The following is a 230686-nucleotide window of genomic DNA, read 5'->3' on the forward strand; positions in this document are numbered from 1 at the left end:
GCCATCGAAGCGGGCCGGGATGAGGCGCGCGGTGACGATCACCAGGCAGAGGGGGCGCAGGTAGAGTTTCATGCGGCCCACACCCGATACGGCGTTTCAGGCGGCGCGATCGTGTACTCCGACAGCTCGCCGGGCTCCAGCTGCCGGGTAAGCCGCAGGTTGGCAAAGTAGCCCGACTGGTAGGTCAGCGGCACGCCGTCTGCGTCGAAGGTCGCCGGGATCTGGCCGATGTAGTCGAACGTTGCGCCCTCCCTGTCATAGGTCGGCGCCAGCTCTTGCAAAGCCGCGCCGTCAGAACCGTGCAGATAGTAATCGTGGAGTTCGGTCATAGCGAGGATAGGCTGATTAGAGTGGGGTCGTCCTTGAATTGCGGGATGTAGTCGAACTCGGTGAGCTCGCACGATGATTGATTGCCACCATAGTTCAATCCGCCCAATCCGAAGCGGTCACACACCGGAACAGCCGCCGGCGCTGCACTCTTGACAGCTCGCCCATTGACCGACATGCGGTATTGCCCGACCTTGTAAGCAAGCGCAACCTTTACCCGCTCGCCAATCCCAACCCCGGTTACATCCGCGATATTTGCGATGGTGACATTGTTCGCAATCGACACAGACACCACAGACCCGCCAGCGTCAATGCCCAAGAAAAAGCGATTCAACAGCGTGCCATCGCCGAACTCGAGCAGGGATCGCGTAGACGAGGGGGTCTGCGGACGAACGAACCCGACAACGACAGTGCCCTCGTTCGGGTTGAATGCCAGCTTCTGGAGCGACGGCTGCAGGAACAAGTCCTGTCCGCGCGTACCTTGCGCCGTTGTCGTGACGATTGGCGTGGTCGGAAGACTTCCACCCTCCAGTTGCGCGTGATGGATGATGATCGAATGCCCTGCCGCATTGTTCGCAACGGGGTACGGATAAAAACCATACGTATCGCCTGCCGCGTTGAGATCCGTCACCCAAAGCAAGTACACCGCACCGCCGTTAGGACCTACGTCCATCAACTTTGCAGAACCTACGGTTGCAGTCCCCGATGCGCCGGTCTTGTTGAACGTGCCGGTTGCAAACGAGAACGAACCGGATGTGACCACGGCTGCAGGCGCATTGATTTTGTAGATGGTCAGCGAAAGGCTACCGACTTGTGCCGCGCTTGCCGGATCAATCTCGACAATCAGTGAGCAACATTGCCGGATCGTAGTGGTCCAGGAAAATCCGTTCTGCGGCGGCATATTCGGCGAGCCTGCACCTTTACTGATAAAGCGTCGTTGCTGCGTGCCGCCCTCGAATAGCGGATTGACATTCTCCACCTTGTAATACGTATCCTCGCCTCCCACCGGATTGCGCGGCATGCTCGGAAACGCCACGTTAGTCGCAGCAATTTCCGAAAGAACGCCGTTAGGGTTCGTCGTCACGCCATTGAATTGCAGCGAGGGGACGTTAATCGCATCACTAACGAAACGCTGCGCCGGTCCCATCCGCCAACGCGCGGTGTTGCGCGTGAATACCAGAAGTTGATCAAGTGTTTTCTGCCCGAGCATTATGTTTTTCCCTTGAAAACGCCGACGAACCCGTAGGGCCACGACGGGTCATCGTTCCATGCACGAAAATCGCTGTTGACGAAATCGAGCCGCACCGTCGGCCCGCTGTAGGATTCCACGAAGTTGAGCGAGACCGTGCCTGCGAGCAGGTCCTCCGCGTCATACCGCGGAGCATTTGCCGCCATCGATAGACCGATACCGATCCGCATTACAGCCTCACAAAGTTGCTGGCCGTGGTGCCGGTCGCGTTGATGCGGATGCAGCGGATGGGCAGATACTGCCCACTCGGGTAATTCAGGAAAGGCACCACCACACCATCCTCGCGGACAGCCTGGATGTCGCCGCCGGTCCCGACGTAGATCGCGCGCGGCAGCACGTCGAAATCGACGGTGTCGCTTTTGGTGACGACCGCAAAATCGCGCGACGGTGAGTCGAGTTCCTGACGGTGATTCCTGTACTTGTCTTCTGCAGGCATGCAGTCCTCCAAAAAGAAAAAGCCACCCGAAGGTGGCGAGATGGGTGCGCGACGCGCTACAGCTTGATCAGGTCGAGCTGGTAGCTCCCCGCACCTGTGAATAGGACGGCGTCTACGTCGGATCCGATGGGGCGGGATGGGCTGCTCCAGACTGACCCACCGCTGAAGTAGGTGAGGGTGATCTCCCTGATCAGCACGAAGTTGTTATCGAGCAACCGGGCCTTGATGGCATTGCGGAAGCCGGGGTCAACGGCAAAGACCAGGTTCGTCTGAACCGTTGAATCAAAACTGTACGTGCTCGTCATCAGCTGCCGGATCTGCACGTTTCCGAAGTATTGGTCAATCTGCGGGACCAAAGCCCCCGTGAAGGAAGCGCTGCTGTATCCGATGTACTCGCCGTTGACTCCCGCATCCACACCCCCCCAGTAGGGTCGCGTCTTGCCCAGCAGTTGCGACAGCGACACCGAGGTGGCAAGGCGCGAGACGCCAGCGAGGCGCTTGACGGCCTCATAGGCCATATCAATGCCGGCGCCGGCACGCAGTTCGGTGGCCACGTCCGAGAGCGAGAGCGGCGGAACAGAAGGCAAGGTCATACTCGCCCTCCTTCGAGCTGGCGCACCCGCAGCGACAGCGCCTTGACCGCCTCGATCAACACCGGCCCCAGCGTGCCGTAGTCGACCGACAACAAGCCGTCCGCGCCTTCAATGACCGACTCCGGCAGCACCTCCCGCAGCTCTTGCGCGATCACCCCAACATGGACACGCCCGTCGTCCATGTCGCTGCGGGTATATCGCACGCCGCGCATCTGCTCCACCAGGCCAAGCGCATCCTCAATCGTCACGATGTCACGCTTTACCCGTGCATCCGAGGTCCAGGTCACGTTCAAAGAGCCTTTGAGGTAGCCCGTGACCATCAGGTCACCCTGGAACTGGAACTTGTCGGCATTGTTGTCGACGCCCCCACCGAACAAGTGCCGGCCCGCACTGTTGACCACGTGCTCGGCGACATTCGTGCTGAAATCCCGCGCTGCCGCCGTGTTGCGCAGCAGGGCATAGGCACCGCCCTCGACCTGCGTCTGGAAGACGCCCACCGCGCCGGCCTGGTCGGTTTCCACGTAGCGCACTAGCGGTTGCGTATGGCTCATCGTCAGGGTCGGGAGCGACTGCACCCAGGCCACGCCGTTGGCCGCCGCATTGACCGCCAGGAACTTGCTCGCATTGCCGGCCAGGGCGGGCACGCCGGCCGCTGACTGCGCCGCCGCGGCATAGGTCTGCGCCTGGCCGGCCGAGGTGGCCGCCGCATCGCGGTAGCCGAGCACCAGCGCCGCAGTGGTTTTCACCCAAAGCACCACCTTCATGAACTGCGCCAGCGCGATCATGAAGCGCGTGCGGTGGCCACCGTTGCCGAGGCCGGTGGTGGCGCTGTCGCTGTCGTCAATGGTGATGTTGTCGCCGCCGACGTCCGGCGTAAAAGTCACGCTCGTCATTAGAGTTCCTCGATTTCAAAAGCATTGCTGTGATTGCCGACCATGACGCGCGCGATCGGGCTGAGCTGGCGAAGGCGCCCCAGGTAGGACTGACGCAGCAGGTTGATGGCATCGTCCTTGTCCCAAACCAGCAGGAGCTCGCCATCGATGCCGGCCTTGCGCTGGATCTCGAAGATTCGGCCGAGCGCCTCATCCTTCGACAGGTAGCCCAGCTCGAAGCGCGTGACGCGCCGGCCGTTCTTGCGATCGAAGTACGGTGCACCGGACATGGCCCGCTGCATGCCGGTATCGGTCTCCCAGCCGATCGAGGCGCCCCAGTTGGCGTTGTAGATCGGCTGCCAGGCACTCCCCACGAACATGCGCCCGAACTCGACATAACCATCCGGATTGGTCTCGTCGTCGACCTCCACCCGGATGTAACGGCCAGCCACCGGTTTCGGCAGCACCGCCAGCAACAGAGACGGATATTCCTTGCGCTCCTCCTCGGTGATGCTGCCCGCCCAGAAGTTGTCATCCTCCCATTCCAGGACGCTGGTGGGGAACAGCGTCGGCCAAGCCAGCTGCCAGTCCGGATCCCATGCCAGGTAGGTCTGCGTGGCGAAGTCCATCAGCACGGTGGGCCCGCCGTCCGGCGGCACCGTGACCGCGTTGTCGTAGACCGTGCTGGTGAAGCCCGGATTGTTGGCCACGCGCACCCGCCACTTTGCCGCGGTGGACAGGTTATGGCGCACGACGGCCACCACCGACACCAGGCGACTGCGGCCGAGATCCAGCGTGAATTGCGTGTCGGCCTTGCTCGCCGTCGCCGTACGGGCCACGCGCGAGAGCTGGCGATCCTTGAGGTTGTCGCGCGATATCTGCCAATTGCCACCGCTAAGCGTGCCGGTGTCGGTGATATTGGGATGCGCCAGGAGAACGTTCGCCACCCTACCCCCACAAAGTCAGTTTCACGGTGTCGGAATCGACACCGGCATCCAATCCGATCACCCGCAGCAGCCGGCCGGTGAGCCCGTAGCGCGGATGGTCCAGGGCCACCACCACACCCAGGTCGACCTGGTCGCCCAGCTCGGACTGCGGCACCTCGACGTCGACCAGGATGCGCCGCACGCTGTACAGCGCGCTGCGCCTGGTCGCCTCCGCCGTGGCATCCGCTTCGGCGACCAGCGCCGCATCGAATGTGACCTCTTCCGATGAAGGCCACGCCGTTTTGACCGCCACCACCTCGACCGCCGTCTGCCGGTATTCCTGCGCCAGAAAGGCCTTGCGCGCTTGCGCCACGCTGCCGGCTGGCTGTGCCTGCACCGTGTAGTTGCGACCGAAGCGCACCACTGCACGCCAGTTCGGCACACCGGCGGAACGCAACACCAGGCTGGTCACCGCGTCGATGGGCCAGCGCGCCACCGGCACGCCGGTCGGGGCAGTCAGCCGGCCCATGCGCAGTCGATTGAGGCGATCGAAGCCGTACCAGGCGCCGATGGCGTTGGCCAGCTCATCCATGACCGTCTGCGTGTTGGCTTCGCCGTCCACCCACACCCCCACCGGCGCACTGTTGGCGGCGTTGAGCGCTGTTACGTCGGCATCCACGATGTCGCCGGCCGGGATCTCCCCATTGAGCGCGAGCTGCTTGAGTAGCGCCCCGGCGCGCTGCTCCGCGGTGCCGGCATCCGCCGTCACTTGGCCGGCCGGCATGGATCCCAACCGGAACAGGCCGAGCCAGCAACGGAAGGTGCCGGCTGCCGGCGCGGTGGCCAGCAGGTCGGCCTGGCTGGCATAGTCGGCGCCGCGCGCGAGGGCCACGCCGTTGTCATAGACCACGGTCACGGTGCAGGCCTGGTCGGACACCTGATAGACCAGCTTGGAGGTGTTGACGGCCTTGGCCGGCACATTGAACACGCCGCCATAGACGCGCGGCTTGTACTGGTCCTTGAGATCGTCCTTGGTGCCCTCCACGCCATCCGGGAGCACGTTGCTGCCGGCATACTTGGGCCGTGCCAGGGGCCGCGCCAGGAATGCCAGGCGATCGCGCACCTGCAGGCTCATGGCGCCGTCATCCGCGCTCACGTCATCGAGCAGCCCCGACATCACCGTCGCCCAGCCGGACACCGGCGTGCCCGGCTGCCCCACCTTGACGGTGAAAGGCCGGCCATCGAACGCATAGTCGGCGACCAGGTTGTCCAGGCCACCATCGGTGTTCAGCAACCGGATCTTGCCCGCCGAAGCGCGCGAGGCGCCGTAGGTGGTAGCCCGGTCGAACAGCGTGCGAGACAGCCGCGGCTGCTCCTGCAGGCGCCCCTCGAAATACGCATTGGCCGGCGTATCGGTGGGCCGCGTGGTGAAGCCTGCGCTGGCGAAGCGCAGCACCTCCACCGCCGCGGCCGAGATCCGCCAGGCGCTTACCTCTATTGCAATTGTCATTTTTGGTTCTCGTTGACCAGTTCATCCAGCAGCCGGTTTTGTCTGCCAGCCGCAGCCATGGATTCCTGGTGGTTCTCCTCGGCCTGCTGCATACGGGCGGCCGCCTGCTGCCGGTTTGCGTTGATCAGCTCTTGCACCTTGGCCTGCAGCCGGGCGACTTCCGTCACAAGCGCAGCGTTGGCGCCCCGGCCAAACTCCGACCAGTTCGGAGCCTGCCGATACCTGGCGTTCTCAGCCCGGGTCAGAATCCCCTCTCCTTCGTGAAGCTCAGCGAGGTACCCGTCGAACGGCACATAGTCTTTGCCGTTGGCATGCGAGCCGTCCGGCTTGAAGCCCTTGACGCTGTTGTAGTCGGCGGCATACTGCCCACCGCTGGCGTAGTAGGCGCGGGAGGCCTCCAGGAAGGCCTGCGCGATCTGCGTCCACTTCGACTGGGCATCGGCATCGCCGCCCAGCGCCGCGGATGAGGTCTCCTCATAGCGCCGCCGGGCCTCCGCATACTGCTGCTCGGGTGTCAGCGTCGACAGGTTGCCCAGGTCCAGCGAGGCCTGGAATTCCCGCACCTGCTTACCGAAGACATCAAACGCCTCGGTCAGCTGCGCGAAGGCTGGCGCGATGCCCAGCAGCGTGGCGTACAGCTTGCGGCCGCTCTCGTCGTTGAGGTTGATCCCATCCATCAAGGCGCGGAATGCCGCCTTGCTCTCCGGCATCACCAGGTTCAGCGCGGCGAACTGGGCGGCCAGCTGCTTCCTGGCAAATGCTTGCTGTTCGCCCGCGCTGTAGTACGCCTGGAAATAGCTGTTGAGCCCCGAGGTCAGCGCCTCCATGCCGCCGGAGACCTTGGCCAGCTCCAGCGCGGCCGACGCCGACAGGTCCGCAAAGCCCTTGAACGGCAGCTTCTTGACCGCGTCAGCAAACTGGTAAAGGCTATCGAGCGTTGCCAGCACCGCCTGGACATCATCAGCACTGAGCTTGGAGGCGTCGATGCTGTCGATGTACTCCTTGAACGGCCGCTCCAGGTTCGCGCTCTGCAGGCCCTGGATGATGGAGCGCTGCAGCTGCAGGTTCAGGGCATCGAGCACCTTGCCGGCATCCTTCTCGCCGGATAGGTCGGCGCGGTTGTCCTGCCCCAAGCCGGCGAACACGAAGGAGCGGCCTTTCTTGGGGCTGACTTCCCAGCCAGCCCGATAGCCGCCGGTGCCGTCGAGCGAACCGCCATAGCGCTCGGTGAGCGACTGCAGCGAGCCATAGGTGGTCTCGATCGCCTTGGTGACCTGGTCGGCCGCCGGATCGCCGCCGGACGGCCCACCGCCCTTGCTGGCCTTGCCGCCATTCACGTTATAGCCAGCGCCGTAGCGGGTTTCCCCGCCGCCTCCAATCAACGAGCCGATGGCGGCACCCAGCACCGCGCCGGCGATCGTGCCCACCACGGGCAGCGCCGAGCCCAGGCTGGCCCCCATGGCGCTGGCGGCAGCGGCACTCGACCCTGCCACTGCCAGCCCGCCCACAGCCCCCAAGGACCCACCCAGCGAGGAGTAGCCCTTGTTATTGAACAGGGCGCCACCTACCAGCCCGCCGGCAATCCCGGCGCCGGCACCCCACAAGCCGGAGGCGCCATTGACCCAGGAGCCCATGCCACCACTGGCGCCGGAGGCAAAGCCGCCCGAGCTGGCCGTCGCGCTCAAGCCGGCGAAACCGAACTCGCCAGTTTGCGCGGCCAGCATAGCGGCCTGCTGGCTGCCCACGGTCAGGCCGGGCACCATGGCGCCATACGCGGCCGAGTTGCCCACCAGGAGGCCACCCAGCATGCCGTTGACGCCGTAGGCATCGCCCAGCAGGTTGGACATCTGCATCAGGTTGGACGTGCCACCCATGCCCCCACCGCTGCCGTAGCCGCCAGCTACGCTGCCAGGGCCACCACTGAAGCCCAGCGCCCCGTTCACCCCCGCCTGGACGTACTGGAAGGGAATCCGCAGCAGCGTGGTCTTGAACAGGTTCTTGAGCCCATCCACAAAGGTGCGCCCCATGTCCTTGCCCGCCTCGAAAGCCCGGAAAAAGGAATCGGTGAGCCCCTGCCCTATCTCGTCATAGACGCGCTTCCACTCCTCCGCCGTTTTCTTCGCCTGGTCATAGCGCGCTTCGGTGGCCTCCTTGGTGTAGAGCGCATCCCGCAGGCGCTGGCGTGCCTCGATCTCCGCGTCAATCGCCTTGAGCTGCTCGCTCATGGGATCCAGCATGGCGATCGCTTCCCGCCGCTCCTGCAGGCGCGCAACAGTCACCGCCTCGATAGCCGAAGGCAGACGCCCATACAGCTCCGTCTCCTGCGTCACGGCCACAATGCGCTGCTCCAGCCCCAGCAGCGTCTTCTGGTCGAGATCGGTCTGCTGGCGGTAAAGCAGATCGTTCTGGTCCTGCAGCGCGTTGGTGCGCTCCTGACCGAGACTCTTGAGCTCAGCCTCGATGCGCACGCGCTCGCCGCGGTACTTCTCGCGTGCCGCCAGTTCCTTCTTGCCGGCGGCTAGATCCTCGAGCTGCTTCGATTGCTCCAGCTCGCCCTCCAGAGCTACCTGCCGCGCGTCATAGCTGCGCGTGAGCGCCTCGGTTTCCGTGATCTGCCCGGTACGGCGCAGCCGCTCGACATTGGCCAGCTCGCGCTTGAGCGTATCCTCGCGCAGCTTGCTCTGCTGCTCGATTGCCGCCATCTGCCCGCCGAGCATGTTCTGGAAGGCCTTGTTGGCCTCTTCCGCATCCTTGGCCCCGCCAGCCCACTTGTCATAGGCTACCTTGACGCGCGCGGTGTAGGTCGTCAGGTTGATGGCGCCCTCTGCCAGCAGCGCCTTCTGCGTGGTGACGTACTTCTCGTAGTTCTCGTTGACCCCCTTGAGCTGGTTCTCGAACTTCTGGTTTTCCGCTTCCAGCTTGCGCACGCGCTCGGCGCGCATGGCAGCCTCGGCGGCCACCAGGGCGTTCTCGAGCCGCGCCTCATCCAGCAGGTTCGGGTTGTAGGGATTGGCCGCCCGCTGCTCCGGCGTGAGGGCGGCATTCTTGGCCTTCAGGTCTGCCAGCGCCTTTTTCTGGTCGACCAGCCTGGCGCCATCGCCCGCCGGCGTGCCGTCGCGGATCTCGTTGCGCTCCCGATACTTGGCAATCTGCTTGTTCAGGTCGTCAATGATCTGCTGCGTCGACTGACCACTGACCGCGACCTGCTTGCCCGAAGAATCGACCGCCTCGCGCGCCGCATCCCGCTGCCGCGCCGAGTAGATCTCCCAGGCCGTGACGCCCAGGCCCAGCACCGTCACCACCGCGCCCAGGGGACCGCCCAGCAGGCCGAGCGCCCGGGTCGCCAGCCCGGCACCGGCGCCGGCGGCGGTCTGCGCCGTCGCCAGCGCACGCTGTGCCACGGCGTTGGCTTCGGTGGCTGCCGCAATCTCCAGGTTCACCCGGACTTGCTGCTGGCCGAGCACCGCCAGCTCGGCGATCGCGGCCGAGCGGGCCGCCGTGGCCGCGGTCGCCTGCAGCTCGGCCTCGCGCACCAGGCGCAGCGAACCGGACAGCGCGCCGGTGGCCGTCGCCGCCGCGATGGTCGCCTCCGCGCTCTGCAGGGAGGCATTGGCGCTGGCCAGGCGAGCCATCTGTTCCGCCCGGGCCACACCGATGGCAGCAGAGACCGCCGTGGTGTCAGCAGCGACCGCCGCGGTGTGCGCTGCCTCCGCCTCGACCGCCAGCAGGGTCGCCGTCGCCTGCTGCCGGGTCGCCTGGCTCAGCAACATGGCGGCATCCGCCTTGCGCGCGAACGAGGAGGCGGCATTGAGCGCCCAATCGGCGGCCTTGGCCGCCACCAGGCCAGTCAGGGCCGCCGTGACATAGTCCAAGTTCTCCGCCAGGAAGGACACGCCGTCCGCCATCTTGCGGAACACGCCCGAGGCCTCGTTCATGTCCGAGATGCGCTTCATGAGCGCATTCTGGAGCTGGGTGAACGACTGCTCGACCGTCATCGGCATCGAGGCAAACTCGGCGCTCAGCTGCTTGCCCGCCTTGTCCAGCGCATCGAGCAGCTGCGCCGGCACCAGCTTGCCCTCTTCGCCGAGCTTGCGCAGCTCGCCGATCGAGACGCCCAGGCCATCGGCCAACGCTTGCGCTAGGCGCGGCGCCTGCTCCAGCACCGAGTTCAACTCTTCGCCGCGCAGCGTGCCGCTGGCCAGACCCTGCGAGAACTGCACCAGGGCGGCCTGCGTCGATTCCGCGGAACTGCCGCTCAGCGCGATCGCCTTGGACACGTTTTCCGTGACGCGCAGGATCTTGTCCTGGCTGGCGCCCATCTCCTGCCCGGCCTTGGCCAGGTAGGAGTACGTCTGCGCCACGCCGGCCCACTGCTGGCGCGTGCGCTGGGCCACGTCATACAGCGCGCTTTGCGTCTGCGCCGCACCCTGCGCCGACGACGACACCAGGCCGATCCGCGCCGACAGGTTGGTCGCCGCATCCGACATGCTGACCATCTCCGCAATGGTGAGCCCCAGGCCGATGCCGCCAATCGTGCGCATGAGGCCGTCGAAGCGGCGGTTCAGCGCGTCGGTGGACTCCACCACCCGACCCATCGAGCCCGCCATCCGGTCCGCACTGCGGGCGACGGCCACCGCGCTTTGATCAGCCCGGGTCGCCGCGCCCTGCAGGGAACTCTCGACGTCCCGACCGAACTTCTTGGCCGTCGCCGCGCCGGCCGCCATGCCCTGGTTGTAGTCCGTCAGGTCCGCCCGATACCTGACCATCATGTTTCCGAGCTCGGACACAGGCCCCTCCCCTCAATTGAAAACACCCGCCGCAGCGGGCGCGAAAGCTATTGGCGACGCGCCTCGGCCTCATCCAGAAAGACCTTGAGCGCGGCCTTCTCCATCAGCTGCAGATCCGCGAACAGGGCCGCCAGCCGCTTGCGTCGATATCGCTTTTTGCTCATGACGCTGTCGACGCCTGGATAGTTGAGGCCGGTGCGCACCACGCCGGCCATCGTGCCCACGTAGTTCCACTGGGTATCCACGTCGAAGAACAGGAACAGGGATTCCTCGTTGTCGGCGTAGTAGAAGAAATCCTCGCCGGTAGGCCGCGCGCGCACCGCATCGAGCACGTCATCGGGTGCGCCGAGTGCCGCCAGCGCGTCGGCCACGTCGGCGTCGGCCTCGAAGTCATCCTCCCGAAAACCGGCCCAATGGCGCGCGGCCTCAATCAGTTTTTTGCGCGGGCCGTGACGATGTTGTCCCAGAACGCCTGCTGCACCGCTGCGGCCGCCGGCGGGATGCTCAGCAGGAATGCCTTGTTCTCCTCGTTGAACTCGGCGACCGTGCCATCGTCGGCGACCATTTCTTTCCAGCCAACCAGGACCTCACGCGCGATCCAGACCGGATCATTCGACCCCTCGACAATCCAGCGGGCTTTGAGGGCTTCCAGCTCGTCTACCGAGTAGCGGGTGAAGCTGGCCAGGAACTGCGATTTTTCGAGAATGCCTTTCTCGTTGAGGACCTCGACGTTGACGCGCGCGCCGAAGGTGGGTTTCATTGCCAGGCGGAATGCCATGGGGGATCTCCTGAAGATGCAAAAGGCCCGCACTGCGGCGGGCCTTGTCGGGTTTTGGTTGGCGCGACCAGGTCGCTTACTTGACGGTGATCACCAGCTCATCGTTGCCGGCCGACGGGGCGATGATGAGGTTGGCGGTCATCATCGCCACCCCGTCCTGGTCGGTGTAGGCCGGATTCGACAGCTGCACCTGCGGCGCATCGAACTTGACGGTATTGCCGGCCACGGTGCCGTGCGTGATCGACAGCGAGGCGGTCAGGGCATCGCGCACCGTCAACCACCAGTCTTTGACCGCGACGGCGCCGAGCTCCATGTTGATGCTGCCCGCCACCTGGCGATCGGTCTGGGCCACGCCTTCATAGCCGATCAGCGAGCGCCAGACCAGGGTATTGGCCAGGTCCAGTTGCAGCGCCTGCAGCGGGCCGTTGTAGCCATGCATCGACCAGGTGGCCGTGTTGGTCTTGTTGACCAGCAACGGACGCTTGAACTTGGTGTAGTCGACACCCGCCGGGTTGCCCGCATCGGTCACCGGGTTAAAGGCGCCCAGGAACTTGTAACGCATCACCGGGAAGCCCTTGCTGGTGATGTCGAACGAGACCGTGCCCATGCAGCCGATCAGCTTGTGCATCAACCCGTCGATGTAGGCATAGATCGACACCGTCTCATTGCTGCCGGTGATCGGCGCATATTTGACGTCGGTGGCCGCGGTGACCGTCTCCGACATGCCGCAGGCACGCATCAGCGGGCCCCAGGCGGGGGCGGTACCGGCCGCGCCGGAACCGGCGATCTCCACCTCGAAATCCATCTCGCTGTGGATGCCGGCCGGCAGCTGGTCGCTGTTGCCGAAATAGGCGCGGATCAGGTTTCGCGGCACATTCTCGGCCACCAGCGGCTGGATGTTGACCTGCCGCACCAGGATGGCATTGGCGGCGCCGGTGGGAATCGCATCCACGCCGGATGTGGTCTCGATTTTCGCCAGAATGATGGTCCGTCGATTGAGCTTTGGCATTGCTTACTCCTTGGGAGGGTTGTCGGGCCGCGTGGCGATTTCCAGCGCGGGGCCGGCGGTCGGGGTGCGCCGGCCCGTGGCGGGATCGAACACGAACGAGCCACCGATGCCGGCATATTCATCAGTACCGATGGCCATTTCCGAATCCAGCGGCACACCGGTCTGCGCGGCTGGCAGGCCCTCATCCGCCGGCGCATCATCGCCGGCAGTGGTTGTCATCATGGGGATCTCCTAGGCACTCAGGCTGTCACGACTGGTGCGGTAAAACAGGTCGTAGTGGACGGTGCGCGCGCCGACGATGCCGCCGAGGTTGTCGTAACTCGGCGTATCGGTGCCGAGCTCGGCGATATCGATCAGGGCGGGATCCGTAAAGGCCATCACCACCGGGTGGACCAGCGCCAGCGTGGCCTCGGAGATCGAATCCGGGTCGGCATCACGTGCCACCACCGTAATGAGCAGCTCGGCGTGGCGATCGATCTCAGCGGTGGACTCGGCGCCCATCTGTTCCTGGCCGTGGTGGACCACCAGGACACGCTTGGTGGTGCGCATGTCCAGCGCAGCGAACAGGGAGCGCGAGAACACCAGGCCGAGCCCCTGCAGCGCCGGCGCAGTCTGCAGCGCCTGCAGCACGCCTTGCGCCATTGCCTCTCGTTTGGTTGTCATGTCGGTACCGGGTTAAGGTCGATCCGCACAAATGCGCCATCGCCGTGCTTGGCGGGCGGGCCGACCGGGTTGTAGGAGCCGGCGCTATTGCCTTCGGTCACGACCACCACGTCCGCGGCGGTCAGGACGCCAAACACGTCCGCGCGGCCGAGCAGCCACACGCCGGCGCCGCGCGAGAGGCCGTTTAGCGTCTCGCCGGGCACCTGGCTAAGCAGCGCCAGCTGGGAAATGCTCCGGCTGGCCACCGTCACCATGTCGCCGAAGTCCTCGACAAAGGTGTCGAGATCCTCGCCGGGCAACATCAGGCCGGCGGGCGGGAGCCATCACCGCCCTGCCCGTCCTCGTCCTCCTCATCGCCGTCCTCGTTGCCATCCTGGCCATCGTCGCCCTGACCGCCTTCTTTAGCGCCAGCACCCTTGGGTTCGGCCGCCTTCTTGCGCTCCACGATCTCGACGGCGCCGGCCGCCTCGAGCGCTGCGGCATCGACCGGCGAGACATCGAACACGGCGCCGGCGGGATGCACCTTCTTGCCGGTGTCGACCGGCCAGTTTGCTTTGACTTTCATGGAATCCTCGAATGCAAACGGCCCGCGTAGAGCGGGCCGCTACGGTTTCACGCGCGCCGTCAGAATCAGGCGACCACGTTCTGGAAGAAGTAGGACAGGTCCGGCGCGCATACCACTTCACGCAGCCGCTCGCCCGCGCGAACCTTGTAGCCGCCATCGAGACCGCCGAAGTCCTCGCCGAATTTGGCGTTGGACACGCGAGGACCGCTCTCCGCCGTGAAGCCCCAGGTCGTGGACCGGCTCGTCTCGGTCGGCTTCTCGCGGTAGATGAATGCGGCATGCTTGCCCCAGGTGCGCTGGATGGACGCTGCCTGCCCCCTGCGTGCCGTATTGACGAAGGAATCGCCAACGAGGATCTCCTGAAGTTCGAGCGCATCCGCCAGTTGCTGACGCGTCACGCCACCGGTGGTGCCGCCCTTACCATTGATGTAGTCGATGACCTTGGGGTGCAGCCTCAGCTTGGTCCAGGCGAGGCGACCGATGGTCATGACGTTCGGGCGCATGATCGGCACATCGAGAGCCGTCTGAATAGCGCTGATCGGGTCGGAGCTGGTGTAGTCGGACCATTGCGAGGTGCCCGAAAGCGTGACCTTGTTGGCGTGGTTGGCCGGATTGAACACCGTGCCGGCCACGCGCACCTCGCGGTCGAGCGTCACCAGCTTCATGACGAACTCGGCAGCGATCGCCAGCGGGTCAACGCCCTCCGGGGCATTGCGCATGTCCGCCATCGGCACGATTTCATCCAGACCGTACTCGGCCACGCTGGCGGTCACCATGTCGCCGTTCTGTTCCACCTGGTTGGGTGCCGACTTGCGGCCCACCTTGGTGTCCTGGATGGTGAACTGCTCGGCCATGTTCTGCACCAGGTACTTGAATTCATCCTGGCCAACCGGTACGCGAGGCATGACGCCGTCGGCGATCATCGCGCCATTCGCGTATGCGATCACTACAGCAGCGATCAGTGCTGCGTTGATCGGGAAAGGGGCTACGGGTGTAGGCATGTATGACTCCGAAGAAATGCGGAAAGAGTTGAAAGGCTCGGCAGGACAGCCGCCGTTTAGCCTTGGATCTGGTTGGGAGCGACCAGCACCGAGCCGATATCGCCAGATACACCCGACAGCTCGGCGAATCCGATGGTGCGCATGTTGACGCCGACAGCAGGCGCGGCCACGATGGCGCGGCCATTGGCGTCGGAGGTCAGCGGTGCGCCGCGGGTGACGGCACCGCCATACTCGACATCCGCGATACCGCTGCGCACGATGCTGGGTCGGTCGCCAGCGTTGTATGCGAAGCCCTCGGTAACGCCGAGCAGGGAGTCGGTGCCGGATGTGCCTTGCTTGACGGCACCGTCACTGGCGCCCTGCGTGACGATGCGGAACTTGCCGATCGCGCCCTCGGCGATGTGGGTCTTAATGAGACCGGGATTGCTCATGATGGATTCCTGTAATGAATGGGACGAAGGCTCGGCGGTTACGCCTGCGCCAGTTCTTTGGCGGCCTGGGTGGCCGCCGCTGCGAAGCCCAGTTGGCCGCCGCTGGCTTTTGCAGCAATCACCAGTTCGTTTGCGCGAGCGGTGATCTCCTGCTGGGTCGGCGCCGGCTTCTCGCTGGCACCCGCGTTGTTCGGCTTGGCCGGCAGCGCCGCGGGCGCATCGGTCACGATCGCCTTGGCCTGCGCAGCAAGTGCCCCACGGTGGGCAGCCAGAATCTGCGCGGCGGCCTGGTCCGGCGTGGTCTTGCCATCGGCCTTCAGCGTGGCGATCAGCGTTTCGTGGCCGGCCATCGCATGGGACTCGATGCCGAGGATTCGCTCGCGCTCGGCGGTGGCGCCAGCAGCTTGCGCCGTGGCTTCGATTTGCTGCAGCAGCTCGGGCGATTCCGCCGCCAGCTCTTCGCGGGTCTTGATGCTCATGGAGATTCCTTTCGGAGAGGTGGGCAAATCCGCCCGGGTTTTTGAAGGGGGCACTGCGGGCACCCCGGTCTCGCTGAACTCGCCGGCGGCGAGCCGTCCTACCAACTGGTCGAGCGTGGCAATGCCGTCGACCAGACCGGCATCGATGGCCTGCTGGCCAATGAAGATCCGGCCGTCTGCCATATCCGCCAGCACCTGGTCGACGCTGGCGCCGCGGTTGTCGGCCACCGCCTGCACGAACTGCGTGTACAGGTAGTCGACCTGGTCCTTCATGTACGCGAGCCCTTCTTCAGAGAGCGGCGCGAAGGTGCTGGCAATGCGCTTGTATTTGCCAGAGTAGATCTCGGTGGTCTTCACGCCGCGCTGTTCCTCGGCTTTCGACACATCGCGGTGCTGGTTGACCACGCCGATCGAGCCGACCTGTGTGGTGCCGTCTGCGATAAACACTGCCTGCGCGGCGCTGCCAATCCAGTACGCAGCCGAAGCAATCGTGCCGTCGCCGAGTGAAACCACCGGCTTGATCGCGCCGACCTCTCGGACCACGTCCGCCAACTGCTGGGTGCCGGCGACCGTACCGCCCGGCGAATCGATATGCAGCAGGATCGAATTCACGCGACTGTTGGCTGCAGCGGCCCGCAAATCGCGCGCCACCAGGTCGCTCGAGGCGCCGCCCGAGATGTCGCTGAACAGGTTGGCGCGGCGCCCGATCGTGCCCATGATCGGAATCACGGCCACGCCGTTGACGATCTCGTAGTCTTGCGGCTCGCTGCCGAGCGGTCGACCAAGGCTTGCCGCTACCGCCTGCAGGTCGACCTGCTCGCCCAGCAAGCGCGCCTCATAGGCCGCCACGATCTCTTTCAGCTTGCCTGGCAGGATGGCCCAGGGCGCGTCAATGACGCCGAGTAGTCGATTCATCATCGTTCCTGAAATGCAAAACCCGCCTTGGCAGGCGGGTTCGCGTTATTGATTGGCGTTGTCCGGCGGCGGATCTGCGTTGGGATCCGGCGGTGCAGGCGGCGCGGCCTCGGCAAGCAGACCATCCCGCCGGCGCGCCTCGATCTCCCGCGCCTGCTGCGCGTGGTTGTCGGCCCAGTTGCTGCCGTCATAGGCCATCGTCTCCTTGGTCAGCGTGGTGCGGCCGATCTCCAGATTTTTCGCAGAGGCCAGCGCCTCCTTCAGCGGATCCACCGCACCAGGTGCATCACCGACCCACTGGCAACCCAACCAGGCGCGTCGGATCAGCGGATTATCGAAGTAGCCCGGCGCCGACAGTCGCCCGTTGGCGACCGCCTCATCCATCACCAGCTCGTAGACAGGCTGGCAGAAGTTGGTGGCCAGCCAGAAGCGACGCATCTTGAAGAAGCGCCAGGCGTCCAGGATGGCCGCCCGGGCCGCCGTGTAGCTGGAGGTGTAGTGCTTGATGAGCAGCTCGAACGGCAGCTCCAGTGCCACACCGACCTGACGCAAGATGGACTGCACGAACGGATCAAACAGCGCGTTTGGCCGGCCCGGGTTGATGACTTCCACTTCATCGCCCGGCGCGCCGGTGATGATGGCGCCCTTGCCCAGCCGGTAGTCCGGCTCGGGACCGTCATCGGCCATCAACGGCCCGTTTCCGCTCTCGGTCTTGATGAAGACCGTGAACATCCCGGATACCACCGCGGCGGCCAGCTCGGCCTCGGTGTACACGCCAAGCTGCCGCAGCGGTTCGATCACCGGCGCCAGGTAGGGTTGGCCGCGCGTCTGCCCCACCCGTCGACGCTCGAACAGGTGCAGGACGTTGCGCCGGCCAGTGCTGGTACCGAACACTTCGCGCCGGTCCCATTTCCGATCCCGGACCCCTATCCCGCCAGGGTGCGATCGCAGAAAGTGACACGCGACGGGCGCACCGAAATCGTCCATCTCCACGCCACCCGCCAGCTTGTCGGTATCGCGCGCACCCTGCGGATTGCAGCAGCGGTCGCCCTCAATCAGCTGCAGCCGCGTGCGGTAGGCAGTACGGTGCCGCTCGAGCATTGGCGTGACACAGAACACGTCGCCGTTTTCCAGCGTCGATCGGAACGCCAGCGCCTGCATCTCGTAGAAGGTTTGCGTCAGCGTGATATCGCATTCCTTGCTGTCCGCGAACAACGAGAACTCAAGCTGCGCCTGCTGCTGCCAGGCCGCTGCCTGCTGCTCGGTCAGCCCCAGCACCTTGGCATCAAGGGTCGGCTGCGGCGCGAGGCCGGTACCGACTACGTTGGTCACCACCGTATTGATGGCGCCAACCGCCAGCGGGTTGTTGCGCGCCAGGTCGCGGCTGCGGTTGCGCAGCTCGCCCAGCGCCGGCAGCAGATCCGCGTCGGCCGAGCCACCGAAGGCAAACCAATTGCGCAGCGAGCGCTTGGTGCGCGACGCGCCGTCATAGGCGCCCGAGTAGGCCTGCGCCGTGCGGGCCTGCGCACGACGATTACCGGCAGCTGGGCTGAAGTAGTTGATCAACCGGTCGGGCAGCGTCAACCTGCTGGCCAGCACGGCTGCTAGTGTAGTGTTGCATTCTGTTTGGAACTTAAGCGGCGGTTGGCGCGAATGACCTTCTGCAGGATGTCGCGAGCGCTCTTGGTCCAGATGAACGGCTTGGGGTTGGTGTTGTGGTGAGCGATGTACTCGTTAATGGCGGCGACCAGTTCCGGCACGCTGGTGAATACGCCGCGGCGAAGTCGCTCGGTTGTGATGTCGCGAAAGAACCGCTCGACCATGTTCAGCCATGATGCCGAGGTGGGCGTGAAGTGCATGTTGAATCGCGGATGCTTGGCCAGCCAGTCCTGCACCGCAGGATGCTTGTGCGTGGCGTAGTTGTCGGCGATCAGATGCAGCGTTTTGTCCTTGGGCGTCTCGCGGTCGATCTTGCGCAGGAACGTCAACCACTCGGTATGGCGGTGGCGCTGCTGGCACTGGGCGATGACCTGGCCATCGAGCACGTTGAGCGCGGCAAACAGCGTGGTCGTGCCGTTGCGCTTGTAGTCGTGAGTCATGGTGGCCGCGCGCCCATTCTTCAGCGGCAGCCCGGGCTGTGTGCGATCCAGCGCCTGCACCTGGCTCTTCTCATCGCAGCACAGCACAAGCGCGTGCTCGGGTGGCGACATGTAGAGGCCCACGATGTCTTCAAGCTTCTCGACGAACTTCGGATCGCGCGAGACCTTGAAGCCGCGCACGATGTGCGGCTTCAACCCGTGGGCGTGCCAATGGCGCATGACGGTGCTGGCGCTCACGCCCAACTCGGCGGCCATCTTGCGCGTGCTCCAGTGCGTGGCCGCTTCGGGCTGGCTCTGGGTGGTCAGCGTCACGAGGCGAGAGACGTCCACCTTGACCGGCGGCGCGCCACGTGGACGGTCGCGCTCAATGCCCGCCAGCCGCGATTGGGCATAGCGCTCGCGCCAGCGCGAGACCTGCACCCGGCCCACGCTCAGTTGCGCGGCAATGTCCTTGCTCTGCATCCCCTCAGCCGCAAGCAGCACGATGTGCGCACGCTGTACCAGCCTCACACTGGTCAGCTTCGAACGAACCAGTCTCGTCAATTCGGCGCGCTCTTCGTCGGTCAGCACAATCTCAGGGGCAACTCGCATTCACTCTCTCCACTCTGCCTCATAGTGGAACCTTGGAGGCATGCGAATATTATACGTTCATTCAAGAGTGCAACACTACACTAGCTTGGCATCCTTCATTCCGCCACCCCGTAGCCGATGCGCATCCGGCTGCCGCCGTTGCGCGCGGCACGCAGCCTGCCCTCCCAAAAATCGATCTGCTTGCGGACCTCGGCCGCATCGGCGCGCGTGAGCTTGCGCCCATCGATCTCATAGGACTGGTTTTTTGCCACCGCCAGGCTGGCGGCATACCAGGCGGATAGCGCTGCCTGTGCTTGCTCCACGGTAATCATGGGTTAGATCTCCACGCCACGCGAGACGGTGCCGTATCGGCGCCGGCGTCGCGGTGGCAGGTTGGGTGTTTCGTCGGTTGTGACCGGGACCGGCGCCGGGCGATGTCGCGCCGACGGTGCGTCCTGGTCGTCTTCGTCGTCTTCCGCGTCGACCTCGCGCGGTGCAGCCGCCGGCTCCGGTGTCGGTACCGGCTCGGGCGGCGCTGGCTCGTCGAAAAGCCCGGCCTGCGACAGCCGCGCCTCCAGGGCGGCCCAGTCGCGCTCCTGCATCAAGTGGACCTTGGCAGCGCGCGTGGCGTGCAAGGCGTACACCTCGCAGTCCAGCGCTTCATTTCGCTTGCCCACCTTCTTTTGCCAAACGCGAATGACGTGGCCGTTTTGCTGCCGCACCGGCGCCTTGACCTCGGCCAGCAGTTGCTCGAAGTAGTCGGCGATGACGTTTTTGTAGACGTGGAAGCGGCCCGGCCCTTTGCCCTCCATGCCAACGCGGCCGCGCTCACCAATCAGCAAGTCCTTGGCGCGGCCGACACCGACCATGAACACCGAAACGCCGTACTTGGCCGCCTTGGTGTTCTTCTTGTTGGTGTCGATCACGGCGCTCGGCTTGCGGAAGATCTCCGCATCCGGACTGCGCGCGCCCTTGATGGCCATGACGTGCGGCACGCCGCGGCCCTGGCGCGAGCGCACGTACTTGTAGACCGCATCGGAGGTGTTGCCGTCGCCGCTATCGATGGAGACCGCAGCCACAGACAGAGCGAAACCACGCGCATGTCGGTACTTGCCGAAAATCAGCTTGTCGAGCTGGTTCCACACATCATCGGTGATGAGCGCGACCTGGCCATACAGCCGGTCATAGCGCACCAGCCAGGACTCTTCGCCGCGGCCGTAGGCGCGCACGATCACCTCCAGGCGATCGGGCTGCACGTCGACGCCGATCACCAGCATGAGTCCGCCCTCCGGCACCGTGCCCGCGTCGTACTTCAGCGCGCGCTCGGCCAGCTCGTCGGCCTTGGGCTGGTCGCCCTTGAACGAATAGGCCACACCCATCGAGCTATTGGTGAACGCCACCAGCTTGCTCTCATCACCCATCGCCAGGTGGTGGAGAGCCGTGAGCCAGTTCTCCATCAGCTTGGGCATCACCGAGCCAGGAAACGGGCTGTACAGCTCGTTGATGAAGTAGCCGGCGATGCCGTTGAACGGTGCGGTAGCCACCCAGCGGCCGGCCTTCACGTTGCGGCGCTTCTCCGCATCGTTCCAGATGCCGCCGCAATGCGGGCAGACGTAGTAGGCCTTCTCCGGCACCTTCTTGCCGAAGATCGGATGCGATGCGCCCTCCTCCTCGGGGCATTTGAGGTAGTCGAAGCTCAGCGCGTGCTCTTCGCCGCAATGATGGCAAGGCACCATGCCCACGCGCTTGTCGGACAGCTCCATCTCGGCCGCGATGGTCGACGTACCCTCGACTGTCGGGGTGCCACCAATGACGATCTTGACGCGCGAGCGGCGAAACGTCTTGGTCCGCTCCTTGGCCAACTTGATCGAGTCGCCCTGGCCGCGCAGGTTCAGATTGCAGTCGTCCGGCTCTTCGATAAAGATGCGCGGGATGGGGCTGGACTTGACGCTGGAAGGCGAGTTCGAGCCGACCAGCTTGAGAAAGCCGCCGCGGAAACGCTTGAACAACATGCGCTGCTGCGACTTCCGGCTACGCAGGTCCACTGCCCTGCGCAGCCGCGGCGTGGCGCTGACCATCGGCTCGAACTTCTCGGCCATGTATTCCTTGGCCGCGCCCTCTTTCGGGAACAGGCCCAGGATCGGCGACGGATCCAGGTCGATCCACTTGCACAGGATGTTGCCCAGCACGCCCGAGGTCCACGCGACCTGCGCCGATTTCTGGCAGCACACCTCGATCACGGTCGGATCATCGAGTGCTTCGAGCGGATTGCCCGGCCAGCAGAGGTAAGGCGTCACCTCCGGGTCATACTTGCCGGCGCGATCGGCTTCGACGCTCGACAGGAAACGGTACTTGCGCGCCCATTCCAGGGCATTCATGCGGGGCGGCAGGGCCCAGCGCGAAACGGCCATACGCAGCGTGCGCTTAGCCGTCTTCGTCATCCTCCTCACTGTCTCCGGCATCGTCAAGATGCTCAGAGTCGGGATCTCCATCATCGTCTTCGTCCAGGTTCTGGAGTTTTGCCAGGCACTCCTCTACGTAAGGCAGCACGAGCTGCTCATCGATCTCGATGTCGTGGGCCTCGAACACGGCATCGGCCACCTTGCCAGGCAGCAGCAGCATCTCGGTCTTGGCCGCCTCGACGTGGTCGGCCCACAGGCCTTCAAACTTGGCCGCCGGCGCCAGCAGTTCCAGCTTTTCGCCGATGCGCAGCTCGACCTCGATTTTTCGCGCGCGGTCGAGCTCATCCTTCGGACTGGACAGGCCTGCGCGGTGCAGCTCGCGCTGCGTGTACCAGGCGAGCACGGCTGCGGTGTCGTATTCATTGCCGCGGCCGCGCTGGCCAGCCAGTTCCACCGGCATACCCTCCTTCGCTTGCCAGCGGATCAGCGTCTGCACCGCGAATCCGGTGATCTCCGCCAGCTCCTGCAGGTTCACCTTCTTGCCCATGACACCCCCAAAACTAACTAACCCTAGTGCCCCTTTCATCTAGAAAAAGAACGCGGTGCGAATGACCCCCGTGAGACGGGAGGCCGGAAGGACCCGCGTGCGCCCGGCCGCACCCCACCGGGCGCCACGCCCTGCCCGCTGGCCGGCTAGCGCGCCGTGGCCAGCGCCTGCTCCCAGGCCTGCAGCATCTCGCGCTCGAAGTTCGCGCGCGCCGTCAACTCAGCCACCTCACTGAAGCGCAGCCGCTTCTCGTACCGGGCCTGCGTGGCGAACAGCAGCACGGGCACGATCTTTTTGTTGTTGTCGACGCGCGCATAGATGGCCTCGGGCAGGTTGTGGCCACGCGGCTTGCCCTTGAAATAGCGCTTCGCCTTGCCCGACGAATTGACCTCGGCTGCGATCCGCTTGATGGTGGCGCGCGTCAGGTTGCCGTACTGGTTCAGCTTCGCGCCGGCGCCTGGCAGCGCAATGCCCTTGCCAAACAGCTTCTCGAACGTTTTGAGATCGCGCTGGCCACCCTCGACCTCGGTGCGCAGATAGCGCGCCTGGCGGTCCTTGATGAACACGGTGGACTCAAGCTGCGTTTTGCTTGCCGAGCTGCTACCCACCGCCGAGCGCGTGAATGGCACCGGGTTGTCGAAGGCGCGCATGATCTCGGTGGTCTCGGCTTCCCGTGCCAGCTTGGCCAGCCGCGTGAGTGCCGTGGCCGCGGCGAAAGGCATCTGCCGCTGCTGCAAGCCGAAACCCTGTACCACGCTGCTCACGTCAACGCTTACAGTTGCCACCCGCCACTCCCTCGCTCAAGCTCCCGGCTACTCCCGTCCGGCTGCTCGACAAACACGCGTAACCTCGACATGCGAAAGTCACGCGCGATCTTGCCAGTGCCGACGCAGCGCCCGCCGAGTAGCTCGGAAAGCTCTGCCGCCCACTCAGCCGAAAGCTCAATGCTTGCGGCCTTCCGCCCCTCGAACACAGTCAGCGTACGAGTGCCATCCTGATTGAACGCCACCGCATAGGTGAACATCGACTGCATCGCGGACGGGCGCTTTGCGAACAGATACGCCAAGCGCGCAAGGAGAGGCCAGCGCTTCAGCATTGCAAACTCCCAAGAAAAAAGAAGAACGGGCAGGCTCCCCACGGCGCCGGCCCGCATGAACTCGCCCACCAAGAGCGAGAGGAGACAACCTCACTACACTGCCAGCCGCTCTTGTAACAGGTAGCCTTCCAGCTCCCACACCTTGTTGCGCGCATTCTCGCGGCTGATGCGCTGGCCGATCTCAGTATCGAAGTTCTCTTTACTGACCGTGGCCGCCTCACCCCGGACCGTGAAGCCGTTGCGCAAGGTCAACTCACAAACCATCACCTTGCCGCTCGGCAGCACGGTGAAGGTCTCGCCGACGATGGCAGCGTTGATGTCCGCCGGCGTAAGGCGAGGAGCAGTCAGGCCCTTCTCACGGATCTTTTCCTCGACTGCAATTTCTTTGGCGGCCTGCGCGGTCTGGTACGGCATCCACGCGGCATAGCCGCCGTGCACGTCCAGGTCAACATCGCCCTCCTGCACCAGCCTGCACGACAACACAGGAAACGAAGTGCCGCGGGCGTCGATCACCAGCAGGTTGACCATTCGATCACCGTGCACAGCAATGATCGTCGCATCGAGTGGCTGGCCAAAAATGGTGTGCACAAGGGATTTGCCGATCTTTCCAGAGGTGCAAGGCCAGTACCAGACCTTGCGGCCAACGGTAGGTTTGATCATGGGGACTCCAAGGGAATGCCAGATCCCGTCTGGCGCGGGCAGAAGCAGCGGCGCGCAGAATGCAAAAAGCCCGACCAGGTATGAACCGGATCGGGCTTTCGTCTTGCTGCACGCACTGAAACCACAGCGTAGCCGAAATCTACCCCTACCCAGTCAGGATTTCAATAGCACGCTGCAACGTCCCTCCCTAACCATCTGATTAGAAATAGAAAAAAGGGGCCACCTTGAAAAATGGATTTGCGGCCGTCATTGCTTGAGCAGCAGATGCAGCGGCAGGACCTTGGCACGGGGATTTTTGAGGCAGTACTCCAACGCGATCAGCAGCGAGTTGTGCAGCCGGCGGACGTGGCTTTCGCTGACACCAAGCCGCACCCCGATCTTCTGGCGCGGCAACTCCTCGACGTACCAAGCCATGGCCAGTTTGCGCAGATCCAGCGGCAGCCGCCATAGCGCCTCGTGCAATTGCTCGCACTCCGGCGGCGACATCGGGATGAACGACCGCAGCGGCATCGAGCGGATCTCCTCGAGCGTGAGGCAGCTCTCGCCGTAGCCATTGGGCGCGCCGCCGGACTTGGCCCATTTTCCCCACGACTGTAGGCGATCGACCGCCCACTCCAGCCGCTCGCGCTCGCGCTTGTCCACCCGAATACCGACCGTCATCGCCTCGCCCTCCCCCCAACGATGGTGCGCATCCGCGCGAATTCCAACTCGGCCGCTGTGGCGTCCGATGGCATGTTCTCAGCCTCGGGAATGCCTGGGATCGGCGGTAGGTGTTCACGCACAGCCACCGACCACAGCGCTTCCCACCGCGGCCGTGCCTGCGGCCATGTGCCGACCAGGACCTGCTTGACACCGAAACGCACGGCCGTCCAGAACACGGCTCGCGAGCTCCAGCGGTCACGCTTGACGGCGCGCATCTGGAGCTGCTCGACGGCTTCGTGATAGGCGATCTCAGCGCTCAATGCCGCGGCCTTCATTTGCGCCGCCCCACGCCGAGGGTCTTGGCCAACGCACCAGGCGCAGAGGGTGGCCCGGCTTGCATCGGTAGATTTGCCGCGAACGCCGCGTCACGCGCCGCCTGTATCGCAAGCGTTTCCCGGTACTTGATACGAGCCAGGGCAATTTTGTCCGCATAGACCGTCTTCCACGCGTCACCCTGTTCTTGCGCATTCCGCAATAATGCGTAGAAGTAGGCCCACTGGTCCTTGACGATACTGGCCTGCATAGCGCCCCGCAGTTCGTCCAAAACGCGCTGCCCCTGCGTTTTACTCACCGCCTTGAGATCGATCGCCATGGAGGCTCTCAGCGCCTTGCTGATCGACACGGGCCAGTCCAGATCATCCCTCCACTCGAACCCCTGGCCCCCTGCAAGCCGGGCCGAAGGCCCATCCCCACCGCACTGGATGTTCTGCTGCCGTTCCTCTGAGAGCCGCTGCGCTTCTGTGGGAGCCGTTGGGGGTGCCTGCTCGCCTCCCGCGCCATCGGCGTGGGGGGCTAGATCAATGCCTGTCTCATCTGCTCCGGCTTCGGGGTTGTCGTCCGCCGCCAGCTGCTGCACTGGCACGGGAGGCAGTTGGGGGTCTTGCTCTCCCCCCGCGCCATCGGCGTGGGGGGGTGGATTGAGGTGTTCCCCACCGGCCTCGGATCTGCGGGAAGGGTTGGGTAGGGTATAGGTTTTACCCGACCCCTGATGTGTGTCGGCTTTCGGCTCGTTATTACCCTGTGCATAACCCCTGGAACGCTTACCCGGCTTAGCTTTGCGGTCACCCTTGGGGCCTATTGCGCCCCTGTCGGCTTTATTTTGTACATGCGTATCCGTGTAGGCGAGCAGCAAACGGAACTTGAGCCGCAGCTTGCCGCTGATCGCGCGGACGAGGCCGAACTGCTCCAACTGCTGGGCACGCCGGCGCAACTGCTGCTCGGACGGCTTGATGCCCTTGAACCCGGGCCGGCCAGGGACTTCGGTGTCTTCTCGCAGCGATTGCCACGAGATGCCCTTCTCCGGGCCACCCACGACGCCTGTCTTGAAGTTCATATCGCGCCGCAGCGACAGGTACAGATCGCGCGCCAGGTGGTCGACGTAACGCAGCGCGCGCCACTCCTGGTCAGTGGTGAGGAAACCCGCGCTCATGCCGCGGCCCCACGACGTACCCGGACGACTTCGTCGCTCATAGCTTTAAGCTGGCTGCAATAGCCCACCTCCCAGGCACAGCCATGGTCGCTCTCGGGCGCGTAGGGATTCACGGCGTGCACACCGTGCTTGCGCGCATCGGCTTTGCCACGCGCGACGATTGAGGTGATAGGTTGAATTGGATAGTCCATAGGTCTATGACCGCACTGAGGCGGTCTCGCATAGAAAATCAAAGGTCAACATGAAGGCGAGCGAGTTGTACGGCCCGGTCTCGATGCGATCGGTGGCGATGGCCACCTCGGCGCGATAGGCAACGCGGCCGCTGTGCGGCAGATGCAGCCATCGCTCTCTGCAGATCAAGGCCAGCGTCGACATCTGGCCGGCGCCAGCAAAGACGTAGAACACGTCACGCAGCGACCAGAAGGTCAGCAGGTGCCGCGCGAAGGCATCGAGCCCGCTGCCGCCCTTCACTTCCGCGATTGCTTCCGCGCGGCGGCGCGCGCAGCACAGCTGCACCGCATGCCGGCACGTCAGATCAGCGGAGACGCGCGTGGACTTGCAGCACGTCATGTCGGGCTGGAAGCGAATCTCCATCTTCACGCTGGCGGGTCTCGGTCAAATTCCCACAGCAGCTCCCAAACGACCAGCGGATCTGAATCCTTGTCGAAGGTGGAGATGTAATGCCGCTGCGCGGCTTCGGAGCGCAGATGGCGGTTGTAGCGCGGATGGCTTAGCGCAATCAACGTCACCTGCCGCTTACGGCCGTGCTTCAGGACGAAAGCGCCAAACGGCTCACCTCCCGCGAGAATGCGTGCCGTGATACTTGCGTGGGCCTTCTCCAGCTCGACTCTTGTCAAGGGCTTTGGCCGCCGCAGAGGTGGTAGCTTTTGAGCTCGGCGTGCACTCAGGACCAACGATCGCACTGCCGCAGTCATACCTTGCGCTTGCGCTTGGTGAGCAGCTTGCCGAGCGTGCGCATCAGCCGGCGCTTGAAGCCAACCGCCTCGCGCAACTCGCGGTGAGCCTCCTGCACGGCTTCGTCGGAGGTGTCGGTGGCGAGGCGAAGCACCGCCTGCTGCCCCTTGGCGTCCTCACTCATGAGCCTGCCCAGGGCAGCGTGCACACACAGCTCCGGGTCGCCCTCACCGACTTCGGCCCGAACCACTAGGCCGAACGGCGCCAGAAGGCTATCGAGCACGTCGAGCCGGAGATCCGCCGGCAACGCGGCCAGGATCGACGGGATGAAGTTGGTCGGCAGCAAGGTGCTGTCTTTGGTCTCGTCATCGAGCCAACGGAATACACGCTCGCCGTTGACCTTCATGCGCTCGAAAGCATCCCGCGTATTGGGCTCGAAGCGAATGCCCGTCACATCGTCATAGCCGAGGCGCTCATGGACGCTGACAACTAAGTCCACCACGGTCGCCTGGCCCAAGCGATCGCGCGTGCGCCACGTATTGACCGCCCCGCGGAGGAGGCCGATAAACGTCTGAGATTGATGCCGCATGATTTGGAATCCCCCGGTAGATACACTGCCGTCTAGACTTAAAAGGCGCCGTAGCGCGAGAACTCATCGGGATGAAATCTGTGTTCCAACCCAAGTCAAAATTGCGCCGACTGACCCCGCTGGAGCGCCGCCGCATTGCCGCGTTGCTGCGCGCAACGACACGCAAAACCGGCCTCATTCAGATGGCACAAACGGACGTTAAACAGCTCCCGACTCGGACCGCGACGCGGCCGCCCTCCCCAGTCCGCGAGCAAGATCTGTGAAATCGAATCCAGACGGCGCTGGGGAACGAGAGCGCAGCTCCGGCCAAATCACCCACCAATCGGTGGGCCGGAGGCATTCCCGGGTAACGTGACCGGCCGACCAGCCCTCAATCAACGAGGCCCAGCGTGCGTCCACAGCCTTTTTCTGCGCAGCCCACTCCCCGACGGTCACTGCTGACACGCCGAGGTATTCGGCCAAGCGAGCCGCGCGCCCACGCTCGGCCCTGAGATAGATCTTTAGGTCCATAGCGCGAATATTAGCCGTGGGCTATCACTAAGGCAATAGCCCTAGGCGAATTTCATTTATGAGCCCAGGGCTATCTAATCCGAGGTTGACACGCTGTCACAGCCACAAGAAGCAACGCCATGAAGACCATCGATGAGATCCGCCACGAGAACTTGCTGCGCTTGATAGCGCGGATGGGATCAATCCAGGCTCTGGCGACGCGAGTGGGTAAGTCACACTCCCAAATCAGTCAACTGAAGACGAGGGCCGCTCACAGCTCTGGCGGCAAGAAGCGCTCTATTGGCGATGCGCTTGCCAGGGATATCGAGTCCCAATGTGAACTCCCGGTCGGCTGGTTCGACGCCGACCACAGCAGAGAGATTGCGGAATCCGTCGAACCAGCAACCGCATCTGCCCATGTTCCACGCCTTACCAAGCAAAGCGCGCCACATCCGGACTCACACATCCGCACCGCGATAGAGTTACTTGAGAGCCTGGATCGCGACGGACGAGCTGAGGCGGTAGGAGCAATCAGGGTTATTGTCGCGGCTCACCACAAAAGCTCCACGCGGTCCGCCAGCAACGGTAACTAGCATGGCGGAGTGGAAACATCGGCGACGACAGACGTTGCCCGATGGAGAATCAGCATAAGAATTAGAGAACGACCAGGGTCACCTTCACACCTGCAGTGAACCTGCAGTTGCGATCCAGCCAAGGCCAAGACCTGGCGGACGAAAGCTGGGAACGTTGAACGGGAAAGCAAGATAAGTCGGAAGGGCCTGCGTCTGCAGGCCCTTTTTCATTGATACTCGCTCCGCGCAAATATTAGCCTTAGGCTATTGCACAAATGCAAGCCCGTGGCTAATATTCACTCCACACCCACTTGTGGAGGTCTTCGTGAACCAGCTCTTCAAATCCTGGATGGCATACCTCGCCTTGGTAGCCGCCGTCTTCGCAGCCCACGCCTGCGCCGTTGAGCGCGACGAACAGGCCACGCCCCGCGTCACCACAACCCGCAGCGCGTGAGGCCGGCCATGCACCTCGAATATCACGGCTACTACACAGCCCCCGCGCACTGGATCGTCATTGACGACTACGGCACGGAGCACAGCTCGCTCTGGGGAACAGGTGATTTCGGCGGAAGCAGCGATGCGGCGCATCGGAACCGCTGGCACTTTGAGCACAGCGGCTACCAGGACCCGGACTACTGCCGTGCACACTACGCCTCGCCGACTCCCTATTACCTCCGGGAAGACACCGCGTTCGCGAGCCAATTCGGCTTCAGCATCGAGGTCAGACTCTGCATCAATCTTCTCCTCCGCCCTGCGTGGGATGCCGACGCCGGAGAACCCCGCGAGACGCGCGATCACGGGGCGCGGGTAGAAATCCTCTCGATGTATGTCGACGCTGGCAACGGCTATATTGACCCGGTCACGGTTGATCATGCCGCTATCGAAGAGTTTTGCTGGGCATACATCGACATGTACGAGGCCAGGCAGGAAGCGGAGCGCCAACAGCGCCGGGCGCGCCGTGCCGCGGAGGCCTCGCAATGATCCGCTTCCGCGTCACCGTCGATGGCCGGCTCACCTATTCCGGCCTGTTCCGCAGCACCTGCGACGCGATCATTGACGCCCTCGATCGCGGCGCACGCACCGTGTCGGCGGTGCGAGCATGACCGCCCGCCGGATCTCGAAGGCCGAGCTAATCGCGGAATTCATCCGCGTGCGCGGTAGCGGCAGGCCGGAAGAACAGGTCGAGATCCCGGCGATACGCAAAAAGCTGGCGCGCTCGCGCCGCGCCTTTCTCAAGACGCAAGCACGGATCCCGCGTCCGCGCCCCCGCTTCGATCCCACGGTCATCGACCACAAACGCCGTCAGGCAAACGACCTCGACTGAGGAGCAATCATGCTGATAGGACTCACCGGCCCGGCAGGCGCCGGCAAGGACACTGCCGCCGATTACATTGTTTCCGCCCACAAATTCGTTGCGGTCGCATTCGCGCCGACGCAATGCCCCGCGTGGGATCAGACGCTCAACGGCCTGCACGAAGCGGGCATCGATGTGGTTGTGAAGGAGATCCGCTCGAATGTTGAGGCGGCCATCATCCGTGACCACGGCGGTTTCATCGTCCGCCTGGTCCGTACGTCCGACGAACCCGGATCACTGATAAGCGCCGCCAGCGTGCGCCTGCGGGAAGCCGACCGTGAGATCCACAACGACGGTACGCCCTTTGATCTGTACGACAAGCTCGACGCCATCATCGGCGAGGAGTCTTTCGTGGGGGCCGTGTCGTGAGCCAAGCCATCTCTCTGCGCCAACCGCGCCGCTCGCACCTGACCTCGCTGCCGTTTCTACGCAGCACCCGGCCCCTGACCTTCTCCGCCAGCTTGGTCGCATTCATCAGCGACCCCACGCCCAGTGCCTACATCAAGCTAGAGCGGACCCTCGACCTGGTCGCTATCGCGATGCAGGTCCAGCGCGGCACCGCGTACCTGGTGCAAATCCAGTCGGCGCGGCGGGTGATGGTCGCCATCCTCGATCGCGTCGAGCGAATCGGCGTGCTCGCCGTGTCGACGCACGATGCGCAGACCTTGCGCGCCGCCGCCCCGCATATCGAGGCGGCCATCGGCTGCATTCGCCTCGACGCCTTCTGCTTCGCCAACGCCATCGTCCAGCACAAGACACAGCTGCAGAGCGCGGCGCTAACCCACTGATCTTATCGCCCAACCCGAGGCTCCATCCATGACCACCCCTCAAATTCTGTTCGCCATCCTCGCCGTGTCCTTGTTCGCCGGCTGCGCCATTTTCCTTTATCTCATCTGGATCACACCCGAGCCCGAATGCGCCGAGATCTGCCCGGCTGACACCTATGCGGCCGCCGCACAAGCCGCAGCAGGTGCTCCAGCATTCGCAGGACATCTCCGGCACATGGCTGCCATGCCGCTCGACGGCACCGTGGCCGCAGCGCAATCCGCTGCCGTGCAGCCCGGTGACACGATCACCTGGATGCGCGACCTGGAAGACCTCGCCGACGAACTCATGCAGCCCACCGGGCCGCGCGATGAAGACGGCTACTGCAGCCACCCGGCCCTCCCCGCATTCCCAGAGAACACGAACCACCACATGCTGCTTGAGGCCATCGGCCTTGCGGCAGCCTTCGTCTGCATGGAATCCGATTGCAAGAACGAAGCCCTGATGGACCAAGTGTGGGACGCTGGCAGCTGCATCGAGTGGATCCCTACCACCCCGGCCGGCGAGGGTTGGAATCTCCTGGAAATCTACTCGACGGAAGACGGCCCTTATGCGCTGTTCGCGCGCCCACTCACCCGTGCTGAGCGACAAGAGCGCATGCAAATGGGCCAGTTCAACGCGTCCACAGTTGCCGGCTATCGGAACGTCCTCACTGCCCTCGCCAAGGACCTGGACGCACTTGCGGCCTTCGCTGAAGACGCCACACACCCGCCGGCAAGCTTTGCCGATCGCGCCGCACGCCGCGCCGTGAGAGCCATTACACACCTGCACAAGGAAATCGAACTGCTCAAGTCCGAGGCCCTGCAACGCACCGCCTGAAGCAGACCCACCACGTCTACCCCGGAGTCACCATGCCCCAAGTTCAACCCGGCGAACTTCTCGTCATCCAGGCCGCCAACCTCATCGTCTCGCCGCGCAATCGCCGTAGGCGCCGCCACACCAAGATCAATCAGCTTGCTGCCTCTATCCTCGCCCATGGCTTGATCAAGAATCTATCCGTGATCGAGCACGTCAGCCGCAAGAAGAGTGCGCCGTCGCACGAGGTGGTCGATGGCCGTGGCCGCCTTGAGGCCATCCACATGCTCATGGCGCGCGGTGACTTGCCCAAGACGTTTGAAGTCTTGTGCAAGCTCGAAACCGCCGGCAATGCCGAGGAAATCAGTATCGCCGCCAACATGCACGAGGCGATGCATCCGGCTGACGAATTCGAGGCCTTCCGCGATATGGTCGATGGTGGTAGCTCGATCGAGGAAATTGCCGCGCGCTTCGGCGTGACGCCGCTGGTCGTGCAGCGTCGCCTGAAGCTGGCAAACGCGTCGTCCAACCTGGTGCAGGCCTACCGCGACGACAAGATGAGCCTCGACCAGCTGATGGCGCTGGCTATCACGGACGACCATGCCGCCCAGGAGCGCGTATGGGAGCGGGCACAGCACGGTGACCCGTGGGAACAGCGTCCGGATCGGCTTCGCGCCGCCCTGGCCGCCCCCGGCGCCATCAACGCCAAGACAGATCGCCTGGCGCAGTTTGTCGGCATCGACGCGTACGAGGCCGCAGGCGGCCCAGTCCTGCGGGACCTTTTCAGCGCCGGCGGTGGTTACATAGGCGATGGTGAGCTGCTGAAGCGCCTCGCACAGGAGAAGCTCGATGCCTCGACCGAGGCGATGCGCGCCGAGGGGTGGGCTTGGGTGGAAGCACAGGACCGCTTCAGCTACAACGACCAGTTGATGTTTGGGAAGAGCCAGGCCAAGAAGCGCGACCTCACCGAGGAGGAGCGCGCCGAGCTGACCACGCTCAAGGCTCGCGCCACCGAGCTGGACGAACGCAACGAACGCCTGGAAGTCGAAGACGAGGATCTGCTCAACGAGCTCGGACAGGTTGAAGCGCTGATCGAAGCCATCGAAGCCAGCACCGTAACCTACAGCGACCGCCAGAAGGCGAAGGCGGGGGTCATCATCACCATTGCACAGAATGGCGAGCTGGAGATCCACCGCGGCTTGATCAAGCCGGAGGCCGGTAAGAAGAAGAGCAAGGATCTGCAGTCCTCCGAGAGCGATGCGGAGAACCCGGGCGCCGACCAAGACAGCGCGCCGCAGGAGCCGGCCGAGCGCCCTCTTTCAGAGAGCCTGATGGCCAAGCTCACCGGGCACCGCACCGCCGCCCTGCAGGCGCTCGTTGCTGCATCTCCTTCGGTTGCGCTAGTTCTCCTGCTCCAAGCCCTGGTATCCCAGGTCTTCACGAAAGCGAACTATCGCTGGCGGTACCAGGCGGTGGCCAAGGTTCAAGCGAGCGACCAGCGGGGCACCATACAGCGCGCGGCTGACGACCTGGAGGCCTCGCCTGCATGGCAGAGCATGGAAGCCAGTATCGCCGACTGGGAGGAACGGCTTCCCGCGGAAGACCAGGATCTGTTCGCCTGGCTGCAGACGCTGAGCCAAGCCGATCAGTTCGCCCTGCTGGCCGTCTGTGTCGCCCATACCGTCGATACGCAGGCAACGCGTGAAGACGCCGCCGTGCATGAACACGCAAACCAGCTCGCGGCCGCCGTCGACCTGGACATGGCCGACTGGTGGCAGCCCACTGCCGGCTCCTACCTGGCCAGCGTACCTAAATCTCGACGGATGGATGCCGTCCGCGAGGCGGTTAGTGACGAAGCCGCGGCCAGCATCGGCGCCATGAAGAAAGACGCCATGATCGGCGCGGCCGAGCAGTACCTGGAGGGGCGCCGCTGGCTGCCGGCCGTACTGCGCCGGCCCGCCGTCAACACCGAAGCCGCGGCCGAGACACAGGCCTCCGGCGCGAAATCCAACAAGCCTCCCATCCGGTACCGCGATGCCAACGGCAACACCTGGACCGGTCGCGGCAAACAACCGGGCTGGCTCGCCCACGCGCTAGCCGGTGGCCAGAGCATCGATGCATTCCTGGTGCAGTAAGCGCACCCCTCAGACCACTAGGAACCACCACATGAAACGGAATCGCAGCAAACAGCCCGCCACCCCGGAATCCTCCATGGATAGCCTCGGCGCCCGCATCCCGGCCGCACAGCGCCTGCAGTTCGCGGCCACTTCGGAAAAGCGCATGAAGCCGCAATCGGCGTTGCACATCGATGACATTGCCGTCGACAAGCTCTCTGGCGCTATGAAGGCAAAGCTGGCCAAGTGCCGCAAAGAAGGAAAGATCGGCTGGGATAGCCCGCTGCAATGCTCAGGCGAGCGTCTCGCTGGCCTCTTAGGCGAAAGCCTAGTCAAGGGCGATCCGGTCGACATCGCCAACTTTGCGGCCATGCTGCATTCGCGCGGCATCTCGCACCAGGTGATCGCCGAACAAGCACTGCACGCAATGCTGCGTGGTAGTCGCCTCCAGCACCTCCTACGCATCACGCAAGGTGATGAGTTGCGACGCGCCGTGCGCGGCATGACCACAATGCTGGTCAATGACGAATGGGAAGAGCACGTCAGCAAAGATCCAGACGCCATGGCGCTTGAGGCTGCCATCACCGAGTTACACAACGATCTCGCCGAAGCTAAGGAGATACTGGCCGAGGACGCCAACACCATCACCGGAGACAGAGGATGACCACCATTTTTCTGCTGCTGGCGCAGTATGGCGCAACCGCTGTCGTGCCCCTCGACACAGTGGCCCGGGACTACTTCCCCCACCTCAGTCCGGAAAAGCTGCTGCGCAAGATCAGCCTCGGCGACATCCGCCTGCCTGTCGTCCGCATTGAGGGATCAAACAAGACCGCCAAGGGCGTCCACGTGAACGATCTGGCGGCTTACATAGATGCGCGCCGAGCTGCAGCACAGAAGGAGTGCGAACAGCTATCCGGGTGACGCAAATAACACCCTCCCCCGCAACGATGCCCTTTGCTCAGTGATTGAGATTCCGCTCGGAATACGGTTCAAGACGCCCCCGTCTCGCGCGGCATTTTCTAGTGAAGTGCACTTGCGGGAATATCCGACAACCATTCGCCGCGAAAACCGCATGGATTTGAATATTGAGGCCGCACTGTTAATGATCCGCTCGCCTGAACCTCAATTGTAATATTACCTTGACAAGGTCTTTCTCTACCTGGGTCAACGGCGAATATTTGAATCACCCGCAATAATTCGGGCGAAACAGCAGGATTTTCCACTTCAAGGACACTTCGAGCAGTACCCCCACACCTCTCCGCCAATGTGGTGCAATATGGCTTAATTCCACGGGTGGCCAGATCCCGCAGGACACTCGCGTTTGGGTGATGGCTAGAACCGTTCGCGGAAATTATGGCATATCGCTCCCCCTCCTCGGGAAGAGGATATAAATAATCTAGCGTTTGGGGAGCACAATCCTTTTCCGAGCCGTGATGTGGAAGTTTCACCGCGCTTGGCTTTATAGCTACTCGATGCCGCGGCCATTTCTGCCCTTGCGCATGCCATCCGACCACGGTTCCATCAGCGCCAAGAACGATCTGTTGGCCAGCGTACGTGACCATCAGGGCCAAACTGAGGTCATTCAAATCGGGCGACTGAGTGGAAATCCTACCTTCCAGTAGGTTTTGCATAAGCGAACCGCGCACATGCGCTGTCGGAAGGAGCACGTCAAATGTCACCTCAGGAAAACCTGGAACATCTAGTGCTGCAGGAAAACTAGCGACTGGAGATTCCCAGTGCTCACTGGATTTCGCCGCCTTGAAAAATCCGATTATTTCCTTTGCGCCTCGGGAGGCAGATTTGCTCGCGCTCTTTCCTGCGGCCGCGTACCGAGTCACGAACTGCAAAAGCTTATCCTGTGACCTATCAATTGGGAAGGAGAAGAAGCCCTCAATATTCCCCTGATAGGCCTCACATATCTCCCCCAAACCAAGATAATGGTCTGCGTGCGGATGCGTGAGTGCAACAAACTGCAGTTTCCGCGCCTCTCGCTCACGCAAAAAATCCAGCGTTGGATTGGAATCCCCTCTGGCATTACAATCGATCACGCCAAAATGTGTTTCAACCTCACCGTCAGCTCGTTCAAAACTGTACTCTAGAACAATCGCATCCCCGTGAGATACATTCAATACATGAATACGCAGCACAAATTAGAAATGAGCGAGTAGTTCATCGATTTCCCGGTGGATCTCTGCCACCTCGGGGCTTGGAGCAAGACTTACCATTCGTATGGCGGGAGTTCGAAAACCGTCCTCATCCACTGCCATACTGACTTGGAAGGATGCCCCCTCAACTATCGAGTCAGGAAAGAGCGCCCTAGGAAATGACACTCGCGGTTCATTCTCTAGACTCGTAATGGCGCAAAGTACGGATCCAGCATCCGCCGTCAATATCACGCCGTCCGCAGAATGCCGCTGCTGAGCTGACTCGACTCTTTGGGCCGGCACTGGTTGAACATCCGTCAGAGAGATATACAAACCTGCATCACTGGGTCCCAACGAAGGGTCCGTACTACCTCCACGTTGAATTTCAAGAGGGGACGACACCTCTCTACGAGAGGCCAAACTTGTACCAACAATGCGAGGCCGCTTGATCGACCACACGGTAGTTGGGGCCTGAGGTGTTCGGTCACTAGTGAGTCCGGGCATGGCCATACTCCTGCATAAGTGACTCCTGCAACCCATCGATGAGCTTGTCCGCAGCATTTAACAGCGGGGCTCCCCATTTAAACGGGTTGACATGGAGAGTCGTGTTTTCCTCAAACATGTCGAGGTCAACGATCATGTTGTCCTCAGTGCGCAAACCAACCTTTGCACTCGTATGCTCAAAGTGCTTCCCAGCCTCATCGGCAGCATACGGTCCAAACTTTAGTTGATAACTGACGCCATTAGCCCCTGTTCCATCGACTATAAACCCCAAGTCAGTAGGTTCGCCAAGGTGTTTCGAAACGTGCGTCAATAGCGCCGCATCCATTTTCTCGAAGAAGCGCTTTGGAGATCTCTCGACATCAATCTTGCCAAGATAAACGAAACGTATTCCACATCGTGACATTCTGGTGATCGAGAGTTCCGTTAGGATCTCGTACATCAAACGCATCACTTTTTGTACTTGCTCGTCACGTTCCAGAGCGCGAAACTCAATCCCATCTGAGCGCTCGAAAGCGCACACCATGTATGTAGGAGAGAGTTGGAGGAGCGCATAGTCAGCTCCATCACCTACTGATCGCTCCCCCCAAAGCAAGCGATTTGCTTGCGCCTCTCTAAGCTCCCCGAAGAACTTTCCCTTGGAGTTGACATCGGGCACATCAGCCATCTTCTGAAGCAGATGGCCGACCTTATCAATGACCGCGAGACATGGCGAGGCGAAATCCATGCGAACGAGGAGCTTACAGATTGGCATACAGGCCCCGGTAAGAAACGTCAAATCCTATCATGCTGCGGCGCGATGTTGCTCACCGAAAGGTGGGGTAGCGCCCACAGAATTAGGCGAGAGCGGCCTCTTCCGTTGTGCCATCCGGCACCAATCCGGTGTCGCCCACGCTAGCCAGAAGTGCTACATCAGTGCTACACAGCTTTGCAACACCCGCCCGAGCCCTTGGCCAGTCTACCAGTGCCGCTCCAGTCCCCCCAATCCATCATCGGTGCAACGGAGATACGGCGAGGCGTTGAATTCATTGGAAAACGGCTTGAATGCTAGATCTACGGATGTTCCGACTATGTCCTGTTTCCGCTCATCTTTGCCGCAATATGCCCATTTGCGCACTATTGCACCGTCAAACCCAATGTTGCACTTAGCGCGCAAGCACATCACGCGGCGCGAGCGAAAGGACGAGAGTATAGGTTAGACCGCCCGGATCCGCCTGAACGCGGTTTGCAAGGTCACGTGATCGGCGTCTTCCCAGCTAATTCACCTGCCCCGCGTCAATGGCTCGCATTGCAGCGGCTTCGGCCAAGGCGATAGCGGCTTCCTGGGTCTGCGCCACACCGGCCTCTTCCTCGAACGAGGGCAGCGGGGCTTCGCCGAATGTGTCAGCAATGACGACCGTTGCCGTAAAACCCCCGTCGGCCGACGGTACCGCGCGGGCCACCACGGCATAGCCGCCATATTCGAACTGTCGCTCCATGTTGCCACTCCTCGACGCGGGACATGAACCCATCATAGATGGACACGTCCCCGCGCGAACAGGGTCGGGCGCATTTACTTCGTGGTGAACGACCAGTTCAGGTTAAGCGGCTTGCCAGCCAGTTGGCCACTGACCGTCACGTTGTATTTGCTCGCAGCGGCAAGCGGTGCGAGAGGCGTACAGACGGCAGCACCGGCCGCCGCGCCCGAGAGATCGGCGCTACGTGCATCTACCTTCAGGCAATTGATATTGTTGCCTTGCGCATCGGTCAGCACGAAGGTATCGGCATTGAACGTCTGGCTGCGATCGATGGCTTGCAGCGTGATGGGATAGCCGAGCGTCTGGTTCTGGTAGCCGGGCGCAGGATTGGGGCTTTCGTTGTTCACCCAGCTGGTCGGCACGTCGGCCTGGCCTGCGTAGGGATACGCCACCATCTGGGTGCCGGTGCCGGGCATGGTGGCATCGGCCAGATCGACGGTTTGATAGAACGATGCGGTGGCGCCCCCTGAGCCCGTGCCTTTCTCTTCGGCATAGCCCGCACCCGCGGACTTGTAGCTGCCCAGCAAAGTGGCGCGATGGAGCGGCGCATCGAACAGGTCGGACACCAGCGCGTCATTGGATGACAGGGTTAGCACGGCGTTGGGATCCGAGCTCCACTTTGTGGCGCCCCCAACGACTTCGGCCGTTGCGCCGGTTGGGTACAGCGCTTGCACGCGGACATTCGGAGAGGTGCCGGTGAAGCCGCGTGCGGCGGAATTCTCATCGTGGCCGAGCGTCTTGTTCCAGAGCATGTAGTTGCTGTGGTTCTGCGCCGCGACGCCGATCGCGTCCTGCGCCTCCAACGCCGGAAGTCCGACTTGCACGCGGCGGAAATTGGCATAGCACAGGCCTGCTGCCCTGGGTTCGCCCAGCAAGTGGTAGTTGGTGACGGCTGCGGCGCCGCGCACGGGCAGGACGCTCACGTCAGAAGTGCTGGTAGCAGGCGCGGCGTTGCCGGTCACGGTAAAGCAGGCGGTTACGGCAGTAGCGGGCACTGCCTGGCTGGTGCTGGCAGCAGTGGTAGCGGCGGCGGCACCGGCGTTCGCTGCATTGTTGGCGGCACCGGCGGGCGCCGCTGCGCTGGCACCACTGCCGCCACCCTCCCCACCGCCGCAAGCGGACAGCGCCAGGGTGGCGCAGGCCAGTACCAGAAGTGTCTTGGGAAAGTGAGCCTTTCCGGGCATCGTCGAGTTATTCGCTAGCATCAATCCGAGGGGTTCGTCCGGCGATCGCGGCCGGTGGTCAGGAATTCGGGCCTGGCATGCAACCTGCCAGCCGTGAAAATCCGGACGATGTTATTGGCGCGCGCGATCGGGCGTCCAGCCTGCGAACAAATGCTTACGTGTGACCTTTGCGCGGATAGAGCAGGCAACAGGCCCGCCTGAGGCCCGTGCGAATGCCCGGCTTTTCGCGCAACCTCGGGCCTCAACCCATTCTGAGCGCCGGCGGAAACACGCACCAGCACCCGTCATCGTGACGAAAGAAGAACATTGACAACTGGCCCGAGGGGCGCACCACGTCCACCCGGACGCAGCCACTTCGGCCAGCTCGCGAGCTACGCACGCGCGTGATGCGAGCGGGGGCTGCCCGGCTGGAACCTAGCCATTTGTCGATCAGCCCGCGCAGGGATATCTTGGCGGTTTGCATGTCAGTCTCCTTGGCTTGTCGTGATTAAGCGCGGGCACCGAAGTACGCGCCCTTCCATTCGGCTTCGAAAAATGTCCTGAACAGGGTGACGACGGTTTGCACGGCTGCCGACGGATGCTGCAGGCAGGCTTCCACTTGTTCGCTGCGGCTTTCGCCATGCAGGCACCATGTGCAGAAGTGCTCGCAATTGTTGGTGAGCAACCGGTAGTTGTCTTCCCCGAGACGGGAGCGGGCGCGCGCGACGGCTTCGAGGCCGACGTACCTGGCGCAGGGGTTGGCCCTCACGGTGATCGGATAGCCGGCGGCGAAGGCTTCGACCGTGGTTTCTTCCACCGGGCCACGGTGGAGCGACCCGGCGAAACCGGCATAGTGAACCACTTTGCCTTCGCCAATGTAGATGCCGTGGTGGGCATAGCCGCGGCGCAGCGTGACAAGGTGCGCGCCCATGGGCGGGTCGGCATCAATGGCCTTTTCTTGGAGTTGGTTTTGGTGGTTCATGGCTGCCTCTGATCTGTTTGCTTGCTGCAGGCATTGCCTGCTTCGTTGCCATTGCATCCGCATCAACCGTGCCAACCAACGTGGCCCCAGCTACGGCAAGGGATTGCGGGTGATGCAGCGTACCGGGAAGGGAAAAGCGTCGTAGGGAAACCAACAGCGTGTTGCCCAATGTGTTGGTGCCATGCAATCAAGCCGACATGAGGGCTTTTATCGCTCCTCGGGAGGACCGCATGCTGCAGGCCCCTCATCGATAGCAACAGGGACATTGCCGATGCGGGGGTGAAGGGGCGAGCAGCGAATCGCGTCCTGTCCTGCCTTCAAGACGGCAGGACAGGCAAACGGGCCACGGCCAAAGCGGTGGTTCGCGCCCACCACAAGGTGTGGGAATGTTGGCAATGCGCCAACGCTCCGGCACCCGGCGTAGCGCCCACGCTGCGCCGGAATTCCGCCCGCGGGGACGGAAAACCAAGTGGAATCAAGCAATTGCATCCCACGCGAGGCGGCGGGCTTGGCACTGGCACGCGCTTTGCTCTACAGAAGCATGGCGACAAGCCACGGACCGGAACACAGTCCCTACCCATCCCAAGCACCGGAGACCCATCATGGCGGCGCTCACCATCAAAGACCTCTTTACCAACCGCACGCTGGATGGCCAGGCAATGGCGGCCATCCGCGGCGGCGGTGCTCCCTGGGTATTCGGCTGGATCCAGCCCTATACGCCGCCCCGTGCAAGCGCTCTGCCAATCGTCAACTTTTACGAGATCAACAACAACTTCTATGCTGATCAGATGGTTAACCAGTTTCAGAACATTGACGTTCGCAATTCGGTGCCCGGCGCGAACATCAATGTACAAGCGGGACAAGGGGCAAGGAACGACGGACGGATGTAAGCTGGTAGCGCGCAGTTCGCGCAGCGGCACGCACAGTCCGGCCACGCACCGCCCGCCAAGCCGTTGCCTGTCCTTGTAACGGCTTGGCGCGATAGTGCCCTGCTCGTCCGCACACCGGAGAGGATCGTGACCTGTGCATCGCAATTCCGCTGGACTTCAGCCGCTCGTTCCGATGTCGGCCTGATACGGGAGCGTAATGAGGACGCCTGCCTCGCGCAACCGGACCGGGGACTGTGGGTCGTGGCCGACGGCATGGGCGGCCATGCGGTTGGCGACTATGCCAGCAACCTGGTGGTGGAGACGCTGGCCCGCCTGGGCGTGCCGCCCAGCCTGGAGAGCTTGCTCGACGATGCGCGCGCAGCCTTGCAGGAAGTCAATCGCGAACTGCTGGCGGAGGCGGCGCGCCGGCAGGTGCGGCGCATTGGCAGCACAGTGGTGGTACTGATGGCCTGCGAGCGCTTCTGCGGCTGCCTGTGGGCAGGCGACAGCCGTATCTACCTGTACCGGGACGCACACCTGACGCAGCTCACCCGCGACCACAGCCGCGTGGAAGAACTCAAGGCCCGCGGCCTGATCACGGCGGAAGAAGCCATTCATCATCCGGCCCATAACACCATCACCCGCGCCGTGGGCGCGAATACCACCCTTGAACTGGACCAGGCCTGGGTGGAGGTAGCGGACGCCGATATCTTCCTGCTCTGCAGCGACGGGCTCAGCAATGAACTGCGGGATCCGGAGATCGCCAGCGTACTGGCATGCGGCGATTGCGAACTGGCAGCCCAGGCGTTGCTGGCCGCGGCGCTGGGCCGCGGCGGCCACGACAATATCACGGCCGTGGTGGCGCGGGCGGAAGATCTCTACGGCTCCGACAAGACCATGGTGAACCCCGCGCTGTAATGACTGCGACGGTGCGAAGCGTGGCGGACAAAAAGCCCTTTATCGCACCTTCCCGCCCTGCGCCGCTGCCTGATTACGGAAATCCTTCGAATGGATGCCGTGTTTCTTCAGCAGCATCTGCAGGTGCGAGCGATTCATATCGAAACGCCTGGCCAGCTCCGCCACGGTGCCGCCCACCTCCTGCAAGCCACGTTCGAGGAAGGCGCGCTCGGCTTCATCGCTGGCGGCCCGCTTGGCTTCACTGAGCGAGGTAGCCGTCGACGCATCCACGACCACCGGCACGGAGCCGTTTGCGACCAGCGCCGGGGCCGATGGCTTGGGCCGGAGATCCTGCGGAAGATGCTCGAGATCGGCCGTATCGCCGGCAAGACACGAGATCCGGTACATCAGGTTGCGCAGCTCGCGGATATTGCCCGGATAGGCGTAGTTCATCAGGAAGTCGCGCAGGCGCGGCGTCAGCTTGATGGGGCGGCGCTTCAATGCGCCGGCGGCCTCGTCGCCGAAATATGCCACCAGCAAGGCGATCTCGTCACGGCGCTCGCGCAGCGGTGGCAGCGTGACGTGAATCACGCTGAGCCGGTAGAACAGGTCTTCGCGGAACTTGCCCTCCTCGCTCAGGCGCCGCAGGTCCCGGTTGGTTGCCGCCACGATACGCGCATCGACTGAAATGGTCTCGTCGGAGCCAACCCGCTGGATCTCGTGCGACTCCAGCACGCGCAGCAACTTGACCTGCCCGGTCAGCGGCAGCTCGCCGATCTCGTCGAGGAAAATGGTCCCCGTATGCGCGCTCTCGAACTTGCCCCGGCGATCGTTGGACGCCCCAGTGAAGGCACCCTTCTTGTGGCCGAACAGCTCGGACTCGATCAGGTTCTCCGGAATCGCCCCGCAGTTCACCGAGATATAGGGCTTGTCCGTTCTCGATCCGTTGGCATGGATCACCTTGGCCATCAGCTCCTTGCCGGTACCGCTCTCGCCATCGATTAGCACCGGCAGGTCGGTCGGCGCGGCCTTCTCGGCAATTTCCAGCGCTTCCAGCAGCTTTGGATTGTCGCCGAACGTGCCCTCGAAGATAAAGCTGCGCTCGAGCAGCGCCTGCCGGCGCTCCCGAGGCGCGAGATCCGCCGGAACGGGCTCGGCCACCGCCGCCTGCACAAAGCGCTCCTTGTGCGACAGTTGCATCACCTCGTCGCGCAGCGTAGTGGCTTGCTTGAGCAGCTTCTCGATCTCCGTGCGTTCGAGCTTGGAAGCCCAGCGCAACGTGGAGCGCAGGATCTCGATCTTCTCGATCAGCCCGGCATAGGAGATGGCGGACCCGACCGATCCGCCCTGGTTGAACAACTTCATATCGCGCTCCCCCTGCGTTGCATTGCGCCATGGATGTCCCGGCGCGTGCGCGCGCTCAAGCCGCGCTCAACTGCTTCTGCACCAACTGGTAGTACATGCCCTTGCGCTCCAGCAGTTCCTCATGCCGCCCCTGCTCAACGATGGCCCCCTCGTACAGCACCAGGATTTTGTCCGCGCGCATGATGGTGCTCAGGCGGTGCGCGATGATCACGGCCGTGCGGCCATGCAGGATCTCCTGCATATTGCCAAGGATGTTGCTCTCCGACTGTGTATCCAGCGCAGAAGTCGCCTCATCGAAAACCAGCAGGCGAGGATCATGATAGAGCGCGCGCGCAATGCAAAGCCGCTGGATCTGCCCACCGGACAGGCCCACGCCGCGTTCCCCCACCACCTGTTCATACCCGAGCGGCAGCTTGCTGATGAAGGCATGGGCATCGGCCATCTTGGCGACTTCCTCGATATGGCGGCGGTCCGGGCTGTCGTCGCCGCAGGCGATGTTCTCGGCGATGGTGCCCGAGAACAGCAGGTTGCTCTGCATTACATAGCCGATCTGCGCGCGGTAATACTCCTTGTCGATCACGCCGATATCGTAGCCATCCACGGTCAGCTTGCCGTCGGTCGGCACATAGAAACCCACCAGCATCTTGGCCAGCGTGGTCTTGCCCGATCCGCTGCGCCCAACGATGGCCAGCAACTCGCCAGGCTTGATGCTGAAGCTGATGTTCTCAAGTACGTAAGGCGTCTCCGCGCCGCCGTAGCGGAAATAGATGCCGTCCAGATTGATCTCGCCCTGCAGGTCCGGGAGCATCACGCGCGAAGGCAGGTCTTCGGGCTTCTGCTCCGGCTCCAGGTCCAGCACATCGCCCAACCGCTCCATCGCGACGCCCGCATCGTTGAGCTGGCCCCACAGCGCTACCAGGCCCATCAACGGCGCCAGTACGCTCCCCATGAAGGCATTGAAGGCAATGAGCTGGCCGACCGTCAGTTCACGCTGCAGCACGAGGTTGGCGCCCACCCAAAGCACGGCGATGGTGGTTGCGGCATTGAGCAGCTGGCTGGCCAGCCCCACCAGGATGTGGAAGGCCTGCGCCTTGTATTGCAATTCCAGCGCCTTGGCATACTTCTTCTCCCACTTCAGCCGCACTGGCCGCTCGATGCCCATGCCCTTGACCGTCTCCACGCCGCCCAGCGTCTCCATCAGGTAGGACCTGGCCTCCGTCGAGGTGTTGAACACCTCGCGCGCGTACGCTTTGACCTTGGGCGTGGCCACAACCGTCAGGGCGGCAATGGGAATCACGAACGCGATCAGCACCAGCGTCATCTTGACGTTGTAGAGAAACATGATGGTGAAGTAGATGAACACCATCAGCAGGTTGAGTGCCGTCGTCACCGTCGACTCGGTCAGGAAGGCGCGGATGGTCTGGTTCTCCTGAAAGCGCGCAAAGATATCGCCCGTCTTGCGTTTGGCGAAGAAAGAGAACGGCAGCGACAAGGTGTGCTTGAAGAAGTGCGACATCATGGCGAAGTCCATATTGCGCACCATGAAATTGGCCAGGTATGCCCGCACCGTGCTCATGAACTGCGAGAAGACATTGGAGATGATCAATCCCAGGATCAGCAGGTTCAGCAGTCCGACGTTCTGGTGTACCACCACGCCATCCAGGATGTTCTGGATGATCAGGGGCGGCACCACCCCGAGCACCTGGATCACAAAGGTCGCCAGGAACAAGTGCGCAAGAATCCGTTTGTATGGAGCCAGGTAGCCGATGAAACGCAGCCAGGGCGAGCGCGCCACCGCCAGTTGCGCCATGCTTTCGCCGGCGGTGAAGAGCAGGCAGGTGCCGCTCCACCCGCGCTCGAACTCTTCGACGGGCATCTTGCGAAAACCGAGGGCCGGGTCGGCCACCCATACCCAGCGTTTCGATACGCCGTAGACCACCACGTAGTGATAGCCCTCCCAGTGGATGATGAACGGCAGCTCGAAGCCCAGCAGGGAATCGTGCGTGCACTGTACCCCCCGCGTGGTAAAGCCGAGCGATTCGCCGGCGCGGGCCAGGCTGTCCAGCGTGGCGCCCTGCGTGGTCACATTGGCCAGCTCGCGCAGTTTGCCCAGCGTCATGGCAATGCCATGATGGCGGCAGATCATTGCCAGGCAAGCAGCGCCGCAATCCATCTCCTCGGCCTGCTCCACCAGCGCGAAACGGCGGATCACCCGTTCGCCGAACTCCGGCTTCGAGCGCAAGTCGAGCATGACCGGATGCTTGCGCCGCTCTGCCAGCTTCTTTTGCCGGTGCAGTTCCCGGTCGATAAAACGAATGCGTTCTTCCAGCACTTCACGCAACTTCGGGTTGCGTTCCAGGATCAGCTGCACGGTCTTTTCCGGGATGACCAGCAGCCTGACATCCGTGCCGGCGATGGCAGAGGCGATCTGCTCCTGGCGCATCACGCAGGCGCGCTCGCCGAAGATGTCTCCCTGGCGCAAGGTCGCCAGCGGATACTCGACGCCATCCTCATTGCGCACGATGCGCACCTCGCCCTGGCGCACCACGTACAGGCGGCGGTCCTCCCTGGAGTCCTGCTTCAGGATCTCCTTGCCCTCGGACACGCGCTTGACGCCCACGCTGCGCACGGCCTCTTCGAGTTCGCTCTTGTCGAGCTTTCCGCGCAGGTCGAACAGGCGCGCGACGAAGCCGCCGGCCGAACTGATCGCGACATAGCTGGCGACAAAAGCCATTGCCGCCGGATTCTGCGCGATCATGGGCTCGGTCACGCTGCGCGGGATAAACAGCAGCTCGGTCTTGCCGGAAGACCGCACCGAGGATTCGTGCCGGTATTCCCGCAGCATGGCGATATCGGCAAAGACCTCGCGTGCCTTGCGCACGCCCAGGCTGACCTCCTTGCCATTTTCCTCGTTGAAGATACGCACCGAGCCCGCCTTGATGACGAAGAGCCCGTCGGCCGGATCGCCGGCATTGCAGACCGTCTCGCCGAAGCCAAAGGAAAGCGATTGCGCATGCTCCGCCAGCCGCTCCATCTCCTCGCGCGAGAACGGCGAGAGTATTTCCACGCCCGACAGGAAATCGGCGAGCGGCTGCAGTTCGGGGCTGGCTTCCATATGCTTCTCGGCCTTCGCGGTTAGCGCGCTTCGATGACGTGTTCCTGCGCCCTGGCCATCAGCCAGTCCTCACGCAGGAGCCGGCGCACCTCCGCCGCCACTTCCGCATCCAGCACCGCGGGATGCTTGGCGCTCACCATGAAGATCTCGAAGAAGGCGCGGTCGTGGGAGGGAAAGGGGCCTAGCAGGTCGCCGGTGGCGGCATTGAACACCTTGGCTTCGATGTCGGTCTTCAGCGATCCGCGCAGTACCTTGCCAATCGCGCCGCCTTGCTCCTTCGTATCTGCCAGGGAATGCTCGCGCGCCATCTCGGCAAAGCTGTCGGGGTCGTCCTGCAGGTAGGAGATCAGTTCCTTGGCCTTGCCTTCGGCGTCTACCACGATATGGCTGACCTCGATGCTGTCGAACTTCGGGGAATGCAGCTTGAAGTATGCGTCGACGGCTTTTTCGTTGGCTACCTCGGCCAGCATCTTCTCCTGGTAAAGGCTGTCGGTAATAAACGCCTCGAACTCGTCGAGGCTAACGCCAAGCACATCGAGGTAATGGTTCATTTCCGTCGCGCGGTGCAGGCCCTGCACGCGCCGGAACTGGTCGGCGCGTTCCTGGATCTCCTCCGGCGACACGGTGAGGCCCTGCTTCTTCGCCGCGTGCACCGTCAGCTTGTCCCTGACGATCTGCTCGATCAGCGCTTCGAATTGTCCCGTGAGCTTCAGGACCCGGATGAATTCCTCGACGCCGATGACTTCGTCGTCGACCCGCACAATCGCTGTCATCTCGTCAGCTCCTTGATTCTTGCCACACGCCACGCACTTCTGCCCGAGGACGCGGGCCGATGCGCACCCTTTCACCCGGCAACCTGCCGGAACGGATCCAGCCCGAGGTCGATCAGCCGCCGCTCGCGCACCACGATCTCCGCCGTGGCTGTCATGCCATAGCGCAGCGGATACTTGTTATCGGCCACCGAGTAATAGTCTTGCGCCAACCTGACGCGCCCCTCGTACATCGGCTGCTTGTTCGGGCCGGCCAGCTTGGTCGCCGGCGAGATGTATTCCAGCGTGCCGTTGATCAAGCCGTAGCGCTGGTAGGGAAAGGCGTTGAACTTCAGCTTGACGGGCAGGCCCTCGCGCAGGAAGGCGCGGTCGCGTTCGGCAATGACGATCTTGAGCACCGGACGCGCGTCCTTGGGGGCAATGCCACCCAATGGCGTATTGGCCTGGACCTTGTCGCCGCGCTGCGTGGAGGTGACATCCGTGATCACACCGGCCACCGGGGCCAGGATCAGCAGGAAGTTGTCCTTGTCGATGTTCTCGAAGCGGATGCGCGCCGCCGCTTCGGCCACCAGCCGCGCGGTCTGGACCTGCAGGCGCAGCTTGTCTTCCGTATTGGCGATCTCGCGCAGCGCGGCGTCGTACTGGATACGCAGGTTGGTCAGTTCCTGGCTGCTGCCTTCCAGTTGCACCGTGGCCTGGTTGAACTCCTGGCTCAGCTTGGAATCCAGTTCGGCCAGCCGCGACTGGGCAATCTGCAGCGCGTTCTCCGCTTCGACGGCAGCGATCCGCTTGGACTCCACCTGCGACTGCGAAACGCCGCCACCGCCGGGCAGTGCGAACAGACGCGCATACCTGTCTTGCTCCTGCCGCGCGAATTCGCGGGTACGGCGCGCGCTGTCGAGGTTACTGCGCGCCTGCTGCAATTGCGCCCGTTGCTGTTCCGCGAGCCGGGTGGTGCCTTCTGCCGTGCGGTTCTCATGCAGCCGTTCCGCCACATCGATCTGCTGCTTCAACGCCGCTGCCTTGCGCTCCATCAGCAGTTTCCTGTCGGGAAACTGCTTCCACTCGCGTTCGGAATCCTGCAGCTTGAGCTGCGCCTCCAGCGCATTGGTGGCAGCCTCGATCGCGCCGCGCGCATTCAGCCGCGCCAGCACGTCGTCCTTGGACACCGGCTGGCCTTCGGCCACATAGAGATCCGCGAGCTCGCCGTCGACCGGCGCATAGAACCGCCGCACTTCCGATTCGGGCGCCAGGGTACCGTCCGCGGACACGATCACATCGGCGTGCCCGACGAACGACCACACCAGCGCGCAAACGACCAGCGCCACCATGACCAGCACGGAGATCTGCATCATCTTCCACGGCTCCGCGCTCAGGATCGCGATGCCTTCGGCGCTGTGATCCTCAAGTGCCTCTGACAGCGGCTTAAGGCGATTGTCTCGGCTATCGTCCCTCATCGCCCTCCCCCCCAATCAATGCAAGCTTGGCCTTGAGCAAGGCCGGATTCAACACCATGCGCAGTTCCTGCAGGGAACGCCGCTGCAACTCCGTTTCCGAATTGATATCCTCCTGGAGTTGACTCCACTGCGCCGTATCGCCGACCTTCAGTTGCGTGTAGATGCGCATGCCTTGCCGCGCTTGCGCGCTGGCATTGGACAACAGGCGCGCCTGCGTGCGGAATTTGCCCGAGATTTCGGATTCCAGCCGCTGCTCGCCGCCGATCGCCCCGTCGCGGCGATACTGCCGCCACGATGCCAGCGCACCGTTCATCAGTTCCTGCGCGCGCCTGATCGCCGCATCGTGTATCGCTGCCACATCGGGCTCGATCGCCTTGACGAAGTAGGTGTCCTCTGCGGGATCGAGCATGGCGTAGAACGACAGCAAGGACTCCTCGTAGCCCTTGCCCCCACGCGCCTTCTTCAATTCGGCGAACTGCGTGGCGACGGCCTGCTTGCGCGCGAGATCCCTGGCCGCGGCCTCGGCCCATGGCCCTGTCTTTATCTGTTGCAGCCCCGCGAAGGCCTTGTTGCTGTCTCCCGCGCGCCAGGCCTTGTCCACCTCGCCGTATTGCCGCACCAGTTCCGGCGTCGGCAGGCGGCTGGCCGCCAGAACGCTGAAGCGGGCCTGGAAAGGCGGCGCGGAGAAGCGGGCCTTGGCCATTTGCGCCATCAGCGGACCCAGTTTCATCGCGCGCGCCGCGCTGTCCAGTTCCAGGTATTGCTTAAGATCGTCCTTTAGGCGATCCATGCCGGCGAGCCTCGGGTATTTCTCGGCGTAATCGGCGAGCACGGCCTGCAGGGCTTCGGGGTGATCGCTTGCCAGGCCGGTGGCGAGCGATGCGTTCAGGCGGTCGATAGCTGCCAGGTAGACAGAATCATCGCTTTGCAGCTTGCGCAAGTAGCTGAGCGCATCGGCATAGGGCTCCTTGAACTGCGGCACATAAGCGGCGATGCGGTCGAGTGCGCGCTGGTGCGCCGGCGTGTCGTCGTTCCAGTGCTTGAGCAAGGCGCGGATGCTGGCCTCATCGGCATACATGCGGATAGGCGCGTCCACGCCGCCACGGCCGGCCACGAAACGGTTCAGCCGTCCGATCCAGGCAAGTTCTTCGAGCAACCCGAGTGCGTCCGCGTTGTGCGCGCCGAGTGTCTTCATACGCGCCAGCGCCGCGTCCGCGCCGTTGAAATCGCGCGCCTGCAGCTTGCCGATCCATGCCGGCACCTCCGCCCGCAACAACGCTTCCGTCCCCATCGCCTGGAACCGTACCTTGTCCGGGTGCCGTTTGAGGTACGCATCGGCCACCGCCGCCGCGCGGGGATAGTCGCCGCTAGCCATCAAGTCCGTCATCTCGCGCTCGGGCGCGCCGCGGAAATACAGGAAGAGCAGCAGCGCCACGACCGCCGCGGCCAGGATACCGCCCCACCGTGCTGCGCGCTTCAGTCCAGCGCGCTCAGCGGTACCGAAGCTGCTGCCGAGTTTGCCCATGACCAGGGCGAACTTGCCTTGCGCACGCGGCTTGTCCGCCCCGCCCGCTTCACCCTCGGGCTGGGGCAGGGCCTCCTGGTTGACCTCGTCCTCTTGCTGCGCGGCATAGTCGACGCAGAAGATCTCCAGGAACGAACCAGCCGCGCCGACGAAGGTGGTCTTGTCTGGATCGTGGGCCGGCTCGGCCACGGCTGCGGCGGCAGCCACTGGAACGGGCGGCGCCAACGTCGGCGCCACTTCTGGCGCGCTCTGCGCAGGCGCGCCGGTGCCTTGGGGGGGCGGCAGGTTCGAGCTGGTGACGGTCGCATCCGTGGCCGCATCGTTCCGTATGCCGACCCGATAGACGAAATGATTGCCGCCAAAGGCAACGAGGTCTCTCTCACCAAGGGGAACCGCGTGTTCCTCCACGCGCTTGCCGTTGACGAAGGTGCCGTTGGTGCTGCCCAGATCCTCGATGAAAGGCTGTCCACCCTTCAGGAAAATGTGCGCGTGACGGCGCGAGACATAGTTGACCTGGTGAGGATAGACCTCCTTGTAGCGGGAGAAGGTCTCGTCGGCCTTGCTGACCAGGAAAGGAAATCCGGCCAGCTCGACCGGCTGCAGGCCCAGATCGTCGCGCTCGGGGGTGAGCGTCAGCACGACCGATATCGGCTCAGGTGCCTGTACCGGCGTGCGCGAAGCCAGACGCACCCGATAGCACAGCGCCGCTCCGAAGCGCACCTCGTCGCCATCGCGCAATCTCGCCGGCTGCAGTACCACGGTCTCGCCGTTCACCGTGGTGCCGTTCTTGCTGCCCAGGTCCGCGATGTAGGCCGCGCCGTGCTCGGAGAAGATGCGCGCATGACGGCGTGAGAGTGCGGCCGCCACATCGGGAGGATATGCGGCGAATGGCGCCTCCGCGCGGCCCACGGCGAACAGGCTCTCGTCGATGCGGATCTCGCCCAACTCGGGGTGCGAGATGGGGACAAGCACGATATCGAACGCCTGCCCCACCTTTGCCCGTATCTCGACAATCAGAGCTTCGTCTGGAGCCATGTTTCGATACCACCAACAGCGCGAGCCGCGGCGCGTGCGCCGGCGGCAAGCCATTTTCCATGGCGGCGGCGCGGGGCCGTACCGGCCCGCTCCGCCGGGAACGTGTTGACTAAGGACATAGTAGGCCACGCTTGCCGGTAGTCAAACGTCCACCGGCGGCGTATTGCGGGCCTGGCGCCGGATTTGCCGGGATCGTCCAGTCTTGATACATGCATTGCCGCGGGGTCTATTTCGCCACCTGTCGCGGCGCGTCCTTTCCCGCATTACTCACTTCGACGCTTGGCCACCCTCCGCCAAGTGCCTTGTACAGGGTGACAGTGTCGGCCAGGATTTGTTGGTGATTCGCCAACAACTCGAGTTGCGCGCTGAGCAGTGATCGCTCGGTCTCGAATACTTCAAGCTGGGACACAACGCCTTCCTTGAGCTGAGCCTCGATCTGCGCCGACACGACGCGCAGTTGCTCCACCTGCTGCTGCAACTCCACCCGTTGCTTCTTGTGCGCATCGACGTTGACCAGTGCGTTCTCCACCTCCTCGAATGCAGTGATCACCGTGCGGCCGTACTCGTTCTCGGCCACCTTGGTCTGCGCCTCGGTGGTCTTCACATGCGCACGCACGTTCGGATCCAGCATGGGCAGGTTGATGCTCGGCATCAGGCCGAATGTGAAGGACTTCAGCAGATCCGACAAGGCGAAGCTTGCGGTGCCGCCGCGACCGGTCAGGCTGACGGTGGGCAACTGCGCCAGCCGCGCCTGGCCGACCAGGTTGTATGACTCAAGCACGCGGTACTCCGCCGCCACGATATCCGGGCGCCGCGAGAGCAACTGCGACGGTAGCCCGGCCGGCACCGCGGGCAACTGCACGCGCTCTTGCAAGCGCCCCGCGGGTACCTTGAAAACGCCCGCCGGCACGCCGACCAGCGTGCCAAGTGCGTTCTCCGAGATATCGCGCGAGCGGCGCAGTTCCAGCAGGTTCTTGGTCAGCCGGTTGATTTCCGCCTGTTGCTGCATCACCCGGATCTTGGGGACCAGGCCGTTCTGGAACATCGCCTGGTAGGTGGCAAGGATCTGCTTGTTCTTGGCCAGTGACCTGGACTGCTGATCGATCTGTTCGTCGAACTGCAGGATCTGGAAATAGGTAGTGGACACGTCCGAGACCAGGGTGAGGTAGCCGGCTCGCCAATCTGCTTCGGACGCATTGTATTCGGCGGTCTGGGCTTGCACGCCCTTCTCGACCTTGCCCCAGATGTCGATATCCCAGTTGACCTGGGTGCCCAGGTTGTACGTCTTGACCAGGTTCTGCCCTGTGGTCTTCTCGAAGCTTGCACCGGCGCCGACATCAAAGACCGGCAGCGCGCCGGCCCTCACCTCGGCAATCTGCGCGCCAGCCACCTTGATTCGCGCGGCCAGCACCTTGATGTCGTAGTTGCCTGCGATAGCCTTGTCGACCAGTTCGTCCAGATAGGGATCCCGGAAGGCCTGCCACCAGTTCGGCACGATGGTGTCCGACGCCGAGACGGTGATCGAACCCTGGCGCGCCCAGTCGGGCTTGGCCGGTGTTACCGGGCGCTCGTACACAGGGGGACGAAAATCGGCACAGCCGGCCAGCGCCAGCAGGCACGCGCCTGCCATCAGGCATCGCTTTGCAGCGGTGCGTGATCGATGCACACGGAACGGGGTGGAAAGGTCGGGCACGATCGCCTCCTGCGGGCGCAAGCGAACCGAAAAGGACTAGGCGGGCAACAGGCCCCGTTCGTCACGTCGCCGGCGCCAGCTGCGCCTGGTCGGTCACGGCCCGGATGCAAGCAGGCCTCGCCATGCTTCATTGTGTATCCGCCGGCGGCGCTATCCAACCTGTAATTGGAGGCTGGCTGCCATGAAGGCGGCAAGAGAGGGCCGCCCTGCCCGACAATCCGGGAGGGCGGCGGTGGCGTCAACGATAGATGTTGTTGTTCGCGTTCTGCGTCGAGCTCACGTGCGACTTGATGTCCGCGGCGAAGGCCGTGTTGTTGCCGTTCATGTTGACGACATTCTGCGTCTGGCCGATCAGTTGCTCGGCATTGAAGGTCGAGTCGATCTTCACGGCGCTGAAGACGGGCAGGAAGGGCACGAAGCCGCCGCGCACGGCGCGCATGGCGCCAGCGTCGAGTTCTTCGGTGACGGACAGGTCTTTGATGGTCAGGGTGGTGGTCATGACAGTTCTCCGGGTATTCAGTAAATTTGCGAATTCAGCTTGCGCAGTGGGCAGGGCCCGCGGCTTAGCGATAGATGTTGTTTTGGGCGTTCTGCGTCGAGTGGACATTCGACTTGATGTCGTCCGCGAAGGCCGTGTTGTTGCCGTTCATGTTGACGACGTTCTGCGTCTGGCCGATCAGTTGCGAAGCGTTGAAGGTCGAGTCGATCTTGACCGCGCTGAACACGGGCAGGAAGGGCACGAAGCCGCCGCGCACGGCGCGCATGGCGCCAGCGTCGAGTTCTTCGGTGACGGACAGGTCTTTGATGGTCAGAGTGGTAGTCATGACAGTTCTCCGGGTATTCGGTAATTTGCGAATTCAGATTGCGCAGTGGGCAGGGCCCGCGGCTTAGCGATAGATGTTGTTTTGGGCGTTCTGCGTCGAGTGGACGTTCGACTTGATGTCGTCCGCAAAGGCCGTGTTGTTGCCGTTCATGTTGACGACGTTCTGCGTCTGGCCGATCAGTTGCTCGGCGTTGAAGGTCGAGTCGATCTTGACCGCGCTGAACACGGGCAGGAAGGGCACGAAGCCGCCGCGCACGGCGCGCATGGCGCGGGCGTCGAGTTCTTCGGTGACGGACAGGTCCTTGATGGCGAGGGTGGTAGTCATGGCAGTTCTCCTTGGGAGCGATTGGGACTTGGGTTCGGTTGGTTTGAGCATTGTTTCTGCGCTCGGGAGGTACAAACGCATGGAGTGTGCCAAGGCCGGCCATGTCAGCGCGAATCGCCCGCAAACGCAGGTGGGGCTTGGGAGGAAATTTTTCGAGGCGGGGAAAATGGCGCCAACGCACGGTGCGCGGCGGCTTTGATCTGACGGGCGCATCCCAACACAACAGACACCATGTGTTCGCTCGTCAGCGACAGACGCCAGCGGGGCGCGGCGATCGCGCTCAAGCGTGACTGAGAAACAGGCGGAAGCGTGATGCGCGCGATACGTTCAGTACGCGCAATGCGATCGGGGGTGGAGCTTGCCCACGACGGAGGCACGCGCGCGGCGCGACCGCGATCCCGGCGGCGCGGTGCGTTCCGCGCCGTACCGGAACGCGATCACTTCACGTAGATCGTGATCTTCTTGGAATAGATCGGCGGGTTGTGCGGGATGTGCTTGTCATCGGCCATCAGCAACTGCAGGGTGTGCTTGCCCGGTGGCAGTTCGATCGTGGTCTCGGTCTCGCCGGCGCCGAAATGCACATGGTTGCGATCGTTAGGAATTTCCTTGTCCATCGGCGGCAAGTCCGTATCGATCAACAGATGGTGATGCCCCGTGTTGGGAAACTTCACGCCACGCGGCGCCACGCCCATGCTGCGCAGCCCGAACCACACTTTGATCGGCTTGCCCGCCGGCAGGACCTGGTTGTTGTTGGGGTAGCCGATGTACAGGTAGGCATTGGACGGCGCGGGCGTCGGACCCGCGATCGCGCTGCCCGGCATGACACCGTTCAGAAGCAGGCTGGCGGCGAGCGCGGCAGCAGATATGAGCTTACGCATGGACTCTCTCCCGTATCGTGCCGCCGGCCCGGCGGCCCGGGCCTTATCGAACGGTGATGGTGACCTTCTTGGAGTAGATCGGCGGATCGTGGGGCTTATGGTCCTTGTCGCCGAGCAGCAACTGCAAAGTGTGTTTGCCTGGCGGCAGCTCGATCCGCGCCTCGGTCTCGCCCGCGCCGAAGTGCACGTGGTTCCGGTCGTTCGGAATCTCCTTGTCCATCGGCGGCAGGTCAGTGTCGATCAGCAGGTGGTGGTGGCCGACATTAGGCATGTCGGTACCCTTGGGCGCGACCCCCATATTGCGCAGGCCCATGCGCACCCAGAATTTGCCGCCGTCGATCACGGCGCCATCGGGGGGCCAGATGATGTAGACCTCGGCATTGGGTGGGGATGTGGCGGACAACGAGATCGAGGGCAACGGCGCCAACAGAGACGCTGCCAGTGTGCCGAGCACGGTTCGCCTGTGCATACGATAGCCCTCCCGAACAACGGTCCGCACCGGAACATGCAAGGCAACACCTGTCTGGCAACGCGTGCGCCCGGCGCTGCTGCAAAGCAACGGACCCAGGCAATTCGCGTGACCTCGAAAGCGCGGTGGATTCTTGCTCTTCGTCAGCGCTTTTGCATTTCGTCATTTAGCTTAGAACGGAAAACTGCAAAAAGATACTTGGTGCCGCGATCGCTGGCTGCAGGCAACGGTGAGCTTGCTGCGCCACCTTGCGTTGCGAAGCACCTCCGGATTCACAATCGCTGTGCTATGGTTGATTGAGCGAGTCCAGTGCCGCCCGCGCTGCATCGCGTCGGCGCCAGGGACGAGGCGGACCGGCAGGGTGATGGCCGGGCATCATCGCTCGCCGGTGGCGCGTGACGCCGCTTGCGCGTGGGACCGCCGATGCACTTCGGCGCCGTACGAACAAGGCCTGAATATGTGGCGAAAACTCCTTGTCATGTGCCTGTTCGCGTTGGCAGCGGCCGTGCGTGCCGAAGCCGGCATCGACACGCCAGCGTCCACCTCCGAAGCACGGCTCACGCCCGCTTCCGCCGGGAACGGCCAGGCCCGGCGTCTCGCCCTTGTCATCGGCAATGCCGCGTATGCGGACGAACCGCTTCCCAATGCCGCCAGCGACGCGCAAGCCATGGGCCAGACCCTGGCCGCGCTCGGCTTTGACGTCATGCTCCGCGAAAACCTGGACCGTGACGGCATGGCAAGCGCGCTTGCCGAATTCCGGCAACGGTTGCAAGCAGGCGGCGTCGGTCTGTTCTACTTCGCCGGGCACGGCATCGAGGTCGCGGACAACCCGGTGCTGATTCCCGTCGATGCGGGCAGCCGCACGCCCGCCCGCTTGCTCACGGCGGGCACCGAGCTTCGCGCCGTCCTGGCGAGCATGTCGGTGCCGCGCCCGGACATGCGCAACGTGCTGATCCTCGATACCTGCCTGGACAATCCGTACCGCGGCGGCACCCTCAAGCCACCAGCCGCGCCCGCCAACACCCTGATCGCCTATGCCACGGCCCCTGGCATCGCCGCGGCCGAAGGCGTCCGCCATGGCGTATTCACCGCCGCGCTGCTGCGTACGCTACGCAAGCCCGGACTCGATGCCGAGGCAGTCTTCCAGCAGGCGGGCGAGATCGTCAGCACGCAAACGGGGCTGCGGCAGCAGCCATGGATCTCGTCCTCGCTGCCCGCCCCGCTCCGGCTGGACGCGGACGCGGCACCCGCCATCGACAGCACCACCTATTCCGCCTATTCCGCCAGCTTGGACAGGAATCCGGCGATCCGGCAACGCGGGATCCTCCCGAAAGACAGCGACGAACAATACGAACTCACCTTCTGGGATTCCATCAAGAACAGCAATTTCCCCAGCGACTATGAGGCCTACCTGAAGGCGTATCCGAACGGCCGCTTCGCGCCGCTGGCACGAGCAAGGATCGAGCGGCTGCGTGCGGCGGGGGTAAAGGCCGAGCCGCCCGCCGACCGCGCCCGCACGGCGCCCGCCGCCTCCGGGCCAACCGCGGCACAGGGCACGGTCACGCCACCGCCGGCGCCAGCGCGCACGCAAACCGGAAAAGTGCAGCCGCCGCCAGCCGCTTCATCCGCCAGCGCGCCCGCCGCCCCGGCAAGTACGCCCTCGCCCGCTACGCAGCGCGCCGCCGCTTCCGGCGCGGTGACGGTCGACATAAAACCGGGTGAGATCAAGGACTGCCCGGCTTGCCCCGTGCTGCATAGCATCGCACCGGGCAGCTTCACCATGGGCAGCAATGGCGGCGACCCGACCGAAAAGCCGCCGCACCGCGTCACCATCGCGCAGCCCTTCGCGATCGGCAAGTACGAAGTCACCGTGGAGCAATGGGGTGCCTGCGCCGACACTGGCGCGTGCCCGCGTATCGCCACCGTCGCAAGCGCCCCCGGGACCGCGCCCATGCGCGATGTGAGCTGGGACGATGCCCAGCAATACCTCGCATGGCTGAACAAGACCACCGGCAAGCACTATCGCCTGCCGACCGAGGCCGAGTGGGAATACGCTGCCAGGGGCGGCACCTCGACGCTCTACTGGTGGGGCGACCAGATGCGCAAGGGAACGGCGAACTGCAAGGATTGCGGCGATCCGTGGAGCGCCGATTTGCCGGCCAACGTCGGCTCCTTTGCCGCCAATCCCTTTGGCCTGCACGACGTGAATGGCAGCGTGTGGGAATGGGTCGCCGACTGCTGGCACATTTCCTACAAGAACGCACCGGTTGACGGGCGTGCCTGGGACGAACCCGGGTGCAGCGTACGCGTGATCCGTGGCGGCTCCTGGTTGGAGGGCGCGAGCTATATGCTCTCCTCCACCCGATTCAAGTACAGCGCCAGCGTGCGCCAGTCGCAAAATGGCTTTCGTGTCGTGCGAGACATGAAGTAGCGGCTTCTGTGCCAGTCCCGTCGGGGCAAGCTGGTCGACTAGCGCGCCTTGGTGGATATCTGCACCACGTCGGCACCGATGTGGTCATCTCCATGCTTGGCGGCCATCGGCCCCAGCTGCCGTTCAAGCGCGCGCAGGTAATCCTGCCTGGACTCCACCTCCGGGCGTAACGCGTCGAACAACGGCGCTGGCGTGGTGAGCAGCACGATCAGCTCCGTGCCAAACGGCTTCGCGATCACCCAGTCGCCGAGGCTGCCGATGGTCGCGTGATAGCCGGCGGGAGCCTGGTTGGCCTTGGCGCGCTGGCTGGGCACCATGTGCACGACCTTGCCGTCCGCCATGTAGTAGTCGACATAGACGTAGGTGTCGTAGGACGGCGTCGTGATATCGACAATCAACGGTGTGCCCTCGGTCAGCTGAGCCCCTGACGCCCTGGTGCGGATCGTGGTGAGCGCTTCCCCGGCGCGGCGCCCCGACCAGTAGGGCCCTATCAGCTTGATCACATCGCACTTGTCGTCACCCAGCGGTTGCACGTCAAGGTTCAGTGTCTGCACGCCGGGAACCGCCTCCAGTTCCTCTTTCAAGCGCTTGATGCCGAAACGGTCCGCTACGTAGCCGCGCACCTGCAGCACATGCTCCTGCGCCGATGCCGAGAAAAGCGAGCAAGGCACGCGCGCCAGCACCGGCGCGACAGCCTGCATGGAGAGCGCGCGCTCCGCCTTGGCTTCCTGGCGCGATGGCGCTTGCGGCGGCGCGGGCTGGGCGGGTTGCGTTGCGACGGGCGCGGTAGCGGTCTGTGTCGGGGGCTGAGTCTGGCCGTCCGGCGGGTGACGCGAGCGCCATGCGTAGTAACCCACGCCGCCTGCCACCAGCACACCGGCCAGGGACGCAGCACCCAGCCTGGCCATCGGCATCCCGCCGCGGCGCTCGGTTCCCAGGTCGGCCAGGAAGCGTGCCACGGTGGGCGTGCGCGTCGCGCGATCGAAGGACAGCGCGGCGCGCAGCGCTCGCCACTGGCCGCGGCTCAGCGACTTCGCCCGCTGTGGCTTGAGGCCGGCACCGCGTGCCTGGTTGGCCGACAACCGCTCGTAAGGATGCCGGCCCGTCAGCAGTTCATAGGTCACGCAGGCCAGCGCGTAGATGTCATCGCGCGGGTCCGGCTCGCGATGCTCGAACATCTCGGGACTGGCATAGGCCGGTGTCATGCCGCCGAGCGTGCCGGGGTCGAACACGGTCGGGTCCGCATCGTCCGCCGGTTGCTGGAAGACCCGCGCGATGCCGAAATCGATCACCTTCACTTCGCCGCTATCCGTGAGGAACACGTTGGCAGGCTTGAAGTCGCAGTGGACAAAGCCACGCTCATGCGCATAGGAAAGCGCCCTGCCCATGCCGGTAATGATTGGCAGTGCCTTGGCGAAGGCCATGCCGGCGAAGTCAGGCGCGCGCAAGACGCGATTGAGCGACTTGCCCGACAGGTACTCCATGGTCAGGTAGACCACCGAACCATCGCGATCGAAATCATAGACCGTCACGATATTGCGGTGCGCCAGCGTCTGCGCCTTGCGCGCCTCGCGCTGCAGTGCGATCAGCGATTTCGGATGACCGCGGAACTGCACATTGAGGACCTTGATGGCGATATAGGGCTTGCGGTCGGAGGCCTCGAGCTTGCGCAGGTCCAGCGCCTTGTAGACCGTACCCATGCCACCCACGCCAAGGCATTCCTCCAGTACAAAGCGGCCATTCAGGGTGTCGCCCACCCCCTTGGACTGCTCCGCGCCGGCAATGGCCTGGTCGGCCGGCGGTACCGGCGCGGTCGAGGGCGTGGTGGGCGGGGAAGCCATGCCGGGAGCGCCGGTCTGGACGCGGGTTTCCTCGCCGCCATCCGCGAACTGCGTTGCCCCGCGGCGCTCAATGCGCTGCAGCACCTCTTCATAGACACCTGGCGGCAGCGGGAAGCGCGTGTTCTCCTCGCAAAGCATGTCCGCCAGCTGCGTCGCGCTGGCCTGGTCCACGGCCAAGGTGCTGTCAATGCGGGCAAGAAGCTCGTCGTGCGACAAACCACCGCTTTGGAAGGTACGTATCAGGTCTGGAATGCTAGGCATCGATGCAGCCGCGACGTAGTTGCGCGTAGTTGCGCCTTGAGCGTTCACTCGCCGCTCACCGGCGAGTACCTACCCACGATGGATACTAGTCCGCACTCATGCCAATCGCAAACCCCTCGTGCATTGCATCAACACCGGCAAGAGACGCCTGCCGCACGATAGACGGGTCCAGGCGGCTGCGTGTCGCGCATAGGCGAACACCCGGTGTTGTTGTGTTGGGATGCGCCCGTCAGATTCAGGCCGCCGCGCACCGTGCATTGGCGCCATTTTCCCCGCCTCGAAAAATTTCTTCCCAAGCCACGCCTACGTTTGCGGGCGATTCGCGATGACATCGCCCGCCTTGGCACACTCCATGCATTTGTACCTCCCGAGCGCAGAAACAATGCTCAAACCAACCGAACCCAAGTCCCAATCGCTCCCAAGGAGAACTGCCATGACTACCACCCTGACCATCAAGGACCTGTCCGTCACCGAAGAACTCGACGCCGGCGCCATGCGCGCCGTGCGCGGCGGCTTCCTGCCCTTCCTGCCCGTGTTCAGCACGGTCAAGGTCGACTCGACCTTCAACGCCTCGCAGCTGATCGGCCAGACGCAGAACGTCGTCAACATGAACGGCAACAACGCGGCCTTCGTCGACGACATCAAGTCCCATGTCCACTCGACACAGAACGCCCAAAACAACATCTATTGAGCCGCGGGCCACCGCCCAGGCTGAATTCGCAAACTACTGAATACCCGGAGAACTGCCATGACTACCACCCTCGCCATCAAGGACCTGTCCGTCACCGAAGAACTCGATGCCCGCGCCATGCGCGCCGTGCGCGGCGGCTTCGTGCCCTTCCTGCCCGTGTTCAGCGCCGTGAAGATCGACTCGACCTTCAACGCTTCGCAACTGATCGGCCAGACGCAGAACGTCACCAACATGAACGGCAACAACGCGGCCTTCGTCGACGACATCAAGTCCCATGTCCACTCGACGCAGAACGCCCAAAACAACATCTATCGTTGAACAGCCCGGCAGACGCGGAGGCGGCCTCGCCACCCCCGCTGCCAACCGGCCACTCAAGAACATTTCAAGTCATCCAATGAAGCCAAGGAGAACCACCATGCCATCCATCATCGTGCGCGACCTCGCCCTGACCCAAGAACTCGACAGCAAGTCCATGACCGCGGTGCGCGGCGGCAATTCCTGGCTGCAAGGACTGGGCCCGGTAGCCAACGTCAATGTCAACGTCAACCAGAACATCGCCCAGCTGCAAAGCATCAACGTGAACACGCTCAACAACGTCGGCGTGATCGGCTCCGGCTTCGGCCCGCTGAGCATCGACGTCAACCCGTCGCAATGGGCCGCCACCCACGCGAAGGTTTGAACGAAATGCGCCAGGCTCCGTGGAAACCCCTGCGGTTTCCACGGCCGTTGCGCATGCAAAGGCAGTGCCTCGGAGGTAAAACCCGTGGCCTATACTGATCTGGATGGGCTTGCCGCATCACCCGCACCCACCCGGCGAACGCTGGACAACCCCGCCTTCGCCATCAAGCAGGAGGAAGTCATGGCCGTCATCGTCATCAAGGATTTGCCAGACAGCGTGGATCTCGACAAGGAAGCCATGGTGGCAATCACAGGCGGCGCGAGAGTTCGCGCCGGTCATGCATGGACGCCGCGCAAGGCAGGGGGAGGCATGCGCGTCATCAGCTATCCGGGGGGCTTTCCAGGCCAGCCGCTGGCAGGTACGCAGGAGCGGCCGGCCGGGGACATCAAGCGCAAGTAAGCAGAATCAGAAGCGCAAGGCAGTGATATTCTGCCCTCCGCGCCCGCTGCCCTGTCGGCAGCGGGCGTCAGTGCTTTTTGGGGTGTGGCTGACGTTGATTCCTGTTGCTTGACGTCAAAGACTTCAAAGTCAGAGGCCTGAAGCCAAAGACGGTCAAAGGCGGTCCGCCCCTGCCGGTATCAGCGCGGTGCGTTGCGCTCGATCCAGGCTTCGAAGGTCGTCAGGTATTTGCCCAGGAAGCCGCGCGTGGATTCGTTGGCGATACCGCCTTGTTCGTCGAACAGTTTATCGACACCGCTGATATAGGCTTCCGGCTGCTGCAGCACGGGGATATTGAGGAAGACGAGCGACTGGCGCAGGTGGTGATTGGCGCCGAAGCCGCCGACGGCGCCCGGCGACGCGCTGATCACACCGCCTGGCTTGCCGTCCCAGGCACTCTTGCCGTAAGGGCGGGAGCCGACGTCAATGGCATTCTTGAGTGCCGCCGGCACCGAGCGGTTGTATTCCGGCGTCACGAACAGCACGGCATCGGCACGGCGGATGCGATCGCGAAAGACCACCCACGGCGCGGGCGGGCTGGCGTCTTCATCCTGGTTGTACAGCGGGAGCTGCCCGATCTCGATGATCTCGAGCTTGATACCTGCCGGCGCCATCGCGGTCAGCGCCAGCGCGAGCTTGCGATTGAAGGAGTCCTTGCGCAGGCTGCCTACCAGTACGGCTACGTCACGGGGAGTACTCATCGCGATTCCTTTCTCGTTCACTGCACTATGGGTGGCAGGACACAACCGTCCTGGTCAGCACAGACAGCGTGCTGCGCGCGGCGGCAGGTCCAGACGACACTCTAATCCATTTGCGGGAAAGGAACCGCCCGGCACGCGCCTACAGCGACGCGAGGGGATGCCCGCCGTGCGCCCAGGGACTGTCGAAGAAGGCGCGCACGCGTTCGCGCCTTACCTCATCCAGGCGCGCGGGCTGCCACTTGGGCGCATGGTCCTTGTCGACCGCCAGCGCACGAATGCCCTCGACGCCATCGCCGTGACGGAACACGTAGTACATCATGCCCAGCTCCATGCGCAGTTCGTCTTCCAGCGACATGGTGCGGGCGCGGCGGATTTGCTCCAGCGTGACACTCAGCATCAGCGGCGAGCGTGCGCGCAGCATGGCGGCTGTCCGTGCGGCCCAGTCGGAGCCGGCATCGCTGACCGCGGCCAGGATGTCGATCACCGAGGCAGCGGCGAACAGACGGTCGATATCGTCCTGCAGCGCGGCCAGCTGGCTCTCCCCCGGTGGGCAGGCGGCACGGTGCGCGGCGGTGGCCTCGTCGATGCATGCCAGCACGGCGTCGCCATCGGCGAAGTCGCGGACACGCAGGGTGTCCACCAGTTCGGCCATCGTATTGCCCGGCAGGTAGGCATCGGCCAGGCCGGCATGCAGCGCGTCGGCGGCATGGATCATGGCACCGGTCAGGCCCAGGTATTCGCCCAGGCGACCGGGCGTGCGCGACAGGAACCAGCCGCCGCCCACGTCGGGAAACAGGCCGATGTTGGTTTCTGGCATGGCCATCTTGGTCCGCTCGGTCACCAGCCGGCGGCGCGCGCCTTGCGAGATGCCCATGCCGCCGCCCATCACCACGCCATCCATCAACGCGATATAGGGCTTGGCGTACCGGTGGATCAGATGATTGAGCGCGTACTCCTCGACAAAGAACTGGTCGAGCGAAGGATCGCCGGCTAGCGCGGCCCTGTGGAAGAAGCGAATGTCGCCACCGGCGCAAAAGGCCTTGCCGCCAGCGCCGGCGATGACTACCGCCACCACCTCGGGCGCCAATGCCCAGTCATTGAGCGCCGTGGTAATGGCGCGAATCATCTCCAGCGAAAGTGCGTTGAGCGCCTGGGGCCGGTTCAGCGTCAGGTAGCCGATACCGCCGCGAATCTCGCTTGCGACCAAGTCAGTCATGTCTCTTTCTCCGCGAATGCAACCCGCAACTTTACACCAGCCGCGCCGCGGGCCGCACCCGCCGGCACATGGCACGCGGCGTGCCGTTCAGCGCCGCTGCGCGCCGTCCGCTCAGGCGACCCTGAACGCCGACATCAGCCCGGTCAGGCGCTGCGCCTGGTCTTCCAGCGATGCTGCGGCGGCTGCCGCCTGCTCGACCAGCGCGGCGTTCTGCCGGGTCATGCCGTCCATCTGTGCCACCGCCTGGTTGACCTGCTCGATCCCACGCGACTGCTCATCGGAGGCCGAGCTGATGCCGCCCATGATGCCGCTCACGCGCCGCACCGCATTTACCATCTCCTGCATCACCTGCCCCGCCTGATCCACCATCTCGCCGCCGGCGCGCACCCTTGACACCGAATCGCCGATCAGCGTGCGGATCTCCTTGGAAGCGCCCGCGCAACGTTGCGAGAGATCGCGCACATCACCCGCCACCACCGCGAAGCCGCGCCCGTGCTCGCCGGCTCGCGCAGCCTCCACCGCCGCGTTGAGCGCGAGGATATTAGTCTGGAACGCAATTTTCTCGATCACGTCGATGATGTCGACGATCTTGTTGGCGCTGGCGTCAATGGCCTGCATGGTGCTTGCCACCCGCGCCACGGCGTCGCTGCCGCGCTCGGCCAGGCTAGTGGCATCGCTGGCAAGGTCGTTGGCCTCGCGCGCGCTGTCGGCGTTCTGGCGCACCGTGCCCGTGAGCTGCTCCATGCTGGATGCAGTCTCTTCCAGCGACGCGGCTTGCTGCTCGGTGCGCTGCGAGAGATCGCTGTTGCCGCTGGCGATCTGTTTGCTGGCGGCGGCAATCGAATCTGCGCCACCGCGCACATCGCTCACCACCGCGGCCAGGCTCGCCTGCATGCGGCCGAGCATGACCAGCATGCGGCCTGTCTCGCTGCGCTCGCCCTCGGCGCTCAAACCGGCGCCATCGGACTTTGCGCCAAGATCACCGGCCGCGATGCGTTCGAAGCGCACGATGGCCGCGTCGAGGGGGCCCACGATGGAGCGGCGCAAGCGCCAGGCCACCACCGTGCTGAAGCACAGGCCGAGCGCCAGCACGCCAATCGAAAGCGAGCGCAAAGTAGTGTAGCGCTCCTGCGAACCGTGATAGACCGCCTCCGCGCTGGCGACCTGTAGCCTGCCCAGCTCTGTGTTGACGGCGGTGAAGGCGATATCGAGCTTCGGAATGGTTTCCAGCACGGCGCGCATCACGGCCTCGCGGTCCCCTTGATGCAGCGCTGCGATCATCGGTGAGACGCCTTGCGTGAACAACGCATCGCGCCTGGCGGCAACTTCCTCGGTGACCTTGGCTTCCTCGGGCGAACGCGGCAGCGCCAGGTAGGCCTTCCAGGCAGCATCGGACTGGCGCACAAAGCCCTCGGCGGTAGCGGCACGCGCACGCGCATCGGCCGGGTCGGCGGCAAAGGTGGCCTGGTCCAGCAAGACGCGAACGAGCAACTGGTTGGAACGCGCCTCTGCCAGATTCACGGCGGCGGCGAGCCGCTGCTGGTAGATCTGCCGCGTGGCGTCGTTGCTGCGCGACATGCCGAGCCAGCCTACGGCACCGACAACCAGCAACAACATATTGGTAACGACAGTCAAAATCCACAATCTCGTACCGATGGTGGTGTTGCGAAACATGAGGGCTCCCCGTTGGAATTAGCGCTGACGCGGCTCTGTTTTCAGCCGCCCTGCTATAACGGCGCTGCGCCTGCCGGCTTGACCCCACGCGCATGGATATTCAGTCGTGCAAAATGATCAGGAATGCAAATGTGCGCCACAAGCATTACCGAGCGCATCGGCGTGCACATTTGGCAACGCCACACGGGCGTATAGAGGATCGCCTCCAGACAAAACACCCTGAATCGCGCAACATTGCCCGGATGAAACCGTCAACAATCGATCCCGGCCTGATCCTGCTGGCGTTCGCGCCGGTCTTCCTGCTGACCATCGGCGCGGAGGCGTGGTACTGGGCGCGGCGCGATCCCGCTGTCTACAGCTTGCGCGATACCGTTTCCAACGCGGCGCTGGCGCTGATGCATCAGGCGTCGGATGCTTTTTTCCTGTGGCTGATGGTGCGCACGGTCTACACCTGGAGCTACCAGCACGGGTTGAAGGCGATGCCGCAAACCCCGTGGTCGTTTCTCCTGCTGCTGCTATTGCAGGACTTTCTCTATTACTGGTTTCATCGCGCCAGCCATCGGGTGCGCTGGATGTGGGCCTCGCACGTCACCCATCATTCCTCCGAGGGCATGAATTTCTCCACGGCCTTCCGGCAGAGCCTGACTTATCCGCTTTCGGGAATGTGGCTCTTCTGGATTCCGCTGGCGCTGATCGGCTTCACGCCCGACTGGGTGATCCTGGCGGTGGGGCTGAACCTCGCGTTCCAGTTCTTCGTGCATACGCGGCTGGGCAGCCGCTGGCACCGGCTTGAATGGCTGGTCAATACGCCCTCGGTCCACCGTGTGCACCATGCCAGGAACCCGCAGTACATCGACCGCAACTATGCGGGCGTGCTGACCGTGTGGGACCGGATGTTCGGATCCTTCGTGCCTGAGCAGGCGCCGCCCGAGTACGGCATTAGCCGTGGCATTGCCAGCCATAATCCGCTCACCCTCACCTTCCACGAATGGCGCGACATGTTCGCCGACGCATGGCGCCACCGGGACCAGCGCCATCTATGGAAGCCGCCGGAGTGGCGCAATCCGCGCGAATCGGCCGCCAACCTGGCGCCGCCCGGCGCGGCGTTTGGAGCGGATCGCAGCCAGGATGCCCGACAGCCCCAATAACCCCGATAACCCCGGAAGACGGGCAACAAAAAACCGCGCACAAGGCGCGGTTTTTTGTTGGCAAGACTGCCCGAAGCGAAACGCTTACGCGGTTTCGCGCGAAGCACGCTTACGCTCGTGCTCCTTCAGGTGACGCTTGCGCAGGCGGATGCTCTTCGGCGTGATCTCGACCAGTTCGTCGTCGGCGATGAATTCCACCGCGTATTCCAGCGACATCTGGATCGGCGGCACCAGGCGCACGGCTTCGTCGGTACCCGAGGCGCGCACGTTAGTCAGCTGCTTGCCCTTGATCGGGTTCACGACCAGGTCGTTGTCGCGGCTATGGATGCCGATGATCATGCCTTCGTACAGCGCATCGCCCGGCTTGACGAACATGCGGCCGCGGTCCTGCAGCTTCCACAGTGCGTAGGCCACGGCATCGCCGTCGTCCTGCGAGATCAGCACGCCGTTGTGGCGCTCACCCAGGCCGCCTTCGCGCACGGGCGCGTAGTCGTCGAAGATGTGGCTAATCAGGCCGGTGCCGCGCGTCAGCGTCAGGAACTCGCCCTGGAAGCCGATCAGGCCGCGTGCCGGAACGCGGTACTCGAGGCGGGTGCGGCCCTTGCCGTCCGATGCCATGTCGAGCAGTTCGCCCTTGCGGCGGCCCAGTTCTTCCATCACGCTGCCCTGGTGGCCGTCTTCGACGTCCACGGTCAGCAGTTCGTACGGCTCGTGCTTGACGCCGTCAATTTCCTTGAACACCACGCGCGGGCGCGACACGGCCAGCTCGTAGCCTTCGCGGCGCATGTTTTCCAGCAGGATGGTCAGGTGCAGTTCACCGCGGCCCGACACTTCGAAGATGGTGTCGTCGCCGGTCTCGGCCACGCGCAGCGCCACGTTCGACTTCAGTTCGCGGTCCAGGCGCTCGCGCAGCTGGCGGCTGGTCACGAACTTGCCTTCGCGGCCTGCCAGCGGCGAGGTGTTGACGCAGAAGTTCATGGTCAGCGTGGGCTCGTCCACCTTCAGCATCGGCAGCGCGTCCTGCGCGTCCGGTGCGCACACGGTGCAACCGATGCCCAGTTCTTCGATGCCGTTGATCAGCACGATGTCGCCGGCTTCGGCTTCCGCCACGATTTCGCGCTCCAGGCCCTGGAACTTCAGCACCTGGTTGATACGACCCTTGATGGGGTTGCCTTCCGGGCCGAACTTGACCACCACGTCTTGCAGCGAGCGAGCGCGGCCACGCGAAATGCGGCCCACGCCGATCTTGCCGACATAGCTGTTGTAATCGAGCGAGATGATCTGCAGCTGCAGGGGGCCATCCGGGTTGTCGTCACGGACGGGCACCTTGGACAGCACCGTCTCGAACAGCGGCTTCATGTCGCCTTCGCGCACGTCGTCGGTCAGGCCGGCGTAGCCGTTCAGGCCCGAAGCGTAGATCACCGGGAAGTCGAGCTGTTCGTCGGTGGCGCCCAGCTTGTCGAACAGGTCGAAAGTCTGGTTGATCACCCATTCCGGACGCGCGCCCGGACGGTCGACCTTGTTGATGACCACGATCGGCTTCAGGCCCAGCGCCAGCGCCTTGCGCGTGACGAAACGGGTCTGCGGCATCGGGCCTTCAACGGCATCGACCAGCAGCAGCACGCCGTCGACCATCGACAACACGCGCTCCACTTCACCGCCGAAGTCGGCGTGGCCAGGGGTGTCGACGATATTGATATGGGTGCCGTTGTATTCGACAGCGCAATTCTTCGCGAGGATGGTGATCCCGCGTTCCTTTTCAATGTCGTTCGAATCCATCACGCGCTCGACCACTTGCTGGTTGTCGCGGAAGGTGCCTGCCTGGCGCAGGAGTTGGTCGACCAGAGTGGTCTTGCCATGATCGACGTGAGCGATGATGGCGATATTGCGGATGGCGCGGGTCATTGCAGCGTCTCGCTTTGGGGGCTGAGCATCAAAAGATAACCCGAAATTATAGCATGCTGCGGCGCAAAACCCGAGACCGACGTTCGGAGGCTTCTTACCCACCCCGCTCGACCAGATTTGGATTATTGCGTCATTAGCAATAACAAATTGCTCTCCTTGCGATTAACAAATCGTGAACATATAGTTGCCACGACAAACATTGCAGCGACAAGCACCCGAGCGAAATGTCCGAGCAGACCCAATCCACTCCCGATGACACCCACCCCTTCGACCCGGCCGAATACTGCATGGGCGAAAGCGTGGGCTACCTGATGGCACGCGCCAAGAACGTGTTGTCGCACGAGGTGGAGCAGGAGGTGACCGGCCTGGACATCACGCATGCCCAGGCAACCTGCCTGATGATGCTGGCCGCTGGCCGTGGCAGCACGGTGACCGACCTGGGCCGGGAACTCAACACTGACATGGGTTCTGTCACGCGCCTGCTCAGCCGCATGGAAAAACGCGGCCTGATCGAGCGCCAGCGCAGCGATGCCGACCGGCGCGTGGTCGACCTGTCGATCACGCCCGCCGGCCGGATCCTGGTGGACGAGTTGCCGCGGATCTACTGCCGCGTGCTGAACCGGCATTTCAGGGGCTTTTCCGATACCGAGTTGCAGACCTTCCGCTCGATGCTGCACCGGATCATCAGCAACAACAGCGGCTAGCCAGCGTAACTGACGCGCTTTTGCCAAGCCTCCCGGCCACTGCCGCCCCGACCTCTCGAATAAAAGAACAAACAATAAGGCTCTGTCGTTCCGCACCCAGATGAATCAAGCTCTCTCCTCTCTCGCCCTGTCACCGCGCGCACGCGCGGTGGGCCGCCGGGCCGGCACGCTGGCGCTGACTGCGCTCGCGGCCGCGGTTCTTGCGGGTTGCGCCGCGTTCGGCAATTCGCACAGCACGCAGACGGTTACCGCCCCTGGCACTCTTGCCAGCGCCCAGTCCCTGCCCTCGCAGCACGGCCAATGGCCCTCGCTCGACTGGATCGACCAGTTCAAGGATGCGCAGTTGCGCGGCCTGGTCGACGAGGCGGTAAAGGACAGCCCCAACCTGCAAGCCGCTTTCGCCCGCGTGGAAGCCTCGCGCGCGATGGCCGACGCCACCCGCAGCGCGCTGTATCCGCAGGTCGACTTCGAAGGCAGCCTGATACGCCAGCGCTTTTCCGAGACCGACCTGTTCGCAGGTACGCGGCTGGCCGGTTCGTGGCAAAACCAGACACGCCTGCAGGCCGGCCTGTCTTACGACTTCGATTTCTGGGGCAAGAATCGCGCGGCGCTTGAAGCCGCGCTGTCCGACGATCGCGCCATCGAGGCCGAAAGCCAGGCCTCGCGCCTGATCCTGACCACATCCGTGGCCCGCACCTACGCGCGCCTTGCCGCCTTGTACGCGCAACGCGACGTGGCCGAGCGCGCCATCGCCCAGCGGCGCGGCCTGACCCAGCTGTCGAGCGAGCGTCTCAGCGCCGGGCTGGATACCCAGGTGGAGACCACCCAGGCACGCGGCACGGTGGCATCGGCGCAAACCGACCTGCTGCGCGTGGACGAAGACATCACGCTGGCGCGCAACCAGCTCGCCGCCCTGTTGGGCAAGGGCCCGGACCGCGGCCTGGCGATCCAGCGCCCGACCATCCTGGCGCAAGACACGCCGCAACTGCCGGACAACCTCACCATCGACTTGCTGGGCCGCCGCCCCGACCTGGTTGCAGCCCGCTGGCGCGTCGAGGCCAGCAGCAAGGATATCGAGGTGGCGCGCGCGGAATTCCTGCCCGCCGTCAGCCTGTCCGCCTTCGCCGGCGTCGCCTCGCTGGACCCCGCCAACCTGCTGATGAGCATCAGCCGGACCTTCGGCATTGGCCCGGCCATCCGCCTGCCGATTTTCGAGGGTGGCAAGCTGCGCGCCAACCTGAAGGGCAAGTACGCGCAATACGACCTCGCCGCGGCCAACTACAACCAGACGCTGGTCGACGCGCTGCGCGAAACCGCCGATACGGTCGCCAGCATCCGCAGCGTAGACACACAGATCACGGCCCAGCGCGAAGCACTCGCCCTGGCCGAGCGGGCTTACTCTCTGGCCACCATCCGCTACAAGGCCGGACTGGGCACCCAGCTCACCGTGCTCAATGCCGAAAGCAATGTGCTGCAGCAGCGCCGCCTTGCCACCGACCTGCAGGCGCGCCGCCTGGACCTGCAAATGGGCCTGATGAAAGCGCTCGGCGGGGGCTACCAGGAACAAGCCGAAGGCACGCAAAAGCCGGCCGAGGCACGCGGCTAAGCCCGCCCCTCGCAGCGCAGGCACAGACAACAAGAACAGACCAACGGTACCGACAGCATTCTTCAAAGACGATCATGAGCGATAACAAGCAAGCGGCCCAGACTCCCGCCTCCCAGGCGGCCCCCGTCAACAACAACGGCAAGCGCAAGCGCCTGCTGCTTTCCCTGACCGCCGCGGTAGTGGTGGCCGGCGTGGGCTATGGCGTCTACTGGGGCCTGTACGCGCGCCATTTCGAAAGCACCGACGACGCCTATGTGGCGGGTAATGTCGTGCAGGTTACGCCGCTGGTGGGCGGCACCGTGATCTCGATAGCGGCCGACGACACGCAACTGGTCACTGCCGGTCAGCCCTTGATCCAGCTCGACCGCGCCGACTCGCAGGTCGCCCTGGAACAAGCCGAAGCGCAGCTGGCGCAAGCCGTGCGCGAGGTCCGCACCCTCTACGTCAACAACGGTTCGCTGGCGGCCAACGTGGCGATGCGCGAGGCCGATGTGGCCAAGGCGAAGGAAGACCTCAGGCGGCGCATGGCCATCGCCAACTCCGGCGCGGTGTCGGGCGAAGAAATTTCGCACGCCCAGACGGCGCTGACGGCAGCCCAGTCGGCGCTGTCGGCAACACGCGAGCAACTGGCGTCCAACAAGGTGCTGACCGACCAGACCACGGTGGAGAAGCATCCCAATGTCCAGCGTGCCGCGGCCAACCTGCGTGCCGCCTACCTCGCGTTCGCGCGCTCGACCCTGCCGGCGCCGGTGACGGGCTACGTGGCCAAGCGTTCGGTGCAGGTGGGCCAGCGCGTGGCACCGGGCGCGCCGCTGATGGCCGTGGTGCCGCTGGACCAGGTGTGGATCGACGCCAACTTCAAGGAAGTGCAGATCACGCATATGCGTGTTGGCCAGCCGGTCACGCTGGAGGCCGACCTGTACGGATCCAAGGTGACTTACAACGGCAAGGTGGAGGGTTTCTCGGCCGGCACCGGCTCGGCCTTCTCGCTGCTGCCGGCGCAGAATGCCACCGGCAACTGGATCAAGGTGGTCCAGCGCCTGCCGGTGCGTATCGCGCTGGATCCGAAGCAACTGAAGGACCACCCGCTGCGTGTCGGCCTGTCGATGAACGTGACCGTCGACGTGCGCAAGGAAGAAGGCGCTGCAATGTCCAACACCACGGTCGCCCGGCCGATGCAGACCGACGTCTATGAAAAGGTCGCGCAAGACGCCGACGCGCTGATCGCCCGCATCATCACGCTGAACAATGGCGGCCGCCAGGCGGCCGAACCCATGGCAGCGCCGGTTGCAGCCCCCGCCTCGGCCAAGCCCGCCAACACCTGAACATGGCCACTTCCATCCCCGCGCGCGACGGCGCCGCTCCCGGCGCCCCGGCGCCGGGAGCGCGTACTGCGCCAGTACCGCTCTCGGGCGGCAAGCTGATCATCGGCACCATCGCGCTGTCGCTGGCCACGTTCATGAACGTGCTCGACTCATCCATCGCCAACGTGTCGATTCCGGCCATTTCGGGCGACCTCGGCGTGGCGCCCAATCAGGGTACCTGGGTCATCACCTCGTTCGCGGTGGCCAATGCGATCTCAGTGCCGCTCACAGGCTGGCTGACAACGCGCTTTGGGGCGGTACGCCTGTTCATCACCTCGATCCTGCTGTTTGTGCTCTCATCGTGGCTGTGCGGCGTCGCGCCAAACCTGGAAGTCCTGCTGGCGGCGCGCGTGCTGCAAGGCGCCGTGGCCGGGCCCATGATCCCGCTGTCGCAATCGCTGCTGCTATCCAGCTATCCACCGCAAAAGAGCACCATGGCGCTGGCGCTATGGGGCATGACCACCCTGGTGGCGCCGATCATGGGGCCGCTGCTGGGCGGCTGGATCTCGGACAACATGACCTGGCCGTGGATCTTCTACATCAACATCCCGGTGGGTGTCGGCGCCGCCTATGCCACCTGGGCGATCTACCGCGACCGCGAAACGCCCGTCAAGATCCTGCCGATCGACCGGATCGGGCTGGCGCTGCTGGTGATCTGGGTGGGGTCGATGCAGCTCATGCTCGACAAGGGCAAGGAGCTGGACTGGTTCCACTCGACCTCGATCGTGGTGCTGACCGTGGTGGCCATTGTCGGATTCCTGTTCTTCCTCATCTGGGAGAGCTATGAAAAACACCCGATCGTTGATATCACGCTGTTCAAGGGCCGCAATTTCAGCGCTGGCGTGGTAGCCATCTCGGTCGCGTATGGACTGTTCTTCGGCAACCTGGTGATCCTGCCGCTGTGGCTGCAAACCATCGTCGGCTATACCGCGACCAATGCCGGCATCGTGATGGCGCCGGTCGGGATCTTCGCTATCCTGCTGTCTCCGTTGATCGGGAAGAACCTGCCGAAGATGGATGCCCGCTGGGTCGCCACGGCGGCCTTCATCACCTTTGGCGTGGTCAGCCTGATGCGTTCGGGATTCACCCTGCAGGTCGACACCCGCTCGCTGATGATCCCGACGCTGATCCAGGGTGCGGCGATGGCGATGTTCTTTATCCCGCTGACCTCGATCATCCTGTCGGGCCAGCCGCCGGAGAAGATTCCGTCGGCCTCGGGCGTCTCCAACTTCGTGCGGATCACATTCGGCGCGATCGGCGCTTCGATCTCGACCACTATCTGGGAAAACCGCACGGCGATGCATCACGCGCAGCTGGTGGAACAGGTCAATCCTTACAACCCGGCCTACGCCGACCAGCTGAATCACCTGATGCAGTTGGGCATGAGCCAGGCCCAGGCTATTGGCCAGATCGAGCGCAGCATTTCGCAGCAGGCAGCCATGCTCGGCGCCAACGACATCTTCTGGATCTCTGGCGTGCTGTTCTTCGTGCTGATTATTTTCGTCTGGCTGACCAAGCCGAAAAAGGGAGGCGACCTTGACGCCTCCGCCGCCGGAGCGCACTAAGCCAAGCAAGTGCTTCGCGCCCCCGGCGAGGCCGGTGCCCTCGCAGGCATCGGCCTCCCGCCCCCCCAATCGCCAATCGCCAATCGCCGGCGTACCTGCTCGACTCTCCCCCACTGGTTCAGGCCGGCAGGATTTCCTGCACTACGAATTCAACTGACTGCGAACCATCGGAGATGGGCAGGCTGGACATGCCATCCAGCCGGCGCCCCTAGCAACGCCATGCCGGCGGGCGACAGGATAGATAGCTGTCCGCGCCGGAAATCCGCCTCATCGGGGTAGACGATGCGCCAGACAAAGTGCTCGCGGTGCTGCGCCTCAATGCAGAGAAAAGGCGCATTCAGCGTGACCACCTCGCGCGGCCGGTTGGCGGGGGCGCCGACCACGGCACGCCCGATGACTTCGCGGTTGGACTTGCGCTGGAGCGCCGCCGTCCGTTGATCGGCGGCGAGCGCATTCAGGCGTTCGATATCGCAGGGGGTGAGGAAAACTGTCTTTCGCATGCTGACTCCCGGTGTCAACGCGCGCGACGTGGTCACGCGCGTGGCATTTGGCTTCTGGGGGGAGCAAGGTTCGGCCCGGTGCGCTGCGCTTCGACGCGCCTAGGAGGCGGATCAGGCAGCGTACCGGGCGGCAGCGAGCGAGGCGGCTGTTGCCGCGCGTAGGAGCAGGACGAGGCGGTTCACGAAGGCTCTGCAGTCGTGCCGCGTGTGCCCGGACGCAGGATGCGCCAGGTTGCGCGGCAGATATTTTATATTTAAACAAATATCTGCCGCAAAGGAAAGGCATCACGCCAGCCCTGCGCGCTTTCGCCGCGGATCTCGTTATTTGAAGCGGCCTTCTTGCGCGATGCAACACGTTGGTCGCAGCAACGTCAGGCCGATGCGCCATTCGGGGCAGGGCCGGGTGCCCCGCCTCCCTATAGCTTGACCAGCCGCTCGGGACGGAGCGCCCCTTCGCGCATGCGTGCCACGCCCAACAGGCGTTGCGGTGCATCGCCATAGACGCGGGCAAGCTCGCCCTCCGCCAGCGCGGTGCCGGCGGGCAGGTCGCGCTGCGCAATACGCTGCCCCTGCAGGAAGCGTCCCATCGCCGCCGCGTCGAGCGTCACCGGAACGCAGCGCTGCAACAAGGCATCGACCGGAGCCAGCAACGCCGAGCGTTCGTCATCGCTGTGCTCTTCGATCTGCTCCAGCGTGACCGCGCCGGCCAGGCTCAGGTCGCCAACCGCGGTGCGGCGCAAGCCGGTCAGGTGCGCGCCACAGCCAAGCGCCTCGCCGATATCTTCGGCCAGGGTGCGGATATACGTGCCCTTGCTGCAGGTCACGCGCATGCTGAAGGTGGGCGCCTGCGGCAAACCGCAATCCAGCAGCGTGATCTCGTGAATGGTGACGCGGCGCGCCGCGCGCTCCACCGTCTGGCCCGCGCGCGCGTACTCGTACAGCGGGCGTCCGTCTTTCTTCAGCGCGGAATGCATCGGCGGGACCTGCTCGATTTCCCCCGCGAAGCGCGTCATGGCTTCTCGCAGCGCCTCGATGTCGCATGTCACCGGGCGTTGCGCAATCGCCTCGCCTTCGGCATCGCCGGTGGCGGTCTTGATGCCCAGGCGCACGGCCGCCTCGTAGGTCTTGTCGGCCTCAAGGAGGTCCTGCGAAAATTTGGTCGCCTCGCCGAAGCACAGCGGCAACAGCCCGGTGGCAAGCGGGTCGAGCGTGCCGGTATGGCCGGCCTTGAGCGCGCGCAGCAGGCGCTTGGCACGCACCAGCGCATCGTTGGACGACAGGCCGAGCGGCTTGTCGAGCAGCAGTACACCATGCACCTCGCGGCGGGGCTGCCGGGGCGGGCGGTTGTTTTTGGGATCGGTCATGACGGGAGCAATGTGGCGCCGGCGGGATTCTGAGCCCTGGCGCGACAAACGGAAACAAGACAAGCGGGAACAAGAAAACGGCCCGTAATCACGGGCCGTCTTTCAGTCTTCTTTTGCGCGAGTGGAGTTCGCTTCTTTGATCAGCTTGGACATCTCGATCGCCTGTTCCACCGAGGTATCGTGGAAAAAGCGCAGCGTCGGCACCGTATGGATATGCAGCCGCTTGTAGAGCAGCGAATGCAGGTAGCCGGACTTTTCGTTGAGGATGCCTTCCACTTCCGCGGCGTCGGCCGCCAGCACGGTGAAGTACACCTTGGCGTGCGCGTAGTCGGGGGTCAGCGTGACCGACTGCAGTGTGACGAGCCCCAGGCGGGGATCGCGCAGCTCACGCTGGATCATCTCGGCCAGGTCGCGCTGGATCTGGTCGGAAATCCGGAGATTACGGGAGGAGATACTGCCTTTCTTGGCCATTCAATACGCTTCTGTCGAGAAGGGCAGCGGCGGGCCAGTTGGCCCGCCGCCCGCAACACGCCTTACAGCGTGCGCGCCACCTCGGTGATTTCATACACTTCGAGCTGGTCGCCTTCCTGAACGTCGTTGAAGTTCTTGATCGACAAACCGCACTCGAAGCCTTGCTTGACTTCCTTGACGTCGTCCTTGAAGCGCTTGAGCGAATCGAGCTCGCCGGTATGGATGACCACGTTGTTACGCAGCACCCGCACCAGGGCGGTACGCTTGACCATGCCATCGGTGACCATACAGCCAGCCACCGCACCGATCTTCGGCACACGGAATACCTGGCGCACCTCGACCGTACCCAGCGTGACTTCGCGCTTTTCCGGAGCCAGCATGCCCGACATTGCCGCCTTGATCTCGTCTACCGCATCGTAAATGATGTTGTAGTAGCGGATATCGATGCCGTTGTTCTCGGCCAGCTTGCGCGCGCCAGCATCGGCACGCACGTTGAAGCCGATGATGACCGCCTTCGAGGCCGTGGCCAGGTTGACGTCCGACTCCGAGATACCGCCCACGCCGCCGTGCACGATCTGCACGCGCACTTCTTCGGTCGACAGCTTCTGCAGCGATTGCACCAGCGCTTCCTGCGAACCCTGAACGTCGGCCTTGACGATCAACGGCAGCGTCTGCACTTCGCCTTCGCTCATCTGCTCCAGCATGGTTTCCAGCTTGGCTGCCTGCTGCTTGGCCAGCTTGACGTCGCGGTACTTGCCTTGGCGGAACAGCGCGATTTCGCGCGCCTTGCGCTCGTCCGGCAGGACCAGGACTTCTTCGCCGGCGGCCGGCACTTCGGACAGGCCCTGGATCTCGACCGGAATCGAGGGACCCGCTTCCTTGGTCGGCTTGCCGGTTTCGTCCAGCATGGCACGGACACGGCCGTATGCGCTGCCAGCCAGCACCACGTCGCCACGCTTGAGCGTGCCGCTGGTGACCAGAATGGTCGCGATCGGGCCCTTGCCCTTGTCCAGCTGGGCTTCCACCACCAGGCCCTTGGCCGGGGCATCCACCGGGGCGCGCAGCTCCAGCACTTCGGCCTGCAGCAGCACTTGCTCCAGCAGATCGTCGATGCCTGCGCCGGTCTTGGCGGACACCGGAACGAACGGCGAATCACCGCCGTACTCTTCCGGCAGCACCTGCTCGGCCACCAGCTCCTGCTTGACGCGGTCCGGGTTGGCTTCGGGCTTGTCGATCTTGTTGATCGCCACCACGATGGGCACGCCTGCCGCCTTGGCGTGGGCGATAGCTTCCTTCGTCTGCGGCATCACGCCGTCGTCGGCCGCCACCACCAGGATCACGATGTCGGTTGCCTTGGCGCCACGGGCACGCATGGCCGTGAAGGCCTCGTGACCCGGGGTGTCCAGGAAGGTGATCACGCCGCGTTCGGTTTCCACATGGTAGGCACCGATGTGCTGCGTAATACCGCCGGCTTCGCCCGCCGCCACCTTGGCACGACGGATGTAGTCCAGCAGCGAGGTCTTGCCGTGGTCGACGTGACCCATCACGGTCACCACCGGCGGACGCGGCAGCTGCTCGGCGTCGGTGTGGTCTTCGCCACCCACCACCAGCAGTGCTTCCGGATCGTCCAGCTTGGCGGCAAACGCCTTGTGGCCCATTTCTTCCACCACGATCATGGCGGTTTCCTGGTCCAGCACCTGGTTGATGGTCACCATCTGGCCGAGCTTCATCATCTGCTTGATGACCTCGGATGCCTTGACGGCCATCTTGTGGGCGAGATCCGCCACCGAGATGGTTTCCGGCACGTGCACTTCGCGCACCACCGGTTCCGTCGGCGCCTGGAAGTTGGTGCCACGGTCATCCTGCTGGTGACGGTTGCCACGACCGCGCGGACCGCCACGCCAGCCGCCAACGCCACCCGACGAATCGCCACGAGTCTTCAGGCCGCTGCCCTTCTTCTTCGAGCCTTCGTCTTGCCAGGTCGAGGACGTGCCAGCCTTCACTACCTTGCCGGTCTTCTTGTCGACGGTGGTGGTGGCGGTGGCGGTCGTAGTCGTTGTGGGCTTCTTGTCGTCTTTCTTGACTTCGGTGCCCGGTGCCTTGACCGGCTTGTGCAGCGTGCCGGTCTGCTCGGCCTTTTTCTCTTCGGCCTTGCGTTCCGACGGCGCCTTGAGCACGCGCGCCGGCGCATTCAGCATCTGCTGAATGGCTCGCGCCTCGGCTTCGGCGGCCTCGCGGCGCTTGCGCGCTGCGTCCTGCTCTGCACGCGCCTTGTCGGCAGCCTGCTTGGCATCGTCGGCGGCCTTCTGCGCGGCAGCGCGCTCGGCGGCCAGACGAACCTTCTCGTCCTCGGCCTTCTTGCGCGAGTCGTCGTCTTCCGGCGCCTTGGCGGTAGCGGCGGCGCGCAGGGCAGCGGCTTCCTCTTCCGCCTTGCGGGCGGCGAGCTCAGACTGGCGGCGTTCTTCTGCCTCCAGTGCTTCCTGCTTGGCACGGCGCTCGGCTTCCTCGCGTTCAGCCGCCTCCTGGCGTGCCTTCGACTCGGCTTCCTGGCGTGCCAGCAACTCGGCCTGCTGACGATCTTCCTCTTCCTGGCGTGCCTGCTCGGCCGTAGCGACCTGCAGCTCGGCCACGTCGTGGCCATCGGCGCCCTCGGGCGAAGCCTCGTCGCGCTTGATCAGGACGCGCTTCTTGCGCACCTCGACCTGCACCGTGCGAGTCTTGCCGGTGGAATCAGCCTGGCGGATCTCGGAAGTCTCACGCTTGGTCAGCGTGATCTTCTTGCGCGCGCTGTCATCGGCCGCCCCGTGCGAACGCTTGAGGTAATCCAGCAACTTGGTCTTGTCGGATTCGGTGATGATGTCGTCAGGCGTCACCTTGCCCACCCCAGCTGCCTGCAATTGTTCCAGCAGGGCAGCTGCGCTGCGGCTCAGTTCTGCGGCCAGTTGGGCAACTGTTGTGCTTGCCATTCAAACCCTTTCAATGCTCGGTTTATACGTCGGGACAGTCGTGTGCGGAATGCGCGCTCAGGTAGCCTGAAAAAGCGTTACGTGAGCGTGTCCCTCAGTTAAACCAATGTTCCCGTGCTTTCATGATCAGCGCGCGGGCGTCTTCCTCGCCGAGACCAACCATGTCGACAAGTTCGTCGACGGCCAGCTCGGCCAGTTCGTCACGCGTGTGGATATTGCCTTCGGCCAGCTTGCCGATCAGTTCCGGGGTCAGGCCGTCGAGCGAACGCAGATCCTGCGACACCTCTTCCACCCTTTCTTCCCGGGCCAGTTCCATCGTCAAGAGCGCATCGCGTGCGCGGTTGCGCAGCTCGTTGACGGTATCTTCATCGAAGGCGTCAATCTCCAACATCTCGCTGATGGGCACATAGGCCACTTCTTCCAGCGTGGAGAAACCTTCGTCGATCAAGATGTCAGCCACTTCTTCGTCCACGTCCAGCTTGGCCATGAACAACTTGCGCACCACGTCGCTTTCCTCGGCCTGCTTCTGCGCCGATTCTTCCTGCGTCATGATGTTGATCTGCCAGCCGGTCAGCTCGGACGCCAGGCGTACGTTCTGACCGCTGCGGCCGATGGCGACGGCGAGATTTTCCTCGTCCACCACCACGTCCATGCTGTGCTTTTCCTCGTCGACAACAATCGACTGTACCTGTGCCGGCGCCAGCGCGCCAATCACGAACTGCGCAGGGTCTTCCGACCACAGCACGATGTCGACCGCTTCGCCGCCGATTTCGTTACGGACCGCGGTCACCCGCGTGCCGCGCACGCCGACACACGTCCCGATCGGGTCGATGCGCTTGTCATGCGCCACCACGGCGATCTTGGCACGTACGCCAGGGTCGCGGGCAGCCGCCTTGATCTCCAGCAGGCCCTGCTCCATCTCCGGCACTTCATTCTCGAAGAGCTTGATCAGGAACTCGGGCGCGGTACGCGACAGCTCGATTTGCGGGCCGCGTGCGGTGCGATCCACATTCAGGATATAAGCGCGCACACGGTCGCCGGTGCGCAGATTTTCCTTCGGAATGATCTGGTCGCGGGCCAGCAGCGCTTCCACGCGGCCGGACTCGACGATCAGGCCCTTCTTGTCGGCACGCTTGACCGTACCGGTCATGACCTTTTCGCCACGATCGAGGTAATCGTTGAGGATCTGCTCGCGCTCGGCGTCGCGGATCTTCTGCAGGATCACCTGCTTGGCGGCTTGCGCACCGATACGGCCGAACTCGACCGATTCGATCTGCTCTTCGATGAACTCATCCAGCTCGATGTCCGGATTCTGCTCGCGTGCCTCGAACATGAGGATCTGCTTGTCCGGCTCTTGCAGGCCCTGTTCATCGGGGACCACAAGCCAGCGACGAAACGTCTCGTGCTCACCGGACTCGCGATCGATGGCGACGCGAATGTCCACGTCTTCCTCGAAGCGCTTCTTGGTTGCCGAAGCGAGTGCCGCTTCCAGCGCACCGAATACCACATCCTTGTCGACGTTCTTCTCACGTGCAAGCGCATCGACGAGCAACAGAACTTCGCGGCTCATTGCTTGTTCCCTTTTTTCTGATTTCCTTTGAAGTCGATCACCGGCACCAAGCGTGCGCGATCGACATCGGATATGGCGAATTCCAGCAGTGCCGTGCCATTCTGGCCTTCGAACTCGAGGCCGACCTGCTCCGCCCCCGGCTCACCGGTGGGCGTCTGCAGGATGCCGACGAAATTCTTCTGGCCATTGACCGGCAGGCGCAGCGTGACCCTGGCTTCCTGGCCCGCGAAGCGGACATAGTCAGCCAGTTTCTTCAGCGGCCGGTCCAGCCCCGGCGAGGACACTTCGAGGCGCTCGTAGTCGATATTCTCGACGGTCAGCACGTGGGTAAGCTGGCGGCTTACCTTCTCGCAGTCCTCAATGACGATGCCGGTTTCAGGCTGATCGATATAGACGCGCATGAGTCCGCCCGGAGCGCGCTCGAGCTCAACCAGCTCGTACCCCATGCCGTTAAGGGTGGTTTCGATCAAATCTGCCAGATGCACTGTATTCCCGAATAATGGCCATCAATACCGTGGCAGACCCAGCCCACCGGCACGGCCGCCTTTGTTGGCGGCTTGCAGCCTGCTTGCCTGCCAGCCATCCCGACCGGCGCGCCGTGAAACACGGCAAGCACACGAAACGGGCGAAGCAAAAAAAAATGGGCGCAATGCCCATCATTCGCCCACCCTTTTACAGGATGACTTTTGAATAGACTTGGATTATACGCTGTCGCGATGCAAAAGGCAAAGGCGCCGGGACTTGGCTTGCCAGGGGCGCGGCTTTGGCCGCGCATTTCCTTGCGTGACCAGTCCCGCGCGCACTGCCTTCCGTCGCTTTAGCGATTGCCGTCGCGGCCACCGCCGCCGCGAGGACGGCGATTGCCACTGGGCTTGCCAGCCTGCGGCATCACATTGCCGTTGGCTTCACCACCGCCGCGACGCTGGGAACGGCCTTGGCCGCCACCCATGCCACCCATGCCACCCATACCGCCCATCGGGCCCATGGGTCCGTTCGTGCCTCGGCTGCCCCGACCACCGCCGCGCCCCGGACCACCAGGACCACGCGGGGAACCCGCCGCGCCACCACCAAACTTCGTGGTATGCGAGGTGAGCAGCGTCGGGCCGCCGATATAACCCATCGAGGTCTGCATCGGATCGGGCTGACCGCGGCCTGCGCCACTACCGCGCGGGCCATTATTCCTGTTGACGCGCGGCAGGCCATCCATGCCGGTCGGCATCGGCATGCCGGCAATGGCTGCCTCGGTGCGCTGCTGGCGACCGCCCACCTTTGTGCCACCTCTGGGGCCGCCATCACCCTTGCCGGGCGCCTTCAAGCCGATGGACGCCATCAGCGCGCGCACGTCATCCGCGGCGAGTTCTTGCCAGCGGCCGCGCTTAAGGCCGCGGGGCAGCAGGAACTGACCGTACCGGGTGCGAATCAGGCGCGACACGGTCAGGCCAACGGCCTCGAACATGCGGCGCACTTCGCGATTGCGGCCTTCGGTCAGCGCGACGTGATACCAGTGGTTGATGCCCTCGCCACCGCCATCGGCGATACGCAGGAAATTGGCTTCACCATCGTCAAGCTTGATGCCGTGCAGCAGGCGCTGGCGATCCGCCTCCGCCAGTTCGCCCAGCGTGCGGACCGCATACTCGCGCTCCACGCCATAGCGCGGATGCATGAACTTGTTGGCGATATCGCCCGAGGAGGTAAAGATCAGCAGCCCTTCGGTGTTGAAGTCCAGGCGGCCCACGGCCACCCATTTCCCTGCCTTGATGCGCGGCAGGCTATCGAACACGGTCGGACGGCCTTCTGGATCCGACTGGCTGACGATCTCGCCCGCCGGCTTGTGGTAAAGCAGCACGCGCGGCGGCTTGGTCGACACACGGCGATGGATCAGCTTGCCGTTGACGCGGACCTGGTCGGCCGGCAGGATGCGTTGTCCAATATGGGCCGGCAGGCCATTGACAGAAACACGCCCCTGCAGGATCAGTTCCTCCATCTCGCGGCGCGAACCCAGGCCGCCCTCAGCGAGCACTTTGTGCAGCTTGGGCGCATCGTCATCGGCCGAGAGCTCTCGCACCGGCTTTACCTTGGCGCGCGCACCGCTGGTATCTTCCTGGTCGTACTGGCCGGAGATGACAAAACGGAACAGGTCTTCGCCACTCGCGGCCGCAGCTGCGGGTGCCTTCTCGGGCACACCCGGAGCCTGGCGCTGCGCGCCGCCCCTGCCTTTGTTTCCCTTGCCTGCCTGACGCGGACCACCCTGCTGCCCCTCGGCACTGCCGCGCCTGGCCGCGCCCTGCGGCTGCTGGCCTTGCTGCGGTTTGCGCTTGCGCGCTCCGTTGGGGTTGGCGCGGGCACCGTCGCGCTGGCGCTCGCCAGTGGCTTCGCTCGCGCCTTCGGCAGTGTCGCCGCTGAACGCGCGGCGGCCTCGCGGCGCCGGGCGTTCGCCCTGCTGCTCACCGGCCTGCACGGACTCGCCTTCGGCGGGCTTGCGCTTGCCGCGCGTACGCCCCTTTCTCACGCCATCACCACGCCCGGCTTGCGCGTCCGGTGCGGCTCCCGCGTCCGGACCGCCAGCGGAGGCAAGTGCATCGCCTTCCGCGGCACGCCCGCCGTCGCGGTCCTGCGTAGCCTGGCGGCGCGTGGCCACCAGATTGCGCAGGCCACGGCGCAGGCCCTTGCGGCGCGGCGCGCCTTCGGCGCCATTGCCGGCATCGCCGGCCGGCGTATCCGCCTGGCGGACGTCTTGATCAACAGAATCGGACAAGGTATTCACATTCGGATGTTGCATGGTGTTCAGTTGGACACGCGCTCGTCGTGCTCGCTGGGGTGCGCCGGATTCGTCTTGGACGCCCCCGGGACTTCGGACTCCTGCTCGCCGGAGGCCACTTGCTTGTGGTAACCGTTGGCGGGCGCTTCCGTTTGCTCATTTGCTTCGCCGTCATCGACGGCATCCTCCACGGCCGTGCCGTCAAGCCGCGCCCCCATGGGCTCGGCGGACACCAGTTCGCTCTCCGGCTCATCATCCGGGTCGGACACCGCGGGTACTTCTGCCTCGGGCACGGCTTGCGCCTGCACCGAGGCTTCCTTCTTTTCAAATGCTTCTACCAGTTCGGCGATGCCATCCGTGGCACCAGCATCGAGGACACCAGGAACGGACCGGGTCAATTCGCCAGCTTCAGACACATCGGCGACGGGCGCGCCAGCGTCGCCCGCAGCCTCCTCGCCGGCCTCGGCTTCACCCCCGCCGGCATCCGCGAACGCTTCTTCGTCGCTTCCGGCCGGCAGAGCAGGCACGGTGCCCAGGGGCTCGAAATCGATGGGCTCCTGGTTCAGCAGCGCGGCTTGCGTCTGCGCCTGGACATCCTCCAGCGGCGGCAACTCGTCTAGCGTGCGCAGGCCAAGATCATCAAGGAAGTGCTTGGTGGTGGCGTACAAGGCCGGCCGGCCCGGCACGTCGCGGTAGCCGATCACCTCGATCCAGCTACGGTCCTCGAGCTTCTTCACGACTTCGGTGCTCACCGCAACACCGCGGATTTCCTCGATATCGCCCCGGGTGACCGGCTGCCGGTAGGCGATGATCGCCAGCGTCTCCATGACCGCGCGGGAATATTTCGGCGGTTTTTCAGGATTCAGTCGGTCCAGGTATTCGCGCATGACGGGACGGCTCTGAAAGCGCCAGCCGCTGGCCAGCGCCACGAGTTCCACGCCGCGCTGCTCCCAGTCGCGGCGCAGCTCTTCCAGCAGCACCCGAATGGTGTCGGCACCGACGTCGTCGGCAAAAAGCCGGCGCAAGTCATTGACGCGCAAGGGTTCCTGCGCACAGATCAGCGCGGTCTCGAGGACGATCTTCGCCTCTTGGGTATTCATGTGATTGCGTGCAGCCTGTCTTTGCACCTGCGCCCCGGACAAACCCGGACGCACTGGAGATTGCGGGTTCAGCGGTTGGAATTGCCACCGCCATCTGACCGCGCAGCCAACCGCAATGCTTGATGCATGCAGTCGTGCGCTTTCTTTTTTGCATCGGGTGCCGGACCTGCCCGGCAGGAGATCGCCCGGCCACCGGCTTTACCTGCCGGTCGACGGAGCCCTTGCGTCGCGCCTTCCCCCTGATGTGGCGGACCTGTCCGGCACGACGTCCGTCGCTCCGGGTGCAAGAAAAATACGGATATCGGGCCTGCTTGGCCTATTTCACCCCGCCCTGCCGTGGCTGGTCTTTTGAACCAAATAATCTTTTGAACCGGACGGCGGATTGGGAACGGTCCCTGGCGGTAATACGTGCTCGAGGGTTCCTGGCATGCATCCCTGAGTGCGAATGCTACCTGACGATGCCACGATGAAATACGCTGCGCGATATCGCTGTTCTTGCGATTGTATGGCATTCCCTGGCAAACCTGCAACCGATTCGCACAGGCATCTGCCCGGCAAAGTGCGCAATGCGCCATGAAGCGGCGTATCAGAAGACCAGACAGAAGCCGTGCGCGGCCAGCGTCTCTGGTAAAAGCAGCGCGCGCGCCACCCCGACCACACCAAAGGCAACCACCGCCAAACCGGCAACGGTACGTACCGCCGGGCGGCGCGACCACTGCCTGAGGTAGCCGGACAGGCCCGAGATAACCAACAGGTTTGGCAAAGTGCCCAGTCCGAACACGGCCATCACCAGCGCCCCCGAAGGGGCGTTCCCGGCCAGCAGCGCCATCGCCAGGGCGCCATAGACCATGCCGCATGGTACCAGCCCCCAGGCCAGCCCCATGCCGTAGCGGCGCAGCAGCCGCCCCTGTGGCAGGCCCATGGGCGCCAGGCGCGCGCCCACGGCGGCAAAAACCCGGAGCAAACCGCCAGCGCCGCGCGCGGCAAACCGCTCCAGCCAGGCAGCCCCCACGACGCGCCCGCGCAACATCCATAAGCCCGACATGACCAGCATCATGCTGCCGATCCCGAACAGCCAGCGCTGCAGCGGCAGGTACTGGGCCTTCCAGACACCGGCGCCCAAGGTACCCAGCAAGGCACCCAACAGCGCATACATGCTCAGCCGCCCGGCGTGCATCACCAGGAGTTCGAGCAGCCAGTGGCCTGGCTGGCGCAGGATGATGGCCGGCACACGGGCCGTGCCGCCCTGCTCGGCGGCAAGCGCAATCCCGCCGCACATGGCCGCGCAATGCACACCGCCTAGCAAAGCCAGGGTAAAAACGCTGAAGAGCACGCCTACGGTCAACTTCTCCTCCCAATCACATCCCCTGGCGCGGTAAAATGCGCCCTACGCGCCCCCGCGACTCCAAGAGGCGCTATCAACATGAAGCCCGGCGCCCGCGCACATCCGCGCAATCGCGAATCATGACGACGGGCACGGCAGGCGGCGCCACGCAGATGGCAGGCCCCGCCAGACCCGCGCCAGGCTAATGTGGATAGCGCTTCCAACCGACAGCTCTCAACGTCAAGCTTTCAACTCAATGCGCCTGCCACACGCGCTTGAGTGATTGCGCTAAACCGACAGGCCCCAATTGCTAACATCCATTCCCATTACCGAGATGTCGCCCCGCTGCTCCACTTGCTCGCTGGGACAGCTCTGCCTGCCCGTCGGCATGTCGCAGCAGGACCTCGAAAAAATGGATTCGCTGGTGCAGGAGCGCGTGCGCGTACGCAAGGGCGAGACCCTGTACCGCCTCGGCGATCCGCTCACCGCCGTCTATGCGATCCGCTTCGGCACGCTCAAAACCCACCTGACGATGGAAGATGGCCGCTCGCAGATCACGGGCTTCCACCTCCCCGGCGAAGTCGTCGGGCTCGACGGCCTTGGCGAAATGCAGCACGCATCCGACGCCACCGCCCTTGAGGATACCGAAGTTTGCGTGGTGCGCTTCGGCGACCTCCAGTCGCTGTCCGGTTCGCTCCCGTCGTTGCAACACCAGTTCATGCGGCTGATGAGCAAGGAAATCTCGCAGGACCAGGTGATGCTGATCACGCTGGGCTCGATGCGCGCCGAAGAGCGCCTTGCCGCCTTCCTGATCAACCTTTCGGAGCGCCTTTCCGCGCGCGGCTATTCGGCCTCCGAGTTCGTCCTGCGCATGAGCCGCGAGGAGATCGGCAGCTACCTCGGGCTCAAGCTCGAAACCGTCAGCCGCCTGTTCTCCCGTTTTGCGGAAGCCGGGCTGATCCAGATCCGCCAGCGGCACGTCAAGCTGGTCGACATGACAGGCATCAAGCAGATCATCAACAAGTCCTGCTAGTCCGGCAGGCATCGACCGGCCGCGCGGAGCTTCCCGGCTCCGGCGGCATTGGCGGCCGCCTTGCCTTCCTTGCGTTGTGCCAATGCCACGCCGCGCCGGCCTGGCCACGGCACCCCTGCTCCGCCGCCCCCTGCCCCGCAGCGCGAAGACGCGCATCGCGCTCACTCCAGTTCGTCTGTCTCCGCCAGCCGCGTGGGCATGGTGTAAAGCGTCAGGCCACTCGACAGCGAACAGAGCACCCACGCTATCAGGAAGCTCACTGTGTAAACCGCCTCCCGCGACGCCTCGACCGGCTGTCCGAAGAAGCGCAGATCGCCGGGATCGACCACCGAAAACACCAGAGCGGTCGTCAGCCCGGCTACCAGGAAGCCGGGCCATAGCACCCACATCAGCCAGCGCAGTCTCATGGTCACCTCGCCTGCGCCGTGGCCGGCGCAGCTTGCCGCCCGATACCGCTACCCGCCTTCTCGACCACCAGCCCGTGCCGCGATACGCCATCGACAACGGGCGGGTCCGGGTGCGTCATAGCCAGCCAGATCGTGACCCCGCAGGCCACCATCGCCAGCAAGGGCCCGCTCATCAGCAGCCATGGCCAGGGTTCCTTCCACCAGGGATTGCTTTGCTGCATCATCAGGCCTCCTCTAGATTTCTCGGTTCAAAGATTGCGCGGTACGATGAAGCTGGTGCCCTGGCTGATTTCCGCGCCGCCCCCACTGTCATCTCCTGTCGCGGTGACCGTCACCTGGATCTTGTGCGTGCCCCGGCCAGCGGCTTCGATCGGCACGCGCACGCGAATCGGAATCAGGCGGTTTGAGGTGGGCTCGAGATTGCCCGCAGCGTGATCATATTCCACGGCCAGGCCCTTCAGGTCATCACTGTCCGCGCGGATGGCCACATGCATCGGCGCCTCGGTCGTGTTGATCAGTTGCAGGCGATAGACGTTCTCGATCCAGCGCCCCTCCACTTCCCTGCCCAGCGCGCCGCGGTCGCGGATGATATCGACCTTGAGCGGCGTGCGCATGGCCAGCGACACCGTGAAGCCGGCAACCAGGGCCAGCCAGATCACGGAGTACACCACCGTGCGCGGCCGGAACAGACGCTTGCGCGCCTCCGCCTCGGGCAGCACGCTGCGCATGGCGTTCTCCGAGGTGTAGCGGATCAGCCCGCGCGGATACGCCATCTTGTCCATGACCTGGTTGCAGGCGTCGATGCAGGCGCCGCAACCTATGCAGTCGTACTGCAGGCCGTCGCGAATATCGATGCCGGTGGGACAGACCTGCACGCAGATGCTGCAGTTCACGCAATCGCCCAGGCCGGCGGCCTGGTGGTCCACCTTGCGCGAGCGGCTGCCGCGCGGCTCGCCGCGGCCCACGTCATACGTCACCACATACGTGTCGCGATCGACCATCACGCTCTGGAAGCGTGCATAAGGACACATGTACTTGCACACCTGCTCGCGCATGAAGCCGGCGTTGCCCCAGGTGGCGAAGGCGTAGAACAGCATCCAGAACGTTTGCCACGGCCCCAGCGACAGGCTGAGCACGTGGCCGCCCAACTCGCGAATGGGCGAGAAGTACCCTACGAAGGTAAAGCCGGTCCACAGCGCGATCACGATCCAGAGTGTGTGCTTGGTGGCCTTGAGCCGCAGCTTGCGCGCGCTCCACGGATCGCCATCCAGGCGGATGCGGGCAAAGCGATCGCCTTCCACATGCCGCTCGATCCACATGAAGATCTCGGTGTACACCGTCTGCGGACAGGCATAGCCGCAGAACAGGCGACCCGCGATCGCCGTGAACAGGAACAGCGAGAGCGCGGAAATCACCAGCAGCACGGACAGGTAGATCACATCCTGCGGCCAGAGCACCAGGCCGAAGATGTAGAACTTGCGCGCGCCGAGATCGAACAGCATGGCCTGGCGGCCGTTCCATTGCAGCCAGGGCATGCCATAGAAGAACAGCTGGGTCAGGACCACCATCCAGACCCGCCAGCTCGAAAACGCACCTGTGACCGAGCGCGGATAGATCTTGCGGCGGACTTCGTACAGGGTTTCATCCGAGGTTTCCCCATCGCCCGTGGCGGATGCGGGCTCGCGAAGAGGCCCCCAGGCGGCTCCGTGCTTTCTCAGCGGTTCCGGTTCCGGGGCATTCATGGGCGATCACCCCCAGCGGCACGCAGGCTCCACATGCAGGCGTCGCGGTTCATTGCCCGCTCCCCGAGGGGGCCGCCCCATTGTTCGACAGTCCCCAGACATAGGCCGTCAGCATGCGGATGCGCTCCGGCGTCAGGATTTCCTCGTGTGCCGGCATGTGGTTGTTGTGACCCTTCAGGATGGCATCGACGATGTTTGCCTCCGAACTGCCGTACAGCCAGACCTTGTCCGACAGGTTGGGCGCACCGAGCGCCTGGTTGCCCTTGCCGGAAGAACCATGGCAAGCCGCGCACGTGGACTTGAATGTGCTTTCGCCACGCGAGGCGCGAATCGGATCGGAAGACAAGTCTGACAGCGAACGAACGTATTGCGCGACGTCGCCGGCCAGCTTGCCGTCGATAGTCGAAGCGAATGACGGCATCACGCCATTACGGCCCTTGGTAATGGTCTGGGTGATGGTGGCGGGATCGCCGCCATACAGCCAGTCGTTGTCGGTCAGGTTAGGAAAGCCGCGGCTGCCGCGCGCGTCGGAGCCATGGCATTGCGCGCAGTAGTTGAGAAACAGGCGCTGCCCGATCTCGCGCGCAGCCGGATCCGCGGCCACCTGCTTGACGTCCATTTGCATGTACTTGCCATAGACATCGCTCTGCACCTGCTCAGCCGCCTTGCGATGCGCCTCCAGCTCGACCCGGCTGGAGGTCTTGAGCACGCCGGCGTAGGAACCCAGGCCGGGGTACAGCACCAGGTAGACCAGCCCGAAGAGGCAAGCCAGCAGGAACATCCACATCCACCAGCGTGGCAGCGGATTGTTCAGCTCGCGCAGGTCGCCGTCCCACACGTGGCCGGTGTCTTCGGTAGCGCCGGCCACCTTGACCACCTTGCGTTGGGAGAACAGCAGCCATATGCACCAGACGATGCCTACCAGCGCGATGGCGGCAATGTAGTAACTCCAGAAATCCGTGAAGAAGTCGCTCATGACTCAGTGTTCCTGCTTGGTGTTGTTTGCGCCGCCGGCACGATGGCGGCCGTCGTGGTTCGCGGCCAGCGGCTCGTCGGGCAAGGCGAATGGCAGCATGGCCGACTCCTGGTTGGCTGCCTTGCGGCCGGACGACCAGGCCCACCAGCAGATCGCGAGAAACGCCACCATCGAGATCACGGTGGAAAACGCAGTGATCATTGCCATGGCTTACTCCTTGGCCGGCGCGGCTGCGGGCTGAGCCGCGGCTGCGGTGTCCACACGCACATTGCGCTTGCTGATGCCAAGCTCCTGCAGGTAGGCGACCATCGCGTCCTCTTCGGTCTTGCCTGCCAGCGTGGCGGGCGCCTGTTCGATCTCGGCGTCGGTATAGGGCACACCCAGCCGCCTCAGCGCGCGCATGCGGTCGCGGATATCGTTGGCCTGCAACGGAGCCTTCTCCAGCCACGGGTAGGACGGCATCACCGACTCGGGTACCACGTCGCGCGGATTGCGCAGGTGGATGCGCTGCCAGTCATCGGAATAGCGGCCGCCCACGCGCGCCAGGTCGGGACCGGTACGCTTGGAGCCCCACAGGAAGGGATGGTCATAGACCGATTCGCCAGCCGTCGAGTAGTGGCCATAGCGTTCGACATCGCCCTGCAGCGTACGCACCTGCTGCGAATGACAGCCCACGCAACCCTCGCGGATATAAATATCGCGGCCCATCAGGCGCAGCGGCGAATACGGCTTGATCCCAGTGTCGGGCTCCGTAGTGGAGTGCTGGAAGAACAGCGGCACAATCTGGACGAGCCCGGCGATGCTGACCACCAAGATGGTGCAGATGATCAGCCAGCCGATGTTCTTCTCCAGGGTCTCGTGCGTAAAGAAGCTTCGTTTTTCAGACATCGTTTCTATCCTGGAATGATCAATGGGCGGAGGCACCAACGCTGGTCGGGATCGGCGCATCCACCGCGGGCTTGCCGATGATGGTCCGCGCCACGTTGTAGGCCATCAGCAACATGCCGGAGAGGAAACACAGGCCACCCAGCAAGCGGATCAGGTAGAACGGATACTTGGCCTTGACCGCTTCCACGAAGGCGTAGGTGAGCGTGCCGTCGGGCTGCGTGGCCCGCCACATCAAACCTTCCATCACGCCTGCGATCCACATCGAGGCGATGTACAGGACCACGCCGATGGTGGCGATCCAGAAGTGCAGTTCGATCAACCGCACGCTGTACATCTCCTTCTCGCCAAACAGACGCGGGATCAGGTAATAGAGCGAGCCGATCGAAATCATCGCGACCCAGCCCAGCGCGCCGGAGTGCACGTGGCCGATGGTCCAGTCCGTGTAGTGCGACAGCGCGTTGACGGTCTTGATCGACATCATCGAGCCCTCGAAGGTCGCCATGCCGTAGAAGGACAGCGCCACCACCAGGAACTTGAGGATGGGATCGGTGCGCAGCTTGTGCCAGGCACCCGACAAAGTCATGATGCCGTTGATCATGCCGCCCCAAGAAGGCGCCAGCAGGATCAGCGAGAACACCATGCCGAGCGATTGCGCCCAGTCGGGCAGCGCGGTGTACTGCAGGTGGTGGGGGCCGGCCCACATATAGGTGAAGTTCAGTGCCCAGAAGTGAACGATCGACAGGCGGTAGGAGTAGATCGGGCGGCCGGCCTGCTTGGGAATGAAGTAATACATCATGCCCAGGAAGCTGGTGGTCAGGAAAAAGCCCACCGCGTTATGGCCGTACCACCACTGCACCATGGCGTCCTGCACGCCGGCATAGGCCGAGTAGGACTTCCACATCGTCACAGGCATCTCGACGTTGTTGACGATATGCAATATGGCGATGGTCAGGATGTAAGCGCCGAAGAACCAGTTGGCCACGTAGATATGGCGGGTCTTGCGCTTCATGATGGTGCCGAAGAACACGATGGCGTAAGCCACCCAGACCAGCGTGATCAGGATGTCGATCGGCCATTCGAGTTCGGCGTATTCCTTCGAGCTGGTGAAGCCCATCGGCAGCGTGATGGCCGCGGCGACGATCACCAGTTGCCAGCCCCAGAACGTGAACGCGGCCAGCGGGCCGCAGAACAGCCGTGCCTGGCAGGTACGCTGCACGATGTAGTAGGAGGTGGCAAACAGTGCGCTGCCGCCAAAGGCGAAAATGACGGCATTGGTATGCAGCGGACGCAGGCGCCCGAAGGACAGCCATGGCGTGTTGAAATTAAGCTCCGGCCAGATCAGCTGTGCTGCAAGCAGCACGCCGACGGCCATACCGACGATCCCCCAGACTACCGTCATGACGGCAAATTGCCGCACGACGCCGTAATTGAAGGTGTCGGCGCGAGAATACGCGGCGGTGACAGCCATTCAGACCCCCAGATTGGATAAATATGAATTGATGTTGTGACTGTAGGAAAACCGCGCTCCGGGCGTCTTGATCTGTATCAAGCGCACGGGAAAGCATGGGAACTAAGGCGCAACGGCGTCTCGCATCCGCACACATGCGCGTCGCGCGTGGGCGAAGACGGCAATTCCTGCCGCGGCACGCGGCGGCGAGAAAGGGGGATCTCCATGTGGGGCGGAGCGCGGCCGCGATGGATTAGGGCTTGTCGTTATCGAGCAGGATGGCCTCGCCGGGCCGGTCGAGGTCGTCATATTGCCCGGCATGCAGCGCCCACCATAGCGCGCCGGCGATCACGGCCACCAGCACCAGGCTCATCGGCACCAGCAGGTAGAGCATGTCCATGTGTCAGTCTCCGGGCTTGCCCGAGCGCAGCAGGCGCCAGGCGTTAGCCACCACCAGCAGCGATGACACCGACATGCCGATGCCCGCCATCCAGGCGGTGACATAGCCGGTCGCCGCCAGCGGGATGGCGATCACGTTGTAGGCAAAGGCCCAGCCGAGGTTCTGGCGCACCACGCGGCGGGTGCGGCGGGCCGTCTCCAGCGCGTTCGCGATCTCGGCCACACGGCCATGGGTCAGCACGGCATCGGCGCCGGCCTGCGCCAGCGGGGCGCCGCTGCCGATGGCGATCGAAACCTGCGCCTGCGCCAGTACCGGCGCATCGTTGATGCCGTCGCCCACCGCCAGCACAACCGCACCGGCACGCTGCAGGTTCGCCACATACTCGCGCTTGCCTTCGGGCGTGACGCCGCCCTCGCGGCGCGCGATCTGGAAATGATCGGCCCACCAGCCGACCGAGGCCGGCGTGTCGCCTGAAACCAGGTGGCAGGTCAAGCCGAGCGCACGCAACGCAGCAAGCAATCGCGCCGACTGCTCGCGTTCAATGTCGGCGAGCACGAACACGGCCTGCGCACCCCTCGCACTGCCCAGCCACACCAGGGTGGCCCCGCTGCGCTCGCTGGCTGCCAGCGCGGTGGAAATGCCTTCACGGTCCGTGCTTGCATTCCTACCCAGCGCCGCCACAAACTCGCGCCGCCCCAGGCGGTAACGCTGCCCGTCCACTTCAGCCTCCAGCCCCTGCCCCGGCACATTGCGCATGGTACTGACGGCGTGCACCCCGTCGGCAAGTCCCTGAGCCTGCGCTGCCTCGACGATGCCCCGCGCGATGGGATGCTCGCCGGAGCGTTCCATGGCCGCGGCCAGTTGCAGGCTGGCATCGGCGCTGGCGTCGCCCAGGGCCAGGATTTCGGTCAGCGCGAAGCGGCCTTGCGTGAGCGTGCCCGTCTTGTCGAGCATCACGTCGGTAACGCCTGCGAGCGTTTCCAGCGCGTGACCGCGCGTCAGCAGCAGCCCGCGGCGCGAAAGTGCCGCCCCGGCGGCGGCCAGCGCGGCGGGCGTAGCCAGCGAGAGCGCGCACGGGCAGCTGACCACCAGCACCGCCACCGTCACCAGCAGCGCGCGTGACGGGTCGATCCAGGCCCACCAGACCACCCCGGCAAGGGCGGCAAGCACCAGCAAGATGCCTACGAACCATCCGGCAACACGGTCGGCCACAGTGGCCAGGCGCGGCTTCTCCGCCAGCGCGCGGTCCAGTACGGCGACGATCTCGGCCAGCCGGGTCGCCGCGCCTACCTTCGACACGCGCAGCTCAAGCGGACTGGTGGTATTGAAGCAGCCCGCCAGCACCGGATCGCCGATACCACGAGGCACCGGACGGCTCTCGCCAGTCAGCATGGATTCGTCCAGCTCACTGGCGCCAGCAACAACGGTGGCATCGGCCGGAACCACCTCGCCAGCCTTGACGCGGATCAGGTCACCTGCGCGCAAGCGCGCCACCGGCACCCGCTCGCCTGCCCCGCCCTCGCCCCGCAGGCGTTCGCACGTGGCCGGCAACTGCCGCGCGAGCATCTCCGCGCCGCTGCGCGATGCCTGGCGCACACGCAGTTCCAGGTATCGCGCCAGCAGCAGGAATGCGACGAACATGGTGACCGAGTCGAAGTAGACCTCCCCGGTGCCGCGCAGCGTGGCCGCCGTACTGGCAAGGAAGCCCGCGCCGACGCCGATCGCCACGGGCACGTCCATGCCCAGGTGGCGCTGCCTCAGGCTGCGCCACGCCCCGGCGAAGATCGGCGAAGCCGAGTACAGCACCACGGGCAAGGTCAGCACCAGGCTGGCCCAGCGCATCAACTGCAACTGGCCGGGATCGATCGTGGCTTCATGGGTGTAGATGGGCCATGCGTACATCATCACCTGCATCATGCCCAGCATGGCTACCGCCATGCGCATCAGCAGGCCACGGCGTGCGTGGCGATCCTGCCGGTCGGAGCGTGAGACCTCGAATGGCCACGCCAGGTAGCCGATGCCGGCCAGTGCCGCGAGCAAGGCGGAAACCGGCTGCTCGGCCGCGCGCCAGCGCACCACCACGCGGCGGGTCGCCACATTGGCGATCACCGATTCCACGCCAGGCAGGCTGCCGAGATGCTGCTCGATCAGCCAGGCACAGGCCGCGCAACGGATATTCTCCGGCGCCAGCGTGATCTCGGCACGGCGTTCGTCGAGCGGGCGCACGAACTGCGTCCGCAATTCCTCGGTGTCATAGGCGGCCCACACGGGCTCGGCCTCGCGCCGCGCCGCCTCGTCGATGGGACGGGCAAAACGGGCCTGGTCGCCATAAAGATGCCCGAACCCGGCGGCGTGCAGGGTCTGCGCCAAGGCCTGGCAGCCGCCGCAGCAGAAGGATTGGTCCTTGCCGCCGATGCTGGCATGCAGGGAGGGCTCGGCGGCTGGAAGCGGCTGTCCGCAGTGAAAGCAGCCTTCCTGCACGACGGCCGCCGGCGCGCCGCTTGCGCGTGCAAGCGGCGAATTGGGCAGATCGGGCAGGGAATAAGCAGGAGAAGGCGGCATCGGGACTCTTTTTTACCAACTGCATGGTAAGAGCCCAGGCTGCAAGCCGCCTTGATACAGATCAAGCGTGCGGCGGGATGGCCGCCTCAGGTCAGCGAGGTGTCGACAGTACGCCGCGGCGCTTCGAGGTATTCGCGCGACTGCATCTCGATGATGCGCGAGACCGTGCGGCTGAACTCATTGGCCATCTGGCCTTCCGTATAAAGCTCATCAGCAGGCACTTCCGCGGAGATCAGCAGCTTTACCTTGTGATCGTAGAAAACGTCGATCAGCCAGGTGAAACGCCGTGCTTCGGAGGACATGCGCGGTGTCATCTTCGGCACATCGGAAAGAACTACCGTGTGGAACTCGGTGGCCAGTTCGAGATAGTCATTCTGCGAGCGCGGGCCGCCGCACAGCGTATTGAAATCGAACCAGACCGCCCCGCCCGCCTTGCGCAGCGCACGCAGTTCGCGATGCTCGATATGCAGGATGGGCGACTCGTCGGCCACACCGGCAATGCTGGTGAATGCGTGGCGGAGAGCCGAACTGGCCTCGGGCCCCAGCGGCGTGTGATAGGCCTCGACCTGTTCTAGCGCACGCTTGCGATAGTCGATGCCGGCATCCACGTTGAGCACGTCGAGCTTTTGTTGCAGCAGTGCGATTGCCGGCAGCACACGGTCACGGTGCAGCCCATCCGGATACAGCAGGTCGGGCCGGTAGTTGGAGGTCATCACGAACTGCACGCCGTTCTCGAACAGCTGCTGCAGCAGGCGGTGCAGGATCATCGCGTCGGCCACATCGCTGACGTGGAATTCGTCGAAGCAGATCAGCCGGAAACGCCGTGCAATCCGCTTGGCCAGTTCGTCCAGCGGGTCCGGGCGGCCGCGCAGTTCTTCCAGCTGGCGGTGGACCTCGCGCATGAATTCGTGGAAGTGCAGTCGTGTCTTGCGCACCACCGGCACACAGGTATAGAAGCTGTCCATCAGGAAGGACTTGCCGCGCCCCACCCCACCCCACAGGTAGACGCCCTTGGGCACATCCGGGTGCACCAGCAGCTTCTTCAGCGTGCTGTTGCGCCGGCTCTTGTACGCCACCCACTCGTCATAGCACTGCTGCAGCCGCTCGACGGCACGCAGTTGCGCCTCATCGGACGTGTAGCCGCGTTGCTTCAGTTCCTGCTCGTAGTACTCACGGACGTTCATGCTGACTGCTTGCGCTGGATGCCGGGAGGCTCCGGCTTGAATGAGGATCGGGGCGCATGACAGGGCAAATAGCCCCGCCGCCCCGAAAGCGAAAACGGCGCGCCGCTGGAGCGGCGCGCCGGTACTCAACAATACGAAGGCTTGTGCCTTACATATTGAGCTGGCGCTTGTCCACGGCGAGTGCGGCTTCGCGCATGACTTCCGACATCGACGGATGTGGATGGCAGGTGCGGCCGATGTCTTCGCTGGCAGCCTTGAACTCCATCGCCACCACGGCTTCGGCGATCAGGTCCGACGCGTTCGCGGCAACCACGTGCACGCCCAGGATTTCATCGGTCTTTGCATCGGCCAGCATCTTGACGAAGCCATCCGAATGACCCATGCCCAGCGCACGGCCGTTGGCCATGAACGGGAACTGGCCGGACTTGTACTCGCGGCCCTCGGCCTTGAGCTGCTGCTCGGTCTTGCCCACCCATGCGATTTCCGGGAAGGTGTAGATCACCCACGGAATGCAGTTGTAGTCGATGTGCGGCTTCTGGCCGGCGATGCGCTCGGCAACCGCCACGCCTTCGTCCTCGGCCTTGTGCGCGAGCATCGGGCCACGCACCACGTCACCGATGGCCCACAGGCCCGGCACCTTGGTGGCGCAGTGGTCGTCCACCTCGATAAAGCCGCGCTGGTCGGCAGCCAGGCCGATGGCGTCCAAACCGAGGTTATCGGTGTTGGGCACGCGGCCGACCGACACGATCAGGCGATCGACTTCCAGGGTCTGGGCAGCGCCGTCCTTGTCGGTGTAGCTGACGGTGACGTTGTCCTTGCCGGTCTTGACTTCATTGACCGTCACGCCCAGGCTGAACTTCAGGCCCTGCTTGGTCAGCAGCTTCTGCGCTTCCTTCGCCACGCCTTCGTCGGCGGCGCCCAGGAACGCCGGCAGCGCTTCCAGCACGGTCACTTCGGCACCCAGGCGGCGCCATACCGAACCCAGCTCGAGGCCGATCACGCCGGCGCCGATCACGCCCAGCTTCTTCGGCACGCCGGAGAACTTGAGCGCGCCTTCGTTATCGCTGACCAGCACGTTGTCCACCGCGATGCCCGGCAGGTGACGCGCCTTGGAGCCCGTGGCGATGATGACTTGCTTGGCGGTCACGACTTCGGCGCCGGCCTTGCCGGCGATCTCGACCTGGAAGCCCTCGGCGGTCTTGCCGGCGAACTTGCCATAGCCCTTGAGCAGCGTGACCTTGTTCTTGCGGAACAGGAACTCGATGCCCTTGGTCATCTTGCCGACGATATCGTCCTTGCGCTTGAGCATCTTGGCCACGTCGACCTTGACGTCGCCAACCGTGATGCCGTGATCGCCCAGGTGATGCTGCACGTTCTCGAATTCTTCCGAGGAGGCCAGCATTGCCTTGGAGGGGATGCAACCCACGTTCAGGCAGGTGCCGCCCAGGCGCGGTTCGTCCTTGGGATCGTCGTAGGCATTGCCTTCGCAGCAGGCCACGTTCAGGCCCAGCTGGCCGGCACGGATGGCGGCGATGTAGCCGCCGGGGCCGGCACCGATGACCAGCACGTCGAATTGTTTGCTCATGGAAATTCCTTTTGCAGCCCGGGCCGGGGCAACATCGCCCGCCAGGCCGCCTTCAACTCTTCGGTCCGTCATGCCCGCCCGCGCCGCGTAGCGGGCATGGCGGGCAAGACCTCAGTCAATGCGGATGATTACAGGTCCAGCAGCAGGCGGGCCGGATCTTCCAGCGCATCCTTCATGGCGACCAGGCCCAGGACGGCTTCGCGGCCGTCGATGATGCGGTGGTCGTAGGACATGGCGAGGTAGTTCATCGGACGGATCACGATCTGGCCGTCTTCCACCACCGCGCGGTCCTTGGTGGCGTGCACGCCCAGGATGGCCGACTGCGGCGGGTTGATGATCGGGGTAGACAGCATCGAACCGAAGGTGCCGCCGTTGGAGATCGAGAACGTGCCGCCAGTCAGCTCTTCCAGCGACAGCTTGCCGTCACGGGCCTTCACGCCGAATTCAGCGATCTTCTTCTCGATGTCCGCCAGGCTCATCTGGTCTGCGTTGCGCAGGATGGGCACCACCAGGCCGCGCGGCGAGCCCACCGCGATACCGATGTCGAAATAGCCGTGGTAGACGATGTCATTGCCGTCAATCGAAGCGTTGATCAGCGGGAACTTCTTCAGCGCGTGCACCGCGGCCTTGACGAAGAAGGACATGAAGCCCAGCTTGACGCCGTGTTCCTTCTCGAAGCGGTCCTTGTATTTGGCGCGCAGGTCCATCACCGGCTTCATGTTCACTTCATTGAAGGTGGTGAGGATGGCGTTGGTGGATTGCGATTGCAGCAGGCGCTCGGCGATACGGGCGCGCAGGCGGCTCATCGGCACGCGCTCTTCCGGACGGTCGCCCAGCGCGGCGAAGTCCACCGGGGCGGAAACCTGCTGCAGCGCCGGCTTGGCGGCAGCCGGAGCCGGAGCAGCCTTGGCGGCAGGCGCGGCGGCCGGAGCCGCGGTCGCGGCCAGCACGTCGCCCTTGGTGATGCGGCCATCCTTGCCCGTGCCAGCGACCTGGCCGGCCGACAGGCCACCTTCGGCCATCAGCTTGGCTGCCGAAGGCATGGCAACGGCGCCGGCTGCGGCGGGCGCAGCGGCGGCCGGGGCGGCAGCAGCGGCGGGTGCCGGGGCGGCAGCAGCCGGAGCGACGGCGCCTGCGGTGGCTTCGGTGTCGATCTTGGCGATCACTTCGTCGGCGACCACGGTGTCGCCATCGTTGCGGATGATCTGCGACAGCACGCCGGCCGACGGGGCGGGCACTTCGAGCACGACTTTGTCGGTTTCGATTTCAATCAGGATTTCGTCTTGGGCAACGGCTTCGCCCGGCTTCTTCTTCCAGTTCAGCATGGTTGCTTCGGCAACCGATTCAGAAAGTTGCGGAACCTTGACGTCAACAATAGCCATGGTTGGTATTTCCTTGATGTATTCGTATGTGCTTCAGGCAGCGGCAAAAAACATGGCGGTGCGCGCTCTTCGCGCGCGCCGCCATGCCGGCCACGATCATTTGGTCAGGACAAAGCCCTTGAGCTTGGCGAAGGCCGCTTCGAGCAGCGCCTTCTGTTGCTCATTGTGCTTGGCGTAGTAGCCCACCGCCGGCGATGCCGAGGCGGGACGACCCGCGTAACCGAGCTTCTGGCCTTCCGCCATGTTTTCCATGATGAAGTGCTGGACGAAGAACCAGGCACCCTGGTTCTGCGGCTCATCCTGGCACCACACGATTTCATTGGCGTTCGGGTACTTCTTCAGCTCGGCTGCCACTGCCTTGTGCGGGAACGGATACAGCTGTTCCAGGCGGATGACGGCGGCGTCGCTGGCACCGCGTTCCTTGCGGGTATTGACCAGGTCGTAGTAGACCTTGCCCGAGCACATGATCACGCGCTTGACCTTGCTGGCGTTCAGTTCTTCGTGATCGGGAATGACCGTCTCGAAGTGGCCCTTGGCCAGGTCGGACAGCGGCGAGACCGCATCCTTGTTACGCAGCAGCGACTTCGGCGTCATGATCACCAGCGGCTTGCGGAACAGACGGATCATCTGGCGGCGCAGCAGGTGGAAGATCTGGGCCGGCGTGGTCGGCTGGCAGACCTGCATGTTGTGGTCCGCGCACAGCTGCAGGAAGCGCTCGATGCGCGCCGAGCTGTGTTCCGGACCCTGGCCTTCATAGCCGTGCGGCAGCATCAGGGTCAGGCCCGAGGCGCGGCCCCACTTCACTTCGCCGGAGGAGATGAACTGGTCGATCACCACCTGGGCGCCGTTGACGAAGTCGCCGAACTGGGCTTCCCAGATCACCAGCGCGTTTGGCTCGGCAGTGGAGAAGCCATATTCGAAGCCGAGCACGGCCTCTTCCGACAGCACCGAGTCGATCACCGTGAACGGTGCCTGGTTTTCCGACACGTTCTGCAGCGGCACGTAGCTGCCGGCATCCCAGCGCTCGCGGTTCTGGTCATGCAGGACCGAGTGACGGTGCGTGAACGTACCGCGGCCTGCATCCTGGCCGGTGATGCGCACCGGGTAGCCCGAAGCCACCAGCGACGCGAAGGCCAGGTGCTCGCCCATGCCCCAGTCCAGCGCCTGGTCGCCGCGGCCCATGTTGGCGCGATCCTTGACGACCTTCTCGACCAGCGGGTGCAGCTTGAGGTGCTCGGGGATGGCGGTAATGCGTTCGGCCAGGCGCTTGAGCTCGGTCACCGGCACGGCGGTGTCGGCGGCGTCGGTCCACTTGCGGTTCAGGAACGGCATCCAGTCCACGGCGAACTTGTTCTTGAAGTTCGACAGGACGGGGTCGACCGTGTGCTTGCCCGCATCCATGGCAGCGCGGTATTCCTTGACCAGCTGATCGCCGAAGTCAGCGGGCACCAGGTTTTGCGCAGCCAGCTTGTCAGCGTACAGCTTGCGCGTGCCCGGGTGCTGGGCGATCTTCTTGTACATCAGCGGCTGGGTAACGGCCGGGGTGTCCTGCTCGTTGTGGCCCAGCTTGCGGAAGCAGATGATGTCGACCACGACATCCTTCTTGAATTCCATGCGGAATTCCACCGCCAGCTGCATGGCGAACACCACGGCTTCGGCATCGTCGCCGTTCACGTGCAGCACCGGTGCCTCGATCATCTTGACGACGTCGGTGCAATACAGCGTGGAGCGCGAGTCGCGCGGGTCCGAGGTGGTGAAGCCGATCTGGTTGTTGATCACGATGTGCATCGTGCCGCCCGTGCCGTAGCCGCGGGTCTGTGCCAGGTTCAGCGTTTCCATCACCACGCCCTGGCCTGCGAAGGCCGCGTCGCCGTGCACTTGCACCGGCAGCACTTCCGCATGGCCTGCGGGTTCGCCGCGGCGTTCCTGGCGGGCCTTGACCGAGCCTTCCACGACCGGGTTGACGATTTCCAGGTGGGAAGGATTGAAGGCGAGCGACAGGTGGATCGGGCCGCCTTCGGTGGAGACGTCGCTGGAGAAGCCCTTGTGGTACTTCACGTCGCCGGCCGGCAGGTCGTCGACGTGCTTGCCCTCGAATTCGGCGAACAGGTCAGCCGGCATCTTGCCCAGCGTATTGACCAGCACGTTCAGGCGGCCGCGGTGGGCCATGCCGATGACGATTTCCTGCACGCCCTTGCTGCCGCTGTGCTGGATCAGTTCGTCCATGGCGGCGATGAAGCTTTCACCGCCTTCGAGCGAGAAGCGCTTCTGGCCGACGTACTTGGTGTGGAGGAAACGCTCCAGGCCTTCGGCCGCGGTGAGGCGGTCGAGGATATGCTTTTTCTTCTCGAGCGTGAACACCGGCTTGGAACGCGTGGTTTCCAGGCGCTCTTGCCACCAGCGCTTTTGCGCTTGGTCGCTGATGTACATGAACTCGGCGCCGATGCTGCTGCAATAGGTTTCGCGCAGGTTGTTGAGCAGCTCGCGCAGGCTCATCGATTCCTTGCCGAAATACGTATTGCTGGCGTTGAAGACGATATCGAGATCGCTTTCCGAGAAGCCGTAGAAGGCCGGATCGAGATCTGGCAGGGGCGGACGTTCCTGGCGCTTGAGCGGATCCAGGTCGGCCCAGTGCGAACCGATGTTGCGGTAAGCGGCGATCAGCTGCGTGGCAGCGACGCGCTTGCGCCCCATATCGGAGTCGGCCGATGCAACGATGGTTTTGATCGGACCCGCCTTGGCTCGCTCGGCGAACGAGGCGACGATGGGAGCGTGGGGGATGTCGCGGGCGTTGGAGCCATCGACGGCCGGCACGTTCTGCATCGCATCGAAATACGCGCGCCAGTTATCGGGAACCGAGGTGGGATTCTGGAGGTAGGCCTCGTACAGTTCTTCTACATAGGGGGCATTGCCGCCGAAGAGGTACGAATTGCTCTGATACTGCTGCATCATGGGGCGCTCACTATTATCCGGGAATGCCGGAATAAAGCGGGTTTATCAACCTTCCGCGACACGGCTTGACCGGTTAGCGGATTGCAAACAACTCTTTAGGGGCAGCAACCGAAACATATTCATGCATCATTATGCAAACGGCACCACAGCGGGTGCCGAACTGTTCAGTCGCCCTGAAAGGGTCAGTTGTGCGTGGAAGGACCTAAGTCTTCACTCGCATAAGAATAGCACGTTTGACACATAGGCCGGGGGAATTTTGCCGCACTGCCCTTTTGCGGGCGTGCCATGTTGCGTAGAGGCCAATGCACGCAGCCGGCAAGGCAGCGAGGCCTGCCGGTTCGATAGCATGGACAGGAATCCAAAACCAATGGAGCGCTCGGTGTATTTCTCACAATATGTTCTCCAATCTGGCGCGAACGGCAGCCAATAATGCCCGCCCCCACCGTCAACGCCGCCGCGCCGAGCGCCGCCCACGCCACATGGCGGGCAGACCTGGTGGCCGGGCTAGCCATCGCCGGCCTGTTGCTCCCCGAAGCCGTGGCCTATTCCGGTATTGCCGGACTGCCGCCGCAAGCCGGGGTGATCGCGCTCTTCGCCGGCCTGTTGGTCTACGGCATGCTCGGCAGCAGCCGCTTTGCCATTGTCTCGGCCACGTCATCGTCGGCAGCGGTGCTGCTGGCTGCCACCACGGCTGCGGCAGAAGGTGACATGGGACTGCGCATCGCGCTTGGCGCCGCGGTCATCCTGCTGGCGGGGGTGTTGTTCCTGCTGGCTTCGCTGGCGCGCCTGGGGGCGATCTCCAGCCTGATCGCCAAGCCCGTGCTGCGCGGCTTTGCATTGGGGCTGGCGCTGACCATCGTGCTCAAGCAATGCCCGAAGATCCTGGACATGCATCCGGCGCATGGCGACTTCCTGCGCCTGGCCTGGGAACTGCTCGCCGGATGGCGCCACTGGAACCTGGCAGGCGCGGCGGTGGCCCTGGTGGCGCTGGCGCTGCTGCACGTGTTCGCGCGCTGGCGCGCCATGCCGGGCGCACTGCTGGTCATCGCCGCCGGCATCGTGCTCGATCTCAGCGGCTGGACCCAAGCGCACGGCGTGGCGGCCGTCGGCAACATCGCCTTGCAGTTCTCGGCGCCGCGGGTGCCGGAACTGACCCCGACCGACTGGATGCGCGTGGGCGAACTGGCCGCCGCGCTGGCGCTGATCCTCTACGCCGAAAGCTACGGCTCGATCCGCACCTTTGCCATGCGCCATGGCGATATCGTCTCCCCCAACCGCGACCTGGCGGCACTGGGGCTAGCCAATCTCGCCTCGGGACTGTTCCAGGGCATGCCGGTGGGGGCGGGCTTTTCCGCCACCTCGGCCAACGAAGCGGCCGGCGCGCAAAGCCGCCGCGCTGGCCTGGTTGCCGGCACCGTGGTCTTTGCCGCTGTGTGCACACTGCTCCCCTGGATCTCGCACACGCCGGAGCCGGTACTCGCGGCCATCGTGATCCGCGCGGTCGGGCATAGCCTCAATCCGGGCAGCCTCAAGCCGTATTTCGACTGGCGGCGCGACCGGCTGGTCGCGCTGACCGCCTTTGCCGGCGTGCTGTTGCTGGGTGTGCTGCATGGGCTGCTGCTGGCGATCGGGGTCAGCCTGGCGATGCTGCTGCAGCGCTTGTCGCGCCCGCAGGTTACGTGGCTGGGCCGCTGGGCCGATAGCCACGACTTCGTCGACATGGCGCGCCACCCCGAGGCCACCGCGCCCAAGGGACTGCTGATCGCGCGCCCGGAAGTCCCGCTGTTCTTCGGCAATATCGATAGCGTGCTGGGCACCGTGCGCCACGCACTGGCACACGGGCATCCCCAGTATGGCCTGGTGCTAAGCCTCGAAGAATCGTCGGATCTCGACGGCACCGTCCTGGAAGCCCTCGGCGAACTGGCGGTGTTTGCGAAGGCCCACGGCATACCGCTGCGGCTCGCGCGGGTCAAGGACGAGGTGCGCGACCTGCTGGCGCACGCGCGCAACCCGGCCCTGCCCGAAGAAATGTGGCGCGGCTGGAGCGTGGACGACGCGGTCCGCGACGCGTTGGCGCAACCTGCATGAACAGGCGATGCGCCCGCGCCTGGCGGACTAGTCCTGGCGCGGCGCGATCAGGTCGACCGCGTCGGTAATCAGCGCGTCGAGCCCCCAGCCAAGCAGTTCAGTCGCGCGCTCCGGGTCATTGACCGTATAGCAGGCCACCCTGAAGCCGGCCGCATGGGCGGCCCGGATGACCTCGGCACTGAGTTCGCGATGATTAGCGTCGAGCGCCACGCAGTCCAGCCGGCGCAGCCGCTCCAGCCAGTCGGGTGGCAGCTTGTCGAGCAGCAGCGCGCGCGGCAGGCCCGGCGCAGCCCGACGGGCGGCCTCCAGCGACTCTTCCGAGAACGACGACAGCAGCGGCTGGGTGTCGCTGCCAGCCCACAGCGCCTGGGCATCGAGAGCCACGGCGGCGCCGGTACGCCATTCCGCGCCCGGCACCGGCTTGATCTCGATATTGACCATGAACCCGTTGGCGCGCGTATAGCGGGCAATCGCTGCCAGCGTGGGAACCGGCTCCCCGGCATAGGCCGGGCTATGCCAGCTGCCCGCATCCAGCATGGCGATCTCACCCAGGGTCAGCGCATCGGCGCGGCCCTGGCCGTTGGTGGTGCGGTCGAGCGTAGCGTCGTGCAGCAACACCGGCCGCCCGTCGCCCGACAGCTTCACATCGAACTCGAACATGCGATAGCCGAACGATGCGCCGTGGCGGAAGGCCGCCAGGGTGTTCTCGGGCGCCAGCTTGCCGGCGCCCCGGTGGGCGATATGGCGCGGATAGGGCCAGGCGGCTGGGGTCATGTCAGGCCTCGATGCGTTTGCCGGAATCGGCGTCGAAGAAGTGCAGGTGCTCGGCCGTGGCCGTAATCGGCAGGCGATCGCCGCCGCGCACCGGCATGTTGCTGTCCAGCCGCACCACGACCGGCTGGCCACCCAGCGTGCCATAGGCAAAGGAATCGGCACCCAGCGCTTCCACCAGACGGACCTGGATCTCGGCAATCGCATCGTGCGCCGCGCACGGCTCGATATGCTCGGGACGCAGGCCAAGCAGCGCGCGCTGAGGCAGGTGCAGGCCCATCGGCAGGTGGCCGAGGGTGGCGGCTTGCCCTTGGGCGCCCTCCTTCTGCTCCACGCGCATCTGCGCCTCGCCCTGCCCGCCATTGGTCCGCGCAACCGGAACGAGGTTCATCGGCGGCGAGCCGATGAAGCTGGCGACGAACGTGCTGGCGGGGCGCGCATAGACTTCCAGCGGCGTGCCGATCTGTTCCACGCGCCCGCCGTTGAGCACCATCATGCGGTCGGCCAGCGTCATGGCCTCGACCTGGTCGTGCGTCACATACATGCTGGTGGTACGCAGGCGGCGATGCAATTCCTTCAGTTCCAGGCGCATCTGCACGCGCAGCTTGGCGTCGAGGTTGGACAGCGGTTCGTCGAACAGGAACACAGCGGGCTCACGCACGATCGCGCGACCCATGGCCACGCGCTGGCGCTGGCCGCCCGACAACGCGCGCGGCTTGCGCTCCAGCAGCGGTGCCAGCTCGAGAATGCCCGCGGCATGCTTGACGCGCTGCTCGATCTCGCTCTTTGCCATGCCACGTATCTTCAAGCCATAAGCCATGTTGTCGTACACGCTCATATGCGGATAGAGCGCGTAGTTCTGGAACACCATGGCGATGTCACGCTCGGCGGGTTCGAGGTTATTGACGATCTTCTCGCCAATATGCACCTCGCCGCCGCTGATGGCTTCGAGCCCGGCCACCATGCGCAGCAGCGTGGATTTGCCGCAGCCCGACGGGCCGACAATGACGATGAACTCGCCATCGTTGATTTCCATATCGATGCCGTGCACAACCTTGACGTTGCCGGCGTAGGTCTTCTGTACGTTGCGAAGCGACAGTTTTGCCATGGCTATTCTTTCTCGCTGGGCAAGCGTGGCGGGCGCACCAACACGTGGGCGCGCCCCGCCCCGCCCGCTTATTTTTCGGTTTCGACCAGGCCCTTGACGAACCACTTCTGCATCAGCACCACCACGATTGCGGGCGGCACCATGGCCAGCATCACGGTGGCCATCACCAGGTTCCAGTCGGTGGCTGCGTCCCCGGAGCGGGAGATCATCTGCGTCACGCCCACCACCACCGGCGTCATCGACTTCTGCGTGGTGATCAGGAGCGGCCACAGGTACTGGTTCCAGCCGTAGATGAACTGGATCACGAACAGCGCCGCGATGCTGGTCTTGGACAGCGGCAGCACCACGTCCTTGAAGAAGCGCAGCGGCCCGGCGCCGTCGATGCGCGCGGCCTCGGCCAACTCGTCCGGGATGGTCAGGAAGAACTGGCGGAACAGGAAGGTCGCGGTGGCCGAGGCGATGATCGGAATGGTCAGGCCAAAGTAGCTATCCAGCATGCCCAGGTCCGACACCACCTTGTAGGTCGGCAGGATCCGCACTTCCACCGGCAGCATCAGCGTGATGAAGATCATCCAGAAGAAGGTCTTGCGCAGCGGGAACTTGAAGTACACCACCGCGAAGGCCGAGATGATCGAGATCGCGATCTTGCCCAGCGAAATGCCCAGCGCCATGATCAGGCTGTTGAGCATCATCGTGGAAACCGGCGAGGCGGCATTGCCCACCCCGGCCACCAGCACCGTGCGGTAGTTTTCCAGGAAATGGCTGCCCGGCAGCAGCGTCATCGGAGCCTGCAGCACCTCGTCGGCCGTCAGCGTCGAGGCCACAAACGTGACATAGACGGGGAAAGCCACCACCAGCACGCCCAGCACCAGCATCAGGTGCGAGAGAAAATCAAGAAAGGGTCGTCGTTCTACCATTTTGCCAATCCTCAGTACTGCACCTTGCGTTCCACGTAGCGGAACTGCACCACCGTGAGAACGATCACGATCCCCATCAGCACAACCGACTGCGCTGCCGATCCGCCGATATCCAGCCCGCGGAAACCATCCTGGTAGACCTTGTAGACCAGCGTATTGGTGGCGTTGACCGGGCCGCCGTGGGTCACCGCGTCGATAATGGCGAAGGTATCGAAGAAGGCGTACACCACGTTGATCACCATCAGAAAGAAGGTGGTCGGCGACAGCAGCGGGAAGATGATCGACCAGAATCGCCGCCACGGGCCCGCGCCATCGATGGCGGCAGCCTCGATCAGCGATTTCGGGATGCTCTGCAGGCCTGCCAGGAAGAACAGGAAGTTGTAGCTGATCTGCTTCCAGGCGGCGATCAACACCACGAGCAGCATGGCCTGGTTGCTATTGAGCAGGAAGTCCCAGTCCACGCCGAACCGGTGCAGGGCATAGGACACCACGCCCAGCGTCGGGTTGAACATGAACATCCACAGCACGCCAGCCACCGCGGGCGCCACGGCGTACGGCCAGATCAGCAGCATCTTGTAGCCGCTGGCGCCGCGCACCACGCGATCGGCGAAATAGGCCAGCAGCAGCGAGATTGAAAGCCCGACCAGTGTCACGCCGACGGCGAACACCGCCGTCACGCGGAACGAATTCAGGTACTGCGCATCGTTGAACAGATCCCGGAAATTTTCCAGGCCAACGAACTGCAGGTCGATGCCAAAGGCATCCTGCCTCAGCACGGACTGGTACAGCGCCTGCCCGGCCGGCCAGAAAAAGAAAATCAGCGTTACCGCCATCTGCGGCATCACCAGCAGATAGGGCAACCATGAAGATTGGAATACGACCCGTTTTTCCATCACGCATCCAGACCACCGCTGCCAGCGGGGCGTCAACAATCGGGGACAGCGCGGCCCTTGCGGCCGCTCAAATCAAAGACGGAGGCAAAGCCTCCGCCTTCTGCACACTCACAACGCCGGGCGCTTACTCGCGGACCGTCTTCTGGAAGCGCTCGAGCAGCTCATTGCCGCGCGCCACTGCCGAGTCCAGTGCCTCCTTGGGCTGCTTCTTGCCGGTCCAGACCGCTTCGAGTTCCTCATCGATCACGGTACGGATCTGCGGGAAATTGCCCAGGCGGATGCCGCGCGACTTGTCGGTGGTCTTGACGATCATCTGCTTGACCGCGACATCGGCACCGGGGTTCTTGTCATAGAAGCCCGACTTCTTGGTCAGCTCATAGGCCGCCATGGTCACTGGCAGGTAGCCGGTCGACTGGTGCCAGTCAGCCTGCACCTCGGGGCGCGACAAGAAGGTGAAGAACTTGGCCACGCCCTTGTACTCCTCAGCCTTCTTCCCGCCCATCACCCACAGCGAAGCACCGCCGATAATGGTGTTCTGCGGTGCGCCCGGCACGCCCTGCTCATACGGCAGTTGCGCAACAGTGAAGTCGAACTTGGCATTCTTGCGGATATTCGCCAGCGCCGCCGAGGACCCGGTCAGCATGGCGCACTGGCCGGCGATGAACTTCGCCTTCGGCTCGTCCTTGCGGCCGCCGTAGACAAAATAGCCCTTCTGCTGCATGTCGAGCAGGTTGGCGATATGCTTGACGTGCAACGGCGAATTGAACACCAGCCGCGCGCCCGTGCCGCCGAAGCCATTGTTCTCGGTGGCGAACAGGACGTTGTGCCAGGCCGAGAAGCTTTCGAGCTGCACCCACGACTGCCAGTCGGTGGTATAGCCGCAGGAAACGCCGGCAGCCTTGAGCTTGGCGGAATCGGTGGCCACTTCCTGCCAGGTCACGGGCGGCTTGTTCGGATCCAGCCCGGCCTTCTTGAAGGCGTCCTTGTTGTAGTACATCACCGTGGTCGAGCTATTGAACGGGAACGACAGCATCTCGCCCTTACTCGAGGTGTAATAGCCAGCCACCGCCGGGATGTACATCTTGGCGTCGAACTTTTCTCCTGCGTCCTTCATGACCGTCGCCACCGGCTTGATGGCGCCCTTGGCGCTCATCATGGTGGCCGTTCCGACTTCGAATACCTGCAGGATTGCCGGCGCATTGCCCGAGCGGAAGGCCGCAATGCCTGCCGCCAGCGATTCGTCATACTGACCCTTGTAGATCGGCACGATCTTGTACTCGGACTGGCTGCCGTTGAACTGCGTGGCGATCGCGTTCACCTTGTCGTTGAGCGCGCCTTCCATCGAATGCCACCACTGGATCTCAACGGCGGCATTGGCCGATCCTGCGCCAATCAGCATGGCGAAGGCGGCGAGGGTCAACGCGGTACGTTTGACGGTCATAGGAAACTCTCCTGTTTTATATCGCGACAAGGGACAAAAATCGTCCGACTGTATGCAGTTTTTGTGACAGCCGGATGTTACTCCGCCTTGTTGGATTGGAAAACCGGGCATTTCTACTAAATTACAATAATATGACAACGATTTATCGGCAGCTTGACAGGGTAAAATCTTGCACCATGCAAGCCATCCACACCATTCCCGCACCGGCGCTGCGCCGCGTTTGCGGCGTACTGACCGACATCGACGGCACCATCACCACCGACGGCAGGCTGCCGGCGGCCACCTACCTTGCGCTGGACCAGCTCAAACGAGCCGGCCTCCATGTCATCCCGGTGACCGGCCGCTGCATTGCCTGGGCCGAAATCCTGACCCGGCTCTGGCCGGTGGACGCCATCATTGGCGAAAACGGTGCCTTTTACTCTCACCTGCGCGCGGGGAAACTCGTGACCCGCTACCTGGACGACTCCGCTATCCGGGCCGATAACCTGGCGCGCATCCATGCCCTGGGCGCACGCATCGTGCAAGAGGTGCCGGGCTGCGCGCTGGCCTCCGACCAGGCCTGGCACGTCGCCGACCTGGCCATCGACCATGCCGAGGACGTGGCGCCACTACCCCCGGCAGCGGTCGACCGCATTGTCAGGCTGATGCGCGAAGCCGGCATGACCGCTACCGTCAGCTCGATCCATGTCAATGGATGGTTCGGGGAGCACGACAAGCTGAGCATGAGCCGGTTGTGCGCTGCGGAATTGCTGGGCGCCGACCTCGATGCCGAACGCGACGAGTGGTTGTTTATCGGCGACTCGGCCAACGATGCGAGCATGTTCGCCCATTTCCCCTTGTCGGTCGGGGTCGCCAATATCCGCGACATCCTGCCGCAACTGCCGGCCAAGCCCGCCTACATTACCGAGGCGGCTTGCGGCGAGGGGTTTGCCGAGATGGCAGCATTGTTGCTGGCCGCACGCGACTGAGTGCGGCGACGAAAAGCGACGGCGGCAAGCCGCCCAAAAAAACAGCCGGGACAAGCCCGGCTGTTTTTTTGTGCCCCGCAGCTACCCACTACCTGCTTCAATCGAAGCCCAGTTCCTGCAGCTTGCGGGTAATGGTGTTGCGGCCGATGCCCAGGCGGGTTGCCGCCTCGACACGGCGCCCACGCGTCACGCCCAGGGCCGCCTCCAGCACCGCCTTCTCGAAGCGCCGCGTGAGCGCATCCATCACCTCCGGCTGGCCGGACTCCAGCATGGCGCGGGCCTCCCCTGCCAGCAGGTGCTCCCAGCCGGCAATCGCGCTCGCGGCGGCCGTGCGGTTCGCGTAGGCCTGCGCGGAATCGGCCTCCGCGCCCATGCCGGCAGGCGCGGCGCCATAGTCGACGACGTCGTGGCCCTCGGCGTCCTCCGCCCTGCCCTCGGCGCGTGGCTCCGCCATGCGCGGCACACCGGCATGGCTGCCCTGCGGCGCGCCCGTGCCAATCATCTCGCGCGGCATGTCCTTGACCTCGATGGTCTGGGCCGGCGCCATCACGGTCAGCCAGTTGCACAGGTTCTCGAGCTGGCGGACGTTGCCGGGGAACGGCAGCGTGCTGACATAGGCCAGGGCCTCGTCCGACATGCGCTTGGGCTCGACGCCTAGTTCCTTGGCGCTCTTCTGCAGGAAATGACGGGCCAGCAGCGTAATGTCTTCCGGCCGCTCGCGCAGCGGCGGCAGGCGCAGCCGGATCACGTTGAGGCGGTGGAACAAGTCCTCGCGGAACAGCCCTTCCTTGACGCGCGTTTCCAGGTTCTGGTGGGTGGCGGCAATCACGCGCACATTGGCGCGCAGCGGATTGTGCCCCCCCACGCGGTAGAAGTTGCCATCCGACAGCACACGCAACAGGCGCGTTTGCAGGTCGAACGGCATATCGCCGATTTCGTCGAGGAACAGCGTGCCGCCCTCGGCCTGCTCGAAGCGGCCGCGGCGCATGGTCTGCGCGCCGGTGAAGGCGCCGCGCTCATGGCCGAACAATTCCGACTCGAGCAGGTCCTTGGGGATGGCCGCGGTATTGAGCGCGATAAAGGGCCCGTTGGCGCGCGGGCTGTGCTTGTGCAGCGCCTGCGCCACCAGTTCCTTGCCGGTGCCGGACTCACCGGTGATCAACACCGTCACGTTCGACTGCGACAGGCGGCCGATGGCGCGGAACACGTCCTGCATGGCCGGCGCCTGCCCGAGAATCTCGGGCGCGTCGACCAGGCGGTCTTCCAGTTCCTCCTCGCGCAGGCTTTCCTGCAGCGCGCGGCGGATCAGCTCGACCGCCTTGTCGACGTCGAACGGCTTGGCCAGGTATTCAAAGGCCCCGCCCTGGAAGGCGGCTACCGCGCTGTCCAGGTCGGAGTAGGCCGTCATCACGATGACTGGCAGCCCCGGGTGCCGGGCCTTGAGTGCTTGCAGCAAATCCAGGCCCGAGCCTCCCGGCATGCGGATGTCGGAGATCAGGACTTGCGGCTCGTCATCTTCCAGCGCGGCCAGTACGTCGCGCACGTTGGTGAAGCTGCGCGAAAGCAGGCTTTCACGGGCGAGGGCCTTTTCCAGGACCCAGCGGATTGATTGATCGTCGTCGACTATCCAGATCGGCTTCATGTGCGTCGCTTGTCTGCTCGGTGTCATTTGGTCTTCCGTGAACCTGGCCGCACACCGCCGGCAAGCCGGTCGGCAGCAATCATTGGGGCAGTTCCAATTGCTGTCGCCGATGCGCTCAATGCAGGGGCAGCAGGATACGGAAGTCGGTACAGCCGGGCCGGCTCTCACATTCGATCAAGCCCTCGTGCTGCTGCACGAAGGTTTGAGCGAGTGTGAGACCGAGGCCGCTGCCGCCGTCCCTACCCGACACCAGCGGGTAGAAGATGCGTTCGCGAATATCCTCGGGGATGCCCGGACCGTTATCGATGACATGCAAGTCCAATGCCAGCTTGAACAAACGCTTGGCAATTGTTACCTGGCGAGCCACCCTGGTACGCAGGATGATCTGCGCATCGCCGCGCGCGACGCGCTCGGCGAGCGCCTGGGCGGCGTTGTGGACGATGTTGAGCACGGCCTGGATCAACTGTTCCATGTCGCCGCGCAAGTCGGGCAGGCTCGCGTCGTAGTCGCGCACGATATCCAGCCCGGAGGGGAATTCGGCCAGCACCACCGAGCGCACGCGCTCCAGCACCTCGTGGATATTGAGGTCGGACACGATATGCGGATGGCGGTGCGGCTCCAGCAGGCGGTCCACCAGAGTCTGCAGGCGATCCGACTCCTTGATGATGACCTGCGTGTATTCGCGCAGCGAACGATCGGGCAACTCGAACTCAAGCAGTTGCGCCGCGCCGCGGATGCCGCCCAGCGGGTTCTTGATCTCGTGGGCGAGATTGCGGATCAGTTCCTTGTTGGCCGAGGTCAGGTCGAGGATGCGCTCCTCGCGGTCGCTGCGCACCTTTTGCTCGTTGGGCAGCACCTCCACCACCACGGCGTCGGAATTGGCGTCCAGCGCCCCGATGACTACATGGGCGTGCATGGGCTCCTGCAACGGCGGATGCAGCACCACGTCTTGCCGGCGGGCATCGAACTGCCGCGAAATCACTGTCTCTATCATGCTGGCCAGCTCTTCCGAGCTACCGAACAGGTCCGCGAGCGACAGTTCCACCATGGCCTTGCGCGACACCGCGAAACTCGCCTCGGCCGCGGGATTGGCATAGACGATGCGCAGGCCGGGCTGGCGCACCAGCAACACGGGGTTGGCTACGACGTCCAGTCCCTGGTGGTAGGACACATCGCCCAAGGGCAGCACCACGGCCTCTCCCTCGGGCGGGGTGCCGGCTCCGGCCGAGGCTACCTTGCGCGAGACGCTGCGAATCAGGCGACGCATGACACTAGTCCTTCAAGTTGGAGAGTTCGCGCCGCAGTGAAGCGGCATTGGCCTCGCCGCGCGCAATGTCGTCGCGTAGCGCGGCGGTGCGGTCGAGATACCTCTGGTAGTTGCGTTCATTGCCCTGGCGCTCGGGCTGGCCGTTGTTGTACTCGGCGCGCAGCGCGGCCAGCTTGGCCTCCTCGCTTTGCAGCTCTTGCTCGAGTACGGACCGGCGCTCGCCATCGCGGCTCTTCTGGGTCGCGCTGTCGACTCGCGGAAACGCCGCGGGCGCCACGGCAGGGCCAGCGCCCTTGCCCGCCGCAGGGGCATTCACGCGCCCGCCCGGCACGGTCATCACCTCGGGCAGGCTGAGCCGCTTGCAGCCCTTGCCGCCCGTGCCGTTCCGGTATTCCGGCACCCCGTTGGGGCCGGTGCAGACATAGATTTCCGACTGGGCCGGAGCCGGGCGGCTCCAGCACAGCAAGGCCAGCGCCAGCATGGCGCAAACGGCTGCCGATGCGTGCATGCGGGCACCGAAGCGGTGCACCGGGTGGAGCGAGGGGGGCGGGAATTCGAGCGCGTCCATTGACATCAGCAGGGATGGTGGGAAAGGAGCCCCATTCTAGCGATCAAACCAGCGAACAAAACAAAAAGGGACAGCCGAAGCCGCCCCTTCCTGGTGCAACTGTTGCCCGGTCACAACCTGGCAACGCCTCGCCTTACAGCGAGTAGTACATGTCGAACTCGATCGGGTGAGTCGTCATGCGGAAGCGGGTCACTTCTTCCATCTTCAGTTCGATGTAGGCATCGATCATGGAGTTGGAGAAGACGCCGCCGCGCGTCAGGAACTCGCGGTCGTTGTCGAGGTATTCCAGGGCCTGGTCGAGGCTGGAGCACACGGTCGGGATTTTTGCATCCTCTTCCGGCGGCAGGTCGTACAGGTTCTTGTCGGCAGCTTCGCCCGGGTGGATCTTGTTCTGCACGCCATCCAGGCCGGCCATCAGCAGCGCCGAGAAGCCCAGGTACGGGTTCATCAGCGGATCCGGGAAGCGGGTCTCGATACGGCGGCCCTTCGGATTGGCAACGTACGGAATGCGGATCGAAGCCGAACGGTTGCGTGCCGAGTACGCCAGCTTGACCGGTGCCTCGAAGCCCGGCACCAGACGCTTGTACGAGTTCGTGCCCGGATTGGTCAGGGCGTTCAGCGCGCGAGCGTGCTTGATGATGCCGCCGATGTAGTACAGGGCGAATTCCGACAGGCCGGCGTAGCCGTTGCCCGCGAACAGGTTCTGGCCGTCCTTCCATACCGACTGGTGCACGTGCATGCCCGAGCCGTTGTCGCCAACGACCGGCTTCGGCATGAAGGTGGCGGTCTTGCCGTAGGTGTGGGCGACGTTCTGGATCACATACTTTTGCAGCTGGGTCCAGTCGGCACGCTGCACCAGCGTGCTGAACTTGGTGCCGATTTCGTTCTGGCCCTGGCCAGCAACTTCGTGGTGGTGGACTTCCACGGGGATGCCCAGCGATTCCAGGATCAGGCACATTTCCGAACGGATATCCTGGAACGTGTCGATCGGGGCGACCGGGAAGTAGCCGCCCTTCTTGCCCGGACGGTGACCGCTGTTGCCGTGCTCGAATTCCTTGCCCGACGACCACGGTGCTTCTTCCGACTGGATCTTGACGGAACAGCCCTGCATGTCGATGTTCCAGGTCACGCCGTCGAAGATGAAGAATTCGGGTTCCGGACCGAAGAAGGCGGTGTCGCCCAGGCCCGTGCTCTTCAGGTAAGCCTCGGCGCGCTTGGCGATGGAACGCGGGTCGCGGTCATAACCCTTGCCGTCCGACGGTTCAACCACGTCGCAGGTCAGGATCAGGGTGGGTTCTTCGTAAAACGGATCGACGTTGGCGGTGTTCGGATCCGGCATCAGCAGCATGTCCGAAGCCTCGATACCCTTCCAGCCGGCGATCGACGAGCCGTCGAAAGCGTGGCCGCTTTCAAACTTGTCTTCGTCGAAGTGCGACACGGGTACCGACACGTGTTGCTCTTTGCCTTTGGTATCGGTGAAACGGAAATCGACGAACTTGACGTCGTTTTCCTTCACAAGCTTCATCACATCTGCAACGCTGTGGGCCATGCCTATCTCCTGGAAATTCGGCTGAAGTCTATAAAGCCATTCTTGCGTCGATCTCTACAGCGCTACGCCTGGAAGGCGTTGGGGGCAGGATAAAGATCGGCCACGAAAGGGACGAGGAATGTTAGCAGAAAGCGTGCCAAGGCAACCCCCTTGTTACCCCTGCGTTCCCGAAAAAAGTGCAGCTGCGCGGCGCGATTCAGGGCCTGCAGCGCGTTCCGGGTGCCGCATATGACATACACCACAATCCCGCTGCCTTGTCGGTCGCGCCCGCTGCGGCGAGGCTCCGCGACCGCCGCAAACAAAAACACCATAATGGTGCATTTGCACGCCAATTTGCACCGTTTCCGTGCTCGCGCACCAGATTAGTTCATTTTGGCGCGAGCGGGGCAGCCTTGCCTGCTTGCGGTGCAGAAGTACCCGGTGCGGACGCCATGCCGCCGGTATTCCCGTTGTCCCGGCGCAAGTCTATACCGTTCCCCGCCAAACGCACCGGCTCGCACTCCCGGCGCGCTAGAATACTTGCCGGGCTCCCCCCTGACGCCATTCCACCCATCGATTTTGTCACCCAGATGACCACCCGAGACGAACTCCTCCAAGCGGCGCGCCAGCGCCAGCAGCAAAACCAACTGCCCTACTTCGGCGCCCTCTCCCCGCAGGAAGCTTTCGCCTTGCTGCAGGGCGACCCCACTGCCGTGATGGTGGATGTGCGCACGCAGGCCGAACTGGACTGGATCGGCGCGCCGGACCTGCCGGAAGCCCAAGCGGCGCATGTGGAATGGAGCAGCTATCCGGGCGGCGCGCAGAACGCTGCGTTCATCGCCCAGCTCAAGGCCCGCGTGCCCGCCGACGTGCCGGTGCTGTTCCTGTGCCGCAGCGCGGCGCGCTCCAAGCACGCCGCCCGGGTCGCCACGGAGGCTGGCTACCAGTACGCGATGGATGTGCTGGAAGGTTTCGAAGGCAGCCGCGATGAACACCATCACCGCAAGACGGTGGAAGGCTGGTGCTTCCGGGGCCTTCCCTGGCATGGTGCCTGAAGCGGCGGCACGCCTGCGCCACAAGCAAAACGGGATAGCCTGACTGTCCCGTTTTTCATTTCCCCGGCGATTAACGGTTCAATCCCCCGCCGGATCGCCCGGCCTCCGCGCAGCCACTTCCACCAGCTCGAAGCCCATCGCCCGCACACCTTCGCGCAGCATGGCATAGGCCGGCTCGACCTGATCAGCCGGGCCCTTGACGCCCAGGTCAATATGGCGGCGCGCATAAAGCTCGCCGCGCTTGGCATCCCCCACAGACGGCAGGCTGAACACGCGGATGCCGTCGAACGCGGCCTCGACCCGCTCCATCAGCGGCGTCAGCGTGGACTCCGGTGCCTCGAACACCAGGAAGGAGCGCTCCACCTGCACCGCCAGATGGAACAGGTGCGGATAGTAGTGGTCCAGCACCCATTCCATCATCGGCCACGCCATCACCGGGAAGCCCGGCATGAAGTGATGGTCGGCCACTGAGAATCCGGGGATGCGGTTGTAGCTGTTCGGGATGATGCGCGCCCCGGCGGGGAACTCGCCCATCTTGAAGCGATGCTGGTTTTCCGGCAGATTCAGGTCTGCCTTGACCGCATCGCCAGCCGCCGTCTCGGCAATGCGCTGCGCGATCAGTTCCCGCGCCTCGGGATGCAACTCAAGCGGCACCCCCAGCGCAGCCGCGGCGCACTGCCTGGTGTGATCGTCCGGGGTCGCGCCGATGCCGCCGGTGCAGAACACCACATCGTCGCCGGCGAAGGTACGGCGCAGCGTCGCGGTGATGCGTGCGCGTTCGTCGCCCACGTACTCCGCCCAGTCCAGCGCCAGCCCGCGCGCCGCCAGCAGTTCGATGGCACGGCGCATATGCTTGTCTTCGCGCCGCCCCGACAAAATCTCGTCACCAATGACGATCAGGCCGAAACCCATGATGCCCTCGCTTCAGGATTGTTCAAGGCGCCGCACATCCGACGGCGCGACATCGATAACGTCCACCACCGGCGCGGCCGCTGCAGCCGCGGCCGCGCGTTCGGCACGCAACTGCTCCAGCGCGCGCAGGCAGAAATGGCCGAACCACAGCGCCGAGAAGATAAAGATCAGCACGTAGAGCCAAAGCGTGGCGGCCAGTACAAACGGAAAGAGAAAAATCAGCGCCGCCGAAAACACCCAGATCAGCGTCGGCGCCGAGCCCAGCAGGCCAACTGCCACGCCAATGGTGAGCAAGGCCCCGCGGTGGCGCTTCATCAGCGTCTTGCGCTCCTCCGCGGTGGCGTGCTGGGCCAGGGCATCGTAGGTCATCACGCGGTAGGTCAGCCAGCCCCACAGCAACGGCGGGATCAGTGCGAAGAACGGCGGAATCAGCCACAGCGGCAACGTCACCAGCGCCAGCAGCAGGAACACCATGGTGCTGCCCAGTGCATGGAACACGCTGCCCAACATGCTGCCGCCCCTGGACTTGACCAGGTCCGGATAGCTGCGCTCCAGGTGCCGCACCGCCGCCGGCACCGAGAACAGGCTGATAAACACCAGCATGGAGGCGATCACCAGCGGGATCATCAGCGCGATCACGAACAGCGGCGCCACCACCGTGCGCAGGGACTGCAGGCCGAACCAGTCAAGCGCGCCGTAGATCCAGCTGGTCAGCGCCGAGGTTTCCAGCACGCCGCGCGCGGCCGTCATGATCGGCTCCCATCCCCACAGCAGCAGGCCACCCCACAGCCCGGTGGCGAGCAGGAAAGGAATGACGGTGAGCATCAGCATGCGCGGATGCAGCTGGCTGATCAGGGCACGGCCAAGCGCGCGAAAAATATCGTTCATGCAGTGAATTGGGCTTCCACAAAGGCGGGGACAAATAGACTAGCACACGTCATAAGTGTCGCGGGGGACGCGTGCGCGGCCGCTGGTCGACGGCCCGCCGCCAACGATACGGCTAGCGGGAAGATGCGCGCTGCCAGGCCGCCCCTCGGACGGCCTGCCGCGTCAGCCGCGCCGCAACAGGCGCTTGATGCCGTACCACTGCTGGGACAGCAAACCGGTGCCGTAGTTGCGTCCCTTGCCTGCCGGCGGCGGCATCTGGTCGCGGATGCCGGTGGGGTAATAGGCATCGGTAAATACGGCGGTGCGGAACAGCATGTCCCACCAGGGGAAGATCACGCCGTAGTTGCATCCGCCCAGCCGGGTGGGCCGGCCGATTGCCTCGTGCCCGAGACCCACCGCATGATGCGTGCGGTGAAAGCGCGGCGAGACCAGCAACCGCTCGCCCAGGGGGCCAAAATGCAGGCGCAGGTTGGCATGCTGCAAGCTTTGCAGCAGTTGCGACAGCGCCACCAGCAGCACGTACTGCGAAGGCTCGACGCCGACCGCCAGCGCGGCCACGGCAAACACCACGTCGCGCAGCATGTCGTCGAGCAGGTGGTTGCGGTTGTCGCTCCACAGCGTCATCTGGCGCTGGCTGTGATGCACGGCATGCAGGCTCCACCACCACCGGTAGGTATGCGAGAGGCGGTGGTACCAGTAGTCGAGCAGGTCGAACAGCAGCAGGTAAATGAAGAAGCTGACCAGCGGGATCGAGGTCACCGCCGGCCACCAGTCTTCCACATTCACGCGCTGCCAGCCGAGCAGCCGCAGATGTCCTTCCAGCCCGTCCATCAGCGGCCCGAGCAGGAAGAACATGGCGAGCCGGAACAGGCCAAGGCGATGCACCACGGTATAGAGGATATCCGTGCGGATCGCTGCGCGATCCGTGACGGCCTCGACCGGACGCAGCTTTTCCAGCGGCCCGAGAATCAGCACCATCACTGCGATCTGCACCAGCCCCACAAGCAGCCATTCGGTGCCGGTGAAGGCGTCCTCGGCATAACCGCCGAAGCCGAGCTGGTAGACCACGGGCAGGATCACATCCTGGAACAGCGTGGCCTCGATCTGGCCTACCCAGGCATTGAGCGCGTCGAGCATCAGCGTCTCCCGGCCACGGTGGCGGCCTGGCCGCGTGTCCAGTCACGATAGGCCGGATGGTCGCGCAGCGTCGCAAAGCAGAAGCCCTTCTGCTCCAGTCCGCTGATCAGCGGCTCCAGCACGCCGGGCGCCCACGGATCCTTGCGCGACCAGATGCCAAGATGGGCCATGGCGATGTCGCCATCGCGCAGGTCGCGCAGCGCGCGTGCCAGTAACGCCTGGTTGGAAAAACGCTCGGAAGATAGCTCGTCCCCGAGGAAGCCGGCCGGCGCCCAGCCCACATGCTTGAAACCGCACCGCTCGGCCCATTGCAGGGTCTGCGGCGCGGTATGGCCGCCCGGCGCGCGCCACAGCGGCGACATGGCAGTCCCGGCAAGGCTGCGCAGCGCCTGCGCGCTGCGGTTGAGTTCGCTGCAGAAGCTCTGCTGGTCCATGACCACGTCCTGCCCCGCATTCGCGCCGAACTGCGGGCGCATCGTCACCTTGCCGTCGCGCACGCCGCGCAGGTAGACGTGATCGAAGGTATGGCTGCCAAAGACATGGCCATCGGCCGCCAGGGTCTTCCAGTACGCGGCCCAGCCCGGATCGAGCGAGCTGTCCTTGTTGATCGTGGGCTCGTTGGCGAGGAAGAAGGTCGCCTTGATATGGTGGCGGCGCAGCGTGTCGGCAATCAGCGCCGCCTGGCTCATGCTGCCGGTGTCGAAGGTCAGGTAGAGCGTGCCGGCGCGGCAGGCCGGCGGCGCGGCAGGCCCGGCTTCGGCCGAGCCGGCCGGCGAGGCGGCCAGCGCCAGCCCGGTGGCAGCAAGCCCTGCAGCCACCGCGCGGACCAGGGCGCGGGGCAGCCAGGGCTGCGAAATCTTGCTCATGATGCCTGTCCTGATTTCCTGTGACTGCGTTGGAGTGGCAGCGGCCCTACTAGTTTCGATACCGTGCCGGCCACGGCGTTCCCGCCCGTGGCCCGGCTACCCGCCATCCCTCAATAAAGCGATGCGCGGGTACGGAAATAAATACCGTGGGGCGAACGGCCCACGCGGATGGTCTTGACCAGCTTGCGGCTGGCCACATCGATCAGGCCCACCGAGCGCGCCCAGCGGAAGCTCACCCACAGGGTCTTGCCGTCGGCCGTCAGCTCCATGTCGTCGGGGCCCGCCGGCAGGCCGGTGATGTCGCCAACCTTGGTCAGGGTCTGCTGGTCGATGATGCTGATGGTGCCGGAAACCCGGTTGGACAGGAACAGATGGCGCTTGTCGCCCACCGCGCGGAAGTTGTGCGCGCCCTTGCCGGTCTGGATCTGCTTGACCATGGTGCGGGTACGCCAGTCGATCACGGCCACGTAATCGGCGCCGGTCATGCCTACCAACAGGTATTTCCGGTCCGGCGTGACCCATATGCCCGCGGGAGCGGAACCGGCATCCATGCGCCACATCACGGTCTGCGTGGGCAGGTCGATGGCGACCACCTCGTTGGAGTCCTGCAACGTGACAAAAGCGATGCGGCTATCATCGGTGAAGGCGATATGGCTGGGGGTCTTGGCCAGCGGCAGCTGCTTGGCGATCTTCAGCGCCTTGCCGTCCCAACGGTAGATATCGACCCGGTCCAGCCGGTTGCCGGTGGCCAGGAACCATTTCTGGTCGGGCGAGAAGCCGATCTGGTAGGGATCGTCGATATTGGCGACGCGCTGCTGGACCTTGCCGGTAACCGGATCGAGGAAGACCAGGTCGTTGCCCACCGCATTGGCGACGATCAGCGATTTGTCGTCAGGGGTGGCGATCAGGTGGTGCGGCTCCTTCCCGATCGGGAACGTCTCCAGCACCTTCTGGGTGTCCTTGTCAATCAGCGTGACCGTAGCATCACCCGAATTGAGCACCACCACGACTTCCGCCAACGCCGGCGCCGCTACTATCCCCAGGGCCAGGGTGCCGATGGCGGCAAACCCGGAAACTACACGACGCAATGCGAGCATAAGACCGTTAAACAATGACTTAATCGATCATTCTAACGTTTTCGGACTGTGATCCGATGACCTAGCGCAACAAACTAACATTTGGTCACAATCTCCGCCCGGACCAGTGCCCGGGCGGGGTGACGCGCCCGGCCTTCAGCGCTGCATGGCCTCCCACACCTTTTGCAGCCGCTTCACCGACATCGGCACCGGCGTGCGCAATTCCTGCGCGAAGAGCGCGATCCGCAGCTCTTCCAGCATCCAGCGGAACTCGTCCAGCCGGGCGTCTTCCACACCCCTGCCCTGCTGACGCAACTGGGTCTCGGCGCGCTGCCATTGCTGCAGCAGCGGCGTGATTTCCTGCAGGCGCTGCGTATCGCGCGCCGGATCGCCCTTGATCTTGTCGATGCGCATGGCGATGCCCTTCAGGTAGCGCGCGAAATGCACCAGCTGCTGGTAAGGCGTATCGGCCACGAAGTTCTTGTCCATCATCCGCGTCAACTGCGCCTGCATATCGGCATGCGCCGCGGCAAACGGCTTGGCCTGGATCAGCTTGCGCGGCAGCGTCGCGTATTCGGCCAGCACCGCCCCAACCAGCCGGGCGATTTCCTGCGCGAGCAGGTTCAGGCGCGAGCGCCCTTCCTCCTTGCGCGCGGCGAACTCGGCCTCGTTGCGCGGCAGCGGCGCCTGCAGGCAGGCCCGCTCCAGCGCCAGCATCACGATCTGGTCGCGCAGCATTTCCTGCGTGCCCAGCGTCATGTATTGCATCGCCATCTGCTGCAGGCCGGGGATGTTCTTCTCCAGGAACTTCACCTGCTCGCGCAATTGCAGCGCGAACAGGCGGCGCAGCCCGGCGTGGTGGATGCGCACCGCCTCCTGCGGATCGTCGAACACCTCCACTTCGCAATGGGTGGTGTGGTCGACCAGCGCCGGGTAGCCATACAGCGTCTGGTTGCCCTTGCGGACCTCCAGCAGCTCCGGCAGCTCGTCGAACGACCAGCTGGTCAGGTTTTCATACTGCCCGGCCTCGGCCGCCGGCACATCGCGCGCCGCGATGTTCTGGAACGACTGCTGCGCCTGCCCGCCGAACTCGGCGCGCAGCTGCGCCAGGTTACGGCCCATGTCCAGCTGCCTGCCGTGCTCGTCCACCACCTTGAAATTCATCGCATGGTGGGCGGGCAGGGTTTCCAGCTTGAAGTCCGCGCGCTTGACCATGGTGCCGGTCTGCTCGCGGATATCGGCAATCAGCACGTCGAGCAGTTCGCCTTCGCCAAAGGGATTGCGCTCGACAAAGCCCGCCGCGTAATCCGGCAGCGGCACGCAATGGCGCCGCAGCTTCTGCGGCAGCGACTTGAGCAGCAGGTGGACCTTTTCCTTGACCATGCCCGGCACCAGCCAGTCGGCCCGCTCCGGGCGCACCTGGTTGAGCGCGTACAGCGGCACGGTCAGCGTCACGCCGTCGCGATGGCTGCCAGGTTCGAAATGATAGGTCAGCGACATATCGACGCCGGCCACCGGCATGACCTTGGGGAACAGGTCAGTGGTGATGCCGGCAGCCTCGTGGCGCATCAGCTCTTCGCGGTTCAGGTAGAGCAGCTTGCGGTCGCGCGCGCTTTCGGTCTGGTACCACTGCTCGAACGTGGCCTGCTGATGGATCTCCGCGGGGATCAGGCGGTCGTAGAACGCGAAAATCAGTTCATCGTCCACCAGCACGTCCTGGCGGCGCGACTTGTGCTCCAGGTTCTCGATCTCGCGCGTCAGCCGCTGGTTATGCGCAAAAAACGGCAGCTTGGTGTCGAACTCGCCCTCCACCAGCCCGCGGCGGATAAACAGCTCGCGCGCTTCCTGCGGGTTCATCGGGCCGTAGTGCACGCGCCGGTGCTGGTAGACCACCAGCCCGTACAGCGTGGCGCGCTCCATCGCCATCACCTGGCCGGATTTCTTCTCCCAGTGCGGATCGCTCCAGCTCACGCGGAGCAAATGGCGGCCCACCTGTTCCAGCCATTCCGGCTCGATCCTGGCCAGCGTGCGAGCGAACAGCCGGCTGGTCTCGATCAGCTCGGCGCCAATGACCCAGCGGCCTACCTTGCGCGCGATCAGCGAGCCGGGCCACAGGTGGAACTTGATGCCGCGCGCGCCCAGGTACTCGCGCCCGCGGCCGTCGGCGTCTTCCAGCTTGCAGCCCACATTGCCCAGCAAGCCGGTGAGCAGCGCCTTGTGCACTTGCTCATAGGTGGGCTCGCTTTCGTTGAGGCGCCAGCCCTGCTCCGTCACGGTGGTCAGCAATTGCGAATGCACGTCGCGCCATTCGCGCAGGCGCACATGCGACAGGAAATTGGCGCGGCACTGGTCCTGCAACTGGCGGTTGGTCTTCTTGTGCGCCACCGCCTCTTCGAACCATTTCCACAGCTTGACCCAGCCCAGGAACTCGGACTTCTCGTCCATGAACTTGCGGTGCGCCTGGTCGGCCGCTTCCTGCGCCTCCTGCGGGCGGTCGCGCGGGTCCTGCACCGACAGCGCGCTGGCGATGATCAGCACCTCGCGCAGGCAATGGTGCTCGCGCGCGGCCAGGGTCATGCGGGCCACGCGCGGGTCGAGCGGCAGGCGCGCCAATTGACGTCCGATCTGGGTCAAAGCGTTGGCATCGTCGCCCACGCTTTCCACGGCACCCAGTTCCTGCAGCAACTGGTATCCGTCGGCGATGGCGCGGCCCAGCGGCGGCTCGATAAAGGGGAAGGTCTCGATCGCGGTCAGCTTCAGCGCCTTCATGCGCAGGATGACCGCGGCCAGCGAGGAGCGCAGGATTTCCGGATCGGTAAAGCGTGCGCGGCCAATGAAATCGGCCTCCTCGTACAGCCGGATGCATACGCCGTCGGCCACCCGGCCGCAACGCCCGGCCCGCTGGTTGGCGGCGGCCTGCGAAATCGCCTCGATCTGCAACTGCTCGACCTTGTTGCGGTAGGAATAGCGTTTGACCCGCGCCATCCCGGTATCGACCACATAACGGATGCCTGGCACCGTCAGCGAGGTTTCGGCCACGTTGGTCGCCAGCACGATGCGGCGGGCATTGGAGGGCCGGAACACGCGTTCCTGCTCCTGCACCGACAGTCGCGCGAACAGCGGCAGGATCTCGGTATGCGGCGGATGGTGCTTGCGCAGCGCTTCCGCCGCCTCGCGGATCTCGCGCTCGCCGGGCAGGAATACCAGCACGTCGCCCGGCCCGAGACGGCATAGCTCGTCCACAGCCTCGACGATGCCGTCGAAGAGGTCGCGATCCTTCGTTTGCGCCGATCTGGGCGCAGCCTCGCCCGGTGCGGGCTTGTCCTTCTCGATCGGCCGGTAGCGGATCTCGACCGGGTACAGGCGCCCGCTGACCTCGATCACCGGCGCGGGCTTGCCACCTTGCGCGAAATGCTCGGCAAAGCGGTTGGCGTCGATGGTTGCGGACGTGATGATCAGCTTCAGGTCAGGCCGCTTCGGCAGGATCTCCTTCAGGTAGCCGATCAGGAAATCGATATTGAGGCTGCGTTCATGCGCCTCGTCGATGATGATGGTGTCGTAGGCCCGCAGCAGCGGATCGGTCTGCGTCTCGGCCAGCAGGATACCGTCGGTCATCAGCTTGACCGAGGCACCAGGCGACATGGTGTCGTTGAAGCGCACCTGATAGCCCACATGCTCGCCCAGCGGCGTGCCGATCTCCTGCGCGATCCGCTTGGCCGTGGAGGTGGCGGCGATCCGGCGCGGCTGGGTATGGCCGATCAGGCCGCCGCTGCCATCCGTGCCCGGGCCGCGCCCGATCGACAGGCAGATCTTGGGCAACTGGGTGGTCTTGCCGGAGCCGGTCTCGCCGGAAACGATCACCACCTGATTGGCCAGCAGCGCTTGCGCGATTTCCTCGCGGCGGGCCGATACCGGCAGCGCCTCGGGGAAGGTGATGGGCGGCAACGGATTGGCCTGGCGAACCGGACGGCGCGCTTCACGCGGCGCACGTTCCTGGCGCTCTGCCCTGTCCTGACGCTCCGGACGCTCCGGACGCTCCTGGCTACCGGGCGGCGGGGCGCGGCGCGGGCCGGCCTCGCGGCCTTCCCGTGGCGGGCGCGGCGGCGTGGCCGTGCCATTTGTGGGACGCGGACGGGCTGGCCGGTCCTGGCGCGGCTGTCCTGGCGGGCGTTCGGCGGGTGCGCCGGCTTGGGCCGGGGAGCCGCCTGCCGGCTGGGGCGGACGGCGCCCCTCCTGCCGTCCGGACGGGCGCTGCTCCCGGCGCCCTTCCTGGCGCTCGCCGGCTGCCGGCGCAGCGGCGACGGCAGGCGCGCGGGCCTGCCTGGCGGCGGGCTGATTAGCGGGCTGGGCGGGAGACGGGGCGACCTTGGGCGCCGGCTGGCCGGCATCGGTTTTCCGATCCGGCGACAAAGGTTTGGCGGGGCGTTGTGCTGACATTGGCCGGGATTATAATCCGCGGCATGAATGCAAGAACCGACACGCTAGCCGACGCGCCCGCGCCGTCCGAAAAGGACGAGCCCCTGCCCGTCACGGACCCTTCCGCGCCACCCGCGCCTGCTATCTGCGCCGACCCGGTCGAGCGCGGCGGCCCCGACCACCAGCAGTTCGTCGACTGGCTGCGGGCGGTCGCGCCCTATATCCACGCCTTCCGCGGCAAGACCTTCGTGATCGCCTTCGGCGGCGAACTGGTCAAGGCCAACATCCTCAACGCGCTGGTCAACGACGTGGCGCTGTTGCACGCCATGGGCATGCAGATCGTGCTCGTACACGGTTCGCGCCCGCAGGTGGAAGAACAACTCGCGCTGCGCCACGTCGAGTCGCAATTCACCGACGGCGTGCGCATCACCGACAACGCCGCGCTCGAATGCGCCAAGGAAGCCGCCGGCGAACTGCGCCTGGATATCGAGGCCGCCTTCAGCCAGGGGCTGCCCAATACGCCCATGGCGGGCGCCCAGCTTTCGGTGATCTCGGGCAATTTCGTTACCGCGCGCCCGCTGGGCATTGTCGACGGCGTGGACTACCAGCACACCGGCCTGGTACGCAAGATCGACGGGGAGTCGGTGCGCATGTCGCTGTCGCACGGCAAGATCGTGCTGCTTTCGCCGCTTGGCTTCTCGCCCACCGGCCAGGCCTTCAACCTGTCTATGGAAGACGTGGCCAGCGCCACCGCCATTGCGCTGAAGGCTGACAAGCTGGTCTTTATCACCGAGGTGCCCGGCGTGCAGGACGCGGTCGGCAAGCTGATGCCGGAAATGTCGCTGCGCACCGCCATCGAGCGGCTGCAGAACAACCACCTGCCGCCCGACGTCGCTTATTACCTCGAACACCTGGTCAAGGCGCTCAAGGGCGGGGTGCCCCGCGCCCACCTGATCCCCTTCCACCTGGACGGCTCGGTGCTGCTGGAACTGTTCCTGCACGACGGCGTTGGCACCATGATCTCCGACACCGACCTGGAAAGCCTGCGCGAAGCCACGCTGGACGACGTCGGCGGCATCCTGCAGCTGATCGCGCCGCTGGAGCAGGATGGCACGCTGGTGCCGCGCGGGCGTCACCTGATCGAACGCGACATCGCCAACTTCTCGGTCATCGAGCACGACGGCGTGCTGTTCGGCTGCGCAGCGGTCTACCCTTACCCGCGCGAGGGCATGGCCGAGATGGCCTGCCTGACGGTGTCCTCCGAAGCGCAGGGCACCGGCGACGGCGAACGCCTGCTCAAGCGCATCGAGCGCCGCGCGCGCAGTCTCGGCCTGGACCGCCTGTTCGTGCTCACCACGCGCACGGAACACTGGTTCCTCAAACGCGGCTTTGTCCACGCCAACGTGGACGACCTGCCGGAGGACAAGCGCAAGCTCTACAACTGGCAGCGCAAGTCCATGGTGCTGATGAAGAAACTGTGACGGCGGTGGGGGTAGCCTGAAGGCTCGCCCCCGCTTCGTTACAATAGCGGCACCGCAACGGCCGGCTCCCTCGCCGCGCCGGCTACATCACACGATAACAAGGAGTTCCCATGGCCCGCATGGTTCAATGCGTCAAGCTCAACAAGGAAGCCGAAGGGCTCGACCTGCCGCCGCTGCCGGGCGAACTCGGCAAGAAGATCTGGCAAAGCGTGTCCAAGGAAGCCTGGGCCGGCTGGCTCAAGCACCAGACCATGCTGATCAACGAGAACCGCCTCAATATGGCCGATGCCCGGGCACGCCAGTACTTGCTCAAGCAGACGGAGAAGTACTTCTTCGGCGAAGGCGCCGACCAGGCGCAGGGCTACGTCCCGCCGCCGCAAGCGTGATTTCCCCTGCCCGCGGCCTTGCGCCGCAGGGTGGGAAGTAAAAAGGGTGCCATTCGCGGCACCCTTTTTCATGCACTGGCGGCCCGTCGGCGGGGCCGGTCAATGCTCAGTAATCGCTACGCGCCACGCCATCCGGCGTGCCAAGCAGCAACACGTCAGCGCCGCGCAAGGCAAAGAGTCCCACTGTGACCACGCCGGGCACATGATCGATGGCCGCTTCCAGCGCCTTCGGATCGGTGATCTTCAGGCCGGCGACGTCCAGGATCACATTGCCGTTGTCGGTCTTGTAGATGCCGCCCTCCTTGGTCATCCGCAGGCGGGGCTGGCCGCCAAACGTGGCCAGCTTGCGCGCCACCGCGGCACGTGCCATCGGAATCACTTCCACCGGCAGCGGGAATGCGCCCATCACACTCACCAGCTTGCTGCCATCGGCGATGCAGACAAAACGCTGCGCCACCGAGGCCACGATCTTCTCGCGCGTCAGCGCGCCGCCGCCGCCCTTGATCATGGCGCCGCTCGCGTCGATCTCGTCGGCGCCATCCACATACACCGGAATCTCGTCGACCTCGTTCAGGTCCAGCACCGTGAAGCCATGCTGTTGCAAGCGGCGAGTAGAAGCCTCCGAGCTGGAAACCGCGCCAGCGAACCGTTCCTTGAACGCCGCTACCGCATCGATAAAGAGGTTGGCGGTGGAGCCCGTGCCCACGCCCAGCACCGCACCCGCCGGCACTACCTCCTTGACATAGTCGGCCGCGGCTTGCGCCACCAGCGCCTTGAGTTCATCCTGTGTCATGACAACAGCCCGTCTGCTTTGGGGGGAAACCGCATAGTGTACCGGATTGCCGTGGCATCGCAGGCGCCGGCGCGTACCGACGGTACAATGCCCCGAGGCATGCATCAGCGCGGCGTCCGGGACCTGCCGCTTCGGTCCCGCGCCATCACCAAACCTTTATAAGCAACTCACTGACCATGAACCAGCTCGATCAGCTCAAGCAGTTCACCACCGTGGTGGCGGACACCGGCGATTTCCAGGTGATGAAGCAGTACACGCCGCAAGACGCCACCACCAATCCCTCCCTCATTCTCAAAGCCGTCCAGAAGACCGAGTACCGCCCGCTGCTCGAAAAAGCCGTGCGCAGCCATGAAGGCACCGACGCGGTCATGGATGCCCTGCTGATCGCCTTCGGCTGCGAGATCCTGGCCATCGTGCCGGGCCGCGTCTCGACTGAAGTCGACGCCCGTCTGTCCTTCAACACCGAAGCCACCGTGGCCAAGGCGCGCCACCTGATCTCGCTGTACGAGCAGCGCGGCATCGCCCGCGAACGGGTGCTGATCAAGATCGCTTCCACCTGGGAAGGCATCCGCGCCGCCGAAGTGCTGCAGCGCGAAGGCATCCGCTGCAACATGACGCTGCTGTTCTCGCTGGCGCAGGCCGTCGCCTGTGCCGAGGCCGGCGCGCAACTGATCTCGCCCTTTGTCGGCCGCATCCTGGACTGGCACAAGAAGCAGGCCGGCGACAAATGGGATGCCGCCGCCAACGCCGGCGACAACGATCCCGGCGTGCGCTCGGTGCGCCAGATCTACGACTACTACAAGAAGTTCGGCTACCCCACCGAAGTGATGGGCGCCAGCTTCCGCAGCACGGAGCAGATCCTGGCGCTGGCTGGATGCGATTTGCTGACGATCAGCCCGGACCTGCTGGAAACGCTGGCCGCCAGCGAAGGCACGGTCGAGCGCAAGCTGTCGGTCGACCAGGCGCAGGCCGGCAATATCGCCCGCATCGCGTGCGATGAAGCAGCCTTCCGCTGGCAGCTCAACGAGGATGCGATGGCGACGGAGAAGCTGGCCGAGGGAATTCGCGCGTTTGCCGCGGATGCAGTGAAGTTGGAGGCGTTGATTACGGCTTGAGGGTAGCGGCGCCGCGCCGGCTGGTCAGCGCTCGGGCGGCACTGACCAGTTGATACGCAGGCCTGGATACGCGGCGAAATCATGCGTGCGGGTGGTCACCACGATCACGTTCCCCGCAGCTCGCGCTGCCATATCGATGGGCTGCGGCATTTTTAGATCTGGCGGCGAACCGGTTCAGGCCGGCGCCGCTGGAGCACCGTCCCACAGCAATGGCAAGACTACCCCGGCCGGTCCCCGCAGCACGGTGTCAGCGGTCTGGTCCAGCGCCGACGGCTCGGGATTGACCACGATAACGTGCGCGCCATGTTCCTTGGCGGCACCGGGCATGCCGGCGGCCGGATAGACCAGGCCCGAGGTGCCCACCACCAGGCAAAGGTCGCAATTCTCGGCCGCATGCTCTGCACGATAGCGCGCCACGCGCGGGAGTTCCTCGCCAAACCACACCACGCCGGGACGCATCATGGCGCCGCAGATGGCACAACGCGGCGGCATGCCGGGCACGGCGGTCGCCGGGTCGCAACGGCCGCAGCCGTCCAGCCATTTGTTGGTGAACAGGTTGCCATGCAGCTCGATCGCATCCGGGCTGCCGGCACGCTGGTGCAGGCCGTCCACGTTCTGCGTCACAAGGGTGACCGCCTTTTGCGCCGCGAGTGCCGCGATGGCGAAATGCGCCGGGTTCGGATGCGTTGCCGCCACCAGCTCGCGCCGGTGCAGGTACCACTCCCACACCAGCGCTGGCTGGCGCCGGTAGGCGTCTTCCTGCGCCAGTTCCTCGGGATTGAATCGCGACCACAGGCCGGTCATGGCATCACGGAACGTGGGCACGCCGGACTCGGCGGAAACGCCGGCTCCGGTCAGCACCATGATATTGCCGGCCCCGGCGATCAGGCGCCGCGAGGCTTCCAGTGCCTGCGCGTCGATGTCCGCCGCCATGCTGTCAGCGCGGCAGGCGGCGCTGACGCACCGCTTCATAGAGGCACACGCCACTGGCTACCGAGACGTTCAGGCTTTCCACGCCACCAGCCATCGGGATGCCGACCAGTTCGTCGCAGGTTTCGCGGGTGAGGCGGCGCATGCCCTCGCCTTCGGCGCCCATGACCAGGGCCATCGGGCCCTTGAAGTCGACGTCATAGATCGTCTTTTCCGTGCCGTCCGCGGTGCCGATCACCCAGATGCCGCGCTCCTGCAGTTCGCGCAAGGTGCGCGCCAGGTTGGTGACAGTGATGTAGGGGACGGTTTCCGCCGCGCCGCTGGCCACCTTGGCCACTGTGGTATTCAGGCCCACGCTGCGGTCCTTGGGGGCGATCACGGCATGCGCGCCAGCACCGTCGGCCACGCGCAGGCAGGCGCCCAGGTTGTGCGGATCGGTAACGCCGTCCAGCACCAGCAGCAAGGGCGTGCCCTCGATGCCGTCCAGCAGTTCGTCGAGATTGAGGGCCAGCGCGACGTCTTCGGCGCGGGCGACCACGCCCTGGTGGCGGTCGGTGCCGGCCATGCCGCGCAGGCGTTCGGCGTCCACCGGGTGCAGGCGAACGTTAAGGCTTTCGGCAAGGCGGATGAAGTCCTGCATGCGGCGGTCACGCCGCGCGGATTCTACGTAGACATCGGTGACGCCGGCGGCGTCCTGGCGCAGGCGCGCGGTGACGGCGTGAAAGCCGATCAGGAGTTTTTGTTTAGCCATGGCGGGATTGTACATTCCCGCCATGGCTTGGCCAGATGTCGGGGCCGCGTGGCGCTGCCCCGGCAACTACCCGCCATCAGCGCTTGCGCGACGCGCGGCTGCTCTTGCCGGCCGGCTTGGCGCCGGCCTTGTGGCTCGAGCCGAGGTGCTGCGGCTTGGGCTTGGCGGCACGCTTGGCCGGTTTGCCGCCGGCCTTGGCGCCCTGTCCCACATGCGGCTTGACCGGCGTCATGACGGCCTCGAACACCGATTGCTCTTCGATCACGCGATCCAGCGTTTCGTCGAACGATTCTTCCGGCTTGGAGCTGCCGCCCAGCAGGGCTGCCAGCTGGCGGCCTTTCTTGCGTGCTGGCACAGCGTGCGCGGCAGGCACCCTGGGCGCGGCCTCGGTGGTCGGGACGCGGGCGCGCAGGTTTTTGGCCGACGGCTCCTGCACCAGGCGGAAATCAATCTTGCGGGCATCGAGATCCACGCGCGAAACCTGCACGCGTACGCGGTCGGTCAGGCGGTAGCGGATGCCAGTACGCTCGCCGCGCAGTTCATTGCGCGCCTCGTCGTACTGGAAGTAATCGCTGCCCAGCTCGGTGACATGGACCAGGCCTTCCACATAGAGCTCGTCGAGCTGCACGAAGATGCCGAACGAGGTGACGGAGCTGACGGTGCCCGAGTACTCGCTGCCGAGCTTGTCGCGCATGAAGTAGCACTTGAGCCAGGCTTCCACATCGCGCGAGGCTTCGTCGGCGCGGCGTTCATTGGCCGAGCAATGCAGGCCAAGTTCATCCCAGATGGCTTCATTGCGCTTGGCGCGCGCTGCGGTCTGCTCTGCCTTGGCCGCGGCATCCTTGGCTTGCAGGCGGCGCGCCTTGGGTGCGATCGCGGTGTTCAGCGCGGTACCCGGCGCAAATGCCGGTACGTACTTGGTATGCGCCAGCACGGCCTTGATCGCGCGGTGCACCAGCAAATCCGGGTAGCGGCGGATCGGGCTGGTGAAGTGGGCATAGGCCTCGTAGGACAGGCCGAAGTGGCCGATATTGTCGGGGCTATAGACCGCCTGCTGCATCGAGCGCAGCAGCATGGTCTGCAGCATGGGCGCATCGGGACGGCTCTTGATCTTGTCCATCACTTCGGCGTAATCGGCCGCCTGCGGCTTGTCGCCGCCAGCCAGCGAGAGACCGGCCGAGCGCAGGAACTCGCGCAGGTTCTTCAGCTTTTCCTCGCTCGGGCCGGCGTGGATCCGGTACAGCGCGGGATGCTTGAAGCGCTCGAGGAAATCAGCTGCGCACACGTTGGCGGTCAGCATGCATTCCTCGATCAGGCGGTGGGCATCGTTGCGGGTACGCGGCAGGATCTGCTCGATCTTGCCCTGCGCATTGCACACGATATAGGTCTCGGTGGTGTCGAAATCGATCGCGCCACGCTCGCGCCGCGCCTTCAGCAGGACCTGGAACAGCTCATACAGGTTCTGCAGGTGCGGCACCAGGTCGGCACGCTTGTGCGCCTCCGGCCCCTTGGTATTGGACAGCACCGACCAGACCTCGTTATAGGTCAGACGTGCCGCCGAATGCATCACGGCGGGATAGAACTGGTAGCCCTTGAGCTCGCCCTTCGCGGTAATCACCGCGTCGCACACCATGCACAGGCGGTCGACTTGCGGGTTAAGCGAGCACAGCCCGTTTGAGAGCTTCTCCGGCAGCATCGGGATCACGCGCCGCGGGAAATACACGGAAGTGGCGCGGTCCAGCGCATCGGCGTCCAGCGGCGTGCCCGGGCGCACGTAGTGCGACACATCGGCAATCGCCACCACCAGGCGCCAGCCCTTGGCGCGGCCAATCTTGACGGGCTCGCAGTAGACCGCATCGTCGAAGTCGCGCGCGTCTTCGCCGTCGATGGTCACCAGCGGCACGTCGCGCAGGTCGATACGGTGTTCCAGGTCGGCTTCGCGCACCTCGTCGGGCAGCGCCAGGGCTTCCTTGGCGCAGGCGTCCGAGAAGGCATGCGGGACACCGTACTTGCGCACGGCGATCTCGATTTCCATGCCGGGATCATCGAAGTCGCCCAGCACTTCGACCACGCGGCCCACCGGCTGGACGTAGCGATCGGGGTAGTCAATGATCTCCACGCTGACCACCTGGCCGACTTGCGCCTTGCCCTGGGCCTTGGGCGGGATCAGGATGTCCTGGCTGATGCGCTTGTCTTCGGGAGCCACCACCAGCACGCCGCCCTCGCTCAACAGGCGGCCGATCACGTAGCGGTTGGCACGCTCGAGGATCTCGACGATCTGCCCTTCGGGCCGGCCGCGCCGGTCGTAGCCGATCACGCGCACCTGGGCGCGGTCGTTGTGCATGGCCTTCTGCAGCTCGCGCTCCGGCAGGAAGATGTCGTCATCGCCATCATCGCGGATCAGGAAGCCGAAGCCGTCGCGGTGCCCTTGCACCCGGCCGACCACGAAGTTTGGCTGGTGGGCCAGCTCGTAGCGGCCCTTGCGGTTGAGTTCGATCTGCCCGTCGCGCTCCATGGCGGCGAGGCGTTTCTGGAAGCCGTCGTGTTCCTTGCGCGTGACGGCGAGCGCCTTGGCGATATCGCCAGCCGACAGTGGCGACCCGGACGTCCTCAGGACGCCAAGGATTTCTTCCCGACTAGGGATCGGATAGTTATTCTGATTCAATTTTTTCTAGAAATAATTTGACAAACGTTTTGCGGTCGCTATAATGAGCGCTTCGGTTGTTTCGACGCCCGCCCAGGTGGCGAAATTGGTAGACGCACTAGGTTCAGGTCCTAGCGGTGGCAACACTGTGGAGGTTCGAGTCCTCTCCTGGGCACCAGATCAAACGGAAAACCCGCAGCGCTTTCGAGCCTTGCGGGTTTTTTGTTTTCCGGCGTCTGATCTTGCAACTTTGCACTCCCGATTCGATATTGGCGCGACTGCGCGACTTGATAAAAACAGCCGCAACAGCGGCCGCTCCGGAGCCTGGAATCCATTCTCGCCTGTTAAGGCGGATTCACTCACACACGGCCTGGCGCTCACACGAACTGCCAGGGCGCGGCCCGGACGGCGCCGACTGCTGCGCTGCGGGTGAGTGTATCAGTTTCAGTGGCGATCCCGGCATTCTTCCGCCATCCAGAGCCCTGAATGTCGCGTTTTTTGACGTTTTCCGGCGCAAACAACACAGTTCTTGCAAGTGCGCGCTTTGCCGGGACGTCCCAGCAACCCGGTCGCCGCTTGACGAGCCATCCAATCTGTAACTATCATGGTTTCATATTGCCACTTCCGCCATGACCACCAGTAGCCGATTCGCCGTCGCCGTCCACATCCTGACCCTGCTGGCCAGCGCGGCCGACCCGCTGCCGTCGTCGCTGATCGCCGGCAGCGTGGGCACCAATCCCGCATTGATCCGCCGCCTGGTTGGTCAACTGGTGGAAGCCGGCCTGGTAAGCACAATGATGGGCAGCAACGGCGGTGCCTCGCTAGCCCGCGCGGCCGGGTCCATCACCCTGCTGGATGTATTCCGCGCGGTGGAATCGACAACGCTGATCGCCCCGCATCACAGCGTGCCCAACCCGGCCTGCATGGTGGGCCGGGAAATCTCCGGGGCGCTGAAGCGAGCCGCCGACCGCGCGCAGGCCGCGATGGATGGGGCACTGGCGGAAATCACGATTGCCGGCATGCTCGCCGATGTGGAGCGTGCCGCGGAGCGCCGCGTGCGCTGATTTTTTTATCCCGATGTGTAACCACAATGGTTTCATATCGACATGAAACTCGTGCCAGGCACGGGTTTGACTATGCTGACCTCACCCTTCGGTGAAGCAGCCTGACCAAGCAACCACGCAAGGAGTTGAGCATGAAGATCGCAATCATCGGCGCTACCGGCCGCGTCGGCACCCGCCTTATCGACGAAGCGCTGCGCCGTGGCCACACCGTCACCGCCATCGCACGCCAGGCAGAGAGACTGCCCGCGCGGCAGGGGCTTGCCACGCGCGACGCCGACGTGGCCGACACCCACGCCCTGGCCAGTGCCCTCGCCGGCCATGACGTAGCGATCAGCACCGTGCGTTTCCTGCAAACCAGCGCCGCGCAGATTGTTGGCGCGGCCAATGCAGCTGCCGTGCCGCGTCTGCTGGTAGTAGGCGGAGCCGGCAGCCTCTATGTGGCCCCCGGCGTGCAACTGATCGATACGCCGCAGTTCCCCGAGGCCTACAAGGCGGAAGCACTGGCAGGACGCGACTTCCTGAACGCCTTGCGTGCCGAGACCACACTGGACTGGACCTTTCTCTCCCCCGCCGCGCTGTTCGAGCCGGGCACCCGCACTGGTGCCTATCGGGTCGGCGAGGAAACGCTGCTATCCGATGCCGGCGGCAAGAGCTGGATCTCGATGGAGGACTATGCCATTGCCATGATCGACGAAGTGGAAAAGCCGGCGCACTTGCGCCAGCGCTACACGGTGGCCTACTAGGAAGCGTTAGACAGCATGAGCCATGGGATCCACTTGACACCCGAGGTCGGCGAGGCGTTTGAGCAGGCGACGGATGGTTTTGTTGACGTCGTGACGGTCGAAGTAATCGGGGCCAAGGTCGGCATACTCAGCGCCATCCCGGAGCATGTGGTAGGCGGCCGTGAGCATGGAAGCAGCCACCGCGAGGATGGCCTTCTTGGCGCCGCGGCGCGCCTTGAGGCGCAGGAACTGGGCGTGCAGATAGCTGGTCTTGACCCGCACAGCCGCCCAGGCAGCCGTCACCAGGGCGGTCTTGAGCCAGGTGCCGCTCTTGCGCACTCGGGTGCTGCGCCGCTTGCCAGCACTCTCGTCATTGCGCGGGCACAGGCCTGCCCAGGACACCAGATTAACGGCATCGGCAGCAGCCCTCGTTGTCGAAATCTACTAGGCGTGTTTCGGGGTGTCACCACCCTTGGTCACAATTCGGGGTGCTCGCAGGGCTGCGGGTCCAACTACTAAACGGGCTCGGGGCACCAAGGACGGGCCGACCTCGTTGCCGACACCACGTGCCATCTTATCCCCATCCAATTGCAAGGCACTGACCGCAAGCGCGCTTCATCCTTCGGGGACGGGCGCGCCCGATGAACAACTACTAAGCGACAAAAAAAGGGCGGCTCATCGCCGCCCTGCTTCGCCGCCGCGGCCATTTCAGCCATGCGGCTGGGGCCAGCCGCAGCTTCAGCCCTGGCTGCTGCCAGCGGCATGCTTGCCGCGCTTGAGCCAGGCCGCAAGGTTGTGCGGGCGCAGCGTGTCGTACTCTTCGAACGGCTGGTGAATCCAGGGGTTCGTCGGCAGGAAGGTAACGTGGTAATCCGGCTTGACCTTCGAGCATGCCTTGTACCACAGCACCGACGAGCGGACTTCCGTCACGGCGGGATAGCGCTCCTGCAAATGGCGGCCCACGCGCTCCAGCGTGACGCCGGAATCGACCAGGTCGTCGACCAGCAGGATCTTGCCGGAGAGGTCGCCCCGGGTCATGGTGATGTACTGCGCGATATCGAGATCGCCCTGCTGGGTGCCAGCCGCTTCGCGGTAGCTGCTGGTGGCCAGAATGGCCAGGGGCACGTCGAAAATGCGTGACATCTGGTCGCCCACGCGCAGGCCGCCGCGCGCCAGGCACAGGATTTTGTCAAACTTCCAGCCCGACTCGTGGACGTTCAGCGCCAGGCGTGCGATCAGGCTGTGGTATTCGTCCCAGGAGACCCACAGGTTCTCTTCGTCATTCGATGGCAGGGTCATGATTTATTCTTGGCTCTTCGGCTTGAGGTCTGTCGACCGATAAAGTTTCGGCCCGCTTGCGCGGGCCGATTTGCTCTTGTGCTTTTGCCGTCCTGTACCGGCGGCGCGTCAGTCGCGCGGCGCCCTTCCGGGCACAGACAACGTCAGGCCACGTACGGGTGGCGCAGCAGGATGGTTTCGTCGCGGTCCGGGCCGGTCGAGATCATGTCGATCGGGATACCGACTACTTCCTCGATGCGCTTGAGGTAGGTGCGGGCCTGTTCCGGCAGCGCATCCCAGGTCTTCACGCCGAAGGTGGACTCGTTCCAGCCGGGGAATTCCTCGTACACCGGTATGCAGCGCGCCACGGCATCCGAACCACGCGGCAGGATATCGACGGTCTTGCCGTCCAGTTCGTAACCCACGCACAGCTTGAGGGTTTCGAGGCCATCAAGCACGTCGAGCTTGGTCATGCACAGGCCCGACACGCCGTTGATCTGCACCGAACGCTTGAGCGCGGCGGCATCGAGCCAGCCGGTACGGCGCGGACGGCCGGTGACCGAGCCGAATTCCTTGCCGACGTTGGCCAGGCGCACGCCGATCGGATCCTGGCGCTTGGGGTTGTCGTTGTCGTACAGCTCGCTGGGGAACGGGCCCGAACCCACGCGGGTGCAGTAAGCCTTGGTAATGCCCAGGATGTAGTTCAGGCGGCCCGGGCCAACGCCGGCGCCGGCGGCGGCCGCACCGGCCACGCAGTTGCTGGAGGTGACGAACGGATAGGTGCCGTGGTCGACGTCGAGCAGGGTGCCCTGCGCGCCTTCGAACATCAGGTTGTCGCCGGCAGCGTTGACCGCATACAGCTCGGCCGACACGTCGGCCACCATCGGCGCCAGGCGCGGCGCGAAGGCCAGCATCTCGTCCAGCGTCGCCTGGAAGTCGACCGCTTCGGCGCCCAGGTACTGGGTCAGCATGAAGTTATGCAGGTCGAGGTTCTCGCGCAGCTTCTCGGCGAACGCCTTCGGATCGAACAGGTCCTGCACGCGCAGCGCGCGGCGGGCAACCTTGTCCTCATAGGCCGGACCGATACCGCGGCCGGTGGTGCCGATCTTGTCGGCGCCACGGCGCGCCTCGCGGGCTTTGTCGATGGCGACGTGGTATGGCAGGATCAGCGTGGTCGCTTCGGAAATGCGCAGGCGGTTCTGCACCTGCAGGCCGGCGCTTTCCAGTTCCTCGATCTCACGGAAGAGCGCCTCGGGCGACAGCACCACACCGTTGCCGATGTAGCAAATCGTGCCAGCGCGCATGATGCCCGAAGGGATCAGGCGCAGGATGGTCTTCTTGCCGCCGATGATGAGCGTATGGCCAGCGTTGTGGCCGCCCTGGAACCGCACCACGCCCTTTGCATGATCGGTAAGCCAATCGACGATTTTCCCTTTGCCTTCGTCACCCCATTGGGTGCCGATCACGACGACATTGCGTCCCTGGCTTACTGCAGAAGCGGACATGTTGATTTTGGTCAGTGGGTTAAAAACGTATTTTACTCTCGTTGCAGGTCAACTCCCCGATTTTGGGGAGATCGGCCTGCAACGCGGGGGAATTCCGAGGCCTGGCGCTTGCGCTCAGGTCCCGGCGCTGCGAGGAATCACCGTCCAGGCGCCATCCTGGCGCACCAGTTGGCGGTCGCAGTTGAATTCGTCGAGCTGGTGCGTGTGTCCCGGCAGGGACTGGATCACGATCTCGCCGGCCTCGCGCAGCGCCGTGATTGCGGTGCGCAGGGCGGGATCCGCATCCCACGGCGCAAAGATGGCGAAAGCGCGCACTTCGAGCGGCGACAGCGAGGCAACCTCGCGCAAATCGAGCGAAAAGCCGGTCGCTGGCCGCGCGCGACCGAAAGCTTCACCCACCTTGTCATAGCGGCCGCCGCGCGCCACGTAATTGGGCAGGCCGGCCACATAGGCCGTAAACATCACGCCGCTGTGATAGTGATACCCGCGCAAGTCGGATAGATCGATATTGACACTCGCGCCGCGGACTTCCGCGGCCAGCGCGGCCAGTTCGTCCAGCGCGCGGCCGATTGCCGGGCTTGCCGGCAACGTGGCACGGGCGCGCTCGATCACCTCCACGCCGCCGTACAGCGTCGGCAAGGCCAGCAGCGCGTCGCGCTCGGCCTGCGGCATGCCTTCGGTCAGTTCGCGCAGCGCCGATACATCCTTGGTTTCCAGGGCGGCGAACAGCGCATCCTCGATCTTCCGGCTCGACGGCAGGCCGTCCAGCAGCGCTTCCAGGATGCCCGCGTGGCACAGGTCCAGGCGGATTTCCGTCAGCCCCGCCACTTGCAGCGCAGCCAGCATCAGGGCCTGGACCTCTACGTCGGCTTCCAGGCCAGCATGGCCGTAGATTTCCGCACCGACCTGGATCGGCTCGCGGGTCGCGCGAAAACCTGCCGGGCGGGCGTGCAGCACATTGCCGGCGTAGCAAAGCCGGGTCACGCCGGAGCGGTTCAGCAAGTGGGCGTCGATGCGGGCCACCTGGGGCGTAATGTCAGCACGCAGCCCCATGGTGCGGCCGGAGAGCTGGTCGACCAGCTTGAGGGTGCGCAGGTCCAGGTCGTGGCCGGTCCCGGTGAGCAGCGATTCCAGGTATTCCAGCATCGGCGGCATGACCAGTTCGTAGCCGTAAGTGCGGAACAGGTCCAGCATGCGGCGGCGCAGTTCCTCGATCTTGCGGGCCTCCGACGGCAGCACGTCGGCAATGTTTTCAGGCAGGAGCCAGTGATTGGACATGGTAAATCTCTTCACTTCAAACAGTTGCCGGGCGGCCTGGGCCACCCGTTGAATTACGTTCCCTTCTAGCGCCGGGACAGCGGCCAAGCCGGGCACCAGTCACCCGGCTCGGCGGATGAGACGGCGGCGACGCCCGTCGAAGGCATCGGCAGCCACCCCTCCACCCGGACAAAACCCCGGCAAGCCGGGGTTTTGTCGTATTGCCTGGCGGCCGTGGCCGCCCAGCTTAGCGACGGCTCGCCGGAGCCGCTGCCGCCGGCGCCGCAGCGCCGCCCGCCGACCGCATATAGCGGAAGAAGTCGGAATTGGGCTCCAGCACCAACACGTCGCGCTTGTCGCGGAACGTATTGCGGTAGGCCTCCATACTGCGCCAGAATTGGGCGAACTGCGGATCGCGGCCAAACGATTCTGCATAGATCTGCGAGGCGCGGGCATCGCCCTCGCCCTTGATCTTCTGCGCATCGCGGTAGGCCTCGGCCAGCACGACTTCGCGCTGGCGATCGGCATCGGCGCGGATCTTCTCGCCTTCGGCCGCGCCGGTGGAGCGCAGCTCATTGGCCACGCGCTTGCGCTCGGCCTCCATGCGGCGATACACCGATTCGCTGATCGCGGGCAGCAGGTCGACACGCTTCAGGCGCACGTCGATGATCTCGACGCCCACGGACTGGGCGTAGTCGGCCATCGCGGAGCGGATATTCTGCATCACCTTCTCACGCTCGCCGGCCACCAGCTCCGCCACCGTGCGCTTGCCGAATTCCTCGCGGGCAACGGAGTCGATACGCTGGGTCATGCGGTCCTGCGCGCCACGGATGTTGCCATTGAAGGCCACGTAGAACTTGCGTGGATCGGTGATGCGCCATTTGACGAACCAGTCCACCACCATGCTTTTCTTCTCGGCGGTCAGGAAACGCTCCGAGGCGGCCACGTCGATGGTCAGCAGGCGGCGGTCCATGAAGATCACGTTCTGCAGCGGCGGCGGCAGCTTGAAGTGCAGGCCAGGCTCGTTCACCACCTGCTTGATCTGGCCAAACGCGAACACCACGGCGTACTGCCGCTGGTCCACCACGAACACCATCGACGAGCCGATCGCCAGCACGATGAAGAGGCCGATTACTACGGAAATCAGTCGGTTCATGTCAGGGCTCCTCAGCGCGAATCGCGGTCACGGTTGCGCAACAGCTCGCGCGACCGGGTATCGCTACCGGCTTCCGGCGCGGCAGGCGTGCTGCTGCCGGCCGCGGGCGCCTGCGCGGTGCCGGAACCCGGTGTGCCGCCCTGCGACTGCGCCATCAGCTTATCCAGCGCCAGGTAGAGAAGATTGTTGCCCTGGCGCGAATCCACCAGCACCTTGGTCGTATTGGTATAGATCTGCTGCATGGTCTCGATGTAGATGCGGTCACGCGTCACCTGCGGGGCCTTGGCGTACTCGGCCTGGACCTGCCGGAAGCGCGAGGCATCGCCTTCGGCCTGGGCGGTCACCCGCGCCTTGTAGGCTTCGGCTTCTTCGTTCAGGCGCGCGGCGGTACCCTTGGCGCGCGGGATCACGTCATTGGCGTAAGCCTGGCCTTCGCTGATGGCACGTTCCCGGTCCTGGCTGGCCTTGTTGACATCGTCGAAGGCGGCCTGCACCTGCTCGGGCGGCTGCACGCTCTGCACGTTGACGGAGATCACGCGGATACCGGTCTTGTAGGCGCTCAGGATCGACTGGATGGACTTGGCCAGATTCTGTGCGATCTGCTCGCGGTTCTCGTAGAGCACCGCGTCCATCTTGTTGCGCCCGACAATCTCGCGCACCGAGGTCTCGGCGGCCTGGGTCACCAGTTCTTCATCGCCACCACGATCGGTCTTGTTGTAGAACAGGAATTCGCTCGCGTCCTGGATGTCGTATTGCACCGTGAAGCGGACGTCGATGATGTTCTCGTCCTGCGTCAGCATGGACGCGTCCTTCAGGTTGCTGTCCTTGATCGAAGTGGAGCGCCCCACCTCAACCGAACGCACGCCCGACAGGTTGACGATCTCGGCGGACTGGATCGGGTACGGCAGGCGCCAGTTGATACCCGGGCCCGTGGTGTACTTGAACTTGCCGAACTGCAGGATGACGGCGGTCTGGCCTTCCTGCACCATGAAGAATCCGCTGGCCAGCCAGATGCCCAGCGCTGCGATCACCACCACGCCGGCGCCGATGCCCGAGCCCTTGCCCGGCGTGCGCGCGCCGCCGCCGAAGCCCTGGTTGCCGCCACCGCCGTTTTCCTTGCGGCCGAGCAGGCCATTCAGGCGGCGATTGAAATCGCGCCAGAGCTCGTCGAGGTCGGGCGGACCATCCTGCGGGGGACGCTGGTGCTGGCGATTGTTGTCGCGGCTGTCCTTGTCCTTGTCCTTGTCTTCGTCATCCGGGCCGCCCCGACCCCAACGTGGATCGTTCAACGACAGGATCGCGCGCAAACGCTGCCAGGCCGTCCGCGACGGTGCATGGCCGCCGTTGCGGCCACCTGCGCGGCTGCCAAAGGCATGGCTCGATTCAGAATTCCGGGGAAACTGGGGCATGAAGTGCACGGGTCCGGGATAGTTGGATCAGGGGGATTCTAACAGTCATCGACGCCACATTTTCCTATTTGGGGCAATCTGGCCGTGATTTCCGTCGAACTGGCTCAATGCGTGTCGGGTTCTTCCGGATGCACCCCGGTGTCATCGCGATCATGATCGCCGCCGTCATCGTCGTCGTGATAAGCCGCCGCATCAGCCAGGCGCGGGTCCAGCGGCGGACGTTCGGGCGGACGTTCGGCCAGCCAGCGCGCCACTTCCACCAAGGCCTCGCGCAAGGTGTCCAGACCGATGCCGTCGCGCGCACTGACGAACACGCGCGTGGGCACGCCGTCCTCATTGCGCTCCACCCTGGGGCCCTGCGCCAGAAGCTCCGGCGCGGCGTCGATCTTGTTCATCACCACAATCTGCGGGATGTCGTCGGCATTGATCTCGGCCAGCACACGGTTGACCTGCTCGATCTGCTCATGCCGCACCGGACTGGAGGCGTCGACCACATGCAGCAACAGATCCGCGTGCACGGTTTCTTCCAGCGTAGCCCGGAACGCAGCCACCAGCTGGGTGGGCAGATCGCGGATAAAACCCACGGTATCCGATAACACCACGTTGCCCACATCTTCCAGGTAAAGCCGGCGCGAGGTGGTATCCAGCGTGGCGAACAACTGGTCGGCCGCGTAGGCACGCGCCTTGGTCAGGGCATTGAACAGCGTCGACTTGCCGGCATTGGTATAGCCGACCAGCGAGATGCTCAGGGTGTCGTTGCGGGCGCGCGCCCGCCGCTGGGTGCTGTGCTGGCGCTGCAGCCGTGTCAGGTCGGCCTTGAGCCGTTTGGCGCGTTCGTCCAGCAAGCGGCGATCGAGCTCGAGCTGACGCTCGCCCGGGCCGCCGCGCATGCCGATACCGCCCTTCTGCCGCTCCAGGTGGCTCCAGGCGCGAACCAGCCGCGAAGCCTGGTACTGGACCTGGGCGAGTTCGACCTGCACCTTACCGACGTGGCTCTGTGCCCGCTGCCCGAAGATATCCAGGATCAGGCCCGTACGGTCGATCACGTGGCGTTGCAGGAAACGCTCCAGATTGCGCTGCTGCGCCGGGCTGAGCGTGTGATTGAACACCACCACGTCGGCGTCGAGCGCATCGGCGGCTTCCTTCAGTTCCTCCGCCTTGCCTGAGCCGATGAACAACGCCGGATCCGGGCGCGACCGGCGCCCGGTCAGCGTATGTACCGGGGTGGAGCCGGCGGTCGACGTCAGCAACGCCAACTCGCTCAGGCTTTCCTGGAAATCATGCTTGCCGAAATCGACACCGACGAGGATGGCGCGGGAGGTCTCGGAATTGGAGGTGGCTCTGGATTGCAAACGGGAGGATCGCGAAATGCGAGAAAGGAAAACGGGTTGGAACCGGCTGGGAGGCAGTGGCGGGTGCCGTGAGGCAAGCGCCGTGGCCCGGGAAGACACTCGAAGCGGGACGCTATCCGCGGCGGCATGCACCAGGGTGAAGCATGTCCCTGCTCATGGCCGTTGTGCGGCCAGGATGGCCGGACGTCGTTTGGTGTCGCGCCAGCGCATCCGGCCCCGGCGCGACACCGGCAACTGGCAGCCTTGTCGTGATGCGACCGGCCTGCCGAAAAAGACTGCGGAACACTCCGCGAAAGATCAACCTTCCGCCGTTTCATCCACGCGGAAATTCACTGCGCGGGCCGGTACGACGGTGGAAATCGCATGCTTGTAGACCATCTGCGTCACGGTGTTGCGCAACAGGACGACGTACTGGTCGAACGACTCGATATTGCCTTGCAGCTTGATGCCATTGACGAGGTAGATTGAAACCGGTACGTGCTCTTTGCGCAGCGCGTTCAGGAACGGGTCTTGTAGCAATTGCCCTTTGTTGCTCATGGCACACTCCAAATTTATAGATTTAGTGATAGACAATGGGGACGATAATCCCCGATTCAAGTCAAACGGCGCAAAACCGCGCCAAAAAAAGATCAAAACGGTACCAAGCTAGCATCGCCTCGCAGGGAACCCCCTGCTACCGTGAATTTAGCCTCAGTTCCAAACGAACGCAAACGAAAGTTGGCCGCCTGGGCTCCCGCTGCCTGACTCAATCCTTCGAGTCCGCATATGGGTTTTTGTTCGTACGAAATTCGATGCGAAGCGGCGTGCCCTTCAGTTTGAAAGCCGAGCGGAATCGGTTTTCCAGATAACGCCGATAGGTGTCCGCAATGCCGGAAAGCGAATTGCCGTGCACGATGATGATGGGCGGGTTGGAGCCGCCCTGGTGCGCGTAGCGCAGCTTGGGCCGGGTTGCACCGACGCGCCGCGGCTGCTGGAATTCGACCGCTTCCTGCAGGATCCGCGTGAGTTGCGGCGTGGGCAGCTTGACCATCGCCGCCGCATACGCGTCGTCCACCGAGCGCAGCAGCGCGCTGATGCCGGTGCGCTCCTTCGCCGACACAAAGTGGAAGTTGGCGAAGTCGAGGAACTGCAGCTTGCGCTCCAGATCGTGCTTGATGCGGTCGCGGGAGTGCCCGTCGAGGCCATCCCACTTATTGACCCCGACCACAAGCGCACGGCCGGATTCCACGATGAAGCCGGCGATATGGGCGTCCTGCTCCGACACATCCTGCTGCGCGTCGAGCAACAGCACCACCACGTTCGCATCGGCGATCGACTGCAGCGTCTTGACCACCGAGAACTTCTCGATCGCCTCGAACACCTTGCCGCGCTTGCGCAGGCCGGCGGTATCGATCAGCGTGTAGGGCTTGCCGCCTCGCTCGAACTCCACGTAAATGGCGTCCCGCGTGGTGCCAGGCATGTCGAACGCGATCACGCGCTCTTCGCCAATCAGCGTATTGACCAGCGTGGACTTGCCCACGTTGGGGCGGCCCACGATGGCGATCTTCACGCCACGCTGGGCGCCGTCGTCTTCCTCGGCGAGTTCGGGCCGCTCCTTCACCGCCAACTCGAGCGCCTCGTCGACGAGTTCTCGCACGCCGTCGCCGTGGGTCGACGAGATGGCATAGGGATCTCCCATGCCCAGCTCATAGAACTCGGACACCACGGTGGTGTACTTCATGCCTTCGGCCTTGTTCACGGCCAGCATGACACGGCGCCCGGTCTTGCGCAGGTAATCGGCGATTACCCGGTCCTGGGGCGCCAGCCCGAGGCGGCCGTCGACAAGAAAGATCACCACATCGGCCTCGACCACGGCCTGGCGGGTCTGCTTGGCCATCTCGGCTACGATGCCGTCCTTGGCCACCGGCTCGAAGCCACCGGTGTCGATCGCGATGAACGGGCGTTCACCGATACGGCCTTCGCCATAGTGGCGGTCGCGCGTGAGCCCCGGCAAATCGGCGACAAGTGCGTCGCGCGAACGGGTCATGCGGTTGAATAGCGTCGACTTGCCCACATTGGGGCGGCCGACCAGAGCGATAACTGGTTTCATGCAATAAACGGAAATGGGGGCCGGCAGATGCCGCCCCCCAGGAACTCCGGAGTGATATGGGTCCGACGGCCGGGCGTCGCGCGCCTGGCCACTTTTCCTGTCGGGCGGCCGGGTTAGCTTTGCAACCCGACCTCGTTCACCTGCACGGCCAGGAGGGCCGTGCTACCGGATTGGCGCCGCCCATGCCGACAGGTGCATGGGCAGTCGCCATGAATATTGACAGCCTCAGTCCGGCACGAAGCCGTAGAGGTTGCCATCGCGCGTCTGCACCACCAGGGACGTGCCCGCCACAACCGGCGCAGCGGTAATCTCGCTGCCATCGGTCTTCAGGCGTGCCACGAACTGGCCGTCCTCACGCGAAATGAAGTGTACATAGCCCTCGTAATCGCCCGCCACCACCGAACGCCCCACCGCCAGCGGCGTGCCGAGGCGTCGGTAGAGCAGTTGATCGTTCTTCCAGCGTTCGGTACCGTTCTGACGGTCGAAGGCATGGACCACCGAGCGCTCGTCGCTGGCGTACAGCGAGGCGTCATCCTGCGCGGGGCCGGTCGGAGACGAGAAATCCTTGCCCCATTGCGGCTGGCCATTGGCCAGTTCCAGGCAGGCGATCCGTCCCTGGAACGTGGTGGCGCAAACCTGGCGGCCATTGACCATGGGCTGGCCCGTCACGTCGTTGAGCCGTTCGATTTCGGACACGCCCTTCGGATAGGAAACCGTGCTCTCCCAGCGCAGCACGCCGTTGCCGGGGGCCAGCACGCCCAGCTTGCCGCCGGGGAAGCCCATCACAATGCCGTCGCCGGCAAACACCATGCCCATCGACGCACGCAGGTTGAGCGCGGTCTGCGAGCGCTGGTAGATCCAGCGGCGCTCGCCGGTCTGCGCGTCCAGGCCCAGCACGCGGGTATCGGTCGTACGCACCACCACCAGGCCGTTGCCGACCAGCGGCGCGGAGAGGACCTCGCCATTGACCTGCTTCTTCCAGAGCTGCTTGCCGCTGCCGTCGAAGGCGATCACTGCGCCCTTCTCTCCCGCCACCGCCGTGACGGAGCCGTCGCTACCCGGCCCGGAGGTCAGGTCGATGTCGGTCTTGGCCTCCCACAGGGTACGGCCGGTGGCGCCGTCGAGCGCCACCACCTTGCCGCCGTTGGAAGACGCATAGACGGTGCCGCCGGCGACGGCGGGCTGCAGCGTGTACGGGCCGCCCTTGCCGACGCTGGCTTTCCAGGCCTGGCGCACCGACAGCGTCTGGGTGATCGGCTTGAGTTCGACCGGCGTACGCTTGTCACTCTTGCTGAACAGCGAGCAGCCGCCAAGGCTGGCGACGCTGGCCGCACAAGCGGTGGCCACCACCAGGGCGCGGACGAAATTGCCGTGTTGCTGGTTCTGGGCCGTGCCGGAAAACAATGACTTCATGAGGTTCCGATCCTGAATTGGGTTGAAGCGCAAGGGTGCGGGCCTGCGCAAATGCGAGCGCCCGCGGGCCTGTGGGCTAGCCGGATCTACCGCCTTCAGGCGGTGCCCAGCGCGTCGAGCTTGAACTGGATGATCTGGCGCATGGCCGCATCGTTGGCGCTCAGCTTGTCGAGCGCCTTCTGATAGGCCGACCGTGCTTCCGAGCGCTTGTCCTGGGCTGCCAGCAGATCGCCGCGGCGGTCGGCATACAGTGCCACGAACGGTGCCGGCGGCTCGTCCTTCAGCAGCGCCAGGCCCTGGTCGTAAGCCTTCTCGTCGAGCAGCACGCCAGCCAGGCGCACGCGCGCGAGGTGGGCATATTCGCCTTCACCGTGGTCGATCGCCCACTGCAGCTGGGTCTTCGCGCCGGCCAGGTCGCCTGCATCGTACAGCACCTTGGCCGACACCAGCGCGGTCATGGGGCCATAGGCGGTCTTGCCGAATTTCTGCTCGAGGTCGCCGGCGGCGCGCTTGATCCGCTCCACGTCGCGGCTCTCGGCGGCCTTGACGACCTGCTCGTACAGCAGCGCGGCTTCGCCGGCCTGCTTGCGTTGCCAGTAGTTCCAGCCGCTCCAGGCAGCGAAGGCCAGCAAGCCGGCGATCAGGGCCCAGGTCACGGTATTGCCGTACTGGCGCCACCAGGCCTTGAGGCTTTCAAGCTGTTCCTGTTCTTCTAGATCGTAAGCCATGTCGAGGGATCCACCCGCGTGTGTTTGTTATAAGGGACCGCGCCGCGCGGCCCCCGGTTCCGCTGCCTGGTTTTCTTATTCGCTGGCGCCGACCATCGCGTCGATGATGTGGGCGACCAGTTCTTCAGCCGGTACCGTCACCTGCGCGCCACCGCCTTCGGCCTGCGCGCCCTGCCGCAGATCCTTGACCTGGACCGTACCCGCCGCCACTTCGTCGTCGCCAATGATAACGGCATAGCCAGCGCCGTTACCGTCCGCGCGCTTCATCTGCGACTTGAAGCTGCCGCTCTTGCCGTCCGGCGTGGCGTGCAGCAGCACGTCGAGCCCGGCATCGCGCAGCCGCTCGGCGACGATCATGGCCTGCAGGCCCGCCGCTTCGCCCTGGTGGACGAGGTACACATCGCACCCTTCCGCCTGCGGCGCGAGTTTCTCCTCGCGCAGCAGCTCGATGATGCGCTCGATGCCCATCGCCCAGCCGCAAGCGGGCGCCGGCTTGCCGCCCATCTGCGCGATCAGCGGATCGTAGCGGCCGCCGCCGGCAATGGTGCCCTGCGCGCCGAGCTTGTCGGTGATCCACTCGAACACCGTCAGGTTGTAGTAATCCAGCCCTCGCACCAGGCGCGGGTTGATCTTGAACGGGATGTTGTTGGCCTTGAGCAGGCGCTGCACGCCTTCAAAGTGGGCAAGCGACTCCTCGCCCAGGAAGTCGATCAGCTTGGGCGCGTTGCTTGCCATTTCCTGCAGCGCGGGATTCTTGGTATCCAGCACGCGCAACGGGTTGGTGTACAGGCGGCGCTTGCTGTCTTCGTCAAGAATGTCCTGGAAGTCTTCCAGGTACTTGATCAGTTCTTCGCGATGCGCGGCGCGCTCGTGCGCCTGGCCCAGCGAATTGAGCTCCAGCCGCACCCCGACCAGCCCGAGGTCGTCCCACAGGCGCTGGCACATCATGATGATCTCGGCATCCACGTCGGGACCGGCGAAACCGAGTGCCTCCGCACCAAGCTGGTGGAACTGGCGATAGCGCCCGCGCTGGGGACGCTCGTGGCGGAACATCGGGCCGGTGTACCACAGGCGCTTGGGGCCGTCGTACAGCAGGTTGTGCTCGATGGTGGCACGCACCGCGGCCGCCGTGCCCTCGGGGCGCATCGTCAGTTGCTCGCCGTTGAGCGCGTCGGTGAAGGAATACATTTCCTTCTCGACGATGTCGGTAACTTCGCCGATGCCGCGCACGAACAACTGCGTGTGCTCGACGATGGGCGTGCGGATCTGCTGGTAGCCATAGGCGCGCAGCATGGCGCGCGCGGCGCTCTCGAAATGCTCCCACAGCGGCGCGTCCGCGGGCAGCATGTCGTTCATGCCCTTGACGCCCTGCAGTGCCTTGGGCAACTTGATCTTGCTGTCGGCCTTGACGCCGTCGCTGGCGACCGCCGGATTCACGGGTTGATTCATCTTCTGTTGTCTTTCCCTGCAGCGCCTGGCCTTGATGGCTCAGGCTGCCGCCTCATTACCTGCGCGCCCGGCATCCTTGCCGTATCGGGTGCGCACATAGTCATCGACGATCGCCTGGAATTCCTCGGCAATCCTGTCGCCGCGCAGCGTCTTGACCTTGACGCCGTCGACGAACACCGGCGCCGCCGGCGATTCGCCCGAGCCCGGCAGCGAGATGCCGATATTGGCATGCTTGCTTTCGCCCGGCCCGTTCACGATGCAGCCCATCACGGCCACATCCATTTCCTCCACGCCTGGGTAGGCGGTCTTCCAGGTGGGCATCTGCTCACGCAGGTAGCTCTGGATACTGGACGCCAGTTCCTGGAAAGTAGTGCTGGTGGTGCGGCCGCAGCCGGGGCAGGCAATCACCATCGGGGTGAAGTTGCGCAGTCCCATGGTCTGCAGGATCTCCTGCCCCACATAGACTTCCTTCTCGCGCGCAGCGCCGGGTTCCGGTGTCAGCGAGATGCGGATGGTGTCGCCGATGCCTTCCTGCAGCAGCACCGAGAGTGCGGCGGTGGAGGCCACGATGCCCTTGCTGCCCATGCCCGCCTCGGTCAGCCCGAGGTGCAAGGCGTAGTCGCACCGCTTGGTCAGCTCGCGGTACACCGCGATCAGCTCCTGCACCTGCGAGACCTTGCACGACAGGATAATCTGGTTGCCGGGCAGGCCAATTTCCTCGGCCTTCTTCGCCGACTCAATGGCGGAGGTGATCAGCGCCTCGACCATCACGTTCTGGGCCGGCCACGGCTCGGCGCGCCGCGCGTTCTCGTCCATGACGCGCGCCAGCAGCGACTGGTCCAGGCTGCCCCAGTTGACGCCGATGCGCACCGGCTTGTCATAGCGGCAGGCCATCTCGATCATCTGCGCGAATTGCGTGTCACGTTTCGCGCCCTGCCCTACGTTGCCGGGGTTGATGCGGTACTTCGACAGCGCCTGGGCGCAGTCGGGGAAATCCTGCAGCAGCTTATGGCCGTTGTAGTGGAAGTCGCCCACCAGCGGCACATTCACGCCCATGCGGTCCAACTGCTCGCGCAGGGCGGGCACCGCCGCCGCGGCTTCCGGCGTATTGACCGTGATGCGCACAATCTCGGAACCGGCACGCGCCAGTTCCTTGACCTGGATCGCGGTGCCGATGGCATCCACCGTGTCGGTATTCGTCATCGACTGCACGCGCACGGGCGCGTCGCCACCGATGGTGACCACGTTGTCGCCCCACACCACGCGCGCCTGGCGCGTCTTGCGGCGGGGCAACGGGCCGGGCAGGACCGGCATACAAGCCTGTTGATTCATAGCATTACCACCTTGCAATGCGGAGATACGCATGGCTGGAGAAACGACGTTCAGGGTAGCGTCAGGCGCGCCACGTTGTTGCGGTTCGCGGACTGCAGGTCGACCGGCGTGCCGTTGCGGGTCAGCGACTCGACGCCCTTGACATTGCCGATCACGATTTTATAAGGCGGCGTACCACCGCCGCTCAGATCCTGGCCGGCACGCGCGGTGCCGCCGAGTACAACCTTGCCGCCGCGGTCGCGGATCTCATACCAGGTGTCGGAAGTAAAACGGATCCGCAACTCGCCGGTACCGGCCGCCGCAGTTGATACCGCGGTTGCGGCGGACGCTGCTGGCGCTGGCGCCGCTGGCATCGCAGGCGCTGGTGCCGAACCAGCAATCCCGGCGGAGGCCGGGGCCGCCGGCGCCACCACGGCGGGGCCACTGGCCGGCAGCGCCTCGGAAGGCGCGGGGGCGTCGGACGCAGCCATCACCGGCGGCAGCGCGGCCGTCACGGTACCTGGCTCGCTGCCTTGCACCGTGGTTTCCGCTGCCGGGGGCGCCGTGAGGTTTTCCTTTCGCGTTTCCATCCATTGCTTGAAATGGTCCAGGCCGAAAAACACGCCGCCGCCAATCACGGCGACGACCAGGGCCAGCCAGATCCAGCGGCCACCGGAGCCACCCGAGCCAAAGCGGTTGCGGTCGTCGAAGCTTTCGTTCAGGCCGCCTTCGCGGCGCATGCCGATTTCCACCACCGGCACGGCCTGCGCGTGAAAGCGCGCCAGCAGGGCATCGATGTCGACCTGGAGCATTCGCGCATAGGCGCGCATCACGCCTTTGGCAAAGGTCACGTCGGGCAACGCCGCGACGTCGCCCTGCTCAATCGCCGCCAGCTTGTGCGCGGCGACCTTCAGCCGCGCACTGACATCTTCCAGCGAGAAACGCTGATGCTGGCGCGCTTGCGCCAGGCGATCACCGATCTCGCGCGCCACCGCCTCGCGCCCGGCGTCGGCGGCGGTGCCGCCCACGTGTCCCGTCGCTGCAGTCTGGCCCTCGGCGCGCTCGTGCTCACTCATCCCATGCTCCTTGTTCGTATGCGGTCAACTCACGCGAATCGGGGAAACGGCTGCGCAACTGTGCCACCAGGGCATTCTGCGCCGCGACGTCGCCCTGACGGCGGGCAATGCGCGCACCCAGCCAGAGGGATTGCGCGCTGACGAAATTGCTGCTGTTGACGCGCCCGACATACTGCTGGGCTCGCTGGTAGTCCCCGCGCTGGTAATACAGCAGCGCCAGGTTGCTGTTCGCCACCGGGTTGCCGCGATCGAATCGCAGCGCGCCAAACAGGCTCTTCTCGGCCGCCTCGTCCTTGCCATTGCGCAACTGGCAGGTGCCGAGGCTGGTCAGGGCCTTGCCCGGCCCGCTCGCCGACGGAGCGGACACCGCGCGTTCCAGGTAGGGCACGCCTTCGGCATAGCGCCCGTTCATGCACAGGAACCAGCCATAGTTGTTCAGTATGTCGCCATCGTCGGCGCGCATCGACAGCGCGGTGCGAAAGCTCTCCTCGGCCAGCACGCGCTCGTTCATATTCATATAGACCAGCGCGCGGATATGGTACGCATCGACCAGGGTCGGATCGATCGCGATGGCCTGCTTCGCTTCGTCCAATGCAACGCCGTACTGGCCGGCCTCCAGGTAGCTGGTTGCCAGCTGGAGGCGGATCGTGGCGCGCCGGCTAATATCGGTCTGGTCGGATGCCGTCTGCAGTTCCGGCTTGGCCGGCGGCGGCAGCTGGCAGGCAGACAGCAGCACCAGTCCCATCAGGACCGCGACTATCAGACGCGTCATGCAGGGCGTGCCTCTTGCGGCTGGCTGGGAGCAGCCACGATCGGCGTGATCTTGCCGAACTTGCCGCGCTGCGCCAGGCGGGTGCGGTCCTTGACCTCGCCAGCCAGCTGGCCGCAGGCGGCATCGATATCGTCGCCGCGGGTCTTGCGGATGGTGGTGACGATGCCGGCGTCCATCAAGACCTGGGCGAAGCGACGGATCTGCTCGTTGTTCGAGCGCTTGAGGCCCGACTCCGGGAAGGGGTTGAACGGGATCAGGTTGAATTTGCATGGCACGTCGGCCACCAGCTTCAACAGTTCCCGGGCATGCTCGACACCGTCGTTGACGCCATCCAGCATGCAATATTCGAAAGTGATGAAATCGCGCGGGGCGAATTCGAGATAGCGACGGCAAGCCGCCATCAGTTCGGCCAGCGGATACTTCTTGTTGAGCGGCACCAGCATGTCGCGCAACGGGTCGTTGGACGCGTGCAGCGAAACTGCCAGCGCCACGGGCAAATCCTTGGCCAGGCGGTCCATCATCGGCACCACGCCGGAAGTGGACAGCGTCACGCGCCGGCGCGACAGCCCATAGGCGTTGTCGTCCAGCATGAGGCGCATGGCCGGCACCACCTGATCGTAGTTGAGCAGCGGCTCGCCCATGCCCATCATCACCACATTGGAGATGACGCGGTCGTCCTTGGGGCCACGGCCCAGCTGGGCACGCATGGCGAACTCGGCCATCCATAGCTGGCCGATGATCTCGCCAGTGGACAGGTTGCGCGAGAAGCCCTGCTTGCCGGTGGAACAAAAGCGGCAATTGACGGCGCACCCCGCCTGGGAAGACACGCACAGCGTGCCGCGCGTCTCCTCAGGGATGTACACCGTCTCCACCGCATCGCCGGCGCCAACGTCGAGCAGCCACTTGCGCGTGCCGTCGGCCGACAGGTTGTCGGTGATAACGGCGGGCGAGCGGATCTCGGCCCGCGTGGCGAGCTTTTCGCGCAGCGACTTGGCGAGATCCGACATGGCATCGAAACGGCTGGCGCCGAACTGGTGAATCCAGCGCTGCAACTGCCGCGCACGAAACGGCTTCTCGCCGAGCTCCCCGCAATAAGCGGTGAGCGCGTCCGCATCCAGATCGAGCAGGTTGACGAGAGTGTTCATGACGGCAGTATCGACTTCAATATCAGTCTAGTCTTGGGCAATATGCCAGACAATCAGCGGCTGTAAACGTTCATGCCGGGGAAGAAGAAAGCAATCTCGACGGCAGCGGTTTCCGCTGCGTCCGAGCCGTGCACGGCGTTGGCGTCGATGCTGTCGGCGAAATCGGCGCGGATGGTACCGGCTTCAGCCTTCTTCGGGTCGGTCGCGCCCATCAGGTCGCGGTTCTTCAGGATGGCGCTTTCGCCTTCCAGGGCCTGGATCATCACCGGGCCGGAAACCATGAAGTCCACCAGGTCCTTGAAGAACGGGCGGGCTGCGTGCACTGCGTAGAACTGCTCGGCTTCGCCGCGCGACAGGTGAACCATCTTGGCAGCCACGACCTTCAGGCCGGCGGCCTCGAAACGCGCGTAAATCTGGCCAATGACATTCTTTGCCACGGCATCCGGCTTGATAATCGACAGGGTGCGTTCGATCGCCATAAAAACTCCGAAAAATGAAGGGGTTACAACTGGATTAAACGTGCAATTCTAGCACGAGACAGTTATGGTTTCGAGAATGCCCATAGTCGCCCGTCACCGAATGCCGGGACTGATGGAGCCTACGCCGCAAAGCAACACAAAGATCACATTAAAGAGGGCGCGGGCAGGGAACGCACAAGGCGCATGGCGATCGAATGGTCACTGGCAGCGCGGATTCTGCGTAAAAGTGGCGAATGAGTTCCCCGCCCCTTGCAATTCCCCCTCCGCGATGCCACATTTGCGTTGTGCCCGCTGGGTTACCCCGGCGCCTCGCCGTTTTGAGACAGGAGTCACCATGGATAACAAGCTGAACACATACAGTTTCGGCAGCGGCACCGCAACGAGCGACGTTGTGGTGCGCAATCGGGTCATGCGCAACACTTACTGGTTGCTCGCCATTTCGATGATCCCCACCGTACTCGGTGCCTGGATCGGCGTCACAACCGGCTTCAGCCTGATGAAAGGCAGCCCCGGCCTGTCGCTGATCCTGTTCCTGGGCATCGCGTTCGGCTTCTTCTACGCCATCGAGAAGACCAAGAACAGCAGCATGGGCGTGGTCCTGCTGCTGGCCTTTACCTTCTTCATGGGCCTGATGCTGTCGCGCCTGATCGGGTCGGTGCTGCAGTTCTCGAACGGTCCGGCACTGATCATGTATGCCTTCGGCGGCACAGCGGCGGTATTCGGCGCCATGGCCACCGTCGCCACCGTCAGCAAGCGCGACTTCTCCGGGCTGAGCAAATTCCTGTTCGTCGGGGTGATTCTGCTGATCCTGGCCAGCGTCGCCAATATCTGGCTGCAGTTGCCGTCCCTGATGATCACGGTTTCGGTGATCGCCATCGGCATCTTCTCGGCCTATATCCTTTTCGACGTGCAGCGCGTGCTGAACGGCGGCGAGACCAACTACATCACGGCAACGCTGGCAATTTATCTGGACGTGTACAACGTCTTCGCCAACTTGCTGGCACTGCTCGGCATTTTCGGCGGCAACCGCGACTGAGGCGGGCGGCCTCGCGCCGCCCTGCTCCGGAACAAAAAATGCCAGCGCCTGGGCGCTGGCATTTTTCTTTTGCATCGTCCGGCCGCCCGCGCCGGCCATCAGCCCCGATCGAACACCGCGATCGACTCGACGTGCGAGGTGTGCGGGAACATATTGACCACCCCCGCGCCCGACAGGCGGTAGCCGGCCTCGTGCACCAGCAAGCCGGCGTCCCGCGCCAGCGTGGCCGGGTTGCAGGACACATATACAATGCGCTTGGGCAGCACATCGCTGCCAGCCTGGGCCAGTTCGCCCAGCGCCCTGCTTACCGCCAGCGCGCCTTCGCGCGGCGGATCGATCAGCCAGCGGTCGAAGCGGCCGAGCGCGGCGATGTCCTCGGCGCCCACCTCGAACAGGTTGCGGCAAGCAAACTCGGTCTTGTGGTCCAGCCCGTTGACAGCCGCATTGGCAAGCGCCCGCCTGGTCAGGACCTCGCTGCCCTCAATGCCCATCACCGAGCGGCCGCGCGTCGCCAGCGGCAGCGTGAAGTTACCAATGCCGCAGAACAGGTCGAGCAGCCGGTCATCCGGCTGGGCGTCCAGCAAGCGCAACGCCCGGCCAATCAACGCGCGGTTGATCTGATGGTTGACCTGGGTAAAATCAGTCGGCTTGAACGGCATCCGGATATTGAATTCCGGTAGCGTATAGGCCAGTTCGCGGTCAAGCGGGTAGAACGGCACCACCGTGTCCGGCCCCTTGGGCTGCAGCCAGAACTGCACGCCGTGCCGGTCCGCGAAGCCGCGCAGCAACGCCTCGTCAGCCTCGGTAAGCGGCTCCAGGATGCGCAGCACCAGCACTGTCAGGTCCTGGCCCACAGCCAGTTCGACCTGCGGCATGCGGTCACGGATCGACAGTCCCGTGATCAGTTCACGCAGGGGCACCAGCAGGGCCGAAACGTGCGGCGGCAGCACTTCGCAGCGCGTCATATCTGCCACATAGCTGCTCTTCCTTTCATGGAAGCCGACCAGTGCCGTGCCTTTTTTGGCCACATACCGCACGGTCAGACGGGCCCGGTAGCGATAGCCCCAGTCAGGCCCTGCAATCGGGCGGAATACCACGTCCGGGCGCAGTTTCGACAGATGCCAGAGATCATCCTCCAGGACGCGTTGCTTGATGGCCACCTGCGCGCGTGCATCCAGGTGCTGCATTGAACAACCGCCACAGATACCAAAGTACTGGCAGCCCGGTTCCACGCGCATCGACGAAGACTTCTTGATCTCGACCAGATTCGCCTGTTCGTAACTTGCCTTGCGCTTGAAGCTGCGGTAGCTGACGGTTTCGCCCGGCAGCGCGCCTTCGACGAAAATCACCTTGCCGGGAGTGCCGTCTTCATTGACCAGCCGGCCAACGCCGCGCGCCTCCATATCGAGGCTGTGGATCTGTACGACGGGCTGCGCCGCGGGCGCGGGCTGAGCGGAAACGGGAGCCGCCGGGGAGGCGGAAGCGCCACCTTCTGGCGCCGATTGGGCTTGCGGACGAGTCACGGCTTGGGACACCTGGGGGACCTGACGTATTGTTTTGTAAAAGCGCGATTGTAGTCCAGACGCTGCCTCGAGCGGCCGCGCGGCGGCTTCGACGTAACAACAATGGGACAAGCGCGCAAGATAGGCGCAACATGGATGCAGCGTGCGCGTGGCACCGCCGGCACCGAACACCGGCACCGCGCGCAACGGAATTCGAGCAGGGAGGCGACATGGAACTGATTTCCTGGAATATCCAGTGGGGTCGTGGCGCCGACGGGCGCGTGGACCTGGGTCGCACGGTCAGGACTCTGCGCGCGATCGCAGATGCCGATGTGCTCTGCCTGCAGGAAGTGACACGGGGCTATGGCGACCTCGGCGGCGGACCTGGCCCAGACCAGGTGGCTGAACTGGCGGCACTGCTCCCCGGCTACCGGATTCTGTACGCGCCGGGGGTGGACCGCTTCTCCGCGGATGGTTCGCCGCGCCAGTTCGGCAACCTCATCGCCACCCGCCTGCCCCTGTGCGAAGTGTTCCACCACGCCCTGCCCTGGCCTGCCGATCCAACCGTACCATCGATGCCACGCGTCGCGCTGGAAGCTACGGTGCTGGCAGGCGATCGACGCTTGCGCGTGATCTGCACCCATCTCGAGTACTACTCGACGCACCAGCGCGCAGCCCAGACCGACGCGCTGCGCGCATGGCACCGCGAAGCGTGCGAGCACGCCAGCCAGCCCGGCCTGGCTGAAACCGGCCCCGGCCCGTTCACGCCCGAGCCGCGCCCCGCTTCCGCCGTATTGTGCGGCGACTTCAACAGCGTCCCGGACGACATTGCGTATCTGCGCATGCTGGCACCGTACGATGGCTCTCACGAGACCGGCATCATCGGTTGGCATGACGCCTGGATGCACGCCAATCCCGGCAAGCCCCACGCGCCCACCTGCGCGTTGCACGACAAGGATCAGTGGCCGGAAGCACCATTCGCATGCGACTTTGTCTTCCTCACGGAAGACCTGCTGTCGCACGTGCTGTGCTGCGAGGTGGACAGCGAAACGCAGGCCTCGGACCACCAGCCGATCTATCTGTCCCTGGCGGACGAATAAAAGGGAGGCGAGGCGCTGTCAGATCTCCGGTTCTTCGTCGTCATCGCCGCCAGCGTGCACCGGCTTGATGCGGAAGGACTGGAGGTATTCGATCCACTGCGAACCGGGCAACTCGGCAAGCGATTCCTGCACGAATTCGATCTCGGTATCGAACTGCCTGGGCGTCAGGCCGCCGCGCATCAACTGGAAGCGGCAATACATCAGATAGGTATTGACGACATCAGTCTCGCAGTAGTCGCGGATCGCGCCCAACTGGCCATCCTGAAAGGCCTGCCAGACCTTGCTGCCATCCATGCCCATCTTTCCGGGAAAGCCGCACAACTTGGCCAGGTCGTCCAGCGGTGCGCTGGCGCGCGGCTGGTACATCGCCAGCAGATCCATCAGGTCGAGGTGCCGCATGTGGTAGCGGCTGATGTAGTTATTCCACTTGAAATCGCGGCTGTCGGACTCGCTGCCCTCGCCCATTTCCCAGTAGCGCTGCGCCACGATGCCGTGGACCAGCCCGCGGTAGTGCAGCACGGGCAGGTCGAAGCCGCCGCCGTTCCACGACACCATCTGTGGCGAATAGCGCGCAACCAGGTCGTAGAACTTCTGGATCAGCACTGCCTCGCCGTCTTCCAGCGTGCCCAGCGAGCCCACATGGAAGACCGGGCTGCCGTCCCGCTGGTTCCGGCGCAACACGCAGGAAATGGCAGCGATGCGCTGCAGGTAGTGCGGCAGGAAATCGCTGCCGTTTTTCTCGCGGCGGGCCGCGAAGGCATGTTCGGCGACTTCGGCGTCGCTCATGGAATCGGGATGGTCGTGCAGACGACGCAATCCATCGACATCGGGAATCGTCTCGATGTCGAAAACCAGCACAGGTGTCATAGAACAGCGTCCTTGCGCACGCCTTGCGATGCAAAATGGCGTTTGAGCTTGACCAGCGCCTCTTGCTGGATCTGGCGCACGCGTTCGCGTGTCAGTCCCATTTCCTCGGCAAGTTCTTCCAGCGTGGCCGGCTCGATATGATTAAGGCCGAAGCGGCGCTCCACCACGTAGCGGTGTTTTTCCGACAGGCGCGCCAGCCACTGTTTCATCAGGTTTTCCAGTTCCCGGTGCGCGACCTCCTGGTCGGGCGCGGCGTTGTGCTCGTCCGAGAGGAAATCGAGCAAGCTGGAGCCCGGATCGAGATCGAAAGGCGTGTCGAGCGAGGTGGTGTGCTCGTTGAGCGCGAGCACGTCCTGCACTTCGTCGGGCGTCTTGCCAAGCAGATGGGCGATATCTTCCAGGCTGGCGTCGCGGCCGTCGGTGCCGCCTTTTTCCAGATGACGCTTGGCACGCAGCACCTGGTTGAGCTCGCGGATGACATGGACCGGCAGGCGTACGGTACGCGCCTGGTTCATGATGGCGCGCTCGATGCTCTGGCGGATCCACCAGGTGGCGTAGGTCGAGAAACGGAATCCACGCGAGGGATCGAATTTCTCGATCGCGTGCATCAGGCCGAGATTGCCTTCCTCGATCAGGTCCAGCAGCGGCACGCCGCGATTGAGATAGCCCTTGGCAATGCTGACCACCAGCCGCAGGTTGCGCTCGATCATGACCTGGCGCGCCGAAAAGTCGCCACCCTTGGCCAGCGTGGAAAAATGCAGTTCCTCGGGGGCCGACAGCAGCGGCTTGATGCTGATACGGTTCAGGTAATGCTGGACGGTATCGGCTGCCAGTTCGGTATGCAGCACGGTGCGAAAATCGTCATGGTCGGGCGCGGCGGCCTCTGTACCGTTCTCGGTTTCCTCTTCGTCCTCGGAGTCTTCCTCGTCCTCGTCGCGGGCCTGCCGTTCGACTTCCTCGACCATCAGGTCGGCCTCGCGCAATCCTACCGCCGTACCCGTGGTGATGGGCTCATCGGTCAGTGGAACCATGTCGGCGGCCGGGTCCTGTTCATAGGCTTCGGAATCGGCGTCGGCTCGCGCCACGCCAGCGGACTGCTGCAACTCCGGCTGCTTGGAACGCCGGGTCCGGCTGGTGCTTCCGGTAGAGACAGTTTTCTGGCGTGGCATGAACCCTCACTGTGGCGGCAGATACCGCATCGGATCGACTGGTTTCCCGTTCTTGCGTACCTCGAAATGCAGTTTCACACGATCGGTGTCACTGTTGCCCATCTCTGCAATCTTTTGTCCCTTGCGGACCGTTGCCTGCTCCGTCACCAGCACCTTGTCGTTGTGGCCGTAAGCAGTGAGATATGTATCGTTGTGTTTGATGATGACAAGATTCCCGTAGCCGCGCAAGGGGCCAACGTGAATCACGCGGCCATCGTCGGCAGCCTGCACCGCATCGCCCTTCTTGCCGGCAATATCGATGCCCTTGTTGCCTTTTTCGTCGAATCGTCCGATCAACTGGCCGGTGACCGGCCATGCCAGCTTGATTGTGCCTTCAGCGGCGGCGGCGGACGCGGGCGCCGAGGGCGCGGAAGCCCCGCCAGCGGCGGCAGTCGACGGAATCGGGGTGGGAACCGGACGAGCCTGGTCGATCGGCTGCGCCTGCACGCTGCCGGGCGCCACCGGCACGGTGGCCACGCCAGTGCCCGCGTTGACGTCGGCGCCCGGCGGCACCACCCGCAACAATTGACCCACCTCAATCTGATTCGCATTCGCGAGCGAATTCCAGGCCGCGACATCGCGGTAGGACTGGCCGTTCTCGAGCGCGATTCGATAAAGCGTATCGCCTCGCTTGACGCGATAGTATCCAGGCGGCGCAGGCTCCAGCGGGACGACGCCAGCGACACCGGCGCCGGAGGTGCGGTCCACCACCGGCGCTGGCATCGGCGAGGAGGCGCAGGCCGCCAGCAGGGCCAGCAACAGGGAGGCGGTGGCGAGCTGCCCGGCGCGGGCGATACGTTCCGTGTTCACGATATTGTGCATAGTTCGACTCAGATAGTGCCCGATTTTAATGGCACAAAGAAAACGGCTTCAAGCGCGGTCCGGTGAAAACGATGCCGGTTACGCCGCTCGATCAACAATAACTGCTGTGTGACGGTCTGGCCCGGCCCGCCGGCGGGGGGCGCCACCGCCACAGGCGCGATCAGCCGCCCGCCGACTGCCAGCTGCTCCAGCAACGCCTGCGGCACCTCCATGCCGGCCGCCGCCAGGATAATCGACGAAAACGGCGCCGCCTGCGGCAAGCCCAGCATGCCGTCGCCATAATGCAGGCGCAGGTTTGGCACCCGCAGCGGCCGCAAGTTCGCCTTGGCTTGTTCGTGGAGCGGACGAATCCGCTCGATGGAAAACACTTCGCGCGCCACCAGGCTCAGTACCGCCGCCTGGTAGCCGCAGCCGGTGCCGATCTCCAGCACGCGCTCCAGAGGCTCGTCGGCGGCGAGGCCATCGCGCAACAGTTCGATCATGCGTGCCACCACCGACGGCTTGGAGATGGTCTGCTGGTGGCCGATCGGCAGCGCCGCGTCTTCATACGCTTGCGATGCCAGCCCAGGCTCGACGAACAGGTGGCGAGGGATGGTGGCAATTGCGTCGAGTACACGCTCGTCGCGAATGCCCGCTGCGCGCAACCGCGCCGCCAACGCGCCGCGCGCCCGCTCGGACGCCATCCCGCCCCCGCCCGCCGTGGAGGCACTGGCGCGAGCCTGCACGGCGCTGGCGGCCGGCGTCGGCGCGGCAGGCGCCTTGGCCGCGAGCGACTTGGCGGCCATGGCAGCGCCGCGAGCCCCGCCAACGGCAGGCATGCCGGCGGTACGCGCCGGTGCGGGCTTGCGCTCGACCACGGCGTCCAGCGACAGGGGAAACTTTGGGCGACGCGGGGCGGTACTCATGACGGCCAGATACTGCGCGCGCAAGGGCTTATGCGAGCCACTGGTTGATCTGCTCGAGCTGCCCGCGGTGTGTCAGGTCCAGCTGCAAAGGGGTCAACGACACAAAGCCTTCGCCCGTGGCGTGGAAATCCGTGCCCTCGCTCGCATCGCGTGCGTCGCCGGCAGGTCCGATCCAGTAGTTGGTGTCGCCACGCGGGTTTACCTGCGTGATAACCGGCTGCGAGGGATGACGCTTGCCCAGCCGGGTGGCGCGATAGCCTTTGAGATGCTCGAACGGCAGGCTGGGAATATTGACGTTGAGCAGGAAGGGTTCTACCGCGGGTTTGGCGATATAGCGCTCGACAATGTCGCGCGCCACGCGGGCGGCCGCGTCGAGGTGCGTCCAGCCCTTGTCCACCTGGGAAAAGGCGATCGAGGGAATGCCCAGCAAAAAACCCTCGATGGCCGCGGCGACGGTGCCGGAGTACAGCACGTCCTCACCCATGTTCTGGCCCTGGTTGATGCCTGACACCACCAGATCCGGTTTCTCGTCCAGCAGGCCGGTCAGCGCGATATGCACGCAATCGGTCGGCGTGCCGTTGACGAAACGGAAACCTTTCTGCACGCCCTCGCGCGCCTCGAAGATCGACAGCGGCCGTTGCAAGGTCAGCGAGTTCGACGCGCCGCTGTGGTTTTGCTCGGGCGCAATCACCGTGATGCGAGCCAGCGGCGCCAGCGCGGCATGTAGCGCGGCAAGCCCCGGCGCCAGGTAACCGTCATCGTTTGCGAGGAGGATATGCATGGGCGCGATTGTACCTGACAAGGCTGCTGCGGGCGCCCTGTCCGCACCGCAAATCGTGCTGCCGACCGGCCGCCGAAGATGCCCCCCGGCGCGTAACAGAACGACCGTGCTATTTTTGCGCTACACTTGCCCGGGCCTGCCTGGCGCAACGCGCATTGACCCCGCGTTCACCCATTTGCGCCATACTCTGCCGGGCATCGAACATATCACCGGAGACATGATGAAAGCCGTACTTTGCAAAGCCTGGGGCCCGCCTGATTCGCTGGTTCTTGAAACCCTGCCCGACCTGGCGCCCGGCGCGGGCGAAGTGGTCATCGACGTGAAGGCGGCCGGCGTGAATTTCCCCGACGTCCTCATCATCCAGAACAAATACCAGGCCAAGCCGCAACTGCCCTTCTCGCCCGGCTCGGAGCTGGCCGGGGTGGTCAACGCGGTGGGAGAAGGCGTGACGCACGTCAAACCCGGCGACAATGTCATCGCCTACCTCGGCAACGGCGCTTTTGCCTCGCAGGCCAAGGCGCCCGCCAGCGCGGTGGTGCCGATGCCACCGGGCATCGACTTCGAGACCGCCGCGGCATTCACCCTCACTTACGGCACCTCGCACCACGCGGTGATCGACCGCGGCGAGCTGAAGGCCGGCCAGACCATGCTGGTACTCGGTGCCGCCGGCGGCGTGGGCCTGGCCGCGATCGAGATCGGCAAGGCCATCGGCGCGCGCGTGATCGCGGCAGCTTCCACCGACGAGAAGCTCGCGGTATGCAAGGACCATGGCGCCGATGCGCTGATCAACTACAGCACCGAAGACCTGCGCGAGCGCGTCAAGGCGCTGACCGACGGACGCGGACCCGACGTGATTTACGATCCGGTCGGCGGCATCTACGCCGAGCCGGCGTTCCGCTCGATCGGCTGGCGCGGCCGCTACCTGGTGGTGGGTTTCGCCAATGGCGAAATCCCCAGGCTCCCGCTGAACCTGGCGCTGCTCAAGGGCGCCTCGCTGGTGGGCGTGTTCTGGGGCGATTTCGCACGGCGCGAACCCAAGGCGAACCAGGCCAATATGGCGCAGATGCTGGGATGGATGAAGGAAGGCAAGATCCGCCCGCATATCTCCGCGCGCTATCCGCTGGAGCAGGCGCCGCAGGCCCTGAAGGACATGGAAGCACGCAAGGTCACCGGCAAGATCGTCATCGTGCCCTGACCGCGCGCGCCTTCGGCGCTGTGCAAAAGAAAAACGCCTGGCGCCTTGGTGCCAGGCGTTTTTTTTGCGCCGTCGATCTTCACGTCACCATGGCGGCGGCGCCCCGCCCCCGTTCAGAAGCGATGCTGCAGACCGGCGGTCACGCCCACCTGGTTGTTCGCATAGCCAATGAAATCACGCGACAGGCTCACGTTCTGGCCGTTGCGCGCCTTGGCGTAGTCGCCCGACAGGTAAGCCGTGGTGCGCTTGGACAGCGCGTACTGGGCCCGCACCGAGAACAGGATCGGATCGGCGTCGCTGCCGCCCTTGATGTTCTGCTTGTAGACGGCACCATACAACGTGAAGGCCGGTGTGAAATCGTACGAGGCACCGCCCCAGTACATGTCGCTGCGCTGGGATGCTGCGGCGGTGGTAAAGGCGCGCTTGTAGTTGCGGTAGCCGGCATAGAGCCTCAGGTCGCCGAAGGCGTAGCTGGCACCGGCGTGAATGCCCTGGATGTAATCCGTCGTGTCGGCCGGCGTGGTGCTGGTGCCAGCGCCGTTCTGGCGATCCCAGGTGGCGGCAGCGGCAAAGCCGCCCGCGCTGTAGCCCACGCCGAGGTCGTACTTGGACAAGCTCTTGAAGCTGCCGGCCACTTCGCCCAGCGCTACCGTGGCGCCCAGCTTCACGCCGCCGAAATTGCCGTCATAGCGGATCGCATTGGACGCACGCGAGAACAGGCCGTCCTTGCGATCGCCGGTCGCCGTGGACGAGGTCGCCCAGGAGTAGTTCGGCGCGTACCCCATCGGGTCGAACGGCAGCATGAAATCCCACCCAGGCCCAGCAAGGCAGCTGCCTTGGCCTGCCGATCGTGCGCGAGATTGCACGGACCCATGGCGCCACGGTAAACGCTCGAGCAAACACCGGGGGGCGGCCTGACGGTCAGCGTACGCTTTGCGCCGGGGGCGGCTGCGAGTGCCGCGACCTGACCCGCATCGCGTTGTCTTTGACGGTGCCGCTAAGGCGGGCAATTGGTCGGCACGGCAAGCTCCTGACGGAAAGGATCGAGCTTCAGGCTAGGGTCCTTCGTGCGCAGGCAGTAGGTTCCCGCGGCGCCCCGCACTCGCGCAGTGCGATTCGCGCCCGCCTGCCCTTCGCTGAGATCCGCGCCCGGTGCCGCGGCAGCAATGCCCGCGGCAAGCCGCTGCGCGGGCGACGCCACCGCATCCGAGGCCGCGCGCTCGAAGCTCGCCCCACCCCGCTGCCTGCTGCGGGCGATATTGTCCTGTGCGGTGCCGGGGACTGGCGGCGCGTCGCTGGAGGCAGGCGGTCGCGGCTTGCCTCCGCGTCCCGGCGCCCCGGCTCCCCGGCACCGGAACGGGCAGCATGTCTCGGGCAATGGAAATCAGGTGCCGATTCTAGGTGAAAACAATTGTCTTGCAGACAGCAACATTACGCCAGACAAGTGCGCCCTATCCCCACCGACACTGCCAGGTGAAGCGGTACCAGGGCAGGCCACGCAATTACCGCGCAAAATAAAAACGGCCGGAGGAAAGCCATCCTCCGGCCGTTTTCCTTGCCACGCGCGATCGCCGCCGCGCCATGCCGATGCCAGTCTTACAAGCGCTCGGTCTCCCCGCTACGCGGTTGCCACTTCATCAATCGCTTCTCCACGACGCCCACCAGCGTGTCGAGCACCAGCGCCGCCGCGGTCAGCACCACGATGCCGGCGAACACGGTGTTGATGTCGAAAGTGCCTTCGGCCTGCAGGATCAGGTAGCCCACGCCCCGCGCCGAGCCCAGGTATTCGCCCACCACCGCGCCCACGAAAGCCAGGCCAACCGAGGTATGCAGCGAGGAGAAGACCCAGCTGGTCGCGCTCGGCAGGTAGACATGGCGCAGCAGCTGTTTCTGGTTTGCACCCAGCATGCGCACATTGGCCAGCACCACCGGGCTGACTTCCTTGACGCCCTGGTAGACGTTGAAGAACACGATAAAGAACACCAGCGTCACCGCCAGCGCCACCTTGGACCAGATGCCCAGCCCGAACCACACGGCGAAGATCGGCGCCAGAATCACGCGCGGCATCGAGTTCATGGCCTTGATGTAGGGGTCGAGGATGGCGGACGTCAGCGGGCTGAGCGCCAGCCACAGGCCAACGCCGAGCCCCGCCGCCGTGCCGATGCCGAAGGCCAGCAGCGTCTCGATCAGGGTCACGCCGAGGTGGATATAAATATCGTGCTCGACCACGAACCAGTTCCAGATACGCTGGGCCACCATCAGCGGTTCGCCGAAGAAGAAGGCAACCTGTTGCGAGCGCGTGGCGATATGCCAGGCGCCGAGGATCACCACGAGGACGAGCAACTGCCAGAAGCGCAGCATGCCCTTGGAGTCGGGACGGAAAGCCATGGGAATCGGAGTTCGAATTTAAGTCAGACCGGATTGAGTGGGAAGCAGGCGGGCCGGGCCATCGTGGCGACCGGCGCGCTTGCGGAGTTCGTTGCGCGCAATGCGCCGCACGGAGTGACGGTAGTCAACTCACGCGACCTTGCGCTGCTGCGCATAGCCCTTGAGGACTTCCTCGCGCAGCACATCCCAGATCGCCGCGTGCAGTTCGACAAAACGCGGGTGATTGCGTATCTCGGCGACGTCGCGCGGACGCGGCAGGTCGATGGCGAATTCGCCGATCGGGTGCGTGCCCGGCCCCGCCGACAGCACCACCACGCGATCGCTCATGGCGATGGCCTCGTCGAGATCGTGGGTGATGAACAGGACCGCCTTGCGCTTGGCGGCCCACAGGTCGAGCACTTCGTTTTCCATCAGCTGACGGGTCTGGATGTCGAGCGCGGAGAACGGTTCGTCCATCAGGATGATGTCCGGATCGAGCACCAGGGTCTGGGCCAGGCTGACGCGCTTGCGCATGCCGCCCGAGAGCTGGTGCGGATAGCGGTCGCCAAAACCGCCCAGGCCAACGCGGCGCAGCCAGGCCTCGCCCTCTTGCTCTGCCTGGGCGCGCGCCATGCCGCGGAATTCCAGCCCGGCGATCACGTTGTCTAGCGCGCTGCGCCAAGGCATCAGGGCCTCGGCCTGGAACATGTAGCCGGCGCGGGTGTTGATGCCCCGCAGCGGCTCGCCGAACACGCGTACCTCGCCAATCGAGGGCTGCAGCAAACCCGCCCCCACATTAAGCAAGGTGGACTTGCCGCAGCCGGTCGGCCCCACCACGGAGACGAACTCACCGGGCTGGATATCCAGGGTGACATCCTTGACGGCGGTATAGCGCTGGCTGCGGTCTTCGCGCGAGACGAAGGTGCAGGTGACGTTGTCGAGGGAAAGTGCGGCAGTGCTCATGGCAGGCTCTTGGCGGATACGGTGCTGGATAACGCTGACTGTGCGAACGGTGCGAACGGTGCAAACGGTGCAAACGGTGAGAACCGTGCGAACCGTGCAAGCGATACGGACAGCGCAGTACCGCGTGACAGGAATAACGTGGAAGGCAAGTTCAAGGCGGCGTGCCCGATGCCATGGCCGGCATCGGCGCTTGCCAATGCAAAGGCCCGCTGCACGCAGCGGGCCGCCGGCACCCTGGGCGCGGGCGATGCCTTATTTGTATTTGGCGTTTGCCTTCTGCACGAAGCTGTTGGTGAAGGTGTTTTCCAGCTTGATGGTCTTGCCCTTCAGGTCCGGATCGAACTGTTGCAGCGTGCTCAGCGCCGTCTTGGGGCCGTCGGCGGGCATGCTTCCGTCCGGCGAGATGGCTTCCTTGACCTTCTCCCAGGCAGCCAGGTAGAGCGCGCGGTCGCCCAGCAGGTAGCTTTCAGGCACGGTCTTGACAATGTCCGACGGACCGGCCTTCTGCAGCCACTTGAGCGCGCGCACCATGGCGTTGGTGAGCGCCTGCGTGGTGTTCGGGTTCTGCTGGATAAACGCCACCGATGCGTACAGGCAGCCCGACGGCATATTGCCGCCGAACACGGCCTGGGTGTCCTTCAGCGTGCGGGTATCCGAGGCGATGCGGACTTCGTTCTTCTGGGTCAGCATCGACACCACCGGATCGAGGTTGGCCATCGCGTCGATCTGGCCGGAGCGCATTGCCGCCACCGCGCCGGCGCTGGCGCCGACACCGATGAAGGAAACGTCCGACGCCTTCAGCCCTGCCTTGGCCAGCACGAAGTTGGCCATCATATTGGTCGACGAACCCGGCGCGGTCACGCCGATCTTCTTGCCCTTCAGGTCGGCCACCGACTTGAAGTCGGGCATGGTCTTGTTGGAAACCATCAGCACGATCTGCGGGGCACGGCCCTGCAGCACGAACTCCTGGTACTGCTGGCCCTTGGCCTGCAGGTTGATGGTGTGCTCGTAGGCGCCGGAAACCACGTCGGCGCTGCCGCCCACCACCGCCTGCAATGCCTTGGCACCGCCGGCGAAGTCGACGATCTCGACGTCGAGGCCTTCATCCTTGAAGTAGCCGAGGCGCTCGGCGATAGTCAGCGGCAGGTAGTAAAACAGGTTCTTGCCACCCACGGCGATGGTGATCTTGGCCTTCTCGGGCTTGCCTTGCGCCTGGGCGTAGCCACCGAACGTGAACCAACCCGCAAGGAACAGCGCCAGCGCGAGCAGCGCCTGCTTCCAGAATTTCTTGTTATACATTTTTCTTTCTCCTACCTGTTGTACCCGGCTGCCAACCGGCGGCATGCACCGTTGCGTGCCATCCGCCGACGCCAGCCTCCGATCTCGCGCTCATGCGTGCCACGGCGTACCACGGATTCCGTGGTGCCGCGAAGCGGCAAGTTGCGATGCTAGCCGATGCCGCGCCGGGTCGCATCGGGATCAACACCTACAGTGCGGCTCCGCATGGCGGCATGCGGGGCACTAACAATACAGGTCGTGCCTTTCGACCGCCTTACTGACCGGCATTACCCGATGCCCTTGCGGGACCGCCTTGATGGCCGGCCCGACGCGCGCCTCATTCCGCGTGGATATCGGCCGACTTGATGACCTTGCCCCAGCGCGCCAGTTCGTTGCGCTGATACGTGACGAGCTGCTGCGGCCCCATGAACTTCGCCTCGGCGCCGAGTTCTTCGGCCTTCTTGCGGAACGCGTCGGTCTGCATGATGCGTTCGATCTCGCCGGCGAGCTTGTCGATGACCGGCTTGGGCGTGCCGGCCGGCGCGTACATGGCGAACCACGAAGACACGTCGAGGTCGGGGTACCCGGCTTCCGGCGCGGACGGCACGTCCTTCAGGCTGGGCAGGCGCTGCTTGCTGGTCACCACCAGCGGGCGCAGCTTGCCGCCCTGGATATGGCCCATCAACGGTGGCGGCGTGGTGATGGTGAGATCGACCGAGCCGCCCAGCAGGTCGGTCATGGCCGGGCCGGTGCCTTTGTATGGAACATGGGTGATCTGGATGCCGGCCATCTGGTTCAGCAACTCGGTGGAGACGTGCTGCAGCGAGCCGTTCCCCGACGACGCGTAGTTGAGCTTGTTGGGATTGGCCTTGGCATACGCCACCAGTTCCTTGAGCGTCTTGACCGGCAGGCTCGGGCGCACCACCAGCACTTGCGGCGCCGACAGAAGGTTGGCGACCGGTGCAAAGTCCTTCACTGGGTCCCACGAGGTCTTCGTCAGCAGCGGCGTGATGACCTGGAAGCCAGAGTACTGCACCAGCAGCGTATAACCGTCCGGCTTGGCACGCGCCACGGTCTGCGCCGCAATGCCGCCTGAACCACCGGGCCGGTTGTCCACCACCACCGGCTGGCCGAGGGCCTTGGACAGCGGCTCGGAGATCATCCGTGCGGCCAGGTCGGTGGTGCCGCCGGCGGCGGCGGAGACCACCAGCGTGACAGGCCGGTTCGGATAGCTGCTGTCCTGGGCCCAGGCGGAAGTACCCGCCAGGCTGGCGGCTGCCAGCGCCACAGCGGCGAGTGTCTTGCGGCGCGCCGGCGATACGGACAGGGAAGAATGCGGACGTGCGTTGGCAAATGCCGGGATGCGAGGCATGGAGCGTCTCCTGCTTGGTGCTTGTTGATCTTGGTCTTTTACAGCGCCCGCGCCAGCCCTCGCCGCGCGGTGCGCACCCGTTCGTCGGGATTCGGTATGGCCGTGCGGCGTCAGTCCTGCCCGGCGAAATGTTCGGCCAGCCAGGCCGGCGGCTGATGCGTACGCAGGCGCGGCCCCGCGCGCAGCAACTGACTGGCGGTGTCGCGCTGGACCAGCGCCGGCAGCCCGGCCACCACATCGAGCAGGCGCCCCAAGTCCACGCCGGTATCCACGCCCATTGCCGCGAACATATGCACCAGCTCTTCGGTGCTGACATTGCCGCTCGCGCCCGGCGCGAAGGGGCAGCCGCCCAGACCGCCCACGGCTGCGTCGAAGCGCGTTACCCCCGTTTGCCATGCCGCCAGCGCGTTCGCCAGGCCCATGCCGCGGGTGTTATGCAGGTGAATGGTCAGACCGGCTTGCGGCAGGCCTTGCTGGAAGCGCTGGCACAGCGAGGCGACCTGGCGGGGATAGGCCATGCCGGTGGTATCGCACAGCGTGATGCCGGCCGCGCCAGCGTTGGCGAAGGATTCCGCCAGCGCCATCACGGCATCGGGATCCACCTCGCCTTCGAAGGGGCAGCCGAACACCGTGGACAGCGAAACATTGACCGGCACGCCAGCCGCGTTGGCGGCCTCGGTCATCGCCAGCAACTGGGCTTGCGACTGGACACGCGTCATGCGCAGGTTGGCGCGGTTATGGGTCTCGCTGGCGGACATCACCAGGTTGAGCTCATCAGGCCGGCACGACAGCGCACGCTCCAGGCCGCGCAGGTTGGGCACCAGCGCGGTATAGCGCACGCCCGCGGCGCGCGCCATTCGATGCATCACGGCCTCGGCGTCGGCCAGCGCCGGGATAGCCTTCACCGATGTGAACGACGTGGCCTCGATGCGGGCGAAGCCGCAGGCGGACAAGGCGTCCAGGAATGCAACCTTGGCGTCGGTGGGCACCACCACCGGTTCGATCTGCAGGCCATCGCGCGGCGCCACTTCGTTGATCTCGATGCGGGCCGGTCCGCGCAGGCGGGCGGAAATGGCGGCGCTCATGCGACCACTCCGCGCGCGCGCAGCTCGGCAATGGTGGCGGCGTCGAAACCGGCAGCCTCCAGCACGCTATCGGTGTGCTCCCCCAGCGTAGGAGCGCGATCGTGAATGGCGCCGGGGCTTGCCGAGAGCTTCGGCATGATGCCCGGCACCTCGACCGTCAGGCCGCTGGCCGCGGTCACGCTTTCGATCACGCCGCGCGCGCGGTAGTGCGGATCTTCCGAGATGTCCTTGACGGTGTAAATGCGGCCCGATGGCACTTCGGCCTGCTTGAGCACCGCCAGCGCGTCTTCCACGCTTTGCGAACGTGTCCACGCCGTGATCGCCGCATCGATCTCGTCGACGCGCCTGACGCGGCCGTCGTTACGCGCGAGCGCCGGATCTTCAGCCAGGTCGGCGCGGCCGATGGCATGCATCAGCCGCTTGAAGATGGCGTCGCCGTTGGCCGCCACCAGCACGTATTCATCACTGGCGCAGGGATAGGCGTTGGACGGCGCGATGCCCGGCAACGCACCGCCGGCCGGCTGGCGCACCGCGCCGAAGGCCGAGTATTCCGGCAACAGGCTCTCGCTCAGGTTGAACAGCGACTCGTACAGCGCGACATCGATCACCTGCCCTTCGCCGCCGCGCGCATCGCGCTCGTACAGCGCCAGCAGCACGCCCAGCGCGCCATGCAGGCCGGCAATGGTGTCGCCCAGCGACAGGCCCGCGCGCACCGGGGCACGCCCCGGCTCGCCGGTGAGATAGCGCAGGCCGCCCATGGCCTCGGCTACCGCCGCAAAACCGGGCTCGTCCTTCTTCGGGCCGGTCTGGCCGTAGCCGGACACGCGCACCATGATCAGGCCGGGGTTCTCCGCGCGGAGTGCCTCGTAGCCCAGGCCCCATTTCTCCATGGTGCCCGGACGGAAATTCTCGATCAGCACGTCAGCCTCGGCCGCCAGCTTGCGCACCACCGCCTGGCCCTCGGGATTGCGCAAGTCAACGCAGATCGACTGCTTGTTGCGCGACTGCGCTTCCCACCAGACCGAGGTGTCCTCGTAGAGCATGCGCCATTTGCGCAGGGGATCGCCCTGCCCCGGCGGCTCCACCTTGACCACGTGGGCGCCGAAATCGGCAAGGGTCTTGGCGGCGAAGGGGCCGGCAATCAGTTGCCCGAGTTCCAGGACCCGAATGCCTTCGAGGATCTGTCGCGCCATGATGGGGGTGTCTCCGTGCGATGTCGCAATGTCGATTGGGGCTGGCGTGTGGCCGTTGCCGGCACCACGCCTTGTTTCGACGCAGTGTGCCCCAGCCGCGCGGCTGGCGGAATCGGCATTCGGAGAAGCGGGCCTTCTCGGAACGCGAAAGCCCTCGGGGGTTCAGAACGGCGCGCGGTCGCCGCAGAGATGGGTAATGAGCAGCCGCGCCGACACCGTCAGGCCGGCCGGGTCGCGCATGCCGATGAGCAGAGAACGGCGCGCCCAGGCGTCCTGCAGCCCCACCAGCGACAAGCCCATCGACTGCACATGCGGCTCGGCCGCGATGCGCGGCAGCACGCCCACGCCCAGCCCCGCCATCACCATGCGGCACATGGCGTCGAAGCTGCGTACCTGGATGCGCAGCCGGAACGGCCGGTCCAGCCGGCTGCTTTCCTCCAGCAAGCGGGCCGCCAGCGAAGTGACCTGCGGCAAGCTGACAAAATCGTATTCGAGCGTGTCCGCATAGCGCACCGGCCCGCGCTCGGAGAGCGGATGGCCCGGCGGTGTCACCAGCACCAGTTCGTCCTGCCGGTACTCCACCGTGACCAGGCCCGCGCTGGGCGTGCGGTCGGCAAAAATGCCCACATCCGCCCGGTTCTCCACCAGGGCGGCGACGATCTCGCTGCTGTTCTGCTCCTCGAGCTCGATGCGGATGGTGGGATGCAGCGCCATGAAGGTCGCCAGGTCGTCGGGCAGGAACTGCGTAATGGCCGAGGTATTGGCGCAGACGCGCACCTGGCCGCGCACGCCACTGGCATAGTCCGACATCACGCCAGCCATGCGCTCCACATCCTGCAGGATGGTCAGCGCATGATGGAAGCATGCCTGACCGGCCTCGGTCAGCTGCACGCCGGCCGCGTGGCGGAAGAACAGCGGCGCCCCGACCGCGGTCTCCAGATCCGAGATGCGCTTGCTGGCCGCCGCCACTGCCAGGTGGGACTGGCGCGCACCGGCGGAGATACTGCCCTGGCGCGCAACGGCGACGAACAGGCCGAGCGTGACGAGGTCGAAGCGGGCGAGATTCATGCGGTTGCGTTCAAGCGCACGGCGGGATACAGGGCGAGGCAGTCCGGCACGGCTAGAGCGAGCGCCGGTCCATCACCGCGCGGGCGATGGTGCCGGCATCGACGTATTCGAGTTCGCCACCCACCGGCACGCCGCGCGCCAGGCGCGACACCTTGAGCCCGCGCGCCTTCAGCATCTCGCCGACATAGTGCGCGGTAGCCTCGCCTTCGCTGGTGAAATTGGTGGCGACGATCACCTCCGACACGGGTCCGCCCATGGCGGGATCCGTGGCGCGCGCCAGCAGCCGGTCCAGGTGGATCTCGCGCGGGCCGATGCCGTCGAGCGGCGAGAGCCTGCCCATCAGCACGAAATACTGGCCGCGATAGGTCAGCGTCTGCTCGATCATGATCTGGTCGGACGGGGTTTCCACCACGCACAGCAGCGAGGCATCGCGCCGTTCGTCCAGGCAGGTCGAGCAGATTTCCTGCTCGGTGAAAGTATTGCAGCGCGAGCAATGCTTGATGCCATCGGCAGCGCCGCGCAGCGCGTCACCCAGCTTGCGGGCGCCCTCGCGATCGTGCTGCAGCAGGTGGTAAGCCATGCGCTGGGCCGATTTCGGGCCTACGCCAGGCAACACCCGCAACGCCTCGATCAGCGCCTGCAGCGAGGTCGGGGGGGCGCCTTTCACGCTGCGCCTCCCAGCGTCGGCGCCGTCATGCTCACCACCGGCGTGTGATGCTGCACGGTGGGGAACGGCTCGTAGAAATGATGCAGCAAGGCTTTCCACTGCTGGTATTGCGGCGAACCGCGAAATCCCATGGTGTGGTCTTCCAGCGTGCGCCAGCGGACCGTCAGCAGGTAATCGGACGGTTGTTCGATGCCGCGATGCAACTCAAGCCCGAGGAAGCCCGGCATGCCCGCGATGATATGGCGCGCCTGCCCGAAGGCCGCCTCGAAGGCGGCTTCCTGGCCCGGGCGCACCGGCAGCACTGCGGATTCGAGAATCATGCGCGAGCTCCGTAACTGGCTCAGAACGGCAGCTTGAAGCCCGGCGGCAGCGGCAGGCCGGAAGTCATCGAACCCATCTTTTCCTGCGAGGTGGCCTCGGCCTTGCGCACGGCGTCGTTGAAGGCAGCCGCGACCAGGTCTTCCAGCAGTTCCTTGTCCTCGCCCTCGGCAAGCAGGCTGGGGTCGATGGACACGCGCTTGACGTCGTTCTTGCAGGTCATGGTCACCTTGACCAGGCCGGCGCCGGACTGGCCCTCGACCTCGATCAGCGCGAGCTGCTCCTGCATCTTCTTCATGTTTTCCTGCATCTGCTGGGCTTGCTTCATCAGCCCGGCCAGTTGACCCTTCATCATGGAATGCTCCTGATTAGCGATTGGATAGAAGTTACGGGCCGCCGCGCGTCATGGGCGCCGGCGGCCTTGAAAAATAAGCGGCGCTCAGGCGGCGCGCGGCTGGATCGATCCTTCCAGGATCGTGCCGCCGAACTCGCGCAGCAAACCCTGCACGAAAGGGTCCCCTGCGATCGTGGCTTCGGCCTCGCGCTGGCGCTCGGCACGGGCCCGGGCATCCGCGGCGGCGGCGGTATCGGCCACCGCGCCAATTTCGCACTGCACCCGCACCTCGACGCCGAGATGCTCGGCCAGCGTCTGTTGCAGGCGTTCGACGACGCCAGCCTCGGTAATCGGTGCCACCGGCGCGCGCAAGTGGAAAGTACGGCCTACCACCTGTACCAGCTCGCTCTGGTAGGCAAGCTGCTGCGCCAGGCCCTTGAGGGGCAGGCTGGCAGCCAGCTCCGGCCAGGCGCCGGTAAAAGCCGGCGGCGAGCCATCCTCGCCTGCCACCGGCGGTTTCGGCGGCGTGATCCGCACGGGCTCGGCGGGTTCGGCCGGCGCGGCCTGGACCGGTGCGCGGGCAACCGGCGCGGGCCGCGTGGCGGTTTCGCTGCGCGGCGCGGGCTGGCGCGCCGGCATCGGTTCGGGATCGCTGTCATACGGCCCGATCATGGGCAGGTCCGGCGGGAGATCCTCCCACGGCGGTACGTCGCTGCTGCCCGCGTTTTCCCACGGCGGCACATCATTGCCCGGGCCGGCGTCATTGGCTTCCATGGCGGCGTGCCGTGACGGCGGCGCTTCCCGGCGCACGGGCGTTGTTGCAGCCGGAGCGGGTGCCGCTGGCCGCGACGCTGTCGCGGGCGGACCAGGCGGACGCAAAGGCTGGGCCGAGGGCTGGCGCGCTGCCGGCGGCGCCGCTGGCGCGGCGGCAGGCGGCGGCAGGCGCGAGCCGCCACCGCCACGCGCGGCGGAGGCCTGGCGCGCCGCAGCCAGCGCGGCGCGGGCGGGCGACATCGGTGCGCCGCCTGCGGCAGCGGGCGCGGCCATTGGTGCCGTGGCTACCGGGGCCGGCGCAGGCGCTACGGGCCTGGACGCAGCTTGTTGTGCCTGGACTGGCTCGGGATCGGGCTGCACCGGCGCGGCCGGACGCAGGGCGGGAGCGGCCGGAACGACAGCAGCGCTGGCGGCAGCCGCATCCGCGGCAATCCGGCCCGCCGGCGCGGCAGCGCCGCGCGCGCGTGGCACCAGCTGGCCGCCACCCTGCCCACCCGCCACGGGCGCAGGACTCGCCGACGGGCGAAAGGCCAGCATGCGCAGCAGCGTCATGGTGAAGCCAGCGTACTCGTCCGGCGCCAGCGCCAGTTCGCTACGGCCAAGATTGGCGATCTGATAGAACAACTGCACTTCCTGCGCATCGAACGCAGCTGCAAAGCGGCGCACTTCCGCCGCTTCCGGCCATTCCTCCTGAACCGAGGCGGGCACCGCCTGGGCCAGCGCGATCTTGTGCAGCAGCGATGCGAGATCCTGCAAGGCCCCGGCAAACGACAGGCTGCGATCGGCCATGCCGTCGGCCACGCCCAGCATGGCGGCGCCATCCTCGGCTGCCAGCGCATCCAGCAACTGCACCAGGTAGCTCTGGTCGATGGCGCCCAGCATGCCGCGCACGGCGGCCTCGGACACCTGGCCGGCACTGTAGGCGATGGCCTGGTCGGTCAGCGACAGCGCGTCGCGCATCGAGCCGTGGGCGGCCTGGGCCAGCAGGCGCAGCGCGTTGGCTTCGCGCACGATGCCCTCCTCGCCCAGCACGTGGTCGAGGTGGCTGACGATATGGCCGGGCGGCATCTGCTTGAGGTTGAACTGCAGGCAGCGCGACAGCACCGTCACCGGGATCTTCTGCGGGTCGGTGGTGGCCAGGATGAATTTGACGTGCGCGGGCGGCTCTTCCAGCGTCTTCAGCATGGCGTTGAAGGCGTGGTTGGTCAGCATGTGCACTTCGTCGATCATGTAGACCTTGAAGCGCCCCGCCGTCGGGGCGTACACCGCCTTGTCGAGCAGGGAGGCCATCTCGTCGACGCCGCGGTTGGAGGCGGCGTCCATCTCGATGTAGTCGACGAAGCGCCCGCTGTCGATCTCGGTGCAGGCCTTGCACACCCCGCAAGGCTGCGCGGTGATATCGCCGTTGCCGTCCGGCCCGACGCAGTTCAGCGCCTTGGCCAGGATCCGGGACAGCGTGGTCTTGCCAACGCCCCGCGTGCCGGTGAACAGGTAGGCATGGTGCAGCCGCTGTTGCTCCAGCGCGTGCGTGAGCGCGCGGACCACGTGCTCCTGGCCGACCAGCGTGGTGAAATCCCGGGGGCGCCATTTGCGCGCTAGCACTTGATAACTCATGGCGGCGATTGTAGCAAAAGGCGGCCGTCCTTCAGGCAGGATTCACGGGACCGGCGCGATCCAAACCGCCGGGCCCCGCGCCGCTAGCCGCATTCGCCGACATAGCCGCAGTTGGCGCACTTGGCGCAGCCATCGACCTTGTGCAAGGCATGGGCGCCGCAATCCGGACAAGGCTTGCCCGAGCCCAGCCCCAACCCTGTTGCCGGCCCGCCGCCAGCACTGACCGCCCCGGCCGGGACCCTGCCGCCGGCACTGCCACTGTCCGGCCCTTCCAGCCCGGCCAGGCGGGCCGAAAGCGCCGCCACCGGCACCTGGGCACCGTCGGCGTCGAGAAAGCCCCGCTTGATCAGGATGCGTTGCAAGGCGTAGCCGATCGCCGCCACCTCGGAATCATGGAAGCGCGGTACCTCGGTGCCATCCTGGCGCTGGAGCACGCCGTAACGCACCGTGCCCTTGTCCCACACCACATTGCGCATGTCCGCCAGCGCCTTGGCGATCGATCCGCCCGAACGCGCCACCATCGACAGCAGCCGCATGGTGGAGGTAATCCACTGCTGGCCGTCGTTGCGCTGCCCGGCCGGCATGAAGAACTCGACCGGACGCTCCACCGCCACCGGCTTGCCGTCGAGCAGCCCCGCCACGCGCATGAAGTTCACGGTCAGGTAGACCGTCTTGTGGCCCTCGTAGGTCATGTACTCGACCTTCGAGGTCACCCCTTCGAGATCGCCCACCGGACGGCTCTCGAACGGCTTGCGCAGGGGGTCGTCGGTTGTTGCCACCGCGGCGGGGCCGGCCGGCGGCGGCGTCACCGACAGCACCGCCCCCAGCACGCTGTTGGGGCGGTAGGTGGCAAGTCCTTTCAGCCCGGCCCGCCAGGCTTCCAGGTAGAGATTGCGGAAGGCCTCATAGGGATAGTCCTCAGGCACGTTGACGGTCTTGCTGATGCTGGTATCGATAAAGGGCTGCACCGCCTCCAGCATCTTCATATGATCGAGCGCCGACATCTGCAGCGCCGTGACGAAACTGTCCGGCAGTTGCGCCATATCTCCACCCAGGTGACGATAGAGGCGCCAGGCATGGTCGGCTACCTCGAATACCTTGTAGCTGTCGTCTGCCATGCGCTTCTTGCGGTTATAGGTCCACGAGAAAGCCGGCTCGATGCCGTTCGAGGCGTTATCAGCAAACGCCAGCGTGATGGTACCGGTCGGGGCGATCGACAGCAGGTGCGAATTGCGGATGCCGTCGCGGCCGATCGCCTTGCGCACGGCTTGCGGCAAGCGCTGCGCGAAACCGCTAGCCAGGTATTCCTTGGCCTTGAACAGCGGGAAGGCACCCTTCTCGCGCGCCAGTCCGGCCGATGCCAGGTAGGCGGTATCGCGCATGGCCTGTGCGATACGCGCGGCCAGCTCGCGCCCCGGCTCGCTGTCGTAGCGGATGCCCAGCATCACCAGCGCGCTGCCCAGCCCGAGGAAACCCAGCCCAATGCGCCGTTTGGCATGGGCCTCGGCCTGCTGCTCCGGCAGCGGCCAATAGGTAACGTCCAGCACGTTGTCAAGCATGCGCACCGCCAGCCGCACCACTTCGGCGAATCCTTCGAAATCGAATCGGCTGTCCGCGCCAAAGGGCTGGCGCACGAAGCGGGTCAGGTCGATCGAGCCCAGGTCGCAGCAGCCATAGGACGGCAGTGGCTGCTCCGCACAGGGATTGGTGGCCTCGATTCGCTCGCAGTAATAGAGATTGTTGTCGTCGTTGATATGGGACAGGAACAGGATGCCGGGTTCAGCGTGATCGTAGGTGGCCTGCATCACCTGATCCCACAGCTGGCGCGCCGGCACGCGGCGGTAAACCCACTGGCCGTCGTCGCGCCGGTAGGCGCCGCCGGCAATGGCCTGGGCAGCGGGCTCGGCCTCATGCACCAGTTCGATCTCGCCGCCGGCATCGACCGCCCGCATGAATTCGTCGCTCACGCCGATCGAGATATTGAAGTTGGTCAGGTCGCCCCGGTCCTTGGCGTGGATAAAGGCCTCGATATCCGGGTGGTCGCAGCGCAGCACGCCCATCTGCGCGCCGCGGCGCGATCCGGCCGACTCCACCGTGGCGCAGGATGCGTCGAACACCTTCATGAAGGACACCGGCCCCGAGGCGCGCGAGTGCGTGCCCCGCACCAGCGCCCCGGCCGGGCGTATCGCGGAGAAGTCGTAACCCACCCCGCCGCCGCGGCGCATGGTCTCCGCCGCCTGCGCCACGGCGGTGTAGATGCTGGGCTTGCCGCCGCCCGGCTCCGATACCGAATCGCCTACGGGCTGCACGAAGCAGTTGATCAGCGTGGCCTCGATGCGAGTGCCTGCCGCGGAGTTGATGCGTCCGGCAGGCACGAAGCCCTGCTCTTGCGCCCACAGGAAACGCTCGGCCCAGTGCTCGCGCTGCGACTCTGGTTCGGCCTCGGCCAGCGCGCGCGCCACGCGCAGGCGCACGTCGGCGGCGGTGGCTTCGTTGCCCTTGGCGTACTTCTCCAGCAAGACTTCGGTGGAGATGTCCTGGTGCGGCAGCGTGGTACGGAGCATCTGTTCGTTGGCATTCATCGCAAGTCTCGCTGGTGTCACGGTTGCCATATCCGCCAGCCGGGCCGCGTTGCGTCCCGACGCTGGCGGCTAGCGCGTTTTCGTCCTTGCACGCCCTGGCGTTGCCTGGGCCATGCGCTTTACTCAATCAATTTCGCGGGAAATCTGCCCGATCCGTCCGCTCTGGGTTACAATGCCGACCGGACGGGCCTCCTCGCATGGCGGCGCGGTCAACCTGGTCAGGTCGGGAACGAAGCAGCCACAGCCGTTTTCCGCCAGTGCCGAGGGTCGGGCTCGTCCCCCTAACATTCCCCAGTCGTATCCGCAGCATCCCCCCGCATCATCGCGCTTTCTTGCCGCATGTGCATCAAGCACTTGCGGCAGGCGCCGATCGTCCGCTGGTTGCAATCCGCCTTCAGCAGAATATTCCCGCACGGCAGTCCGGCCGCGTCGAATCCGCGGCATGGGGGCCAGTTTCGTCCCCCGTGCCCGCGCCGCCGACGTTAGCTATTCTGCCGCGCCTCCCCCGCCCTTGTCATGATCCAGGACATATCTAGAACAGAGAACCCTGGCGTTCCGTCTGCAGCGCCTGCGCCGCAATCCACTCCCCGTCAGCCGTAGCCACGCCAGCCTCGACCGGCCGCCCTGGGAACATCGGCCTGACCGCCGCCACATAACGCGCAAGCTGCTGCGCGTAGGCGGCGTGCTCCTGCGGCAGCAGGCGCAACTTGTAATCGATGATCACCACCCGGTCGGCGAACTCCACCAGACGGTCGATCCGCAGCAGGCGGCCGCGCGCATCGTAGAGCTCAACCTCGTTGCGCGCGCTGATGGCCGCATGCGGGAACAGCAGCGGCCGCAAGGCCGGGGCCTCCAGCATCAGGCGCGCTGCCTCGACGGCCGCATGCGCCTGGTCCCGCCACAGCGCGCGCGCCTGCGCGGTGCCCGCTCCGGCCAGCGGGAACCAGCGCATGACCACCTCGGGTTCGGGCAGCCCCTCGAACGCCTCGGGGTAACGCGTCACGCGTTCCAGCAGCGCGTGCAGCAATTCGCCATGGCGAGCCGCGTCGGCATCGAACACGATGGCATGGCCATCCTCGCTCGGGTTCGCACCCTGCTCCGCCGCCTCGTCTTCCCACTCCAGCACCGGTGCCAGCGTTTCGGCCGCCTCGCGGTAACGCTGGCGAAAATCCGTATAGCGCACGCGTGCATCGTTGCCTGACGCGGCGCCTGCCACGTCCTGCGCGCTGGCCGGCGGAAAGGGACCGACTTCCTCGCCGACCCTGGCTGACAGCAATCTCGCATACCAGCTTCCCGCGATCTCGCGATTGCCTTCGCCGCTGTCGGCGCTGCGCGACGCGCGACCCTTGACGCCGCTCACCAGCAAGCCCTGCCGCGCGCGCGTCATCGCCACATAGAGCAGGTTCCAGTTCTCGCGCTCGGCCAGCGCGGCCTCGGCCTCGAACAAGGGCGCGCGTGCCAGCCCGCGCGTGCTGCGCTTGCCATACGCGGAGAAATGCACCGGCACCGGCGACGACGGCGGCCAATTGATCAAGATGCCACCCCGGTCCGCGGCGGCATCGCTGTGGTTCGCGTCCAGCAACACGACGAACGGGGCCTCCAGGCCCTTGGCCGCATGCACGGTGAGAATGTGGACCGCGTCCTGTGCGTTGTCGGTGGCGTCGGCATCGGCTTCGCCCTCGGCATCCTCGGCGTTGTCGGCCATGCCGCCTTCGTCCGGGCTCTCGCCTTCTTCGCCGCGGCGGATTTCCTGCAGTTCGTCGATGAACTTCGGCAAGCTCGGGTAGCGGCCGCCGTCAAGATCGAGCGAAAGCTTCAGGAAGGCATCGAGGTTCGCCAGCACCTGGTCGCGGATCTCAGCAGGCGCGGCTTCGGCATAGCGGCGGCGTACTTCGCCGCCGTGGTAGATGTGGTCGATCAGGTCATGCACCGGGCGATGCGGCGCCACTTCCAGCCAGTGGCGCAGCCGCGCGATTCCGTCGCGCAGCGCGGGGCTGCTGAACTCGGGAAGCCCTTGCTCCATCAGGCAGGCCCACCATCCCGGCCGCGGCTCGCGCGCCTGTGTCATCTGCGCGATAGCAATCAGGTCTTCGTCAGTGGCGCCCACCAGCGGGCTTTTCAGCACATGAGCCAGGTCCAGATCGGATTCCGGCGTCATCAGGAAGGCCAGCAGCGCCGACAGGTCGAGCGCCTCGAGCGTGGCCAGCAAGCCGCCCCGGCGCGGGCTCAGGCACGGGATGCCGGCCTCGCGGAAGGCGCGTTCGTATTCCGCCAGATGGGTCTTGCGGCGCACCAGCAAGTGCACGTCGCTCCAGCGCGCGGGCCGCGGGCCATCGCTATCGGCGACCGGCACGGTGGCGCGGATATGCCGCAGCCAGGCGGCCACGCGCCTGCCCTCTTCGAGCCGCAGCGAATCGCCCTCATGCTGTCGCGGCTGGGTGAGCGTATCGCGGTGCGTTGCGGCGTTCGGGACGGCCTCGCCGGCTTCATCGGTGGCTTCGCCCTCCGGCGTACCGGGGTTGCCCCCCGCCTCTTCCTCGGGCTCGACCAGTGGCAGCAGCCACACCGGCCCACCCGGCTCGCCGAGTGCGGTAGTCTGCGTCTCGAACAGCGGATAGCGGCCGTCGGCACGCGCGGCATCGAACACGGCGTTGACCCAGTCCAGCACCTCGGGGCGATTGCGGCGGGTCCGGTTGGTGCGCAGCACCGTGGCGCCAAAACCGGACTGCAGCATCTCGCTGGCGGTCTGGAACAGCCGCGCATCGGCGCGGCGGAAGCGATAGATCGATTGCTTGGGGTCACCCACCAGAAACACCGTAGGCCGTTCGCCCAGCCCGGCGTAGCCGGCCAGCCAGCCCTGCAGGATTCGCCATTGCAGCGGGTTGGTGTCCTGAAACTCGTCGAGCAGCAGGTGGCGGTAGCGTGCATCGAGCCGGACCTGCAGGTAGGTGGCGGTCTCTTCATCGCGCATCAGCCGCGCGGCCAGCCACTCCAGGTCGGCGAAGTCCATCGCGCGCTGCTCGGACTTGTGGTGCTGGTAGCGCGTCAGCAGCGCATCGCCCAAGTGGTAGAGCGCAAGGTTGACCGCCAGCACCGCGGCCTCGCAACGGCGCTGCGCCACCTGCTCCAGCGCGGCGCACATCTCGCCGTGCTCGGCCAGGAACGCATCGACCATCGCCTCGCCGCCCAGCGCCTTGGTCAGTGCCGCGGTGGCACGCAGCGAGCGCGGCTTGCCCGCCGCAGTGAAGAACGCATCGCGCAGTACCGCGAAAGCGCGCTCGGCGGGCTCGTCTCCTGCGGCACCCGCCTCGCGCCAGGCGCGGATCGCCATGATCGCATCAGCCAGCCGCGTGGCATGCGCCTGCTCGGTCTTGCCGCCCCTGCCCAACTGCGAGGCAAGGCCCTGGCAAGCGTCGAGCCAGCTGTCGTCGGCCAGTACTTCGAGCAGCACGTCGACCTGCGCATCCTCGCCAAGGTCGGCGGCGAGCGCCTGCGCAGGATCGGCATTCTCGCGGAACGCCAGCCACTCGCTGCGCGCGTGGAACATGGCATCGAGCAGCGCGCGCGCCTGGAACTCGCCGATGGCGTCGACCAGCCGCTCGAACGCCGCGCGCAGGTCGGCGTACGGCGGTGTTGCCAGCGCCTGCCAGAACGGTGCCCACGCTTCGCGCTTCATGCGCAGCGCGTCTTCGCGCAGCGTGGCGCCTGGCACGATGCCCGACGCCAGCGGCGCCCCGCGCAGCAGGGTGCCAAACCAGCCGTGGAACGTATCGATGGCCATGCGGCCGGGCGCGGCGAGCACCTGCGCGTGCAGGCCGCGGGCGCGCGGCAGTGCCGCGCGTGCCGCGTCGGGGGAAAGCCCGCGCTGCGTCAGCGCGGCGATCACCGCCTCGTCGTCGTCACGCGCGAGTTGCGCGAGCACTTCCAGCAGGCGCTCGCGCATTTCCTCGGCGGCCTTGCGCGTGAAGGTGATGGCGAGGATCTCGTGCGGCGCCGCGCCAGCCAGCAACAGGCGCAACAAGCGCGCCACCAGCAGCCAGGTCTTGCCGCTGCCCGCGCAGGCCTCGACCACCACCGAGCGGGCGGGGTCGCAGGCCGCGCGCGTGAACTCAGCCTCCGCAATCGGCTCGCCATCGCGCAAATAGGCATGGGTGCTCATGCGTGCCCTCCCAACTGCGGCGGCAACGCCGTGCTTTCCCAGAAACCCTTGCGGCACAGGCCCCGGGCCGTGCAGTAGGTGCATGCGCTGGCATCGCCGAAAGCCGGCAGCGGCGCGTCCTGGCGCAAGCGCATCACGTCGGTGCGCAACTGCTGCTCGAGCCAGGCCACCGCAGCGTCAAAGTCAGGCAAGCCAACCTCGCGCTGGGACGCGGGCGGGCCGTCCTTCGCGCCCTCAAGCGCCACCCAGCTGCCACCGGCAACGTCGGCGCGCAGCAATCCATAGAATGGCAACTGGCAATCCTCTTCCACGTCCCCTACCTTGCGCTTAAGACGCAGCACGCTCTGCGTCTTGTAATCGAGCACCGCGCGGCTGCCATCGCGGGCGCGGTCGAGCCGGTCGATGCGGCCGTTGACGCGCAGCGGCCGGCCATCGGGCATGGGCAGGTCGACGGTGGCGTCCAGCTCGCCATCGTCCCAGAACCAGCCTTGCGCCTCGCGTTCAGCCTGCCATGCCACGTAGGAAGGCAGCACTTCGCACCAGCGGCGGTAATAACCGATGGCGTTGCCGTCTTCCTTCATCAGCGCGCCGAACTCGTGGTCGGAAATCTCGCGCAGCCGCGCCAGCCGGGCGTCCTGGTGGCGCAAGCCGTCCTGCGATGCCTCGCGGTGGTAGCGCAACAGCACGCGGTGCAACAGCTCGCCGATATCGCGTTTCTCCAGATCGTCGCTGACGACCTCCAGCCCGGCCAGCCCGAGCATGCGGCCCGCGAAGAACTGGTAGGGACAGCGCCGCAGCATGTTGTACGCCTGCGCGCTCCAGCGCGCGGGCACCAGTTCCGAAGCCGCTGGCGCGGGCATTCCGCCCACCTCGGCGAAGGTCTCGTGCAGCGCCGGCAAGGCACTCGCCTCGATGGGCGCGCCCGCCCGCGAGCACAGCGCGCTGAGGCGCTCGATCCAGCCCGACACGTGCTTGGGCTCGCCGCGCGCGCCAAGGCGTTGCCAGGTCAGCACGACGTCATCGTTATTCAGCAGGACCTCGGCAAGATCGCGCGCCTGCTGTGCAAAGCGCACCTCGCGATCTTCCAGCGCCAGTTCGCGCCGCATCTGGTTGGAGAAGAACATCAGTTCCGCCGCGCTGGAGGGTAGCTGCGTATCGTCGCACCCCACCACCACCACGCCATCGAAGCGCCGCATGCGCGCGCCGTTGAGCGGCAGGATGGTGATGCGCGCGGCGCCGCTGGCCGAGGGCTCCTTGTAAGCGACCGATTCGAGCAAGGCCGACAGCATGGAGCGGAATTCGCCGAGATCGAGCGTGGCGAGCGCGCCCGTCTCGTCCTGCGGCAGGTCTGCAAGGCGCGCCAGCGCATCGAGTAGCTGGCTGCCCGCATCGTCCGCGGCCAGCGCATTGCGCATGCCGATCACGTCGAGCGTGGCATCGAGCCGCTCCAGCCAGGTCGACACCGGTTTCTGCGCCTTGCCGCGCGGCCAGGCTGCGGCTTCGGCCGCAAGGCACTGCACCAGCTCGCACGCGGCCTGCCGCGCCGCGCGGCGGGCGTCCTGCTCCGCGTCATCGCCGGTGCTGGCTTCATTTGTGCTCGCGCGTGATTCGTCCGCGGTGTCCGGACTGAAACGCTGCTGCAGGCGGCGCCACCCGCCACTGATGCCGTCGCGGCGAATCTGCCGCTCCAGCGCGGCGATGGCCGCGCCGCGCAACGGGAAATCCGGCAGGCAAAACGGGCTCTTGAGCAGGTCGAGCAGGGCCGAGGTATCGCCGTCCTGGTTGAGCAGATCAAACCAGCGCATCAGTGCGGCGGCGGCGCGCGTGGTTGAGAGTTTCCAGCCCGTTTCGTCGCGCACCGGCGCGCCGGCGCGCGCCAGCAAGGCGCGCGCGCGCCGAGCCACCACGCGATCGTGCGCAACCAGAGCTACGTGGCGCCGGCCTTCGTTGAGCCACTGCACAAGCTGGTCGGCGGCGGCGCCGGCTTCGTCCTCGAAGCGCGCGCTGCCGATCACGCGCACGCGCGGCCGCCCGGCCGGCAGGTCGCGCGGCGCGCGGCGCGGCGCGGCTTCCTGCGCGCCCGGCAACCTGGCCTCCGGCCACAGGGCCAGCAGGGTGTCGTACCAGTCGAATGCCCCTGCCGCGGGGTCTTCATTATCCCCGCCAGCATCGGGCGCGCGGCTCTCCGACGGCGTTGACTGCGCCGACCAGTCATAGCCAATGCGGATCACCGGCACGAGTTCGGCGGCCTGCTTCAGGAACGCGTCCTCGATCGGCGTGGGCGGAGTCGGCCCCAGCCAGATCACCGGCCCCGCCACGTGCTGGGCCAGCCGGTGCAGAACGCGGCGGCGCGCCGGCAGCGGATCGTCCGGGCCCGACAAGGCTTGCCAGAAAGCCATCACGATGCGCGCCTCCTCGCCAAGGAAGCGCGACGACAAATGTGCGTAGGTTCGTTCCAGCGCGCCTTGCAGCAGCGCGGCGCGGTCGTCGCCATCGATGTCTTCATCGCGGATGGCGTCGTCGTCGAGCCAGCGCGCGCTCAGTTCGTCGCTGATGGTCAGCAGCGTCTGCGCCAGCCCCCACGCCGCGGCCTCGGTCTGCGCACCGAAGGCACGCCGCAGCCAGTCCTGCGCGCGGATGGCCTGCTGCACCGCCAGCAGCCGGGCCGCATGACTGCGCACCGGCACCGGGTCGGGCGGCAAATCGAGCAACCAGTGGCCAAGCGTGAGCACGCGCGGCAGCAGGCGCGGCGCGCCGGCAGCGCGCGCGGCGGCATCCAGCGCCTGCCGCACGCCGGGAATCTGCGCCGCGGTGGGCACTACCACGTGCGCGGCAGCTTGCTGCTCCCCGCAATGGTCGAGAAAATACCAGGCCGAAGCGGCAGCCTGCGGCAGGAAGTCGGGGCCGGGACGGAATTGCAGCGAAGTCATGAAGCGAGTGTGGCGGCCGGATCGGAAGTCATGGCGCGCGGCGCGCAGGCACGCGCCGCCTGGCCGGCAAGCCGGGCAGCGCGCTCGGGCAACTTGAAAAATACGGGAAAACCCCGAGGGTCTTCAGTGGCTGCCGCCCTCCAGGCGGGCGCGGATCTCGCGCGCGGTCTCGAGCAAGCCCTGGTAGCCGGAGCGTGCATGCTCGGGAAGGTCGGGGTCGCCGACCAGCGCGCCCAGCGTCTCGATGATGCTGTACAGAAGGCCCTTGGCCGCGCCGCCGGCAATGCTGTTCTGTTCGACCGCGCTATTGATGTGATCCAGCGCGTCGCTCAGGTGTCCCACTTCGGGCGGCTGTTGCGGATCGGGCTTGGAAGGGGTGTCTGGCGTCATGGTCGATTTGCCTTGTCTGTTGCGCGGGAAGGCGCCGGGCGCAAGGCCTGGCGCATGCTTGTATTCTACGCGCCCCGGCGCGCCGCACATTCGCGAACACGCAAGGGAGCGCTCGCGTCAGGCCATGCGGCACCAAGGCGAAGTGTCCGATAAATCATACGCCGACCGCGCCGCACCGGCCTTTGCCGCAGCCCCCGATTGAGAAAAGCTCTCGCCCCGATTAATAGAATCACTCAACAGGCCCTGCCTTCCGGGGCAGAATGCCTCCATGCTTCGCCGCACAAAAATGTCTTTCCCCGCCGTGTATGGCAACGCACCGTGACCTTGACGGGGAAGGTATTGAATTCCCGTCAACTGGTAACATATGAGCAAAACTCGCCTTTCCGTGGCGTGCCCCTCGCTCGGGCCCGCACGCACCGGGTGATGCGCCTGCCTACGGGTATGCGCAAACTCGTGTAATGTAGCGGTTCGGCAAATCCCGCCTTCAAATCAAACAGAGCGAAACCAGAGGTTTTCCGCCATGAGTGAACAAATCAAGTATGTGAGCGACGCCTCCTTCGACGCCGACGTGCTCCAGTCCGACAAGCCCGTCCTGCTCGACTTCTGGGCCGAATGGTGCGGCCCGTGCAAGATGATCGCCCCGATCCTGGACGAAGTGGCCAAGGACTACGGCGACAAGCTGCAGATCGCCAAGATCAACGTCGATGAAAACCAGCAAGTGCCGGCCAAGTTCGGCATCCGCGGTATTCCCACCCTGATCCTGTTCAAGAATGGCGCGGTTGCCGCGCAGAAGGTCGGCGCGCTGTCCAAGTCGCAACTGACTGCTTTCCTCGACGGCAATCTGTAAGTCGCTTGCCCGGGGCGAGGTGCCGCCAGGCGCCGCCCCGGTTGTAGCCACAATCCGACGTCCGTGCGCCAGTCCTGGCGCACCGTCCGGATTGTGCTAAGATGGCACCAACAACTTCCCCGAGCGTTCGCTCATTTCTTCCCCCTTCCTTTAGGTCCAGCCCGTCCGGGCGCCTCTGTACCCCTCGTCTATGCACCTGACAGAACTCAAATCGCTTCACGTGTCTGCGCTTCTCGAAATGGCCGCGACCCTCGAGATCGACAATGCACAACGGATGCGCAAACAGGAGCTGATGTTTGCGATCCTGAAGAAGCGCGCCAAGCTGGGCGAAACCATCTTCGGAGACGGCACGCTGGAAGTCCTGCCGGACGGCTTCGGCTTCCTGCGCTCGCCCGAGACCTCCTACCTGGCAAGCACGGACGACATCTACATCAGCCCTTCGCAGATCCGCCGCTTCAATCTGCATACCGGCGATACGATCGAGGGCGAAGTACGGACCCCGAAGGACGGCGAGCGCTATTTCGCGCTGGTGAAGGTGGACAAGGTCAACGGCCAGGCGCCTGAAGCGGTGAAGAACCGCATCATGTTCGAGAACCTGACGCCGCTGCACCCGAACCGGCCGCTCACGCTCGAACGCGAAATCCGCGCCGAGGAAAACATCACCGGCCGCATCATCGACATGATCGCGCCGATCGGCCGCGGCCAGCGCGCGCTGCTGGTGGCATCGCCCAAGTCAGGCAAGACCGTGATGCTGCAGCACATCGCCCATGCGATTGCCAACAACCATCCGGAAGCCGACCTGTTCGTGCTGCTGATCGACGAACGGCCGGAAGAAGTGACCGAAATGCTGCGCTCGGTGCGTGGTGAAGTGGTGGCGTCGACCTTCGACGAGCCCGCCATCCGCCACGTGCAGGTTGCCGAAATGGTGATCGAAAAGGCCAAGCGCCTGGTCGAGCTCAAGCGCGACGTGGTGATCCTGCTGGACTCGATCACCCGCCTGGCACGCGCCTACAACACGGTGGTGCCGGCTTCGGGCAAGGTGCTGACCGGCGGCGTGGACGCCAACGCGCTGCAACGCCCCAAGCGTTTCTTCGGCGCCGCGCGTAACCTGGAAGAAGGCGGCTCGCTGACCATCATCGCCACCGCGCTGATCGAAACCGGCAGCCGCATGGACGACGTGATCTACGAAGAATTCAAGGGCACTGGCAATATGGAAGTGCACCTGGAACGTCGCCTCGCGGAAAAGCGCGTCTATCCGTCGATCAACCTGAACAAGTCCGGCACCCGCCGCGAGGAATTGCTGATCAAGCCGGATATCCTGCAGAAGGTGTGGGTGCTGCGCAAGTTCATCTCGGATATGGACGAAGTGCAGGCCATGGAATTCATCCTCGACAAGATGAAGGCGACCAAGAACAACGCCGAGTTTTTCGATATGATGCGCAGAGGCGGCTGATCGTTCGCTGTGCCGCGCGCGGCTGGTTCGCGCGCTGGTTGTCGCACAGGAAGGGCGTGCCTCGGCGCGCCCTTTTTGCATTTTTGCACTACGATGCATTGCTTGCCGATGTCCTGACCTGGCTTTGGATCCCGCGTCCTGCTTCATGCGCGCGCCACCTCGATGCCACACCTGCAGGAGTCCCATGTTCGGCCGACTGAGCCACTTCCTGCGTGCGCGCTCACGCGTGCGCAAACTCGAGCACTACGCGATCCCCGACGCGCTGTGGGCACACACGGTGGCGAGCCTGCCCTTCGTGCAGCGCTATGGCGCCGCCGACCTCGCGGCCTTGCGCGAACTTGCCACGCTCTTCATCGCCGAAAAGGAATACTCCACCGCGCACAACCTGCCTCTTACCGATGAAATGGTGACGATCGTGGCGGTGCAGGCCTGCGTGCCCATCCTCAGGCTGGGCATCGAGTGGTATCGGGGCTGGCGCGGCATCGTGCTTTACCCTGGCGAGTTCGTCATCCGCCGTACCGTCGAGGACGATATCGGGCTGGTGCACGGCGTGGTCGAGGAAGCCAGCGGCGAAGCCTGGGAACACGGCCCGGTCATCCTTTCCTGGCCCGACGTGAAGACCCCGGGCGCCGGCCTGAACGCGCGCCACGCCCACCCGGACGACACCTATAACGTGGTCATCCACGAGTTCGCCCACAAGCTCGACATGCTCGATGGCGAGCCCGACGGCGTGCCGCCGTTCTCGCGCGTACTCCACCCGGGCATCGACCGCGAGCAGTGGGCCGAGACCTTCCTGTCCGAATACGACCGCTTCGCGGAGGCCTGCGACAGGCAATCCGACCATGCCTGGGATCATCCGGAGCGGCTTCCGCCCGCGCTGCGCGTGATCGACCCCTATGGCTGCGAGGCACCCAGCGAGTTCTTCGCGGTGGCATCGGAGACATTCTTTGTCGAGCCGGTTGGCCTGCGTCGATATTGGCCTGCCCTCTATGACTCGCTGGCGGCGTTCTACCGCCAGGATCCGGGCTCCATGTGACGCAAAGTCAATTTTTTGGCGTGCTCGCCCATCCTCCTGCTGGCGCATTCAAATCTTGCCCAGCTTTTTGTTTTTCTGCGATAATCCCGGATTGTCCGTTATCGGCAAGTGGTTCGTTCGCCGCAATACCCGGCAGCAGCGCGGCAAACAACGGACTGGCTACCCAACCTGAAAGGAAACATCATGAAAGAAGGCATTCACCCGAATTATCGCGAAGTCGTGTTCCTCGACGTGTCGAACGACTTCAGCTTTGTGACCCGCTCGACCATCCAGACGCGCGACACGATCACCCGCGACGGCAAGGAATACCCGCTGGCCAAGATCGAAGTCTCGTCGGAATCGCACCCGTTCTACACCGGCACCCAGAAGATCATGGACACGGCCGGCCGCGTCGAGAAGTTCCGCCAGAAGTTCGGCAGCAAGCTGGGCAAGGCCGCCGCGAAGTAATTCGCCGCGAGCCCGCTCGCTGCACGGCTTCGGACAAGATGCTCCGGCGCCGCGCACCCAAGCAAAGAGGCAGCATCGGCTGCCTCTTTGCTTTTGCAGCCCTCGCGCGGATTGGTGCCTTTCGCGCCAGCGCCGGGCGCACTTCGTCCGATACCATTACATACTCCGCCCGCATCGGCGGTGCCCCATGCGAATGAGCCGGATGTAGCCAAACCGGGAGCGCCCGTCCCGGCCGCCCCAAGCCCAACCGATCAATGAGTGCAGCCAAGACTTCCCGTGTCCACCTGACCGCAGCCGCCACCGGCACGCTTCCGCGCGCGCTATTGCTGGCCATCTGCATCATCTACGGCCTGGCCGGCCTGTTTGGCCGCGACCCGTGGAAGAATGAGGACGCGGCCGGTTTCGGTGTGATGTGGCAACTGGCCACCGGGGGCGCGCAGGACTGGCTCATGCCCAATATCGCGGGCCGCCCCTATGGCGAAGACGGCCCCCTGGTATTCTGGGTCGGCGCCGTCATGATCCGGCTGTTTGGCGGCTGGCTCGGCGCGCCGGACGCGTCGCGCGTGGCCACCGCACTCTTCTACTTCGGCACCTGCGCCCTGATCTGGTACGCCACCTACCTGCTTGGCCGGCGCGCCGAGGTACAGCCCTTTGCCTATGTCTTCGGCGGCCAGCCCAATGCGCGCGACTACGGCCGCACGCTGGCCGACGGTGCCTTGCTGATCTTCCTGGCCTGCGTCGGCCTGGCCATGCGCGGCCACGAGACCACGCCGCAGGTGGGCCAGGTCTGCTTCGTCGCCATGAGCCTGTACGGCATGGTGCGCAGCCTGGACAAGCCGGTCCAGGGCGGCATCTGGCTGGGCGTCGGGCTTGGCGCGCTGACCCTGTCCAGCGGACCGGTCATCCCGCTGGTGCTGCTCGCGTCGATCATCTTCTGCGGCCTGGCTTGCAAGCCCCTGCCCCTGCCGCGCCTGTTATTGGTGAGCGTGCCGCTGGCGCTTGCAATGGTGGCGGCCTGGATGGCCGCCGCCTACTTCGGCGCCACCGACCCCAGCGACGCCGTGACCTTTATCCGCGAGTGGTCGCGCTACGACCGCCGCACCTATGGCGCGCCGAATGCCACCGCGCTCAACTTCATCGCACGCAACCTGCTGCTGTTCACCTGGCCGGTATGGCCGATTGCCGGCTGGGCCTGGTTGAGCTGGTCGGGGATGCGCCGTGCGCCGCATGTGGCGCTGCCGCTTGCCATGCTGCTGCCGCCGCTGCTGATGCTGTTCCTGCTGCGCCAGCCGGGCGATGTGCAGTTCATCCTGCTGCTGCCGCCGATGGCGGTACTGGCTGCATTCGGCCTGCCAACGCTAACGCGCGCGGCCATCAATGCAATCGACTGGTTCGCCCTGCTGTTTTTCACCATCTTCGGCGGCTTTGTCTGGTTCATGTGGATCGCCAGGACGACGGGCCAGCCGCCGCGCATTGCCGCCAATATCCACCGCCTGCTGCCGGGTTTCCAGGAAGACTTCACTATCCGCGCGGTGGTATATGCGCTGCTGGTAACGGCGGCCTGGATCCTGATCGTGCGCTGGCGGCTGTCGCGCGCACCCAAGCAGATCTGGCGCCCCGTGGTGATCTCGGCCGCCGGCACCACGTTGATGTGGGTGCTGGCGATGACCCTGTGGATGCCATCGATCAACTACGGCAAGACCTATCGCGACGTGGCGCAAGCCGCTTCGATGGCGCTGCCCGCCACTTATAACTGCGTGCAGCCGATCCGGATGGGCGATGCGCAACTGGCGTCGTTCGCGTATTTCGGCCATATCCGCTTTGGCGGCCCGGCGGACGAATGCGACATCCTGCTGCGCCATGATCCGGTCGATTACGGCGAGCCCACCAGCATCTCGCATTTCGAATGGCGGCTGATTTGGGAAGGCCGCCGCCCCTCCGACCGCGATGAGCGCTTCCGCATGTATCGCCTGGTTGACATGTCCCGCGTAGCGCCGTCCAAGTCCAGCCCGCCTACGCGCAGGCTGCCCCGCCATCCCTGAGGCGGATGCGGATGGTTCGACGAGATCGCTGGTACTCCGCTCCCAGGCAACGGCACGCCGCATGACCGCACTCCAGGATATCCGCCGGATCTCGGTGCTGGCCGCGCCGGTCCTGGTCGGCCAGCTCGCGGTGATCGCCTTTGGCGTGATCGATACCATCATGGCGGGACGCGCCTCGGCGATCGACCTGGCGGCGGTGGGACTGGGCGGATCGATTTACGTCACGATCTACATCAGCCTGATGGGCGTATTGCAGGCGCTTGCCCCGATTGCCGGCCAGCTCCATGGGGCCGGGCGCAGTGCCGAGATCGGCAGCGAGGTCAGGCAAGCCGCCTGGCTTGGACTTGCGCTGGCCGTGCCTGGCATGTTGCTGCTCTTGTTCCCCGGTCCGCTGCTGGATTTTGCCCAGGCGCCGCCCGAACTGGTTGAGAAGGCAACGCGCTACCTGCATCTCCAGGCCTTCGGTTTGCCGGCCGCGCTGGGCTTTCGCATCTATTCCGCGCTGAACAATGCCTTGTCGCGTCCGGTAATGGTGACGGTGCTGCAGCTTGCCGGGCTGGCAGTGAAGATTCCGCTCAATGCCTGGTTCATCGGCGGCGGCTTCGGCCTCGCGGCCATGGGCGGACCCGGCTGCGCGCTCGCTTCGGCGCTGATCAGCTGGATCTGGTGCATCTCGGGCGTCCTGATCCTGCGGCGCAACGCGGCGTACCGTCCCTTGCAGATATTTTCCAGCTGGGCATGGCCGCAGGCGCGGCCGATCCGCGCGCTGCTGCGGCTGGGTATGCCAATGGGACTGACCTACCTGATCGAGATCACCTCGTTCACGCTGATGTCGATCTTCATCACGCGCATGGGCACCGTCGTGCTGGCCGGGCACCAGATCATTGCCAACCTCGGCGCGGTGGCCTACATGTTGCCGCTGTCACTGGCAATCGCCACCTCGACGCTGGTGGCGCAATCCCTTGGCGCGCGCGACCGGGCGGCGGCACGCCGCATCGCCCGGCACGGGATCCGCCTGGCGGCAGCGCTGGCGATCATGGTCGGCGGCATGCTGTGGATCCTGCGCGAGCCGCTGCTGCATGCCTATGCCAAGGACCCGGCGGTGGTCGGCGCCGCCCTGCCGCTGATGCTCTTCATTGCCTTCTACCAGGCCTTCGATGCGGTACAAGTCATGACGGCATTCATTCTGCGCGCCTACAAGATTGCACTGGTGCCGACCTTGATCTATGCGCTGTCCCTCTGGGGCGTCGGCCTGGGTGGCGGTTACGTGCTTGGTTTTGGCCTGATCGGCTCCCTGCCAGCCTTCACGCTTGGCGCCGCGGGGTTCTGGATGGCCAACAGCATCAGCCTGGCCATCGCCGGCTCGTTGCTGGTGCGCTACTTCGTTACCGTCAGCCGTCGCCATGACGGTTAAGCCCGCACCCTGACGCGCATGCCGGATGGATTATGCCTGTGACCCGGCAGGCATGTGCGGGACAGCAGGCAATCCGCCCGCAATCGCAACGCAAATAATGTCCAACTGTCCCGGAAAGGCAGAGCCGAATAATACACACTCGCAGTCACTGCGCGAGCGGCGCCGAATGGCTGGAGATTATCGGAAGACTGTCAGGGCGAATACCTGACAGCAAATCGGGATAGGGGCGGTCAGGTAATCTGACCGGTCCCCTCCCACACCACCTGGCATGCGGGTCCGCACCAGGCGGTTGGAATGGTTGAGGTCGTCAGGCTTGTGTTGCTCCCGACCCGACGCCCAGGCTTGCCTTTGTCCGGTTCGGCGGAACTGATTCCTCGCTGCCGGGGCCTGTCGGGCTTCACCCTATCCACCCTACCGACGAGCTTCGCTCTCGCGAACATCTGAGGCGCTTCACTTCCGATAACCAGAGGGCTCCCCCTCCCATTCCTTCGGCCCTTCGCCGGCAGCTTTAGCTTTCCCAGCCACGCCGCCCAACTACTTTGGCCTCTGCTGACTCCTCGCTCCGACTCGACGTCGTTGCCCTTTCAGGCATGAGGCGAGGCCTCCCCAGGTAAGAACGCACTCCTTCACTGCACAGCCGCTGCATTTACGCCACTTCGCCTTGGTCACAAGAGCTTCGCGGTTTCTTGCCCGCTCGCCCTGCTCGGCAGCGCCTTCTATGCAGTTCTTGTCCATCGGCTCGCGATTTACGCTCCACGCTTCCTCCCCACACTCGGTCGCCCTCATGCGGTTGCGCTTCACTTCATTCGCCGTGACCAGCTTATGGCGGGACTTACACCCGCAGGAGTGCGCCCATGCTGGGCGCACAAGAAAAAACCCGCATGGCATAACCATGCGGGTTTAGTTTTGGCGGAGTGGACGGGACTCGAACCCGCGACCCCCGGCGTGACAGGCCGGTATTCTAACCAACTGAACTACCACTCCATACTCTTACTTATCACCACGAGCGAACGCTCCTGACGACAAACCGAACGTTTGGTTACGTTCGTTATCTGGCGTCCCCTAGGGGATTCGAACCCCTGTACTCACCGTGAAAGGGTGATGTCCTAGGCCTCTAGACGAAGGGGACAAGAACTTGTTTTTCAACTTGTTCCGTCTTGCGTGCCGAAGACCTTAACAACCAGATCTTCACCGCACTGGAAGCCTCGATTCACTAAACTCGAAACTTCCGGCATTTGGTGGAGCTAAGCGGGATCGAACCGCTGACCTCTTGCATGCCATGCAAGCGCTCTCCCAGCTGAGCTATAGCCCCATGGTACTACCTTGCTGCATCGCGGCTTACCACCGCCGTCGTTTTCGCGTTTGTTGTCTTCGTTTCAGCGAAGACAAGATTATATAAACAACTTTGCTCTTTGACAACCCCTTTTGGGTAGCGAATCGATTAAGGGCGGGGTCATGCGGGGCTATAGCGGAGCACTACCGGAATAATGCCCTGCCGCCCAGGAAACACCACCGCGATTAATGCGCCGCGCACAGCCACGCACGATCGACGTCGACTAGCCGGAGATTATCAACGAGCTACCAGGGTAATTACCGGACGGCAAATCGGGATAGGGGCGGTCAGGTAATCTGACCGGTCCCCTCCCACACCACCTGGCATGCGGGTCCGCACCAGGCGGTTGGAATGGTTGAGGTCGTCAGGCTTGTGTTGCTCCCGACCCGACGCCCAGGCTTGCCTTTGTCCGGTTCGGCGGAACTGATTCCTCGCTGCCGGGGCCTGTCGGGCTTCACCCTATCCACCCTACCGACGAGCTTCGCTCTCGCGAACATCTGAGGCGCTTCACTTCCGATAACCAGAGGGCTCCCCCTCCCATTCCTTCGGCCCTTCGCCGGCAGCTTTAGCTTTCCCAGCCACGCCGCCCAACTACTTTGGCCTCTGCTGACTCCTCGCTCCGACTCGACGTCGTTGCCCTTTCAGGCATGAGGCGAGGCCTCCCCAGGTAAGAACGCACTCCTTCACCGCACAGCCGCTGCATTTACGCCACTTCGCCTTGGTCACAAGAGCTTCGCGGTTTCTTGCCCGCTCGCCCTGCTCGGCAGCGCCTTCTATGCAGTTCTTGTCCATCGGCTCGCGATTTACGCTCCACGCTTCCTCCCCACACTCGGTCGCCCTCATGCGGTTGCGCTTCACTTCATTCGCCGTGACCAGCTTATGGCGGGACTTACACCCGCAGGAGTGCGCCCATGCTGGGCGCACAAGAAAAAACCCGCATGGCATAACCATGCGGGTTTAGTTTTGGCGGAGTGGACGGGACTCGAACCCGCGACCCCCGGCGTGACAGGCCGGTATTCTAACCAACTGAACTACCACTCCATACTCTTACTTATCACCACGAGCGAACGCTCCTGACGACAAACCGAACGTTTGGTTACGTTCGTTATTTGGCGTCCCCTAGGGGATTCGAACCCCTGTACTCACCGTGAAAGGGTGATGTCCTAGGCCTCTAGACGAAGGGGACAGAAACTTGTCTTTCAACTTGTTCCGTCTTGCGCGACGAAGACCTTAACAAGCAGATCTTCACCACACTGAAAGTCTCGATTCACTAAAATCAAAACCTCCGGCATTTTGGTGGAGCTAAGCGGGATCGAACCGCTGACCTCTTGCATGCCATGCAAGCGCTCTCCCAGCTGAGCTATAGCCCCATGGTACAGCATTACTTATTCACTACCTACCGCTGTCGCTTCGCGTTTGTTTCTTCGTTTCAGCGAAAGCAAGATTATATAAACAACCCTGCCTTTCGACAACCCTTTTTTAACTTTTTCAGCGACCCACATTACTGCGGGATTACTACCTATCGCTTCCATCCGTTAAGCCCGCTTGGTTTTTGTCCGCGCTGCAGGGAGAACGAGATTATGCTCAAGTCCTGGCAGAAGCGCAAGCCCCCACCAAGATTTTTTGCAAATTTCCTCAGGCGAGTCCGGCCTGGATGCGACGCAGCACGATGTCGCGCCCGAACAACTCCAGCACGGCGTCAATGGCGGGGGTCTGCAACTGTCCTGCCACCAGCAGGCGCACCGGCATGGCCAGCTTAGGCATCTTCAGGCCGAACTCGGCCAGCACGGCCTTGAATGCTGCGCTGATGTCCTCCCGCTTCCACTCCGTCAGGGCCGCCAGCCGTACGGCCAGGGCCTGCAGCGCCGGCAGGATCTCGGCGTTGAGATGCTCGGCCTTGAGCGCCGGGTCCGCCTGCGGCTCTCCGCGATAGAACAGCATCGCCGCCTGCGCCACGTCCTTCAGGGTATTGGCACGATCCTTCACCAGCGCGATGACACCTTCCAGACTGGCGCCCTCCACCTTGCCGCCCAGCGCCTCGATAAACGGTTGGGTCAACCCGGCCAGGCGCGCGTTGTCGCCCACCTTGATGTAGTGGTTGTTGAGCCAGGCCAGCTTCTCGGGGTTGTACTGCGCCGGCGACTTGCCCAGGTGCTCCAGGTCGAACCACTCGACGAACTGCTCGCGCGAGAATATCTCGGCGTCGCCATGCGCCCAGCCCAGGCGGGCCAGGTAGTTGAGCACGGCCTCGGGCAGATAGCCTTCGTCGCGATAGCCGGTCACGGCCATTGCGCCATGGCGCTTGCTCATCTTTTCGCCCTGCTCGTTGAGCACGGTCGGCAAGTGGGCATAGACAGGCGGCGTACCGCCGAGTGCGCGGATGATGTTGATCTGCCGCGGTGTGTTGTTGACGTGATCGTCGCCGCGAATCACGTGGGTGATCCGCATATCGAGGTCATCGACCACCACGCAGAAGTTATAGGTGGGCGTGCCGTCCGGGCGGGCGATCACCAGGTCGTCGAGCTCGTCGTTCGAGATCTCGATGCGCCCCTTGACCGCGTCGTCCCATACCACGCTGCCGCCAATGGGATTCTTGAAACGGATCACTGGCTGCACCCCGGCCGGCGGCTCCGGCAGGACCTTGCCCGGCTCGGGGCGCCAGAAGCCGTTATAGCGCGGCTTCTCTCCGCGCTCGCGCTGCGCGTCACGTAGCGCGTCGAGTTCCTCCGTGCTCATGTAGCAGGGATAGGCCAGCTCGCTGCCCAGCATCTGCTTGACCACCTCGCGATAGCGATCCATGCGCTGCATCTGATAGAACGGGCCTTCGTCGATATCGAGCTCGAGCCAGGCCATCCCCTCCAGGATCACGTCCACCGACTCCTGAGACGAACGCTCGACGTCCGTGTCTTCGATGCGCAGGATGAAATCGCCCTTCATGCGGCGTGCAAAGGCCCAGGGGTAGAGTGCGGAGCGGATATTGCCGAGGTGAATGAAGCCGGTCGGGCTCGGCGCGAAGCGGGTGCGGACGCGTTGTGTCATAGAGGAATGAAACAAAAAAGCCCGCGCACGAATGCGCGCAGGCCGGGGTGTAGGATCGCCGTATTATAGCAAGCAGGGCGCTGCCAGCCGCCCCGGTTCGCGCGGGAAGGGCCCGGCCACGTGGAATCATTTATGCTGTGCCCGGTCTGAATGCTGTCGCGTGGAACGCGCGGCCGACGTGGGCGGCACTTTCCGCCCTCCCCGCGCTGGCTGTGCCGACTACGCCATTTTTCCTCCCCCGATCCCTCCATGCAACGACGCAACTTCCTTGGTACCGGCGCGGCAGCGCTGCTGGCGGCCTGCTCCTTTGGCCCGAAACCGGGCGCACTCACCGCAGCGCCGGACACCCCGGCCACGGCGCCACCTCGCCCAATCAAGATCGGCCTTGCACTCGGTGGTGGCGCCGCACGGGGCTTCGCCCACATTGGGGTGATCAAGGCGCTCGAAGCGCAGGGCATCCATCCGGACTTCGTCACCGGCACCAGCGCCGGCGCGGTGGTCGCAGCGCTCTACGCATCGGGCATGAACGGATTCCAGCTCAACAAGGTGGCGCTGACGATGGACGAAGCCACCATCGCCGACTGGGCCCTACCCTTCGGCACCCGCTTTGGCGGCTGGCTCAAAGGCGAGGCGCTGCAGAACTACGTGAACCGGCTGGTCGCCAATCGCCCGATCGAGTCCATGAAGCTGCCACTGGGCATCGTCGCCACCAACCTCAAGACCGGCCAGGGCATCCTGTTCCGGCGCGGCAATACCGGCCAGGCAGTTCGGGCGTCGAGCAGCGTACCGGGCGTGTTCCAGCCGGTCTCGATCCAGGGGCATGACTATGTGGACGGCGGGCTGGTCGAGCCCGTACCGGTCGATTCCGCACGCGCCATGGGCGCTGACTTCGTGATAGCCGTGAACATCTCCGCCGAGCCCTCCAGCCAGAAGAACGGCGGCCAGAGCGGCGTATTGCTGCAGACCACGGCCATCATGGGGCAGTCGATCAGCAAGATGGCCCTGGCGCGTGCCGATGTGGTAATCCGCCCCGACCTGCCGGACATGGGTGGCAGCGACTTCGCCTCGCGCAACCGCGCCATCCTGGCCGGCGAGCAAGCGGCCTCCGCGGTCATGGCAAGCCTGCGCGACAAGCTTGCCATGGCGCGATCGCGGCCCGCCGGAACGGTGGCCGGGCAATAACGGCCGCGGGAGCACATACCGCCGGGAGACGGCGCCAACGAAAAAAGGACTGCGAGGCAGTCCTTTTTCGTTATGACCCGCACGGACAGGGTCCGCCTGCGCCTCAGCCGCCGTAGAGCGAGCGACCGCCTGCATTGGGATCGAAACGCTTGAGCGTCTCGACCATATTGCCCAGGTTGCTGGCGCTGCCGCTGTCCTGCGGCATGTCGTCTATGCGGCGCGCTCCGTTGTAGCGCGTCACCCAATACGACGCGCGCATGTCATCGACACGAATCTTGCTGCCGGTGGACGGGGCGTGCACGAACTTGTTGTCACCAATGTAAATGCCAACGTGCGAGAAGGTATGGCGCATGGTGTTGAAGAACACCAGGTCGCCGGGACGCAGGTCACTGGTTGCCACGGTGGTGCCAACCTGGCTCATCTCGATCGAGCGGCGCGGCAGCATGAAGCCAAAGGTGTCGTTGAAGACGTAGCGGACAAAACCGCTGCAGTCGAGGCCCGATTCCGGGCTGTTGCCGCCGAAGCGGTAACGCACGCCGATCAGCCCGAGGGCATTCATGACCAGGTCGCCGGCCTTGCTGGCCACATGGCTGGTCGAGTTCATGACCGAAGACAGCAAGCCGCGCTTGCCTTCTGGATGCGGCTCCGCGCTGAGTTCGGTACGTGCGTCGATGCGGGCGTCGGGATCCTTGAAGACCGTGTCAGCCAGCACTCCATTCGATAGAGTGGCACCGCAGGCAATGGCTATTCCTACGGCGGCGCGCGCCAGGGAATGAAGCACCGTTCGCTGCATTGGTTCTCCTGATGAATCGTTCTTGTCCGGGCCCGGGTAAACACACCGGGGCGGGCCTGAAATCAATGAAGTGGATCGCACGCAAAAAGCGCGCCAAGTGACGCAAACCACCCGCGCTGCACATAAGCGACGCGCGAACCACCCATAAAATTAGTTCTCGCCGGATGGTATAAGGTTGTCATCCACATGTCAAAGTTCGTTACAAAATTCAGATAAAGTGCTTTGTAATCAAGGCTATACAACGGAAGTCGCAGATGCTTTCTCGGTTTGATTATGTCAGTGGCAGGTCAATCGGGTGACACCCTGAGTTCGGCCGCACCAACTTGCGGCGGAATCGGGTCGCCTGCACCAATTTCGGCCGCGATCATCAGCTTGCGGGTGTATGCGTGCTGCGGGTCACCTAGCACAACCTCGGTTTCGCCCGCCTCCACCACCTCGCCGGACTTCATCACGATGACCCGGTGCGCCATGGCGCGGATCACGGCCAGGTCATGGCTGATAAAGAGATAGCTCAGGTTGTACTTGCGCTGCAGCTGCGTCAGCAGCGCCAACACCTGCTGCTGGATGGAGACATCGAGTGCGGACGTCGGCTCATCGAGCACCAGCACCTGCGGCTTGAGGATCAGCACGCGTGCGATCGCCACGCGCTGGCGCTGGCCGCCGGAGAACTCATGGGGATACCGCCCCAGGGCCGTGCGGTCCATGCCCACCTCGCGCAGCGCCTCGGTAACGCGTTGCCGCATGGCGTCGCGCGAAAGGCCCGGCTGGTGCAGTGCCAGGCCCTCCCCCACGATCTGCTCGATGGTCATGCGCGGCGAGAGCGAACCGAACGGGTCCTGGAACACCACCTGCAAGCGCGAGCGCAAGACGCTGCGCTCGCGCCGCGAGACTTCGTCCAGGTTGCGGCCCAGGAACTGGATTTCGCCGGCGCTACGGCGCTGCAGGTTCAGCACGGCGTGAGCCAGCGTGGTCTTGCCGGAGCCCGATTCGCCCACGATGCCGATCGTCTCGCCCTCGCGCAGCGAAAAATCCACGCCCTTGACCGCGGCAAACTGGTCCCGGCCGAACCAGCCGGCCAGCCCGCTGCGCTTGCGCGCATAGTTCACGCACAAGCCGCGCGCTTCCAGCAGTACCGGCGCCAGCGGCACCAACGGCAGCAGCTCGCGGCGCGGCCGGCTGTCGATCAGCTTGCGGGTGTAGGGATGCTGGGGCGCGGCGAAAACGCTGGTGGTTTCGCCCACCTCGACCAGCACGCCCTTCTCCATCACGCCCACGCGCTGGGCGAAAGCCCGCACCAGGTTGAGGTCGTGCGTGATCAGCATGACGGCCATGCCGAACTCAGCCTGCAGGTCGCGCAGCAACTCGAGGATCTGCACGCGGATGGTGACGTCGAGGGCCGTGGTAGGCTCGTCGGCCAGCAGCAGCTTGGGCCGGCAGGCCAGCGCCATGGCGATCATCGCGCGCTGGCGCTGGCCGCCCGATAGCTGGTGTGGAAAGCTGTCGAACCGGTGCGCCGCATCGCTGATCCCGGTGCGCTCGAGCAACGCGATGGCGCGCTCGCGCGCGGCGCGCCGGTCCAGGCCCTCATGCAGCGCCAGCGTCTCCACGATCTGGTTGCCGATCGTGTAGAGCGGGTTGAGCGCAGTCATCGGCTCCTGGAAGATCATGGCGATGTCGGCACCACGAATGCCCCGCATCTCGCGCTCCGACACCTTGAGCAGGTCGCGCCCCTCGAAACGCACCGCGCCCTGGTAACGCGCGTCCTCCACCAGGCGCAGCATGGCAAGCGCGGTGACCGTCTTGCCCGAGCCGGATTCGCCCACCAGCGCGAAGCGTTCGCCCGCACGCAGGTCAAAGCTGACATCGCGCACCGCGCGGGTGGCATCGTCGCCATGGCCGAACGTGACCGACAGGCGTTCGATGCACATTAGCAGGCCGCCGGCGCCCTCCTTGGCTTGCACCGCTTGCACACCACTCACGGTGCTGGCTTGCGACAGCGCGCTCATGGCGTCACCTCGGCCGCGGGCGAACCTTCCGGCGCCTTCGGCTCGACCCGTCCGCGTAGCTGGGCCAGGCCCAGGCGCGTATCGAAGGCATCGCGCAGCGCGTCGCCCATGAAGGTCAGCAGCAGCAGGGTCACCACCAGCACGGCGAAGGTCGACAAGGAAATCCACCAGGCATCGAGGTTGGCCTTGCCCTGCGCCAGCAACTCGCCCAGGCTAGGGGTGGTGGGCGGCACGCCCAGGCCAAGGAAGTCGAGGCTGGTCAGGGCCAGGATGGCGGCGCTCATGCGAAATGGCAGGAAGGTGATGACGGGCGTCAGGCTGTTGGGCAGGATGTGGCGCCACATGATCTGTATGTTGGAGAGCCCGAGCGCCCGTGCCGCCTTGACGTAATCGAGCGAGCGATTGCGATAGAACTCGGCGCGCACGTAGTCGGACAAGCCCATCCAGCCGAACAGCGAGAGCAGGATGATCAGCAGCGCTAGGCTTGGCGTGAAGATCGAGGCGAAGATGATCAGCAGGTAGAGCTCGGGCATCGAGCTCCAGATCTCGATGGCGCGCTGTGAGAACAGGTCGAAGCGCCCGCCGAAGAAGCCCATCAGGGCGCCCGTCAGGGTGCCGATCACCACGCCGATCAGGGTCAGGGCCAGGCTGAACAGCACTGAGACGCGAAAGCCGTAGAGCAGCCGTGCCAGCACGTCGCGCCCGCGGTCGTCGGTACCCAGCCAGTTCTCCGCCGAAGGCGGCGCCGGATTGGGTTCCTTGGAGAAATAGTTGATCGAATCGTACGAATAGCGGTTGGGCGGAAAGATCGCGAAATTGCCATTGCTGGTGATGCGGTCGCGGATAAAGGGATCGAGGTAGTCCGCCCTGGTAGGAAAGTCTCCGTCGAAGGTGCTCTCGGCGTAGGTCTTGACGATGGGGAAATACCATTCGTCTTTGTATTTCACCACCAGCGGCCTGTCGCTCGACAAGGTCTCGGCAACCAGGCTGAGCAGGAAGATGGCAACGAAGAGGATCAGGCTCCAGTAGCCGAGGCGATTGCGGCGAAACCGCTGCCAGGCTCGCTGGCGCGGCGAGGGCGAATGCGGCAGCCCGTTGGGAAACGTGCGCGGGCGGAATTTCATCGGTGCACTGCCTCGAAGTGGATGCGCGGGTCGACCATCACATAGCAGACATCGGAAATCAGCCGGGTCACCAGGCCGATCAGGGTGAACAGGTAGAGCGTGCCCAGCACGACCGGGTAATCGCGCCGCAGCACGGCCTCATAGGACAGCAGGCCGAGTCCGTCGAGCGAGAACAGCGTTTCGATCAGCAGGGAGCCCGTGAAGAAAGCACCAATAAAGGCCGCCGGGAAACCGGTCACAAGCGGGATCAGCGCGTTGCGGAAAACGTGCTTCCATAGCACGCGCCGCTCCGCAAGTCCCTTGGCGCGGGCGGTCAGCACGTATTGCTTGCGAATCTCTTCGAGGAAAGCGTTCTTGGTCAGCATGGTAACCACGGCAAAACTGCCCACCACCGATGCGGTGATCGGCAGCACCAGGTGCCAAAGGTAGTCCATTACCTTGCCCATCAGCGACAGCTGCTCCCAGTTGTCCGACGTGAGCCCGCGCAGCGGGAACCACTGCACGAAAGTGCCACCCCCGAACAGCACCAGCAGCAACACACCCAACACGAAGCCGGGAATGGCATAGCCCACCAGCACCACCATGCTGGTCACCACATCGAAGCGGCTGCCCGCCCGGATCGCCTTGGAGATACCGAGCGGCACCGATATCAGGTAGGTCAGGAAGAAGGTCCATAGCCCCAGGCTGACGGAGACCGGCATCTTCGACTTCACCAACTCCCATACGCTGCGGTGCTGGAAATAGCTCTGCCCCAGGTCGAACTGGGCGAAGCGCTTGAGCATCATGAAGTAGCGCTCCAGCGGCGGCTTGTCGAAGCCATACAGGGCCTGGATCTCCTTGATCTTCTCGGGGTCCACGCCTCGCCGGCCGCGGTATTCCGCGCCGCCGCCGCTGGCCTCGCCGCCACCGCCTCCCCTGCCCTTGAGCTCGAGCATCATCTGCTCGACCGGCCCTCCTGGCACGAACTGGATCACCGCGAAGGTGAGGGTGATGACGCCGATCAGGGTCGGGATCATCAGCAATACGCGCTTGAGCAGATAGGCGAGCATCTTGTTTCCTTGTCGCGCTTATTGAGCGGCCGGCCTGGTGTCGGCACGCCACCAGTCGCTCAGTATCCAGCCTTCGGCCGTGTAGTAGTGCGGCAAGCGCTGCGGATAGACCAGCTCTTTCCGATATGACACCCGGTGCGAGGCGCTATACCAGTTGGGCACGATGTAGTAGCCGTGCATCAGCACGCGGTCCAGCGCGCGCCCGGCGTTGACCAGTTCCTCGCGCGTATGGGCGTGCAAGACATTGTCCACCAACCGGTCGATGGCGGGCGATTTCAGGCCGAACAGATTATCGGAACCGGGCGTGCCTGCGGCTTCGCTGTTGAAGCGGTCGCGCAGTTCATTGCCGGGGCTCTGCGAATCCGGGAAGCGGATCGACACCATATCGAAGTCGAAGTCCTCCAGCCGCTTCTGGTATAGCGCGAAATCGGTGGTGCGCTGGTTCACCTCCATGCCCAGCTTTTCCAGGTTGCGCACATAAGTGGTGATGACGCGGCTCATGGCGCCGCCGTCATCCAAGAACTCGAAGACGAAAGGTTCACCCTTGGCATTGCGCAGTGCACCATCCGTGTAGGTCCACCCCGCCTGCGCCAGCAACCTGCGTGCCTCGCGCAGGTTGTCCCGCAGGGAGCGCGGCGGATTGGTGGTGGGCATCGGCACGATAGGCCCGAATACCTCCGGCGCCAACTGTGTGCGCAGCGGCTCCAGCAGCGCCAGCTCGCCGGGCCCCGGCCGGCCGTCTAAGGTGGCACTGGCTGCCAGTTCGCTGTTGGAGAACCAGCTATCGAGACGCCGGTAAGCACCGTAGAAAAGCTGGCGGTTCAGCCACTCGAAGTCCAGCGCCAGGATCATGGCCTGCCTGACCCGCACGTCCTGGAACACCGGCTTGCGCATATTCATGACGAAGCCCTGCATGCCGGCTCCGTTGCGATGCGGAAAATCGGTCTTCACCAACTCGCCGTTGCTAAAGCGCTTGCCCTCATAGCTCTTGGCCCAGCTCTTGGCCTTGTACTCGACGATGGCGTCGAACTCGCCGGCCTTGAAGGCTTCCAGCTTGGCGGTCTCGTCCTTGTAGAGGCGGTAGACCACGCGATCGAAGTTAAAGGTGCCGCGCCGCACCGCCAGGTCCTTGCCCCAATAGGCCGGATTGCGCTTGAAACTGATGCCGCGTCCGGCATCGTAGCGCTCGATCAGGTAGGGCCCGCTGGCCACGGGATCCTCGAAGGTCAGCTTGTCGAACGGTACCGTGACAGTCCACTTCTTCGAAAAGACCGGCAGCGAACCGACAATCAGCGGCAACTCGACGTTGCGCTGCTTGAAATCGAAGCGCACCGTGTGCGGATCCACCACCGTGACGGCTTTCACATCGGTGCACATGCTGCGGTAGCCAGGGCTGGATGCCTTGCTCATCAGCATGTCGTAGGAATACTTGACATCGCTGGCCAGCACCGGATCGCCGTTGCTGAAGCGCGCCTGCGGCCGAATGTGAAAGGAGACGGACAGCCCGTCCGGCGCCACGGTCACGTCGTCGGCCAGCAAGCCATAGGCGCTGGCGGTTTCGTCGGCGCTGGCGATCAGCAGGGATTCGAACATCAGCGAATTCACGCCGGGGGCGGAGGTGCCCTTGAGCGTAAACGGGTTGAACTTGTCGAAGCTGGTGCGGCGGTCCGGATTCGCGAGCGTCAGCGTGCCGCCGCGTGGCGCGTCCGGATTGACGTAATCGAAGTGGGTGAAGTCCGCGGGATACTTGAGGCCGCCATACTGCGCGAAACCATGGGCCGCGCCAGCGGATAAGGGAAAACCCGCGGCACACAGGGCTACTAGTCCACAGCCCAGCGCCGCTATCGTGCGGAAGCGCTGCCATGCCGCCTGAAGCGGTCTACGTGCGCGAATAGACATCCGGTTGGGGTCCTCCACCTGAATCGGATTCGTCCGCGGCCGTCTGCGGCGCGGTCAAGTTATGAGACAATTTTACATGGGTTCGGCCGGCACTCAGCCATCCGGACATTCCAGTACGCGGCACCGCTAGTTTGCCGGCCGTCAGCCTGCTGCCAAGCAGCCACCGCGGCGCGCGCTGCAACCCGGACGCGATCGCACGAACCGTGCCCGTCCACCTCGAACATCATTGGAGAAGTTATGGGATTTCTCGCAGGTAAGCGAATCCTGATTACCGGCTTGCTGTCCAACCGCTCGATTGCCTATGGCATCGCATCGGCCTGCAAGCGCGAAGGCGCGGAACTCGCCTTTACTTATGTCGGCGAGCGTTTCAAGGACCGCATCAACGATTTTGCCAAGGAGTTTGGCAGCAGTCTGGTGTTCGAATGCGATGTCGGCAGCGACGAGCAGATCGCCGCCACCTTCACCGCACTGGGCCAGAGCTGGGACAAGCTCGACGGGCTGGTGCACTCGATCGGCTTCGCACCGCGCGAAGCGATCGCCGGCGACTTCCTCGAGGGCCTCTCGCGCGAATCCTTCCGCGTGGCGCACGACATTTCCGCCTACAGCTTCCCGGCGCTGGCCAAGGCCGCACTGCCCATGCTGTCGGACAAGGCCTCGCTGCTGACGCTGACCTATCTGGGCGCGGAGCGCGTGGTGCCGAACTACAACACCATGGGCCTGGCCAAAGCCTCGCTGGAAGCCAGCGTGCGCTACCTGGCCGCCTCGGTAGGCCCGCGCGGCATCCGTGCCAACGGCATCTCGGCTGGCCCAATCAAGACCCTGGCTGCCTCCGGCATCAAGGGCTTCGGCAAGTTGCTGGGCCATATCGAGGAAGCAGCGCCGCTGCGCCGCAATGTGACCATCGACGAGGTCGGCAACGTGGCTGCATTCCTGCTGTCCGACCTGGCCAGCGGTGTGACCGGCGAGATCACCTACGTCGACGCCGGCTTCAACACGGTGGGAGCGAGCCTGCCCGAAGAAGCGTAATCCGGGTGCGGCCGCATGGGCGGCCGGCCATCGCAAAAAGGGGGCGCCCGGCTTCGGCCGACGCCCCTTTTTAGTGCCTGCGGCGAGCTGGCACCGGGACCACCGCGCATGGCACGCGCCAACTAATTGGCGCCCGGCGCGGGCAGGAGACCCGAGCGCAGATAAGCAATGATCGGCGCCCAGAAGGCATCCTGGCGCTCCGGTTCAATCGCCGCATCGTGCGGCAACGCCGGCAACGGCACCAGTCGCCGCGCCCCCGCGGCGGCACGCTCCAGCCGCTCGGCATGCGCGAAGGGAATCACCTCATCCGCGCGGCTGTGCACAAGCAACAGCGGCAACTGCAAATTACGCAATTGCATCTCGTTGTCCCATGGCTCGGGCAGCAGCCGCGCCAACCACGCCGGCACCCGCCCTGTCACCACCGCCGCCTCGCGCGCGGACGTGAATCCGGCGGCAATCACCAGGCCAGCCGGCGCCGGGCGCAATGTGGATATCACATCAAGCAGCACCGCTGAGCCCAGCGAAAATCCCATCACATAGCGCCGGGACGACAACGGCGTAACGGCGAGGAACTGCCCGTAAGCGGCCACGCCGTCTTCATGCAGGTTGACAACGCAGGGCTTGCCGTCGCTGGCGCCGTAGCCGCTGTAGTCGAACACACAGGAAGAAACGCCGTTACGGTAAAGCAGCGCCTGGGCGCTGGCCCAGTCGGACAGGTTCTCCTCGTCGCCGTGATAGATCAGCACGGCAGGCGCCTCGGCTGCCTGCACCAATACGCAAGAGCCGCGCAACGTGCGCGCCCCGCTGGAAAAAGCGAACTGGCGTGACGGGGCGCCCAGGCGGTCGGGGGTCATGGCATCGGCGGAGCCGGCCGGCTTGGGTTCGAACGCATCACGTTCGGCGACCAGGAACAAGGCATGGCGGGCAGCAGCGGCCAGCATCAACAGGCAGGCGCCGCCGGCCAGCCATTGACGCACCTTCCGGGCACTGCCTGCCGGGGACTTTGCCATGGGGACACCTCGGGAAACGAGACCGTGGCCGAAACCGCGGCTCAACCCTGGAATCTTAATCCGGACTTGTGGGGGGATGCGGGAGAAGATGGCCCGCCCTACACGATTCGAACGTGTGACCGCTCGCTTAGAAGGCGAGTGCTCTATCCAACTGAGCTAAGGGCGGATACGTGGAAACTGCTGAAGACTACCGATGCGAAGCCCGGTATTCTACCTCAGAGCCGCAGCCTATCCTACCGTCCCGACACGGCGCGCTGCACAGGCAATCCTCACGATGCCTGCGAAATACGCATGCGCGGTGTCCTTGCCATGCCGGCAATTCGCTCGACGGGCTGCGTGGAAACGCAATTCCGACCCATTGTCTTAGCGTCGTAGAGAGCATTGTCGGCTCGGCGCATCAGCGCATCCGCGCCCTCGCCCGGCAGCCGCTCGGCCATGCCGACGCTGACCGTGTAGGAGATCGCATCCGGCTCAGACGGGCATGGCGTTGCGCGCACCAGCATTTTCAGCCGCAAGCTGATCGCCCGCCCCTGGTCCAGTGACGCGTCCGGCATCACGATGCCAAACCCTTCCCAACCCAGCCGGCCGACGAAATCGCCCATGCGCACCGACTTGCGCAGCAACCCGCTGAAGTGGCGCAGCACGCTGTCGCCGGCGAGGTGGCCGTAGAGATCGTTGATGGCCTTGAAGTGATCAAGATCGATGAAGGCCACGGTCAAAGGACGTTGCAGGCGGTCCGCCTGCTTGCAGGCATCCTCCAGCGCCTCCCAGTAAGCGCCGCGCGTCAGCACATCGGTAAGATCGTCGTAACTGGCGCGATGCTCGAGCCGGCGGCGCAGGCTGTCGTGGGCCAGCAGCGCGAAGCTGACCGACAGGCTGACGATGCCGAAGGCGTGCAGGAGGGTGAACGTTTCCTCGGGTGGCCCCTTCGCCAGCCAGGCGAGCCCGGCAGGCAGCAGGACCAGGTCCGCTGCCTGATAGACGCCCATACTCGCGCAGGCGAGCGCGATCAGCCCGAGCGACAGCGCCGCCAGCCGCCCGGTGCCGCGCTTGGCTGGCACTTGCGGCGCCACGACGCGCAGCAACGCGAGCGGAAGATAGATATTGGCCAGGGCGAAGAGCAGCGCCGGCCCCGACGGCGGCGCCCCCGACCAATCGAAGTAGACCGCACCGGCCAGCACAGCAAGATTCAGCAGGCAGAGTGCGCCCGCGCGACCACGCCTGCCGAAGAAGCAGCGCGTGCCGTACACCATCAAGGACAGCGCCGCTGTCATGACCATGTCCGCCAGATTGAGCGTCAGCCATTCCGGCAGATACTCCTGTGCGGCGAGCAAGACCGTGGCGGCCGTTACCAACAGGTCGCCAACCACCCAGAAATTCAAGCCTGCCCGGCCCATACCCGGTGTGCGCTGCAAGACGGCGAATACCACCACCATCTGCAACCCGAATAGACCCGCGACCAGCATACTAACTTGCGACTGAAACATGATTTCCCCGTCCAACTTGGCAGGTGGCGTTCCATCACGCCACCTTGCGCCTCAGGACCCGCGCGGACCCAAGGTTTTCGCCATTCATTCTTTTACGCATCTGACCGTCTTCATACGCCCCGGCGGACGGGGGCTGGGCCTCGCGATCGTGGCGAGGGCACTCTTGTTTTCATGCTCGGCGCCAGTCCGCAGGCGGCACGCTTCCCCTTGCGCCTGACCGGGCGCAGGGTCTGGCCGCTGCGGTGTGCGGATTATGTCAGCGCTTGCGACCAAGTCAAGCGAACCTTGCCCGTCAAATACGGCAGCGCTTCCGGCACCGGCCAGCGCCATGCGCGGCCGGCGCAAAAGTAAAATTTGACCCGCGCCCCCCAGCCGGGCTACAATCTAAAGCTTCGGGGCGTAGCGCAGCCTGGTAGCGCATCTGATTTGGGATCAGAGGGTCGCATGTTCGAATCATGTCGCCCCGACCAGTATTTGGCAATATGATCAAAGGCTTAGACCATAGGGTCTAAGCCTTTTTTTCGCCCACTGATTAACATGGGCCGAATCTCGGCCACTCCCCTGCCGCCCCTCCACTGCGCCGCGCCCATTCGATGGCAATGCCATGAACATGGGATGCCCCGCGAGAGCCGGAACGACGACACTGATCGCGGGCGGATCCGCAGAACGCCCACACCACTTTTAGCCCGTGACCTACCTCGGCCGCGGGCTGTTTTTCGTGTTCTTGCGGCCGGAAACCAACAAGGCACCCGAAAGCGCGCCACGCCCGGGCAGCACTGGCATGGTATAATCGCGCGTTAGCCCGGGGTGTATGCAGCATGCCCTGTAACCGGGCGCCCTTGCCGAAATCTGCAATCAAGCCGCAATTTATACTGCGACGCAGTATCGGCAAGCCACCGGGAACATCTTGCCCGCTTCATTGCCCCGCGCCTATCACGGTAGCTCGGCCGCATTACCTTGGGCCGCAACCGGCAAGGCAATCGGCCGGGCACTGACGCGCCCCCTGGCGATTCCCTAACGTGGACCACGTTGCACGCGCTTCGGCCGTGCCGGTCCGGGTCAGCTTGCCTCCCGCAACTCCAAGGCGCAACCAAGCAAGCCGGCGCTTGTCACTGCTGGCACCCGGACCTCGCGAGTCAGCAGGCAGCAAGCCGGCGCTCGCCTCACCGGATTTACCTAAATCATGCAGCCCAAAGCTGCCGTAAAGGAAGAAGATTGGCTAAGGAAGAACTTATTGAATTTGGCGGCGTTGTCTCGGAAGCCCTGCCCGACAATCGTTACCGCGTAACGCTGGAAAACGGCGTGGAAATCTGGGCCTATGCCTCGGGCAAGATGCAGAAACACCGCATCCGCATCCTGGCCGGTGACCGCGTGACGCTGGAAATGTCGCCCTACGACTTGACCAAGGGCCGCATTAACTTCCGCCACAAAGTCTGATCTTCTTCCACGCTCGCCGCCGGCGAGCGTTGCGCCAAGCGCGCTCCCAGGGCACCGCATAGCGGCGGTCCGGCCCAGGGGAAACATCTGGCCTTTGGTACCGCCTTGGTACCGGCAAGGGCCTGCCGGAAGCATCGCCCTGGCAATGCCGGCCTGAACCTCCAGGCCTGGCATCCTCGCGCTGGCGCCGTCTGCGTTTCCGGCGGGCCTGGCATGAGGTGCCCGTCACATGCGCGTCATCCGGGCTTGCGATGCTGCAAGCCCGTTTGGCCGGTGTTTGCCCGCCTTGCATGCACCTGCGGGCGTAGCCATACTCAAGCCATCCCCCCTAGCCCGAACACCTCGCCCCCATGAATCTGATCCTTTGGCGCCATGCCGAAGCCGAAGAATTGCCTGGCTCGCTCGGCCTCAGCCGCAATGCCGACCTGCAGCGCCCATTGACAAGGCGCGGCCATAAGCAGGCGGATGCCTCCGCAGCCTGGCTGCGCGCGCACCTTCCGGCCGGCACGCGTGTTGTCTGCAGTCCGGCGCTGCGCACCCGCGAGACCGCCGCCGCCCTGCGGGAGAACGCCGAGATATTGCCCGAGCTCGCTCCAGGCGCCGACGTCAGTTCAGTACTTGCCGCGGTCGACTGGCCACAGGGCGCCGAGCACACTGTCCTCGTAGGCCACCAGCCGTGGCTAGGCCGCCTTGCCAGCCTGATGCTGGCAGGCACCGAAATGAACTGGAGCGTGCGTAAGAGCGGGGTCTGGTGGCTGTCGGGCCGCACCCGCGAAAGCGAATCGCAGGTGGTGCTGCGGGCCGTCATCAATCCTGAATTTCTCTGACTTTTTCAAAGATTTCTTGCCTCCCGGGCCAGGCAGGCTCCACTTGCCTGGCCATCGTCACCGAACCGTCACGGCGGCTTCACGGCACTGTCACCTGCCCTCTCTACATTCGACCGCAACAGTTTCGTCACCGTAAGGACATACTGATGCGAGAGCTACCGACGCCCACCCAGCCGTTGTTCGATTCCTTGCCCAATGGCCTCTCCGGCCATTCGGCGCGGAGGCGTCTTCATCGCCAGCAACCTGCACAGGCACATGAACAAGGGCATGAACAGCCTGCTTTCAGCGTGGCGTGGGCGCGCCACCAGGATGAAGTAGTCGAGGCGCAACGCCTGCGCTACAAAGTCTTTGCCGAAGAAATGGGCGCAAGGCTGAACCCGTCGACGCCGGAACTCGACGTGGATATGTTCGACGCCTATTGCGACCACCTGATCGTGCGCGATATGACCACGCTCAAGGTGGTCGGCACGTACCGCGTCATGGCGCCGCACCAGGCCAAGCGCATCGGCTGCCTCTATGCCGAGTCGGAATTCGACCTGGTGCGCCTGGCCCACCTCAAACCCAAGATGGTCGAACTGGGGCGCTCCTGCGTGCACCGGGACTACCGTTCGGGCAGCGTGATCATGGCGCTGTGGGGGGGCCTTGGCGAGTACCTGCAGCGCTGGGGAATCGAGTCGATGCTGGGATGCGCAAGCGTGCCGATGAGCGACGGCGGCCACTATGCGGCCAGCCTTTACCGCGTCTTCGCGGAGCGCGCCCTGGCGCCGATCGAATACCACGCCTTCCCGCGCCTGGCCTTGCCGATCGATGAGCTGAACCAGACGCTGGAGGTGGAACCGCCGGCACTGATCAAGGGCTACCTGCGGCTCGGCGCGCGCATTTGCGGCATGCCGGCCTGGGATCCCGACTTCAACGTCGCGGACTTCCTCACGCTGCTGCGCGTGAACGATATGAACCCCCGCTACGCGCGCCATTTCCTCGGCCTGAACCGCGGCGCCTGATCCGGACAGTTCCTGCGCGAGCACTGGCTCGCACAGGCAACACCGGTCATTGACCGGGGGCCGCCTGCCGGCCGGCCCCCGCCCTCTTGCTCAGGCGTAGACCACCTTGTAGCGCTTGCCGATACGTTCCCACTCATCGGCTTCCTGCGCAAGGCTGTATTCCACCAGCGGATTGGCTTCAATCCAGGCCTTCGGCAAGCGGACTTCGAAACCCTCATCCAGCCCGTCCGAGCGCTGGCTAACGCTGATCTGCGGCAGCGACTCGTCGGCGCGGCGCCGGCATAGCACGAAGGCCAGGCGCAGGCTGAACAGCATGCGCCAGTCGAGGAACTTCCCGCTGCCTGACAGCTTGCCCAGCTTGCCGGCGTGTCCGAGCAGTAGCGTCGCCAGCCGTGCCTGGTCGGTCTTGGAGAAGCCAGGCATGTCGGCGTGGGTGGCGATATACGCCGAGTGCTTGTGATAGCCACTGTGCGAGATGGTCATGCCGATCTCGTGCAGCCCGCCAGCCCAGCCCAGCAGCGCAAGATTGTCATCGCGGCGCTCATTGCGCGGCTCGGGAAACTGTGCCAGCAAGCCCAGCGCGGCCTGTCGCACGCGCTGCGCCTGGGCACGGTCCACGCCATAGCGCCGCATGAACTGATCGACGGTAATGGTGCGCATATCCTCGTGATGCGTGCGGCCCAGCAGGTCGTACAGCACGCCGAGGCGCAGCGCGCCATCGGTCACGTCCATGCGTTCGATATCGAGTTCGGCGAACACGCCGAGCATGATCGATAGGCCGCCGGGCAATACGGGAATGCGGTCCGCCTTCAGCCCTACCAGCTTGACCCGGTTGGCGTTTTCCGCCTTGACCAGCGCGCGCTTGAGACGTTCCAGCCCTTCACGGGTGATGCCGTGCTCGGCCGGGTTGTCGTTCATGCCATTCAGCTCGATCAATTCAGCCAGCGCGCGCGCCGTGCCGGACGATCCTACCGCCTGCTGCCAACCGGCGGCGCGGTACTGGCGCACCAGCACCTGGATCTCCCGGCGCGCGGCCAGTTCCGCCTGCTTCATCGCGTATTCATCGACGTTGCCGCTGGGGAAGAATTGCCGGCTGTGCGAGACGCAGCCGATGTACAGGCTTTCCATCAGCTTGGACGAGTAGCCACTGCCGATAATGAACTCGGTCGAGCCGCCACCGATATCGACCACCAGCCGGTTGCCCGAGCAGGCCGGTGCATCGTGCGAGGCACCCAGGTAAATCAGCCGCGCTTCTTCCCGCCCGGCAATCACCTCGATCGGGAATCCCAGCGCATGCTCGGCCTCGATCAGGAACTCCGAGGCGTTCTTGGCCACCCGCAGCGTATTGGTGGCCACCGCACGCACATGGTCCGCGGAGAAATCGCGCAAGCGGTCGCCGAAACGCCGCAGCGCGTCGATGCCGCGGCGGCGAGCCGGCTGGTCCAGGTATTTGTCGGGCGTCAGGCCCGCGGCCAGGCGTACGGGCTCGCGCAGCGCGTCGACCTGGAAAATCTGGCTGGCCGGCCCGGATGCGGTCAGGCTCTCGTCCACCCGGCCGATCATCAGGCGGAAGCTGTTGGAGCCCATATCGACGGCGGCCAGCAAGCGAGGGGTTTCGTTCATCGCGGTAGGGGGAATGTTAGTAAGAGCCGCAAGCCGCGGCACAAAAAAATGTGTCGGGCGATACAGCACAGCCCAAGGATGGAAAATATGTCTTTATCATGTCCACATCGTGACAAAATCACTTTGTCATCAATTTGACATGAATATATGGAAAAGTCGCCGCATTACCAAAAGAAGGTCATGCCAATGTCGACAAGCCCACCCGGCACGCTACTCAACCGCGAACTGGGCATCCTGGAATTCAATACGCGAGTGATGGCACAGGCTGCTGACGCCAAGGTGCCGTTGCTGGAACGTCTGAAATTCATTTGTATCGTTTCAAGCAATCTGGACGAGTTCTTCGAGATCCGCATGGCCGGACTGAAGGAGCAGATGCGTGACAATCCGTCCGGCATCACCCCCGATGGGCTCTCGCTGCAGCAGGCTTACCAGATCGTAACGGAACGCGTGCAAACGCTGGTGGCGATGCAGTATGACATGCTGCAAAACGTGATTTTCCCCCTGCTGGAGAAAGAAGGGGTGTTCTTTCACCTGACCTCCACCTGGAACGAGGCGCAACGCGAATGGGCGCGCAGTTTCTTCGTGCGTGAACTCGGCCCCGTCCTGACGCCGATCGCGCTGGACCCGGCCCACCCCTTCCCGCGGGTACTCAACAAGAGCCTGAATTTCGTCATTGAATTGTCGGGCAAGGATGCCTTCGGCCGGGAGGCCGACCTGGCCATCGTGCAGGCGCCGCGCGCGCTGCCGCGCATGGTCAGGATGCCCGAGGAACTCTCGGGCTATCCCTACGGCTTTGTGCTGCTGTCGTCCTTCATGCAAGGCTTCGTGCATGAGTTGTTCCCCGCCATCAAGGTCAACGGCTGCTATCAGTTCCGCGTCACCCGCAACTCTGACCTGTTTGTGTCCGAGGACGATATCACGGACCTGCGCGAAGCGCTGCAGGGCGAGCTGCCCACCCGCCACTTCGGCGACACGGTGCGCCTGGAAATCTCGTCCGACACACCGCCGACGATCGCGCGCCGACTGCTGCTCGAATCCGGCCTGGGCGAGCAGGACGTCTACCGCGTGAGCGGCCCCGTCAACCTGGTGCGGCTGATGCAGATCCCCGACCTGGTCGACCGCCCCGCCCTCAAGTACCCGCCCCACGTGCCGGCGCCGGTCAAGGCATTCGTGCCCGGCGTGCCGATGTTCGACGCGATCCGCCAGCAGGACGTGCTGCTGCATCATCCCTACGAGAGCTTCAGCTCGGTGCTCGACCTGCTGCAGCAGGCAGCAGTCGATCCCGCCGTGGTGGCCATCAAGCAGACTGTCTATCGCACCGGCAACGAGTCGCCGGTGATGGAAGCGCTGATGACCGCGGCCCGCAATGGCAAGGAAGTCACGGTCGTGGTGGAACTGCTGGCGCGCTTCGACGAAGAAACCAATATCAACTGGGCCGAGCGGCTCGAGTCCGCCGGCGCGCACGTGGTCTACGGCGTAGTCGGCCACAAGTGCCATGCCAAGATGCTGCTGATGGTCCGCCGGGAACTGGCCGGCGCCAAGAGCAAGCAGTACAAGCTGCGCCGCTACGCGCACCTGGGCACCGGCAACTACCACCCGCGTACCGCGCGGCTGTACACCGACTTCGGCCTGCTCACCGCCAACGAGCAGATCTGCGAGGACGTCCAGCATGTGTTCCAGCTGCTCACCGGCACCGCGGGCACCATCCGGCTGAATCATCTGTGGCAGTCGCCGTTCACCATGCAGAGCAACCTGGTCGAGCATATCCGGGCGGAAGCGCGCAACGCCCGCGCCGGCAAGCGCTCGCACATCATGGCCAAGATGAATGCGCTGCTGGAGCCGTCGATCATCGATGAGTTGTACAAGGCTTCGCGCGCCGGCGTGAAGATCGACCTGATCATCCGTGGGGTTTGCGCGCTGCGTCCGGGCGTGCCGGGCATGTCGGAGAACATCACGGTGCGCTCGATTGTCGGGCGCTTCCTGGAACATCATCGCGTCTACTACTTCCTGGCCGACGGTGCCGATGTCGTCTACTTGTCCAGCGCGGACTGGATGGACCGGAACCTGTTCCGCCGGGTCGAGGTCGCCTTCCCCGTACTGGACAAGACACTGAAGGCGCGCGTGATCAGCGAGAGCCTGCGCGTTCACCTGCGCGACAATGCTTCCGCCTGGATCATGCAGGAAGACGGTAGCTACACACGCAAGCACACCAAGTCCAAGCAGCCCCACGTCAGCCAGCACGACTTGCTGGCCATGTTCGGCAGTGCCTGAGGCACGAGTGGCACTGTTGGCGCGGAACGCCTAGCGCGCCGTGGCCAGCGGCTGCAAGGACGCGCGCAAGCAATCCACGAAGACCCGGACCTTGGGCGATGGCATACGCCCGCGCGGGAACATCGCGTTGAACTCCTGCACCGGGCCCGTCCACCACGGCAGCACGCGCCGCAGGCGCCCGGCCTCCACTTCACCTTGCATGCTCATGTCCAGCGCCATCGTTCGGTGCGGGTTTGGCACAGGAGGATGTGCTGTTCCGGCTGGCCGGCCAAACTGGAGCAGTCGATGCCCTGGGCCAGCCGCAAACCTCCGGTCTGGGCCAGCGACTGACCACCGAGAATCGCCCTGGTCAGGCTGCCTTCTGCGGCGGCTGGCCGGGGCGCGGCACGGCGGCCGGCATGTAGCCACTGCGATCGGTCGGGAATACCACGCGGAACACGCTGCCGCGGCCTACCTCGCTGGTGATACGCAGATCGGCATGATGGCGCGACAGCACGTGCTTGACGATGGCCAGCCCCAGGCCGGTGCCGCCGGTATCGCGCGAGCGGCTGCGATCGACCCGGTAGAAGCGCTCGGTCAGGCGGGGGATATGGTCGGCGGCGATGCCCAGGCCCGTATCGCTGACCGAGAAGATGGCGTGCTCGTTCTCGTACGTCAGCGCGATGCCGATGCGCCCGCCCTCGGGCGTATAGCGCACCGCGTTGGAAACCAGGTTGCCGAATGCCGACAGCAGTTCCCGCTCCGCGCCGCGGATCACCACCGCCGGATCGATCTGCGCGGACACCTGATGGCCGCCCTGCGACAGCGCCTCGGCGTCATGCACCAGGTGCCCGACCAGTTCGGCCATGTCGATGCGCTCCGGGCTCGGCGGCTGCTCGTCGCTTTCCAGCTTGGCCAGCACCAGCAAGTCCTCGACCAGGTGCTGCATGCGCATTGACTGCACAAGCATCATGTCGAGATAGCGGTTGCGATCCTGCTCCGATACCGGCAGGTCGCGCACCGTCTCCAGGAAGCCGGTCAGTACCGTCAGCGGCGTCTTCAACTCGTGCGAGACATTGGCGACGAAATCCCTGCGCATCGCCTCGGTGTTCTCCAACTTGGTGATGTCATGCGTCAGCACCAGCTTGCGGTTCTCCCCGTAAGGCAGGATCTGTACGGCAATCACGCTGCGCTTGTGCTCGCCCATGTCGCGCATCAGTAGCGGATCGTCGAAACGCTGCAGGTGCAGATACTGCACAAACTCGGGGCGCCGGATCAGGTGGGTAATGCGCTGGCGCACGTCACGCCGCGCATTGAGGCCGAAGTGCTGCTCGGCCACGTCGTTGCACCACTCGATCTGGTCGGCGTCGTCGAGCATCAACACGCCGTTGGGCGAAGCCTGGATGGCCTGGATAAAGCGGGTATGTTGCTGCTCGACCTGGAGCACCTGGGTACGCCAGCGCTTGACCAGCCGATGCAGTCGGTAATACACCTCGCCCCACAGCCCGAGCGCGCTGGGAATCTCGCCGTAGGCCGGCGCGTCGAGCACTTTCCACAGGCGGTTGATCTGGTACAGGTAGTAGAGCAAGAGTCCCAGCAGCGCGGCGCACATCACGGCCAGCGCGGGTACGGGACCTACAAGGAAGTACAGCCCGGACGAAGCCAGGGCCAGGAAGATCAGGATGGCCGCCGAACGGGCCCAGATGACGTTCATGAAGAAGGAAGAAGGTCAGGCAGGCGGCAGGACCGCAGGGAATGCGGTGGAGTGTGCCACGAAACAGGCCACAAGAAACAGGGCCACAAGCGAGGCAACAAGCGAGCGGCCAGCGAGCGGCCGCCCGTCCGGCGACAGGCGCCACGCCGGTGAAGGCGTGGCAAGCCAGGTGTCAGTGGCTGGGCGCGCGCGCCAGGCGGTACCCGCTGCCCCGCACCGTCTCGATCATATTGCTGTACCCGCCGGGGGTCAGCGCGGCACGCAGGCGCTTGATATGGACGTCGACCGTCCGCTCTTCGACGAACACGTGATCGCCCCAGACCTGGTCCAGCAGCTGCGAGCGGCTGTGCACGCGCTCCGGATGCGTCATCAGGAAGTGCAGCAGGCGGAACTCGGTGGGACCCAGATCCAGCTTGATCAGCCCGGTCTCGTCCTGGCCGGTGACACGGTGCGTGGCCGGATCAAGGCGCAGGCCATTGATGGCAACCACGTCGTCGGTGAGTTGCGGTGCGCGGCGGCGCAACACGGCCTTGATGCGGGCCAGCAGTTCCTTGGGGGAGAACGGCTTGGTGACGTAGTCGTCCGCGCCGGCCTCGAGCCCCAGTACCTTATCCTGCTCCTCGCTGCGCGCGGTCAGCATGATGATCGGAATCTGCTTGGTACGGTCGTTGTTGCGCAGCTCCTTGGCGAAGGTTGCACCCGACTTGCCCGGGAGCATCCAGTCGAGCAACACCAGGTCCGGCAACACGTCGCTCATCAGCGACAGTGCCTGCTCGGCGTTATAGGCCCGGATCGGATAATGTCCCGCGTGTTGCAGGTTGACCGCGATCAGTTCGGCGATCGCCGGTTCGTCTTCGACAACAAGAATGCTGCTTGGCATGTAGTTTTCTCCGCAGTGGCGCCGTTTTAACTCAGCGCTTCGCGCTCCATGTCCTCACGCGAGGCGTGGCGGACGTCGGTTCCCTTGACGATGTAGATGATGAATTCGGCGATGTTCTTGGCGTGATCGCCAATACGCTCGATTGCCTTGGCGATGAAGAGGAAGTCGAGCGCGACCGAGATCGTACGCGGGTCTTCCATCATGTAGGTGATGAGCTTGCGCACAAAGGCGCGGAATTCTTCGTCAATGGCTTTGTCTTCCTTGACGATCCGGGCCGCGGCCACGGTGTCCAGGCGCGCAAAGGCGTCCAGAGCCTGGCGCAGCAGCGCGATGGCCATATCGCCCGAGAGCTTCACCTCGGAATAGTTGATCTGGTGGGCACCCGAGTCTTCCATGATGTGCTTGGTGCGCTTGGCGATCTTCTCCGCCTCGTCACCGGCGCGCTCCAGATTGGTGATGGTCTTGGAAATCGCCATCACCAGGCGCAGGTCGCGCGCGGTCGGTTGCCGGCGCGCGATGATATTGCCGCAATCGGCATCGATCTCGAGCTCGAGCGCGTTGAGCTGCTGCTCGCGCGCGATCACCTGGTCGGCGAGATCGGCATCGAACTCCGATAGCGCCCGCATGGCGATTTCGATCTGCGACTCGACCAGACCACCCATCTGCAGCAACTTCGTGCTGATGGCGTTCAGGTCGGCGTCGAATTGGGTCGACAGGTGCTTGTCAGACATGTTGTTCTCCTAGCCGCTCTATTTGCATGCTATGCGTTATGTGCACAACGCTCAAATCAGCCGAAACGGCCCGTGATGTAGTCTTCGGTTTCCTTGCGATGCGGCTTGATGAAGATCTTCTCGGTCTCGCCGAATTCGATCAGTTCACCCAGATACATATATGCGGTGTAGTCCGAGCAGCGCGCGGCTTGCTGCATATTGTGCGTCACGATCACCACCGTATACTCATCCTTCAGCTCCGCAATCAGTTCTTCGATGCGCCCGGTCGAAATCGGGTCGAGAGCAGAGCACGGCTCGTCTAGCAAGAGCACATCGGGGCGGATGGCGATGCCTCGTGCGATGCACAGGCGCTGTTGCTGCCCGCCCGACAGACCATAGCCCGACTGGTTGAGCTTGTCCTTGGCCTCGTTCCACAACGCAGCCTTGGACAGTGCCCACTCAACGCGGTCGTCCATCTCGGAGCGAGACAGCTTCTCGAACAAGCGCACCCCGAAGGCAATGTTGTCATAGATCGACATGGGGAACGGCGTGGGTTTCTGGAACACCATGCCAACCTTGGCGCGCAGCAGGGCGATGTCCTGCTTGGCGGTCAGCAGGTTCTCGCCGTCCATGTTGATCTCGCCCTCGGCACGCTGCTCCGGATAGAGCGCGTACATCTTGTTGAAGGTACGCAACAGGGTCGACTTGCCGCAGCCGGACGGGCCGATGAAGGCCGTCACTTTGCGCTCCGGGATCGACATGTTGACGTTCTTCAACGCATGGAACTGGCCATAGTAGAAGTTCAGGTTGCGCACGTCGATCTTGGCGCGGGTCGTGTCGGGAATGTCGATGACGGTCGAGGTCATGCTCGTCTCTCGCAAGGAATTTCGGGAATGCCGTGTGGCTATCACGCCGCTGGTCATTTCTTGAACAGAATGCGGGCCAGGATGTTCAGCGCCAGCACCCCAACGGTAATCAGGAACACGCCGGCCCAGGCCAGTTGCTGCCATTCGACAAACGGGCTCATGGCGAAGCGGAAGATGGTCACCGGGAGGTTCGCCATCGGCTTGTTTAGGTCGCTGGTCCAGAACTGGTTGGACAAGGCCGTGAAGAGCAGCGGCGCGGTCTCGCCGGCGATGCGGGCCACCGCCAGCAGCACGCCGGTAACGATGCCCGCATAAGACGACTTCACCGTGATCGACAGCACCATCTTCCACTTGGGGGTGCCCAGGGCGAAGGCCGCCTCGCGCAGCGCGTTCGGGACCAGGTTCAGCATGTTCTCCGTGGTACGCACCACGATCGGGATTTGCAGCAGCGCCAGGGCGCAGATGCCGGCCCAGGCGGAAAAATGGCCCATGCGGGTCACCACCAGCGCATAGACGAACAGTCCGATCACGATCGACGGCGCCGACAGCAGGATGTCGTTGATGAAACGGATGAAGCTGGCCAGCGGCGAAGTCTTGCCGTATTCGGCCAGGTAAATCCCGGCCAGGATGCCCAGCGGCGTGCCGCACAGCGTGGCCAGCCCGACCATTACGAAGCTGCCGTAGATCGCATTGGCCAGGCCGCCGCCGACGGTATTCGGCGCCGGCGTCATCTGCGTGAACAGATCCATCGACAACCCGCCCACCCCCAGCGAGATGGTGGTCCAGAGTATCCACGCCAGCCAGAACAGGCCGAAACCCATCGCGCCCAGCGACGCGGTCAGGGCATAGAAGTTAGTGCGGCGGCGGCGTGCCTGCAGGCGCGCGCGCGTGGCATCCGCATCCGGGCGCACTGCCGGCATCGAAGTGGAAGACATTGCGGCTTGGCTCATTTTGCGCCCTCGTTCTTGGCCAGGCGCATCAGCAGAATCTTTGACAGCGCCAGGACCACGAAAGTGATGAAGAAGAGGATCAGGCCGAGTTCCATCAGCGCGGCGGTATGCAGGCCCGCGCCGGCTTCGGCAAATTCGTTGGCCAGGGCGGAGGTGATGCTGTTGCCCGGCGAGAACAACGAGACGTTGTCCAGCAGGTTGGTATTGCCGATCACGAAGGTGACGGCCATGGTCTCGCCAAGCGCACGGCCCAGGCCCAGCATTACGCCGCCGATCACGCCGGCCCGGGTGTAAGGCAGCACCACGCGCCACATCACTTCCCAGGTGGTGCAACCGACCCCGTAGGCCGATTCCTTGAGCAGCACCGGCGTGACTTCGAAGACGTCGCGCATCACCGAGGCAATGTAGGGAATGATCATGATCGCCAGGATCACCCCGGCGCACAGCAGGCCAATGCCCAGCGGCGCGCCCTGGAACAGCTTGCCGATCAGCGGCACCTGGCCCACTGTGGCGGCCAGCGGCTTCTGGAAGTACTCGCCGAAAATGGGCGAGAAGACCAGCAGGCCCCACATGCCGTAGACAATCGAGGGCACCGCCGCCAGCAGCTCGATGGCCGTGCCGAGCGGACGGCGCAGCCACGCTGGCGACAGTTCCGTCAGGAACAGCGCGATACCGAAGCTGATGGGTACTGCAATGATCAAGGCGATGAGCGAGGTCACGATGGTGCCGTAGATGGGCACCAGGGCGCCGTAGACATCGGCGGGTGGATCCCACTCGGCGGTCCACAGGAAGCGCAGGCCGAAGGTCTGGATGGTGGGCCACGCGCTGATTGCGAGCGATACGATGATGCCGCCCAGCAGCAGCAAGGTCACGATGGCGGCGCCGCGCGTCAGGCCACCAAACAAGATGTCACCGGTACGGCTGGGTGGCCGCACAGCGGATAGATCGGATGTAGTCGCCATGATGTGGTTTTGGAGTTCGGTTAAGGGCAGGCCGCCGGCTGCTCCGCCCGCTCAGGCCCGTGAGCCTGCGCATTGCGCTGCGGGTGCCGGGATGTCTGCCATACGTTCTGCGTTGCTGTTTCTGCTGTGATGCTGCTTTGCTGCTGCGTAGTGCTTTGTCGCTTGCCCGGCGCCTTTTGGACGCCAGGCAGGCGAAGCTGCAATCCCGGCCCGCACATGCGGCCGGGTTCGCAGCCGGCCGATCAGTTGTACAGGGCCTTGCCCGAACCGTCCTTGACCGAGCTCTTCCAGGTCGCGCGGATCTGGTTCACCACGGCGTCCGGCAGCGGCACGTAGTCGAGATCGCTGGCCATGTTGCCACCGCTCTTGTACGCCCAGTCGAAGAACTTCAGCACTTCCGCGCCCTGTGCCGGCTTTTCCTGGTTCTTGTGGACCAGGATGAAGGTGGCGCCGGCGATCGGCCATGCCGCCTTGCCAGCCTGGTTGGTCAGGATCTGGTAGTACGTCTTGCTCCAGTCGGCACCGGCAGCGGCTGCCTTGAAGGCATCGTCGCCCGGCTGGACCACGGCACCCGAAGCGTTCTTCATGTTCAGGTGGGTCATCTTGTTCTGCTTGGCGTAGGCGTACTCGACGTAGCCGATGGCGCCGTTCAGGCGCTGCACGAAAGCAGCAACGCCTTCGTTACCCTTGCCACCCGTGCCGCCGCCCGGCCAGTTGACCGTGGTGCCCTCGCCCACCGAGCTCTTCCACTCGGGGCTGACCTTGGTCAGGTAATTGGTAAAGATGAAGGTCGTGCCCGAACCATCGGCGCGGCGCACCGGCAGGATGTCCTGGTTCGGCAGCTTGGCGTGCGGGTTCAGCGCCTTGATGGCGGGATCGTCCCACTTCTTGATCTTGCCCAGGTAGATGTTGGCCAGCACTTCGCCGGTGATGGTCAGTTCGCCCGGCTTGATACCTTGCAGGTTGATCACCGGCACCACGCCGCCGATCACCGTGGGAAACTGCACCAGGCCTTGCTTGGCCAGGTCTTCGTCCTTCAGGGGGGCGTCGGAAGCGCCGAAATCGACGGTCTTGGCGCCAATCTGCTTGATACCACCGGACGAGCCGATGGATTGATAGTTGACCTTGTTACCCGTTGCCTTTTGGTATGCGTCGGCCCACTTGGAATAGACGGGCGCCGGGAAGGATGCGCCAGCACCGGTAATTTCCGCCGCGAACGCAGTGCCCGCCACCACCAACGACACGATGCCTGCAACGGCAGTCTTGACCAGCTTCATATGTCCTCCAGAGACATGGTTGGGGAATGACAATTTTTTGACAAGTCGAACTGTATGCCCCCTATATGACAATTCCATGACATCACGAGATCTTCTTGCTAGCGACTGGAAAGTTAGCCTCGACTCACATAAGACACCTGCCTCTCATCCCCTTCCACTCTCGCTTCTGGTCTTTAAATCCGCCGGTTAATTGCTGATTTGAGTAAAAAAATGCCGGGCAATGCCCGGCATTCGTGACCGCGTCGAATCAATCGATGCTCAGGCCCGCAACGCGTCCGCCAGCGTCTGCGCCGCCTGCTCCGCGGTATCGGCCTGCTCGGCCTCGACCATCACGCGCACAACCGGCTCCGTCCCCGACGCACGGATCAGGACACGGCCGCGGCCTTCCAGTTGCGGCTCGATCACAGCACGCGCCGCGCTCAATCCGGCGTGCGACTCCCAGTCGAAGCCTTTTTCGACCCGCACGTTGATCAGCGTCTGCGGGAACAGCGAAACACCTTCCAGCAACTGGGCCAGGCTCTTGCCGCTACGGCGCAATGCCGCCAGGACCTGCAAGGCAGAAACGATGCCATCGCCGGTGGTGTGCCGGTCAAGGCAGAGCAGATGGCCCGAGCCCTCGCCGCCAAGCGTCCACTTGCGCTTGTTCAGTTCCTCCAGCACATAGCGGTCGCCCACCTTGGCGCGCACGAACTCCACGCCCTGGCGCTTTAGCGCCAGCTCGACCGCCATATTGGTCATCAACGTGCCCACCGCGCCCTGCACGGCCTGCCCCGCATGGAGACGGTCCTGCACGATCAGGTAAAGCAGTTCGTCACCGTTGAACAGACGGCCGTCGCGGTCCACCACCTGCAAGCGGTCGGCATCGCCATCGAAGGCCAGGCCCATGTCCGCGCCATTGGCCTTGACAGCCTCGATCAGCTTCTCAGGCGCGGTGGCGCCATAGCCCGCATTGATATTGCGTCCGTCTGGCTGGTTGCCGATCGAGATCACATCGGCGCCCAGTTCGTGGAAAACGTGGGGGGCAATGTGATAAGCGGCCCCATGGGCGCAATCCACCACCAGCTTGAGCTTGTGCAGGTCCTGCTCGTAGGGGAACGTGCTCTTGCAGAACTCGATGTACCTGCCGGCGGCATCCTCGATGCGGCGTGCGCGGCCGAGATCGTCCGAGCGCACGCACACCATCGGCTCTTCCAGTGCCTCCTCGATCGCCATTTCCACCGAGTCGGGCAGCTTGTCGCCATCTGCCGAGAAGAACTTGATGCCGTTGTCGTAGTAGGGGTTATGGCTGGCGGAGATCACCACGCCCGCCGACAGGCGAAGGGCGCGCGTGAGATACGCCACGCCCGGAGTCGGCAGCGGCCCGGTCAGCAGCACGTTGACGCCAGCCGAGGTAAAGCCGGCCTCCAGCGCGGCCTCCAGCATATAGCCGGAGATACGCGTGTCCTTGCCAATCAGCACGGTCGGACGCGCCTGGTCTTGCTGCTTCGCGCCATGGGCGAGCACCATGCCCGCCGCATAGCCCAGGCGCATCATGAAGTCGGGCGTGATCGGCGCCTCGCCTACCCTGCCGCGCACCCCATCCGTGCCGAAGTACTTGCGTGTCATAAGGTCTTTCTCCCGTTGTTCTGTCTTGCGATGCCGAATGCTAAGGGCTAAATGCGCAATGCTGGATGCCAATAATCAAAACAAATGTTAACTGGCAATTGTTTCATGACGGATGGCCCACCAGATCTTGAGGGCATCCACGGTTTGCGCTACATCATGCACGCGCACGATATACGCACCCCGCTCCGCCGCGCACACCGCCGCGGCCAGGCTGGCGGCGACGCGTTCCTGCGGCGGGCGGCCGCCCAGAATCGTGCCGAGCGTCGACTTCCGTGACAACCCCACTAGTAGGGGCAATCCTTCCACGGCGAGTTGCGGCAACTGGCCCAGCAAGCGCAGATTATGATCCGGTGTCTTGCCGAAGCCAAAACCCGGATCCAGCGTGATACGGGCATCGTCGATGCCCGCATCACGCAGCACGCCGATGCGCTCCCGCAGGAAGTCGGCCACGTCGCGTACCACGTCCTCATACTGTGGGTGCTCCTGCATGGTTTGCGGATCGCGTTGCATGTGCATCACGCACAACGCGGCCTGCCCAGCATCCGCCCCGCTCACCGCCTCGACCGCACCGGGCATGCGGAAGCCCCAGATGTCATTGATCAGGTCGGCGCCGGCGGCCAGCGCGGCGCGCATGACTTCCGGCTTGTAGGTATCGATCGACAAGGCCCGGCCACAGTCGCGCAGCGCCTCGACCATCGGCAGCACGCGCTCCAGCTCCTGCTCCAGCGGCAGCGCCGCCGATCCTGGCCGGCTCGACTCGCCGCCGATATCGATGATGTCCACGCCCTCGGCAATCATGCGTTCGGCATGCCGCAAGGCGGCATCGCGGCCGGCATGCTGGCCACCATCGGAAAAGGAATCCGGGGTGACGTTGAGGATACCCATCACCAGGGGTCGGCGGTCACGCGCGAATCGGTAGCGGCCGCATTGGAAATACGAATCAGTTGAGATCGACGACAAGATACGAGAGCGAGAGACGATAAAAGAAACCTGGCTGCGCAATATGCGGCGCCAGCAAAGCAAAAACCGGCGCACAAGGCGCCGGCTTCAGGCTTGGTGAACAAACGCTACAGCCACCACTACGGCACCAGGGCTACTGGTCCGCCGGCGTCGTTGCCCCGCCGGCTATGCCGCTCAGGCCGTGGCGGGTGCGTTGGCGGGGGCCACCGGCGAACCGCCCGACGGGGTGTTGCCACCACCGTTCTGGCTGGAGGCACCACGCGGCGGCCGCGGCGGCTTGCCTGCCATGATGTCGTTGACCTGGTCCGCGTCGATGGTTTCCCACTCCATCAGGGCCGCGGTCATTGCCTCGACCTTGTCGCGGTTTTCCTCGAGCAGTCGCTTGGCCAGGCTGTACTGTTCGTCGACGATGCGGCGGATTTCCGCGTCCACCTTGACCTGGGTGGCTTCCGACACCGTCTTCGACGACATCTTGCCGAACATGCCATCCTGCTCGGTATCCACATACACCATGGTACCCAGCGTATCGCTCATGCCGAAGCGGGTGACCATGTCGCGGGCCGTCTTGGTGGCACGCTCGAAGTCGTTGGAAGCACCGGTGCTCATGGCGTTGAGGAAGACCTCTTCCGCCGCGCGGCCGCCAAACAGGATGGCGATCTCGTCGAGCATGTTGTCCTTGTACTTCGAGTACTTGTCGTGCTCAGGCAATTGCCAGGTCACGCCCAGCGCCCAGCCGCGCGGCATGATGGTGACCTTGTGCACCGGATCCGCCTTCGGCAGCAGCTTTGCCACCACCGCATGGCCGGACTCGTGGTACGCGGTAGCACGGCGTTCCTCTTCGCGCATGACCGTGGACTTGCGCTCCGGACCCATGTAGATCTTGTCCTTGGCGTCCTCGAAGTCCTGCATGTCGACCACGCGCTTGCTGCGGCGGGCGGCGAACAGTGCGGCTTCATTGACCAGGTTGGCCAGATCGGCGCCCGAGAAGCCCGGGGTACCGCGTGCGATTACCGAGGCGTCGACGTCGTTGCCAATCGGCACCTTGCGCATATGGACCTTGAGAATCTGCTCGCGGCCGCGGATGTCGGGCAGGCCGACGTACACCTGGCGATCGAAACGGCCCGGGCGCAGCAGCGCCTTGTCCAGCACGTCTGAACGGTTGGTGGCGGCGATCACGATCACACCCGAGTTGGCCTCGAAGCCGTCCATCTCGACCAGCATCTGGTTCAGGGTCTGCTCGCGCTCGTCGTTGCCGCCGCCCATGCCGGCGCCGCGGTGACGGCCGACCGCATCGATTTCGTCAATGAAGACGATGCAGGGAGCCTGCTTCTTGGCGTTCTCGAACATGTCGCGCACACGGGCCGCGCCCACGCCGACGAACATTTCAACGAAGTCCGAACCGGAGATGCTGAAGAACGGCACCTTGGCTTCGCCGGCGATCGCGCGCGCCAGCAGCGTCTTGCCGGTGCCCGGAGGGCCGACCAGCAGCACGCCGCGCGGGATACGGCCGCCCAGCTTCTGGAATTTCTGCGGATCCTTGAGGAAGTCCACCAGCTCGACCACTTCTTCCTTGGATTCATCGCAACCGGCGACGTCCTGGAAGGTGACCGCGTTCTGGTTTTCATCGATCAGGCGCGCGCGCGACTTGCCGAAGGAGAAGGCGCCGCCTTTGCCGCCGCCCTGCATCTGCCGCATCATGTAGAACCAGAACACGATGATCAGCAGGGTGGGCCCGAGGTAGTACAGGGCCTGCACCAGCATATTGGGTTCGTCGTCAGCCTTGCCGGTCACCTGAACGCCGTACTTCATCAGGTCGCCGACCATCCAGATGTCGCCCGGCGAGATGATGGTGTACTTCTGCCCTTCCTTGGGCGTCACCACCAGATTACGGCCTTGCACGTCGACCCGGCCCACCTTGCCGGCCTTGGCATCATCCATGAACTGCGAATAGGTGACGCCTTCCTGCGCGCGGGGCTTGTCGAACTGCTTGAAGACGGTAAACAACACCAGCGCGATCACGAGCCAGATTGCCGCCTTTTGAAACAGGTTGTTATTCAAGGCCAAACTCCTTTACGAACGCCTTGCCAACGGGATAGCTGCATTGTAATGCAGCGCCCGGTGTCGGGGGAAAAAGCAAATTGATCGAAGCGATAGGCTCGCTTCACCCCGCCGACTTGAGGTAACGCCCAAGAATGAAGGTCTCTGAAGACTTGTCGCGCGACGCCTTGGGCTTGCGTTTGGCGACCACCTTGAACTGGCGCTTGAACTTCTCCACGATCTGGCTGTAACCGCTGCCATGGAAACACTTTACCAGCAATGAGCCCTCCGGCTTCAGATGCGCCTGGGCAAATTCCAGCGCCAGGTCGCACAAGTAATCGATACGGGCAGCATCGGCAAAGGCCACACCTGATAAATTGGGGGCCATGTCCGACAATACAAGGTCGATCTTTGCACCGCCGGACGCCTGGAGCACGATTTCCTCCAGCTGCCGGAAAACGTCCTCCTCGCGGAAGTCACCCTGGATGAATGTGACGTCGGCGACTGCCTCCATGGGCAGCAGGTCGATGGCGATCACTGCACCGTCGATGCCGCCGTCCTTGGCGCGCGGCGAAGCCGCCAGCTTATTGCGGGCGTACTGGCTCCAGCTGCCGGGGGCAGCGCCCAGGTCAACAATGACCTGGCCGGGACGGATCAGCTTGTCCTGCTCGTCGATCTCCTTCAGCTTATACGCTGCGCGGGCCCGATAGCCCTCGCGCTGCGCCATTTTGACGTAGGGGTCGTTGATATGGTCGTGCAACCACGCCTGATTGAATTTGTTCTTGGCCATTCCGGAGACATCTGTTTGAAAAAAACGCCGCCGACCCGCGGTCGACCGTGCGTTTTTCACTCGTTTTGCTGATTTTGCAGCCTGACCGCGCCAGTTTGACGGATAATACGCGCCGATTCGCTTTTTCGGCACTTCGGTGCCTTGGTTTGCGCACCACTTGCGCGCCCATTTGCGCCCTCGCCTGCGCTTTACTTATGCCCGCTCTTCAACTCATTCCCGCCCAGCGCTCCGAACTCCGCTCACGTGCCCATGGCCTCAACCCGGTCGTGATGATCGGCGGCGAGGGCCTGACCCGGCCCGTCCTGGCCGAAATCGACCGCAGCCTGGCGTCTCACGACCTGATCAAGATCCGCGTGTTCGGCGACGACCGCGAAAGCCGCATCGCCATGTACGAAGCCATTTGCGAGGATCTCAGCGCCGCCCCGATCCAGCATATCGGCAAGCTGCTGGTGGTATGGCGCCCGGGTCCGGCCGTCCTGAAGGAAAATCGTCCGCAGGAACTGGGCCGCCTGGCCCCGCGTGGCGGCGCCGCGCCGCGCACCGTGACCGTCAGGAAGCCAAGCGCCGCGCCCAATCGCCGCCCCAAGCGCTCGCAAGTGACCGTGCTGGGCAATGAGCGCGTCACCGCTGGCGGCAACGTCAAGCGTGCGCGTGCCCGTCCGACCAGCCAGAAGAAGAAAGCGCTCGACTGAGCGACTGGCCGGCGCCTCCTGACGCGCGCCGGCTTGATATCGGCGGCCCCGCACGCGGGGTCCGCCACACTCCTTGCCCGCCAGCCCTACTCGCCCGCCGAACGCGGCGCCGCCGCGCGCCACACCAGGACCAGCGCAAGCAGGCTATGCGCCAGGTAGAACACGCTGGACACACCATGCAGCATGCCGAACTGCCCCTTATAGGGGGATTCGGACACGCCCACGCCCAGCGCCGTCGCCTTGTCCTTCAGGTTCTCCATGAAGGGCTGGATGCCAAAGTATCCCACCAGCACGCAAAGCAGCATGCCCAGCACCAGCCAGCGCAGCCCCCGGTAGCGCCTCGCGCCACGGCGGATCATCAGGTTGCACAGCGCCAGTTGCAGCACGCCGACCACCACGCCAAGGATGGCCTCGGTCCGGAACAGCTGCCCGGCGATCAGGCCGGCGGTCTCCCGGCTGGGCAGCACCGAAAACAGCGTCGGGGCCACCATGTAGCCCAC

204 protein-coding genes, 9 tRNA genes, 1 other RNA gene and 2 pseudogenes (2 of these 216 cut by a window edge) are annotated in these 230686 nt (G+C 64.6%); 51 read left to right on the forward strand and 165 right to left on the reverse strand.

The annotated features are described in order from the left end of the window. From ACZY0R_RS28525 to ACZY0R_RS28695, 35 genes are all read right to left on the reverse strand, one after another. A protein-coding gene (locus tag ACZY0R_RS28525; RefSeq protein ID WP_488863119.1) for a hypothetical protein crosses the window boundary here: on the reverse strand, positions 1-72 show its 5' portion. It extends 279 nt beyond the left edge of the window; 72 of the gene's 351 nt are visible here — the first part of the coding sequence; it begins with the start codon at positions 70-72; its stop codon lies off the left edge, out of view. Beyond that, positions 69-329 (reverse strand): hypothetical protein, encoded by a 261-nt coding sequence (locus ACZY0R_RS28530; protein WP_428178910.1) that lies wholly within the window; start codon positions 327-329, stop codon positions 69-71. Before ACZY0R_RS28530 ends, ACZY0R_RS28525 begins: the two co-directional genes overlap by 4 nt. Then, the gene (locus ACZY0R_RS28535; RefSeq protein ID WP_488863121.1) at positions 326-1537 is read right to left on the reverse strand and encodes a phage head spike fiber domain-containing protein; all 1212 of its coding nucleotides are present in this window, start codon (positions 1535-1537) and stop codon (positions 326-328) included. The genes ACZY0R_RS28530 and ACZY0R_RS28535 overlap by 4 nt, the downstream gene beginning before the upstream one ends. Then, a complete protein-coding gene (locus ACZY0R_RS28540) occupies positions 1537-1746 on the reverse strand; it encodes an SH2 domain-containing protein (RefSeq protein ID WP_488863123.1) in 210 nt (69 codons plus the stop codon). The genes ACZY0R_RS28535 and ACZY0R_RS28540 overlap by 1 nt, the downstream gene beginning before the upstream one ends. Beyond that, complete coding sequence (locus ACZY0R_RS28545; protein ID WP_488863125.1) at positions 1746-2012, reverse strand: spike base protein, RCAP_Rcc01079 family; 267 nt, start codon at positions 2010-2012, stop codon at positions 1746-1748. The genes ACZY0R_RS28540 and ACZY0R_RS28545 overlap by 1 nt, the downstream gene beginning before the upstream one ends. Before the next feature lie 56 nt (positions 2013-2068). Then, positions 2069-2605: a hypothetical protein gene (locus ACZY0R_RS28550; protein WP_488863127.1), complete on the reverse strand. Its 537-nt coding sequence runs from the start codon at positions 2603-2605 to the stop codon at positions 2069-2071. Continuing rightward, the gene (locus ACZY0R_RS28555; protein ID WP_488863129.1) at positions 2602-3498 is read right to left on the reverse strand and encodes a tail fiber domain-containing protein; all 897 of its coding nucleotides are present in this window, start codon (positions 3496-3498) and stop codon (positions 2602-2604) included. The genes ACZY0R_RS28550 and ACZY0R_RS28555 overlap by 4 nt, the downstream gene beginning before the upstream one ends. Continuing rightward, positions 3498-4424, reverse strand: coding sequence for a hypothetical protein (locus ACZY0R_RS28560; protein ID WP_488863131.1), 927 nt, complete (start codon positions 4422-4424; stop codon positions 3498-3500). The genes ACZY0R_RS28555 and ACZY0R_RS28560 overlap by 1 nt, the downstream gene beginning before the upstream one ends. 1 nt (position 4425) lies before the next feature. After that, the gene (locus tag ACZY0R_RS28565; protein ID WP_488863133.1) at positions 4426-5913 is read right to left on the reverse strand and encodes a hypothetical protein; all 1488 of its coding nucleotides are present in this window, start codon (positions 5911-5913) and stop codon (positions 4426-4428) included. Beyond that, positions 5910-10700, reverse strand: coding sequence for a tape measure protein (locus tag ACZY0R_RS28570; RefSeq protein ID WP_488863135.1), 4791 nt, complete (start codon positions 10698-10700; stop codon positions 5910-5912). Before ACZY0R_RS28570 ends, ACZY0R_RS28565 begins: the two co-directional genes overlap by 4 nt. 47 nt (positions 10701-10747) lie before the next feature. Further along, positions 10748-11071, reverse strand: coding sequence for a DUF1799 domain-containing protein (locus ACZY0R_RS28575; protein WP_488863137.1), 324 nt, complete (start codon positions 11069-11071; stop codon positions 10748-10750). A gap of 59 nt (positions 11072-11130) precedes the next feature. Further along, positions 11131-11478 carry a hypothetical protein gene (locus ACZY0R_RS28580; RefSeq protein ID WP_488863139.1) on the reverse strand — a complete coding sequence of 116 codons (348 nt, stop codon included), beginning with the start codon at positions 11476-11478 and terminating at the stop codon, positions 11131-11133. 76 nt (positions 11479-11554) lie between these two features. Further along, positions 11555-12487: a phage tail tube protein gene (locus ACZY0R_RS28585; RefSeq protein ID WP_488863141.1), complete on the reverse strand. Its 933-nt coding sequence runs from the start codon at positions 12485-12487 to the stop codon at positions 11555-11557. Positions 12488-12490: 3 nt separating this feature from the next. Next, the gene (locus ACZY0R_RS28590; RefSeq protein ID WP_488863143.1) at positions 12491-12709 is read right to left on the reverse strand and encodes a hypothetical protein; all 219 of its coding nucleotides are present in this window, start codon (positions 12707-12709) and stop codon (positions 12491-12493) included. A gap of 9 nt (positions 12710-12718) precedes the next feature. Further along, entirely contained in the window at positions 12719-13150 is a 432-nt protein-coding gene (locus ACZY0R_RS28595; protein ID WP_488863145.1) for a hypothetical protein, read from the reverse strand. Further along, complete coding sequence (locus tag ACZY0R_RS28600) at positions 13147-13452, reverse strand: hypothetical protein (RefSeq protein WP_488863147.1); 306 nt, start codon at positions 13450-13452, stop codon at positions 13147-13149. The genes ACZY0R_RS28595 and ACZY0R_RS28600 overlap by 4 nt, the downstream gene beginning before the upstream one ends. Then, on the reverse strand, positions 13452-13715 hold the full coding sequence (locus ACZY0R_RS28605) for a hypothetical protein (RefSeq protein ID WP_488863149.1): 264 nt from the start codon (positions 13713-13715) through the stop codon (positions 13452-13454). The genes ACZY0R_RS28600 and ACZY0R_RS28605 overlap by 1 nt, the downstream gene beginning before the upstream one ends. A 65-nt stretch (positions 13716-13780) precedes the next feature. Beyond that, on the reverse strand, positions 13781-14716 hold the full coding sequence (locus ACZY0R_RS28610) for a hypothetical protein (RefSeq protein ID WP_488863151.1): 936 nt from the start codon (positions 14714-14716) through the stop codon (positions 13781-13783). Between the two features lie 56 nt (positions 14717-14772). After that, positions 14773-15147: a capsid cement protein gene (locus ACZY0R_RS28615; RefSeq protein ID WP_488863153.1), complete on the reverse strand. Its 375-nt coding sequence runs from the start codon at positions 15145-15147 to the stop codon at positions 14773-14775. Positions 15148-15185: 38 nt separating this feature from the next. Continuing rightward, positions 15186-16541, reverse strand: a complete 1356-nt coding sequence (locus ACZY0R_RS28620) for a S49 family peptidase (protein ID WP_488863155.1) — start codon at positions 16539-16541, stop codon at positions 15186-15188. Positions 16542-16586: 45 nt separating this feature from the next. Beyond that, positions 16587-18125 (reverse strand): phage portal protein, encoded by a 1539-nt coding sequence (locus tag ACZY0R_RS28625; RefSeq protein WP_488863157.1) that lies wholly within the window; start codon positions 18123-18125, stop codon positions 16587-16589. 20 nt (positions 18126-18145) lie between these two features. Beyond that, entirely contained in the window at positions 18146-19231 is a 1086-nt protein-coding gene (locus tag ACZY0R_RS28630; protein ID WP_488857529.1) for an IS630 family transposase, read from the reverse strand. A gap of 95 nt (positions 19232-19326) precedes the next feature. Next, positions 19327-19542, reverse strand: a complete 216-nt coding sequence (locus ACZY0R_RS28635; RefSeq protein WP_488863158.1) for a DUF6148 family protein — start codon at positions 19540-19542, stop codon at positions 19327-19329. Between the two features lie 3 nt (positions 19543-19545). Then, complete coding sequence (locus ACZY0R_RS28640) at positions 19546-21651, reverse strand: phage terminase large subunit family protein (protein ID WP_488863160.1); 2106 nt, start codon at positions 21649-21651, stop codon at positions 19546-19548. Continuing rightward, positions 21635-22159 carry a terminase small subunit gene (locus tag ACZY0R_RS28645; RefSeq protein ID WP_488863161.1) on the reverse strand — a complete coding sequence of 175 codons (525 nt, stop codon included), beginning with the start codon at positions 22157-22159 and terminating at the stop codon, positions 21635-21637. Before ACZY0R_RS28645 ends, ACZY0R_RS28640 begins: the two co-directional genes overlap by 17 nt. A 146-nt stretch (positions 22160-22305) precedes the next feature. Next, entirely contained in the window at positions 22306-22944 is a 639-nt protein-coding gene (locus tag ACZY0R_RS28650; RefSeq protein WP_488863162.1) for a hypothetical protein, read from the reverse strand. Then, on the reverse strand, positions 22932-23255 hold the full coding sequence (locus ACZY0R_RS28655) for a hypothetical protein (RefSeq protein ID WP_488863163.1): 324 nt from the start codon (positions 23253-23255) through the stop codon (positions 22932-22934). Before ACZY0R_RS28655 ends, ACZY0R_RS28650 begins: the two co-directional genes overlap by 13 nt. A 93-nt stretch (positions 23256-23348) precedes the next feature. Beyond that, entirely contained in the window at positions 23349-23915 is a 567-nt protein-coding gene (locus tag ACZY0R_RS28660) for a Gp49 family protein (protein ID WP_488863164.1), read from the reverse strand. A gap of 246 nt (positions 23916-24161) precedes the next feature. Continuing rightward, complete coding sequence (locus ACZY0R_RS28665) at positions 24162-24575, reverse strand: hypothetical protein (protein ID WP_488863166.1); 414 nt, start codon at positions 24573-24575, stop codon at positions 24162-24164. Beyond that, positions 24572-24892, reverse strand: coding sequence for a hypothetical protein (locus tag ACZY0R_RS28670; RefSeq protein WP_488863167.1), 321 nt, complete (start codon positions 24890-24892; stop codon positions 24572-24574). Before ACZY0R_RS28670 ends, ACZY0R_RS28665 begins: the two co-directional genes overlap by 4 nt. Continuing rightward, positions 24889-26046: a hypothetical protein gene (locus ACZY0R_RS28675; protein ID WP_488863169.1), complete on the reverse strand. Its 1158-nt coding sequence runs from the start codon at positions 26044-26046 to the stop codon at positions 24889-24891. The genes ACZY0R_RS28670 and ACZY0R_RS28675 overlap by 4 nt, the downstream gene beginning before the upstream one ends. Before the next feature lie 195 nt (positions 26047-26241). Further along, positions 26242-26646, reverse strand: coding sequence for a hypothetical protein (locus ACZY0R_RS28680; RefSeq protein WP_488863170.1), 405 nt, complete (start codon positions 26644-26646; stop codon positions 26242-26244). Beyond that, positions 26643-26903 carry a hypothetical protein gene (locus tag ACZY0R_RS28685; protein ID WP_488863171.1) on the reverse strand — a complete coding sequence of 87 codons (261 nt, stop codon included), beginning with the start codon at positions 26901-26903 and terminating at the stop codon, positions 26643-26645. The genes ACZY0R_RS28680 and ACZY0R_RS28685 overlap by 4 nt, the downstream gene beginning before the upstream one ends. A 74-nt stretch (positions 26904-26977) precedes the next feature. Continuing rightward, positions 26978-27550, reverse strand: coding sequence for a toxin YdaT family protein (locus ACZY0R_RS28690; RefSeq protein ID WP_035871249.1), 573 nt, complete (start codon positions 27548-27550; stop codon positions 26978-26980). Positions 27551-27748: 198 nt separating this feature from the next. Further along, a complete protein-coding gene (locus tag ACZY0R_RS28695; RefSeq protein ID WP_081862350.1) occupies positions 27749-28060 on the reverse strand; it encodes a transcriptional regulator in 312 nt (103 codons plus the stop codon). Positions 28061-28179: 119 nt separating this feature from the next. Here ACZY0R_RS28695 and ACZY0R_RS28700 point away from each other — a divergent pair, with 119 nt between their 5' ends. From ACZY0R_RS28700 to ACZY0R_RS28750, 11 genes are all read left to right on the forward strand, one after another. Further along, entirely contained in the window at positions 28180-28632 is a 453-nt protein-coding gene (locus tag ACZY0R_RS28700) for a hypothetical protein (protein ID WP_051648960.1), read from the forward strand. A gap of 304 nt (positions 28633-28936) precedes the next feature. Beyond that, entirely contained in the window at positions 28937-29065 is a 129-nt protein-coding gene (locus tag ACZY0R_RS28705) for a hypothetical protein (protein WP_255350697.1), read from the forward strand. Positions 29066-29073: 8 nt separating this feature from the next. After that, entirely contained in the window at positions 29074-29592 is a 519-nt protein-coding gene (locus tag ACZY0R_RS28710; RefSeq protein WP_488863174.1) for a hypothetical protein, read from the forward strand. Then, on the forward strand, positions 29589-29714 hold the full coding sequence (locus ACZY0R_RS28715; protein ID WP_488863175.1) for a hypothetical protein: 126 nt from the start codon (positions 29589-29591) through the stop codon (positions 29712-29714). The genes ACZY0R_RS28710 and ACZY0R_RS28715 overlap by 4 nt, the downstream gene beginning before the upstream one ends. Next, positions 29711-29935 carry a hypothetical protein gene (locus ACZY0R_RS28720; protein ID WP_017227035.1) on the forward strand — a complete coding sequence of 75 codons (225 nt, stop codon included), beginning with the start codon at positions 29711-29713 and terminating at the stop codon, positions 29933-29935. Before ACZY0R_RS28715 ends, ACZY0R_RS28720 begins: the two co-directional genes overlap by 4 nt. A 9-nt stretch (positions 29936-29944) precedes the next feature. Beyond that, entirely contained in the window at positions 29945-30334 is a 390-nt protein-coding gene (locus tag ACZY0R_RS28725) for a nucleoside/nucleotide kinase family protein (protein ID WP_477152942.1), read from the forward strand. Beyond that, positions 30331-30753 (forward strand): hypothetical protein, encoded by a 423-nt coding sequence (locus tag ACZY0R_RS28730; RefSeq protein ID WP_488863177.1) that lies wholly within the window; start codon positions 30331-30333, stop codon positions 30751-30753. The genes ACZY0R_RS28725 and ACZY0R_RS28730 overlap by 4 nt, the downstream gene beginning before the upstream one ends. Before the next feature lie 64 nt (positions 30754-30817). Next, positions 30818-31609 (forward strand): hypothetical protein, encoded by a 792-nt coding sequence (locus tag ACZY0R_RS28735; RefSeq protein WP_488863179.1) that lies wholly within the window; start codon positions 30818-30820, stop codon positions 31607-31609. A 32-nt stretch (positions 31610-31641) separates the two neighbouring features. Further along, positions 31642-33720: an H-NS family nucleoid-associated regulatory protein gene (locus tag ACZY0R_RS28740; RefSeq protein ID WP_488863181.1), complete on the forward strand. Its 2079-nt coding sequence runs from the start codon at positions 31642-31644 to the stop codon at positions 33718-33720. Between the two features lie 31 nt (positions 33721-33751). Continuing rightward, positions 33752-34363, forward strand: coding sequence for a hypothetical protein (locus tag ACZY0R_RS28745; protein WP_488863183.1), 612 nt, complete (start codon positions 33752-33754; stop codon positions 34361-34363). Then, the gene (locus ACZY0R_RS28750; RefSeq protein WP_488863185.1) at positions 34360-34620 is read left to right on the forward strand and encodes a pyocin activator PrtN family protein; all 261 of its coding nucleotides are present in this window, start codon (positions 34360-34362) and stop codon (positions 34618-34620) included. The genes ACZY0R_RS28745 and ACZY0R_RS28750 overlap by 4 nt, the downstream gene beginning before the upstream one ends. Positions 34621-34718: 98 nt before the next feature. Here ACZY0R_RS28750 and ACZY0R_RS28755 read toward each other — a convergent pair whose 3' ends face one another. The 5 genes from ACZY0R_RS28755 to ACZY0R_RS28775 form a co-directional block, all read right to left on the reverse strand. Next, positions 34719-35846, reverse strand: coding sequence for a ComEC/Rec2 family competence protein (locus ACZY0R_RS28755; RefSeq protein ID WP_488863187.1), 1128 nt, complete (start codon positions 35844-35846; stop codon positions 34719-34721). 484 nt (positions 35847-36330) lie between these two features. Further along, the gene (locus ACZY0R_RS28760) at positions 36331-37071 is read right to left on the reverse strand and encodes a hypothetical protein (protein WP_488863189.1); all 741 of its coding nucleotides are present in this window, start codon (positions 37069-37071) and stop codon (positions 36331-36333) included. Positions 37072-37600: 529 nt separating this feature from the next. Further along, on the reverse strand, positions 37601-37822 hold the full coding sequence (locus ACZY0R_RS28765) for a hypothetical protein (RefSeq protein ID WP_488863191.1): 222 nt from the start codon (positions 37820-37822) through the stop codon (positions 37601-37603). Positions 37823-37896: 74 nt separating this feature from the next. Continuing rightward, positions 37897-39066: a CAP domain-containing protein gene (locus tag ACZY0R_RS28770; protein WP_488863193.1), complete on the reverse strand. Its 1170-nt coding sequence runs from the start codon at positions 39064-39066 to the stop codon at positions 37897-37899. 466 nt (positions 39067-39532) lie between these two features. After that, a complete protein-coding gene (locus ACZY0R_RS28775; RefSeq protein WP_488866237.1) occupies positions 39533-40006 on the reverse strand; it encodes a lecithin retinol acyltransferase family protein in 474 nt (157 codons plus the stop codon). A gap of 602 nt (positions 40007-40608) precedes the next feature. On the opposite strand from ACZY0R_RS28775, the gene ACZY0R_RS28780 reads away from it, so the two are divergent. Both ACZY0R_RS28780 and ACZY0R_RS28785 read left to right on the forward strand, forming a co-directional pair. Then, the gene (locus tag ACZY0R_RS28780; RefSeq protein WP_488863195.1) at positions 40609-40896 is read left to right on the forward strand and encodes a hypothetical protein; all 288 of its coding nucleotides are present in this window, start codon (positions 40609-40611) and stop codon (positions 40894-40896) included. Positions 40897-41022: 126 nt separating this feature from the next. Next, positions 41023-41793 carry a PP2C family protein-serine/threonine phosphatase gene (locus ACZY0R_RS28785; protein WP_488863197.1) on the forward strand — a complete coding sequence of 257 codons (771 nt, stop codon included), beginning with the start codon at positions 41023-41025 and terminating at the stop codon, positions 41791-41793. Positions 41794-41832: 39 nt separating this feature from the next. Here ACZY0R_RS28785 and ACZY0R_RS28790 read toward each other — a convergent pair whose 3' ends face one another. The 11 genes from ACZY0R_RS28790 to ACZY0R_RS28840 all read right to left on the reverse strand — a co-directional run bounded on the left by ACZY0R_RS28790 (position 41833) and on the right by ACZY0R_RS28840 (position 55227). Beyond that, positions 41833-43137: a sigma-54 interaction domain-containing protein gene (locus tag ACZY0R_RS28790; protein ID WP_488863199.1), complete on the reverse strand. Its 1305-nt coding sequence runs from the start codon at positions 43135-43137 to the stop codon at positions 41833-41835. A gap of 55 nt (positions 43138-43192) precedes the next feature. Then, positions 43193-46252 carry a peptidase domain-containing ABC transporter gene (locus tag ACZY0R_RS28795; RefSeq protein WP_488863201.1) on the reverse strand — a complete coding sequence of 1020 codons (3060 nt, stop codon included), beginning with the start codon at positions 46250-46252 and terminating at the stop codon, positions 43193-43195. A 20-nt stretch (positions 46253-46272) separates the two neighbouring features. Continuing rightward, positions 46273-47025 (reverse strand): peptidylprolyl isomerase, encoded by a 753-nt coding sequence (locus ACZY0R_RS28800; RefSeq protein WP_276286977.1) that lies wholly within the window; start codon positions 47023-47025, stop codon positions 46273-46275. A 71-nt stretch (positions 47026-47096) separates the two neighbouring features. Further along, the gene (locus tag ACZY0R_RS28805) at positions 47097-48479 is read right to left on the reverse strand and encodes a beta-barrel domain-containing protein (protein ID WP_045241181.1); all 1383 of its coding nucleotides are present in this window, start codon (positions 48477-48479) and stop codon (positions 47097-47099) included. Further along, complete coding sequence (locus tag ACZY0R_RS28810; protein ID WP_488863204.1) at positions 48466-51039, reverse strand: FHA domain-containing protein; 2574 nt, start codon at positions 51037-51039, stop codon at positions 48466-48468. Before ACZY0R_RS28810 ends, ACZY0R_RS28805 begins: the two co-directional genes overlap by 14 nt. Positions 51040-51265: 226 nt before the next feature. After that, positions 51266-52669 (reverse strand): efflux transporter outer membrane subunit, encoded by a 1404-nt coding sequence (locus tag ACZY0R_RS28815; RefSeq protein WP_082095183.1) that lies wholly within the window; start codon positions 52667-52669, stop codon positions 51266-51268. A 301-nt stretch (positions 52670-52970) separates the two neighbouring features. Further along, on the reverse strand, positions 52971-53231 hold the full coding sequence (locus ACZY0R_RS28820; RefSeq protein WP_045241184.1) for a hypothetical protein: 261 nt from the start codon (positions 53229-53231) through the stop codon (positions 52971-52973). A 64-nt stretch (positions 53232-53295) separates the two neighbouring features. Further along, positions 53296-53556, reverse strand: coding sequence for a hypothetical protein (locus ACZY0R_RS28825; protein ID WP_045241186.1), 261 nt, complete (start codon positions 53554-53556; stop codon positions 53296-53298). A 63-nt stretch (positions 53557-53619) separates the two neighbouring features. After that, positions 53620-53880 carry a hypothetical protein gene (locus ACZY0R_RS28830; protein WP_488863207.1) on the reverse strand — a complete coding sequence of 87 codons (261 nt, stop codon included), beginning with the start codon at positions 53878-53880 and terminating at the stop codon, positions 53620-53622. A 437-nt stretch (positions 53881-54317) separates the two neighbouring features. Next, positions 54318-54758: a DUF4399 domain-containing protein gene (locus ACZY0R_RS28835; protein WP_045241188.1), complete on the reverse strand. Its 441-nt coding sequence runs from the start codon at positions 54756-54758 to the stop codon at positions 54318-54320. A 43-nt stretch (positions 54759-54801) separates the two neighbouring features. Next, the gene (locus ACZY0R_RS28840) at positions 54802-55227 is read right to left on the reverse strand and encodes a DUF4399 domain-containing protein (protein WP_488863209.1); all 426 of its coding nucleotides are present in this window, start codon (positions 55225-55227) and stop codon (positions 54802-54804) included. 457 nt (positions 55228-55684) lie between these two features. Between ACZY0R_RS28840 and ACZY0R_RS28845 the strand changes: the two genes are divergently transcribed. Next, positions 55685-57658 carry an SUMF1/EgtB/PvdO family nonheme iron enzyme gene (locus ACZY0R_RS28845; RefSeq protein ID WP_488863211.1) on the forward strand — a complete coding sequence of 658 codons (1974 nt, stop codon included), beginning with the start codon at positions 55685-55687 and terminating at the stop codon, positions 57656-57658. A gap of 38 nt (positions 57659-57696) precedes the next feature. On the opposite strand, the gene ACZY0R_RS28850 is transcribed toward ACZY0R_RS28845, so the two are convergent. Then, on the reverse strand, positions 57697-59760 hold the full coding sequence (locus tag ACZY0R_RS28850) for a serine/threonine protein kinase (RefSeq protein WP_488863213.1): 2064 nt from the start codon (positions 59758-59760) through the stop codon (positions 57697-57699). A gap of 433 nt (positions 59761-60193) precedes the next feature. Here ACZY0R_RS28850 and ACZY0R_RS28855 point away from each other — a divergent pair, with 433 nt between their 5' ends. The 4 genes from ACZY0R_RS28855 to ACZY0R_RS28870 all read left to right on the forward strand — a co-directional run bounded on the left by ACZY0R_RS28855 (position 60194) and on the right by ACZY0R_RS28870 (position 61529). Continuing rightward, positions 60194-60451: a hypothetical protein gene (locus ACZY0R_RS28855; RefSeq protein WP_045243135.1), complete on the forward strand. Its 258-nt coding sequence runs from the start codon at positions 60194-60196 to the stop codon at positions 60449-60451. Positions 60452-60508: 57 nt separating this feature from the next. Next, on the forward strand, positions 60509-60769 hold the full coding sequence (locus ACZY0R_RS28860; RefSeq protein WP_447429814.1) for a hypothetical protein: 261 nt from the start codon (positions 60509-60511) through the stop codon (positions 60767-60769). A 97-nt stretch (positions 60770-60866) separates the two neighbouring features. Next, positions 60867-61130 (forward strand): hypothetical protein, encoded by a 264-nt coding sequence (locus tag ACZY0R_RS28865; protein WP_045241194.1) that lies wholly within the window; start codon positions 60867-60869, stop codon positions 61128-61130. 84 nt (positions 61131-61214) lie between these two features. Beyond that, positions 61215-61529 carry a hypothetical protein gene (locus tag ACZY0R_RS28870; protein ID WP_488863215.1) on the forward strand — a complete coding sequence of 105 codons (315 nt, stop codon included), beginning with the start codon at positions 61215-61217 and terminating at the stop codon, positions 61527-61529. Between the two features lie 179 nt (positions 61530-61708). Here ACZY0R_RS28870 and ACZY0R_RS28875 read toward each other — a convergent pair whose 3' ends face one another. The 3 genes from ACZY0R_RS28875 to ACZY0R_RS28885 form a co-directional block, all read right to left on the reverse strand. Then, positions 61709-62269: an NADPH-dependent FMN reductase gene (locus ACZY0R_RS28875; RefSeq protein WP_488863217.1), complete on the reverse strand. Its 561-nt coding sequence runs from the start codon at positions 62267-62269 to the stop codon at positions 61709-61711. Positions 62270-62408: 139 nt separating this feature from the next. Continuing rightward, the gene (locus ACZY0R_RS28880) at positions 62409-63485 is read right to left on the reverse strand and encodes an enoyl-CoA hydratase/isomerase family protein (protein ID WP_488863219.1); all 1077 of its coding nucleotides are present in this window, start codon (positions 63483-63485) and stop codon (positions 62409-62411) included. 111 nt (positions 63486-63596) lie between these two features. Further along, the gene (locus ACZY0R_RS28885) at positions 63597-65159 is read right to left on the reverse strand and encodes a methyl-accepting chemotaxis protein (protein ID WP_488863221.1); all 1563 of its coding nucleotides are present in this window, start codon (positions 65157-65159) and stop codon (positions 63597-63599) included. A 242-nt stretch (positions 65160-65401) separates the two neighbouring features. On the opposite strand from ACZY0R_RS28885, the gene ACZY0R_RS28890 reads away from it, so the two are divergent. Continuing rightward, the gene (locus tag ACZY0R_RS28890; RefSeq protein ID WP_488863223.1) at positions 65402-66307 is read left to right on the forward strand and encodes a sterol desaturase family protein; all 906 of its coding nucleotides are present in this window, start codon (positions 65402-65404) and stop codon (positions 66305-66307) included. An 84-nt stretch (positions 66308-66391) separates the two neighbouring features. Here the strand turns inward: ACZY0R_RS28890 and typA are convergent, their stop codons facing one another. Continuing rightward, positions 66392-68212: a translational GTPase TypA gene (gene typA, locus ACZY0R_RS28895; RefSeq protein WP_035867884.1), complete on the reverse strand. Its 1821-nt coding sequence runs from the start codon at positions 68210-68212 to the stop codon at positions 66392-66394. A gap of 224 nt (positions 68213-68436) precedes the next feature. Here typA and ACZY0R_RS28900 point away from each other — a divergent pair, with 224 nt between their 5' ends. From ACZY0R_RS28900 to ACZY0R_RS28915, 4 genes are all read left to right on the forward strand, one after another. Further along, positions 68437-68916: a MarR family winged helix-turn-helix transcriptional regulator gene (locus ACZY0R_RS28900; RefSeq protein ID WP_488863226.1), complete on the forward strand. Its 480-nt coding sequence runs from the start codon at positions 68437-68439 to the stop codon at positions 68914-68916. A gap of 100 nt (positions 68917-69016) precedes the next feature. Continuing rightward, on the forward strand, positions 69017-70522 hold the full coding sequence (locus ACZY0R_RS28905; RefSeq protein WP_488863228.1) for an efflux transporter outer membrane subunit: 1506 nt from the start codon (positions 69017-69019) through the stop codon (positions 70520-70522). A 74-nt stretch (positions 70523-70596) separates the two neighbouring features. Next, on the forward strand, positions 70597-71847 hold the full coding sequence (locus tag ACZY0R_RS28910) for an HlyD/EmrA/EmrK family protein (protein ID WP_045239384.1): 1251 nt from the start codon (positions 70597-70599) through the stop codon (positions 71845-71847). Positions 71848-71849: 2 nt separating this feature from the next. Further along, a complete protein-coding gene (locus ACZY0R_RS28915) occupies positions 71850-73451 on the forward strand; it encodes a DHA2 family efflux MFS transporter permease subunit (protein ID WP_488863230.1) in 1602 nt (533 codons plus the stop codon). 149 nt (positions 73452-73600) lie between these two features. On the opposite strand, the gene ACZY0R_RS28920 is transcribed toward ACZY0R_RS28915, so the two are convergent. From ACZY0R_RS28920 to ACZY0R_RS28960, 9 genes are all read right to left on the reverse strand, one after another. Then, on the reverse strand, positions 73601-73951 hold the full coding sequence (locus ACZY0R_RS28920) for a GreA/GreB family elongation factor (RefSeq protein ID WP_488863232.1): 351 nt from the start codon (positions 73949-73951) through the stop codon (positions 73601-73603). A gap of 416 nt (positions 73952-74367) precedes the next feature. Next, the gene (gene truB, locus ACZY0R_RS28925; protein ID WP_488863234.1) at positions 74368-75315 is read right to left on the reverse strand and encodes a tRNA pseudouridine(55) synthase TruB; all 948 of its coding nucleotides are present in this window, start codon (positions 75313-75315) and stop codon (positions 74368-74370) included. 102 nt (positions 75316-75417) lie between these two features. After that, positions 75418-75786 (reverse strand): 30S ribosome-binding factor RbfA, encoded by a 369-nt coding sequence (gene rbfA / locus ACZY0R_RS28930; RefSeq protein ID WP_035867871.1) that lies wholly within the window; start codon positions 75784-75786, stop codon positions 75418-75420. 62 nt (positions 75787-75848) lie between these two features. After that, positions 75849-78752, reverse strand: a complete 2904-nt coding sequence (infB, locus tag ACZY0R_RS28935; protein WP_488863236.1) for a translation initiation factor IF-2 — start codon at positions 78750-78752, stop codon at positions 75849-75851. 94 nt (positions 78753-78846) lie between these two features. Beyond that, entirely contained in the window at positions 78847-80322 is a 1476-nt protein-coding gene (nusA, locus tag ACZY0R_RS28940; protein WP_045239390.1) for a transcription termination factor NusA, read from the reverse strand. After that, complete coding sequence (gene rimP / locus ACZY0R_RS28945; RefSeq protein ID WP_035867865.1) at positions 80319-80807, reverse strand: ribosome maturation factor RimP; 489 nt, start codon at positions 80805-80807, stop codon at positions 80319-80321. The genes nusA and rimP overlap by 4 nt, the downstream gene beginning before the upstream one ends. Positions 80808-81139: 332 nt before the next feature. Then, positions 81140-83101 (reverse strand): 23S rRNA pseudouridine(2605) synthase RluB, encoded by a 1962-nt coding sequence (gene rluB / locus ACZY0R_RS28950; RefSeq protein ID WP_488863239.1) that lies wholly within the window; start codon positions 83099-83101, stop codon positions 81140-81142. 5 nt (positions 83102-83106) lie between these two features. Next, positions 83107-84180 carry an SMC-Scp complex subunit ScpB gene (gene scpB, locus ACZY0R_RS28955; RefSeq protein ID WP_488866240.1) on the reverse strand — a complete coding sequence of 358 codons (1074 nt, stop codon included), beginning with the start codon at positions 84178-84180 and terminating at the stop codon, positions 83107-83109. Between the two features lie 586 nt (positions 84181-84766). Then, positions 84767-85525, reverse strand: coding sequence for a sulfite exporter TauE/SafE family protein (locus tag ACZY0R_RS28960; protein WP_488863241.1), 759 nt, complete (start codon positions 85523-85525; stop codon positions 84767-84769). A gap of 286 nt (positions 85526-85811) precedes the next feature. Between ACZY0R_RS28960 and fnr the strand changes: the two genes are divergently transcribed. Beyond that, on the forward strand, positions 85812-86537 hold the full coding sequence (fnr, locus tag ACZY0R_RS28965; protein ID WP_488863243.1) for a fumarate/nitrate reduction transcriptional regulator Fnr: 726 nt from the start codon (positions 85812-85814) through the stop codon (positions 86535-86537). A 161-nt stretch (positions 86538-86698) separates the two neighbouring features. Here the strand turns inward: fnr and ACZY0R_RS28970 are convergent, their stop codons facing one another. The 13 genes from ACZY0R_RS28970 to ACZY0R_RS29030 form a co-directional block, all read right to left on the reverse strand. Beyond that, a complete protein-coding gene (locus ACZY0R_RS28970; protein ID WP_045239396.1) occupies positions 86699-86944 on the reverse strand; it encodes a hypothetical protein in 246 nt (81 codons plus the stop codon). 2 nt (positions 86945-86946) lie between these two features. Then, the gene (locus ACZY0R_RS28975) at positions 86947-87168 is read right to left on the reverse strand and encodes a FixH family protein (RefSeq protein WP_488863245.1); all 222 of its coding nucleotides are present in this window, start codon (positions 87166-87168) and stop codon (positions 86947-86949) included. Positions 87169-87192: 24 nt separating this feature from the next. Next, positions 87193-88686, reverse strand: a complete 1494-nt coding sequence (gene ccoG / locus ACZY0R_RS28980) for a cytochrome c oxidase accessory protein CcoG (RefSeq protein WP_488863247.1) — start codon at positions 88684-88686, stop codon at positions 87193-87195. A gap of 49 nt (positions 88687-88735) precedes the next feature. Continuing rightward, entirely contained in the window at positions 88736-89662 is a 927-nt protein-coding gene (gene ccoP / locus ACZY0R_RS28985) for a cytochrome-c oxidase, cbb3-type subunit III (protein WP_488863249.1), read from the reverse strand. Positions 89663-89665: 3 nt separating this feature from the next. Beyond that, a complete protein-coding gene (locus ACZY0R_RS28990; RefSeq protein ID WP_035867847.1) occupies positions 89666-89869 on the reverse strand; it encodes a cbb3-type cytochrome oxidase subunit 3 in 204 nt (67 codons plus the stop codon). 3 nt (positions 89870-89872) lie between these two features. Continuing rightward, entirely contained in the window at positions 89873-90550 is a 678-nt protein-coding gene (gene ccoO / locus ACZY0R_RS28995) for a cytochrome-c oxidase, cbb3-type subunit II (RefSeq protein ID WP_045239400.1), read from the reverse strand. Positions 90551-90569: 19 nt separating this feature from the next. Next, positions 90570-92018 carry a cytochrome-c oxidase, cbb3-type subunit I gene (gene ccoN / locus ACZY0R_RS29000; protein ID WP_035867843.1) on the reverse strand — a complete coding sequence of 483 codons (1449 nt, stop codon included), beginning with the start codon at positions 92016-92018 and terminating at the stop codon, positions 90570-90572. A gap of 232 nt (positions 92019-92250) precedes the next feature. Next, entirely contained in the window at positions 92251-92397 is a 147-nt protein-coding gene (ccoS, locus tag ACZY0R_RS29005; RefSeq protein WP_006162067.1) for a cbb3-type cytochrome oxidase assembly protein CcoS, read from the reverse strand. Positions 92398-92400: 3 nt separating this feature from the next. Further along, the gene (locus ACZY0R_RS29010) at positions 92401-94959 is read right to left on the reverse strand and encodes a heavy metal translocating P-type ATPase (protein WP_488863254.1); all 2559 of its coding nucleotides are present in this window, start codon (positions 94957-94959) and stop codon (positions 92401-92403) included. A gap of 86 nt (positions 94960-95045) precedes the next feature. Next, entirely contained in the window at positions 95046-96143 is a 1098-nt protein-coding gene (gene zapE / locus ACZY0R_RS29015; RefSeq protein ID WP_488863256.1) for a cell division protein ZapE, read from the reverse strand. 148 nt (positions 96144-96291) lie between these two features. Beyond that, on the reverse strand, positions 96292-97728 hold the full coding sequence (gene lpdA, locus ACZY0R_RS29020; RefSeq protein WP_488863258.1) for a dihydrolipoyl dehydrogenase: 1437 nt from the start codon (positions 97726-97728) through the stop codon (positions 96292-96294). Positions 97729-97856: 128 nt separating this feature from the next. Continuing rightward, entirely contained in the window at positions 97857-99110 is a 1254-nt protein-coding gene (odhB, locus tag ACZY0R_RS29025) for a 2-oxoglutarate dehydrogenase complex dihydrolipoyllysine-residue succinyltransferase (RefSeq protein ID WP_488863260.1), read from the reverse strand. A 96-nt stretch (positions 99111-99206) separates the two neighbouring features. Next, a complete protein-coding gene (locus tag ACZY0R_RS29030) occupies positions 99207-102062 on the reverse strand; it encodes a 2-oxoglutarate dehydrogenase E1 component (RefSeq protein WP_488863262.1) in 2856 nt (951 codons plus the stop codon). A 429-nt stretch (positions 102063-102491) separates the two neighbouring features. Here ACZY0R_RS29030 and ACZY0R_RS29035 point away from each other — a divergent pair, with 429 nt between their 5' ends. After that, positions 102492-104150, forward strand: a complete 1659-nt coding sequence (locus ACZY0R_RS29035) for a SulP family inorganic anion transporter (RefSeq protein ID WP_488863264.1) — start codon at positions 102492-102494, stop codon at positions 104148-104150. Positions 104151-104177: 27 nt separating this feature from the next. Here ACZY0R_RS29035 and ugpQ read toward each other — a convergent pair whose 3' ends face one another. From ugpQ to ugpB, 5 genes are all read right to left on the reverse strand, one after another. Next, positions 104178-104924, reverse strand: coding sequence for a glycerophosphodiester phosphodiesterase (gene ugpQ, locus ACZY0R_RS29040; protein WP_488863266.1), 747 nt, complete (start codon positions 104922-104924; stop codon positions 104178-104180). A 1-nt stretch (position 104925) separates the two neighbouring features. Further along, complete coding sequence (locus tag ACZY0R_RS29045) at positions 104926-106029, reverse strand: sn-glycerol-3-phosphate import ATP-binding protein UgpC (RefSeq protein ID WP_488863268.1); 1104 nt, start codon at positions 106027-106029, stop codon at positions 104926-104928. A 68-nt stretch (positions 106030-106097) separates the two neighbouring features. Then, positions 106098-106946, reverse strand: a complete 849-nt coding sequence (gene ugpE, locus ACZY0R_RS29050) for a sn-glycerol-3-phosphate ABC transporter permease UgpE (RefSeq protein WP_488863270.1) — start codon at positions 106944-106946, stop codon at positions 106098-106100. A gap of 11 nt (positions 106947-106957) precedes the next feature. Continuing rightward, the gene (ugpA, locus tag ACZY0R_RS29055; protein ID WP_488863272.1) at positions 106958-107839 is read right to left on the reverse strand and encodes a sn-glycerol-3-phosphate ABC transporter permease UgpA; all 882 of its coding nucleotides are present in this window, start codon (positions 107837-107839) and stop codon (positions 106958-106960) included. A 124-nt stretch (positions 107840-107963) separates the two neighbouring features. Beyond that, positions 107964-109280, reverse strand: a complete 1317-nt coding sequence (gene ugpB / locus ACZY0R_RS29060) for a sn-glycerol-3-phosphate ABC transporter substrate-binding protein UgpB (protein WP_488863274.1) — start codon at positions 109278-109280, stop codon at positions 107964-107966. 176 nt (positions 109281-109456) lie between these two features. Between ugpB and ACZY0R_RS29065 the strand changes: the two genes are divergently transcribed. Then, entirely contained in the window at positions 109457-110248 is a 792-nt protein-coding gene (locus tag ACZY0R_RS29065; protein ID WP_488863276.1) for an HAD-IIB family hydrolase, read from the forward strand. Positions 110249-110345: 97 nt separating this feature from the next. Here ACZY0R_RS29065 and ntrC read toward each other — a convergent pair whose 3' ends face one another. From ntrC to ACZY0R_RS29085, 4 genes are all read right to left on the reverse strand, one after another. Next, a complete protein-coding gene (ntrC, locus tag ACZY0R_RS29070; RefSeq protein WP_488863278.1) occupies positions 110346-111890 on the reverse strand; it encodes a nitrogen regulation protein NR(I) in 1545 nt (514 codons plus the stop codon). Between the two features lie 115 nt (positions 111891-112005). Then, positions 112006-113157, reverse strand: coding sequence for a nitrogen regulation protein NR(II) (gene glnL / locus ACZY0R_RS29075; RefSeq protein ID WP_045239410.1), 1152 nt, complete (start codon positions 113155-113157; stop codon positions 112006-112008). 4 nt (positions 113158-113161) lie between these two features. Next, entirely contained in the window at positions 113162-113665 is a 504-nt protein-coding gene (locus tag ACZY0R_RS29080; protein ID WP_488866242.1) for a DUF4124 domain-containing protein, read from the reverse strand. 193 nt (positions 113666-113858) lie between these two features. Next, positions 113859-115274 carry a 3-hydroxylaminophenol mutase gene (locus ACZY0R_RS29085; protein ID WP_035867014.1) on the reverse strand — a complete coding sequence of 472 codons (1416 nt, stop codon included), beginning with the start codon at positions 115272-115274 and terminating at the stop codon, positions 113859-113861. Positions 115275-115843: 569 nt separating this feature from the next. On the opposite strand from ACZY0R_RS29085, the gene ACZY0R_RS29090 reads away from it, so the two are divergent. Beyond that, on the forward strand, positions 115844-116308 hold the full coding sequence (locus tag ACZY0R_RS29090; RefSeq protein ID WP_035867017.1) for a rhodanese-like domain-containing protein: 465 nt from the start codon (positions 115844-115846) through the stop codon (positions 116306-116308). 78 nt (positions 116309-116386) lie between these two features. On the opposite strand, the gene ACZY0R_RS29095 is transcribed toward ACZY0R_RS29090, so the two are convergent. From ACZY0R_RS29095 to hrpA, 6 genes are all read right to left on the reverse strand, one after another. Beyond that, complete coding sequence (locus tag ACZY0R_RS29095; RefSeq protein WP_441632148.1) at positions 116387-117220, reverse strand: competence/damage-inducible protein A; 834 nt, start codon at positions 117218-117220, stop codon at positions 116387-116389. A 12-nt stretch (positions 117221-117232) separates the two neighbouring features. Continuing rightward, positions 117233-118108 carry an EI24 domain-containing protein gene (locus ACZY0R_RS29100; protein ID WP_488863281.1) on the reverse strand — a complete coding sequence of 292 codons (876 nt, stop codon included), beginning with the start codon at positions 118106-118108 and terminating at the stop codon, positions 117233-117235. Positions 118109-118270: 162 nt separating this feature from the next. Further along, positions 118271-119245, reverse strand: coding sequence for a sterol desaturase family protein (locus ACZY0R_RS29105; RefSeq protein ID WP_488863283.1), 975 nt, complete (start codon positions 119243-119245; stop codon positions 118271-118273). Then, positions 119245-120111, reverse strand: coding sequence for a polysaccharide deacetylase family protein (locus ACZY0R_RS29110; protein WP_488863285.1), 867 nt, complete (start codon positions 120109-120111; stop codon positions 119245-119247). The genes ACZY0R_RS29105 and ACZY0R_RS29110 overlap by 1 nt, the downstream gene beginning before the upstream one ends. Positions 120112-120221: 110 nt before the next feature. Further along, positions 120222-121208, reverse strand: coding sequence for a YVTN family beta-propeller repeat protein (locus ACZY0R_RS29115; protein ID WP_488866244.1), 987 nt, complete (start codon positions 121206-121208; stop codon positions 120222-120224). Between the two features lie 135 nt (positions 121209-121343). Next, a complete protein-coding gene (gene hrpA / locus ACZY0R_RS29120) occupies positions 121344-125624 on the reverse strand; it encodes an ATP-dependent RNA helicase HrpA (RefSeq protein WP_488863287.1) in 4281 nt (1426 codons plus the stop codon). A gap of 23 nt (positions 125625-125647) precedes the next feature. Here hrpA and argA point away from each other — a divergent pair, with 23 nt between their 5' ends. Further along, positions 125648-127084, forward strand: a complete 1437-nt coding sequence (argA, locus tag ACZY0R_RS29125; RefSeq protein ID WP_488863290.1) for an amino-acid N-acetyltransferase — start codon at positions 125648-125650, stop codon at positions 127082-127084. A gap of 110 nt (positions 127085-127194) precedes the next feature. Beyond that, positions 127195-127470 (forward strand): oxidative damage protection protein, encoded by a 276-nt coding sequence (locus ACZY0R_RS29130; RefSeq protein WP_035874906.1) that lies wholly within the window; start codon positions 127195-127197, stop codon positions 127468-127470. A gap of 106 nt (positions 127471-127576) precedes the next feature. Here ACZY0R_RS29130 and rpiA read toward each other — a convergent pair whose 3' ends face one another. Next, positions 127577-128263 carry a ribose-5-phosphate isomerase RpiA gene (gene rpiA, locus ACZY0R_RS29135; protein ID WP_488863292.1) on the reverse strand — a complete coding sequence of 229 codons (687 nt, stop codon included), beginning with the start codon at positions 128261-128263 and terminating at the stop codon, positions 127577-127579. A gap of 176 nt (positions 128264-128439) precedes the next feature. Here rpiA and tal point away from each other — a divergent pair, with 176 nt between their 5' ends. Then, complete coding sequence (gene tal, locus ACZY0R_RS29140; RefSeq protein ID WP_488863294.1) at positions 128440-129378, forward strand: transaldolase; 939 nt, start codon at positions 128440-128442, stop codon at positions 129376-129378. Between the two features lie 174 nt (positions 129379-129552). Here the strand turns inward: tal and ACZY0R_RS29145 are convergent, their stop codons facing one another. The 3 genes from ACZY0R_RS29145 to rnr all read right to left on the reverse strand — a co-directional run bounded on the left by ACZY0R_RS29145 (position 129553) and on the right by rnr (position 133724). Beyond that, positions 129553-130311, reverse strand: coding sequence for an SIR2 family NAD-dependent protein deacylase (locus tag ACZY0R_RS29145; protein ID WP_488866246.1), 759 nt, complete (start codon positions 130309-130311; stop codon positions 129553-129555). Positions 130312-130315: 4 nt separating this feature from the next. Next, positions 130316-131059: a 23S rRNA (guanosine(2251)-2'-O)-methyltransferase RlmB gene (rlmB, locus tag ACZY0R_RS29150; RefSeq protein WP_045239456.1), complete on the reverse strand. Its 744-nt coding sequence runs from the start codon at positions 131057-131059 to the stop codon at positions 130316-130318. A gap of 76 nt (positions 131060-131135) precedes the next feature. Continuing rightward, a complete protein-coding gene (rnr, locus tag ACZY0R_RS29155; protein WP_488863296.1) occupies positions 131136-133724 on the reverse strand; it encodes a ribonuclease R in 2589 nt (862 codons plus the stop codon). Positions 133725-133794: 70 nt separating this feature from the next. Here rnr and ACZY0R_RS29160 point away from each other — a divergent pair. The 3 genes from ACZY0R_RS29160 to ACZY0R_RS29170 all read left to right on the forward strand — a co-directional run bounded on the left by ACZY0R_RS29160 (position 133795) and on the right by ACZY0R_RS29170 (position 135510). Continuing rightward, a tRNA-Leu gene (locus ACZY0R_RS29160) sits at positions 133795-133881 on the forward strand. Between the two features lie 451 nt (positions 133882-134332). Continuing rightward, positions 134333-134767: an Rrf2 family transcriptional regulator gene (locus ACZY0R_RS29165; protein ID WP_045239423.1), complete on the forward strand. Its 435-nt coding sequence runs from the start codon at positions 134333-134335 to the stop codon at positions 134765-134767. A 131-nt stretch (positions 134768-134898) separates the two neighbouring features. Continuing rightward, positions 134899-135510 carry an NAD(P)-dependent oxidoreductase gene (locus ACZY0R_RS29170; protein ID WP_488863298.1) on the forward strand — a complete coding sequence of 204 codons (612 nt, stop codon included), beginning with the start codon at positions 134899-134901 and terminating at the stop codon, positions 135508-135510. Between the two features lie 6 nt (positions 135511-135516). On the opposite strand, the pseudogene ACZY0R_RS29175 reads toward ACZY0R_RS29170, so the two are convergent. The 17 genes and pseudogenes from ACZY0R_RS29175 to ndk form a co-directional block, all read right to left on the reverse strand. Further along, a pseudogene (locus tag ACZY0R_RS29175) lies at positions 135517-135897 on the reverse strand (transposase); the annotation flags it as partial. Between the two features lie 330 nt (positions 135898-136227). Then, entirely contained in the window at positions 136228-136788 is a 561-nt protein-coding gene (locus tag ACZY0R_RS29180) for a phosphoribosyltransferase (RefSeq protein ID WP_035874888.1), read from the reverse strand. Positions 136789-136931: 143 nt separating this feature from the next. Further along, the gene (locus tag ACZY0R_RS29185) at positions 136932-138272 is read right to left on the reverse strand and encodes an adenylosuccinate synthase (RefSeq protein WP_488863301.1); all 1341 of its coding nucleotides are present in this window, start codon (positions 138270-138272) and stop codon (positions 136932-136934) included. A gap of 114 nt (positions 138273-138386) precedes the next feature. Further along, positions 138387-139550, reverse strand: a complete 1164-nt coding sequence (locus ACZY0R_RS29190) for an ATP phosphoribosyltransferase regulatory subunit (RefSeq protein WP_045239427.1) — start codon at positions 139548-139550, stop codon at positions 138387-138389. Positions 139551-139776: 226 nt separating this feature from the next. Continuing rightward, on the reverse strand, positions 139777-140685 hold the full coding sequence (gene hflC, locus ACZY0R_RS29195) for a protease modulator HflC (protein WP_488863303.1): 909 nt from the start codon (positions 140683-140685) through the stop codon (positions 139777-139779). 11 nt (positions 140686-140696) lie between these two features. Further along, positions 140697-142094 (reverse strand): FtsH protease activity modulator HflK, encoded by a 1398-nt coding sequence (hflK, locus tag ACZY0R_RS29200; protein ID WP_488863305.1) that lies wholly within the window; start codon positions 142092-142094, stop codon positions 140697-140699. A gap of 104 nt (positions 142095-142198) precedes the next feature. Beyond that, entirely contained in the window at positions 142199-143446 is a 1248-nt protein-coding gene (gene hflX / locus ACZY0R_RS29205) for a GTPase HflX (RefSeq protein ID WP_488863307.1), read from the reverse strand. Positions 143447-143743: 297 nt separating this feature from the next. Next, positions 143744-143983, reverse strand: coding sequence for an RNA chaperone Hfq (gene hfq, locus ACZY0R_RS29210; protein ID WP_006157757.1), 240 nt, complete (start codon positions 143981-143983; stop codon positions 143744-143746). Positions 143984-144191: 208 nt separating this feature from the next. Next, a complete protein-coding gene (der, locus tag ACZY0R_RS29215) occupies positions 144192-145535 on the reverse strand; it encodes a ribosome biogenesis GTPase Der (protein ID WP_035874870.1) in 1344 nt (447 codons plus the stop codon). Between the two features lie 225 nt (positions 145536-145760). Further along, positions 145761-146948, reverse strand: a complete 1188-nt coding sequence (bamB, locus tag ACZY0R_RS29220; protein WP_488863310.1) for an outer membrane protein assembly factor BamB — start codon at positions 146946-146948, stop codon at positions 145761-145763. A 95-nt stretch (positions 146949-147043) separates the two neighbouring features. Then, entirely contained in the window at positions 147044-147676 is a 633-nt protein-coding gene (locus ACZY0R_RS29225) for a YfgM family protein (protein ID WP_035874867.1), read from the reverse strand. 75 nt (positions 147677-147751) lie between these two features. Then, entirely contained in the window at positions 147752-149032 is a 1281-nt protein-coding gene (gene hisS, locus ACZY0R_RS29230) for a histidine--tRNA ligase (protein WP_488866248.1), read from the reverse strand. Positions 149033-149164: 132 nt separating this feature from the next. Continuing rightward, a complete protein-coding gene (ispG, locus tag ACZY0R_RS29235; RefSeq protein ID WP_488863312.1) occupies positions 149165-150457 on the reverse strand; it encodes a flavodoxin-dependent (E)-4-hydroxy-3-methylbut-2-enyl-diphosphate synthase in 1293 nt (430 codons plus the stop codon). Positions 150458-150507: 50 nt separating this feature from the next. Then, positions 150508-151512 carry a RodZ domain-containing protein gene (locus ACZY0R_RS29240; RefSeq protein WP_488863314.1) on the reverse strand — a complete coding sequence of 335 codons (1005 nt, stop codon included), beginning with the start codon at positions 151510-151512 and terminating at the stop codon, positions 150508-150510. Beyond that, positions 151505-152284 (reverse strand): type IV pilus biogenesis/stability protein PilW, encoded by a 780-nt coding sequence (gene pilW / locus ACZY0R_RS29245; RefSeq protein WP_488863316.1) that lies wholly within the window; start codon positions 152282-152284, stop codon positions 151505-151507. The genes ACZY0R_RS29240 and pilW overlap by 8 nt, the downstream gene beginning before the upstream one ends. Continuing rightward, positions 152281-153429 (reverse strand): dual-specificity RNA methyltransferase RlmN, encoded by a 1149-nt coding sequence (gene rlmN / locus ACZY0R_RS29250; RefSeq protein WP_276290033.1) that lies wholly within the window; start codon positions 153427-153429, stop codon positions 152281-152283. Before rlmN ends, pilW begins: the two co-directional genes overlap by 4 nt. A gap of 53 nt (positions 153430-153482) precedes the next feature. Then, positions 153483-153908 (reverse strand): nucleoside-diphosphate kinase, encoded by a 426-nt coding sequence (ndk, locus tag ACZY0R_RS29255; RefSeq protein ID WP_441632036.1) that lies wholly within the window; start codon positions 153906-153908, stop codon positions 153483-153485. A 334-nt stretch (positions 153909-154242) separates the two neighbouring features. Between ndk and ACZY0R_RS29260 the strand changes: the two genes are divergently transcribed. Continuing rightward, entirely contained in the window at positions 154243-154944 is a 702-nt protein-coding gene (locus tag ACZY0R_RS29260; protein WP_045239437.1) for a Bax inhibitor-1/YccA family protein, read from the forward strand. 98 nt (positions 154945-155042) lie between these two features. On the opposite strand, the gene rlmD is transcribed toward ACZY0R_RS29260, so the two are convergent. Next, positions 155043-156497 carry a 23S rRNA (uracil(1939)-C(5))-methyltransferase RlmD gene (gene rlmD, locus ACZY0R_RS29265; protein WP_488866250.1) on the reverse strand — a complete coding sequence of 485 codons (1455 nt, stop codon included), beginning with the start codon at positions 156495-156497 and terminating at the stop codon, positions 155043-155045. Positions 156498-156676: 179 nt separating this feature from the next. Between rlmD and ACZY0R_RS29270 the strand changes: the two genes are divergently transcribed. Beyond that, positions 156677-157546: an endonuclease/exonuclease/phosphatase family protein gene (locus ACZY0R_RS29270; protein ID WP_488863319.1), complete on the forward strand. Its 870-nt coding sequence runs from the start codon at positions 156677-156679 to the stop codon at positions 157544-157546. Positions 157547-157564: 18 nt separating this feature from the next. Here ACZY0R_RS29270 and ACZY0R_RS29275 read toward each other — a convergent pair whose 3' ends face one another. Genes ACZY0R_RS29275 through surE form a run of 5 tightly spaced genes read right to left on the reverse strand, consistent with a single transcriptional unit; the run spans position 157565 to position 162129 of the window. After that, positions 157565-158413, reverse strand: coding sequence for a 3'-5' exonuclease (locus ACZY0R_RS29275; RefSeq protein WP_488863321.1), 849 nt, complete (start codon positions 158411-158413; stop codon positions 157565-157567). Beyond that, the gene (rpoS, locus tag ACZY0R_RS29280; protein ID WP_045239441.1) at positions 158410-159582 is read right to left on the reverse strand and encodes an RNA polymerase sigma factor RpoS; all 1173 of its coding nucleotides are present in this window, start codon (positions 159580-159582) and stop codon (positions 158410-158412) included. The genes ACZY0R_RS29275 and rpoS overlap by 4 nt, the downstream gene beginning before the upstream one ends. 6 nt (positions 159583-159588) lie before the next feature. Continuing rightward, positions 159589-160443, reverse strand: coding sequence for a peptidoglycan DD-metalloendopeptidase family protein (locus ACZY0R_RS29285; RefSeq protein WP_488863323.1), 855 nt, complete (start codon positions 160441-160443; stop codon positions 159589-159591). An 8-nt stretch (positions 160444-160451) separates the two neighbouring features. Further along, on the reverse strand, positions 160452-161348 hold the full coding sequence (locus ACZY0R_RS29290; protein ID WP_045239458.1) for a protein-L-isoaspartate(D-aspartate) O-methyltransferase: 897 nt from the start codon (positions 161346-161348) through the stop codon (positions 160452-160454). A gap of 28 nt (positions 161349-161376) precedes the next feature. Then, entirely contained in the window at positions 161377-162129 is a 753-nt protein-coding gene (gene surE, locus ACZY0R_RS29295) for a 5'/3'-nucleotidase SurE (protein WP_488863325.1), read from the reverse strand. A 220-nt stretch (positions 162130-162349) separates the two neighbouring features. Between surE and ACZY0R_RS29300 the strand changes: the two genes are divergently transcribed. After that, a complete protein-coding gene (locus ACZY0R_RS29300) occupies positions 162350-163324 on the forward strand; it encodes an NADPH:quinone oxidoreductase family protein (protein ID WP_488863327.1) in 975 nt (324 codons plus the stop codon). Between the two features lie 113 nt (positions 163325-163437). Here ACZY0R_RS29300 and ACZY0R_RS29305 read toward each other — a convergent pair. From ACZY0R_RS29305 to ACZY0R_RS29365, 13 genes and pseudogenes are all read right to left on the reverse strand, one after another. Next, positions 163438-164136: pseudogene (locus ACZY0R_RS29305) on the reverse strand (porin); the annotation flags it as partial. A gap of 784 nt (positions 164137-164920) precedes the next feature. Next, the gene (locus ACZY0R_RS29310) at positions 164921-165712 is read right to left on the reverse strand and encodes an ABC transporter permease (protein ID WP_488863329.1); all 792 of its coding nucleotides are present in this window, start codon (positions 165710-165712) and stop codon (positions 164921-164923) included. Between the two features lie 129 nt (positions 165713-165841). Continuing rightward, complete coding sequence (locus ACZY0R_RS29315; RefSeq protein ID WP_035874817.1) at positions 165842-166654, reverse strand: ABC transporter ATP-binding protein; 813 nt, start codon at positions 166652-166654, stop codon at positions 165842-165844. A 252-nt stretch (positions 166655-166906) separates the two neighbouring features. Continuing rightward, entirely contained in the window at positions 166907-167953 is a 1047-nt protein-coding gene (locus ACZY0R_RS29320; protein ID WP_035874814.1) for an ABC transporter substrate-binding protein, read from the reverse strand. 316 nt (positions 167954-168269) lie between these two features. After that, positions 168270-169304, reverse strand: coding sequence for a Bug family tripartite tricarboxylate transporter substrate binding protein (locus ACZY0R_RS29325; protein ID WP_488863332.1), 1035 nt, complete (start codon positions 169302-169304; stop codon positions 168270-168272). Positions 169305-169414: 110 nt separating this feature from the next. Then, positions 169415-170389, reverse strand: coding sequence for a hydroxymethylglutaryl-CoA lyase (locus tag ACZY0R_RS29330; RefSeq protein ID WP_488863334.1), 975 nt, complete (start codon positions 170387-170389; stop codon positions 169415-169417). Continuing rightward, positions 170386-171582 carry a CaiB/BaiF CoA transferase family protein gene (locus ACZY0R_RS29335; protein ID WP_488863336.1) on the reverse strand — a complete coding sequence of 399 codons (1197 nt, stop codon included), beginning with the start codon at positions 171580-171582 and terminating at the stop codon, positions 170386-170388. The genes ACZY0R_RS29330 and ACZY0R_RS29335 overlap by 4 nt, the downstream gene beginning before the upstream one ends. A gap of 162 nt (positions 171583-171744) precedes the next feature. Then, positions 171745-172650, reverse strand: coding sequence for a LysR family transcriptional regulator (locus tag ACZY0R_RS29340; protein WP_035874805.1), 906 nt, complete (start codon positions 172648-172650; stop codon positions 171745-171747). A gap of 52 nt (positions 172651-172702) precedes the next feature. Then, positions 172703-173317, reverse strand: coding sequence for a recombination mediator RecR (gene recR, locus ACZY0R_RS29345; protein WP_488863338.1), 615 nt, complete (start codon positions 173315-173317; stop codon positions 172703-172705). Then, complete coding sequence (locus tag ACZY0R_RS29350; RefSeq protein WP_488863340.1) at positions 173314-173637, reverse strand: antibiotic biosynthesis monooxygenase family protein; 324 nt, start codon at positions 173635-173637, stop codon at positions 173314-173316. Before ACZY0R_RS29350 ends, recR begins: the two co-directional genes overlap by 4 nt. Before the next feature lie 20 nt (positions 173638-173657). Then, positions 173658-173990 (reverse strand): YbaB/EbfC family nucleoid-associated protein, encoded by a 333-nt coding sequence (locus ACZY0R_RS29355; RefSeq protein WP_035874797.1) that lies wholly within the window; start codon positions 173988-173990, stop codon positions 173658-173660. Positions 173991-174074: 84 nt separating this feature from the next. Further along, positions 174075-176357 (reverse strand): DNA polymerase III subunit gamma/tau, encoded by a 2283-nt coding sequence (locus ACZY0R_RS29360; RefSeq protein WP_488863342.1) that lies wholly within the window; start codon positions 176355-176357, stop codon positions 174075-174077. Positions 176358-176440: 83 nt separating this feature from the next. After that, a complete protein-coding gene (locus tag ACZY0R_RS29365) occupies positions 176441-178939 on the reverse strand; it encodes an adenosylcobalamin-dependent ribonucleoside-diphosphate reductase (protein ID WP_488863344.1) in 2499 nt (832 codons plus the stop codon). Positions 178940-179121: 182 nt separating this feature from the next. On the opposite strand from ACZY0R_RS29365, the gene ffs reads away from it, so the two are divergent. After that, positions 179122-179220, forward strand: an RNA gene (ffs, locus tag ACZY0R_RS29370) — signal recognition particle sRNA small type. Positions 179221-179471: 251 nt separating this feature from the next. Here ffs and ACZY0R_RS29375 read toward each other — a convergent pair. From ACZY0R_RS29375 to ACZY0R_RS29385, 3 genes are all read right to left on the reverse strand, one after another. Further along, a complete protein-coding gene (locus ACZY0R_RS29375) occupies positions 179472-183098 on the reverse strand; it encodes a UvrD-helicase domain-containing protein (RefSeq protein WP_488863346.1) in 3627 nt (1208 codons plus the stop codon). Further along, a complete protein-coding gene (locus ACZY0R_RS29380) occupies positions 183095-186028 on the reverse strand; it encodes a PD-(D/E)XK nuclease family protein (RefSeq protein ID WP_488863348.1) in 2934 nt (977 codons plus the stop codon). Before ACZY0R_RS29380 ends, ACZY0R_RS29375 begins: the two co-directional genes overlap by 4 nt. Positions 186029-186151: 123 nt before the next feature. Next, on the reverse strand, positions 186152-186418 hold the full coding sequence (locus ACZY0R_RS29385; RefSeq protein ID WP_035868090.1) for a hypothetical protein: 267 nt from the start codon (positions 186416-186418) through the stop codon (positions 186152-186154). A 520-nt stretch (positions 186419-186938) separates the two neighbouring features. Between ACZY0R_RS29385 and trxA the strand changes: the two genes are divergently transcribed. The 6 genes from trxA to ACZY0R_RS29415 all read left to right on the forward strand — a co-directional run bounded on the left by trxA (position 186939) and on the right by ACZY0R_RS29415 (position 193657). Then, positions 186939-187265: a thioredoxin TrxA gene (trxA, locus tag ACZY0R_RS29390; RefSeq protein WP_010814265.1), complete on the forward strand. Its 327-nt coding sequence runs from the start codon at positions 186939-186941 to the stop codon at positions 187263-187265. 190 nt (positions 187266-187455) lie between these two features. Then, positions 187456-188718 (forward strand): transcription termination factor Rho, encoded by a 1263-nt coding sequence (gene rho / locus ACZY0R_RS29395; protein WP_035868076.1) that lies wholly within the window; start codon positions 187456-187458, stop codon positions 188716-188718. Positions 188719-188902: 184 nt separating this feature from the next. Next, a complete protein-coding gene (locus tag ACZY0R_RS29400) occupies positions 188903-189754 on the forward strand; it encodes a M90 family metallopeptidase (protein WP_441627416.1) in 852 nt (283 codons plus the stop codon). Positions 189755-189937: 183 nt separating this feature from the next. After that, positions 189938-190201 carry a type B 50S ribosomal protein L31 gene (locus ACZY0R_RS29405; protein ID WP_017225511.1) on the forward strand — a complete coding sequence of 88 codons (264 nt, stop codon included), beginning with the start codon at positions 189938-189940 and terminating at the stop codon, positions 190199-190201. Positions 190202-190455: 254 nt separating this feature from the next. Then, positions 190456-192243 carry an ArnT family glycosyltransferase gene (locus tag ACZY0R_RS29410; RefSeq protein ID WP_488863353.1) on the forward strand — a complete coding sequence of 596 codons (1788 nt, stop codon included), beginning with the start codon at positions 190456-190458 and terminating at the stop codon, positions 192241-192243. A 61-nt stretch (positions 192244-192304) separates the two neighbouring features. Beyond that, complete coding sequence (locus tag ACZY0R_RS29415) at positions 192305-193657, forward strand: MATE family efflux transporter (RefSeq protein WP_488863355.1); 1353 nt, start codon at positions 192305-192307, stop codon at positions 193655-193657. Between the two features lie 907 nt (positions 193658-194564). On the opposite strand, the gene ACZY0R_RS29420 is transcribed toward ACZY0R_RS29415, so the two are convergent. The 7 genes from ACZY0R_RS29420 to gltX form a co-directional block, all read right to left on the reverse strand. Then, a tRNA-Asp gene (locus ACZY0R_RS29420) sits at positions 194565-194641 on the reverse strand. A gap of 69 nt (positions 194642-194710) precedes the next feature. Further along, positions 194711-194786 (reverse strand) — tRNA-Glu (locus tag ACZY0R_RS29425). 107 nt (positions 194787-194893) lie between these two features. Continuing rightward, positions 194894-194969, reverse strand: a tRNA-Ala gene (locus tag ACZY0R_RS29430). Between the two features lie 985 nt (positions 194970-195954). Continuing rightward, a tRNA-Asp gene (locus ACZY0R_RS29435) sits at positions 195955-196031 on the reverse strand. A gap of 69 nt (positions 196032-196100) precedes the next feature. After that, a tRNA-Glu gene (locus ACZY0R_RS29440) sits at positions 196101-196176 on the reverse strand. 108 nt (positions 196177-196284) lie between these two features. After that, a tRNA-Ala gene (locus ACZY0R_RS29445) sits at positions 196285-196360 on the reverse strand. Positions 196361-196625: 265 nt separating this feature from the next. After that, the gene (gene gltX / locus ACZY0R_RS29450) at positions 196626-198029 is read right to left on the reverse strand and encodes a glutamate--tRNA ligase (RefSeq protein WP_488863357.1); all 1404 of its coding nucleotides are present in this window, start codon (positions 198027-198029) and stop codon (positions 196626-196628) included. 249 nt (positions 198030-198278) lie between these two features. On the opposite strand from gltX, the gene ACZY0R_RS29455 reads away from it, so the two are divergent. Next, complete coding sequence (locus ACZY0R_RS29455; RefSeq protein ID WP_488863359.1) at positions 198279-199211, forward strand: patatin-like phospholipase family protein; 933 nt, start codon at positions 198279-198281, stop codon at positions 199209-199211. A 103-nt stretch (positions 199212-199314) separates the two neighbouring features. Here the strand turns inward: ACZY0R_RS29455 and ACZY0R_RS29460 are convergent, their stop codons facing one another. The 5 genes from ACZY0R_RS29460 to ACZY0R_RS29480 all read right to left on the reverse strand — a co-directional run bounded on the left by ACZY0R_RS29460 (position 199315) and on the right by ACZY0R_RS29480 (position 206082). Next, positions 199315-200004 carry a C40 family peptidase gene (locus tag ACZY0R_RS29460; protein WP_488863361.1) on the reverse strand — a complete coding sequence of 230 codons (690 nt, stop codon included), beginning with the start codon at positions 200002-200004 and terminating at the stop codon, positions 199315-199317. Between the two features lie 287 nt (positions 200005-200291). Beyond that, a complete protein-coding gene (locus tag ACZY0R_RS29465; protein WP_488866252.1) occupies positions 200292-201932 on the reverse strand; it encodes an ABC transporter ATP-binding protein in 1641 nt (546 codons plus the stop codon). 74 nt (positions 201933-202006) lie between these two features. Further along, positions 202007-203134, reverse strand: a complete 1128-nt coding sequence (locus ACZY0R_RS29470) for an ABC transporter permease (protein WP_488863363.1) — start codon at positions 203132-203134, stop codon at positions 202007-202009. Next, positions 203131-204183 carry a microcin C ABC transporter permease YejB gene (locus ACZY0R_RS29475; protein ID WP_035860494.1) on the reverse strand — a complete coding sequence of 351 codons (1053 nt, stop codon included), beginning with the start codon at positions 204181-204183 and terminating at the stop codon, positions 203131-203133. Before ACZY0R_RS29475 ends, ACZY0R_RS29470 begins: the two co-directional genes overlap by 4 nt. Positions 204184-204201: 18 nt before the next feature. Next, entirely contained in the window at positions 204202-206082 is a 1881-nt protein-coding gene (locus ACZY0R_RS29480) for an extracellular solute-binding protein (protein ID WP_488863365.1), read from the reverse strand. Between the two features lie 237 nt (positions 206083-206319). On the opposite strand from ACZY0R_RS29480, the gene fabI reads away from it, so the two are divergent. After that, a complete protein-coding gene (fabI, locus tag ACZY0R_RS29485; protein ID WP_488863367.1) occupies positions 206320-207108 on the forward strand; it encodes an enoyl-ACP reductase FabI in 789 nt (262 codons plus the stop codon). 122 nt (positions 207109-207230) lie between these two features. On the opposite strand, the gene ACZY0R_RS29490 is transcribed toward fabI, so the two are convergent. From ACZY0R_RS29490 to ACZY0R_RS29500, 3 genes are all read right to left on the reverse strand, one after another. Next, entirely contained in the window at positions 207231-208118 is an 888-nt protein-coding gene (locus tag ACZY0R_RS29490) for an alpha/beta hydrolase (RefSeq protein ID WP_488863369.1), read from the reverse strand. A gap of 89 nt (positions 208119-208207) precedes the next feature. After that, positions 208208-208284 (reverse strand) — tRNA-Arg (locus ACZY0R_RS29495). A 103-nt stretch (positions 208285-208387) separates the two neighbouring features. Then, positions 208388-209605, reverse strand: coding sequence for a GGDEF domain-containing protein (locus ACZY0R_RS29500; protein WP_488863371.1), 1218 nt, complete (start codon positions 209603-209605; stop codon positions 208388-208390). A 393-nt stretch (positions 209606-209998) separates the two neighbouring features. Between ACZY0R_RS29500 and ACZY0R_RS29505 the strand changes: the two genes are divergently transcribed. The 4 genes from ACZY0R_RS29505 to ACZY0R_RS29520 all read left to right on the forward strand — a co-directional run bounded on the left by ACZY0R_RS29505 (position 209999) and on the right by ACZY0R_RS29520 (position 212870). Further along, positions 209999-210075, forward strand: a tRNA-Pro gene (locus ACZY0R_RS29505). A 745-nt stretch (positions 210076-210820) separates the two neighbouring features. Continuing rightward, positions 210821-211042, forward strand: coding sequence for a translation initiation factor IF-1 (gene infA / locus ACZY0R_RS29510; protein WP_006157708.1), 222 nt, complete (start codon positions 210821-210823; stop codon positions 211040-211042). A gap of 350 nt (positions 211043-211392) precedes the next feature. After that, a complete protein-coding gene (locus tag ACZY0R_RS29515; protein ID WP_488863373.1) occupies positions 211393-211869 on the forward strand; it encodes a SixA phosphatase family protein in 477 nt (158 codons plus the stop codon). Positions 211870-212015: 146 nt separating this feature from the next. Then, positions 212016-212870 (forward strand): GNAT family N-acetyltransferase, encoded by an 855-nt coding sequence (locus tag ACZY0R_RS29520; protein WP_082094894.1) that lies wholly within the window; start codon positions 212016-212018, stop codon positions 212868-212870. A gap of 90 nt (positions 212871-212960) precedes the next feature. Here ACZY0R_RS29520 and ppx read toward each other — a convergent pair whose 3' ends face one another. Next, positions 212961-214493 (reverse strand): exopolyphosphatase, encoded by a 1533-nt coding sequence (gene ppx, locus ACZY0R_RS29525; protein ID WP_488863375.1) that lies wholly within the window; start codon positions 214491-214493, stop codon positions 212961-212963. A gap of 147 nt (positions 214494-214640) precedes the next feature. Here ppx and ppk1 point away from each other — a divergent pair, with 147 nt between their 5' ends. Continuing rightward, positions 214641-216764: a polyphosphate kinase 1 gene (gene ppk1 / locus ACZY0R_RS29530; protein WP_488863377.1), complete on the forward strand. Its 2124-nt coding sequence runs from the start codon at positions 214641-214643 to the stop codon at positions 216762-216764. Between the two features lie 30 nt (positions 216765-216794). Here the strand turns inward: ppk1 and ACZY0R_RS29535 are convergent, their stop codons facing one another. From ACZY0R_RS29535 to ACZY0R_RS29590, 12 genes are all read right to left on the reverse strand, one after another. After that, complete coding sequence (locus ACZY0R_RS29535) at positions 216795-216971, reverse strand: LysR substrate-binding domain-containing protein (RefSeq protein WP_488863379.1); 177 nt, start codon at positions 216969-216971, stop codon at positions 216795-216797. Between the two features lie 142 nt (positions 216972-217113). Further along, positions 217114-218457: a phosphate regulon sensor histidine kinase PhoR gene (gene phoR / locus ACZY0R_RS29540; RefSeq protein WP_488863381.1), complete on the reverse strand. Its 1344-nt coding sequence runs from the start codon at positions 218455-218457 to the stop codon at positions 217114-217116. Between the two features lie 172 nt (positions 218458-218629). Further along, complete coding sequence (phoB, locus tag ACZY0R_RS29545) at positions 218630-219337, reverse strand: phosphate regulon transcriptional regulator PhoB (protein ID WP_045238375.1); 708 nt, start codon at positions 219335-219337, stop codon at positions 218630-218632. Positions 219338-219363: 26 nt separating this feature from the next. Then, positions 219364-220068, reverse strand: a complete 705-nt coding sequence (gene phoU, locus ACZY0R_RS29550; protein WP_035860529.1) for a phosphate signaling complex protein PhoU — start codon at positions 220066-220068, stop codon at positions 219364-219366. A 56-nt stretch (positions 220069-220124) separates the two neighbouring features. Next, positions 220125-220913: a phosphate ABC transporter ATP-binding protein PstB gene (gene pstB, locus ACZY0R_RS29555; RefSeq protein WP_045238376.1), complete on the reverse strand. Its 789-nt coding sequence runs from the start codon at positions 220911-220913 to the stop codon at positions 220125-220127. 53 nt (positions 220914-220966) lie between these two features. Then, on the reverse strand, positions 220967-221863 hold the full coding sequence (pstA, locus tag ACZY0R_RS29560) for a phosphate ABC transporter permease PstA (RefSeq protein ID WP_045238377.1): 897 nt from the start codon (positions 221861-221863) through the stop codon (positions 220967-220969). Beyond that, positions 221860-222825, reverse strand: a complete 966-nt coding sequence (gene pstC / locus ACZY0R_RS29565) for a phosphate ABC transporter permease PstC (protein WP_045238378.1) — start codon at positions 222823-222825, stop codon at positions 221860-221862. The genes pstA and pstC overlap by 4 nt, the downstream gene beginning before the upstream one ends. 242 nt (positions 222826-223067) lie before the next feature. Continuing rightward, positions 223068-224102 (reverse strand): phosphate ABC transporter substrate-binding protein PstS, encoded by a 1035-nt coding sequence (pstS, locus tag ACZY0R_RS29570; protein ID WP_488863384.1) that lies wholly within the window; start codon positions 224100-224102, stop codon positions 223068-223070. Between the two features lie 258 nt (positions 224103-224360). Next, positions 224361-225707: a phosphoglucosamine mutase gene (glmM, locus tag ACZY0R_RS29575; protein ID WP_488863386.1), complete on the reverse strand. Its 1347-nt coding sequence runs from the start codon at positions 225705-225707 to the stop codon at positions 224361-224363. A gap of 87 nt (positions 225708-225794) precedes the next feature. After that, a complete protein-coding gene (gene folP, locus ACZY0R_RS29580) occupies positions 225795-226592 on the reverse strand; it encodes a dihydropteroate synthase (RefSeq protein ID WP_488863388.1) in 798 nt (265 codons plus the stop codon). Positions 226593-226841: 249 nt separating this feature from the next. After that, the gene (ftsH, locus tag ACZY0R_RS29585; RefSeq protein ID WP_488863390.1) at positions 226842-228725 is read right to left on the reverse strand and encodes an ATP-dependent zinc metalloprotease FtsH; all 1884 of its coding nucleotides are present in this window, start codon (positions 228723-228725) and stop codon (positions 226842-226844) included. A 103-nt stretch (positions 228726-228828) separates the two neighbouring features. After that, a complete protein-coding gene (locus ACZY0R_RS29590) occupies positions 228829-229494 on the reverse strand; it encodes an RlmE family RNA methyltransferase (RefSeq protein ID WP_035860545.1) in 666 nt (221 codons plus the stop codon). 194 nt (positions 229495-229688) lie between these two features. On the opposite strand from ACZY0R_RS29590, the gene ACZY0R_RS29595 reads away from it, so the two are divergent. Further along, positions 229689-230186, forward strand: coding sequence for a YhbY family RNA-binding protein (locus ACZY0R_RS29595; protein WP_035860547.1), 498 nt, complete (start codon positions 229689-229691; stop codon positions 230184-230186). 86 nt (positions 230187-230272) lie between these two features. Here the strand turns inward: ACZY0R_RS29595 and ACZY0R_RS29600 are convergent, their stop codons facing one another. Continuing rightward, positions 230273-230686, reverse strand: partial view of a DUF4149 domain-containing protein gene (locus ACZY0R_RS29600; RefSeq protein ID WP_035860548.1) — the 3' portion only. The gene runs 90 nt beyond the window's last position; the window shows 414 of its 504 coding nt (coding positions 91-504); its start codon lies off the right edge, out of view; the stop codon is at positions 230273-230275.

The sequence above is a fragment of the Cupriavidus sp. F041 genome (genome assembly GCF_057814235.1).

Bases quoted from the DNA above. Each gene is read 5' to 3' on its own strand.
- ACZY0R_RS28530 (WP_428178910.1), bottom strand. From the start codon at position 329: ATGACCGAACTCCACGATTACTATCTGCACGGTTCTGACGGCGCGGCT.
- ACZY0R_RS28535 (WP_488863121.1), bottom strand. From the start codon at position 1,537: ATGCTCGGGCAGAAAACACTTGATCAACTTCTGGTATTCACGCGCAAC.
- ACZY0R_RS28540 (WP_488863123.1), bottom strand. From the start codon at position 1,746: ATGCGGATCGGTATCGGTCTATCGATGGCGGCAAATGCTCCGCGGTAT.
- ACZY0R_RS28545 (WP_488863125.1), bottom strand. From the start codon at position 2,012: ATGCCTGCAGAAGACAAGTACAGGAATCACCGTCAGGAACTCGACTCA.
- ACZY0R_RS28550 (WP_488863127.1), bottom strand. From the start codon at position 2,605: ATGACCTTGCCTTCTGTTCCGCCGCTCTCGCTCTCGGACGTGGCCACC.
- ACZY0R_RS28555 (WP_488863129.1), bottom strand. From the start codon at position 3,498: ATGACGAGCGTGACTTTTACGCCGGACGTCGGCGGCGACAACATCACC.
- ACZY0R_RS28565 (WP_488863133.1), bottom strand. From the start codon at position 5,913: ATGACAATTGCAATAGAGGTAAGCGCCTGGCGGATCTCGGCCGCGGCG.
- ACZY0R_RS28580 (WP_488863139.1), bottom strand. From the start codon at position 11,478: ATGGCATTCCGCCTGGCAATGAAACCCACCTTCGGCGCGCGCGTCAAC.
- ACZY0R_RS28585 (WP_488863141.1), bottom strand. From the start codon at position 12,487: ATGCCAAAGCTCAATCGACGGACCATCATTCTGGCGAAAATCGAGACC.
- ACZY0R_RS28590 (WP_488863143.1), bottom strand. From the start codon at position 12,709: ATGATGACAACCACTGCCGGCGATGATGCGCCGGCGGATGAGGGCCTG.
- ACZY0R_RS28595 (WP_488863145.1), bottom strand. From the start codon at position 13,150: ATGACAACCAAACGAGAGGCAATGGCGCAAGGCGTGCTGCAGGCGCTG.
- ACZY0R_RS28600 (WP_488863147.1), bottom strand. From the start codon at position 13,452: ATGTTGCCCGGCGAGGATCTCGACACCTTTGTCGAGGACTTCGGCGAC.
- ACZY0R_RS28605 (WP_488863149.1), bottom strand. From the start codon at position 13,715: ATGAAAGTCAAAGCAAACTGGCCGGTCGACACCGGCAAGAAGGTGCAT.
- ACZY0R_RS28610 (WP_488863151.1), bottom strand. From the start codon at position 14,716: ATGCCTACACCCGTAGCCCCTTTCCCGATCAACGCAGCACTGATCGCT.
- ACZY0R_RS28615 (WP_488863153.1), bottom strand. From the start codon at position 15,147: ATGAGCAATCCCGGTCTCATTAAGACCCACATCGCCGAGGGCGCGATC.
- ACZY0R_RS28620 (WP_488863155.1), bottom strand. From the start codon at position 16,541: ATGAATCGACTACTCGGCGTCATTGACGCGCCCTGGGCCATCCTGCCA.
- ACZY0R_RS28630 (WP_488857529.1), bottom strand. From the start codon at position 19,231: ATGCGAGTTGCCCCTGAGATTGTGCTGACCGACGAAGAGCGCGCCGAA.
- ACZY0R_RS28635 (WP_488863158.1), bottom strand. From the start codon at position 19,542: ATGATTACCGTGGAGCAAGCACAGGCAGCGCTATCCGCCTGGTATGCC.
- ACZY0R_RS28640 (WP_488863160.1), bottom strand. From the start codon at position 21,651: ATGACGAAGACGGCTAAGCGCACGCTGCGTATGGCCGTTTCGCGCTGG.
- ACZY0R_RS28645 (WP_488863161.1), bottom strand. From the start codon at position 22,159: ATGGGCAAGAAGGTGAACCTGCAGGAGCTGGCGGAGATCACCGGATTC.
- ACZY0R_RS28655 (WP_488863163.1), bottom strand. From the start codon at position 23,255: ATGCTGAAGCGCTGGCCTCTCCTTGCGCGCTTGGCGTATCTGTTCGCA.
- ACZY0R_RS28660 (WP_488863164.1), bottom strand. From the start codon at position 23,915: ATGATCAAACCTACCGTTGGCCGCAAGGTCTGGTACTGGCCTTGCACC.
- ACZY0R_RS28665 (WP_488863166.1), bottom strand. From the start codon at position 24,575: ATGACGGTCGGTATTCGGGTGGACAAGCGCGAGCGCGAGCGGCTGGAG.
- ACZY0R_RS28670 (WP_488863167.1), bottom strand. From the start codon at position 24,892: ATGAAGGCCGCGGCATTGAGCGCTGAGATCGCCTATCACGAAGCCGTC.
- ACZY0R_RS28675 (WP_488863169.1), bottom strand. From the start codon at position 26,046: ATGAGCGCGGGTTTCCTCACCACTGACCAGGAGTGGCGCGCGCTGCGT.
- ACZY0R_RS28690 (WP_035871249.1), bottom strand. From the start codon at position 27,550: ATGCGGCATCAATCTCAGACGTTTATCGGCCTCCTCCGCGGGGCGGTC.
- ACZY0R_RS28695 (WP_081862350.1), bottom strand. From the start codon at position 28,060: ATGGACCTAAAGATCTATCTCAGGGCCGAGCGTGGGCGCGCGGCTCGC.
- ACZY0R_RS28700 (WP_051648960.1), top strand. From the start codon at position 28,180: ATGAAGACCATCGATGAGATCCGCCACGAGAACTTGCTGCGCTTGATA.
- ACZY0R_RS28710 (WP_488863174.1), top strand. From the start codon at position 29,074: ATGCACCTCGAATATCACGGCTACTACACAGCCCCCGCGCACTGGATC.
- ACZY0R_RS28715 (WP_488863175.1), top strand. From the start codon at position 29,589: ATGATCCGCTTCCGCGTCACCGTCGATGGCCGGCTCACCTATTCCGGC.
- ACZY0R_RS28720 (WP_017227035.1), top strand. From the start codon at position 29,711: ATGACCGCCCGCCGGATCTCGAAGGCCGAGCTAATCGCGGAATTCATC.
- ACZY0R_RS28725 (WP_477152942.1), top strand. From the start codon at position 29,945: ATGCTGATAGGACTCACCGGCCCGGCAGGCGCCGGCAAGGACACTGCC.
- ACZY0R_RS28740 (WP_488863181.1), top strand. From the start codon at position 31,642: ATGCCCCAAGTTCAACCCGGCGAACTTCTCGTCATCCAGGCCGCCAAC.
- ACZY0R_RS28745 (WP_488863183.1), top strand. From the start codon at position 33,752: ATGAAACGGAATCGCAGCAAACAGCCCGCCACCCCGGAATCCTCCATG.
- ACZY0R_RS28750 (WP_488863185.1), top strand. From the start codon at position 34,360: ATGACCACCATTTTTCTGCTGCTGGCGCAGTATGGCGCAACCGCTGTC.
- ACZY0R_RS28760 (WP_488863189.1), bottom strand. From the start codon at position 37,071: ATGGATTTCGCCTCGCCATGTCTCGCGGTCATTGATAAGGTCGGCCAT.
- ACZY0R_RS28765 (WP_488863191.1), bottom strand. From the start codon at position 37,822: ATGGAGCGACAGTTCGAATATGGCGGCTATGCCGTGGTGGCCCGCGCG.
- ACZY0R_RS28770 (WP_488863193.1), bottom strand. From the start codon at position 39,066: ATGCTAGCGAATAACTCGACGATGCCCGGAAAGGCTCACTTTCCCAAG.
- ACZY0R_RS28775 (WP_488866237.1), bottom strand. From the start codon at position 40,006: ATGAACCACCAAAACCAACTCCAAGAAAAGGCCATTGATGCCGACCCG.
- ACZY0R_RS28780 (WP_488863195.1), top strand. From the start codon at position 40,609: ATGGCGGCGCTCACCATCAAAGACCTCTTTACCAACCGCACGCTGGAT.
- ACZY0R_RS28790 (WP_488863199.1), bottom strand. From the start codon at position 43,137: ATGAAGTTGTTCAACCAGGGCGGATCGGTCGGGTCCGCCATCTCCTAT.
- ACZY0R_RS28795 (WP_488863201.1), bottom strand. From the start codon at position 46,252: ATGGAAGCCAGCCCCGAACTGCAGCCGCTCGCCGATTTCCTGTCGGGC.
- ACZY0R_RS28800 (WP_276286977.1), bottom strand. From the start codon at position 47,025: ATGACAGCGATTGTGCGGGTCGACGACGAAGTCATCGGCGTCGAGGAA.
- ACZY0R_RS28805 (WP_045241181.1), bottom strand. From the start codon at position 48,479: ATGAGGGACGATAGCCGAGACAATCGCCTTAAGCCGCTGTCAGAGGCA.
- ACZY0R_RS28810 (WP_488863204.1), bottom strand. From the start codon at position 51,039: ATGGCTCCAGACGAAGCTCTGATTGTCGAGATACGGGCAAAGGTGGGG.
- ACZY0R_RS28815 (WP_082095183.1), bottom strand. From the start codon at position 52,669: ATGGCAGGCGCGTGCCTGCTGGCGCTGGCCGGCTGTGCCGATTTTCGT.
- ACZY0R_RS28820 (WP_045241184.1), bottom strand. From the start codon at position 53,231: ATGACCACCACCCTGACCATCAAAGACCTGTCCGTCACCGAAGAACTC.
- ACZY0R_RS28825 (WP_045241186.1), bottom strand. From the start codon at position 53,556: ATGACTACCACTCTGACCATCAAAGACCTGTCCGTCACCGAAGAACTC.
- ACZY0R_RS28830 (WP_488863207.1), bottom strand. From the start codon at position 53,880: ATGACTACCACCCTCGCCATCAAGGACCTGTCCGTCACCGAAGAACTC.
- ACZY0R_RS28835 (WP_045241188.1), bottom strand. From the start codon at position 54,758: ATGCGTAAGCTCATATCTGCTGCCGCGCTCGCCGCCAGCCTGCTTCTG.
- ACZY0R_RS28840 (WP_488863209.1), bottom strand. From the start codon at position 55,227: ATGCACAGGCGAACCGTGCTCGGCACACTGGCAGCGTCTCTGTTGGCG.
- ACZY0R_RS28845 (WP_488863211.1), top strand. From the start codon at position 55,685: ATGTGGCGAAAACTCCTTGTCATGTGCCTGTTCGCGTTGGCAGCGGCC.
- ACZY0R_RS28850 (WP_488863213.1), bottom strand. From the start codon at position 59,760: ATGCCTAGCATTCCAGACCTGATACGTACCTTCCAAAGCGGTGGTTTG.
- ACZY0R_RS28855 (WP_045243135.1), top strand. From the start codon at position 60,194: ATGACTACCACCCTGACCATCAAGGACCTGTCCGTCACCGAAGAACTC.
- ACZY0R_RS28860 (WP_447429814.1), top strand. From the start codon at position 60,509: ATGACTACCACCCTCGCCATCAAGGACCTGTCCGTCACCGAAGAACTC.
- ACZY0R_RS28865 (WP_045241194.1), top strand. From the start codon at position 60,867: ATGCCATCCATCATCGTGCGCGACCTCGCCCTGACCCAAGAACTCGAC.
- ACZY0R_RS28875 (WP_488863217.1), bottom strand. From the start codon at position 62,269: ATGAGTACTCCCCGTGACGTAGCCGTACTGGTAGGCAGCCTGCGCAAG.
- ACZY0R_RS28880 (WP_488863219.1), bottom strand. From the start codon at position 63,485: ATGACTGACTTGGTCGCAAGCGAGATTCGCGGCGGTATCGGCTACCTG.
- ACZY0R_RS28885 (WP_488863221.1), bottom strand. From the start codon at position 65,159: ATGTTTCGCAACACCACCATCGGTACGAGATTGTGGATTTTGACTGTC.
- ACZY0R_RS28890 (WP_488863223.1), top strand. From the start codon at position 65,402: ATGAAACCGTCAACAATCGATCCCGGCCTGATCCTGCTGGCGTTCGCG.
- typA (WP_035867884.1), bottom strand. From the start codon at position 68,212: ATGACCCGCGCCATCCGCAATATCGCCATCATCGCTCACGTCGATCAT.
- ACZY0R_RS28900 (WP_488863226.1), top strand. From the start codon at position 68,437: ATGTCCGAGCAGACCCAATCCACTCCCGATGACACCCACCCCTTCGAC.
- ACZY0R_RS28905 (WP_488863228.1), top strand. From the start codon at position 69,017: ATGAATCAAGCTCTCTCCTCTCTCGCCCTGTCACCGCGCGCACGCGCG.
- ACZY0R_RS28910 (WP_045239384.1), top strand. From the start codon at position 70,597: ATGAGCGATAACAAGCAAGCGGCCCAGACTCCCGCCTCCCAGGCGGCC.
- ACZY0R_RS28915 (WP_488863230.1), top strand. From the start codon at position 71,850: ATGGCCACTTCCATCCCCGCGCGCGACGGCGCCGCTCCCGGCGCCCCG.
- ACZY0R_RS28920 (WP_488863232.1), bottom strand. From the start codon at position 73,951: ATGCGAAAGACAGTTTTCCTCACCCCCTGCGATATCGAACGCCTGAAT.
- truB (WP_488863234.1), bottom strand. From the start codon at position 75,315: ATGACCGATCCCAAAAACAACCGCCCGCCCCGGCAGCCCCGCCGCGAG.
- rbfA (WP_035867871.1), bottom strand. From the start codon at position 75,786: ATGGCCAAGAAAGGCAGTATCTCCTCCCGTAATCTCCGGATTTCCGAC.
- infB (WP_488863236.1), bottom strand. From the start codon at position 78,752: ATGGCAAGCACAACAGTTGCCCAACTGGCCGCAGAACTGAGCCGCAGC.
- nusA (WP_045239390.1), bottom strand. From the start codon at position 80,322: ATGAGCCGCGAAGTTCTGTTGCTCGTCGATGCGCTTGCACGTGAGAAG.
- rluB (WP_488863239.1), bottom strand. From the start codon at position 83,101: ATGCAACATCCGAATGTGAATACCTTGTCCGATTCTGTTGATCAAGAC.
- scpB (WP_488866240.1), bottom strand. From the start codon at position 84,180: ATGAATACCCAAGAGGCGAAGATCGTCCTCGAGACCGCGCTGATCTGT.
- ACZY0R_RS28970 (WP_045239396.1), bottom strand. From the start codon at position 86,944: ATGAGACTGCGCTGGCTGATGTGGGTGCTATGGCCCGGCTTCCTGGTA.
- ACZY0R_RS28975 (WP_488863245.1), bottom strand. From the start codon at position 87,168: ATGATGCAGCAAAGCAATCCCTGGTGGAAGGAACCCTGGCCATGGCTG.
- ccoG (WP_488863247.1), bottom strand. From the start codon at position 88,686: ATGAATGCCCCGGAACCGGAACCGCTGAGAAAGCACGGAGCCGCCTGG.
- ccoP (WP_488863249.1), bottom strand. From the start codon at position 89,662: ATGAGCGACTTCTTCACGGATTTCTGGAGTTACTACATTGCCGCCATC.
- ACZY0R_RS28990 (WP_035867847.1), bottom strand. From the start codon at position 89,869: ATGGCAATGATCACTGCGTTTTCCACCGTGATCTCGATGGTGGCGTTT.
- ccoO (WP_045239400.1), bottom strand. From the start codon at position 90,550: ATGTCTGAAAAACGAAGCTTCTTTACGCACGAGACCCTGGAGAAGAAC.
- ccoN (WP_035867843.1), bottom strand. From the start codon at position 92,018: ATGGCTGTCACCGCCGCGTATTCTCGCGCCGACACCTTCAATTACGGC.
- ccoS (WP_006162067.1), bottom strand. From the start codon at position 92,397: ATGGACATGCTCTACCTGCTGGTGCCGATGAGCCTGGTGCTGGTGGCC.
- ACZY0R_RS29010 (WP_488863254.1), bottom strand. From the start codon at position 94,959: ATGCCGCCTTCTCCTGCTTATTCCCTGCCCGATCTGCCCAATTCGCCG.
- zapE (WP_488863256.1), bottom strand. From the start codon at position 96,143: ATGAACGTCCGTGAGTACTACGAGCAGGAACTGAAGCAACGCGGCTAC.
- lpdA (WP_488863258.1), bottom strand. From the start codon at position 97,728: ATGAGCAAACAATTCGACGTGCTGGTCATCGGTGCCGGCCCCGGCGGC.
- odhB (WP_488863260.1), bottom strand. From the start codon at position 99,110: ATGGCTATTGTTGACGTCAAGGTTCCGCAACTTTCTGAATCGGTTGCC.
- ACZY0R_RS29030 (WP_488863262.1), bottom strand. From the start codon at position 102,062: ATGATGCAGCAGTATCAGAGCAATTCGTACCTCTTCGGCGGCAATGCC.
- ACZY0R_RS29035 (WP_488863264.1), top strand. From the start codon at position 102,492: ATGCCCGCCCCCACCGTCAACGCCGCCGCGCCGAGCGCCGCCCACGCC.
- ugpQ (WP_488863266.1), bottom strand. From the start codon at position 104,924: ATGACCCCAGCCGCCTGGCCCTATCCGCGCCATATCGCCCACCGGGGC.
- ACZY0R_RS29045 (WP_488863268.1), bottom strand. From the start codon at position 106,029: ATGGCAAAACTGTCGCTTCGCAACGTACAGAAGACCTACGCCGGCAAC.
- ugpE (WP_488863270.1), bottom strand. From the start codon at position 106,946: ATGGTAGAACGACGACCCTTTCTTGATTTTCTCTCGCACCTGATGCTG.
- ugpA (WP_488863272.1), bottom strand. From the start codon at position 107,839: ATGGAAAAACGGGTCGTATTCCAATCTTCATGGTTGCCCTATCTGCTG.
- ugpB (WP_488863274.1), bottom strand. From the start codon at position 109,280: ATGACCGTCAAACGTACCGCGTTGACCCTCGCCGCCTTCGCCATGCTG.
- ACZY0R_RS29065 (WP_488863276.1), top strand. From the start codon at position 109,457: ATGCAAGCCATCCACACCATTCCCGCACCGGCGCTGCGCCGCGTTTGC.
- ntrC (WP_488863278.1), bottom strand. From the start codon at position 111,890: ATGAAGCCGATCTGGATAGTCGACGACGATCAATCAATCCGCTGGGTC.
- glnL (WP_045239410.1), bottom strand. From the start codon at position 113,157: ATGCGTCGCCTGATTCGCAGCGTCTCGCGCAAGGTAGCCTCGGCCGGA.
- ACZY0R_RS29080 (WP_488866242.1), bottom strand. From the start codon at position 113,665: ATGCACGCATCGGCAGCCGTTTGCGCCATGCTGGCGCTGGCCTTGCTG.
- ACZY0R_RS29085 (WP_035867014.1), bottom strand. From the start codon at position 115,274: ATGGCCCACAGCGTTGCAGATGTGATGAAGCTTGTGAAGGAAAACGAC.
- ACZY0R_RS29090 (WP_035867017.1), top strand. From the start codon at position 115,844: ATGACCACCCGAGACGAACTCCTCCAAGCGGCGCGCCAGCGCCAGCAG.
- ACZY0R_RS29095 (WP_441632148.1), bottom strand. From the start codon at position 117,220: ATGGGTTTCGGCCTGATCGTCATTGGTGACGAGATTTTGTCGGGGCGG.
- ACZY0R_RS29100 (WP_488863281.1), bottom strand. From the start codon at position 118,108: ATGAACGATATTTTTCGCGCGCTTGGCCGTGCCCTGATCAGCCAGCTG.
- ACZY0R_RS29105 (WP_488863283.1), bottom strand. From the start codon at position 119,245: ATGCTCGACGCGCTCAATGCCTGGGTAGGCCAGATCGAGGCCACGCTG.
- ACZY0R_RS29110 (WP_488863285.1), bottom strand. From the start codon at position 120,111: ATGAGCAAGATTTCGCAGCCCTGGCTGCCCCGCGCCCTGGTCCGCGCG.
- ACZY0R_RS29115 (WP_488866244.1), bottom strand. From the start codon at position 121,208: ATGCTCGCATTGCGTCGTGTAGTTTCCGGGTTTGCCGCCATCGGCACC.
- hrpA (WP_488863287.1), bottom strand. From the start codon at position 125,624: ATGTCAGCACAACGCCCCGCCAAACCTTTGTCGCCGGATCGGAAAACC.
- argA (WP_488863290.1), top strand. From the start codon at position 125,648: ATGAATGCAAGAACCGACACGCTAGCCGACGCGCCCGCGCCGTCCGAA.
- ACZY0R_RS29130 (WP_035874906.1), top strand. From the start codon at position 127,195: ATGGCCCGCATGGTTCAATGCGTCAAGCTCAACAAGGAAGCCGAAGGG.
- rpiA (WP_488863292.1), bottom strand. From the start codon at position 128,263: ATGACACAGGATGAACTCAAGGCGCTGGTGGCGCAAGCCGCGGCCGAC.
- tal (WP_488863294.1), top strand. From the start codon at position 128,440: ATGAACCAGCTCGATCAGCTCAAGCAGTTCACCACCGTGGTGGCGGAC.
- ACZY0R_RS29145 (WP_488866246.1), bottom strand. From the start codon at position 130,311: ATGGCGGCGGACATCGACGCGCAGGCACTGGAAGCCTCGCGGCGCCTG.
- rlmB (WP_045239456.1), bottom strand. From the start codon at position 131,059: ATGGCTAAACAAAAACTCCTGATCGGCTTTCACGCCGTCACCGCGCGC.
- ACZY0R_RS29165 (WP_045239423.1), top strand. From the start codon at position 134,333: ATGACCACCAGTAGCCGATTCGCCGTCGCCGTCCACATCCTGACCCTG.
- ACZY0R_RS29170 (WP_488863298.1), top strand. From the start codon at position 134,899: ATGAAGATCGCAATCATCGGCGCTACCGGCCGCGTCGGCACCCGCCTT.
- ACZY0R_RS29180 (WP_035874888.1), bottom strand. From the start codon at position 136,788: ATGACCCTGCCATCGAATGACGAAGAGAACCTGTGGGTCTCCTGGGAC.
- ACZY0R_RS29185 (WP_488863301.1), bottom strand. From the start codon at position 138,272: ATGTCCGCTTCTGCAGTAAGCCAGGGACGCAATGTCGTCGTGATCGGC.
- ACZY0R_RS29190 (WP_045239427.1), bottom strand. From the start codon at position 139,550: ATGTCCAATCACTGGCTCCTGCCTGAAAACATTGCCGACGTGCTGCCG.
- hflC (WP_488863303.1), bottom strand. From the start codon at position 140,685: ATGAACCGACTGATTTCCGTAGTAATCGGCCTCTTCATCGTGCTGGCG.
- hflK (WP_488863305.1), bottom strand. From the start codon at position 142,094: ATGCCCCAGTTTCCCCGGAATTCTGAATCGAGCCATGCCTTTGGCAGC.
- hfq (WP_006157757.1), bottom strand. From the start codon at position 143,983: ATGAGCAACAAAGGGCAATTGCTACAAGACCCGTTCCTGAACGCGCTG.
- der (WP_035874870.1), bottom strand. From the start codon at position 145,535: ATGAAACCAGTTATCGCTCTGGTCGGCCGCCCCAATGTGGGCAAGTCG.
- bamB (WP_488863310.1), bottom strand. From the start codon at position 146,948: ATGAAGTCATTGTTTTCCGGCACGGCCCAGAACCAGCAACACGGCAAT.
- ACZY0R_RS29225 (WP_035874867.1), bottom strand. From the start codon at position 147,676: ATGGCTTACGATCTAGAAGAACAGGAACAGCTTGAAAGCCTCAAGGCC.
- hisS (WP_488866248.1), bottom strand. From the start codon at position 149,032: ATGAACGACATGCTGCCCGCGGACGCGCCGCTGTGGGAGCATTTCGAG.
- ispG (WP_488863312.1), bottom strand. From the start codon at position 150,457: ATGAATCAACAGGCTTGTATGCCGGTCCTGCCCGGCCCGTTGCCCCGC.
- ACZY0R_RS29240 (WP_488863314.1), bottom strand. From the start codon at position 151,512: ATGAGTGAGCACGAGCGCGCCGAGGGCCAGACTGCAGCGACGGGACAC.
- pilW (WP_488863316.1), bottom strand. From the start codon at position 152,284: ATGACGCGTCTGATAGTCGCGGTCCTGATGGGACTGGTGCTGCTGTCT.
- rlmN (WP_276290033.1), bottom strand. From the start codon at position 153,429: ATGAACACTCTCGTCAACCTGCTCGATCTGGATGCGGACGCGCTCACC.
- ndk (WP_441632036.1), bottom strand. From the start codon at position 153,908: ATGGCGATCGAACGCACCCTGTCGATTATCAAGCCGGATGCCGTGGCA.
- ACZY0R_RS29260 (WP_045239437.1), top strand. From the start codon at position 154,243: ATGGATAACAAGCTGAACACATACAGTTTCGGCAGCGGCACCGCAACG.
- ACZY0R_RS29270 (WP_488863319.1), top strand. From the start codon at position 156,677: ATGGAACTGATTTCCTGGAATATCCAGTGGGGTCGTGGCGCCGACGGG.
- ACZY0R_RS29275 (WP_488863321.1), bottom strand. From the start codon at position 158,413: ATGACACCTGTGCTGGTTTTCGACATCGAGACGATTCCCGATGTCGAT.
- rpoS (WP_045239441.1), bottom strand. From the start codon at position 159,582: ATGCCACGCCAGAAAACTGTCTCTACCGGAAGCACCAGCCGGACCCGG.
- ACZY0R_RS29285 (WP_488863323.1), bottom strand. From the start codon at position 160,443: ATGCACAATATCGTGAACACGGAACGTATCGCCCGCGCCGGGCAGCTC.
- ACZY0R_RS29290 (WP_045239458.1), bottom strand. From the start codon at position 161,348: ATGAGTACCGCCCCGCGTCGCCCAAAGTTTCCCCTGTCGCTGGACGCC.
- surE (WP_488863325.1), bottom strand. From the start codon at position 162,129: ATGCATATCCTCCTCGCAAACGATGACGGTTACCTGGCGCCGGGGCTT.
- ACZY0R_RS29300 (WP_488863327.1), top strand. From the start codon at position 162,350: ATGAAAGCCGTACTTTGCAAAGCCTGGGGCCCGCCTGATTCGCTGGTT.
- ACZY0R_RS29310 (WP_488863329.1), bottom strand. From the start codon at position 165,712: ATGGCTTTCCGTCCCGACTCCAAGGGCATGCTGCGCTTCTGGCAGTTG.
- ACZY0R_RS29315 (WP_035874817.1), bottom strand. From the start codon at position 166,654: ATGAGCACTGCCGCACTTTCCCTCGACAACGTCACCTGCACCTTCGTC.
- ACZY0R_RS29320 (WP_035874814.1), bottom strand. From the start codon at position 167,953: ATGTATAACAAGAAATTCTGGAAGCAGGCGCTGCTCGCGCTGGCGCTG.
- ACZY0R_RS29325 (WP_488863332.1), bottom strand. From the start codon at position 169,304: ATGCCTCGCATCCCGGCATTTGCCAACGCACGTCCGCATTCTTCCCTG.
- ACZY0R_RS29330 (WP_488863334.1), bottom strand. From the start codon at position 170,389: ATGAGCGCCGCCATTTCCGCCCGCCTGCGCGGACCGGCCCGCATCGAG.
- ACZY0R_RS29335 (WP_488863336.1), bottom strand. From the start codon at position 171,582: ATGGCGCGACAGATCCTCGAAGGCATTCGGGTCCTGGAACTCGGGCAA.
- ACZY0R_RS29340 (WP_035874805.1), bottom strand. From the start codon at position 172,650: ATGAATCTCGCCCGCTTCGACCTCGTCACGCTCGGCCTGTTCGTCGCC.
- ACZY0R_RS29350 (WP_488863340.1), bottom strand. From the start codon at position 173,637: ATGATTCTCGAATCCGCAGTGCTGCCGGTGCGCCCGGGCCAGGAAGCC.
- ACZY0R_RS29355 (WP_035874797.1), bottom strand. From the start codon at position 173,990: ATGATGAAGGGTCAACTGGCCGGGCTGATGAAGCAAGCCCAGCAGATG.
- ACZY0R_RS29360 (WP_488863342.1), bottom strand. From the start codon at position 176,357: ATGAGTTATCAAGTGCTAGCGCGCAAATGGCGCCCCCGGGATTTCACC.
- ACZY0R_RS29365 (WP_488863344.1), bottom strand. From the start codon at position 178,939: ATGAATGCCAACGAACAGATGCTCCGTACCACGCTGCCGCACCAGGAC.
- ACZY0R_RS29375 (WP_488863346.1), bottom strand. From the start codon at position 183,098: ATGAGCACCCATGCCTATTTGCGCGATGGCGAGCCGATTGCGGAGGCT.
- ACZY0R_RS29380 (WP_488863348.1), bottom strand. From the start codon at position 186,028: ATGACTTCGCTGCAATTCCGTCCCGGCCCCGACTTCCTGCCGCAGGCT.
- ACZY0R_RS29385 (WP_035868090.1), bottom strand. From the start codon at position 186,418: ATGACGCCAGACACCCCTTCCAAGCCCGATCCGCAACAGCCGCCCGAA.
- trxA (WP_010814265.1), top strand. From the start codon at position 186,939: ATGAGTGAACAAATCAAGTATGTGAGCGACGCCTCCTTCGACGCCGAC.
- rho (WP_035868076.1), top strand. From the start codon at position 187,456: ATGCACCTGACAGAACTCAAATCGCTTCACGTGTCTGCGCTTCTCGAA.
- ACZY0R_RS29400 (WP_441627416.1), top strand. From the start codon at position 188,903: ATGTTCGGCCGACTGAGCCACTTCCTGCGTGCGCGCTCACGCGTGCGC.
- ACZY0R_RS29405 (WP_017225511.1), top strand. From the start codon at position 189,938: ATGAAAGAAGGCATTCACCCGAATTATCGCGAAGTCGTGTTCCTCGAC.
- ACZY0R_RS29410 (WP_488863353.1), top strand. From the start codon at position 190,456: ATGAGTGCAGCCAAGACTTCCCGTGTCCACCTGACCGCAGCCGCCACC.
- ACZY0R_RS29415 (WP_488863355.1), top strand. From the start codon at position 192,305: ATGACCGCACTCCAGGATATCCGCCGGATCTCGGTGCTGGCCGCGCCG.
- gltX (WP_488863357.1), bottom strand. From the start codon at position 198,029: ATGACACAACGCGTCCGCACCCGCTTCGCGCCGAGCCCGACCGGCTTC.
- ACZY0R_RS29455 (WP_488863359.1), top strand. From the start codon at position 198,279: ATGCAACGACGCAACTTCCTTGGTACCGGCGCGGCAGCGCTGCTGGCG.
- ACZY0R_RS29460 (WP_488863361.1), bottom strand. From the start codon at position 200,004: ATGCAGCGAACGGTGCTTCATTCCCTGGCGCGCGCCGCCGTAGGAATA.
- ACZY0R_RS29465 (WP_488866252.1), bottom strand. From the start codon at position 201,932: ATGTGCATCGAACGCCTGTCGGTCACGTTCGGCCATGGCGACGATGCC.
- ACZY0R_RS29470 (WP_488863363.1), bottom strand. From the start codon at position 203,134: ATGAAATTCCGCCCGCGCACGTTTCCCAACGGGCTGCCGCATTCGCCC.
- ACZY0R_RS29475 (WP_035860494.1), bottom strand. From the start codon at position 204,183: ATGCTCGCCTATCTGCTCAAGCGCGTATTGCTGATGATCCCGACCCTG.
- ACZY0R_RS29480 (WP_488863365.1), bottom strand. From the start codon at position 206,082: ATGTCTATTCGCGCACGTAGACCGCTTCAGGCGGCATGGCAGCGCTTC.
- fabI (WP_488863367.1), top strand. From the start codon at position 206,320: ATGGGATTTCTCGCAGGTAAGCGAATCCTGATTACCGGCTTGCTGTCC.
- ACZY0R_RS29490 (WP_488863369.1), bottom strand. From the start codon at position 208,118: ATGGCAAAGTCCCCGGCAGGCAGTGCCCGGAAGGTGCGTCAATGGCTG.
- ACZY0R_RS29500 (WP_488863371.1), bottom strand. From the start codon at position 209,605: ATGTTTCAGTCGCAAGTTAGTATGCTGGTCGCGGGTCTATTCGGGTTG.
- ACZY0R_RS29515 (WP_488863373.1), top strand. From the start codon at position 211,393: ATGAATCTGATCCTTTGGCGCCATGCCGAAGCCGAAGAATTGCCTGGC.
- ACZY0R_RS29520 (WP_082094894.1), top strand. From the start codon at position 212,016: ATGCGAGAGCTACCGACGCCCACCCAGCCGTTGTTCGATTCCTTGCCC.
- ppx (WP_488863375.1), bottom strand. From the start codon at position 214,493: ATGAACGAAACCCCTCGCTTGCTGGCCGCCGTCGATATGGGCTCCAAC.
- ppk1 (WP_488863377.1), top strand. From the start codon at position 214,641: ATGGAAAAGTCGCCGCATTACCAAAAGAAGGTCATGCCAATGTCGACA.
- ACZY0R_RS29535 (WP_488863379.1), bottom strand. From the start codon at position 216,971: ATGAGCATGCAAGGTGAAGTGGAGGCCGGGCGCCTGCGGCGCGTGCTG.
- phoR (WP_488863381.1), bottom strand. From the start codon at position 218,457: ATGAACGTCATCTGGGCCCGTTCGGCGGCCATCCTGATCTTCCTGGCC.
- phoB (WP_045238375.1), bottom strand. From the start codon at position 219,337: ATGCCAAGCAGCATTCTTGTTGTCGAAGACGAACCGGCGATCGCCGAA.
- phoU (WP_035860529.1), bottom strand. From the start codon at position 220,068: ATGTCTGACAAGCACCTGTCGACCCAATTCGACGCCGACCTGAACGCC.
- pstB (WP_045238376.1), bottom strand. From the start codon at position 220,913: ATGACCTCGACCGTCATCGACATTCCCGACACGACCCGCGCCAAGATC.
- pstA (WP_045238377.1), bottom strand. From the start codon at position 221,863: ATGAGCCAAGCCGCAATGTCTTCCACTTCGATGCCGGCAGTGCGCCCG.
- pstC (WP_045238378.1), bottom strand. From the start codon at position 222,825: ATGGCGACTACATCCGATCTATCCGCTGTGCGGCCACCCAGCCGTACC.
- pstS (WP_488863384.1), bottom strand. From the start codon at position 224,102: ATGAAGCTGGTCAAGACTGCCGTTGCAGGCATCGTGTCGTTGGTGGTG.
- glmM (WP_488863386.1), bottom strand. From the start codon at position 225,707: ATGACACGCAAGTACTTCGGCACGGATGGGGTGCGCGGCAGGGTAGGC.
- folP (WP_488863388.1), bottom strand. From the start codon at position 226,592: ATGGGTATCCTCAACGTCACCCCGGATTCCTTTTCCGATGGTGGCCAG.
- ACZY0R_RS29590 (WP_035860545.1), bottom strand. From the start codon at position 229,494: ATGGCCAAGAACAAATTCAATCAGGCGTGGTTGCACGACCATATCAAC.
- ACZY0R_RS29595 (WP_035860547.1), top strand. From the start codon at position 229,689: ATGCCCGCTCTTCAACTCATTCCCGCCCAGCGCTCCGAACTCCGCTCA.